Below are 222906 nucleotides of genomic sequence, written 5' to 3'. Positions count from 1 at the left end.
AACCAATTCGCGATCCTCTACGACGACCGGTTCACCAAATCGAGCCCGTAAGATCCCCAGCCAGCTTCACGAAACCGGTGAAGGTTCAATGAGCCTCACACACAGAAATTCGGACAGGCCCGGGAAGGTCTGCAAAACCTCTCGTCAATCCATCATCGCCCCCTGCGATCAGAGTGGCACCCGACACCTCAACGCTCTCGAGCCGCTTCCTGAGCAACCTTTCTGACGGGCGAGAGCAGATACTCCAGCACTGAGCGCTTGCCTTGATGGATTTCAGCGCTAACCAACATTCCTGGATTCAGTTCCAAGCGCTCTCCGCTAGCAACACTCAACAGCTGTCGGGTGTCAAGTCGAACCAAGGCGCGGTAGGTCAAGGGAGGTAGTCCTTGTGATTGCGGCTGGGGCTGCTTGGGATCCGCCGAATCCGCACTCACCATCTCGACTCTGCCGTTCAGCATGCCGTATTTTTGAAACGGATACGCTGCGACCTTTACTTTGGCCTTCTGCCCCAAGCTCACGAATCCAACATCCTCGTTTTTCAAAAGCACTTCTGCCTGCAACGGCTCATCTTGAGGCACGATGTTCATCAACAAGGTACCCGCAGCGACCACCGCACCGCGGGTGGTTGTAGTCATATCCTTCACGATGCCATCGTTGGGAGCCAAGATTTCCATGAGCTCCGCTTTTACATTGGACTTCTCTAGTTCTTGACCGCTTCGATTGAGCAAAGCCAGGATCTCAATCCGCTCGTTCTCAAGCTGAGAACGATACTGAGAACGAATAGCCGCCAGCTTTCGCTCTGACTGCGCGATCGCAATGTTCAGACTTTGGACATTCGCCGCTTGAGCCTTTAGGTCCTGTTCTTTTTCAAGTGCTTCGCGCGACTTTTCGTTGGAAGCCAACTCCCCTACGAATCCCTCTTGAACAAGTTTCCTATACGCCTCAGCGGATTGTTTGTAACTCGGGAGTGTCTGAGTAAGCTTCGCCAAAATCTGCTGGGATGCCAGCAAATCCGACTTTGCCTTGTTCAACGACTCACCCTCCTGAGACATCGCATCAAGGTAGGCCTGCCTACGCGCCCTGAACTGGCTTTCAACCTGCGCATAGAGATCAGCAGGTTCGCCATTGCCCGGCGCAAAGGCCCGATCCGCAAGCTCTGCCTCCACTCGCCTCAGACTGAGTTTTTTCAAAGCAACCTCCTTGCCCAAGGCAAGGTTGTCCGCTTTCGACAAGCGGGAGTCGAGTCGCATGAGCAGTTGTCCAGCACGAACCCGATCACCGTCTTTAACCAATATTTCCGACACAACGCCGGCCTCTGCAGGCTGCACCACTTTGGTAAAACCAATCGGCACTAGCCGCCCTTCTGCACTGGCGATGATGTCCAACTCAGCGAAAAAGGCCCATAGCAACATCAAGCCCAGCAAAGCAGAAACTGAAATCAGAAGAGCACGAGGCAAGCGGGCAGGAGGTCTCTCTTGTATCGCGAGTAAGTCCGGCGCGAAATCAAGGGCTTCAGGAGTCAGTGCAATTGGAGAAGACTGCCTTGGGCCAAAAGAACTGGACTCAGACATGGGGGGCCAGTTCCTTGAGAGACAGTTGACCCGCAGAGTTAGGCAACCAAGCGCGAACTACTTTGCCTAGAGGGGCCTGTCCGAATTTCTGTGTGTGAGGCTCATTGAACCTTCACCGGTTTCGTGAAGCTGGCTGGGGATCTTACGGGCTCGATTTGGTGAACCGGTCGTCGTAGAGGATCGCGAATTGGTTCATTGCTGATTTCCAGTTGTTGGCTGGCCGTCCCCAATCCTCTGTGATGTTGCGCAATGCCAGCCAAATCAGCTTGGTGGCCGCATCGTCGCTGGGGAAGTGCCCGCGTGTCTTGATGATTTTTCGCAGCCGCGCGTTCACGCTCTCAATCGCATTGGTCGTGTAGATCACCCGTCGTACCTCGGACGGGAAGGCGAAGAACGGGATGACCCTGTCCCAGGCTCTGCGCCAGGCCCCCACGACGGTGGGGAACTTCTGGCCCCAAGGCCCGGCCTCAAACCCGTCCAGTTCGCCCTCAGCGGCCTCGGCGCTCACCGCCGTGTAGATCGGCTTGATGGCCGCCGCCAGCGCCTTGCGGTCCTTCCAACTGGCGAAGTCCAGGCTGTTGCGGATCAGGTGCACGATGCAGGTCTGCAGCGTCGTGGCCGGGAACACCGCGCCCAGCGCCTCTGGCATGCCTTTTAGGCCGTCGGTGACGGCAATCAAGATGTCTTGCACCCCACGGGTCTTCAACTCGTTGAAGACCTTCATCCAGAACTTGGCGCCCTCGGTGTTTTCGATCCAGATGCCGAGGACGTCGCGGCTGCCGTCGGGCAGCACGCCCAGGGCCAGATACACGGCCTTGGAGCGCACGACCGCATCCTCGCGGATCTTGACCCGCAACGCGTCGAAGAACACCACCGGGTACATCGACTCCAGCGGCCGCGTCTGCCAGGCGGTGACCTCGCTCATGACTTCGTCTGTGACGCGACTGATGAGGTCGGGCGAGACCTCCACCGAGTACATCTCCGCCAGGAAACCCTGGATCTCTCGCACCGTCATGCCGCGTGCGTACATGGCAATGATCTTGTCGTCAAAGCCAGTAAAGCGCCGCTCGTGCTTGCCGATGAGTTGCGGCTCGAACGTGCCCTCACGGTCGCGAGGAACGTCGATGCGCAGGGCCCCAGCGTCGGTCAGCACGGTCTTGGCGCTCTTGCCGTTGCGATGGTTGGCGGCCGATCCCAAAGGCTTGATTTCACCCGGCGCGTAGCCAAGGTGATGACTCATCTCAGCTCCGAGCGCACGCTCGAACAAGGCCTTCTTCATCTGATCAAATAGTCCCTGCATTTGCTCAGGCGTCATCGGCCCGGTGACCAGTTGGTCAAGCAACTCGGCGGGGATCTGGAATTGCGGCTGCGCCGCCTGGTCCGCCGTAGCGGTGGTTTTTGTCTTGCGTGGCATTCATGCTCCTTGTCGACATGCTATGCCTCACACACAAAATTTCTGACAGGCTCGGTCAGATAGAGAGGCCGGGTTCAACCGTGTTGGGCAATCGGCCGGTCGCCTGACTTGTGATACCAACTCGTCAACGACGAACCATCCCATCTCAGAGTCACATGCGCTCCCTGGACCACCGGCACGTGGAGCGCTGGGGGACGAAGGGCGGCGTAGCACTCTTCGCCAGGCGAGCGAATGCTCTCATAAGCCAGACCCCATGAACCTTGGCTGCGCAATACGCAGGCCAAGGCCTGTGAGGGGCGATAGTCTTCCGGGTGCTTGATCGTGGCCCAGGTCGGCCCGCGAACGTCATGCAGAGGCTTTGCGACTGTCGTCACATAGCTTCGCATATCCAGGTCGATTGCCTTCTCGGCAGTCCTTTCCATGAACCGAGCCCGGTGATGACTGACCTCGGCAACTGCGCATTGGAGAGAGGCCGCCGCGTAGTAGACCCCCCACGTTCCATCCGAAAAGCGCGAGCCTTCCGCATTGAGATGGCAGAACGCTGCCATCACGGGTGAACAGCCGTGACCAACAACCCTATCGAACGGGGCCACCAGTTGAATGTCACCAACCTCATCGCGGATGCGAGGATTCGTGAGCGATTGCAAGGCGAACTGAGCCGCCAACTCATCAGGGTTAGCCACGGCATCAAAGATGCCAATGGGCGGGTACCGCGACGGGACTAAGCGGTACACCTTCCCGACAGGTAAGACAGTTTCCTGCGGGAGATCAATCATGAAAAATCACCTCCGCGGTTCGCGTCAAGGTAGTCAGCCACGACCATAAGATCACCAACTTGCCCACCCTCCATACGCTTCAGCGCACTTGCGCCGCCAAAGATTGGCGCCGTGTTGGCAGCCTTGACCCAAGCATTGGCACGCTCAGGTATTGGCAGAAGAATCTGCAACGCAGCGTAGATGCGCGAGACATAGCTCAATCGCTCCAGCGTGGAAGGACTCAGCCCGGACGAAACCTGGCCGCTCTTCCACTTGTAGAAGAGGGACTTGCTGGCGCCGAGAAGTCGCATCTCTTGCTCAGTGGTCAGCCCCCAGGCGGCGGCGATCCGGAAGTAGACCCGAAGCAGCATCGCCGCCGTCTCTGGCGTACTGAGGTCCACGGGCTTGGAATTGGCGGAGACTTTCACAGAGCACCTTAGCGCAAGTTGTTTCGGTGCACACATGCTATTCCACAAATAGAAAATTCACAAGAATTGTGCAAATATGGAATAGCCCGACAAGAAAAACCTCCAGTTGATGCCGAGAAAGGACTTCCTCTAGTCGCCTGCCTGCCCATCTATGGCAATCTTTGGCATGGGACCGCGGCAAAGAACTGTCGGACCACGGCCGATTCACCAATGAGTCTGGGGTAAAGGTGTTTTTTGCTGATCCGCACAGTCCATGGCAACGCGGCACGAACGAGAACACGAATGGGCTGCTACGCCAATACTTCCCAAAGGGAACCGACCTATCGAGGTGGAGTGATGAAGAGATTCAAGCGGTGGCACTGACCCTCAACAACAGGCCACGCAAAACGTTGGGTTGGAAGACGCCCGCGGAAGCCATGACCGACTACCTAGAATGCGTCGCTTGATCCGGTGTTGCAACGACCGATTGAATCCGCCTTGTTGACCTCATGCAGGAGGTTTCTAGAATCGCGTGGAGCTCAGGTACAGAGCGTGGATATGGACCCGCACGGTGTTCGTGTCGAAGCAACGCAACCAGTTTTTACAGAGGCCACTTGATGAAGCTATGGCAGATTGTTGATCAAAAAATCCTGGTGTCTGATCGCTGGCTGAGACTGAAGGCTATTACTTACAGGCTACCAACGGGTGCTGAGGTGGCGCCGTACTACATCATTGAGGAAAATGAATGGGTGCACATAGTCGCCGTCGATGACCATGGGATGGTAGTGACAGTGCAGCAATATAGACCTGCTGCAGAGGTGATGTGCCTTGAGCTTCCTGCTGGCGTGGTTGAGACAGGAGAGGCTGTACAGACTGCTGCAGCAAGGGAGCTGCTAGAAGAAACTGGGTTGCGGGCAAAGGAGATGATCGAAATTGGCTCACTATGGGCGAACCCAGCGCGTCAGACGAATCGAGTTCACGTCTTTGTGGCCTGCGGTCTTGAGGCTTCCGGCGAACAGCAACTCGACGAATCCGAGGATATCCAGTGCGGAAGGGCAAGCTTCTCGGAACTTTTCAAGTTGGCTGCCGTTGGAAAGTTTGGGCAATCTATGCATGTTGGTAGCTTGGCGTTGGCGCGAGAGTTTCTTCAACAACGGAGTGCGACCGGTAGCTAGCCGCATCGTTGTCTACGACTTTGCGGAGAGTCGCGCCGGCAAGCACGCGATGGAGTTCCTGGGCCATCCTGGTGAGAAGGCGGGGCGCGGTGCGCTCGTCTGCGATGACGACTCGGGCTACAAGGCGCTGCTGGCAAAAGGCTTACTGGAAGTCGGCTGCATGGCGCATGCTCGGCGCAAGTTCTACGAACTCTGGGCCAACCATCGCAGCCAGATCGCCGAGCAAGCGCTGAGCCACTTCGGCAAGCTGTACGAGGTCGAGCGCGAGGTGCAAGCATCAGCGCCAGATCAGAGATTGCAAGCCCGACAGAGCCAGGCCAAGCCAGTGGCCGATGCCTTGCATATCTGGCTCAAGTTGCACCGGCAGCAGGTGCCGGACGGCTCCGCCACAGCCAAGGCGATCGACTACTGCCTCAAACGCTGGGCGGCGCTGACGCGCTACCTTGATGACCCCATGCTGCCCATCGACAACAACTGGGTTGAGAATCGAATCAGGCCAGTGGCGCTGGGGCGTTCGAACTGGCTCGCGCGGGCAAGCGAGCGGCAGCCGTCATGAGCTTGATCCAATCGGCCGAGCTCAATGGGCTGGAGCCATGGGCCTACCAGAAGGACGCGCTGACCAGACTGCCGACACAGCCCGCCAGCCGTATCGCGGAGTTGCTGCCGCATCGCTGGGCGCAGTCGGCGTAACGCCCATTCCGATCAGATCGTCAGCCGGTCAAGATAACTTGGCCGGACGCATACGCAAACCGGGCATTTGTGAAGGTCCGCAATCAGTCTAGTTCTGAAATTCGACGAACTTCGGCTAGGTGCACGATCCTGACGGTGGCAGCCGGCTGCAAGGTTCCCAAAGCCGAAGTACGACTCCAGGAGTGCCGGTCACCTCTGCAGCGGTTGCTGCCGATGAGCTAGGCGCCCCCCCACGCATGGTCCATTCCATTGCTTCACGGTGGCGTAGACCGCCGCGCCAGCAGACTTGATCCAAGAGTTGGGGCACGTTGCCGGAATCAGCGGTCACGTTCGACCGGAATACTCAAAAAGCAAGAAACGGAGTTTTCGCGCCCGTATCCATCCCTATATTCGGCAGTCCAAACACTCGGCTCACGCCGCCTGGTGCTCGTATCTTTGCAAATTCTCGCCATGCTGGCGCCTTCCCGTAGACGGTGGCGAGAGTGGCCCTTGAGGCGCCCTACCTACAATGGATGGAAATGTCACCATGAACCAGTTCGCAGGAAAAATCGCGCTCGTCACCGGTGCATCGCGCGGCATTGGCCGTGCCATTGCCTTAACCCTCGCCCGTGGCGGCGCTCACGTGCTGGTCCATTGCAATCAGGGCAGGGACAATGCCGGGACCGTGGTCGCCGAGATCCGTGCTGCCGGCGGTAAGGCCGATGCCCTCGCCGCCGATCTCGCGGCGGCGGACGGCGCGCACAAGCTCGCCGCTATTGTGCGCGAACTTGCCGGCCCCGCCCTGAATATCCTGGTCGCCAACGCCGGCCTGGCCAAGACCGCGCCAATCGCCGACATGGCCGTCGAAGACTTCGACCGCCTGTTCGCCGTGAATGTGCGGGCGCCCTATTTCTTGGTGCAGCAACTGCTTCCCCTATTCGTTAAAGACAGCAGCATCGTCATGCTGTCTTCCCTGGCAACCCGGTCGACGGTGGGCGATATTTCCGCCTACGCCGCGACCAAGGGAGCAGTCGAGACCCTGGTGCGGCATTTCGCCTACGCTGTGGGCGAGCGGGGCATCCGGGTCAACGGGGTGGCGCCCGGCGTGGTCGATACCGATATGTCCGAGTTCGTCAGGACCGACGCGGGCCGCGATTTCGTGCTCGGCATGCAGGCGCTCAAACGGGTCGCGCAGCCGGACGATATCAGCGACGTAGTGGCCTTCCTCGCATCGGATGCTGCGCGCTGGATCAGCGGCGACATCATTCAAGTCGATGGCGGCGCCAGGCTGTAAGTCGTCGTGTCATACATCAGTCTCCACCAAACCCGCCGCACAGTGCGCGCGATGTTGCTGCGGTGGCGGACATGGACATTTCCTCCACCTGCAATCGCCATGCCCATACGGAAACTGATGGAAAGCCACAGCACGCCCACGGTGCGCAATCTTGAGCTGGATCGCTTGCGGGCGGTGGCCGTGATCCTGACCTTCTTTGTGCATTTCCGCCAGGTGTTTTTTCCCTGGTCGTTCACGATGAAGTTCAAGGAGTCAACCTCGATCCTCGACCTGTTCAGCATGTCTTGGGGCGGGGTGGATCTGTTCTTCGTCATCTCCGGCTTTATCATCTCGAAGACCATCGTCAGCGAATTCGATAAACATCGGAGAAATCCATTCTCGCTGGCCTCGTATATCAAGGCGTTTTACGTGCGCCGGATATTTCGCATCCTGCCGGTCGCGTGGTGTGTGATTCTGCTGGTCCTGTTCTGCGGCGCGTTCCTGAACGAGGGCCAGTACTTCGCCAACTCAGTCTATAACGTGCAGTCCGCGATCAATATTTTCATCTACACCTTCAATTTCTGGCTGCCCGAACACAAGACGGCGCAAGGCGTGCCGCTCGCGCCCTACTGGAGCCTGTCGGTGGAGGAGCAGTTCTACCTTCTATATCCGGTCTTCCTGCTCCTCGCACGCACGACACGCCAGCGCGTGCTGTTTTTGGTCGGTGCGCTACTTGTGATTTCCCTCGTGATCCGGCCGTTCACCTTGTCCAACCCAGTGCACGTTTTCTTTTATACGCAAAGCCGCTGCGATGGCTTACTGTATGGTTGCCTGCTGTATCTCTTCACCGTTCAGCCATGGTTTTCGGCGATACGCATGCATGCGGGCCACCACCGCTATGCTGGCGCGATCCTGGTCAGCGTGCTGGCCCTTGCCCTCGCCGGCACGACCGCCCTAGGTTTCAGCAATACCGTGGTGATACCGGTCGTGTGCGTCATCTCCGCGCTGCTGGTGTTTATCGCGGCCTGCGAAGGCGGCTTGGTGGTCTTCCCGTGGCCGCTGCAGATCGTGCTCGACTATATCGGCAAGCGCTCGTACACCATCTATCTCGTGCATCTGCCCATGTTCTTTCTCACCATGGAGATCATGTTCCGCTACACCCGCGGCCGCGGCATAGCGATCACCTCGGATCTGTGGCTGGAATACACGGTTTTGATGTTCGCGCTGGTCCTGAGTATGACCGAGCTCATCTACCGCCTGGTCGAGCGGCCCATGATCGCGCGAGGCATGCTGGTCGCCGAACAGATCATGTCGCACGAACACGAACGAGTCGTCCGTGCCGACGTCTCCGTATAGCGCATGCCGCGCGCCACGACCGGGCCGCTAACTCATCTCGGGCTTAGCCATAGCCTTAGCCTCCGTGTCCGCCATCGCTTCGCGCTGCAGCAATTCGCGCTTGCGCTCGACGCCCCAACGATAACCCGAAATATCGCCGTTGCGCAGCACCACGCGATGGCAGGGAATGGCGACCGCGATGCTATTGGCGCCACAGGCCTGGGCGACAGCGCGCACTGCCTTGGGCGCGCCGATGCGCTCGGCAACCTGCGTATAGCTCACGGTGGTGCCCGGCGGAATTTCGCGCAATGCCTGCCAGACTCGCTCCTGGAAGGCCGTGCCCTGCACATCCAGAGGCAGGTTCAAGCCCATGGCAGGCGCCTCAACGAAGCCTACCACTTGTGCGACCAGTTGTTCAAACTCGGCATCGCCGCCTGTCAACTGCGCCTTGGGGAATTTATCCTGCAGTTCGCGCACCAGGATGTCGGGGTCATCTCCGAGCGTGATGGCGCAGATGCCGCGCTGGCTCTGCGCCACCAGGATGGCGCCCAACACGCACTGCCCCACGGCGAAGCGAATCAGCGCATTTTGCCCGCCAGCCCGGTAGTCGCTTGCGCGCATCCCCAGCAGGCGATCCGATTCCTCGTAAAAGCGGCTGCTCGAGTTGAAGCCGGCGCTGTAGATAGCGGTCGTGACGGAGGTTCCCACACCGCTGAGCTCTTCCCTGAGCTTGCGCGCGCGGGCGGCCGAGGAGTAGGCCTTCGGCGTCAGTCCGGTTTCGGCCTTGAAGAGCCGATGGAAGTGGAACGCGCTGATGCCGACATCGGCGGCGATCTGGTCCAGGCTGTGGGGCGTGTCGCATGCCTCGATAATGCTGCATGCCTGGGCCACCAGCGTCGTGCGCTGTGCCGCGCAAGCCGTCAGATCCGCCGCCGCGCGTCGGCTCGGGCGGTAGCCCGCTGCTTCGGCCGCCGACGCCGTATCGAAGAACTCCACGTTCTCCCGCTTGGGCAAGCGCGCCGCGGAACTGGGTCGGCAAAAAACGCCGGTGGTCTTGACAGCGTAGACGAAAAAAGAGTCCGCGACCGGATTGCGCGCCAGCACCGCAGCCCACCGTAATTCGTCGCAGTGAAAAGCCTGATCAGGGGGGGCATTTTTCGTCATCGTCGATTTGAATGTTTTATATTGTTATCAACGTAGGGCAAACTCCAGGCGCAGGAACTCCGTTCCTTGCGATTGAATTCCGTGACGGGCGGTCGAGATCGCCCGTCACGGGGTTTGGCTGGCAGGAATCACGGCGCAAAGGGCTGGCGCCAGGGGGCTAAGGGCTGCGGCTAGCGGCAGGCTTCGCAGCGCGTCTGGCGAAGTAATGAAACGCCGCTTCAATCCGCTGCTCGTGCAAGATCCAGTCGTGTGCTTCGCGCGCCAGGGCGGGATCGAGGTCGTTGATCTGGCCCGCCTGGACGGCGAGCAACTGCATGCGCGCGGCGCGCTCGCATTGGATGGCGACCACGCAGGCCTCCTCTACCGACGAGCAGGCGACGACGAGGCCATGGTGGGCAAGCACCGCCGCCCGTTTTTCGCCCAGGGTTCGGGTGATGATCTCCCCTTCACTATTTCCAACGGGAACTCCCGGCCAGGTGGCCAGAAACGCCACGTCGTCGTAAAGCATGCAGGCGTCCATCTGGGCGATCTTGAGCGGCGTGCCCGTGATCGAGAGCGCACACACATGAATCGGGTGCGTGTGCACAACGCATTGAACGTCCGGCCTAGCCCGGTAAATCCAGCTGTGGAACAGGTTTGCCGGGTTGGCCATGCCGTCGCCCTCAAGTACTTCCAGGTCCTGGTCCACCAACAGCAGATTGTCGACCTCGATTTCGTCGAATCCCAGCCCCAGTCTTTGGGTCACGTAGGTGCCCGGCTGCTCGCCGCGCGCCGTGATCTGCCCGGCCAGGCCGGAATCATGGCCGTGCTCGAAGAGAATGCGGCAGGTGGCAGCGACTTTCTGACACTTGCTCCATTGCGGGAGAACCAGTGACCGCGCCATGCGCTTGTGGGCGATATCGGTGAGCGTGGACTTGTCCATGCTAAAGCTTGCCACGTGAGCGGACGTGCTCATTGATCTGCTCCCTGAGATTGGCGGTCAGGCCGCGTCAAGGACGGACTTGTCTTGGTGGTGAGCCGCTTCAATGGCGCTGAAAAAGTCCATACGCGCTCGTGCCAGCGCGCCCCCCGCCGCGATCATAATGTCCAGCTGCGCCAGGTCCTGCTCGGCAGTCAGGACCATGATGTCGCACAGGGTGTCCGCATGGCCGTCGTCGCATTCAATGTGCATGCGGAAAAAATCCATGTCCTGCCCGCCGATGCCGTGGGAGGCGAAGCCGGCCATGATATCCGCGTACACGGGTGCCACCAGGGCTTCCGCGCCGAGGCACAGGGCGCCCAGGCCCATGGCGGGGTTGGGGTTGTGGCAGTGGTCCGACATGGTGCCGATCAGGGCCAGGGTGCCAGGCGAGGGGGCGGGACCGGTTTCCAGGCTCAGGTCGAATCGCTCCAGCATCGACTTGTAGATGACGCTGTGCGGGGTCGGGCTGTCGCTCGTCAATCCCAATTCTTCGAACAGGTTTTCCGCCAGGGCTTGAATCTGATCGGTGCTTTTAAGGTTGGACATCAGGGCGCACAGATAGCGGACGAAATGGCGGCTGTAATGCCCCTGTTGCACGAGAAATTGCTTAAGTACCGGCATCGGGATCGTGCCTTGCCTGCAACGCTTCAAAAAAGAATGCTGAACAACAGATGCCGTCAATTCGACCCGTGCCGATTCGAGCGCATGCCTTACGAGGTCCATGGGTATTGCTCCTGGGTTGGGGGGTGAGTGCCGCCGCTATTGCGCCAGCAGTCCGGCGGCGCGCGCCTCGCTGATCAAGCGCTCGGCTGCCAACTGTGCGACGGTCAGCACTGACGCTTGAATGTTCACGGTCGGCACTTCGGGAATGACCGACGCGTCGACCACCCGCAGCCGCTCGATGCCCCACACCTTGAAGTTGGCGTCGACCACGCTGGTCGAGGCATCGCGCCCGGCTATACAGGTACCTGTGAAGTGCAGCCCCGCCCCGCCCTGCTGTGCGATGAAGGCCAGCTTCTCCGCGCGCGAACGCAGCGACGCAGTCGAATACCGTCCCCCGTAGATGCCGTTCATGCCCTGGTTCGATCCGATGTCGATCGCGCGGTCCAGGCCGAGCAGCATATTGTCCTGGTCGATGCCTTGTTCCAGGTACCGGGGGTCGATGCTCGGCGCTTGCCGCGGATCGGCGCTGGTCAGGCGCACGCTGCCACGGCTACGCGGCTTGCTCAGAAACGCGATGACGGCATAGCCGCTGCCGGCCGGCAGGCTGGCGCCGAACGGATACTGCATCCCCGCCACTTGCACATCCGGCGCGGATTGCCCGTATCCGGTGCTGTAGTACGCCATGGTCGACACCCCATTCGAGACCTGGGCCGGCAAGTTCACCTTCGACTTGAAAACGACGCTCGTCAGCATGTGGTCCTGTAGATTGCTGCCGACGGCTGGCATGGCCTGCTGCACCCGGATGCCATGAGCGGCCAGATGATCGGCCGGTCCCAGCCCGGACAGCATCAGGATCTTGGGCGACTCACAGGCGCCGGCGCTGACGATGGTTTCGTGCGTCGCATTGATACGGAGCGCGACGTTGTCGACCACCGCCTCAACCCCGCGGCAGTGCCTGCCCTGTATAAGCAATTTCGTGATCAGGGTGTCCGATAGCACCTTCAGGTTGGGACGCACCAGCGCCGGCACCAGCATCGCCTGCGCCGGACCGGAGCGGCGCCCGTCGGCGGTCGCGTTTACTTCCGCCACACCCACGCCGTCGAGCGGCCGGCCGGCGTTGAGCTCAATGGTTCTCAAGCCCGTCGCGGCGCTGGAGGCGAGGTAGGCCGCCGTCAGCGGATGGCTGTCTGCGTAGCGCCCGACATTGATCCGTCCGGTCTGCGCGTGGCGCGCGGCGGCGTCCAGCGCGGCCGGCTGCGCCACTTTCAGGTAAGCCCGGTTGAGCGCATCCGGATTCCACTCCTGGCCCACCAGACGGCACCACTGCGCGTAGTCGCGCGGGTCGCCGCGCAGCCAGATCATCGCGTTGATGCTGCCCGAGCCGCCCCAGACCTTGCCGCCCGGCGCGCCCTGCCGCCGGTTGGCCAGATGCGGCTGCGGCGTGCTCAGGCGCGCCCAGTCCGTCTCGCTCGACAGATTCTGGAGCCAGTACGCGACCTCGGCGATCTTCGGCTGATTGATGTTGCTGGTCCCCGCTTCGATCAGCAGCACCGAGGCGCCGGTCGCGGACAGGCGGTCGGCAAGCAGGCAACCGGCCGAGCCGGCGCCGACGATGATGTAGTCGTAACTGTCCTTCAATGCCGCGCTTTGACTCGCCTCGGCAGCCTCCGCGTAGGAGCCGAAGGCCCCAGTCCCGACGGTGCCAGTGCCCAGTGCGATCAGCCGGGCCAGGAAATCACGGCGTCTGCCGGCGGCGGGTGCGCCCTCGGCCGCCGGACCGGAGTTGCCGTGTGTTGAAGGTTTGCTCATTGCCTATCCTTATATGGAATACAAAGAACGGGGCGTCGGCACGGACCGCCCCAGGGACGGTGATCAGGTTTTGGTGATGGTGACGCCGCCGTCGACGAAGAAGGTGGTGCCGGTCACAAAGCTGGACGCATCGGAGGCCAGGAACAGCGCCGATTTCGCGATCTCAACCGGCAGGGCCAGGCGCTTCATCGCGTGGATGCCTTCGACAAACGCTCTCGCTTCGACCGTCGGGGTCGCGGCGCCGCCCATTTCAGTGTCGGTTCCGCCCGGCATCAGCACATTGACTCGGACTCCCCTCGCCCCGTACTCGGCCGCCAGGGTGCGCGCCAGTCCGACCAGGCCGGCCTTGCTGGCCGCGTAGGCAGCCATGCCCGGCAGGCCGATGCTGTAGCCGACGAAGGACGAGGTGAAGATCAGCGAGGCATTGCCGCGCTTGAGCAAGGCGGGTATCTGGTACTTCGCGCAGTAGAAGGCGCTGGTCAGGTTGGTGTCGATGGTGTCGTGCCAGCCCTCGGCCGTCAGTTCCGCCACGTCGCCCATCGCGCCCAGGGTGCCGGCGTTATTGAAGGCGATGTCGAGTCCGCCAAAATGTTCGATCGCCAACTCGACCCCCTTTTCCGCGACCGCTTCGTTCTTCACGTCGCCCACCAGAGCGACCGCTTTCCCGCCGGCGGAGAGGATCTCGTCGACCAGCGCATACAGCTTCGCTTCCCTGCGGGCGACCACGACAACGTTGGCGCCTTCGCTTGCGAACAGTTTTGCCGCTTCGTAGCCTATGCCGGAACTCGCGCCGGTCACAATTGCTGTCTTGTTTGCCAGAGTGGCCATGTTTTTCCTCGATAAGTTCAGATAGTTGACTTGCTGATGCTGTCCGTCAGGCCGGTTCGCCCGACTTGAGCAACTTGATGAGCCCCGGGAGATTCTTCCCGAAGGGCGCAATTCCTTCTTCGACCTTCTCGGCGTACTGCCAGAAATCGTTGCTGAACATCATGCCAAACGCCCTCGCCTCGCTCACCGCCTTGAGCTGCACGATGGGGTTGTTCAAGGCGCCCTTGAGACTAGGCAAGATGGGCTTGGCGATGGACTTGAAATATTCGAGCAAGGATTCCTCACCCGGCGTGTCCGGGGTCCACACCAGTTGCACCACCACGGTCTTGTCAGTCACGTTGAGAAAGCCATGCACATGGTTGCGCAGCCCGAACACCAAGCTGCCTTTCTTCATGGGGATCATGCGGATCGTGTCTCGCCCCACCACGTCGGGCGTGTTGTCGAGGTCCTTGTAGCGCCGCGTCCCCATCAGCATGACGATGCCGCCTTCGGGCGCGTAGAACCATTCGTCGGTCAGGGTGTGGGCGTGCAGCGGCGGACCGGAGCCGGGCGGGATCTCGACCTTCGCCATCAGATAGCGACCGTTTGTGCTGCTGCCGGTTCTGATGAACCTGATCGAGGCGCCCTTCGGCTCGCCGTTCACGACCAGCGGTTCGGGATCGTCCCCGACCAGAGCGAACGCGGCCGCGTTTGCCTCGGCATCGTCGGCGATATCGGATTCCACCAATGCCGACGATGCCATGACCATCGCTTCAGGCGCTGCAACTTCTTCTTCCACCATCGTATTCATCTGACCTCCTTGTTTAGTCACACCAGCAGGAACAAATTCAAACTAACCCGATCACGAACAGCTCAATACTGCGCTGGTGCCACGCCCGACCGCCCGGTCCAGCAGCGCCTGTGCGTCATCGGGGATCTCGTCGCCCCGCCAGGCGATGTGCTGGTCTGGACGCACCAGGATCAGTCGTTTCCGGTACAGCTGGTCGGCCGAATCGGACGCAATGTCGAGCACCCGCAGCGGGATGCCTCGCTTGTCGGCGGCGTAGGCCAGGCGGTCGACCGGCGCCGGGTCGGCGCCAATGCGCAGCAAGGTAAACCCGTGGTACAGAAGGTCGAACAGCGAGCGCCGCTGCGCGCCCTCGCCGTCTAGCCACAAGTGAGGCAGTCGTCCGCCCGGCACGTCGCTGGGTTGGTACTCCAGCGTGTCGTAGGCGGGCGGCTCGCCGTCGGGCCAGACGATCGGCGAGCCGTCGTAGCGGGCTCCCAGTTCCACCCCCAGGGAGGTGAACTGGCCACGGAAGTCCTGCAGCACCATGCCGAAGCGCGCGCGCGCCTCTTCGCCGCGCGCGCCCGCCTCCTCGATGTCGTCCGGGATCGCAAGGTTGCCGACCCGCTGCGTCAGCTGCCGCGCCGCCGCCGTATTGCGATGGGCGATCGGTCGCCGTTCCGTTTCGTACGAGGCGAGCAGGGATTCGCCGGCCCAACCCTGCACCGCCGCCGCCAGTTTCCAGGCGAGGTTGGCGGCGCCGTCGATGCCGGTGTTCATGCCGAAACCACCGGTCGGCGAGAACAGGTGGATGGCGTCGCCCGCCAGGTAGATCCGGCGTTCCGAAAAACGTTCCGCCACCAGCGCCGCACCGCCATGCCACACCGCATGCGCCAGCACGTCCATCTCGATGTCGGCACCGACGCCCTCGCGGATGCGGCGGATGATGTCCGCGTCGTCCGGTTGCTCGTCGTCCGCCCCGGCCTTGCTCATCAGCAGGAACTCGTCCGCGCCGTTAAGGCTGATCAACAGCATGCGCAGGCCGGGCGACATAATGTTGTACATCCACGCCTTCTTGTCGGCGGGAATGTCGTGCTGCAGGGCGGGGATCCGCACATGGGTCGAGAACATGCGGCCCGTCAGAAAGCCCGCGCTCTGCTCGCTGGAACCGAGGTAGCCGATGCCCAGCTCGCGCCGCACGAAACTCTGGCCGCCGTCGCAGCCCGCCATGTAGTGCGCGCGCCAGCGCTCGGTCGCCCCGGAACCGCCTGCGTCGACGGCGGTGACCCACACGCCGCTGTCATCCTGCTCAAACCCCGTCACCCGCCAGCCGAAGCGCAGGGTGATGTTGGCACGGCCGCGCGCATGCTCCATGCATGTAGCGGTCGACATACATCTGGTTCGCGCGCAGCAGCGGTTCAGGCGTCTGGTCGGTAGCCGGCGCGTCCTGCGCCATGCACATGCGCCTCTGTTCGGACGGTAGCTCGAAACGCGCCAGTTCGAAGCCGTTCAGCCGCGTAAAGTAGGCGACGTCACGCGGATGGTCGGCCGGCAGGCCGAGCTTACGGACCGCGTCGGCGATGCCCACGCGGCGGTAGTGCTCCATCGTACGCGTGTTGTGGGTGCTGCCCTTGGGGTGCAGGCGGGTGCCAGTGGCGCTGTCGAACACCACCGACGCCACGCCGTGCCGGTCCAGCAGCAGGGCCAGCATCAGCCCCACCGGGCCGCCGCCGACGATCGCCACCGGCGCGACGGGACGGAGGGCCGAGTTCAAGCCGAACCTTCCCTGAAATGACCTTGCCGCGCGCCCACCGTGGCAGGCTGATGGTCTGCGAACAGCTGCAAGATATCGTAACGGGGCGCACCCGGGCCCTGGCCGAACACCGACTTGAGCACCGTGGACTTGTAGCCGCACGTGCCGAGCAATCCGGTCAGGGCGCTCTCGTCGCCCTGGCTGCTGAAGCCCAACAGCAACATGCCACCCGTGTTGAGATAGCGTTGCGCGTCTTTCAGGAAGCGGCGGTGCGCGGCGTAGCCGGCATCGCAGAAGGCGCGCAAGATCTCCTTGTCGAACACGTATTCGTCGGGAACGAAAACAAAATTCGAATTCCAGAAGATGACATCGAAACGTTCGCCTTCGCGCAGCACGTCGAACAGGTCTCCGTGGCGGGTCGACACGATGGCGCCGACCCCGTGCAAGATGGCATTGGCACGCGTGTTGAGCACAGCTACCTCGCTGATGTCGGAGGCCACCACGCGCACGCAGCCTTCCAGCGCGGCCGTGACCGCCGTGACCCCGGCCCCGCAGCCGATCTCGAGGAAGGAGCCGCCGCGCACATAGGGCAGATGGCGGGTAAAAATGCCGGTCGACTGAAAATGGGTGGGGGGAAATACGCCTTCATGGACGACGAAATTGCGTCCCATGCATTCGTAGGTATCGCCGCCCTCTGCTTCGACGGCGGCGAGGCGCCGCCGCACCGACTGGTAAGCGTTGGAGTCGAAAGCGTCGGTTTTAGCACCGGCTTGGTGTGAATGATCGCTCATGATGTTCACCGTGTTGGTGGCTGGGGCTGGCTGACCCGCGGGTCAGATCTCCATGGCGGCAGTTTCCGGCGCCGACGCCCGGCGGCGCACATGCAGCACGCTTTGCAGCGCGCCCTGCTCGCCGGGCACGTGCTGCATGATCGACGGCCCCAGCTCGCGCAGCTGGCGCTTGAGCACCTTGCCGGTGGCGCCGACCGGCAGGAAGGCCAGGTCGCGCACCACGGCCACCGCAACCCCATCCTCTGGCACGCTCCCGCTGCGCGCCTCAATCGCACACCGCAGCGCCTGCAGTACCTGCTCCGCGATCGCATTCAGGGGTTGGCCCGGTTCGCGTTCCGGCAACACCACGGCCAGAATGACGGGACCGCCGGAGGTATCCATGCCGACCACGGACACGTCGCACACGCCGGCCACCTGCTGGGCCACTTCCTCCAGCAGCAGGGTGTACAGAGGCCCGCCCGCGGTGACCACCACATCGACTTCGCGGTCGATCTGGTAGAAGTCGCCGTTCTTGCAGAAGGCGACGTCCCCCGTCAGGAAGTAGCCCCCGCGCCAGGCGCCGATGGTCTGGCCCGGCCTGCGCCAGTAGCCGGAGGTGATAGTGGGCGAGCGCACGGCCAGCAGGCCGACCACGCCTGGCGCAACCTCTTCGCCGGTATCGGCGTTCAGAATTTTGGCCACCGCGATATCGACCGGGCGCCCGATGGAGCGCTGCGGGGCGATGCCGGCCAGGGTCGATTCGCTGCGGAACAGGGCCATGCCCAGCTCGGAGCTGCCGAAGGCGTCGATGAAACGCGATGCCGGCGCTCCGACCAGCAAGCGCCTCGTATGGGTCTGGTGCGCCGCGTCGCCCATGCTGAACCAGCGCCGCACCGACGCGAATTCATCACCAGCCACGCCCCCTTCCACCAGCAGCATGTAGCTCTTAGGGAAGGCGACGACGGTGGTTGGCGCGAACATGCGGATGGCGGCGCGCACCGATTCGCCGTCCTGGGTGCCCAGCACATAGGTGGGAATGCCGTGCAGAACGGCGGTCTCGAGATGGCTGAGGGCCGCCGAATGCGATTGCGGCAGGGCCGTCAGCAGGCGCTCGTCCGGGCCTTCCGCGAAGCGGCCGATACGCGCCCGTTTTCCCATGAAAAACTGGCGATGTTCGAAGCGCACCGCCTTGGGCAAGCCGGTCGTGCCCGATGTATGGCTGAGCATCACCAGAGTCGAGTCTTGCGGCGGCCGCGGCCACCATGCGGGCATCTGCGGCGCAGCCTGCAAGGTCGCCTCCGAGGCGTCGACGACGCCGTGCCCGTCGCCAGAGGCCGCCCAACCTTGCACGAACGCACTCGACACAAGGGTCCGCGCGTCCACCACGACGTCGGTGAAACCGTTCTCTTTCATGTAGGCGGCGCCGACGTCGGGCGGCATGGACGGATTCATCAGCGCAATCGCGGCGCCAAGGCTGGTCAGCGCCACGTAGTGGAGAAACGGCGCGATCCCGTCGCCGACGCAGACGGCGACCACATCGCCCTGGCCAACGCCACGTTGCAGATACCAGTCAGCCAGGGACATCCTGAACTGCTGCAAGGTGCTCAGGCTGAATTCGCTGACGGGCGCGCCGCCAGCCAGGCCGAAGCTCCGGTCGAGGTACAGGAAGGGTACGTCGCGCGTGGTGCTGAGCGCAAAGCAACTGTCGAAGAAATTCGCGCTGCCGAGCGAGTCGTCGCTACGAAGGGTGTCCAGCGCATCGGCGGACAGCAAGGTGCTTGGGGCGCGACGATTGGTGCAGTCCATTTTCATTGATCTCCAAATTGTGGATCTGGCATCGAACGACGCCCGCGTATTGACGGCGCGGCAATCAAACGAGGTCTAGTTCGACGTCCCGTTCCGTCTGTCCCGTTTCTTCCCTCACGCAGTCGGCCAAGCGGCGCAAAAAGGCGCGCGGCTGTGGATGCTGGAACACGTTGCGCCCGACGCACAGGCCGCTCGCGCCGTGATCGATCGCCGCACGGCCGGCCTTGAACAGCGCCTCCTCCGAGGTCTTCTCGCCACCAGCGAAGAAAATGCGGATATCGGGGCTGTGACGCGCGATGAGCTCGGAGACCTCCGCCATCGAGTCGGGCAGGGCCAGCTTGACGGCGTCGCAACCCATCTCGGTCACGACGCGCAGCAGATGGTTCAGACGCCTGACCTTCTCCTCCACCGACGGCACTTTGACCTTGTCGTAAAGCATGGTGAGCAGGGGCAGGCCGGCGGCATGCGCCGCGTCCGTCACCGCGCCGAGCATGGCAATGTTGTGTTCGAAATTGGTTGTGATGAAATTGATTTGAATCGACACCGCGTCCGCGCCGAGCTGGAGCGCGGTCTGGATGTTCGACACCATGATCTTGGTGTCCGATTCCGGCGCGATGTTGGCCATGCCGTTCAGATGAACGATGACCCCCGTGGACGGATGCAGCATGTTGCGGGAGATCAGGCGCTCAATCATGCCCTTATGGCCAAGCACGGCGCTGATGGAATTATTGAAAACCCATCCCTTAAGATCGTCGGTCACCTGCATGCCGTGGATGGGTCCGAGCGTCAGTCCGTGGTCCACGGGGACGATCAGGCCGCGCTGGGAATCCGGGAATAAGATGCGCCGCACTCTGAATTTTCTGCCGATATAGCCCATATCCGTCCCCTATTTTTCGATGATGGACTCGTTGATTTTGATACCCACATGACGCCCGGGCTCGGTGACATAACCGAGCACCTTGTCGCCGGGTTTCAGCTCGGAGATATTGAGCGGCTTTGCCGCATCGGAAAAAATCCGCACGTGCCAATCGTCCTGCATCAGAATGTTGACCCGCTCCTTGCCCGCGAACTCGACCTCGATCAACCGCAGGGGACGCTGCTCAATCTTGACCCGGCCGACCGATGCCCGGCGCACCTTCCCTTTGGAGTTGACGATCATCACGGGCGAGCCCGCTTTCAGCTCGCTCATGTAATCGGTGCGGTCGTCGGTGTTGAAGACATAGGAATGCACGGCACCCGCGTTCACGCGGAACGGCCGCAGCTCCATGTAGGGCAAGAAGAAGACCTCGGCGCAGCACAGCAGGCCGCCCTGGGAGGTGCTGCCGACCAGCATGCCTTCGTCGGGTTCGAACAGGGAAGCGGTGTCGATACATGCGCGGTAGCCCATGCCGACCGGACGGCTTTCCACCACCGTGCCGACCTGGATCGCCAGGTTCTCGTTCTCGGCGTGCGACATGCGGTCGAGAAAGCAGCTCATGGCATCGTGCTCGCGCGGCGAGAAAATCACCCCTTCGGCGCCGTATTCCATGACCCCGTACGAGACGATGGCATCGTCGACATTGCCGGTGTCCTTGATTTCCTTCATCAGGATCGTGCCGGTCGACTGCAGCGAAGCGATCACCAGTTCGAGCGGGATGTTGGTCGGATCGCGGAACAAGATCCAGAGGAAATTGAACTGAATGCCTTCGTTGATCGAACTGAGCAGGCTCTCGCGGTCGTCCACATAGCTGATGTAGCAGGTGCTCAAGCCGTCCTTGCCGAGTCCGTGCAGACTGCCGGCATCGTTATAGGCGACGACCCGGCTGTGGGCCCGCCCCGCCTTCTGAAATTCGGCGAAATGCGGGCTCTCGCGGAAGGCCTTCAGTTCGTTGGCGTCGCGAAGCTTGAGGATGACCTGCATGCGCGCGGGGATGGCGGGAAGAAAAACCGAGATGTTTGCGAGGTAGACAACCATGCCGCTGTAGAGCGAATTGACCACCCTGACGAAAATACTGTCGTCCGGCTGCTGTTTGGGCAGCTGGCTCGTATCGAACCAGACGTGGCGCTCGTCGACCGAGCTGCGTTTCGATTGCGTTCCGCTCCTTAAATTAACCAGTTTGACCGATGCGCGCCTTGCGACGGTGTTGGATGTTTCAAAAACCTCCGGCGCGGGCGTTTTTTGCGTCGTTTGCTGATGCTTGCTCTTTTCCGAGATCCCAAGATTTCCCATGCATTTCTCCTGTTTTAATTACCGGCCGACTCTTGCCTGGAAATGCGAACGCGAATTCGCTGCAGCCGTATTACTGGCGAGAGCCACTATGTGTTGTCCGTCTGGCGCGCCCCATTCACCCGGGTGAAGCGGCGTGTCCACCAAATAAATCATCAACAAAATAGTAATAAAATGCTGGGCAAAAATAAAATTCGTATGTATTGCGGATTTTTACGAAGAGTCATCAGGACCGTTCTTTACACGCAATCAGGGGATCGTTAAATGAACGGTGGGCGTCTGTGGGACCTTGCCGCTCCTGGTGGCAGTGATACGAAATCTTTCAGGTAGTGGGGAAAGGCTGCCATATAGCCTTTTCAAGGCATACAACCAGTGCTAATGAGTGGATTTCCTAGCAGCCGGTAATATGTCAAAAAGCATACTGACGGCATTGACCCTGAAAACTCTGTTTCTTGCTTTCAAATTAATTTAGTCGAACCTGCAAAATCCATTTCAGCTCTGCGCGCGGTCAGAACCGCACGGCGTACAGCGCGCGGTCATTGACCTGCTCCCCACCAGCCGTATCAATCTAAACGAGCAGGGGTCCGCAATTCAGGAGAATCGCGGACATGAGAAAGAGCAAATTCACCGAGGAACAGATCATTGGGTTCCTCAAGCAGGCTGAGGCCGGCATGGCGGTGGCGGAGATTTGCCGCAAGGGCGGGTTCTCGGATGCCACGGTCTACAAGTGGCGGGCCAAGTCCGGCGGTCTGGAGGTGCCCGAGGCACGACGGCTGCGCAAAGATGGCACGGTGCGCGATCCTGGCGGGAAGCCGGCGCCCGGGGTGGCAAACCGTGAGCTTGCCCTTTTCTCCGACATATGGAACATGGCCCGCGAATGGGGCTGCACAGAGAAGGAAAATCCATGTCACGGCGTATCAAAGAACGAAGAGACGCCCCGGGACTTCTATGCCGATGCCGAGGTCTGGGATGCCGTGTAAGCGCATGCCGTCGATGAACTGAAGGACGCGCTTGACCTGACTGCCCAGCGCCCTGGCGATGTGCTCAAGATGAGCGTGCATAGCGCCACCGCTGACGCCGTGCTTGTTCGCCAAGGCAAGACCAACAAGTTCTTGCAGATTCAGTTGGCAACGTTCAACGGAGACAAGACCCAACTTGGCGTTGTGGGGGAGCGGGTCAAGGCGAAAAAGGTACGTGGATTCAGCCTGCTACCCACCGCCAGGGGCCTAGCCCTGAAAAAGCACGCTGCGGGTGCGGTTTGTCGATGCCAGGGAGGCGGCTGCGGCCAAGGCCAAAGCGGACGGCAAGGCGGCGCTGGCGGCCCGTATCAAGCAGTTCCAATTCCGCGATGTGCGACCCAAGGCAGCCAGTGAACTTGACGACATCAAGCAGGCATCCAAGCTGCTCGGCCACACCGAAGAAGAGATTACGAAGAAGGTGTATCGGCGCGTCGGTGAGAAGGTCAACCCAACCCGATAGCGCATCAAGTCCGCCTGAGTTGCGGAGATTGGTTGCGGAGATTGGCCGATTTTTGCTTATTTTTGGGGCAACAAAAAACCGCCCTAAGGCGGTTCTAAGTGCCTGATTTAGCAGGGCTTTTACTACTGGAGGAGAGGGGGGGATTCGAACCCCCGAGACCTTTCGGTCCGCCTGATTTCGAGTCAGGTACATTCAACCACTCTGCCACCTCTCCTAAATTCGGTGAGCTAGTAGCAATTTCATGCTGCTAGCGAGTGAAGCCAATTATTCTAGCAGAATTTTTTTGACTCGTGGGAGTTAACCTCGCAAAACTTCAAGACCACCCAGGTAGGCACGCAAGGCGGTAGGCACGGTGATGCTGCCATCGGCGTTTTGGTAGTTTTCAAGCACGGCCACCAGGGTGCGGCCAACGGCCAGGCCTGAACCGTTCAAGGTGTGGACCAGTTCGTTCTTTCCCTGCGCGTTTTTGAAGCGGGCTTGCATGCGGCGGGACTGGAAGGCTTCGCAGTTGGAGCAGCTGCTGATTTCGCGGTAGACGCCTTGTGCGGGTACCCACACTTCCAGGTCGAATGTCTTGGTGGCGCTGAACCCCATGTCGCCGGTGCACAGGGCCAACACGCGGTAGGGGAGTTCCAGTTTTTGCAGAATGGCTTCGGCGTGGCCAACCATTTCGTCCAGCGCTTCGTAGCTCTTTTCAGGGTGAACGATCTGCACCATCTCGACTTTGTCGAATTGGTGTTGGCGAATCAAGCCACGAGTATCGCGCCCTGCACTGCCCGCTTCTGAGCGGAAGCATGGGCTGTGCGCGGTCAGCTTGATGGGTAAGTTAGCAACGTCCAGCACTTGCTCTCGCACGCTGTTGGTCAGCGAGATTTCCGAGGTGGAGATGAGGTACTGCTCAGCGGCTTCGTCGTCACCACCACGCAACACCCAGAACATGTCTTCCTTGAACTTGGGCAGTTGCCCCGTGCCTTCCAGCACTTCGCGGTTGACGATGTAGGGCGTGTAGCACTCGGTGTAACCATGCTCTTCGGTTTGGACGTCGAGCATGAATTGCGCCAGCGCCCGGTGCAACCGCGCCACGGGGCCGCGCATGAAGGTGAAGCGTGATCCACTCAGCTTGGCACCCGTCTCAAAGTCCAGGCCCAGCGTGGCGCCCAGGTCCACGTGGTCGCGGGGCGTGAACTCAAAGGCCCGGGGCGTGCCCCAACGGCGCACTTCAACGTTGCCGCTTTCGTCATTGCCCACAGGCACGCTTTCATGCGGGAGGTTGGGCACGGTCATCAACAGCGTGGCCAGCTCTTGCTGAATGGCGTCCAGACGCTCGGCGCCGGCCTTCAATTCATCGGCGATACCGCCCACCTCGGCCATCACCGCCGAGGCGTCTTCGCCCTTGCCCTTGAGCATGCCGATCTGTTTGGACAAGCTGTTGCGCTTGCCTTGCAACTCTTCGGTGCGCACCTGCAAACCCTTGCGTTCGCGCTCCAGCGCGGCGTAGCGCTCGACGTCCAAGAAAGCTTGCGGATTCTTGCGAGTGTTCAAACGCCCGATGACGGCGTCCAGGTCTTTGCGCAGCAGCGTAATGTCTAGCATTTTGGAATTCCTTGAAACTGTCTTGATTCTATGAAAGCAAAACGGCGCCGGATGTCGGCGCCGCGTCAGAGCGTTGGCGCCAGGCTCAAGATCGAGAAGAGCTCACTTCCGCCATGGACTTGTCACCCAAGCCTAGGGGCAGCGGGAAGCGTACATGCTCTTCAACACCGGGCAGGCTGCGCACGGTGGTGGCCCCCAAGGCACGCAGACGCTCGATGACCGCTTGCACCAGCACGTCGGGGGCTGAGGCGCCGGCGGTCAGGCCGACGCGGCGGGCCGTTTGGCCGTTGGGGCCGTCCAGCCATTCGGCTTTCAAATCATCGGCGCTGTCGACCATATAGCCGGGCGTGCCCAGACGTTCCGCCAACTCCCGCAGGCGGTTGCTGTTGGAACTGGTGGGGCTGCCGACAACGATCACCACATCCACTTGCGGGGCCATCACCTTGACGGCATCTTGCCGGTTTTGCGTGGCGTAGCAGATGTCCTGTTTTTTGGGCTCACGCACTTCGGGGAAGTGCGTTTTGACGGCCGCTAAGATTTCAGCCGCGTCATCAACACTCAAGGTTGTCTGGGTCACCACGGCCAGTTTGGCGGGGTTCTTGACCGGCACGGCTGCCACATCGGCCACATCTTCAACAAGGTAGATGCCTTCGCTCAACTGCCCCATGGTGCCTTCCACCTCGGGGTGGCCTTTGTGGCCGATCATGATGAACTCATAACCTTCCCGGTGCAGCTTGGCCACTTCCACATGCACCTTGGTGACCAGCGGGCAAGTGGCGTCAAACACCTGAAAACCGCGGCGTGCCGCCTCTTGGCGCACTTCTTGGCTGACGCCGTGGGCGCTGAATACCAAGGTGGCACCGGGGGGTACTTCCGCCAAGTCTTCAATGAAGATGGCGCCGCGGGCCTTCAAATCATTCACCACATAGGTGTTGTGGACGATCTCGTGGCGCACATAGATGGGGGCCCCGAATTTCAGCAAAGCGCGCTCAACAATTTCGATAGCGCGGTCCACCCCGGCGCAAAAACCGCGGGGTTCGGCCAAGATCACTTCGGGCGCGTTGAGCGGCGCTTCGCTCGCCTGCAGGGCTGCAGCGTCAGTCATGTCACAACACCCCAATCACTTGCACTTCAAAACTCACCGGCTGCCCAGCCAAGGGGTGGTTGAAGTCGAACAACAGGGCGTCAGGCGCCACTTCACGCAGCACGCCGGCATAGCTGCTCTGCCCGTCTGGCGTGGGGAATTGCACGACGTCGCCGACCTTGTATTGCTCGTCCGGGTCGCCAAGCTCACGCATCAGGCTGATTTTGACCCATTGCAACATGGCGGGGTTGCGATCACCGAAGGCTTCGCCACGGGCTAACTCGAACTGCGTACGGCTACCTTCCGCCAGGCCCACCAAGCGCGCCTCGATGGCGGGTGACAACTCGCCCGTACCTAAAGTCAAGGTGGCGGGCTTATCGGCAAAGGTGTTGATGACATCGGCGCCATCAGGACCGGCCAGACGGTAATGCAAGGTCAAAAAAGAGCCGGCTTGGATTGTGGGATTCATGGGAGCAATATTGGCTAGACTGCTCAGATTTTAGGGCCTGCTTCGTCAATTCCCTGCGCCATGCGGCCATATGTCTCGCAGCGACCTTCCTCCAGACGCACGCCCCCGCGAAAAACTGCTGGCCCGCGGCCCCCAAGCCCTGGCTGATGCCGAGTTGCTGGCCCTGCTGCTGCGCACCGGGACTGCTGGGTAACCCGTGCGGCAACTCGCGCAGGCTTTGCTGGACAGGTTGGGCGGTTGGGCGGGGCTGCTGCACGCCAAGATCAGCGATCTGGCGCAGGTTAAAGGCCTGGGCCCGGCCAAGCGGGCCGAGATTGCAGCGGTGCTTGTAATTGCGCGCCGCTCTTTGCTCCAGCAACTGGCGGAACGGCCGGTGTTTGATGCGCCGGATACGGTCAAGCAGTATTTGCGGCTCAAGTTGGCGGGCTGTCGCATGAAGTATTTGGCGTCATATTTCTGGACGCTGGGCACCGCCCGATCGCCATGGTGGAGATGTTTTGCGGTATGTCTCTTGCGGGCTGACAGCGGGTGTGGCGACGCCCCAATTCGCCGCCAAATAGACGCCACTCATCAGGTCCTTACCTGGCCGGGTGCTCACGCAGAAACGCAACTACCGCACTTGAGATGACGCCCGGCTGTTCAGGAAGCAATGCATGTCCCGCATGGGATACGGGCACCAGTGTCACTCTTGCGCCGTAATTCGCCTTGAGTAATTCCCCTGCGTCTTTCGGTGGGGCAATGAGATCGTCCTGCGCCTGTAGAACCAACATCGGGCCGCTACCACCTGCGTTGAAGTTACCGTTGCTATCAGACTTCGCAGCCCTGACCTGGCCAATCGCGCCCCAGCTACTCCAGCCACGTTTCCAGTATTCTGGGGCTTCAGCACCAGCGGCGAAGAAAACTTTGGATACGGACGCTCCACGCACGGACCAGGGAACAAATCCCAATGTGGACAGACGCAGTGAGCGCGCCACGTCCGCTGGCATAGTGTCGGTTTTGTCACCGGCGGCCACCAGTACCAAACCTGCTGTTTGCTTGGGGTAGAGTGTTGCAAATGTCCGCACCACGCGATTCCCAAAAGCGTGGCCAATCAGGTGGATACGTTCATTGGGAGCCACGCCAGCATCCGAAACGGCGAGGCGAATGTCACCAGCCAGGCCTCCCAATTCGTAGCGTGACAATCCGCCACCCGACCAGGTCATGATGCCGCGCGACTCCACCGCGATGGTGCGGTAACCAGCGTCCACCAAACTGGTTGCAAGTTCATTGAAGTCACTGACGGGTCGCCCCAAACTGGCCAGCAAAACCACCGTTTCAGTTTTTTCCGCGTTGGACTTAGGTTCCAGCAGGTAATAGGTGACTGTCGGCGTACCGGCCGCGGTGTGGACGGTTCCAAGCGCTGGGCGGGCGTCATCGGCAAGTGCATGGGTCAAAATCCATGCAACGCCAAGCACCAGGATGCACAAAACCCCGTAGAGCGAATTACGCACGTAGTGACTTGGAGCCGAAGTTGTTTTTGTCATGGCAATTCCTTCAGCGATTCAAGGCACGTGCGATCGTCTTAAATACGGCACTGCGAAGAGGTTCTCGGGTCCGGGTCGTATCCGGGTCCGTCGAATACAACCCAATCACGGTCTCCGCCTTGGGTGCTATCCAAAAGCGTTGGGCAAACTGGCCCTGGCATTGGAAAGATTCAAATTCGTCGTGGGTTAACCACCACTGGTCGTGATACGAGCCATTCGGAAGGATCGGGCCATCCGCACTGGCTGCAAACGCCGCCCTGTCACCTCCGCGCCGAATCGCGCCAATCACGGCCGCAGGCACAACTTGTTTATTTCCCACCCGGCCATCGTTGCGAATCATTTCGGCAAAGCGCACCATGTCGCGCATGTTGGCTTGCAAGCCAAAGGCTGCAATGGGTGTCTTACGGGTATCGAGCAGAAAGTCACCATCTTGTTCGGCGCCGATGGGCTGCCAGAATCGTTCGCTGATCAAATCAGGGACCGATTTACCGCTGACGCGGTGCAGAATCCATCCGAGCGTTTCCGTGCTGACGTTGTCATAGCGAAATGGCCCAGTTCCATGCGCGGTTGTGGGTCGGGACGCCAGTACCATTTCCATGGCCCCGTCGGGCCCTGCGTAGTCTTTCGGACGCGGAAACATGCCATAGGCCTGCTGTGCGGCAACCTGAATGCTTCCGCCCACATGGACATCGTCACCGAGTTTGAAATTTGCCCGCATGTCCAACAACTCTTGGAGCGTCGCGGAGCCGACTGCTGATGATGCGATCTCGGGCAGATAGCGTGATGCCGGTGCAGCCAGATCCAACTTGCCTTCGTGGGCCAGGATGACCACCAACGTACCGATCAGGCTCTTGGTGCAGGAATTGGTGGCATGCAATGTGTCCGGAGTCATGTCGCCGATATAGCGCTCGTAGACCACCCGTCCGCGGTGCAAGACCATTAAGGAATCGGCTCCCAGAATGCGATAGGCCTCTGCTACGGAAATTTGCTTGCCTTGCCATTCCACGCTCAGTGCATCGACGTCGAGCGGCTTACCTTGCGGCAAAGGCATTGGCATATCCGTCCCACGCGAAATGCGTGTTGTGTTGGCCAGGGTAGACATGTGCATCAGCGTCCAGCGGATAAAGCGCGGGCTGATACTGTTTCGCAAAGTAACCTGATTTTCCGCAGTGGGCGGTGCGCCGACCATGACCCCCACTTGGCTGGGGACGTCGGTGATAGCCGGTGGGGCCTTGGCCAAATCAGCTGCATGCAGTGCAGTGCCGCCGAGCAGGATAGGTATCAACGCCAACTGATGCAGTTTGAACATGTCGTTTTCTCGCTCTAGGTGTTTCGGTTGTCTCGTGACAGAAGCGCACCCAGACGATATGCGGCAATGCCCCAGTATGTGCCACAGCAATCGATGCGCCAAGCGCGCCGTGCCATCCGACACGCTTCCTGGCCACGTGGGTTGCATAACCGCCATGAGACTGGAGGGATTCCAAGACTGCGACGGCTTGGTATTACTGACATTGGTTGCCATTGGGCGACTGTAACCAAAGTCGCGGAACTGGGACGCGCTTCACCTACTGTGTCGCCCGTTTGTTTTGCAGAACCTTTCAAATTCGAATATCGACGCTGTTGGGCATACCATTGCGACGTTTCCCCTGCCATGTTCGACAACAATTTGGGTCGCAGCAAAACTGCCGTTCGCGAGCGGCTTGGTCCGCCGCGGCATACCCGACTCACAAGTCGGCGTTTCATTGCATGGAGTTGAGCGTACTCGAATGGTCGCCGTCACGCAGCCAGTTGATCAGTCGCGTTTTCCGCTTTGGTTCGGCTCCAAAAATTCAGACCGACGATCTGGACGGCAATAAACGCGGCATTGGAGCCAATGTGGATTGCCAACGCGAGCCGCGCTTTGAATCCACGGGTAGATGCTGAGTTTTGCCAAATTCTGGCGTCAATGAGCAAGAGTCCCGGGGGAATTGTTGAACTCATCCGTGTCCCGATAAACTGACTTCAATTCCGAAGCCAAAAAACCTGAATCTGCCCAACCTCATTCCCATGCCCATCAAAGACATCCCCGCCGAGGCACGCCCGCGTGAGAAGCTGCTCTCCCGCGGCCCCGGTGCACTCAGTGATATCGAATTGCTCGCGATATTGCTGCGTACAGGCATTCAAGGCAAGGGGGTGCTGCAAATGGCGGAGGAATTACTTCAACTCAAAAATGATAGTGCCTCACCTCAGCCGGACAATCTCTTGGGCGGTTTTGGAGGAATAGCCGGACTGCTGCATGCTACCGCCGATGACCTCAGGCGCGTCAAAGGCCTGGGCCCGGCCAAGCGCGCCGAGATTGTCGCTGTGCTGGAGTTGGCCCGTCGTGCCATGGCGCAACGCCTGCAAGAGCGCGAGGTCTTCACCGACCCGCAAGCCGTCAAGCATTTCCTGCAGTTGCACCTTGCCAGCCGGGCGCACGAGGTGTTTGCCGTGCTGTTTCTGGACGCTGGGCACCGCCTGATCGCCATGGAGGAGATGTTTCGCGGCACGTTGACCCAAACGTCGGTCTACCCCCGCGAAGTGGCTAAACGCGGGTTGGAGCTGGGCGCAGCGGCCGTGATCCTGGCCCACAATCACCCCTCAGGAATGGCCGAGCCCTCACAGTCGGATGCGTTGCTGACCCAAGCGCTGAAGAATGCGCTCGCGCTGGTCGACATGCGCGTGCTGGACCATCTGGTGGTGGGCGGCGACACCGTCATTTCAATGGCCGAACGGGGGTTGATATGAAACCCCAAGCGGCCGGCTCGGTATCCACAACCGCGCCATCAACACCCGCGCGCCCCCCCGCGCCCAAGCGGTTGAACAGCCTGCAAGACCTCAAGCAACTGCAGCGCGAGCTGGCACTCAACAGGCGGTTGGAGGAAGAACGCCGCGAGCGCGCCGCCGCCGCCGCCCGCCTTGCCGAGCAAGAACGCTGCATTTTTGAGCTGAGCGTGGGCGCGGTGATGCCCTTGAACCCAACGCATCGCGCCGTCCATGCCTTGCCCAAACCCGTCGCGCAGCCTTTGCAGCGCGAAGCCGATGAACGGCAGGTGCTGTTGCAAGCCCTGTCGGATGATTTTGATGTCGAGTCCTTGCTGGAGACCGACGACACCCTGTCCTTCCGCCGACCTGAAATTCCGGAGGAGGCCGTGCGCAAACTCAGACGCGGCCACTGGGCGCTGCAGGCGCAATTGGACTTGCACGGCTTGCGCCGCGACCAAGCCCGAGAGGCCTTGGGCAATTTTGTACAGGACAGTGCTCGCCGTGGCTTGCGCTGTGTGCGTGTCGTGCACGGCAAAGGCAATGGCTCACCCGGACGGGAGCCGGTGCTGAAAACCAAAGTACGCCGCTGGTTGGTGCAAAAACAGGAGGTTTTGGCTTTCGTGCAGGCCCGCGCCAGTGACGGCGGCTGCGGTGCGCTGATGGTCTTGCTGCAGCAAGCACAGAAAGACCGCTAGCCCGGCCAGATCGGCTGGTCCAGTCAGATCGCCAGGCCGCTCAAACGTTGCGCATCCAATCCGCAGTGCCGGCGAATGACTCGTTAAGCCGCTGTTGAAGCGAGGGATCCAGCGCGCACTCCGTCATGGCCTGATGCATGCAGGCCAGCCACTGATCGCGCTCCTTGATGCCGATGCGAAACGGCAAATGCCGGGCGCGCAAACGCGGGTGTCCAAATCGTTCGACAAAATGGTCGGGGCCGCCCAGCCAGCCGCAGAGAAACCAATGCAGTTTGTCGCGCGAGCCTTCCAACGTACTGGGATGCAGGCTGCGCAGTACGGCAAATGCGGGCTCCAGGTCCATCAAATCGTAGAAACGATCCACCAAACGGCGAACGGCATCCTCACCGCCCACCCAATCAAAGGCCGTTGCGGGGCGCTCGGATGTTGCGGGTGTCGCAGGAGTGATGTGTGTCGCCTCGGTCATTTTTCCAGCAGTTTGTTGGCGAGGGCTTTGATGCATTGGGCCGCATCCGAGCCCGGAAAATTCTCCAGCACCAGTTGACGCTTGAGCACGGCCTGACGCACCACGCTGTCCATCTTCACCTCGCCCATCAGATCAAGGCGAAAGGTTTGTCCAGGCTGCGGGCCCACAAAACGTTGCAAAACCTGCTGCAACTGGCCGCAGATCAACTTGCCCTCGCCCACCCTGCTGGCTTGATTGACCACCAAGCCGACCTCGCGGCGACCTTGCTGTGTGGCTAGCACCTTGATGGTGGCATAGGCATCGGTCAATGAAGTGGGCTCGGGAGTGGCCACCACCAAAACTTGGGTGGCCAAGGACACTGCGAACAAAACAACGTCGGAAATGCCGGCGCCCGTGTCCAGCAAAATCCAGTCAAAACGGGGCCGCACGGTCTCGACAATCTCCAGCAGGCGGTCCCGGACTTCGGGCGTCAGCCGCGAATACTCCACCATGCCGGAACCCGCCAAGAGCACATGAAAGCCGCCCGGTGCCGGCAAAATTGCCTGCTCAAGCGTGGCCTTGTCCGTGAAGACGTCATGCAAGGTCAATTTAGGGTGCAGATTCAACACCACATCCAGATTGGCCAAACCCAGGTCGGCGTCAAGCACCAACACTTTTTGTCCGCGAGCCGCTAAAGCGGCAGCCAGATTGGCCGTCACAAATGTCTTGCCAACGCCGCCTTTACCGCTGGTGACCGCCAGGGTTCGGGCGCCGCCCGCCCGGCCCGAAGCCGGTCGCGCAGTCGGGCTCGTGCCGGACTGGCTCGCCTGGGATGATGCAGCAGGATCTGTGCTCGTACTCATTCGCTTTCCTGTTGCGTTACTGCAAACAACATGCCTTTTTCCTCGGCACTGACCAAGGATTCGACCTGCACTTCCAGGCAAGCCCGATTTCTCCCCTCGGCCTTGGCGCGGTAGAGCTGGCGATCCGCCCGCTCCATCCACAGCAAAGACGAGGAACGCACCCACTGCGGGGCGAAAGCACCGCCCAGGCTGATCGTTACGGCCAACACCTGACCAGGAGCCACTTCGACTTGAAGTTCAGACACACGCTCGCGCATGCGTTCGGCCACCATGACGCCAAAGCTGGCGGGGCAACTGGGTAGCACGATGGCAAATTCTTCGCCGCCCACCCGGGCAACCGTGTCCATGGGTCGGACCCCTTGGTTCAAAGCCGACGCCACTGCTTTGATCACCAAGTCGCCTGCCGCGTGCCCATAGGTGTCGTTGACGGCTTTGAAATGGTCGATATCGACGACCAGTAGCAGCGCGGGCTCGCCGGAGCGCGCCACCCGGTCGACCTCGCGAGACAAGGCCATCTCGAAGCTGCGTCGATTGACCAGCCCGGTCAGGGCGTCTTTGCTGGAGAGGTCGCACAGTGCGTCAACAACATCCTGCAGCCAGGCCTGGCTGTAGGGTTCGTTGTCCGGCAACCGGGCACCGGCCTGCGAGAGCAGCTTCAGCGCCAAGTCAAGTCTCAGTTGACGTGGATCCAGCATTGCGGGGGGGGGGGTGGAATTCAAGGTAGTCCAAGCTTTATGCGACCGCAGTCTATCAGGGGGTTCCCGAGGGCGCAGATTGAAACAAGGGGCCAATGCAAGCCTTGTTTAGCCTATGCTGGAAGACAATCGAAATACACACTGGCGGTCTTGATGCTGCGACCACCTCGTCCAGCGCCATGGCCTAGAGAGACCAACCGAGATCCCTTATGTCAGCTGTTACCAGTGCTTCCAGCGGCGACACCGTCGACCACGAGTTCAGCTTCAGCAAGACTGATTTTGATCGGGTTCGAGAACTGATTTACAAGCATGCTGGCATCAGCCTGCATGAAGGCAAGCATGCGATGGTGTACAGCCGTCTCTCGCGTCGACTGCGCGATACCGGCCACAAGTCCTTTGCCAGCTACCTGCAATGGCTGGACTCCACCACCGGGGCGCAAGCCACTTCAGAATGGCAGGAATTTGTTAACTGCCTGACCACCAACCTGACCTCTTTCTTCCGTGAAGAGCACCATTTCCACGCCTTGGCAGATGACCTCAAGCCTTTCGTCGGCAAATCGGTGCGCATCTGGTGTTGTGCGGCTTCGACAGGTGAAGAGCCTTATTCCATCGCCATGACCTGCCGGGAGGCGCTTGGTGCCAATGCCAACGTCTCAATCACCGCCAGCGACATCGACACCAACGTCTTGAACGCCTGCCGCCGCGGGGTCTACAACGCCGACGCACGCGGCCTTGACGCAACGCGGTTGAAAAACTTCTTCCTGCGCGGAACGGGCGCCAATGCCGGGCGCATTCGCGTCAAACCTGAATTGCAGCGCGGAATCGAATTCCGCACGCTGAACCTCATGGACCGGCAGTGGTCGCTGGGCGAGCCTTTCCACATGGTGTTCTGCCGCAACGTCATGATTTATTTCGACGCCCCAACCCAGCGCAAGGTGCTGGAAGGCATCCACCGCGAAATGCGCCCCCATGGCCTGCTATTTGTCGGGCATTCAGAAAATTTCACCGAGTCACGCGACCTGTTTCGCCTACGCGGTAAAACGATTTATGAACGAGTTTGACACCCTTCGCCACCGAATCGGGAACATCCCCTAAAGACAGTCAACGCGAGGCCGATAGAAACCCATGAGCAATTCCCCCGCTTCCCCAGGAATCGGTGCCGCCGCTTCGAGCGCCAGCGCCTTGTCTTCCAGTTCAGCAGGGGCGGCCCGCGTTGCGCAACTGAAGTCAGTGCACCGCAAACCCGGCGAAGCCTCTTTCTTTTTCTATGACGCGCACTTCAAAAATGCGGCCGTCAAGATCTTGCCTGGCGAGTACTTTGTCGACTCTGAAGACCTGCTGGTCATGACCACCCTGGGTTCGTGCATTGCCGCCTGCTTGTGGGATCGCCATGCCCAAATCGGCGGCATGAACCACTTCATGCTGCCGGATGGTGCCGGCGATTCGGGCCGTTACGGCTCGTTTGCAATGGAATTGCTGATCAACGAAATGATGAAACGCGGTGCCTCCAAGAGCCGTATGGAAGCCAAGATCTTTGGTGGTGGCGCGGTCATCGCGGGCATGAACACCATCAACGTCGGCGAAAGAAACACCAACTTCGTGATCGACTATTTAAAGACGGAGCGTATTCCTATCGTCTCCAAAGACGTGATGGACGTGTACCCACGCAAGGTCTGCTTCCTGCCCCACAGTGGCAAGGCCATGGTCAAACGCCTCGCCCCCACCAACACAGATGCCCTCGTTCAACAAGACCGCGCTGCCGCGCAGAAGGCGCAGCCCGTGGTGGCCACAGGCGGCTCTGTCGACCTGTTCTGAGAATCAAGACGCCGCGCCCGGAGATTAACGAAATGGCAAAAACAAAAGTAGTTGTGGTCGATGATTCGGCCCTGGTCCGTAGCATCCTGACCGAGATCATCAATCGCCAAAGTGATATGGAGTGCATCGGCGCCGCCGCTGACCCGCTGGTGGCACGCGAGATGATCCGCAACCTCAACCCCGACGTCATCACACTCGACATCGAGATGCCGCGCATGGATGGGCTGGACTTTTTGTCCCGCCTGATGCGCCTGCGTCCCATGCCCGTGGTGATGGTGTCGACCCTGACCGAGCGCGGTGCCGAGGTGACGCTCAAAGCGCTGGAGTTGGGGGCCGTGGATTTCGTTGCTAAACCCAAGATCGGCGTGGCTGACGGTATTCGCCTTTTGGCCGACGACATCACCGACAAAATCCGCATCGCCTCCAAGGCACACATTCGCCGCAGCCACGCGCCTGCGGCGCCTGCACCCGGTGCCCCACCCGCAGCGCCGGCCAAGCCCATCACCATGGCCAGCCTGGGGCGTTTGTCCACCGAGAAGATCATCTTCATCGGCGCGTCAACCGGTGGCACCGAGGCCACCAAAGACGTGCTGGTCAACTTGCCCGCAGATTGCCCCGCCGTTGTCATCACCCAGCACATGCCGCCGGGCTTCACCCGCAGCTATGCCGCGCGGCTGGACGGTCTGTGCCGCATCCGCGTCAAAGAAGCGCAAGACGGTGAACGCATTTTGCCCGGCCACGGCTACATCGCGCCGGGAGGTTTTCATCTCAGCGTTGAACGCTCCGGCGCCAACTACATCGCACGCGTCCAGGACGGCGATCCCGTGAACCGCCACAAACCCTCGGTCGAAGTGTTGTTCAACTCGGCCGCACGGATCGTCGGCCCCAACGCCTTGGGCATCATGCTCACGGGCATGGGCGCTGATGGCGCCAAGGCCATGCGTGTGATGAAAGACGCCGGCGCCTACAACTTTGTGCAAGATGAGGCCACCTGTGTGGTCTTCGGCATGCCGCGAGAAGCCATCGCCGCCGGTGCGGCCGACGAAGTGCTGCCCCTTCAGCAAATTGCGCCCCGCCTGATCGAGCGGCTGAGAAGCACCGCGGGCATGTCCATGAACCGGGTTTGATGCGGCGGGCCCGCAACAGCAAAGCCTGCACTTTTTAACGCCCGCCCTGCCTTTGACCGTCGGCAGGGCAGTTTTCTTGGGCCTGTCATTGACGTCCTGCAGCATGATGGCATGAACACCGCCACCCTGCTTCCCACTGCGCAGCACGCGCATTCTGCTCAAAGCGCGATGGGCGCCCACGGCACGCCTAACGTCCCAAGCCAATTGACCGGCTCAGGAGGCCGCATAGCGGAGCGAACGACTGAGCGAACGGCACCCTTGCGCGTGCAAGCCCTGATTCAACAAGGCCTGCTGAGCACGATGTTTCAGCCCATCGCCCAACTCGATTCAGGCTTGATCTACGGCTACGAAGCGTTGGTTCGGGGCCCCAAAGGCAGTGCACTTGAGTACCCCGATGCCCTCTTCGCCGCAGGCCGGCGGGAGGGCTTGAGCGTTGAACTTGAAATCTGCTGCGCCCGCCAAGCGCTGCAAGACTGGCGCCACCAAGCCTTGCCCGGCAAGCTGCTGATCAATATGAGCGCAGCCGCTTTGGCCAGCGCCGTGGCGCAAAGCGGCCACGACAACCACGGCGACTGCAACACCCTGCTCAACGAGCGGCTGGGGCTGCCCTTGGACCGCATCGTGATCGAATTGACGGAGCACGAGCGTGTCACCGACATCGAAATCCTGCGCCAAACCATTGTGGGCTTGCGCCGCCAGGGTGTGGGCATTGCGCTGGACGACTTTGGCGACGGGAGATCTTCGCTGCGCCTGTGGTCAGAGATTCAGCCCGACCTGGTCAAGATCGACAAATACTTCACCCACGATTTGCCGGCCCACGCCGAAAAGCTGCAGACCTTTCGCGCCCTGCTGCAATTGGCCGAAACCTTTGGCGCCCAGTTGGTGGCAGAAGGTATCGAAAATGCCGAGGAGCTGCGCGTGCTGCGAGATCTTGGCGTTAGCTTCGGCCAGGGCTGGTTTCTGGGGCGCCCCAATCCACAAGGTCAGCTCGAAGTGCTGCCCGCCGCGCGTGACGTGCTGGCCAGCAGCGACATTGCCGTGCTGCCCGAGCTGCGACGTGCGTCGAGCAACGGTGTCACCGCCGAGCGCCTGATCATGGAAGCCGTGACCGTCAGCCAGGACACCACGCACGAGCAACTGTTTCGCCTGTTTGACGACAACGAGCAACTGCACGCCGTCGCAGTGCTGGACGAGCACCAACATCCGGTTGCTCTGGTGGACCGCGCGCAATTTTTGAACCGCTGGGCCAAGCCCTTTTTCCTCGACCTGTACGGCCGCCGGCCCTGCACCTTGTTCGCCAACCCTACACCGCTGGTCGTGGACGCCGACACCGGGATCGAGGCGCTCACCACCGTCTTAACCTCAGCCGACCAACGCTATCTGCGCGAAGGCTTCATCATCACCCGTGAGGGGCGTTACTTGGGGCTGGGGACGGGGGAGCAATTGGTCCGCTCCGTAACAGAAGCACGCATCGAGGCCGCCCGCCACGCCAACCCGCTGACCTTTTTGCCGGGCAATATCCCGATCAGCCAGCACATTGGCCGGCTGCTGTCGAGCGGGCGTGAATTCGTGGCCGCCTACGCCGACCTGAACCATTTCAAGCCGTTCAACGACGAGTACGGCTATTGGCGCGGCGACGAGATGATTCGCCTGGTCGCCCGGGTCAGCAGCATGCACTGCGACACGCAACGCGATTTTCTGGGGCATGTGGGCGGCGACGACTTTGTCATGCTATTCCAGAGTGACGATTGGGAGCAACGCTGTGAACAGATCATCGAACGCTTCAACGCCTTGGCCCGCAACCTCTTCGATGCCGCTGCGCTGCAGGCCGGCGGCATCATGGCCGAAGACCGCCACGGTGACCTGCGCTTCCACCCCTGCACCACCCTCAGCATCGGTGTGGTGCGCATCAAGCCGGGCAGCCTGCAGCGGGTTGAAGAAGTGGCCACGGCTGCAGCCAGCGCCAAGCGCCACGCCAAACATGAACAACTCAGCCTGTACGTGATGGAAACGACTTAAGAGCACCCGCAAGCGGCCAGCCAAGCAAGCACGCAGGCGGAATCAATCGGCCAGGAACAAGGCCTGCAGATCGCTCAAAAAATCAAAGCCCCGCGCCGTGGCCGCCACGCGTGAAGGGTCAGCCTGCAACAAGCCCTTCTGCCGCCCCGCCGCCATGGCTTTTGCAATGCTGGAGGGCGGCAAGCCGGTTCGCTCCAGAAACTGGCTGAGCGGCACGCCATCGCGCAAACGCAAGGCATTGAGCATGAACTCGAAGGGCAGCTCAGCGCGCCCCACCTCGTTCTCATTCGACACCGCGGCGCCCTCACCGGCCTTGGCCATATAGGCGGCAGGCTCGCGCCAACGCACCTGCCGCAACACCCGGTGCGGAAAGCTCAACTTGCTGTGCGCGCCAGCACCAATACCCAGGTAGTCGCCGAATTGCCAATAGTTTTGGTTGTGCGTGCAGCGGTGGCCCGCGCGGGCGAAGGCAGACACCTCGTACCGATCCAACCCGGCCTCGCCAGTACGCAGCGTGATCAGGTCCAGCATGTCGCTCGCCAAATCCGCATCCGGCAAAGCGGCAGGTGGCGCAATCGCAAAGCGCGTATTGGGCTCGATGGTCAAGTGATAGACCGACAGATGCGGCGGCTTGAAGGCCAAAGCCGTCTGCAATTCGATATCCAGTTCGGCCAAGGTCTGCTGCGGTAGCGCATACATCAAGTCGATGTTGAAGGTATCAAATGAGCCCGCGGCCTCCGCAATGGCTGCCCGTGCCTGCTCGCCGTTATGTACGCGCCCCAAGGCCTTGAGCTTGCGGTCGTCAAAACTCTGCACCCCAATGGACAAGCGGGTCACGCCGGCGTCCCGAAAACCCTTGAAACGATCGCGCTCAAAAGTGCCCGGGTTGGCTTCGAGCGTGATCTCGCATGCGGCTTCCAACGGCAAGCGGGCACGGATGTCCGAGACCAACTCGGCAATCTGCGCCGGAGCAAACAGGCTGGGCGTGCCGCCGCCGATGAAGATGCTGACCACCGGCCGGCCCCAGATCAGCGGCAAGGCCGCTTCGAGATCGGCCCGCAAAGCCGCCAAATAGGCACGCGCAGTGTCCACCGGCAGGGACTTTTCCTGACCCTGGATTTCGTGCGAGTTGAAGTCGCAGTACGGACACTTGCGCAGGCACCAGGGCAGGTGCACATAAAGCGACAAGGGGGGCAAGGCGGCCAAGCTCAGCGTGCCGGGCCGCATCAAATGCAGCAACTCAGCCAAGATGCCAAACCTCACGCATCTGAGCCACCAGATCGGCCGCGGCCAAGGCACGATGGCTCAGGGCATTTTTTTCCGCCGCACTCAACTCGGCCACACTGCGGCCCAAGCTAGGGATGAACATCAAGGGATCGTAGCCAAAGCCGCCCTCACCCACTTGCGCGGACAAGATCTGGCCCTGCCAGCGGCCCATGGCAATCAAGGGTTCCGGGTCGGTGGTGCTGCGCACGGCCACCAGGGCACAAACAAAACGAGCGGCACGCTGCGAGGGCGCGGCGAAAGGTTGCAACTGCTCAAGCAATGCGCGGTTGTTTTCGGCATCCGACTTTGGGCGGCCGAACAAGCTGGCATAACGCGCAGACAAGACGCCAGGCGCGCCATTCAAGGCCTCAACCGCCAAGCCCGAATCGTCGGCCAAGGCAGGCAGGCCACTCAAACGTGCCGCATGACGCGCCTTGACCAAGGCGTTTTCGACAAAACTGCCAAAGGGCTCCTCCGCTTCGGCAATGCCCAGTGAGCCCTGGGTGACCAGGGTCACGCCCAGCGGCGCAAACAACTGTTGCAGCTCAGCCAGCTTCTTGGCATTGTTGGACGCAAGCACCAATCGAGTCGTCGTGCCCATCAATCAAAGCCCCAAGGCAGCGCGTTGCGCCACCAGCAATTCGCCAATGCCTTTTTCCGCGAGGTTCAGCAGCGCGTTCATTTCTGGTCGCGTGAAGGCTGTACCCTCGGCCGTGCCCTGCAGTTCAACCATGCCACCGGCGGCCGTCATCACCACGTTCATGTCGGTGTCGCAGCCTGCGTCTTCGGTGTACTCCAGGTCAAGCAAAGGCACGCCGTTCACAAGGCCAACGGAGATCGCAGCCACGGCGCCTTTGATGGGCGACTGGCTGATCTTGCCTTGCGACAACAACCACGTCACTGCGTCGTGCGCCGCCACGTAGGCGCCCGTGATGGCCGCCGTGCGCGTGCCGCCATCGGCCTGCAGCACATCACAGTCCAGCGCGATGGTGCGCTCACCCAGCACACCCAGATCGAAGACGCAACGCAAAGAACGCCCGATCAAGCGTTGAATCTCCTGCGTGCGGCCCGACTGCTTGCCGCGTGCCGCTTCGCGGTCGCTGCGAGTGTGCGTGGCACGGGGCAGCATGCCGTATTCGGCGGTGACCCACCCTTCGCCGGAGCCGCGTTTGTGCGGCGGCACTTTTTCTTCAACAGACGCGGTGCACAGCACCTTGGTGCCGCCAAATTCGATCAACACCGAACCCTCAGCATGGCAGGTGTAGTGGCGCGTAATTCGCACGGGACGCAACGCATCGGCGGCACGACCCGCCGAACGCACAAAAGTGCCCGGCGCAGAAGTTTCAACAGTCATGGAATTCCTCAGTTTTTAGGCTTGGCCGGTGCCGGCGGCTTGCCGCGCTCGTGGGCTTGCTTGATGGCGTCTTGAACTTCTCGCACCGAGCGTTGAATTTCCGCCTCATCCATTTCAAAGTGGCGCTCGTTGCCGAAGCCCAGGCTCTGAATGGTGGACGCAAAGCCCTGATCGCTCAAACCCTGGGTCGAATCGACTTCAGGTTCACCCACCCCTTCCCACTCCACCGCCAAGACGGTGACATTGTCGCAACGCGGGCCGCCATTGCGCAGCGCATGCTCCACCAACTCAGGCACCGCGTCGGTGATGGACCGGGTGGCCAGTTGAAGAGTGATGGCTTCATCGGACACCGTCCCCCACAGCCCGTCGGAGCACAGCATCAGGCGGTCGCCTGGCTCCAGTTGCAGCGGCCCGAAACTGTCAATCATGGGCCGGCCGGGGCTGCCCAGGCAGGTGAACAACACGTTTCGATTGAAGGTCTCGCCCGGTTGCGGGCTGCGCCCCAACGCAGCCTGCAGTTCCAGGTAGGAGTGGTCACGTGTGCGCATCACCAACTTGCCTGCGCGCAGCATATAAAGCCGGGAGTCGCCGCAATGCGCCCAATAGGCCGTCCGCCCTTGAATGATGCAGGCAATCACCGTGGTGCGCGGGGTGTCGGTCAGCCCTTTTTGGGCGCCATAACGCAGCAACTGCTGGTGCGCAATTTGAATGGCGTCTTGCAAAAACTGTTCAGGGCTCGCCAAAGCGGGCGCGGCCTCGCGTTGAAACATCGCCGCCAAGGTTTGCAAGGCCAGTTGCGCGGCCACTTCTCCCTCGGGGTGCCCACCCATGCCGTCGGCCAGCGCGAACAAGCCAGCTTCCCGCGTATAGCAGTAGCCCATGCGGTCTTCGTTCTTCTCACGGCCGCCCTTGCGGCTGACCTGATAGGTGCTGAACCTCACGCCTTGGCCCCGGTCTTGAGGTTCTCCAGCTGCAACTTGAGACGCTCGCTGAAGGTCAGCTTGGTATAGCGGCGTTCGGTTTCGCGGGCCAGTTCTTTTTGCAGCGCAAAAACGCTTTGTGGCCGCGCCAAGGGATCGAGAGACATGCACCACTCCGTCACCTCGATCAGGTTGTCGGAGTAGACATTGCGCAAGCGCGAAAGGCTCAGCGCCAACCGGTCTTTTTCAAGCCGCTGAGGTGCGTCGTTAGGCGGATAACCTTGCATGCAAGCATAGATGCACGCACCGATCGCGTAAATGTCGGTCCAGGGGCCTAACGCACCGTCCCGGCGGTACATCTCGGGCGCAGCAAAGCCGGGGGTGTACATGGGTCGGATGAAGTTGCCCTCTTTGCTCAAAACCTCGCGTGCGGCGCCAAAGTCGAGCAACACGGCCTTGTTTTCATTGGTGATGAAGATATTGGCCGGCTTGATGTCGAGGTGCAGCATCTTGTGCTGATGCACGATACGCAGGCCACGCAAAATCTCGTCAAAGAGGCTGCGAATGGTGGACTCGCGGAACACCTTGTCGCGTTTGAGGTCGCGCGCCGTCACGATGAAATCCTGCAGCGTGTCGCCCTGCAGATAGTTCATCACCATGTAGACGGTTTCGTTCTCGCGCAGAAAGTTCAGCACCGAAACCACACTGGGATGAGAGATCTGCGCCAGCGAGCGCCCTTCTTCGAAAAAGCTCTTCAAGCCCAGGCGGTACAGCGGCTGTTTTTCGGGTTTGACGCGCGGCGTCAACTCGCCCGGCGAGCGTTCAGCCAAGCTGGAAGGCAGGTATTCTTTCAGGGCGACAAGATGGCGTTCGGGGTCTTCGGCCAGATAAACGACGCCGAATCCACCGGCTGCCAAGCGCTTGATGATCTGGTAGCCCCCGACCACGGTTCCTGCAGGCAGTGGGGCCGGTTTCGGCTTTGACATAATCGACTTTTATTTCTACACCGGACGCTAGATGCCAGTCTACAGCATGACCGGATATGCCAGCACCAGCTCGCAGTCCGCTTCCCCCAGTGAACAAGCCCCCCCCAGCACCGGCACCACGTCGGTCAGCGTCGAGATTCGGTCCGTCAACGGGCGCTTTCTGGATCTGGGATTTCGCATGCCGGAAGACCTGCGCAGCCTGGAGCCGGCCCTGCGCGAGTTGCTCACCGCCAAGCTTAAACGCGGCAAGGTCGAGTTGCGCATCAACACCCAGCGCGAGAACGAGGGCAACTGGCCCCAACCGCAGCCGGACCAGTTGAACAAACTCTCACGCCTGGAAAGCACCGTGCAAAGCTGGCTGCCCAAAGCCCAACCGCTCTCCGTTCATGAAGCCTTGCAGTGGTGCAAAGGCGGCGGCAACGCCACCGAGCGCCTGGACGAGCCCGCCATGGAAGCCGCGCGCAACTGCGTGCAAGGCTTGCTCGAAGCGCGCGAGCGCGAGGGCGAAAAGCTGGTGGCCATCCTGATGGAACGCGTCAAGCACCTGCGCAAGCTGGCCGACGCCGCCGAGCCCCTGCTGCCCGCCATCGTGCAGCGCCAGCAGCAACGCTTTCTGGAGCGCTGGCAGGAGGCCCTGGTCACCACCGGCGCCGGGCAAACCATCCCTGAAGAAAACCTGCGTGAACGCGCCCTGAACGAGGCCGCCGCCTACGCCATCCGCATCGACGTGGCCGAAGAATTGGCCCGCCTGCGCGCCCACCTCGAAGAAATCGCCCGCCTGCTCAAAAAGGGCGGCGAAATCGGCAAGCGCCTGGACTTCCTGATACAAGAACTGCACCGCGAGGCCAACACCCTGGGCTCCAAGGCGGCAGCCCTGGAGCTGACCAATATCTCGGTGGAAATGAAGGTGGCGGTGGAGCAACTGCGGGAGCAGGTTCAGAATATCGAATAGGGTTTTGGGGCGCCTCAGAATGCCCCAAGCCAATAAAAACCCTATTAACTGCAATGAATTAGAAGGATTTTTAGTCCCAAACAAGCTCAGGCAATCTCAGCACAATGATCGCTTTATGTGTAGTATTTTTGTAGGAAATTCGGAACTACACAGCATCGGGCCATGGATCCAATTTCTCCCTACACACATTCACTCGCGAGGGCCGATGATTTTCACCGCAGCTGCGCGCGTCGATTGGTAGTTTGGATCTGCCTGTGCTTGGGCGCGTTTTCGTGTTTCGCCCTCGGGCTTGACGACACACCGTTGATCAGAACGAGCGGACAGTCAGAAAATCTCATCAAATTTGATCCTGACAATGCCGCAGCCCCTGGGTTGAGTATCGAAGTGATGCGAGCGATTGAACGCATTGATCCGGCCTTGAAATTCGTTGGACAAGAGGTGTTGCGCCCTGTGAGCCGCATTGATTTGGAACTTGAGGCGGGCTCATTGGATGTGTTCTTTGGGTTGGTTCGCAATCAAGCTCGTCAAGAAAAATATGTCGTACTTTCTGCGCCCTTGTACCGGCAATTCACGCAACTGGCTGTTAGGGGCGATGACCCCATAGAAATCCAGACGTTTGATGAAATTCGAACGCTAGGCGGTGCGGGTGTAGTCGGCGTGCCGAGAGGCTCAGCCTATGTTGAACAGTTGAAAGCGCTCGGAGGACTGGTCGTTGATGACGGGGCGGTGTCGGTCGAGAACACATTGAAAAAACTGCTCAAGGGCCGCGTCCGTTTTGTTTATTACGGCGGCACGGTATTGCGCAAGCAACTCCATAAAGATGGGCTGGAGGGACGAATCAAACTGATCCCTACTCGATTCAATCGCGAAGATGTTTGCATCGTGGTCTCGAGGAAAACTGAGCCAAAATTGGCGACTCGCATTGAGCAAGCCGTTCAACGCATGCGCGGCAGTGGTGAGCTATCTGCGATTCAAGAAAAATACGGTGTTCGCGATTGACGATTCACGTCGTCCAACAAACAGGCGTTGGAGGGTGTCTCCAGAGTTACCCAGCTTGTAGATCGCTCGATTTGATGGGGCAGAATCGGCGCATGCAAGAATCGTTCAGCCAGGCCATTTCACAACGCCTTGGGGTAGATACACCTTCCGCTGGCAACGTTGATTCTGTGCGAAGACGGTGGCGAGGTGTCGCAGCGGCGGCGCTATTGATTTTTTTACCAGCAGGCCATGCGGGCACTGGCCCGGTGGGTGAGGAACAGGCGGAGTTGACCATTCACTTCAGCAATCGTCCCCCTTTGGTCGAGAGCGAGAAATCTCCAAATGGCGACGGGCGCATTGGAGGGCCGCTGTATGACAAAGCCCAGTTGGTGTTGGCACGGGCCGGGGTTCATGCAAGATTTATCGAGATGCCGCTCAAACGCCGGGATCAGGAAACGCTGCAATATGGAAATCCTGCGTGTTCCATCGGCGTTTACAAGACGAAAGAGCGAGAAGCCCTATTTGTTTTTTCGCAGGCGATTTTCCTGGATTTGCCATGGGTGGTGGTCAGCCGCCCGGAAGTGACGGGTGCGGTCAGGCAGTTCCATACGCTTAACGACTTTACGCAGAAGACCGATTTGCGCGCATTATTCGCCGGCGGTCTCTCTCTTGGTAACCAGATCGACGGGATGATCGCAAAGCTGCGAGGCCATGTGGAGCGCCCCAGCGTGCCTGCAGGCCAGGTTCTACGCATGCTGACGCAAAATCGGGGTGACTTCACCTTATTGCCCCAGGACCTGTTTGAGGCCTTTCGAACCGAGAATCCAACAAGTCCATTGGACGCCACCGTATTTGCGGACGTGGTCGGCCAAGCTTCCTATCTGATGTGCAACAAGGCAATGTCACCCAGGCTGTTGGGGCGCATTGACGCCGCCATTGCCGCCTCCGGCGGTGCAGGGCGTTTACTGCCCAAGTAACAGAGAGGTTGCCAAACGGCAACCTAGATCGAACATCTCCTACTGAGCAGACAACGCTTGCGCATCCCCATACCGTTTGTATTGGGCGCTCCACAATGCCAGCCGGTCATTGGAAACTTGGGCCAGGGTACTGCCCCAAGGGGTGCCAAATGCTTGCGATATAACGCCGAAAGGCGCGGGCCACGAAACTATCTCGGTCCATCGGTAACAAGCACTTCACCCGCCAAACAAAAAGTCGTTTACAAACGTAGGAGTCAACGCATCAGGTCGATAGTCGCCTCAAAATACGCTATGAAATCCATTGCATGGCTTGTGCTTGTCGTGGCGCCCTGGCTGGCCGTGGCATCTCGCGCCGCCGAAAAAGTCGTCATCTATGGGGACGAAGACTATGCGCCCTACTCGTATCTTGAAGCCGGTCACTTCAAGGGCATCTACGTCGACGCGCTGCGCGTCGTGGCCGAAAGGCTCAAACCAGCCTATGAAATCGAGTTGAAGTCCATCAACTGGCGGCGCGGCTTGTTGGAGCTGAAAACAGGGGCATCGTTTGCGCTGTTTCCACCCTACATCAACAAGAGCCGCCACTTCATCCAAGCGTACTCCGTGCCGCTGTATACAGAAGAGGTTGTGATCTTCTGCCGGCAGGATGCCATCAAGTCAGCGGTCATGAAATTTCCTGACGACTTTGCGGGCCTGACGATCGGCGTGAATGCGGGGTTCATGCTTTCAGAAGGTTTCACCGAGGCCGCGAAGAACGGCAAGTTCGTCATGAGTGAGGTCAAAGGCAACGAACGCAACCTGCGGATGCTGGCGTCCAACCACATCCATTGCTATGCGAACGACCGCGACTCCATCTTGTACTCACTCAGAAAGCTACACGCTGACCCGGCGTTTGCCGACGTGAAAATCAGCGAAGTGGTTCGACTCGCCGAACAGACCGCGCACATTGCTTACAGCGCCACATCGGCTGCGACCTTCAAGGCTGATTTCATTGAAAAAATGAATGCCGAGTTGGACAACTTCAAGAGATCTGGCGAGATGAACAAGATCGTCAACTCTTATCGAAACTGAGACAGTACGCTAAGAATCGGCGCGCGGCACAACACATGCTGCGCCATGCCTGAGCTATCCCGCCAGCCTGTCCAGTCGCAGTTGAAGCACGTCATGACTGCGCAAATCGATGGTCAGCGTCAAGGCGCCCGCCTTTGTGACCTGGAGTTCTCGTTGCGACTCCGGCACATCCATGGTGAGCGCCTGCAACTGCTGCAGTTGTGTAACGTCAAGGTCCTTCGGCGCCCCCATCTGCAGATAGGCGGATTGGGCGTCATTGGCGTTGTAACCCACGCGATGCCATTCAAGCCGATAGCGGCCGGCTTGCAGCCCCTGCAAACGGATGGACACCGTACCCACGTCGCGGGCGGGTTGAAGCGAGCCAAAAAACGGGCGATTGCTGACCTTCTGATCCGGGTTGCGCCAATCCCATAGAACAGCCCGCACACTGCCACCGTCTGTGCTGGCCCAACAGTACGGGTCATGGGTTGGAATTTCCCGCGCCAACAAGGCCGCCAGGTATTTGTAGGCAAACCAGATCGGCTTGCGAATGCCATCACGGGTCATCATGCCGAAACCACCATGGAAAGCGGCATCCGGAGGCCCGGGCTCTTCAAACAAGTCACTGAAAGTCCAGTAGCTCATCGACTGAGCCAGCCCCTGCGTCTGCTTGAGCTTGGTCAGCACGTAGGCGGCGCTCATATAGCTGTCATGAACTTTGTCACGCGGGTTGTAACTGGTGCTCCACTCAGTAAAGAACAGCGGCAGCCCCGGCAGGTGCGACGCCTGAATCGCCGCGCGAACCCGACGTACATCGCCCACGATGGCGTCCGGCGACGGTGACAACTGACGGTCATCCACACCGAACTCGTCAAGAAAGCCATGGTCCACGCCATAAGTGTGCGTGGTGATGAAGTCCACCGGCGTATCGGTCGCTTTGGCGTGGGCCAGAAACTCCGGCACCCAGGCGGCCCCGGCCGTCGAGGGCCCACCAAGGCGCAGGTGCGGATCGATCGCCTTCATCGTTTTGGCAGTGCGCGAGTAAAGCTCAAAATATGCCTGACGGTCAGCCCCCTCCCAAAAACCGTCGAGATTGGGCTCGTTCCAAACCTCGAAATACCACTGACGCACCTCCGCCGCGCCGTAGCGCTGCAGCAGGTGCCGGGTGAAGGCGTCGATCAGTTGCTGCCAGCCTTCAGGCTCGGGATGCGACGTTCCGCCAGCCCAGTAAAAAATCTTGGCATTCGACGTTGCCAAGGCCTGGGGCGTGAACCCAAGTTCGACAAAGGGGCGGATGCGGAGCGCCAGCATCGCGTCATAAAGCTTGTCTATGCCTGTAAAGTCAAAGACCAGTTGCCCATTGCCCTCTTGCCGCACGGTCTTGAAGACATCGTGAAAGATCGCGTGAAAGCGCAAGTAGCGAAATCCTAGCTCCGCCACAGCCTCCTTCAGTTGCGCCAGCGAATCTTCGCGATAGAGCGTACCCGGGTAGTCCGACCCGACGCAGTGGTCAAAAAAACGGTCCATCGGCCGGGTGGCCTGGGTCAGGTCCAACGCGATCTCGCGCCGGCTCCGGGCCGCAAAGCTATTGTCGTTAGCAAGCGCAAACACAGTTGCCGCCGACAGCAGCTCGCGGCGGCGCCAGGGTCTAAATCCATTCATGACTGGAGCCCCCGATATACAAAATTTCGAATACGCACCTCACCCACACCGGCACTGAACAGGGCCGCCTTCAAGCTGAGAAAGCCGCCAAAAACGTTGTGATGCATGCCTGAGACTTCCATCTGCCATGCATGTTGTTTCCACGGTTGTCCGTTGACCGAATAGTGAAAGGTCAAGACGTTTTCACGGTTGAGCATGCGGATGTTGACCTTTGAGACCGCCATCTCTTCGCGCATCCAGCGCTGCTCATCTCCGTAGCCATAAGTCAACATCTGGGAGCGGCTGAAAGCGATGCCGGCATAACCCCTCTCGTTGTAGAAGACACCCAGACCGCAGTGAAAGTCGCCATGAACGCCGCCCTGGATCTCGAATTCAGCGGCGACCTCATAACTTCGATCACCCACGATGCATGTCAAGGGAGAGCAATCGCCGAATGCGCGGCCCTTGCCTTCCAGCAAAAGCCCGTCACCGTCGAATCGCACCCGCGCCGCCTCGTCCCTACCGGCGGCGTGAAAGCCCCACTGAAGCCCCAGCCGCGGCCCGGTAAACGCATCGGACAAAGGCACGCCGGCAGGGCCGGCCATCCCGCCCTTGGGCTTGGGCAAGGGCTTGTCCAGTCGGCCGCCACGGGCCCGAAACCAGCCGTCCACCGTCCATTCGATCGGCTCCAGCAGCGTCTGTCGACCCAAGGTTCGCATGCCGTTCTCGTAGCCGTGATAGACCATCCACCAATCGCCGCCCGGGCCTTCGACCACGCTGGCATGGCCGCGCGACCACCAAGGCTCGTTGGCATCTTGCGTTCTGACAATCGGGTTCTGCGGGCAATGCTCCCAGGGCCCATGCACGGATCGTGCACGCGCCGCCGTGACCATATGGCTTGTCGGCGGGCCAGCCGTGCCACCAACCGCCGACACCAGATAAAACCATTCCCCCCGGCGAAACAATTTGGGCCCCTCGGGCGCAAACATTTCAACCACCCAGTCCGCCGGATATTGCCAGGGCTGCCAAGCGCCTGACTCCACGGGGCCGTCGGTGGCCAGCCCATCGGCACTCAGTCGCACACGCCTTCCGCCGTTGACAAACAAGTAGCGTCGCCCGTCTTCACCGACCACATGCCCAGGATCAATGCAGCCGAGAACGTGTAAATCGATTGGTGCGCTCCAGGGGCCGCGAATGTCATCCGCGTAGACGACATAAATGCCGGTGCCAGCATCCGCCAGGACTGGGATATACAGGTAATAGCGTCCTTCGTGCTTGATCAGGTCCATCGCCCAGACGCTGCCAATTGGCACCTGGAGCGCCGCCACGATGGGCGCCCAACTCACCAAGTCCTGCGAATGCCAGATCACGGCACCTGGGCAAGACTGGAAAGACGAGAACGTCATGTAGTAGTTCGCGCCGTCCTTCAACACCGTCGGGTCCGCGTGATCCCCGGACACGATGGGATTGAGATAACGCCCCCGGCCGAGGTCAGCCCGCCGCTGACCCTCCAGACCAACACCGGACGAGCCCACCGGGTGCGCACGATTCGCGGCACGAGTCACCGCATGCGCGTCCGACCCTTGCGCGACGAGTGCCCCAGCCAAGGCCGCCTTGAATGCCCTTCGCGTCAACATCGCTGCCCCCCTATTTTTGTCAACTCGAAGCACAGCTTGCTGCAATTCGGCCGACATTAGTTTGCTCGACGAACAAACTAACCACAACAAGGGGTTTACCTATGACAGAGGCCAAGGCCTGGCGTTGCGAGAGGAGCGCGTTGACGATCTCGAGTAGCGCACGAAGACGGCGGGCAGTTCAGACCAGCGTGCGGGGTGGCACAAGAGCGACGCACCCAACGCATTCGTCGACCGCAGATACAACGCGCAGACACAAAAAATCCACCGTCGCCATGCTTGGCGAGGTGGACTCTATGCGCCCTGAAGGGCTGCCTCGATGCGATTGCCGAGGCGAATTTGGTGGGCGATACATGGATCGAACATGTGACTTCCACCGTGTGAAGGTGGCACTCTACCGCTGAGTTAATCGCCCGATTTTGAAATCGGTTTCGTACCGCTTCGGTACTCTCCCCAATCGCAGCCTCACAAACCAACAAATTTGTTGATGAATGTGGTGGGCGGTGCAGGGTTCGAACCTGCGACCCCTGCCGTGTGAAGGCAGTGCTCTACCGCTGAGCTAACCGCCCGGCTATTTGATTTTCTGGTTCTTGCTGCCCGCTTTTCAGCGTGCTGCAGGGCCCAAAAAACCGGCTGCGTTGCGAATCAAATATTCACTAACCGGGAAGCCCACGATTATGCCATGACTTTTCTGGGCTTGCATCAATTTCATGCGGAAATTGTTTTTTCGGTCATCCAGACCCGCTTACCGCCGCTGGTTTTATCCAATTCCAACAGCACTTTCTCATGGGCAGCCAACTCCTCTTCGCTGGCTTGCGGCACAGGCAAGTCAAAGGAGCGAAGGTCTACGGCGGCAACACGAAAATCGGCGGAATCACCCGAGCTATCGCCCGAATCGTCCATCACCAGCGAGTCTTGCCCACGGGTCAGCCGGATGTAAACCTCGGCCAAAAGCTCGGCGTCCAGCAGCGCGCCGTGCAACTTGCGGTTCGAGTTGTCGACCTCCAGGCGACGGCACAGTGCGTCCAGCGAGTTGGCCTTGCCGGGAAACATATTGCGCGCCATCAACAAGGTGTCAAGCACGTTGTCGACCACATCGGTGATGGGTGGCCGGCGCAAGCGCTTCAGCTCGGCGTTCACAAAGCCGATGTCAAACGGGGCGTTGTGAATCACCAATTCAGCACCGGCCAAGAACTCCAGCAACTGCGGGGCGATCTGCGCAAACAGCGGCTTGTCGGACAAAAACGCCTCGGTCAGCCCGTGGACCCTCAGGGCGTCCTCGTGGCTGGCGCGCTGCGGATTGATGTACAGGTGCAGGTTGTTACCGGTCAACTGCCGGTTGATCATTTCGACGCAGCCAATTTCAATGATGCGGTCGCCGCCCTCGGCCAGGAGGCCGGTGGTTTCAGTGTCGAAGAAGATTTGGCGCATAACTTAGTTTTTCTGACGCTGGTTCGCGTACAGCCAAATGGCAATACCCGCAGCGATCATGGGCAGAGACAGCCATTGTCCCTGACTCAGGTTGAGCGCCCGCAAGCCCAGAAAATCATCAGGCTCGCGGAAGTACTCCGCCGCAAAGCGGAAGCAGCCATAGCCGATCAAGAACATGCCCGACACCATTCCCGTGGCACGTGGCTTACGGGAATACAACCACAGCAGCAGCGCCAGCGCGAGGCCTTCCCCCAGGAATTGATAGATTTGCGAGGGGTGGCGCGGCACCAGCGTGCCCGATTGCGGAAACACCATGGCCCAGGGCAAACTGGGATCCGCCACGCGCCCCCACAGCTCACCGTTGATGAAGTTACCCACGCGGCCAGCGGCCAAGCCGGTGGGCACGCAAGGGGCAATCAGGTCAGTCACCTCAAAGAACTTGCGGCCGCGCAGCTTGGCAAACAAGGCCATGGCCAAGATAACGCCCAGCAAGCCCCCGTGGAAAGCCATGCCACCCTTCCACACCGCAAATACTTCGCTCAGGTTGTGGAGGTAGTAGTCGGGCTTGTAAAACAGCACGTAGCCCAGCCGGCCCCCCAGCACCACGCCCAGCACGCCAAAGAACAGGATGTCATCCACATCCCGGCGGCTCCAGCCAGCGTTGGCCCATTGCGTTTGGGCGACACGCTTGTTCGCCAGCCAAAGAAACATGCCGAAGGCGGCAAGGTAAGTCAGCCCATACCAATGAATGGCCAAAGGGCCAAGCCGGAGGGCAATGGGGTCGAACTGGGGGTGAACCCACATGGTGGCAATCCTGAGCAAAAAATTTCAGCGCCCGCGCAGCACAGGCGGCGAGCACAAGGCGGGCATCATAGCGAGTGGATGGTGCCGCCCCCAAGCCCCACCGCCTGCTGAACATGGGCAACAAAGCGCAACACCGCAGGCGCGGCAGTGCGGCGCCAGATCAAGCTAGTCTCACAGATGGGCACGGCGCCCTGCACGGGTTTGTAAACCACGCCGGGCCGCTGAAAACTCTGCACGCTGGCCGGTACCCAGGCTAGGCCCATGCCGGCGGAGACGAGGTTCACGATGGTCTGCATCTGAATCGCCTCCTGCACGATGCCCGCAGCCACACCCTGCGTCCGGTACACGGCCAGGATGGCATCAAACAAAGAGGGCGCGATTTCACGCGGAAAAATCACCAGCGGCTCACCCGCCACCTGGACCAGGCTCAAACGCCGGTGGCCCGCCAGTTGCGAATCGGCGCTCAGGGCCAGCACCAAGGGCTCACTGGCGACCGTGCAGGCCTCAAACCCCGGTGGCACAGCGCCCGGGGCGTGGATGATGAAGCCCGCGTCCAACTCATCGCGATCGAAGGCTTGCAATTGCACATCCAGGGTCGACTCACGCAAGGTCAAAGCGATGTCCGGAAAGCACTCCCGAAAGTCCCGCAGCCAGCGCGGCAACTCACCATAGCCCACCGTCGACACAAAGCCCAAGCGCAGGCGCCCGCTCTCGCCCTTGGCCGCCGCCTGCACCACGCCGGGCAAGGCGCTGGCCTGGGCCAGCAGCGCCTGCGCCTGGGGCAGGAGCGCCGCGCCCGCAGGTGTCAGCGTCACTGTGCGGCTGCTGCGCTCGAACAGTTGCACCGCCATGTCCGCCTCCAGTTTCTGGATCGCCAGGGTCAAGGGCGGCTGGGTCATGTGCAGGCGCCGGGCTGCGCGCCCGAAGTGCAATTCCTCGGCCACGGCAACAAACTGGCGCAAGGGTCGTAACTCGATCATTGATACACCAAACAAATCGATAGAACATGAATAATATATTTGAACAAAAAACAAGCAACACGGATACTCGGTGCCACGTTGACCCCGCAACACCAAGGACACCCGATGAGCTTCAACCGCCGCTCCAAAAACATCACCGAAGGCGTTGCCCGCGCGCCCAACCGTTCCATGTACTACGCCCTGGGTTACCAGGAAAATGACTTCGGCAAGCCCATGATCGGCGTGGCCAACGGCCACTCCACCATCACACCTTGCAACTCGGGCCTGCAAGTGCTGGCCGACGCCGCCGTTGAGGGCCTGAAGGCCGCCGGCGCCAACCCGCAGATCTTCGGCACCCCCACCATCTCCGACGGCATGGCCATGGGCACCGAGGGCATGAAGTACTCGCTGGTCTCGCGCGAGGTGATCTCCGACTGCGTGGAGACCTGCGTTGGCGGTCAGTGGATGGACGGCGTTCTGGTCATCGGTGGCTGCGACAAAAACATGCCCGGCGGCCTGATGGGCATGCTGCGCGCCAATGTGCCTTCCATCTACGTCTATGGCGGCACCATCCTGCCGGGCCATTACAAGGGGCAAGACCTCAACATCGTCAGCGTGTTCGAGGCTGTGGGTCAGTTCAGCGCCGGCAAGATGAGCGAAGAAGACTTCTGCAACATCGAGCGCAAGGCCATCCCCGGCAGCGGCTCCTGCGGCGGCATGTACACCGCCAATACCATGAGTTCGGCCTTCGAGGCGCTGGGCATCTCCCTGCCCTACTCCAGCACCCAGGCCAATGTGCATGAAGAAAAAATCACCTCGACCCAAGAGGCCGCCCGCGTGCTGGTAGAGGCCGTCAAGGCCGACCTGAAGCCACGCGACATCGTCACCAAGCAGGCGATCGAGAATGCCGTGGCCGTCATCATGGCCACTGGCGGCTCGACCAACGCGGTGCTGCACTTCCTGGCCATCGCCCACGCAGCGGAGGTGGAATGGAGCATCGACGACTTCGAGCGCGTGCGCCGCCGCACCCCCGTGCTGTGCAACCTCAAGCCCAGCGGACAGTACCTGGCCGTGGATCTGCACCGTGCTGGCGGCATTCCGCAAGTCATGAAGATCTTGCTGAAGGCTGGCCTCTTGAATGGCGACTGCATCACCATCACTGGCAAGACGGTGGCTGAAAACCTGGCGGACATCCCTGATTCGCCACGCGCCGATCAAGACGTGATCCATGACATCACCGATCCCATCTACGCCGAGGGCCACCTCGCCATCCTGAAGGGCAACCTCTCGCCCGAAGGCTGCGTGGCCAAGATCACCGGCCTGAAAAGCCCGGTAATGACCGGCCCGGCGCGGGTGTTCGACGACGAGCAATCTGCCCTGGCCGCCATCATGGCCAACAAAATCGTCGCCGGCGACGTGATGGTGCTGCGCTACCTCGGCCCCAAGGGTGGCCCCGGCATGCCCGAGATGCTCGCCCCTACCGGCGCGCTGATCGGCCAGGGCCTGGGCGAAAGCGTGGGGCTGGTCACCGACGGCCGATTCTCTGGCGGCACCTGGGGCATGGTGGTCGGCCACGTCGCCCCCGAAGCCTTCGAAGGCGGCCTGATTGCACTGGTGCAAGAAGGCGACTCCATCACCATCGACGCGCATCAATTGCTGCTGCAATTGAACGTTAGCGAGGCCGAGATTGCCCAGCGCCGCGCCACTTGGGTGCAACCCAAGCCGCGCTACACCCGCGGCGTACTGGCCAAGTTTGCCAAAAATGCCTCCAGCGCCAGCACGGGTGCCGTGCTGGACTGAGCGCCAAGCGTCAAGCGTCAAAGCAGGGGCGGACGCGACAGACGATGGCATGATGCGCGGCTCGCTCCGCCGCTAAAGCCATCCCCCATGTCGCTCCCCTTGCCTTTCTCGCCCCAGCCAGATCGGCTGGCTGGCCTCGACACGCTACGGGCCCTCGCCATCACCCTGGTTTTTGCCCACCACTACCAACTCTTTGGCAGCGGGCAGGCCACCTTCGGGTGGGTCGGGCAGATTGGCTGGGTCGGTGTTGACCTGTTTTTCGTGCTGAGCGGCTACCTGATCGCCAACGCCATTTTCTCGGCACGCGTCCGGGGCCAACCGCTGTCACTGACAACCTTTTACGCACGGCGCGCCCTGCGCACCCTGCCCGTCTTCTACGTCGTGCTGGCGGCCTACTTCATGTTTCCGGCCTTCATGGGCGGCAAAACACCGCCGGCCTTGTGGCGCTTTCTCACCTTCACCCAGAATTGGCAATTGCAGCCGGGCACGGCCTTCTCGCACGCCTGGTCGCTGTGCGCGGAAGAGCAGTTCTACCTCGTCTTGCCTGCCGCCGTCTTGCTGGTTTGGCGACTGAACCTGCGGCGTACGGGCATGGCTTGGGCTTGGCTGCTGCTGCTGGGTTTGATGGGCCTGGGCGTTTGGGCTCGCGCCGTGCTTTGGGCCCGTTATGGCCTGGAGGCAGGCAACGCCGTGATGGGCTACCACCCCAACATTTACTACGCCACTGTGGCCCGGGCCGATGAGTTTTTGCCCGGCATCGCAATCGCCACGTTGAAGAACTTTCATCCCAAAGCTTGGGCGGCCGTGCAAGCACAGGGCCAAGCCATGCTCGTCGTGGGCGGGTTGGCCTGCGCCGCCATGGCCTACGCGCTGGTGCATTTCTACTACATCGACGGCTATGGCTATGGCTTTGCCATGACAGCCTGGGGCTACTCGCTGGTGGCCCTGTCTTTTGCGGGGCTCGTGATAGCGGCTTTGAGCCCGCGCAGCAGCCTGGCGCGGCTGCGCCTACCGGGCGCCCGGTCGATCGCCCTTTGGTCCTACGCCATATATTTGTCGCACAAGGCAGTGATCTTTGTGCTGCGCGATGCCTTGCGCGGCATGGGCGGGCCTGACCGCCAATCGCTGTGGACGCTGGGCCTCATCCTGCTCGTCAGCCTGCTCATTGGCGCCCTGCTCCACCACGGGGTGGAGCAGCCATTCATGCGCTGGCGTGATCGGCAGTTTCCGGGCAAGGCCCGCCCGGCCAATCAAGCCGTGGGCACCTTGAACTGCCAGGGCGGCATGCCCAAGATGCCCCGCTGCAACTGAGCCCGCTCAGTCTCCCAAGCCGACGTACACCTCTTGCACGTCGTCGTTGGCATCGATGGCGGCAAGGAATGCTTCAACTTCCTCCAGATCGGCGGCGCTCAAGTTCACCGTTGATTTGGGGCGGTAGCCCAGCTTGGCCGAATGCACGGTGAAGCCCAGGTCCGGCAAGGCCCGACTGACCAGATCCAGGTCATGGGGATCGGTGAGGAACAAGGAATCCCCCTCTTCGCCGGCCTGCACATCTTGCGCGCCGGCCTCGATGGCGGCTTCTTCAGGGTCGACGCCGGGGCGGCTGGGCGCCGCCTCGATGAGGCCCAAGCGGTCGAACTCCCAGGCCACCGAGCCGGCCGAACCGAGGTGGCCTTTGCGGAACAGCACCCGGATTTCAGACACCGTGCGATTGACGTTGTCGGTCAGGCACTCCACGATCACGGGCACCCGGTGCGGGGCATAACCCTCATACGTGACGTGCTCGAAATGCACCGCATCACCGAGCAGGCCTGCGCCTTTCTTGACGGCGCGCTCCAGGGTTTCACGCGGCATGGACACTTTGCGCGCGGCCTCCATCACCATGCGCAGGCGGGGGTTCAAGTCGGGGTCGGCGCCGTTGCGGGCGGCCACCATCAATTCTTTGCTGAGCTTGCCGAACAATCGGCCTCGCGCATTGGCGGCCAGATCTTTATGTTTTGCTTTCCACTGTGCGCCCATGGCGGTACTCCAGATATTTCAAGTGTCGAGTCCCTTACTGTAAATCGCTATGGTGCATTGGACGCCGCCCGCACGGCCTTGCCTGCAAATGCGGCCCGCGGTGGGGCACATGGGGAGGGAATTCGAGGCCGAAAACCCTCAAGACACCTCTCCTCGCATGAGGCACACTCCGATTTACAAGGAGACCTGAGCGATGACTGATCCACAAGACCTGCTTCAGCGCGAACGAATCGAGGCCGTGCTCGCACTGGCCGCGCAACACCCCAGCGCAACGCAATACAAAGGCATGATCGACGGCTTTGGCCGCGAATACTTCGCCCGCCAAGACCCCGAGGACCTGCAGGCCCGAACGCCTGAAGACCTGCTAGGAGCCTTGCTGGCCCACCTGCAACTGGGCGACCGGCGCCTGCCGGGGCAGACCCTGGTGCGGGCGCTCAGCCCCAGCATGGCCGAGCACGGCTGGGCCTCGCGCCACACAGTGATCGACATCGTCAACGACGACATGCCCTTTCTGGTGGACACCACCACGATGGAGATCAACCGTCACGGCCTAACCCTGCATCTGCTGGTGCATCCGATCTTCGCGGTGGAGCGGGACGCTGAAGGCCAGTTGCTCTCGATCCGCCCCCGGCATGCCGGAGACACAAGCGCAGCCACGCAGCGCGAGTCCTGGATGCACATTGAGGTAGACCGGCTGGTCGACAGCCAGCAACGTCACGATCTGGTCAGTGGGATCGAACAAGTGTTGGCCGACGTGCGGCGGGCAGTGCAAGACTGGCAAGCCATGGTGACCGCCCTGCGCACCGCCATGCTTGAGTTGGAGCGCGACATTCCCGGCCTGCCGCCCGAGCAGGTGCGCGAAAACCGCGCCTTTCTCGAATGGCTGGCCGACGATCACATGACCCTGCTGGGATACCGCCAGCACGAGTTGATCACCCAGGATGGTGGCGACGCGCTGCGCCTGGTGCCCGGCAGCGGGCTGGGCCTGTTGCGTGAAACCACTGAAGAAAAACTGTCGGCCAGCTTCGCTCAACTCCCCGCCAATGCGCGTGCCATGGCCCGCGCGCAGCAACCCATGCTCTTGATCACCAAGGCCAACACGCGCTCCACCGTGCACCGCCCAGGCTACACCGATTACGTGGGGATAAAACGTTATGACGCCGCCGGCCAGGTGATCGGCGAGCACCGCTTCATCGGGCTTTTCACCTCAACGGCCTACAGCGCCCGGGTGTCTGAAACGCCGCTGCTGCGCGGCCGCACCCAGGCGATCACCGAGCGTGCAGGCTTGCCACCCGGCGGGCACCTGGCCAAGGCGCTGCAACACATCCTGGAAACCTACCCACGCGACGATCTGTTTCAGATCTCGGACGATGAATTGTTTGAAACCTCGCTGGGCATCCTGGCCTTGGGCGAGCGCCAACGGCTGCGCCTGTTCGTCTGCCACGACCCCTTCGAGCGTTTTGTCTCCTGCCTGGTTTATGTGCCTCGCGAGGCCTATTCGACCGATTTACGCATCAAGTTTCAGGCCATCTTGATGGCGGTCTTGAAAGGCAGCAGCGCCGAGTTTGATGTGCAACTGAGCAATGCCGTGCTGGCCCGCATCCACTTCACGGTGCGCACGACCCCCGGCGAATTGCCGCACTACGACAAACGGGAGGTTGAGGCCAAGCTGGCCGCTGCTGCACGCCGCTGGGATGACGAGTTACGGGACGCCTTGATCGACGCCGAAGGTGAAGCCCGTGGCCTGGAGCTGTACAAGCGCTGGGCCGGTGGCTTTCCACTGGGCTACCGCGAGCGCGTCAGTGCGCGTGCGGCCGTGCCTGATGTACTGAAATTTGCCAGTCTCACGCCCGCCAGCCCGCTCGCGCTGGCGCTCTATCGCCCGATGGGTGCGCAGGCCAGCAAGCTCGGCTTCAAGGTCTATCACCACGGCCCCGCCGTGGTGTTGTCCGACAGCCTGCCCATGCTGGAGCACATGGGGGTGCGGGTCTTTGGTGAGGCCAACTACCGCATCGTCAGCAGCCAAGGCGCGCTCGAGGCGGATGCCGAGGCGGTGCAAATTTCGCTCCACGATTTCGAATTGCAGGCGCAGGCCGCGGAAGACATCGACCCTGACGCGCTCTCACGTCTATTCGAGGACACCTTTGCCCGGGTGTTCAAAGGCGAAGTCGAGAACGACGACTTGAATCGCCTGGTCCTGCGTGCCGGCTTGAGTTGCGACGATATCGTCGTGCTGCGGGCCTATGCCAAATACCTGCGGCAGATCGGATTTGCCTTGTCGCAATCGGCCATCGAGGCCACCCTGGCGGCGCACCCACGCATCGCCCGCATGCTGGTGACCCTGTTCAAACTGCGTTTTCACCCCGACAGCCACGATGAACAAGGGGCCACCGCCCAGGTCAACGGCATTGAAAAAGCGCTCGAAAAAGTCAGCAACCTACAAGACGACCGCGTGCTGCGCCAATTACTGGCCTTGGTACAAGCAACCTTGCGGACCAACTTCTGGCGCACCGGCCCGGGCCACAGCGGTGAAGCTGGGCCGCGGCGCCCCTTTCTCTCCTTCAAGTTCGACTCCGCCCGGGTACCCGGCCTGCCCGCCCCCCGCCCGCTGTACGAAATCTTCGTCTACTCGCCCCGCTTTGAAGGCATCCACCTGCGCGGCGGTAAGGTGGCGCGCGGTGGGCTGCGCTGGTCTGATCGCCCCGAAGACTTCCGAACCGAAGTGCTGGGCTTGGTGAAGGCGCAGATGGTCAAAAACACCGTCATCGTGCCCGTGGGCAGCAAGGGCGGCTTCGTGCTCAAGAAGGCGCCCCCCAGCAGCGACCGGGAGGCCTTCATGAAAGAAGGCGTGGCCTGCTACCAAGACTATCTGCGTGCGCTGCTCGACCTGACCGACAACTTGTCTGCCGGCCAGGTGGTACCGCCGCCCCAAGTGGTGCGCAAGGATGCGGACGACCCCTACCTGGTGGTCGCAGCGGACAAAGGCACGGCCACGTTCTCTGACTACGCCAATGCAGTCAGCGCCGAATACGGCCATTGGCTGGGCGATGCCTTCGCCTCCGGGGGCAGCGTGGGTTATGACCACAAGGCCATGGGCATCACCGCCCGGGGCGCGTGGGAGAGCGTCAAACGCCATTTCCGCGAAGTGGGGTTGGACACCCAAACCACCGCCTTCACCGTGGTGGGGGTGGGCGATATGTCGGGCGATGTGTTTGGCAACGGCATGCTGCTGTCGCGTCACATTCGGCTGCTGGCGGCATTTGACCACCGCCATGTCTTCATCGACCCAAATCCGGACACCGCCCTCTCGTTTGCCGAGCGGGAACGCTTGTTCAAACTGCCTCGGTCGGCCTGGACGGACTACGACGCCAGCCTGATCTCCGCTGGCGGTGGGGTCTGGGCGCGTTCGGAGAAATCCATTCCAATTTCACCGCAGGCCCAAGCCGCTCTAGGCATCACCGTCGACCGTTTGCCGCCGAATGATTTGCTCAGCGCGATCTTGAAGGCGCCAGTCGACCTGCTCTATAACGGCGGTATCGGCACGTACATCAAAGCCTCGACGGAGTCCCATGCAGAGGTGGGAGACCGCGCCAATGACGGCCTGCGCATCGATGGCGCCGAGTTGCGCTGCAAAGTGGTGGGCGAAGGCGGCAATCTGGGGGCCACCCAACGGGGGCGGATCGAAGCCGCTTTGAACGGCGTGTCGCTCAACACCGACGCCATCGACAACTCAGCAGGCGTCGACACCTCCGACCACGAAGTCAACATCAAGATCTTGCTTGGCCTGGCCATGGGCGACGGTGAGATGACGCTGAAGCAGCGCAACACCCTGCTGCCGCAGATGACAGAAGAGGTGGCCGGGCTGGTGCTGCGCGACAACTACTTCCAGACCCAGGCGCTGTCTATTGCGCGCCGCCAGGGCGTGTCGGTGATTGATGCGCAGGCGCGCTTCATTCGCTTCCTGGAGCGCAAGGGGCAATTGAACCGTGCCATTGAATTTTTACCCAGCGATGAACAGATCGAAGAACGCAAGGCGCGGGGCGTCGGGCTGAGCAACCCCGAGTTGGCGGTACTGCTGGCCTACAGCAAGATGTGGCTGTCTGACGAGTTGATGGCCAGCGACCTGCCCGAAGACGCTTGGATCGGCACGGCAGTGGAGCGCTACTTCCCGGCCCTGCTGCGGGAGAAATTTGCGGGCTACATTCCCCGCCACCCGCTCAAGCGCGAAATCATCGTGACGCACGTCCTCAACAGCATGCTCAACCGCGTGGGGCCGACCTTTGTCCACCGCATGACGGAGGCCACGGGCAGCAAAGCCGCACAGGTAGTGCGCGCCTATCTGGCCACGCGTGAGGTGTTTGGCTATGTGTCGCTGTGGCTGCAGATCGAGGCGCTGGACAACCGCGTTCCAGACGCCGTCCAAGCCGAAATGATTGAAGAATTGGGGCGCCTGGGTCAGCAAGCTACGACGTGGTTCCTGCGCTCACGCAGGCTGGGTGAGCCCATGGGGCAGGTTTTTTCAAGATTCACGCCAGCCGTGGACGTGATGCGCACACGCCTCGCGGACGCGCCCTCGCTTGCAACCGCGCAAGCCTGGACCGAAGCCGGGGTGCCGGCTGCGCTGGCCCACGCGGTGGCCCAGGCGGAACGCTTGTACGCTGCGCTGGACATTGCGGAAGTCGCCGACACCTGCCAGCGCTCGCTGGACGAAGTGGCCGAAGTGCATGCCAGCCTGGGTGAACGCCTGGGCCTGGCCCGGCTGCATCAGCAGATCGCCGCACTGCCCGCCGACAGCTACTGGCAGACACAAGCCAAGATGGCCCTGGGGGACGACTTGGCCGGCTTGCAGCGCGGCATTGCCGTTGACGTACTGAACGGCGGCCAAGGCGCAGCGCCACACATCTTGAGCGACTGGGAGCAGCGTAAAGGCGAAGCGCTGGAGCGCGCGGGCCGGCTGCTGAGCGAGTTGGGCGAAGCCAAGGGCGTGGACTTGGCGATGGTGTCCGTGGCGCTGCGAGAGTTGCGCAACCTGGCATAACAAGCCAATCGCAATGACTGGGCTGACCGCGCAGAGCCATCACACGGGCGCCCGCCCTGTACGTTGAAGCGTGAACGCCACGCTTCATGTCAGGGTGTGCCCTGTTTTTTAGGCCGGGCCGGGCGTCGGGGGCCGCATCACGCGGGCGCTGTGTTGGAATGCGATTTTCACCTGACGAGAATGCGCCATGGCCCAAGACCCGACCGCAACTTTGCGCCCCTACACCGCAGCTGAAAAGCGCCAGCGCATCTTCGCCGTGATGGCGGCGTCATCGGGCAATCTGGTGGAGTGGTTTGACTTCTACGTCTACGCCTTCTGCGCCATCTACTTCGCGCCGTCGTTCTTCCCCAAGGCCGACGCGACGGTGCAATTGCTCAACACGGCCGGCGTTTTCGCAGCCGGTTTTCTGATGCGCCCGATTGGCGGCTGGTTGTTCGGGCGCATCGCCGACCGGCGCGGCCGCAAGGCCTCCATGGTCACCTCTGTGCTGCTGATGTGCGGCGGATCGCTGATGATCGCCTGCCTGCCCACCTACGCCAGCATCGGCGCATGGGCGCCAGCGCTGCTGTTACTGGCGCGCCTGATCCAGGGCCTGTCTGTCGGTGGTGAATATGGCACCACGGCCACCTATATGAGCGAAGTAGCCATGCGGGGGCAACGTGGCTTTCTTTCATCGTTCCAATACGTGACCCTGATTGGCGGGCAGTTGTTGGCCGTACTGGTCGTGGTGGCCTTGCAGCAGGTGATGAGCGAGGCCGAGTTGAAGGCCTGGGGCTGGCGCATTCCATTTGTGATCGGCGCCATCACTGCGGTCATCGCCCTGCTCTTGCGGCGCACGCTGCATGAAACCGCGTCGGCCGAGGCCCGCGCCAGCAAATCAGCCGGCAGCGTGTCCCATCTGCTGCGGCACCACTGGCCGGCGTTTGCCACGGTCTTGGGCTATACAGCGGGTGGATCGCTGATTTTCTACACCTTCACCACTTATATGCAGAAGTACCTGGTGAACACTGCGGGCATGTCGATCAAGACGGCCAGCAATGTCATGACGGGCGCGCTGTTTGTCTTCATGTGCATGCAGCCCTTGTTTGGCGCCTTGTCTGACCGCATCGGGCGGCGCAACAACATGCTCTTGTTCGGCATCTTGGGCTCGCTCAGCGTGGTGCCCATCATGACGGGCCTGCAAAGCGTCACCAATCCCTTTGCAGCATTCGGCTTGATTGTGCTGGCCCTGGCGATCGTCAGTTTTTACACCTCGATTGCCGGCATCGTGAAGGCCGAAATGTTTCCCACCGAGGTGCGGGCACTGGGTGTGGGCCTGGCCTATGCCATTGCCAACGCCGTCTTTGGCGGCTCTGCCGAGTTTGTTGCGCTGAGCCTCAAATCCGAAGGCCACGAATCGAGCTTCTTTTGGTACGTCACCGTCATGATGGCGCTATGTATTGTCGTTAGCCTGCGTCTGCCCAAGCAGGCACATTACTTGCACAACGATCATTGATCCGGCTTCAGGACCTCAAGGCGTGAATACACCGCAAACACTATCAAGCGCCACGGCAAAGGCCACCCCGGCTCGCGCGCAACCCAGCGCGCTGCCGCCCGATGACGAGCTCCGCGTGCTGCTGCACAACGAGGTGCATGCCCGCCCCTCCACGCGCATCCGGCTGCCCGCCCTGGTGGTGTGCGTGGCCGTGCTGAATCAGGACGTCAGCCGGGAGGCGGAGCTGACCCATCTGCGCCGCCTGCCCGGCCAGCAGGATCTGCTGCCCAGCGCGCTGCAAGACAACTTCCTGCGCCTGCGGGGCACCGACCATTCCGTCAAATGGGAGCGGCACACCGAGTTCACACGCTACTCACTGGTGCAATCCTTGCCCCACAACGTGGAATTGGGTTGTTGCGGTGACGTGGATCTGCTGTCGGTGCTGGCCGTCGACGCGAATTGGCTGCACGAAATTCCAGGCCGCACAGTTGCGGCAATGAAATTGGTGATGCTGGAGCACGATCTGAGCGATCCACACGCCACACTGGAGTTGGCTTCCCGATGGTTTGGGGGCCGCCATGTGGTGGCCTCATTGATGGGCAATGGGCACTCGATGGCGGTCACGGATTTGCGCCTGCGCGAAAGCGGCTTTGAGCACATCCTGGTCATGGCGCCGCCTGGCACCTCGCCCAACCGCGCAGGGCGCATCTCGCAGCGGCTGCTGGAGATGGAAATCTATCGCCTGATGGCTTTGCGGGGCCTGCCCGTGGCGAAGCAACTCTCACCGCAACTCGGCGCCGCCGAGGCGGGCTTGGCGGAGGTGACCCAGCAACTCGAAACGCGCAGCGCCTCAGAGTCCGAACTGCTGGACCGCTTGATCCACATTGCGGCAGGCGTCGAGCGCGCCACGGCGGAACATGCCTACCGTTTCTCCGCCACCCAGGCCTACAACACCCTGGTCTTGCAGCGGCTGGCCGAACTGCGAGAAAAACCAATCTCAGGCACCCAGACGCTGGGCGAATTCATGCAGCGACGGCTCTCACCCGCCATCGCGACGGTGGGCGCCTCGGCGCAACGTTTGATGGCCTTGTCGGTTCGGATCGAGCGCAGCAGCGCGCTGCTGCGCACCCGGGTCGATATTGCATCGGAGGCACAAAACCAATTACTGCTGGCCAAGTTGAACCGCGGCCAAGAATTGCAACTGAGCCTACAAACCACGGTGGAAGGCTTGTCCATCGCCGCCATTAGCTACTACTGCATCAGCCTGCTGCTCTATGCCGCCAAAGCCTTGAAGTCCGCCGGCGTGCCGATCAACCCTGAATTGGCGGCCGGCTTGGCCGTGCCGCTGGTGATGGCCGGGGTGTGGACGGCCACGCGCCGCATCCATGCCAAGCTACACGGCAAACCACACTGACCCGTGTGCCCCCGGCCCTAGAGCCGATCAGGCCTGGATGGACTTGGGCGGCTCGCTCAAAGCGTCCAAACTAGCGCCCTGGCTGGCCAGCAGCTTTTCAAGCGCGGGCAACAAAGGGCCCAGCCGTTCGTCCAGCGCATCACGCACTGTGTCGACAAACACCTGGGTTTGCCGCTCGATTTCAATATTCAGGGTCGCGCCCTCGCCTTTTTCTGCAAAGGTGGTGGCGCGCAAGGTTTCAGGAATCAGCCAGACTTCAAACCAACCCGCTTTGCGATCTGCTTCAGCGACGGTGAGGCTGGCGCCGTTGATCGCGATATAACCCTTGGCAAAGATGTAGCGCATCCAGCGCTCAGGCACCTGAATGCGCATGACGTGGTTGTTTTCAGGCCGCCGGATACCCGCCAACACGGCGGTGAAGTCAACATGGCCCGACAGGGGGTGGCCGCCAATTTCGGCGCCGTCGCGGGCAGCGCGTTCCACATTGAGACAACTACCCACCGCCAAGCCCGCAAGGGTGGTCAAGGCCAGGCTTTGCTGCATCACGTCGAATTCGGCATGGTCAGCGTCAACAAGGTGGGTGACCGTCAGGCAAACGCCGTCACAGGCCACGCTGGCGCCAATTTCAAGGCCCGCACAAAACCCCGCGGGAAAGGCCAGCGTGAACGTGCGCAGACCCGGTCGGTCGTTGATGGTGGCGACGCGGGCGACGCCTTGAACAATGCCTGTGAACATGAAGTGATGACGCTGCGACGGCGATGAATGTCAGACCGCCGAGCTTACCTTAAGCGCCATGCGCCATGGGTTAAGCGCAAGGGCTACGCACCGCTTGGTTTCCCTGCTAGGCCTGGAGTTTTTCCGAAAATGCATCCGCCGAGAATCCCAGCGTCAGGCTGCCATCGACCCATCGAACAATCGGGCGTTTGATCACGCTGGGCTGCGCTTGCATGAGCGCGGCGGCACTGGGCGAGTCCACGACCCCGGCCCGGGCCGCGTCGTCAAGTTTGCGCCAGGTCGTACCCGAGCGGTTGACGACCTTCTCCCAGCCGAATTCAGCCAACCAACTGCTTGCCTCGGCGGGCGGCACACCGGCCTTCTTGAAATCATGAAAATCAAATGCCTGGCCATGCTCGGTCAGCCAAGTGCGGGCCCGCTTGACGGTGTCGCAGTTGGGAATTCCATAAACAATCATCTTCATGGCCGACAGGCTACCATGTCAGGACATGATCGATTGGCTGGTTGATTCCGAACTGAACTTTCCACCCACCCGGCTTGCGTTGGGCCCGGACTCCGATGCGCCCGGGCTCTTGGCTGCGGGTGGCGATTTGTCGCCCGCGCGCTTGCAGGCGGCCTATTCAAACGGCGTCTTTCCCTGGTATGGGCCCGGCCAACCGCCGCTGTGGTGGGCGCCTGACCCGCGCATGGTTCTGCAGACGCGCAACTTCAAGCTGTCGCGCTCTTTGCGCAAGACACTGGCTCATTTCATTCGTTCCCAGCGCTGTGAAATTCGGGTGGACAGCGCGCTCCCGGATGTACTGGCCGCCTGCGCCAACGCGCCGCGAGAAGGTCAATCGGGCACCTGGATCTTGCCCGAGATGCAGGCGGCCTATTTGGCCTGGGCGGCGCAAAGCCATTGCGTGCACAGCATCGAGACGTGGATGGACGGCGCCCTGGTGGGCGGCCTCTACGGCGTGAATCTGGGCCGCATGTTCTACGGCGAGTCCATGTTCATGCGGCGCACCGACGCGTCAAAAATTGCGCTGGCAGCCCTGGTTTGCCTGTGCCGCAGCCAAGATATTCCGTGGATCGACTGCCAGCAGAACACCCGGCATCTGGCGTCCATGGGCGCCGCTGAAGTGCCTCGCCAGGCCTTTGAAGCGCATATCAAGGCCTATTGCGCGCAGCCTGATGCCACAAACTGGACCTATCATCCGTCGCTGTGGACACAACTCGGCGGCATTTTTTCCGATGAAGTCTGAACCCGTCCCCAGCCATCGACGCTTCCATCGTGACTTACCCCAAGGACTTACCGCTCGCCCAACTGCAGTTCTACGCCACTGCAGCCTATCCTTGCAGCTACCTGCCCGACCGGCAGGCTCGCTCGCAGGTGGCCACGCCCAGCCACCTGATTCATGCCGACGCCTACTCGGGATTGGTGGCGTCGGGCTTTCGCCGCAGTGGGCTGTTCACCTACCGCCCTTATTGCGATGGCTGCAAAGCCTGTGTGCCGATGCGGATTCCGGTTGAGACCTTCCGCCCCTCGCGCAGCCAGCGGCGCGCATGGACACAGCACCACAATCTGCAAGCGCGTGTGATGCGCCTGGACTTCAGCCAAGAGCATTACGAGTTGTACCTGCGCTACCAGGCCGGCCGTCATTCGGGGGGGGGGATGGACAACGACAGCATCGACCAATACACCCAGTTCCTGCTGCAGAGCCGCATCAATTCACGCCTTGTCGAATTTCGCGAGTTGCAAGCGGACGGCAGCAGCCGCCTCAAAATGGTGTCGATTCTGGACATCCTCAGCGACGGTTTGTCTGCGGTCTATACCTTCTACGAACCCGAGGAGGATGTCAGTTACGGCACCTACAACGTGATGTGGCAAATCCAGCAGGCCAAAGACCTGCAACTGTCACATCTCTATCTGGGCTACTGGATCGCCGAGAGCCCCAAGATGGCTTACAAAGCTCGGTACAAACCCCATCAACTGCGCCTTGACGGCCAATGGGTGGTGGCGGAATAGCACAAGCCAGGTGGCCAGCAATAGCACTCGAGCGGGACGCTCAAGTCAGCGACTTTCCCGCCATCGACAAAGACCGCTCATAGGCAGGCTGGCAGACACGTTGTGCAAACCGGGTCAACCCAGTGGCAATCTCGGCAGGTGCACAAAGCGCAATCACGCGTTCAGACACCGCCTGTGCCTGCCCGCTGCGGTGCAACTCAATCGCCGTTTGCAACTCTTGGGCGATGAAGGCCGGGTCGGTTGAAAATCTGCCCATCGCGTGGTCACCGAAATTCACCGCCATGGCCGCGTCCAAACGCGCCGCCGTGACAGCACCGAAGCAGCCGCCAAAACCCAGTCCCACGGCCGCACAGCCATGGACCAAGCCCTCAAGAACGGCATACCCAGCGCCTGTCATGACGGACACATCCTCCAGGTAGGGCAGCACATTGGCCACCATGCCGGTGAACTCAACGTTGAGACCCAAACGGCCCGCCAACTGCTTGATCTGCCTCAATTGACTGCCACCACCCATCACGCGCAAGCGATAGCTCGCATGATCGGGCAGCAGGGCCACGGCTTTCAACCACGCCTCGCAGCGTGGCCCTTTACTACCGCTGAGCCGTGAACAATAGGCCAGACGTACCACCGTCTCCGGGGTCGCCCCCCCCGAGCGAGCGAGCGGCGCCACGGGGCGTTGAAGCGGCAGCCGACTCAGAAAAATGGGCGGCTTGTGGCCCGCCAGAAACCCTGCACTCTCCCTCAGGAGATCGCTGTACTTGTCTCGCAGGGTCTGGCACATCGTCACCACGCCGCTGACATTGCTGAACAACTGGGCCCATTCACGCATACGACGATCGGAATGCGCGTTATGCATGATCGCAAGCCAAGGAATTCCCAGCGATTCACTCAATCGGTGGGCGACCCTCGCCTGGGTGTAGTGGTTCACCACAATCACATCAGGCATCAGGCGAGCAATCGCGCCGCGCACCAGGGGTTCAAGGCAGGGATGCAAGAGAGGCCAGCCAAACCGGTTATCAGACGGCATGTCTGCGCCCGAGGGCAGCACAAATACCGTATGCCCTTGCGCCCGTAATTCACCCGCCAAAATGCGGTTGTAACTGGTGATGCCGTTCAAGGACAGATCACGCAAAAGAATCAGCACTCTCATGAAAAGCGGTGTTCAGGCGTCAAGCGTTGGACAAACTTCAGCATCGAAGTACCCAGTGGAACATCCTTTTCCTGGCCGCTGACAGGCTTTACCAATCAGTTACGTTTCAGGCGCACGCAGCCAAGGCGCCCTACGCCAGCACTCGACGAGCGCCCACTTTCAGCGTCGTTGTCTCCATGGGGACCAGGAACGAAGCCGTGCAAAGCACAAACGGCATGTACAAACGGCATGTACAAACAGCAAGCCCAAATTGAAACCCCTTTCAACCGAGCGGTTGAAAGGGGCCGGATGGCTTACGCCATCAATGGAGCTCTAAAGCATGATGCCGGAGGGCTCCTGGCGCGCAATGATTGCGCCAGTGGAGATGCCTGTAGCAGGCCTTTGAACAATAGGCGAGCCCGAGGCGTAATTCAAGGACGGCTCGCTATTTATTTGCAAACAAGGTGTCGAACAATTGATCGGCGCGCGCCTGGACGGCGGGGGTCATGGTGATCACCCGGCCCCATTCACGGCTGGTTTCACCGGGCCATTTATTGGTGGCGTCCAGGCCCATCTTGCCGCCCAAGCCGCTAACCGGCGACGCAAAGTCCAGGTAATCGATGGGGGTGCTGTCGACCAGGGTGCAGTCGCGAACCGGGTCCATCCGGGTGGTGATGGCCCAGATCACCTCCTGCCAGTCGCGCACATTCACATCTTCATCAACGATGACGATGAACTTGGTATACATGAATTGGCGCAAATAACTCCAAAGGCCAAACATCAGGCGCTTGGCATGCCCCGGGTAAGACTTCTTGATGGAGATAACCGCCATGCGGTAGCTGCAACCCTCAGGGGGCAGGTAAAAATCAACGATCTCAGGAAACTGTTTCTGAAGAATGGGAACAAACACCTCATTCAAAGCCACCCCCAGAATGGCCGGCTCATCTGGCGGCTTGCCGGTGTAGGTCGAGTGATAAATCGGGTTGGGACGCTGCGTCAGCCGGGTTACCTCAAACACCGGAAACCAGTCTTGCTCGTTGTAATAACCCGTGTGGTCGCCGTACGGCCCCTCCAGCGCGTGGAGATAGCCGCCTTTTTCCTTCAAAGGAACACCATCCTCGCTGAGGCCCGCGTAGCCAGTGGGTGCCGTGGGGATATGCCCTTCAAGCACGATTTCAGCGCTGGCCGGGGCTTGCAGCATGCGCCCCGCCTCGCCCACGCCGGTATCGACCAATTCGGTTCTTGAACCGCGCAGCAAGCCGGCAAACTGATATTCCGACAAGCTATCAGGAACGGGTGTCACGGCGCCCAGGATGGTGGCCGGATCAGCGCCCAAGGCCACGGCGATGGGAAAGGGCTGACCAGGATTGGCCAGCGCGAAATCCCGAAAATCCAGCGCCCCGCCCCGATGCGCCAACCAACGCATGATCAACTGCCGGCGACCGATCAATTGCTGCCGGTAGATGCCCAGGTTCTGGCGCGAGCGCGCTTGGACAATGCCTTGCGGGCCTCGTGTGATGACCAAGCCCCAGGTCAAAAGCGGCGCCGCATCGCCTGGCCAGCAGGTTTGAATGGGCAGGCGCTTCAGGTCGACTTCGCTGCCCGCCATCACCTCTTCTTGGCAAGCGGCTTTGCCGACGACCTTGGGCTTCATGTCCCACAGCGCCTTGGCCATGCTGAGCAGGCGGCCCACGTCCTTCACGCCTTTCGGCGGTTCGGGTTCTTTCAAGCCAGCGAGAACATGGCCCACGTCCCGCAGCTCCGACAGGCTTTGCGCTCCCATGCCCAGGGCAACACGCCGTGTCGTGCCAAACAAATTGGTCAATGCAGGTGTCTGAAAACCCGTTGGCCGCTCGAACAAGAGTGCCGGCCCTTGCGCCCGCAACACGCGGTCGCTGAGCGCCGTCATCTCGAGCACGGGCGACACCGGTTGGCTGACCCGCTTGAGCTCGCCCAAGGCCTCCAATTGGCCCATAAAGTCACGCAAATCCCTGTATTTCATATTGTTTAGTTATATAAAACGACGTTTATAAGCTTGACGGGTTATTTTTCACCCCTAGAATTCGCCGAACCTTGTGACACAAGGGTTTACCCGCGCCACCCCAAGAAGACTTGGAGGCGCTTACCGCTGCTGAGTGAAATCTGATTGTCTGGGCTGTGCTTGCAGCCTGGCCCGGGCGCATCAACTGATTATCACTTTCATGTCGAACTTCCATGGCGCAAGCCCTGGAACTTGGCGTGACTGAGAACAAAGGAGTTGCATGACAGCGCGACATGATCTTTTATCCCTGGCAAAAGCCACCCGAGCCACCTTGTCCTTGTTCATCAAGGACATTGGGCAAGGTCTGCTGGTCGTGAGCCACAACAGCCTGGCGTTGGTGGGCTTGGCTGTTGTGGCCCTGGGTCTGGTGTTTGTGAGCCAGGCTGATTTGCGTAAAGACCTGGAAGGCCAGGCACTCGACTGGCTGAATGCCCGCGAGGAAGCCCGCACCCAAGCGGACGGCAGCAATACCCTGCTCGCGATGGCGGAGCCCAATGCCGTCGACCGGGCCACGGCGGCCGACCCCAAGGACCTGACGCGACAGCAGGCTGCCGTCGCCATGTGGCTGTCACGCCGCTACAAAGTCGCGCCCGAACCAATCAGCCGCCTGGTGCAAGAAGCCTGGGCGGTCAGCCAGAAGGCACATCTGGAGCCGACGCTGATCTTGGCCATCATGGCCGTGGAATCCAGTTTCAACCCCTTTGCCCAAAGCCCCGTGGGTGCGCAGGGCCTGATGCAGGTGATGACACGCGTGCACAACGACAAGTACGAAGCCTTTGGCGGCAATCTGGCGGCCTTCGACCCCATCACCAACTTGCGTGTGGGTGTTCAGGTGCTCAAGGAGTGCATTCAGCGGGCCGGCAATTTGGACGAAGGCCTGCGCTACTACGTGGGCGCTGCCAACCTGTCAGACGACACGGGCTACGCCGCACGCGTGCTTGAACTGCATGAGCAGATGAAGGGCGTGGCAGCCGGCCACCCGGTGCCGAAAACACCGCGCGACAGCCCCGCCCCGACTTTGGCGAGTACCACGCCCCTGGCTTCGGCCGAGCTGACCTTGACGACCGCCAAAGTCGCCATGGTTCAATAGTCGGCACACGCCGATCGTTCAGACCAGAGCCGGCAACGGCTACACTGCAAGCTTCGCGCGACTGGCGATCATGATCATGCGGCCCGGCCAGGGCCCTCGATTTGAGGTGGTGGACCACCGGGGAGCGCGAACGGTTTTTTGGGGAGGTTCCAAAAACCGCATTTGCCGTTCGCCTGGGCCGTTCTGCGCTGAACCTGCTTGACCGCGGTTCGGTTTGCCAGCAGCGCCAACTCCCCATTCAACGCACACACCACCATCATGTTTGATCGCAGCACATCCACATTGGCCCTCGTTGATCCCGATCTGTGGGCAGCCGTCCAGGCCGAAAACAAGCGCCAAGAAGACCATATCGAACTGATTGCGTCTGAAAACTACACCTCGCCCGCCGTGATGGAGGCGCAGGGCAGCCAGCTGACCAACAAGTACGCCGAAGGCTACCCCGGCAAGCGTTACTACGGCGGCTGCGAGAACGTGGACGTCGTCGAGCAACTCGCCATTGACCGCCTGAAGCAATTGTTCGGCGCCGAGAACGCCAACGTTCAGCCCAACTCCGGCTCGCAAGCCAACCAGGGCGTGTTCTTCGCCCTGCTGCAACCCGGCGACACCATCATGGGCATGAGCCTGGCCGAAGGCGGCCACCTGACCCACGGCATGCCGCTGAACATGAGCGGCAAGTGGTTCAAGGTCGTGAGCTACGGCTTGAACGCCCAAGAAGACATCGACTACGACGCGATGGAAGCCACGGCCCGCGCCCACAAGCCCAAGCTGATCATTGCCGGCGCCTCAGCCTTTAGCCTGCGCATTGATTTCGAGCGTTTCGCCAAGATCGCCAAGGAAATTGGCGCCTACTTCATGGTCGACATGGCGCACTACGCCGGTCTGGTGGCTGCGGGCGTGTACCCCAACCCCGTGCCGCATGCCGACGTGGTCACCTCCACCACCCACAAGAGCCTGCGCGGCCCGCGCGGCGGCATCATCCTGATGAAGGATCATGTGGCCAAGCAGATCAACAGCGCCATCTTCCCCGGCATCCAGGGCGGCCCGCTGATGCACGTCATCGCCGGCAAGGCCGTGGCCTTCAAGGAAGCGCTGACGCCCGAGTTCAAGGCCTACCAGACGCAAGTCGTCAAGAACGCCGTGGTGCTGGCGGAAACCTTGACCCAACGCGGCCTGCGTATCGTCTCTGGGCGCACCGAAAGCCACGTGATGCTGGTGGACCTGCGCCCCAAGAACATGACCGGCAAAGAAGCCGAAGCCGTGCTGGGCCTGGCCCACATGACTTGCAACAAGAACGGCATCCCGAACGACCCGCAAAAGCCCATGGTCACCAGCGGCATCCGTCTGGGCACACCGGCCATGACCACCCGCGGTTTCAAGGAAGAACAGGTTCGCATCACCGCGAATCTGATTGCCGACGTGCTGGACAACCCGCACGACGAAGCCAATCTGGCTGCCGTGCGTGAGAAGGTGGCCGCGCTCACCCGCGACTTCCCGGTCTATCGCTAAAGCCTGAACGCTCACCGAGTCAGCCCCCTCCGCCGATGCGTTGCCCCTTCTGTAGTCACCACGAAACGCAGGTCTCAGAGACCCGCGAGTCGGATGAAGGCGATGTGGTTCGGCGCCGGCGGCGCTGCCTCGGCTGCGATAAACGCTTTACCACCTACGAGCGGGCAGAAATCGCCCTGCCCGTGGTGGTCAAGAAAGACGGCACCCGTGCCGACTTCGACGCCAAGAAGCTGCGCGCCTCCATGCAACTGGCGCTGCGCAAACGGCCCGTCAGCATCGAGCAGATCGACGCCGCCCTGGCCAAGATTGAAGAAACCCTGCTCACCAGCGGTGCCCGCGAACTGCCCTCCACTCGCCTGGGTGAATTGGTGATGCGCGAACTCAAACGCATCGATAAAGTCGCCTACGTCCGCTTCGCCTCCGTCTACCGGAGCTTCGAAGACGTCGACGAATTCCGCAAGTTGATTCGCGAAATCTGACGCTGAACTCCGTCGCCACAGGTGTAGCAGGCACGCCCCAGGCGCTAGCTTGAGGGCCCAAGCACCCCGCCGCGCCCTTTCGATCAGCCCCTGATTGCAGCGACACCCTGCCCCGTATTCAGGGGAACTCGCGCCAAGCCCCCGTCTTCTACAGTGTGCTCACGCCAAGGTGCCCCCTGGGAGATGGCTTTGCTTCAGATAAAACGCACGCAACACCTGCAACGTCCAGGGCGCCCACTAGGCCCACGGCGCCCACAGCGGGGCATCAGCCTGCTTGAACTCTGCACCTGTGCGGGCATCAGCGCTCTCCTGACGGCGGCAGCGGTACCCGCCTTTGGCGCCCTGCAACAACGCCAACGCCTGTACGCGGTCTCCCAGACCTTGCTGACGGACCTTCAACATGCCCGCAGTGCCGCCGTGCTGGGGTCGGACCCCGTCCATATCCATTTCAATCGCACGTTGCATGGCAGTTGCTATGTCTTGCATGGCGGCGCGGCCAATCAATGCCATTGCGACGATGGAGGCACTCCGGTGTGCAGCAACCTTGCCGCCCTGATCAAACTGCAATGGGTGCCCGAGACCGACCATGTGGTTTTTCAGTCCAATGTGAGCCAGATGAGCTTTCAGGCGCGCCAAGGGACCGTGGCCAAGATGGGCACCATCCAACTCTCCAATGCCAATGGCGAACTGATTCATCAAATCGTGAACATCGTAGGCCGCACCCGGGCCTGCAGCCCAGCCGGTAAGCTGGCGCGATATCCCAAGTGTTGACGTTCAGGTTTGACTTCCCCCAAAAGGTTACGCCTGCCACAAATCAAACATCGCTGCGCAATCTTCTTTGCCAACGACACCACTCGAACAGGGGGTCAGCGACCAAAGGTAGGCAAAACCCGACAAAAGGCAATTTTCAGCACCGTTTATCCGCACCGGCTTCCCATAATCAAACGATGGACACCCCCCGCCTTCACGACTTTGCACGGCGTGCTGCACCACGGCAGTTCGGCTTCACGCTGGTCGAACTCATGATCACCCTCGTGGTTGCGGGCGTATTGGCGGTGGTAGCGTTGCCCTCCTTCAAGCAACAAATCGCAAAAGGTCGCCGGTCCGACGCCATCAATTCACTGAGCAGCATTGTTCAGGCCCAGGAGCGATTGCGCAGCAACCGCAGCACCTACGTGTCGAGCTTGGCGGATACCGGCCTCGGGGCGCCTTACAGCAACGGGCTGTCACCCGGCGGGCACTACAACTTGAGCATTGCAGCATTGAGCAATTCGACGGACTTCAGCTTCGGCTTCAAAGCCATTGCGCAAGCCAATAGCAGCTCCCCCCAGGCCAACGACAGCGACTGCGCATCCATGTCCGTTGAGCTGAACGGCGGAAATATGAAATACCTGGCCACAGACAAAGCGGGTAACGACAGCAGTCAAAAATGTTGGCCCCATTGAAGTCGGCAAGACCATCTGGCGCTGGTACGAACACCGGTACCGGCCTCACGCTGGTCGAGTGTCTGGTCGCCATGGGCGTGCTGGCCATCACGATGGCCGTGGCTGCGCCCTCGTTCGTTGACCTGTTGAATCGCCGGCGAGTCCAAGTGGTGGCCGCCAATCTGAGCAACGACTTGGCCTATGCGCGGGCTGAATCAGGACTCCGCCCGGAGAACGTGATCGTGTATTTTCAGCAAACGTCGACGGTCAGCTGCTACACCATCGCCTATGGCATTGGCTACGGCCACTGCGACTGCAGCAAGGCACCGGGCTCAGCCTGCTCCTCACACACCAGTTTGCAGGAATTGCGCACCGAGCAACTGCTCAGCAGCACGGGCGTTTCTTTTTCGCCCACCGGGAGTTGGCCCGCCGGGGCTCGTAACCGCGTCGCCTTTCAAGCGCCGCAAATGCTGCCATCGGTTCAAAATTTTGGAGTCAACGTCGTCGGGCGAAGCAGTCAGTTGCGGGTAGAACTCAATGGCATGGGCCGGGTGCACCTTTGCAGCCCGAACGGCAGTTTTTCAGGGGTACCCGTATGCGTGTCGTGATGCCTCGCCAAGAAGTTGGCCCGGGCAAGGTCCGCAGCATGGGCAGGCGCCACGGCCAACTGGGCTTGAGTCTGGTTGAGTTGATGGTAGGCATCACGGTGGGCATGATTGTGGTTGCTGGGGCCAGCATGATGTTGACCCAGCAACTCAACGAACACCGACGGCTGGTGCTAGAGACCCAAGTTCAGCAGGACCTGCGCGCCGCCGCCGACCTGATGCTGCGCGAGTTGCGCCGCGGAGGCGCTCACGCGATGGCTGAAAACATGGTTTGGGTTCCGGCGGCCACGGCGGCCGGCCCCATCACCAACGACTACGCCAGTCAAACCTCCGTGGCTCAAGCCCAAAACGAGGTCGACTACAGCTACTCGGTCAGTGACAGCCGGGTCGGTGGCACCCCGCTTTACCCGGAAGACAATGTCTCCTCGAGCAATGAACATTTCGGCTTTCGCCTGGACGGTCAGACCTTGCAATTCAAACAAGGCAATGGCAACGCCGGGGGCAACTGGCAGGCCTTGACCGACCCCGCCACCTTGCTGATCACGGCGTTCACCGTTCAGCCCAATATTCAAAACCTGTCATTGCAGGACATGTGCGAAAAAACCTGTCCGGTCGTCACAGCGACATGCCCGCCACAGCTGCTTGTCAAACGTTTCGACATCACATTAACCGGCGTCGCCGCCCACGATGCCAATGTGGTGCGAACCCTCAGGGTCAGCAGCAAGATGCGCAATGACGAAGTCATCGGCGCCTGCCCACCATGAACCTGCGGCGCCCCCAAGGCATCACCGGGATGCACCGAAAAAATAGCTGGGCGCCCGCCGCTCGGTTGCCACAGCGTGGCGCCGCGACTTTGGTGGTGGTGATGATCTTGTTCCTGATCATGGCGATGATGGCAGCCTTCGCCAGCCGCAATCAACTGTTCGAACAGCGGATTGCCAGCAACTACTACCGCACCGGAGTTGCCCTGGAAGCGGGCGAAGCCGGTGCGGAATGGGCGCTCTCCATGCTGAATGGCATTGCGGTGGACGCAGCATGCACGCCCAGCAGTACGGGTGGGACCAGTTTTCGCCAACGCTATTTGACGATTGACTCCGGCTCCCGGGGCATAACGCCCATCAATTACGGCACGCCCGCTGTCGCCGATTGCGTCCGAAAGGCCTCGGGCGCACAAGACTGGACCTGTCAATGCCCCTCAGGGCCCCTGCCCGTCTCGCCGCTGCTGACGGAAGCCTCGCGCATGCAGCCGCGCTTCGCCGTCTCGCTGCGGGCCATTGACACCGCGTCTCCCATTCGGCCCGGCGTAGTCCGCATGTTCATTGAAGGGTGCACGGCCAGTGGGTCGACCGAATGCCAGTCCAACAGCAGCTACGCCCGGGCTGCGTCCTTGGGCCTGTCGCAGTTGTACGTGGACATCGCCTTGTTGAGCGCATTGAAAGCGCCCCCGGCCAGCCCTTTGGTGGCGATGGGCACCGTAGGCGCAGGTGCCGCAGGACTCGGCCTGCACAACACCGACCCACGCAGCGGCGGCTTGCTTCTGAGCAGCCTGGACGCCAATCCCTCCGGCCTGCTGGACAGCCGCCTCGACAGCCTGCCCGGTACGCCGGGTCGGCAAGCCCTCTTACTGGCCGACCCCAGCTTGCTGGGCAAGCAAGGTGCCGACCTGTTCAAGATGTTTTTCGGCATGGCCATGGTGAACTACCAGAACCAACCCGCCATGCGCACCATCACCTGCCCGCAAGGGGATTGCGGCCCAGCCCTGCTGGCCGCCTACAACAGCGGCGTTCGCCTGGCATGGGTGGCGGGGCCTTTGGTCATCAGCAGCAATATCACCCTGGGTACCGCCACCGAGCCCTTGCTGCTGGTGGCCGATGGCGCCGTGGCGCTGCAAGGGCCGATGCAGCTCACAGGCTTGCTGTTCAGCAACGGCAATCTGGACTGGGCAAATTCAAGCGCCATGCCCGCAGTATTCACCGGCGCCATGATCGTGGCCGGAAACACCACCGTGACCGGCACGGTCGACCTGTGGTACCAGGCCGCCGTGATGGACCAACTGAGCAATCGCGCGGGCAGCTTTGTGCGCATTCCTGGCGGCTGGTGGAACTGAGCGCGGCGCAATGAACCGGCCCGCACGCCCCTCACTCAACACGCCACAGCATGGCGCGCGTGGTGTTGCGCTGCTTGAAGCCCTGGTGGCCCTGCTGATCATGGCCTTTGGCATGCTGGCGCTGGTCGGCCTGCAAAGCAATCTGCGCCACAGCTCCGACCTGGCCAAACAACGCGGCGAGGCAGTGCGCTTGGCGCAGCAAGAAATGGAGAAGCTGCGCAGCTACTCTCAACTCGCCACGCCCAACCCGGCGAACGCCAACACTCTGGCGTTTGACGACATCGCCACACCCGGCTCCGACGGCGTGGTCGCGACCTTTGACAACGGGACCAATGCCACCTTCACCGTAACCCGGACGGTGGTCGACTCAGTGGAGCCCATTCGCAAGTCAATCCGTGTTGAAGTGAGCTGGCTTGACCGCAGCGAAGGCACTCAAACCGTCAGCCTTGACAGCGTCTTGTCCCGGGCCGACCCACTATTGGGTGGCGCCCTGGGGATCGCCCCGGTGTCTTCGCCCCTGCGGCGCCCGGCCAACCGTGAGGCCAGCATCCCCACGAACGCCAAGGATCTTGGCGACGGCAGCAGCGCGTTCAAGCCCCTGGCCTCAGGCGACGTTGTTTGGGTCTTCAACAATCTGACCGGCGTCATCACCGGCATCTGCAACATCCCCAGCACACCGACAAGCAATCTGGCAGCGGCCGACGTCGCCGCCTGCAGAGGCAACGCATTCGGCTACCTGCTGAGCGGCTTTGTGCGTTTTTCAGACCATTCGCCGAGCGACCCGGGCAACCCCATCGGGCAGGCTATTCCGATGGGGCTCAACCTCGCCTTGACGACCTCCAGCAGCATGATGCCCAGCTACCAGTGTTTCAGCGACACGCCCCTTACCACGCCCGCCACCCAGACCTATGTGAGCTACTACTGCGTGGTCTACCCCAACAGCGGCACGCCGCCCATCTGGTCGGGGCAATTGACGCTGACCGGCATTCCCTTGACCGGCCAAAGCAATGGCAGCGGCACCAGCGCCAGAAACATCTGCCGGTACAGCGCAGACTACGACGGCAATGGCAGCATCAGCAACGCGGAGCATCCCCTGAGCTACAGCAAAGTCAGCGGCGCCCTGACCCGACAAAACTTTCTGGTCATCCCGGGATCAGAAAACTGCCCGGCAGGCCACGCGATCGACGCCAGCCTGGGCTTCTTCAGCAACACGGCCACGGTGCTGCATCAACCCAACGGCGTGCGCTGATCACCCGCCGCCGCTTGACCGGCAAAGGCTGGGCCCGCAATCAATCCACCTGCCTGAAGCCTGACACAATCATGCTTTTGCCCGCGCGAAGTTGCCATAGCGCGGCAGTTCCCACCATTCCCCGTGAGCAGAACGTTCACACAACAGGCGTACAAGGATTGCAGCAGTGTTCAAGAACCTGATGGTTTACCGCATCGGCCCCACTTGGCAGGCCCATGCCCAGACAATTGAAGAGGCGCTCGAAAAACAGGTTTTTGTGGAGTGCGGTGCCACCCAGGCGCAGTCCTTGGGCTGGACCTCCCCCCGCGGCGTGCCGCACGCCCCGCTGGTTGAAGACATCGGTGGTCATTTTCTGCTCAAGCTGATGCTGGAGCAACGCGTGCTGCCCGGCTCCGTGGTGAAACGCCGAGTCGACGAAATGGCCGCCCGCATTGAGCAGGAAACCGGCCGTAAGCCCGGCAAGAAGCAAGGCAAAGAACTCAAGGAGCAGGCCACGCTGGAGCTGCTGCCCATGGCCTTTACCAAGCAATCATCAATCCGCGTGTGGATCGCACCGGCGCAACAACTGCTGATGATCGACGCCGGCAGCGCCAGCCGCGCCGAAGAGGTGGTCACCTTGTTGATCAAAGCGCTTGATGGCCTGAACCTGCACCTGATCCAAACGGCTGAGGCCCCTGCAGCCTGCATGGCCGCTTGGCTGATGGACGGCGTGCCCCCGGCCGGCTTCACGATCGACCGCGAATGTGAGTTGAAGAGCGGCGACGAGATGAAATCGGTGGTGCGCTATGCCCGTCATGCGCTGGACATCGAAGAAGTGCGCCAGCACCTCACCGGCGGAAAAGCCCCCACGCGATTGGCTATGACCTGGAAAGACCGGGTCTCGTTCATGCTCACCGACACCTTCCAGATCAAGAAAATCAGCTTTCTGGACCTGGCCTTCGAGGGCCGCGACTCGCCCGAGAAGGACGAAGCCTTTGATGCGGACGCCGCGTTGGCCACGGGCGAACTCAGCAAGCTCATCCCCGAATTGATCGAAGGCCTGGGTGGCGAGCACGACTTCCTGGCTGCAGGTGCCGCGCTGGCCGCCTTGCCGCCCGCGCCGCTTGAAGCCTCTGCTCCCGACACCCCTGCCCTGGACGCTGCGCCCTGGGATTGAAGTGCCACGATGAATCCCACACACCACCCGTCCCCTGAAAGCGCCATGCGCCACGCCTTGGCCCTGGCCGAGTGCGCCATCGGCTTGAGCGACCCCAATCCGCGTGTCGGCTGCGTGATCACCAACGCCGAAGGCCGGGTGCTGGGCAGCGGCCACACACAAGCAGCCGGGCAGGCCCATGCGGAGGTGATGGCTTTGCGCGACGCCCAAACCCGCGGCCACGACGTGCGCGGCGCCACGGCCTACGTCACGCTGGAGCCCTGTGCGCACCATGGACGCACCCCGCCCTGTTGCGAGGCCTTGATTGCAGCCGGCCTCGCACGCGTGGTTGTGGCGATTGGCGACCCCAACCCGCTGGTCGCCGGGCAAGGCATGGCGCGTTTGCGGGCGGCGGGGATTCAGACCGAGCTGGGCCTTTTTTCAGAGGCGGCGCAAGAACTGAACATCGGTTTCTTCTCGCGCATGCAGCGGGGTCGCCCCTTTGTCCGCATGAAAATTGCGGCTTCATTGGACGGCAAAACAGCCCTGCTGAACGGCCAGAGCCAATGGATCACCGGCCTTGCTGCCCGCACCGATGGGCACGCATGGCGCCGCCGCGCTGGCGCAGTATTGACCGGCGTTGGCACCGTGCGGGACGACGATCCCCAACTGGACGTGCGCCTGGTGGAAACCACGCACCAGCCCCTGCGGGTGGTGATCGACTCCCGCCTGGGCACACCCGTCGGCGCCAAATTGCTGCGGGGCAAGACACCCGCCTTGATCTACTGTGCGCAAGACATCAGCACCCATCCTGGCGCGGCGCCACTGCTCGCCGCGGGGGCTGAACTGGTGAGCCTGCCCAACCGGCAAGGCAAGGTGGATCTCGGGCAGGTGCTGACAGATTTGGGTGCGCGCGGCATCAATGAGCTCCATATCGAAGCCGGTGCCAAGCTCAACGGCTCGCTGCTGCGAGAAGGCTGGGTGGACGAATTGCTGATCTACCTCGCCCCCAAAATGCTGGGCCAAGGCTTCGGCATGGCCGATATCGGGGCCTTGAGCTCCCTGCAAGAGGCCCAGCAATGGCGTTGGCTGGACTGTGAAATGCGGGGGGAAGACCTCCGTCTGCGCGCCCGCCGCCCCTGATCGGATCACGGGCTCTGACGCCCAAGCTCACCAGACTCGCCGCGCCCGCCTACAATCGCGGGATGCCCATATCACCTGTACACGAGCTCGTCGCCGAGCTGGCCGCTGGCCGCATGGTTATCCTGGTTGACGAAGAAGACCGCGAGAACGAGGGTGACCTCGTGCTTGCAGCCGACCACGTCACCCCGGAAGCGATCAACTTCATGGCCAAATTTGGTCGTGGCTTGATCTGCCTCACCCTCAACCGCGAACGTTGCGAGCGCCTGAACTTGCCGCCCATGGCGAGCCGCAACGGGACCAAACACGCCACCGCCTTCACCGTTTCCATTGAGGCGGCCACAGGTGTCACCACCGGCATTTCTGCCGCCGACCGGGCGCGCACCGTGCAAGCCGCCGTGGCGCGCGATGCGGTCGCCCGTGACTTGGTTCAACCCGGCCACATCTTCCCCCTGCAAGCGCAGGACGGCGGCGTGTTGATGCGCGCAGGCCATACCGAAGCGGGTTGCGATTTGGCCAAAATGGCCGGCCTGACCCCCGCCTCCGTGATCTGCGAGATCATGAAAGACGACGGCACCATGGCGCGCCTGCCAGATCTGGTCGAGTTCGCCAAAGAGCACGGCCTGAAGATCGGCACCATTGCCGACCTGATCGAATACCGCAGCCGCAACGAATCCCTGGTGCATCGCATCGGCCATCGCAAGATGCAAACGGTGCAGGGCGAATTCGACTGCAACATCTTCCAGGACCGCACGGGCGGCACCCACTTGGCGCTGAGCCTTGGCGAATGGCAGCCCGAAGACGAAGTGCTGGTGCGCGTGCACGAGCCGTTGTCCGTGCTTGATTTGTTGGAACTCAGCACCAACTGCCACTCATGGCCCTTGGCTGCTGCGCTGGCTGAATTGCAAAGCACAGGCCGCGGCGTGGCGGTATTGCTCAACTGCGGTGAAGACGGCAACAGCCTCCTGACCCGGCTGCAAGCCGAGCCCAGCAGCGAGCCACCCGCCAAAGCCGTGGATCTGCGCACCTACGGCGTCGGGGCTCAAATCTTGCGCGAGCTGGGCGTGCACCGCATGCGCTTGATGGGTAGCCCGCGCCGCATGCCCAGCATGACCGGCTACGGCCTGGAAGTCACAGGTTTTGTGGCGGCTGGTCACAAGCCCTGACCCTGTATTGACTGACTTCCTGATCGACCGATCAACTGAATCACCAACGAAAAGCTCATGCAAGCATCTGACAAAGGGCACGCCAGCGCCTCGCTGAACGGCGAAAACCTGCGCATCGGCATCGTGCAAGCGCGCTTCAACGCGGACATCACCCAAAGCCTGGCTCAGGCCTGCATCACCGAACTGCGAGCCCTGGGCGTTGACCCCGCGCACATCCGCCATGTCACCGTGCCGGGCGCGCTGGAGGTGCCTCTGGCCTTGCAAGCCATGGCCGACAGCGAAGACTACGATGCCTTGGTCGCCCTGGGTTGCATCATTCGCGGCGAAACCTACCACTTCGAGTTGGTGGCCAATGAAAGCGGTGCAGCGGTCACCCGCATCACGCTGGACTACGCCACACCGATTGCCAATGCCATCCTGACCGTAGAAAACGAGCAGCAAGCCTGGGCCCGTACCGAAGAAAAAGGCCGCGATGCCGCCCGCGTAGCCGTTGAAATGGCCAATTTGATGAAAGAACTCCAGTGAGCACCAGCAACGACAACGCCCCGGCCAAAAAACCTGCCGCAGGCAAAACCGGCGCCAAGCGGGCTCAACCCAAATCGGCCCGCCGCCGCTCACGCGAAGCCGCCTTGCAAGGCCTGTACCAATGGCTGATCACGGGTGACGACGTCGCTACCATCGACGCCCATATGCGCGAGCAAGAAGACTTCAAAAAGGCCGACCAAGCCCACTTTGACGCGCTGCTGAACGGCTGCATCCTGGAAGCGGCCGATCTCGACGCAGTGCTGGCCCGCCATGTCGACCGCAAAACCACCGAGCTGTCCCCCATCGAGCACGGCGTGTTGATGATCGGTGCTTATGAGTTGAAGCACTGCATTGACATCCCCTACAAAGTGGCGATCAATGAAGCGGTGGAGTTGGCCAAATCCTTTGGCGGCACCGATGGACACAAATACGTCAACGGCGTGCTCGATCGCGCCGCGGGTGATTTGCGTCCGGCTGAAGTTGCCGCCCGCAACAAAGCCTGAACCCCATCGCGCCCTGACCGCCGCCCGATGAAACTCGCCAGCCGGCTCGACGAGATCGAGCCTTTTTACGTCATGGAATGTGCCAAGGCGGCAAACGCCCTGGCAGCCAGCCCCTTGTGCGACCCCGCCCAAGGGGGGCGCCCCATGATTTACCTGAATATTGGTGAACCCGATTTCGGGGCGGCGCAGGCGGTGCAGGCGGCCGCTGCGTCCTGCATTGCCCAGGGGCAGACCCAGTACACCTCGGCGTTGGGCCTCCCGGCCCTGCGCCAAGCCCTCTCCGACTGGTACGCCCAGCGCTTTGGCTTGCAAATTGCGGCTGAGCGCATCGTGATCACTGCGGGCGCTTCTGCCGCGCTGCAACTGGTGTGCCTGGCCTTGTTTGAGCGCGGCGACGAAGTGCTGATGCCCGACCCCTGCTACCCCTGCAACCGGCACTTTGTGGCGGCGGCAGACGCGCGCGCTGTTTTGCTACCAACCGGCCCTGAGCAGCGCTTTCAACCCAGCTGCGCGCAAGTGCGCGAGGCCTGGGGGCCGCACACCCGGGGCGTTTTGCTGGCCTCGCCCAGCAACCCGACCGGCACCTCGATCGAGCCCACCGAGATGCGCGCCATCGTCGAGGCCGTGCGTGCAAAAGGCGGCGTCACCATCGTCGATGAAATCTATCTCGGCCTCAGCTACGACCCGCATTTCGAAACCTCGGCACTGAGGTTGGGTGAGGACGTCATCTCGGTGAACAGCTTCTCCAAATACTTCGGCATGACTGGCTGGCGGCTGGGCTGGGTTGTTCTGCCCACTGAAATGGTGGCGCCCATTGAAAAATTGGCGCAGAACCTGTTCATTTGCCCCTCCACCATCGCACAGCATGCCGCACTGGCAGCGTTTGAGCCGGCCTCGATGATTGAGTTTGAGCGTCGCCGTGCCGATTTTCGCGCCCGGCGTGACTACATCGTGCCCGCCCTACAGGCGCTTGGATTCAAGGTGCCGGTGGTCCCCGACGGTGCCTTTTATGTGTGGATGGACTGCAGCGCCTTCAGCGTCGACGCCTGGGACTTCGCCTTCACCTTGATGCATAACGCACAAATCGCACTGACACCCGGCCGTGACTTTGGTCGGCAGGGCGCCGAACGCTGGCTGCGTTTGTCCTTCGCCAGCAGCATGGCGGAGTTACAGGAAACCGTGGCCCGCCTGGCCCAAGTGCTGCCGCAATATCGCCAATGAACGAACCCACGTCTGCCTACCAACACCTGGTGCGCTGTTATTGGGAAGATACCGACGCCGGTGGCGTGGTGTTCTACGCCAACTACCTGAAGTTTTTCGAACGGGCGCGCACCGAGTGGCTGCGCGCGCTGGGCTTCGAGCAAGAAGCCATGCGGCGGACGCAGGGCGTGATGTTTGTCGTTGGCAGCACGCAAGTGAAGTACCTGCGCCCGGCGCGGCTGGACGATCTGCTGCGTGTCACGGTTGAAATCCGCGATCTGGGCCGTGCCAGCATGGTGCTGTTCCAGCAAGCCTGGCGCGGCGATTGCCTGCTGGCGGAGGGCGAGATTCGCATCGGCTGCGTCGCCAGCCCAGGCCATGCCAGCCCGCCGACAGCCTCCAGCGACGATTTCAAAACCACCCGAATTCCAGCCGCGCTCATCGCAGCACTCGAGTCCAAATGAACCAAGACCTCTCCATCGTTACCCTGATCCTGCACGCCAGTTTTGCGGTGCAAATGGTCATTGCGGCCCTGCTGACTGTCTCCCTGGCCAGTTGGAGCGTGATCTTCAGCAAGCTGATTTCCATCAAACGCATCAACAGCGGCAATGAGGCCTTCGAGCAAGAGTTCTGGTCAGGCAAGAATCTCAACGAGCTCTACAACGGCGTGGCCAACCGGGTCGACGGCGCGCCGTTGGAGCGCATTTTTGCCTCCGGCATGCGCGAGTTCTTGAAGCTGCGCGAACGCCGTGTCACCGAGCCCAGCGCTCTGCTGGACGGTGCCCGCCGCGCCATGCGCGCCAGCTTTCAGCGCGAGTTGGATGCCATGGAAAGCAACCTGTCCTTCCTGGCTTCCGTGGGCTCTGTGTCGCCATATGTGGGCTTGTTCGGCACCATCTGGGGCATCATGCACGCCTTCGTCGGCCTCTCCAACTTGACCCAGGTGACCCTGGCCACGGTCGCCCCGGGCATTGCTGAGGCATTGGTGGCCACGGCCATTGGCCTGTTTGCCGCCATCCCTGCCGTGCTCGCCTATAACCGCTTTGCCCGCCAGATTGACCGCAGCGCAATCACGCTGGAGTCCTTCATCGAAGAGTTCTCCAACATCTTGCAGCGCAACGCCAGCCAGCCCCCCGTGGCTGGCACGCGCTGATCCGAAGCCGCACACGCCATGGCTGCCATCAGCTCACGCGGCTCGCGCCGCCGCCGCACCATCAACGAAATCAATATGGTGCCCTTCATTGACGTGATGTTGGTGCTGCTGATCATCTTCATGGTCAGCGCACCCCTGATCACCACGGGCGTGGTGGACCTGCCCAGCGTGGGCCGAAGCCGTGCGCAGCCCGAGCATGTGATCCACGTCATCGTCGGGCCTGACGAAAAACTCAAGCTCAAGGTCGACAAGGAAGAGCCCGCCGCCATCACGCTCAAGCAGGTGGCCGACAAGGTGCGGACCGCGCAAGCCGGCGAGGCCAGCACGCCGGTGGTGATCTCGGCGGACAAAAGCGTCAAGTACGAGGCCGTAGTCAAGGTGATGGACGTGCTGCAGTCCGCCGGCGTCCAACGTGTTGGCCTGGCTGTTCGCAACGGCGGCGGCAGTGCCGACGGTGAACGCAAGGCTCCGTGAAAGCTTTTCAGCGCGCATGAGCACCCTCACCCTGCCGCCGTCCGACCCACTCCGCCCCCCGGCGCCGCCGGGCCTGGGCCGTGGCTTTGCATTTGCCTTGATCGCCCACGCTGCCTTGCTGGCTGCGCTGAGCGCGGGGGTGAGCTGGCGCAATCAGGAGACCCCGGCCTTCGAGGCCGAGCTGTGGTCGGCCGCGCCTCAGGCGGCCGCCCCCAAAGAACAAGCCCCGCCGACGCCTGAACCTGAAACCGAACCCAGCCCGCCACCCAAGCCCGTTGTCGCGCCGCCGCCACCGCCGCCCGTGGACAACCACGCCGAGCGCGATGCTGAGATTGCCATCGCCAAAGCCAAGGACAAGAAAAAGAAGGAAGCCCAGGAATTGCAGCGCCAGGCTGAACTCGAAGCCCAGCGCAAGAAGGACAAAGAGCGTGAAGCGGCCGAGCGCGAGCGGCTGGAAAAGCTCCAGAAACTCGAAAAGCGTCAAAAGCAAGAAATGCAGGAGAAGCTGGACAAGCAAGCCGCCGAGGCCAAACAAAAGTCCAGGCAAGATGCTGACGCCAAAAAGAAAAGTGACGCCGCCCGCGACGCCAAGGCCGAAGCCCAGCGCCAGGACAATCTGCGTCGCATCCAGGGCATGGCGGGCGCCACCGGGGCGCCTGACGCCCGGGGCACCGCGCTACAAGCCTCTGGCCCCTCGGCCAACTACGCCGGCCGCATCAAGGCCCGCATCCGCCCCAACATCATTTATCCCGACACCAGCAGCGCCAACCCGGTGGCCGAGGTGGAGGTTCGCACCGCGCCTGACGGCGCTATTCTGTCGCGCAAGCTGCTCAAGCCCAGTGGCGATGGCGACTGGGATGCCGCCGTTTTACGCGCCATCGACAAGACCGAAATCTTGCCGCGCGACACCGATGGACGTGTCCCCTCGGTGCTGGTGATCAGCTTCAAACCGCGCGAGTAAACACGAGATTTCTGTCGGCTCAATGCGGGTGCACATGGTGCGCGTCGGGCACATGGGCATGCCGATGCTGCTTGGGCGCATGTAGATGCCAATGGCTGTGCTCACCCTGCACCGGGCGCGCATGACCATGTTCGTGGTCATCGTGGTGCCCGTCGTCGTGGCGATGGGCGTGCTCATGGGCCAGCGCCGCGTGAAGATGCGCATGGTCATGCGACTCTGCCAGATGCAGCAACACGCCAGGCCCCATCAGCGCGGCCGCCCCCACCAAATAGGCCGCCCCCGAACGCTCCCCCATGGCATAGGCCAGCGCTGCGCCAACGAAGGGGGCAAAAGCGAACACCGAGCCCGTGCGTGCAGCACCAATAGCGCGTTGGGCCAGCAGGTAAAAGCGCAAGCTCAAGCCATACGCCGTGGCCCCAATCAACAGCAAGCCCGCAGCGCCCCCCAAAGTCGGCAGCGACTCGTTGAACAGCAAGGCCAAGCTACCCGTCACCGCCGCGCCCAAGCCCCCCTTGAGCATGACGACATGGCCAGGATCGCGCCCGGCCAAGGCGCCTGACAGGGTGTTGTCCAAGCCCCAAGCCGCCGTGGCGACCAAAACCGCCAGCAAACCCCAAGCCTGCGCAGAGCCCGTCGCCACGCTGTCCCAGGCCAGCACCATCCCTCCCAGCGTCAGCAAACCCAGCGCCAAGACCACCCGCTTCTCCAGGGCCTCGTGGCAGAACAAGCGCGCCAGCACGGCGGTGAACACCGCTTCCAGGGTCAGCATCAAGGAGGCGCTGGTGCCACTGGTGTGCTGCAAGCCCCACACCAAGGCCACCGGCGCCAAGCCCGCCCCAAAACCCGCCATCAGCAGCAGGCGACCCCAGTCGCCCTGCTGCACCCGGGCTTCAGCGGCAAGTGGCCGCCGCAGCAACAGCCCCACGCCACTGGCTCCGGCATACAACAAGGCCGCCGTCCCCAAGGGCCCCACGCCCTGTCCCCAGCGCTGAACCAGGGGCGTGCTCACCCCAAACAGCAGCGCCGCCAGCAACGCGAACAAACTACCCCGCAAGGCGGGCCAACGTGGGTGCGGGTGTTCATCAAAATTTGGCATGGACGCAACTGTAGGCCATCAAGTTTTCACTCGCTGCAGCCACGCATCCACCGACCAGCGCCCCGCCCCCCACAGCGCCACCGACAGCAACAACACACCCCACAACTGGTGCCCCGCCAAGGCAGCCGGCGCGATATCACTGAGACTCAGCACCGCCACAAGATTGACCACACTCAAACCCAGTGCGGCAAAACGCCCCCCAGCCCCCAGGCACAGGAGCACCGGCAATCCCAGTTCGCCGCCGGTGCCTAGATAAGCGGCCAGTTCCGGCGGCAACAAGGGCACTTGGTACTCATCAGCGAACAGCGCCAAGGTACTTTGCCAATCATGGATTTTCGTCAAACCGGAGAGAAAGAAGACACGGGCCACGTACCAGCGTGCCAGCAACAAGGCCAGCGATTGCGCCTGGCCCAACACCGCCCGAATCCACGCAGCCAGGCGGGAATCGGCCGGGTGATGCAAACCAGGGTCCACAAAGAAGCGCCCGATGGCGCAAAGAATATTTTTCATGATCACTCCATCAAAAATGAATGTTGCGGAGGCTGCCCGGTCACAGCACTCAAATGATGTCAACCGATTGCAGCCAGCCGTCCTGCAGCGCACGCTGCAGGTATTGCGAAAAATCGAAGTCGGGCGCATCTTCCAACGCCATCAACAAGGCGTGATGAAGGCTCTGCCCCGCCTGAATTGCAGCCATGAAGCTGAAACTCCCGGCATCCAGTTCTGCGCAGCGCGCCTGCCAGGCGCAGCGCCAAACCAGCACCCGGCCACTTGGCGCAGGGCACGCCAAACACGCTGCAGCCATGGGGGCTACCCGCAACAACGCGAGACCCGGGCGAAGCGTCAAACGCAGCGCCTCGGGGTCATGGCCGTGCAACAAATCCAGTGAAACCGCGTTCAAGACACTGTCTGCCGCACGCTGCGCCAGATGCACAGCCCACTCCATGCGCGCCACATCGCACAGCCAAAGATCCATGCCCTTCTGCGCGGCCAAAAATTCAGGCAACGCCTCGCCCCAGCGGCCAAGGTCGCCGCAGCCAGGCGGACGCGCGCGCCAGAACGCCCAGGCCATCGCCGTGAAGGAGTCGAGGCCTAGTTGAAATTTCACACGGGGATAGGCCCCCGCCAGAACCCGCTCCGCCAAGGCTTGCGCATGGCCCCGGTACGCCGCCAAGCCTCGCGCCAGGCGCACGCCCGGCAAGGCCCTCAGCAGGGTCGATGCGGGCGGGCTGTCAGCCCCCAACTTGCCTTGGATCGCGCACAGCAATGTTTGCTGAGCCTGTACCCGGTTCTGGGTCTGTACCTGCGTCTGCATTTGCGCCTTTGCTTTCATTGCAAGGCACCTGCGAGCCGATGACGCGCCTCGTCGGCTTCGTCAAGCAAGACGTCCAACACCGGCAGATCGGTGTCCCATTCGATCAAACTGGGCTGCGGGCCGCAATGCCGCAATGCATGGGCGTAAACCTGCCACACCGCCGCAGACACGCGGCTGCCGTGGTCGTCGATGACGATGTCGGGCAGCGCGGTATGGCCAGCAAGGTGGATTTCAGCCACGCACCGCGGGTTCAGCGCATCAATCCACGCACAGGCAACGTCCACCGCTTCTGCCGCGCTAACGCCTGTGTTACGCGCATTAACCACCAGGTTATTGACATCCAACAGCACGCGGCAACCGCTGCGCTGAGTCAGTTGGTTGAAGAATTCGGGCTCCGCCAAGGTGTCGCCGGCCCAGCCCAAATAGGCGCTGATGTTCTCCACCAACAAGGGGCGGTGCAAACGCTCCTGCACCTGCTGCACATGGTGCACCATGAGATTCAGGCTGAGATCATCAAACGCAATCGGCAACAGATCGCCGGCATGCGCATGAGATCCCGCCACGGCAACCCGCGCAAAGCACGCATGGTCTGACACCCGAACCGGATCGACGTGGGCAACCAGCGCCGCCAAACGTTCGAGGTGCCAGGCATCCACACCCGCCGCCGACCCCAGCGACAAGCCTACGCCGTGCAGGCTGATCGGGTAATGGGCACGCGCCTCAGTCAGCAGCGCAAGCGAGGCGCCGCCTTCGGCAAAGAAATTCTCCGAGTGCACTTCCAAAAAGCCCAGCGGTGGCAGCGTCTCCAGCAAAGGCAGGTAGTGCGACTGCCGCCATCCAATGCCGATAAGTTCGACACTTTCGACCCGTTCGACCATAGCTCTACTCCCTGCACCTTGACGGATGCGCTTACTTTTTGCCCAGTCGAGCTTTGGCTTCGGCAGGGCTCAAGCCATTCAAGCCCTTGCAAGCGCCTTTGGGCACGTACTTCCATTCGTCAGGCGACTGGGCCGCGGTGGCCTGGCCGGCACAGGAGTGGCTGCCACTCAGATTGGCGCAGTCGTTTTGGCCCGCCTGGGTGATGCCGTAACATTTTTCCCGAGCGGTTTTTTCGTCGGCAGCAGCGGCCTGTGCCACACAACCCAAGGCCAGGGCGCCAGCCAATGCGGAAGAAACAAGATAAGACGTTTTCATGAGGCGTGCTCCATACAAAAACAAAGTGAAGTTCAATTCAGCGTGGGGCTCAAACCGCAAGCGCAAGCCACCGACATGTACTGCGTCGGCTGGACGCCTACATTCCTTACACTGCGGCCAGTGCCTTTTGAAAGTTATGCATGTCTGACATCGCCGATCAACTCCAAGCCCTGCGGCCTCAACTGCTCAAGTACGCCCAGCTGCAGTTGCGCAACAGCGCCTGGGCGGAGGATGCGGTGTCGGAAACGCTGTTGGCCGCCCTTGAAAAACCGCAGAATTTCGGCGGCATGTCCCAGCTCAAAACGTGGTTGATTGGCGTCTTGAAGCACAAGTTGGTCGATCAGATTCGCCGCAACAGCAAAGAGATGTCCACCACCCGTGACGACGAACGGGACCTGGACGACGACTTGTTTCTGCCCGACGGCCATTGGCGCGACATGCCGCAGGATTGGGGCGATCCCGAGCACTGCTTGCGTCAACTGGACTTCATGCGCGTGCTGGAAGCCTGCGTCGAACATCTCCCCGGCCAACAGGGCCGCTTGTTCATGATGCGAGAGTGGCTGGAGCTGGAGTCAGAAGAAATCTGTAAGGCCTTGAGCATCAGCACGACCAATCTGTGGGTCATGTTGCATCGCGCCCGACTGCGCCTGCGGGAATGCCTTCAATTGAACTGGTTTGGCGCCACGGCGCCGGCGGATGCCGGAGAAAAATTTTGAAAGTCATGCGCAATTGCCGAGAAATCACGGCCCTTGTTTTGCAAGCCGAAGACCGCAAACTGGGCCCAGCCGAACGCGTAAGCGTGCGACTGCACATGATGATTTGCCAAGCCTGCCCACGATTTTTGCGCCAACTTCAGCTGATGCGCCGCGCCAGTACCCAATGGCGCAATTACAGTGCGGAACAGCACGAGGACTGACCCGGCCTCACCCTGTATTTCCTAAATTAGCCCACCCGCAACTCCGCGTAGCATGTGGCAGTTAGCAGAGCGAGTGCCCGTCTTGCGCCTTTTTTTATGCCATTGAGCCTGTTCGTTCGTCAGTCCTCGGAGATTTGAATGCCTGATTTGTCTGCCCCGCTGAACTGGCCTCACGGCAAAGCCGACATGAGTGCGACCGAGACAAGCGAGTTCGCTGACAAACAACAAGACTTCAGTTGGCCGATGCCGCCCTTCCCGGCCTACCCCTCTGCGCTGACGCAATCGAGCCCAGAGCCTTGTGAAGTGCTGGGCGTCAACGGCAGCCGCAGTCCGGGGCATCTGATCCTGTTGTCCCCCCAAGAACGGGTGGCACAGATTCTGGTGCCGCCTGCCCGTCATGCCGTGCCCTTGAAGTTCGCACAATTCCGGGTGCTGCGCCTGTTGCGCCCCGTCCATGTTCCCGCGCGCGATGAAAGCGCCACGGATGCCGGCCTGATGCTGGACCAACGCCCCCGCAGCCCCTATCGTCTCAAATTGGCGGACGGCGGAGAAATGAAGGGGCGCACCATTGGCCATCACCAAAACGAGCTTGGCTTGTTCTTGTTTCAGCCGCTCAGCGACACCGACGATTCAGTGTTGCGGCTGTTCATTCCGCGCGAAATGATCAGCCAGGCGGAAGTGGGCGAGCGCATCGGCGACGTGCTGCTGAAAGCGAACCTGGCCACCGCCGCTCAAATCAACGCGGCCGTCAACGAGCAGCAGGGAATGCGCGCCCGCCGGGTGGGCGATATCTTGGTGGCCGCGCGCATCGTTCAGGCTGACCAACTGATGCAAGCCATCGCCCAGCAGGCCAGCATGCCCATGGTGCGTATCGGCGAAGCCTTGCTGGCCCTGGAATTGATCACCCAGGAGCAACTCGACCACGCACTGAACCTGCAACGCGATGACCGCTCGGTACCCCTGGGCGAACTGCTGGTGCGCAAGGGGATTGTTTCTCGCCAGGCCTTGCAGTCCGCCTTGGCCCGCAAGATGGGTTATCCGGTGGTGGATGTCGACAACTTCGCCATCGAGGTTGAGTCCCTCAAAAAACTGCCCTTCACCGCCGCTAAGCGGCTGGAGGTGTTGCCCTTGCTCATGCGAGATGGCCGACTGATTGTGGCCATGGAAGACCCCACGCGGCGCGATGCCCTGGACGAGGTCGAATTCATCACCCAGCTGAAGGTCATCCCGACTTTGACCAAGCTCGGCACGGTGCACAGTGCGATCGCCTATGCCTATGAGCGCAGCGGCAACGACACCGGCCTGCGCGGCGAAACCATTCCGGGCATGTCAGGCCTTGATTTTTCGCTCGATAAAGCCGACCAGCTGATCGAAACGCTGGAGCGTGAAGTCGGCGACCGCGGGGGCCGTGACGATGAATTTCAGATCGAGCAAAGCGACAACTCGCTGGTGCGCCTGATCAACACCATGATCATCGAAGCCAGCACGCAAGGCGTCTCCGACATCCACATCGAAACCTACCCCGGACGCGAGAAGCTCAAGATCCGCTTCCGCAAAGACGGCGTGCTCAAGCCCTATCTGGAGTTGCCCAACACCTATCGCAACGCCATGATCGCCCGCATCAAGATCATGTGCGAGCTGGACATTTCGGAGCGCCGCAAGCCGCAGGACGGCAAGATCAATTTCGCCCGTTTCTCCCCGCAGCACAGGCTGGAGTTGCGGGTAGCGACCATCCCGACCAACAACGGCCTGGAAGATGTGGTGATGCGGCTATTGGCCTCCTCCAAACCGATTGAGCTGAACAAGCTCGGCCTCACCAGCCGCAACCTGGACGAACTGAAGAAGGCCGTCAGCCGCCCCTACGGCATGGTACTGTGCGTGGGCCCCACGGGTTCCGGGAAAACAACCACCCTGCATTCGGCGCTGGGCCATATCAATACACCGGATCGCAAAATCTGGACTGCAGAAGACCCGGTTGAGATCACGCAGACCGGCCTGCGCCAGGTGCAGGTCAACCCCAAGATCGACTGGACCTTTGCCAAGGCGCTGCGCGCCTTTCTGCGGGCCGACCCGGACGTCATCATGGTCGGCGAAATTCGGGACGAAGAAACGGCAGCCATTGCTGTCGAGGCCTCGCTGACCGGCCACATGGTGCTGTCCACGTTGCATACCAACAGCGCTCCCGAAACCATCACCCGCCTGCTGGACATGGGCATGGACCCCTTCAATTTCGCCGACTCCTTGCTGGCCGTGCTGGCGCAGCGCCTGGTGCGACGCCTTTGCCCGGCCTGCCGCACTTCGACGCCACTCAACGAAGCCGATCTGAGTGAATGGCTGGACGACTACTTGCATGTCTACCCCGCCGCCATCCGCCCCCCGCGCCAAACGGTGCTCGACAGCTGGGTCAAAACCTACGGGCATGGCGGACAACTGCTGAAGTACCAAAGCGCCGGCTGCGCCACCTGTGACAACAGTGGCTACAAGGGGCGGGCGGGGCTGCACGAATTACTGGTGGTGTCCAAGACGCTGCGCTATCAGGTCCAAACCGGCGCCCGGGCCGAGGAGTTGCAGCACACGGCCTTGGCTGAGGGCATGCTTTCGCTGCGGCAAGACGGCATTCTGAAAGTGCTGCAAGGCATCACCCTCATGGCCGAAGTGCGCGCCACCAGCAACACCTGACACCGCCATGACGACAGACACGCGCAACGCCAGTTCAGACAATGCCTCGAACCCGCCCCAGAAAATGCGTCTGGGCGACGTGCTGGTGCAGCAACAACTGATCTCGGAGCAACAACTTCAGCAAGCCCTTGAACTGCAGCGCGCCACCGGCAAAAAGCTGGGCCGGCTGCTGATTGACGCCGGGCTGATCACCGAAGAAGCCCTGGCGCATGTACTGGCCCGCCAGCTGCGTATCCCCTTCGTCAATCTGAAGACGTTTCCACTCAAGACCGAGCTGGTACGCCTGCTGTCGGAAACACCGGCGCGGCGATTTAGGGCCATCGTGCTGGAAGACCGGGGCGAGGCCCTGCTGGTCGCCATGGCCGACCCACTGGACCTGTTTGCATACGACGAGCTGAGCCGCGTGCTCAAGCGCCGCATCAGTATGGCCGTGGTGGCGGAGAGCCAGCTGCCCGCTGCGTTTGACCGTCACTACCGCCGCAGCGAAGAAATCAGCGGCCTGGCCAAGGCGCTTGAAAAAGACATCGGCGACGCGGTTGACTTCGGCGCCCTGCAAGCCAGCGTGGGTCAGGAAGGCGCGCCGGTGGTGCGGCTGCTGCAAAGCGTGTTTGAGGATGCCAGCCAGGCTGGCGCTTCAGACGTGCACATCGAACCCCAAGAGGGCGAGCTACTGATCCGCACCCGCATCGACGGTGTGCTGCAAACCCAGACACAGGCCGACAAGCGCATTGCGGCGGCCTTGTCGCAGCGGCTCAAGCTGATGGCCGGCCTCGACATTTCTGAAAAGCGCCTGCCGCAAGATGGCCGCTTCACCCTGCGCTTGCGCGACAAGACCATCGATGTGCGCTTGTCCACCCTGCCCGGCCAGTATGGTGAATCGGTGGTGATGCGCTTGCTGGGCCAGGGCTCCGCCATTCGTCGGCTGGGCCAAATTGACATGCCCGCCGACATGCTGGCCCGTTTCCGCGAAATTCTCAGCCAGCAGGCCGGCATGATCCTGGTTACCGGCCCCACCGGCTCTGGCAAGACCACCACGCTGTACGCGGCACTGAGCGAGGTCGACGCCGAGCAAAACAAGATCATCACGGTGGAAGACCCGGTTGAATATCGCCTGCCCGGCCTGACCCAGGTGCAGGTGAATGAGAAGATCGAGCTGGACTTTGCCCGCGTGCTGCGCGCCACCCTGCGCCAAGACCCCGACGTGATCCTGGTGGGCGAGATGCGCGATCCACAAACGGTTGAAATCGGCTTGCGGGCCGCCATCACCGGCCACATGGTGCTGTCCACCCTGCACACCCGCGACACCGTGGGCACGCCCTTCCGCTTGCTGGACATGGGCGCCCCCCCGTTCATGGTGGCCACCTCCTTGCAAGCCGTGATTGCCCAGCGCCTGCTGCGCGCGGTGTGCGAGAACTGTGCCGAGCCGCACAGCCCGAACCCACAAGAAGCTGCCTGGCTCGCCGCGGTGGCCGGCGAAGCCGCCGCCGCGAACATTCAAACCAAGAAAGGCGTGGGCTGCACGCACTGCAACGGCTCCGGCTACATCGGGCGGCGTGGCATTTATGAAATGCTGGAAATGAATGCCGACATGTCCGTGGCCATCCAGCGCAGTGACGCGGCCGGCTTCATGCTGGCGGCACGGCGATTCTTGAAAGGCAAGACCTTGGCCGACCGCAGCCTGGCCCTGGTCATCGCCGGCAAGACCTCGCTGGCGGAAGCCATGCGCATTGGCTTCGATTCGGACGACTGAACATGCAAGCCTTTGCCTGGCAAGGCCGCAACAGCCGCGGTGAATTATTGGACGGTGTGCTGGACGCCGCCGACGTTGACGCCGTAGCGGCGCAGCTGATGGCGGGCGGCGTCATTCCCGTCAGCATCACCGTCAACGGGGGCAGCGTGTCGGCCCCCAAGCAAACTATTTTTCAAACGCTGCGCGCCCGGCCTGTCAGCACCGAAGACTGCTTGTTGATGACCCGCCAGCTCTACACCCTGCAACGATCTGGCGTCCCCATCTTGCGAGCGCTGGCGGGGCTGGAAGCCTCCACGGCGCATGTGGCCATGATCGCCCTCCTGCAAGACCTGCGGGCCAGCCTCGATCAGGGCCGCGACCTGTCGACCGCCATGGGCCGGCACGATACGGTCTTCAGCCCCTTCTACATCGCCATGGTGCGGGTGGGCGAGATGACGGGCAAGCTCACCGAGGTGCTGCTGCGCCTCTCGCAGCATCTGGAATTCGAGCTGGACATCCGCGCCCGCATCAAACAAGCCTTGCGTTACCCGACGATGGTGATTGCCGCCATGGCCATTGCCCTGGTGGTCATCAATATTTTCGTGCTGCCGACCTTTGCCACCGTGTTCGCTGGCTTCAAGGCTGAGTTGCCCTTGATGACGCGCATCTTGCTCGGTTTTTCGGCCTGGACCCTGCGCTGGTGGCCAATGGTCGTGGCGGGTTCAGCCGCCATTGTCATGCTGGTACGCGCTTGGCTGGAAACGCCCAAAGGGCGCTATCGCTGGGACCGCCGAAAACTGCGCCTGCCCATCGCCGGAGAGATCATCTTGAAGGCCACGCTGGCCCGCTTTGCCCGCAGCTTCTCGCTGGCCTACAGCTCGGGCGTGCCCATCAGTCAGGCGATGACGGTGGTGGCCCAAACCGTTGAGAACGCCTACATCGGTGGACGCATCGAACAAATGCGGGACGGCGTGGAACGCGGCGAAAGCATTTCACGCTGCGCCGCAGCGGCGGGCGTGTTCACGCCCATCGTGCTGCAAATGATTGCGGTGGGTGAAGAAACCGGCGAGCTTGACGCCCTGATGCTGGAAATCGCCCAGATGTATGAACGCGAGACCGACTACAGCATCAAAGGTTTGTCCGCCTCCATCGAGCCGATTTTGCTGCTGGTGATCGGCGTCATGGTGCTGATCCTCGCGCTGGGTGTGTTTCTGCCGCTGTGGAATCTCGGCCAGGCGGCGATGGGCCGAGGCGGCTGAGGCCGCTCGCAGGTCCATCCGAAACAGCAAGCCTAACCCGACGGGAATTCGTGGTAATTTCATCATAACGATGCAAATTAGCGGGGCGAAGTACATCGATTTTTGAAGTTAGGGTTCTCCCGCCCGATATAAAGTCGTTTGTGCTGCTGTACAGCATTCACCCCCATTCGCTCCATCAATCCTCCGAAGGAAGATCATGAAAAAACAAGCCGGCTTTACCTTGATTGAATTGGTCATGGTGATCGTGATTCTGGGCGTTCTGGCCGCAGTGGCTTTGCCCAAATTCATTGACATCAAGAGCGATGCTCAAAAAGCTGCCGTCGCTGGCGTGGCAGGTGCGCTGAGCAGTGCTTCTGCCGTCAACTATGCGGCGCGCAAGGCAAACTCGACCAAAGGTGTGGCCATCACCACCTGCGGCACGGTGGCCAATGCGTTGCAAGGCGGCATGCCCGCTACCGTGGTGATCACACCCGCCATCGCAGCCTCAGCGGTCTCGGCTGACACTTCGGTGTCCAGTTGCACGGTGCAGGATTCGGTGGATTCGACCATCACGTCCACCTATACCGCCATCGGCATCAACTGAGCCCCCAGCCGGCATGCGAGCCCCTTCTCGGCATGCCAGTCGCTTTGGCGCTGTGAGGCGTTCAGCGGGCTTCACGCTCATCGAATTGGTGATGGTCATCGTCCTGATCGGGACGCTGGCCATATTTGCCTTGCCCAAGTTGATCGACACCACGATGTGGCGGCTGGTCGCTTTCGGTGACGATCTGCAAAGCCAGATGCAGGCCATGTTGCGCCTGTCACTGGTGCAACGCCGCCCCATCATCGCCACGCTCAGCACCACGGGTGTGAGCTTCGCCTATGCCTCCGGCGCGGCGATTGACAGCATGGCCTGCCCCGTCACCGCCAGCCCTTGCATCGCCGAGGCGGGCCCTCGCACCGTAGTGTTCAACGCCAACAACAGCGGCACCAGCCTAACTTCCACCGGGACCGCCATGCCGGTGACCGTCAGCTATGGCAGCTACACCCAGGCCTATGTGGCGGAGACCGACAGCGGCCTGTTCCGCAGAGGGCCATGAAGCATTCACCCCGCCCAACTGCAGGCCAACGCGGCCTGTCGCTGATTGAGTTGATCATGTTCATCGTGGTGGTTGGTGCGGCCTTGGCGGGCGTGCTCAAAATATTTCTACAAGCCGGCAGCACCAGCGCCGATCCCCAAAGCCAACGCCAAGCCCTGGCCGTTGCTGAGTCTCTGATGGAAGAAGTGCAGTTGATGCCCTTCACCTTTTGCGATCCCGACGACGCCCAACTCGAAACCGCCACCAGCAGTGCCATCGGCCCAACAGGCTGCGCCAGCTTGGCGGAGAGCATCGGTCCCGAGTCGGGTGAAACCCGCTACGCCACACCGCAATTCGACAACGTCAACGACTATCACGGCTTTGCCATGAATAGCGGCATTCTCGATATCAGCGGGAGCGCCGTCCCCGGGCTGACCAACTACGCCGCCAGTGTGACGGTGGCCAATGCTGCGTTGGGCACCATCACCCAGGCCAGTGGTGACGCCTTGCTCATCACGGTGACCGTAACAGGCCCTGGCGGCACCCAGGTCGTACTCAGCGGGTATCGCACCCGCCACTCCCCCAATGCCGCGCTCTAGGAAAGCGCTGCAGCAGCGGCGGCAATACGGCTTCACCCTCATCGAGATGGTGATCGTGATTGTCTTGACCAGCATTTTGGCGGCGATTGTCAGCGTCTTCATCGTGGCGCCTGTTCAAGCCTATCTGGCCAGCGCGGCACGCAACCAGATGGTGGATCAAGCTGACACCGCCCTGCGGCGCATCGGCCGTGATCTGGCGCTGTCACTCCCCAACAGCGGTCGCGTCAGCGCTGACGGGCTCAGCCTGGAGTTGATTCCCACCACCGGCGCAGCCCGCTACGCCACGCAAGGTGCAGACCCGCTGCTGTTTGGCGTGCTGGACACCAGCTTCAACCTGGTCGGGCCGGGCTTGACGCTGGGCAGCAACCAGCAACTGGTGTTCTACAACCTGGGCCCGGATGTACCCGATGCCAACGCCTACGCCGACAACAGCGGCGCCGGCACCCAAGCCACCTCCAACCGCCGCATGGCGACGAATGGCGCGGGCCTGGCCACCAATATCACCATCAGTTCGCTCGCCCCGTTACCGGTTGCGCTGCAATCCCCGCCCTACCGGGTCTACGCGGTCAGCACGCCGGTCACGTACCGCTGCGACACCAGTCCCAGTGTGCAAACGCTCAGCCGCTACCAAGGCTATGGTTTTCAAGCCACGCAACCCAATCCACCCAGTGGCGGCACGGTCAGCGTCTTGGCTACTGGGGTCAGGTCTTGCCAGTTCAGCTACGCGCCAGCAGCGGTGGCCTCACGTGCAGCCCTCTTTACGCTGCGCATGACCCTGAACGGCGACTCCCGCTTGAATGCTGAAACCGTCTCGCTTTACCATGCCATCCATGTCGACAACATGCCCTGACTTCGAAAGCCGACGGCAGCTGGGCTTCACCATGATCTCCATGCTGTTCATTTTGGTGGTGTTGGTGGCCCTGGGCGCGGCGATGGCCCGCTTCAGCATGCGCCAGCAACTGGGCTTCAGCAGCGAACTCGCGGCGTCAAAAGCCATGCAAAGCGCCAACGCCGGGCTGGAATGGGCCAATTTGCAAATCCTGCGCGGCGCCAGCGCACCAGCATGCTTCGCCAACACCAACATCGCGCTGACAGGCAATCTGAGCGACTTCGTCGTCACAGTGAATTGCAGCCTCAGCAGCGGGAGCGACGGCGGCACCATCTTCAACTTCTACCAAGTAACGGCCACGGCCTGCAACGCACCAACCGCCGGCGCCTGCCCGACCACCGCGAACTTGAACCCCAGCTATGTTGAACGGCAGCTCACGCGCCGCCTGGTGAGGTGATGCCGCCATGCCCATAAATAATCCACGACCTCGACTGCTGGACTGGCTTGCGCGCTGCTGGCGAAGTGCGTGCCACCTCATCGCGCTAGCCCTGCTCTGCTTGGCCGGCATCGGCTTCAGCCAGCCCGCTCGGGCCACCGCCTACGCCTTTCCGGGCAATCTGCCCGCAGGGTGCACCGCAGCGGGATCGACCTACACCTGCGGCTCATTGACCCTGGGTTATACCGACACCGTCAGCATCGGGACGCCCAAACCTGCCACGCTCAAGTTCACCGGCACACTGAGCATCGACACCAGCGCCACCATCAACGCCGGGGGCGCTGCCAGCGATCTCAATCTTCAGGTGGCGGGCACGCTCACCACGGGCTATCAAACCGTCATCATGGGCAATGTGACGGCGGGCTCGGTCAATGCAACCAATGTGGGCCTGGTGCTCGGCGGCACGCTCACCTCCGCCGGAAGCATCAATCTGGGCGACTGTGTGTCCGTGGGCGGGGCGATCAGCAACAGCGGTGCGAACGCTGTCACCGTGGGCCAGAACTGCGTGATCAACGGCGGCATCACCAGCGCCAGCGGCGCGGTGAGCACGGATTTAAACTCGCAAGTAAAAGGCACTATCGCCACGGCAGGCAACATCAGCGTGGGCCAGGCTTCGGTTGTTACCGGCAATGTGAGCAGCACCGGCGGTACGGTGGCACTCGCGTATCAAGGTCAAGTAACGGGTTATGTAAGTGCCAAAGGGCAAGTCACCTTAGGGCAAGCCACCGTGGTAGGTGGCGATGTCACCAGCACATCAGGCGCCATGATCAGCCTTGATTACCAGGGGCAGGTCGGCGGTAGTTTGAACACGACCGGCTCGATAGTCCTGGCGCAAAATGCGGTGGTATCGGGCAAGATCAATGGCGGCACAGGCTCGGTGAGCTTCGGCTTTTCGGCCAAGGTGGTTGGCGACGTCACCACCACCAGCGGCACGATCTTGTTCAATCAATCGGCCATTGCCCAAGCTTGCGTGCGGTCAAGCTCCTCGGCCAACATCACATTGGAATATCTGGCCAGCATCCACAGCGTGTGTTGTGGTGGCAGTTGCAGCAACAGCTGTGTCACCAACAACACCAGCTACCCCATGCCGCCCGCCTGCATGCCCACGCCCATCGCCGACTACCATTTCGACGAATGCAGCTACAACGGTAACTCAGGTGAAGTGGTGGACAACCGAGGCGGCTACCCCGCCACCGCCGTGTTGGGTGCTACCACGGGTGGCAACGCGCCGGTCGTGCTCAATCGTTATGCCAATCTGACAGGCAGCACGGGCTCGCGCTACATCACGCCCGACACCAACATTCCGATTCCGACCGACTGGAGCGTCAGCACCTGGGTGAAAACCCCGTTCTCGACGGGCGGCAGTCGTTATCACATCCTGGCCTCCATCAGCGGCGGCAGTGACTTGCTGTACACCGATGATCTGAATGGCTTGCAATGGGGCGTCTACACGCCCGGCAACATCGTCAATGGCACCTTCAAATTCAGTAGCTTGGCAGCAGGCTGGCACCACGTCGGTCTGGTAGGCACCGGCGGGCAGACGGCGCTTTATATCGATGGCAGCTACAAAGAAACTGTCAACCTTCAGGCGCGAGGCAATCTAGGCCTGATCGGCGCTTCATGGGACGTGGACGTCGGCACCCACGAAGGGCTCAATGCCCAGATGGACGAATTCATGGTGTTCAACAGCGCCATTTCGTCATCCAACATCAGCACCATCTACACCAACCAAAAGGCCGGTAAAAACTACGATGGCACCAGTCGCAATGCCAGCAGTTGCACCCCTGTGGTGGCGAGCTTTGTTGTCAATGCGGCCACCGGCGCGTCAACCTGCAGCCCGCAGGCATTCACCGTTACGGCCAAAGATGGCAGCGGCAGCACCATCACCAGCTACACCGGCACCATCACCTTGACCAGCAGCACCGGACGCGGTGATTTTTCTGTCAGTAGCGGCCCAGCGCCCTCCGGCACGTTCACGCCGGGCGCGGCCAACAGCGGCCAAGCCAGCTACACCTTTGCGGCGGGCGATGCCGGCGTGGTCAATCTCAAACTGAGCCAAAGCCTGGCCCAGAACGTGGTGATCACAGTTCAAGACAGTAACGTGACCAGCGCCACGGGCACGTCGGCCAGCATCCAGTTCAGAGACAACGCGTTTGTCTGGTCCGAAGACCTGAACAACAAGATCGCCGGCACCAATATCGTCGTGGCCGGCCGCAACCACGACCTGCAGGTCGCGCTCTGGAAGAAGGACGCCACCACCGGCGTCTGCAGCATCGCAACCGACTACACCGGCAGCCGCAATCTCAAGCTTTGGCGCACCGACAACGGCAGCAGCTGGACGGCCCCCTCCATCGTCAGCCCCGCCCTCACCGTGCCCGCCGCCACGCCGGGCAGCAACAACCTGAATGGCCTCAGCTTCACGGCCGGCGTAGCCACCCTGACGTTGGCCACGACCGACATCGGCAAATACACCCTCAATCTGCTTGACGACTCCACCCTCTTTGCTGCCACCAGCATCAACGGCAGCCTGGGGGATCTCACCGTCAGGCCTTTTGCCATCACGGTCAGTGGACTGACGCTCGCTGGCGTCAGCAACCCCGCCGGCAGCGCCGCCACCGATACCAAGTGGGGAGCGGCCGGCGCCACCTTCAGCGCCACCTTGGGGGCCTATCGCTGGAGCGCCAGCGCCGACAGTAGCAACACCGGTACGGTCGACGCCAGCGCCACACTCAGCCAGGTAAGCGCGGGCGGGCTAACGCCCGGGTTCAGCAGCGCCGTGACGCTGAGCCCCAGCAGCGGTAGCCAGACGCCCACGGGTGGCGTGCTGGGTACCCTCAGCAACACCGGCGGCAGTAACCCGGCCATCACGGGCTTCAGCGGCGGCACAGTCACGGTCAGCGATCTCAAGTACAGCGAGGTCGGCAGCTTTTTACTCAACACCAACGGCGTGGTCAACAGTTTTTTGGGTACAACTGGCCTCACTCTGAATGCCACCGTATTCACCGGCAGCGTGCAGAACAACCGCCTGGGCCGTTTCGTGCCCGCCGGGTTCGCGGTCAGCAGTCCGGTGTTAACGAATCGCCTCAACGCCGCCTGCAGCCCGGCATCCACCTTCACCTATCTGGGTGAAGCCTTCAAGATTGGCTTCACACTCACGGCGCAAAACGCTCAGGGCGCCACCACGCAGAATTACACCGGCAGCTTTGCCAAGCTGGCGCTCACCAACCTCAATCCCGCGGGCATTCAGGGCAGCACGCCGTTCAAGACCGGCGCGCGCCTGACGGCCACCAGCAGCGGAACCTGGGGGCTCGGGCAATCCACCGATGTGCAACTGAGCATGGCCGTCTCACGTTTGGCAACGCCCGACGGCCCCTTTGCAGGCAGCAATTTCGGAATCGCACCGGCTGACTCGGATGGCGTGGTCATGAACAGTTATGACCTCGACACCGACAGCCCGGCCAATGGCAACGACCACACCGCCTTGAAGCCCGTCTCGTCGATACAACTGCGCTTCGGACAATTGCGGCTCCAAAACGCCATTGGCTCGCAAAATCGCGACTTGAGCCTGCCCTTGCTGGCACAGTACTGGGATGGCGCAAACTTCATAACTAACACCCTGGACAGTTGCACTTCCGTCGATGCCAAGTCGGTAAATTTCGGAAACTACCGGAAAACACTGAACTCCAGCGACGGTCTCTTGAAAGCCAGCAGCTACACCTTGACCAACGGAAGCAGCGCATTGACCTTGACCAAACCCGGTGGCGGACGCACTGGCAGCCTCGATGTGTCCTTGAGCCTGAGCACCGTAACCGATCAGAGCTGCCTGCAAGCCTGGACACCCGGGGTGGCAGCAACGCTGGCGGCTGGCCTGAGCTATTTGCAAGGGCCTTGGTGCGGCGCGGGGGCAGTCAGCTACAACAAAGATCCGTCAGCCCGAGCCACGTTCGGCTTATATCGGGGGACGGACAGCGTGGTCTATCAACGAGAAAATTATTGATCGAGAGAATGCAATGAAATGGCCCTGGGGGAAGCAAAACAACAAACTGCGCTTGTGCATCCGGTACGGTGACGGCCAGTTCGCCTATGTTTTGTGCGACCCCCAGCTGGCCCAGGGCGAGCCGCTGCGCATCCTGCAATGGGGCACAGTACGTGCTGACGGAGACGACACCGAGACCTTCCACAAGGCCATCCGCTCGCTGGGCCTCAACGCCGGGGAGGTCTTGGCCCTGGCCGAGCCGGGTCAATACCAGACGCTCAAAGTGGACACACCCAACGTGCCCAATGAAGAACTGAAAGCAGCGGCACGTTGGCAAATCAAGGAGATGGTGGACATCCACGTGGACGACCTGACCCTCGACGTCATGCACGTGGGCGGCGACGCCCCCCGCACGCAGCGTCAGTTGTTTGTCATCGCCGCGCGCACCAGCGCCATCACCGAACTCAGCGCCACCTGCCAGGCGCTGCAGATGCCTGTGAGCGTGGTGGACACCTGGGAATGTGCCTTGCGCAACCTGCAAACCCGCCAAGCCCAATCCGAACAACTGGAGGCCCGGGCCACCGCAGCGCTGCTGCTGCAAGACGGGCAATGCCTGCTAACGATCAGCGCTGGCGGTGAACTGTTTTATACCCGCCGGCTCGATGCCGACCCCCGCCTAGACGCCCGCGCCACCGGCACGCTGGCGACCAAACCACAGGTCGACGAACCGCTGGGCTTCGAGTACACCCCGGGCGCTGATTTCAATCCACGCCACGACGATGCTGAAGAGTCGGTGCTGATCATTGAATTGCAACGCTCCATTGACCTGTGGGAGCGCTCCTGGCCTGATTTGCCGCTGGCCCGCTTGTACCTGCTGGCCGCTAAAAATGGGGATGAAGTGGCCGCGCTTCTGCAGCGCGAACTGGGCTTGCGCACCCAGGCCGTGAACCTGGGCGCGCTATTCAGCGGCCTCGACTCAGCTGCCGCAAACCCTGCAATCACAGCAAACACCGATCAGCAAAGCGCCCGCCTGTCAGCCTGCATTCCCTTGCTGGGCGCCGCTTTGCGCCAAGAATCACGCGAGCTCTGAGCGCCAAGCACACCGCACACCATGGCTCAGCAAATCAATCTACTCACCCCCATCCTGCTGGCGCCCAAGCGCTATTTTTCGACTGTGGCCATGCTGCAAGCCCTGGGCTTGTTGCTGCTCGCCGTGGGGGGCTTGTGCCTCTGGATGACATGGCAAGGGCGTCAAGCCCGCAACGATTTCGCACAGGCGCAAGCGCGCGGCGCCACTGAATTGCAAACGCTCACCCAGGCCCTAACCACCCTCCCCGCGCCACTGGACCCCAAGCAGATGGCTCAGCAATTGAGCCAACTCGATAGCACTAACCAAGACTTGCTGTTGACGTTGACAATTCTGCGCGGCGGTCTGGCACCGGAGGGTTGGCGCCACTCTGATCTGCTCACGGCCTTGGCGCAAACCGTGCCCGGTCAAGTTTGGCTGGGCTCCCTGCGCTGGGCCCCGGGCCACTTGTCCTTGACGGGTGCCACGCTGGACCCGAGCGAGTTGCGCACTTGGTTGGAGCGCCTGGCGGGCAAGCCCCTGCTGGCGGGCCTGCAACTGGCCACGGTGAAGATTGAAAAATGGAGTGAGGACGGCCCGCCGCCCAGCGAACAAACAAACGATCCCAATGGCGCGACGCCGAGTTCATGGCGAGTCACCAGCACGCCCAAGCCGCGCCCCGGCTTGAGCGTATGGTCATTTCGAGTGGTGAGTGAATTGCCACCCGGCGCCAACTCAGCCGCGCTGGGCTTGAACATGCCGCTCCTGGGCGGCTTGCCCGCGTCAGTGGGGCCGGCGATGCCTGCGCCTAACGCCGCACTTGGCAACACCCCTAACGCCAAGTCACCCGCTACCAGAGGTGCGCCATGAAACCCGCACGCCCGAACACGCGCCAACGTTGGCAGGCCACAGCCCGGCGGATTGATGCGCTGAGCCTGCGTGAACGCGTTTTCATGTTTCTGTGCCTAGCCGCCCTGCTGATCGCCGCCGCAGACAGCCTGGTGATCACTCCCGTGAAACTGGAAGCGCAAACGCAGGCCAAGGCCCAACTCAAACAGAACGAAGATCTGAAAGTACTGCGCGCCCAGTTCACTGCCAGCGCCGAACTACTCTCCCAACCCGGTGCCCCGGGTACCGGCGATGAAAGCGCCCGACTCAAGGCTCGGCTGGCCCAGGCCTTGCAGCAACAAGGGCAGCTCCGCATGGCCGTGGATGCCGGGTTCAAAAACATGAGCCAGGGCCAGTCTCAAACGCCGCTGTCGGATCTTTTGCCCACCCTTCTCAAACAACACGAGCGGCTCAGCCTGATCAAGCTGCTCAGCTTGCCCGAAGGCATGGGGCCCGCGCAATTCGTTCGCACGGAAGCTCACAACACCACCCCGCAAATCGCAGCAACAGCGGCACCCGCTGCGCCGCCCGGCCCGTCAACACCTGCATCCGGGGCACCCGTAGCCGCCGGCGGGCTTGCGCTGGAGTGGCAAGGGCTTGAAATGCAAATTGCCGGCGACTATCTCGACCAACTGCGCTACCTGCGCCACCTGGAACAAGCCTTGCCCCATCTGCACTGGGGTGAATTGCGCGTCTGGTCACAAGGTGACGGCAAGCCGGTGCTGCTTCAGGTGCAAGTCTTTTTGCCCAAGGCGCATCGATGAAAAGGCCCGCCGTGAACTGGATCAACGCAGTGCCTGCCGGGCCCTCGCTGGCACGAACGCTAACGCTGGCGCTAACACTCTCAATGCTGCCGCAACTGGCCTTGGCGCAAACGGTGGCTGGCATGCCCGACGCTGCTGCAAGCGCACGAAGCCCTGAGGCCCTGCGCGACCCGAGCGCTTGGCCGGCAGCCGTGAAAACGCCCGCCAACGCCGCAGCTGACGGCTCTGTCACCGACCCGGCCCTGCGGCTGCAGCAAATTGTCGTCAAAGACGGACGGGCCTACGTCGTGGCCAATGGTCGGCTGTGGCCGGTGGGTGCCAAGCTGGGCGATGCCACCATCGTGCGCATCGAAGAATCCGCCGTGTGGCTGAAAGACAGCAGCGGTACCCGGCGTGAAAGCCTCTATCCCGGCATCGAAAAGCGGGCTGCGGCCGATCTATCGGTGCCACGCACCAAGCCGCCGCACAAATACACGTCGAACACAACAACAAAAGCCGGCGTCCCCCGCCAGGAGGCCCCATGAAATCCAGGCGTCACTCTTTCCGTTCAGCCATGCAAACTCTTGCCCCGACCGCCCGCCTCCTGCCTTGGGCCCTGGTCGCCCTGCTCGCCGCCTGCGCGGACAAACCGCTGCAACTCGCCCAACCTCGGGCGGAGCTGCGCAAAGAATTGGACGGCGCTGCGGCCGCCAACCAGCGTGCCGCCGAGCGCCCGACAAGCACGCCCGCCAACGCCCCCACGGGTGCCTCAGCCAACGCCCCAGCTTCATCGCCTGCGGCTGAAACACCCGCAGCGCGCCCCCCCGCCCCCGCGCCTGAACCGCGCTTTGACCTGATCGTCAACGGCGCGCCGGTGCGCGATGTGTTTTTGTCGCTGGTCACCGAAACCCGCTACAGCATGATGGTGCACCCCGCGATCACGGGCACCTTGTCGGTCACGCTTAAAGGCATCACCCTGCATGAGGCCCTGGAGTCGCTGCGCGACGTTTACGGTTACGACTACAAGATCGACGGTCGTCGCATCACCGTGTTCCCGCCCTCGATGCAGACCCGCGTTTTTACTGTCAATTACCTCCAGCATCAACGAGTTGGCCGCAGCGAATTGCGGGTCAGCTCTGGCGCCGGCCAGAGTTCCACCGGCAGCAGCACGCCCACGACCGGCAATGTCAGCAACGGCAGCAATACCGGAAATGGCAGCAATAGCGGTCAATCTCAGCAGCACGACAGCGCGCAAATCTCGACCAGCACCCGCAACGACTTCTGGGCCGACACCACTGCGGCACTGCGTGCCCTGGTGGGCACCGAAGGCGGCCGCAACGTGATTGCCAGCCCGCAGGCAGGCACCATCGCCGTGCGTGCCATGCCGGACGAAATGCGCAATATCGAAGCCTTTTTGCGCAGCACCAAATTGTCGGTCGAGCGGCAGGTGATGCTGGAAGCCAAGATCGTCGAGGTCGAATTGCGCGAAGGCTACCAAAGCGGTGTGGACTGGTCGGTGCTGGGCAAGAACGGCGCCATCGGCCAAACCAGCGTGAACCCATCAACCCCCACAGGGGTCAGCACCCTCATCAATCCACTGGTCAGCAACACCAACGGCCTGCCCGTGCTCTCCACCGCCACCCAGAGCCCGGCATGGCCCGACTTGATTCCCATGACTTCGGCCGGCAATGGTGCGTTCGGCCTGGCCTTGTCCAAAGGCGGCTTTCAGGGCTTGATCAGCTTTCTTGAAAGCCATGGCGACACGCAAATCCTGTCCAGCCCGCGCGTCGCAACGCTCAACAATCAAAAGGCGGTGCTGAAGGTTGGCTCCGACGATTACTACATCACCGGCATCACCAGCGGCACCAACACCGCCAGTTCCAGCACCAGCAGCAGCACCACCAATAACGTCATTCCGACACTGACGCTAACGCCCTTCTTCTCCGGCATCTCGCTCGACGTCACCCCGCAGATCGACGAGGAGAACATGGTCACGCTGCACATCCACCCAGCGGTGACCTCGGTGACGGAAAAGGTCAAGCAAATTGACCTGGGTACCTTGGGCAGCTTCCGCCTGCCGCTGGCCTCCAACAGCATGAATGAAACGGACACCGTGGTGCGCATTCCAGACGGCTTCATCGTCGCCATTGGCGGCTTGATGCAGTCTGAGTCGTCCCGCAAGGGCTCGGGCCTGCCGGGCTCTGACAGCAACCCTGTCACGTCCACCCTGTTCGGCAACCGTGCCAACAGCGGTCGCAAGCGTGAACTGATCGTGCTGATCAAGCCCAGCATCATCCAAACTGCGCAAGACTGGGAGCAGCACAACCGTGCCGCCTCACAGGCCCTGGAAGACATGGACGACAAGGCCCGCCGGGTCATCACGCTCAACGGTAATAGCAACAGCAACAGCAACGCCGAAGCCACGGTACCGGCCGCCCGGCATTGAGTACACGTTGGCGGTATGAAAGCCGTCAGGCGGCCGGGCGCCTGATCAGGCCCAACGCCAAGGCGGTGCCCAACAACACGACTGCGCAGCCCAGAGCCATCTGCAGGGTGAACAACTCACCCAGGAACAAATAGGCCCACAGCACCGCAAAGACCGGAATCAGGAAGGTCACCGCAATGGTATTGGTGGGCCCGATGCGGCTCATCAGGCGAAAGTACAACAGGTACGCCAGGGCCGAGCACAGCACGCCCAGCGCGGTCACGCCCACCCAGGCCTGCAGGCTCGGCAGCGTGGCCGGCCAAAGATAGACGGCTGGGCCGGCCAAGATCAAAGCTCCGAACACTTGGCTGCCGGTGGCCACGGTCAGCGGTTTGATGTGCACCGTGTACTTTTTGCTGAAGTTGGCCGCCAGCCCATAGCAGAAGGTCGCGGCCAGGCACGCCGCCAACGCCCAACCACTGCCGCCGGGCTTGAACGAAGCTTTGTCCCAGGCCAGAAACAGTACGCCGGCAAAACCCAACAACAGGCCCAAGGCACGCAGGCCCGACAGGCCCTGCCGCAGCCAGGCCCAGGCGATGAGCGCCCCCCACAAGGGCGTAGTGGCGTTGAGAATGCTGGACAGCCCCGCAGTGATGGCCAAAGCCGCGTAGCTGAACAAGGCAAAAGGAATGGCGCTGTTCAACAGGCCAATCACCATCAGCGGCAACCAGGCCTGGCGCAATTCACCCATGCCCTGGCGCAGCGCCAGCAACGGCAGCAGGGCGGCGCTCGCGATGCCCATGCGCACGGCCGCCATGGCCACCGGCCCGAAGTCGTGGACTCCCAGCCGCATGAACAAAAATGACGCGCCCCAGATGGCGGCCAGAACAATCAACTCAATCAGGTCTGCAGGTTTCATGAACAGCATTCAAAACACAGGGCGTCAGCATACTGTGCCTGAAGGGGGCGGCCAGTCGACCCGCTTCTTGTGCAAAGAGCAGGCGGCCAAGCCATGCAAAGTAACGGTTAGTTCACACGTCAATCGTCGTGACCTGCCAGCGCCTCGATACCCAGCGCAGCAGCCCGCCACAAGCTCAGCACGGCATAACTCCGGTAGGGCCGGTAGGCTTGCGCTGCCTGCAGATAGTCTTTGGCGCTGAGAGGCCCTGCCTGAGCAACGCTCAATTGGCGCAGCAAGACCACGTCCTTGGGTGGAAATGCATCGGGCCAGGACCACCCTCGCATCAGCATGTAGTGCGCGGTCCAGGGCCCGATGCCCTTGACGGTTTGCAGTTCTTGCAACGCCAGTGAGAGGGTTTGCGCGTCGGGCTCAGCGGCGCTACAAAGCTCAGTCTGGGAGTAACGCAGCTGTGGCCAGCGTTGCGCCAAACTCACCAGACAATCCGCACGCTGGCGAATGATGCCCAGCGCCGCAATGCAAGAGGGATCCAGGACCGCAATGGCCGTGGGCTCGGGAAACAGCCGCAAGGGCGCCACGCTCGCCCACGCCGGCGGCAGCGCCTCATCCAGAGGCTGCCCGAAGGCCTGCACGAACCGGTGCCCCAGCGTCCGCGCGGCAAGCACCGTCACCTGCTGCCCGAGCACCGCGCGCACGGCCAATTCGAATCGATCCATGCACCCCGCCAGGCGCAGGCCTGGGGCGATCTTCGCCAAAGGCCCCAAATTTGCCATGATGGCTTGCGGCTGCGCGTCCAGGTCCAGCCAGCGCCGCACGGCGGGCACCAGCAGCGCGCGGTGCATGAACAAGCCCTCCGAACATTGAAATTCCACGGCATGCTCAGCCGGCTTGAAGCTGAGCTGAATCCAGCCATGATAGGACTGACCCACCGCATCTCGCCCCTGCACGCTGCGCAAAATGCGGGCGCCGACCGGGTCCACCTGCTCCACGCCCGCAATCGCACGGTCTGACAAGAATTTCAGCAAGGCCTCGATGTGATACGGCGGCTGGTAGGCGAGCCGTAACGGCGTGTTGAATGCGGGGGCGATAGCTTGTGGCATGGGCGCCGATGATAGGCCGCCCGGGCTCGGCGAGCGCCAGGCGCGCCGCCAAACAGGTGGCGCGGAGGCGCTGATCTGGCATGAATGCCACGATGAAATCAAAATGAAGCACCGATGAAACCCGGCGTCAGCATCCGATGTCAAAAGGGCTGCATACAATCCGGCCCATTCTGCGCCGTACTTGAGCGCACGCTCATCGAATTTCAGCGAAACCCATTTCTGGAGAACCCATGCAAGTTCAAGCCTCCGCCTTCAAGGCCTATGACATTCGCGGCGTCGTCGGCGCAGCCTTGACCGAAGACGTGGCCGAACATCTGGGGCGTGCCTTTGGCACCGAGGCCCGCAAGCTCGGCGAGAAGGCCGTGGCCGTGGGCCGCGATGGCCGACTCTCCGGCCCCAGCCTGAGCGCCGCCCTGATCCGCGGCTTGCAATCAACCGGCCTGGATGTCGTCGACCTCGGCACCGTCACCACCCCCATGCTGTACTACGTCGCCGCCACGCGCGCCAAGCACGGCTGCCGCAGCGGCATCATGGTGACCGGTAGCCACAACCCCAAGGACTACAACGGCTTCAAGATGGTGCTCAAGGGTGCTGCGGTGTTCGGCGAACAGATTCAAGACTTGCGCCGTCGCATCGAGGCCGAGGACTACATCACCGGCGCCGGCCGCAGCGCCAAGATGGATGTGGTGCCCGAGTACATGCACCGCATCGTCAAAGACTGCAAACTCAAGCGCCGCATGAAGATCGTGGTGGACAGCGGCAACGGCATTCCCGGCGCCACCGCGCCCGCGATTTTGCGCGCCCTGGGCTGTGAGGTGATCGACATCTACTCCAAGGTGGATGGCGACTTCCCCAATCATCACCCCGATCCTTCACGCCCCGAAAACCTGGAAGACCTGAAGCGCATCGTCCACGCCTGCGACGCCGAACTGGGCCTGGCTTTCGACGGCGATGGCGACCGCCTGGGCGTGGTCACCAAAGACGGCGAGATGATCATGCCTGACCGCCAGATCATGCTATTCGCCGCCGACATCCTCAAGCGCAAGCCGGGTGCGGAAATCATCTTCGACGTGAAGTGCACCCAACGTCTGGCCCCGTGGATCGTGCAGCACGGTGGCAAACCGCTGATGTGGAAAACCGGCCACTCCTTTGCCAAGGCCAAGCTGCGCGAAACCGGCGCCCCGCTGGCTGGCGAGCTGTCGGGCCACATCTTCTTCAAAGAACGCTGGTACGGCTTTGACGATGCCATGTACTCGGCCGCACGCCTGCTGGAAATTCTCAGCCGCCACCCCGACCCCAGTGCCGTGCTGAATGCCCTGCCCACCAGTTTCAACACCCCCGAGATCAACGTGCCTTGCGCAGAAGGCGAGCAACACTCGGTGGTGGCGCAAATGCTGGAGCAAGCGCAGTTCCCGGGCTCGCTTGAGGTGGTAACCATTGACGGCCTGCGCGTGGAATACGCCGACGGCTTCGGCTTGGTGCGCGCCTCCAACACCACGCCGGTGCTGGTTTTACGGTTTGAAGGGCACACGCCGGAAGCGCTTGAGCGCATCCAGCACGATGTGCTGGCGCAATTGAAGCGCGTCAAGCCCGACGCCACCTTCGCGGCAGGCCATTGAAGCCACGGCGCAGCTTGGCCGAAGGGCTCAGCCTCTGGGCCTATTCAACGGCGCTGCGCCTATTGACGCCCGCCTACCTGCTGCGTTTGTGGCGGCGCGGTGGTGCGGAGCCTCTGTATCGCCAGCATCTCGCCGAGCGTTTGGGGCGTTATGACACGCCCGCACCGGCCCGTGGCTGGCTGTGGATCCACGCGGTATCGCTGGGTGAGACACGGGCCGCCGCCGCCTTGCTGGACGCCTTGCGCGCCCGCGAGCCACAGTTGCGCGTACTGCTGACCCACAGCACCGCCACCGGGCGCGAGGCCGGCGCCGCCCTGCTGAAGGCCGGCGACGCGCAGGCTTGGTTGCCCTACGACACACCGGGTGCCGTGCAGGGCTTTCTCCGCCACTGGCAGCCACGCCTGGGTGTGCTGATGGAAACCGAAGTGTGGCCGAGCCTGCAAGCCGCCTGCGCGGCGCTCAACATCCCGATGGTGTTGGCCAATGCTCGCTTGTCCGCACGCAGCCTGCGGCGAGGCCTGCGCTTCGGCGCCTTGCTTCGGCCTGCCGCCCAGTCGCTTCGCCTTGCGCTGGCGCAGACTGAGGCCGATGCCCAGCGACTGCAGCAGGCCGGCGCCCCGGCCGTGCAGGTCATGGGTAATCTCAAATTCGACATGGCAGTTGACCCTGCCCTGCTGGCCCGAGGTCGCGCCTGGAAGCAAAGCTTGCGCAAGCCCGTGTTGATGCTGGCTGTGAGTCGCGATGGCGAAGAGGCTGCCCTGCTCCAAGCCTGGAAGGCACAGACGACGGCCACGTCGCACGCCCAGATGCCGCCCCAGCCTCAGCCCTTACCCCTGCTGCTGCTGGTACCGCGCCACCCGCAGCGTTTTGACGAAGTGGCGGCCCTGGTCGCCAATGCCGGGCTGCGCCTCGCCCGGCGAAGTGCCTGGGCAACTCGCCCCGACGATCAGCCCAGCGATGATGACCTCGAAGCACAAGTCTGGCTGGGCGACTCGATGCGCGAAATGGCCCTGTACTACGGCTTGGCCGACGTCGCCCTGCTGGGGGGCAGCTTTGCACCCCTGGGCGGCCAAAACCTGATTGAAGCCGCCGCTTGCGGCTGCCCGGTGGTGATGGGGCCCCATACCTTCAATTTCACCGAAGCCTCGGCACTGGCCGAAGAAGCCGGCGCGGCCCACCGCGTGGCCGATCTGCCCGCCGGCCTCGACACAGCACTGCAGTTGTGCCGGGACACCCCCGCCCGCCAAGCCATGGCGGCCACCGCCTTGCAATTTGCGACCCAGCATCGCGGTGCGGCCGATCGCATGGCTGCGGTCATCTTGGGCGTCGAGGGTCAGCGGCGTTGAGCCGTTCTCGACGGGTCAACAAAGCCTGGCACGCCGAATAAAAAAAGCCCGCCGAAGCGGGCTTTCGAGGCTGAAAAAGCCCTTGCGGTGACTCACCGAACCACGGCCATTTCGGAGCGAGCACCACCCTTGTAGGTGTACATGGTCAGCGCGCCATTCTTGATGTCGCCCTTGTTGTCGAAGCTGATCACGCCTGTGACGCCCTTGAAGCCTTCGGTCTTGGCCAGCACCGGCAGGTACTTGGCTGGCTCAGCGGAACCGGCCTTGACCATGGCGGCAGCCATCACGTTGACAGCGTCATACACATAGGGTGCATAGACCTGCACTTCAAGCTTGTACTGCTCCTTGAACTTGGCCTTGAAGGCTTCCATGTCCTTCTTGCCCGCGCCTTCGACGCCACCGGCTTCGGCGCAGATGACTTGGTCATCGGCCATGGTGCCTGCAGCCAACTCAGGCAGTGCAGCGGTGCAGATGCCATCGCCGCCCATGAACTTGGCCACGATGCCGAGTTGCTTCATTTGGCGCAGCATCGGGCCGGCCACGGCGTCCATGCCGCCAAAGAAGATCACGTCGGGCTTTTTACCCTTCAAGCTGGTCAGGATGGCGGAGAAGTCCGTGGCTTTGTCGTTGGTGAATTCACGACCCACGACCTTGCCGCCGGCCGCCTTGACGCCCTTTTCAAACTCATCAGCCACGCCTTGGCCGTAAGCGGTGCGATCGTCGATGACGGCGATGGACTTGCCCTTCACCTGCGTCACCGCATACTTGCCCAGGGTGCCACCCAGATGCACGTCGTCAGCCACCACGCGGAACGCGGTCTTGTAGCCGTTGCGGGTGAACTTGGGGTTGGTCGCCGACGGCGAGATTTGAGGAATACCAGCGTCGAAATAAATCTTCGAAGCGGGGATGGTGGTGCCGGAGTTCAGGTGGCCGATCACACCGTTGACCTTGGAGTCGACCAACTTTTGCGCGGCAGCGGTGCCTTGCTTCGGATCGCCAGCGTCGTCTTCAGCCAGCAGTTCAAACTTCGCCTTCTTGCCACCGATCATCACGCCTTTGGCGTTCAGTTCGTTGATGGCCATACGGGCGCCCAACTCGTTGTCTTTGCCCAGGTGGGCGATGGCGCCGCTGGTGGGGCCGACGTGACCGATTTTGACCACGACTTCTTGCGACATCGCCGCAGCGCCCGACAGCAGCGCGATAGCGCCAACTACAACGTTCAATTTAATTTGCATGAATTACCTCCGAGTTGGAAGAAGGAGAGCTGTGTTTTTGTTGAGTGTTCAACCCCTCGAACATACCGCAAATTGGCCCCATGCAGATAGGGGGTTAGTCAGGAAAACGCGCTTGCAACATACGCCAAATGGCGTAGAGCAACAGCGGATTGAGAATGCAGGCGCAACGCGCCGCAACCTGCATAAAACAAGGGCAGCAAGTCAGCAGGACGACTCTTCTGCTGGCGTGTCAGACAGCGGTGTTCCGGCTGGGCCAACGATGAGGTCAAGGGCCGAGCCGCCGATAAGGCTAACTGCTGGACTGCGCGTCAGTGTTGCCGCCATCTTGCAGGGTTTGATTCAAGCTCGCCAGCACCTCGGCTTCGAGACGGGCCTTGAGCTGAACGCGCAAGGCCGCCAAGGCACTCTCCAGCACCTCGGGCAGCACCTTGTCTAAGGCTGCGGCAACCGCGACTACAACGGCGTCGGCGACGGCTTGCTGCGCTGCCATGGGCTGCTGCACAACGGGTCGGGGCGGGGGCGACCTCAATCCCAAAATCAAGTCGGGTTCACGGGGCTGCGGCGCCGGGTTTGACGGCGGCGACAGCGGCAGCCCGGTGGCGGCGGTCCGAGCCAATGCCGGAGGAAACAAGGGGCGAGGCGGCTCGTCCAGATCTTCAGCCGTCAGCGGCGTTGTTGACGCGATTGACGGTGCCGGCAAGGCCGGCAAAGCAGCCTCGAAGGTGATGGGGTCGGACAAGTCCGGCACATCGTCAGGTGTTATATCGACCGGAAGGTCCAGCAGCAAATCCACCGATGATTCCACCGGCGAATCCGCAGCCATCGAGGGCCGAACGCCCAACTCCCCGGGCTCCACCACTTCTGTCAGGGTGGGCACCATGCGAGGCATCGACGCGCTCATGCAGCCACCTTGTGGTGCGTTACCGCAAAACCCAAGGCCTCGTATTGCTTGAAACGTCGGCGCCCGGCCTGCACTTGGGCGGGGTCTTGCGACACCACCTCCAGCACACGCTCGAATTGATCGAAGCCCTCGGGCACATCCGGGCCGATGTTCAGCAGCAATTCACGGTGCGGCAGGGATTGGGCATGCTCGGTCAACAAGATGGGTGTGCGTTCAGCCACCACGCCCTCAGCACCCAGGCGACCGTGCGGAACAAACTCGGCCGGCTCGAAATCCCATAACTTTGCGTCAAGACGCAGCAGCAGGGACTCCGGTCCGCAAACCCCCACACGCGAGCCCGCCCGTTGCGCCTTGCGCAGCAGGCGACACAGGTACAGCAAGCGCTCGGGCATGCCCGTATAAAAACTGACCTGGGTCGCGACTGTCATCGGCTAACTTCGAAAATCAACGCGCTTGCGACAGCACGAAATGGGTCAGCAAGCCCACCGGACGGCCCGTGCCGCCCTTGGCTGCGCCGCCCTTCCAGGCAGTACCGGCGATGTCCAGATGGCCCCAGCGGTAGCTGCCGGCAAAGCGCTGCAAGAACTTCGCCGCGGTGATGGAGCCGCCTTCACGGCCACCCACATTGGCCACGTCGGCAAAGTTGCTCTTCAAGCCTTCGTCGTACTCTTCGTCCAGGGGCATGCGCCAGCAGGGGTCCAGCGCGGCTTCACCGGCGGCACTCAGGGCCGCCGCCAACGCGTCGTCGCTGGCGTACATGCCGCTGCGCACACCGCCCAGGGCGATCACGCAAGCGCCGGTCAGCGTGGCCACGTCCACCACCACCGCGGGCTTGAAGCGCTCGGCATAAGTCAGGGCATCGCACAAGATGAGGCGGCCTTCAGCGTCGGTGTTGAGAATCTCGATGGTCTGGCCCGACATCGACGTCACCACATCGCCCGGCTTGAGTGCGCGTGCGCTGGGCATGTTCTCGCAAGCCGCGATCAGCACCACCAGATTGAGCTTGGGCTTGAGTTCAGCCACCGCGCGCAAGGTACCCAGCACGCTGGCCGCGCCCCCCATGTCGAACTTCATCTCGTCCATGCCGGCACCTGGCTTCAAGGAGATGCCGCCGGAATCAAAGGTAATGCCCTTGCCCACCAGCACCACCGGCGCCACCGATTTGGCTGCGCCCTCGTAGCGGGCCACGATGAAACGCAGTGGCTCGTCAGAGCCTTGTGCCACGGAGAGGAAGGAGCCCATGCCCAGCTTCTCGACCGCCTTCTTGTCCAGCACTTCCACCTTGATGCCATGGCTCTTGCTCAGCGCCAAAGCCTGCTCGCCCAGATAGGTGGGCGTGGCGTAATTGCCCGGACGGTTGGCACATTCGCGCGCCAGCTCGATACCGGCGCCAATCGCCTTGCCACGGGCCAAACCCGCTTTGATGTCAGCCGCGTCGTCTTTGTCGCACAGCAAGGTCAGCCTGCTCAGCTTGGCGGCAGCCGGCGCGCTGGGCTTGGTGTGGCGGTAAACGTACACCGAATCTTCCGCGCCCAGCACGACTTGCTCGGCCAGGCTCTCCACGGTGTCTTCAGCCCCTTCAAAACCTGCGAAAGCCACTGCAGCATGCGCGACGCCGCGGCCCTTCAACTGAGCCAGTGCAGCTTGCAGCGCGGTGCGCGCACTCTTCAAACTGGCCTTGCCCGCCGCCGCCAGCACCAGGCGGGTGGCCTTGACATCGGCGGGGCGCTGCAGCAGCAGAGTCTTGCCCGCCTTGAACTCGAAGTCCCCGAGCTTGACCGCATCTTTGACCAGGGCGCTCACGGTGGCGTCGAGATTGGCCGTCAGCCCTTCACCGCCCAGCACCACGATCAAGGCATCGGCATTGACGCCGGCCAGTGCGTCGAGGGACGCAGTTTGTGTACGAAAGTCCATAATGTCGCCGAATAGATAAAGTGACCGAATGTTATTCGATTCCACCGTACGCCGAGAGTTGGCTCGCAGCTTCGGCGTGACCCTTGTGGTCATCCTCACCATCGTCCTGACCATCATGCTGATCCAGACCCTGGGTCGGGCAGCTGGAGGCAATGTCGCGCCTCAAGATGTCATGCTGCTGATGGCCTACGCGTCTCTGGTGCATCTGCCGACCATGTTGTCGCTGTCCATGTTCATCGCCGTCGTGGCGTCGCTGGGGCGCATGTACCGGGAGACGGAGATGACCATCTGGTTCGCCAGCGGCATCGGGCTGGCGCGCTTCGTGCGCCCGGTGTTGCGAATGGCCGCCCCGGTGATTGCGCTCGTCGTGGTGCTGGACCTGCTGCTATGGCCCTGGGGCAATCAAAACAGTACCTTGCTGCTGGAGCGCTTTCAAAAGCGCAGTGACCTGTCACGCGTGACGCCGGGCCAGTTCCAGACCTCGCGCGACGGCAACAGCACCTTCTTCATCGACCGCGACAGCGCAGATGGGCGCACCGGCCGCAATGTCTTTATCCTCACCCAACGGGGTGACAGCGAGGCCGTGACCACCTCGGCCAAAGGCCAGATCGAACTGGAAGGCGACGACCGCTTTCTGGTGCTGGACCACGGCCAGCGCAACGAGAGCAACAGCGCAACCGGCGAAAAGAGCTTGGCGCAATTTTCTGAATACAAGGTGCTGGCGGACAGCCAAACCCTGCGCAATGCCGATCAATTGCCACCCAATGCGCTCTACACCCCTGATCTGTTTCGCAACCCCAACCCCAAAAACAATGCGGAATTGACTTGGCGCTTCGGCATGATTTTGGCCAGCTTCAATATGGTGATGCTGGGGATCGGCCTGTCCGCCAGCAATCCGCGCCGGGCCAATAACTGGAACCTGCTGTTCGCCATGCTGGCCGCCGTGGTCTATTTCAATGTGATCAATTTGAGCCAGGCCTGGGTGGCCAGCTCACGCATGTCGGCGCCGCAAGCCTTGTTGACCGTACACGGGAGCGCCCTGGCGCTGGCGCTGGCGCTGATGTGGTTGCGTGACCAAGGCAACCGCCTGTGTCTGCCCAAATTCCGCAAAAAGTCGGAGCAAGCCCTTTGAGAACCGTCAGACGCCTCCTCTACCGCGACATCATGGGGTCTGTCCTCTTCGTGTCGGCGGCCTTTCTTTCGCTCTTTTACTTCATCGATTTCGTCGACGAGTTGGAGCGCATGACCCGCATCGGCGCCGGTGCCGCCCGTGCGGCCCTCTTGTCGCTGATGGTCTTGCCGGGCCACCTTTATGAGTTGATGCCCATTGCGGTATTGATCGGCAGCATTTTTTCGCTGGCGCGCATGGCGCAATCCAGTGAGTTCACCATTCTGCGCACCGGCGGCCTGGGGCCGCGGCGCGCGCTGGCCTTGCTGGCCACCTTGGCGCTCGGCTTCGCGGCGCTGACGTTTTTGGTTGGCGACTATATGGCGCCCTATTTCGACAAACAGGCCGACACCATGCGTGCGCGCCTGTCGGGCCATCTGGCAGACAGCAGCCGCGGCGCTTGGCTGAAAGAGCGCAAAACGGTCGATGGCCATGATCGCAGCTACGCCATCCATGTGGGGCAAGCCTCGGCCTCTGGGCAATTGCAGCAAGTGCGGATTTTTGAATTCAATGCGCAAGGCGGCCTGCTGTCTCGCACTGAAGCCACCAGCGCCACGGTGGACGGGCGAGGCCAATGGTTGCTCTCGGACGTGCAACGTACCGACTGGTTGAACGCCGCCGAAAACAGCGCCGGTGCGGTCGGGGGGCCCACGGCCGAGCAGCACACCGACGCGCCGGTCGTCTTTCAAACCCGCTTGAACAGCCTGGTCTGGAGCAGCAGCCTGCACGCCGGTGTGGTGGCCGCAGCCTTGTTGCCCACGGTGGCGATGTCTACCATCGAGTTGTACCGTTATACCGAGCATTTATCGGCACAGGAGCAGTCGGCGCAGGCCCAGAACATTGCTTTCTGGCGCAAGGCGTTCTACCCCTTTGCCTGCTTTGTGATGGTGGCCTTGGCCCTGCCCTTCGCCTATTTGCACGGCCGCTCCGGGGGGATCAGCTTGAAGGTGTTTGGCGGCATCATGCTGGGGATCAGTTTTGTGCTCCTGAACAATGTGGCGGGCCATATGGGCATCTTGAACAACTGGACGCCCTGGATCGTGGCCGCATCGCCAAGCCTGGCCTATCTGGGTCTTTCCCTGGCGGCGTTTGGTTGGCTTGTGCGTTACCGCTGACAAACCCATTTTCTCTTCCCTCATTGATGCCAACACCTACCTCGCCCATGGACGGACTTCTTCTTTTTGCCCATGGTGCCCGCGACCCGCTGTGGGCGCGCCCCTTTCATGAGGTGGCGGCCCGGATTTCGGCCAGCCGCCCCGATCTGCCCATGCGCCTGGCTTATCTCGAATTCATGAGCCCGACGCTGGAAGACGCCGCCCACGATCTGGCCGCTCAGGGCTGCACCCGGGTTCACATCGTGCCGATGTTTCTGGGAACGGGTGGTCACGTGCGGCGCGACATTCCGCCTTTGATCGAACGCCTTCAGCATCATTTCGGTGCCCAGGTTGAATGGCTGCTGCATCCCTCGCTGGGCGACCAAGACCGCGTTCTGCAGGCCATGACGGCGGCCAGCCTCGACTGGCTGGACAGCAGCGCGCCGCCCGCACCGGCAACACCAGTCGAGCGCCAGCAAGACAATCTGCCCCGCGATCCAGGTGAGGTAAGCACATGAACCTGCATCAGTTCCGCTTCGTACAGGAGGCCGCCCGGCGCAACCTCAATCTCACCGAGACCGCCAAAGCCTTGTTCACCTCGCAGCCCGGGGTCTCCAAGGCGATTCTGGAGCTTGAAGAAGAGCTGGGCGTGGACATCTTCACCCGCCACGGCAAACGCCTTCGCCGCATCACCGAGCCGGGCCAGCAGGTCTTGGCCTCCATTGAAATCATCATGCGCGAGGTGAGCAATCTCAAGCGCATCGGTGAAGAGTATTCCAAGCAAGACAACGGCACGCTGTCCATCGCCACCACCCACACACAAGCACGTTATGTGCTCCCCGGCCCGGTGGCCCAACTGCGTCGCCAATTACCCCAGGTACGCGTGAGCCTGCATCAAGGCAACCCCGAACAGGTTGTGCGCTGGTTGCTGGATGACAGTGCCGATGTCGGTCTGGCCACCGAGTCCCTGGCCCAGATTGACGAGTTGGTCACCCTGCCCTGCTATGAATGGCAGCATGTGCTGGTGGTGCCGAGCGATCACCCTCTGGCGAGTGTCGAGCGCGTCAGCTTGGAACAATTGGCGGCTGAGCCCATCGTCACCTACCACCCGACCTTTACGGGACGCACGCGCATCGACCGAGCTTTCGCGGCCCGCCATCTGCAGCCCAATATCGTGCTCGAAGCGATCGACTCGGACGTGATCAAAACCTATGTCCGGCTGGGCATGGGCTTAGGGATCGTCGCCGAAATGGCGGTGCGTGAAGACCCGGCAGGCGGCGATCTGGTGTCGCGCCCCTTGGGGCACCTCTTCGGCCAGAACGTCACGCGCATCGCGTTCAAGCGTGGTGCTTATCTGCGCAATTATGTCTACACCTTTGCCGAGTTGCTGTCCGACCGGCTGAACCGCCATCTCCTTGAGCGCGCCATGACCGGCGACACCACCGACTACAGCCTCTAACGCGCTTTCTGCCGTGACAAATTTCAAGCCTCCCGCGCTCACCAGCCGCTTGCCCCAGGTCGGCACCACCATCTTCAGCACCATGTCGGCCCTGGCGCAGCAGCACGGCGCGGTGAATCTGGGTCAGGGGTTTCCGGACTTCGACTGCGACCCCGCACTGATCGAGGCCGTCCACACCGCAATGCTGGCTGGGCATAACCAATATCCCCAGATGACCGGCGTGCCGGTCTTGCGTGAAGCCATTGCGGCCAAACTGGCCGCGCTGTACGGGCACAGCTACAACGCCGACAGCGAAATCACCGTCACCGCAGGCGCCACGCAGGCCATTTTCACGGCCATCCTGGCCCTTGTGCACCCAGGTGATGAGGTCATCATCCTAGAGCCCTGCTACGACAGCTATGCGCCCAATATTGAGCTTGCCGGCGGTGTAGTCAAACGCGTGCCCCTGGACACCCAAACGTTTCGACCCGACTTCAACCGCATCCAAGCGGCCATCGGCCCGCGTACGCGCGCCATCGTGATCAACACGCCGCACAACCCGAGCGGCACGGTCTGGAGCGAATCAGAAATGCAGTGCCTGACCGCCTTGCTGCGTGACACCGCCGTGTGGGTGATCAGCGACGAGGTGTACGAGCACATGGTGTTTGACAGGGCAGCGCACCAGAGCGTTGCCCGCTTCCCGGAGTTGGCCGCGCGCAGCGTCATCGTCTCAAGCTTCGGCAAGACCTATCACGTTACCGGTTGGAAGGTCGGTTATGTGGCCGCCCCGGCACCGCTGACCCGCGAATTTCGCAAGGTGCATCAGTTCAATGTATTCACCGTCAACACGCCCATGCAGCACGGCATCGCCCGCTACATGCAGTCGCCGCAGCCCTATCTGGATCTGCCGGCGTTCTACCAGCGTAAGCGCGACCTGTTTCGCGCTGGCCTGGCGGGCACGCGGCTCCGAATGCTGCCGTGCGAAGGCAGCTATTTCCAGTGCGTGGACATTAGCGAGGTTGAAGCATTTGCCCAGGCCGGGCGCCAGGGCGACCAGGCATTTTGCGAGTGGCTGACCACGGAGATAGGCGTGGCCGCCATTCCGCTCTCCGCGTTCAGCTCACCAGCGCAGGGGATGCTGGCCACGCAAAATATTGTGCGTTTTTGTTTTGCCAAGCAAGACGCCACGCTGACCCGCGCACTGCAGTCCTTGCGCGATCTTTGATCACACGGCAGGGCTTCCCTGAATTACTGAATTCCTGAATCAGTGCTTTGGCGGTAAAGGTTCATCCAACAAGATGTCCACGCCATGCGCTGCGAGCTTGGGGTTGGGATTGGGCTGTGCCTGCCAGACCATGGTGGCCATCAACGCCGCAGCAGCACTGCCGCTGCGGCTGTCTTGCCCGCCAAGCGGCAGGAACAGATCCACATCCTCGCTGCGCACCTCATGCTCGGACAAATCACGCGCCACGCTGTAAAGCATCAGCAATTCGCGGTAGGCCGGCAAATCAAAACCGCCCGCCCCGACATCACCTGAAGCCAATAGCTGCTGGAGCGTAACCATGCTGGCATTGGCGTCCGCCCACTGAACTTGCAAGAGTTGCATGGCGTCCGGATAGTCCTCAAGGCGCCGGCCCTTGTTCATGTCCTCACCCCAGACCGGAGCCTTGGCGCCGAATCGCACGGAGAAAGTTGAGGCAATGTCGGAGAACCCTTGCGCGTTACCCTGCTGCTGATAGATTTCCAGCAACTTCAAATAGGGCAAGGCATTGCCGCTGCCGTTGCGAATCTGCTCATGCAGCAAATCCGCTGCCGACTCCATTTGCCCGAGCACCATGAAGAAGTCGACTTGCTGCTCGAGATCAATCAGCAACTCAACGCTGAGCGGCTGATTACGCCCGCTGGGCAACCCAGCATCCGTGCGCTGCAACGTGTTTGGAGACGGCGCTGCCGCGGCCACCTCAGCATCAGCATCAGCATCAGCAAGTAACTGAACACTTACAGGCTCAACGGTCGAATCAGCCGAACTGGAATCCTCAATCTGTGAAGGCCTCGCCGCAACGCTTGGCGCGGGAATGGGCAAGGTGTCGAACTCCATGCGATACGGCAGCACCAGCGTCGAGTCATCGCCGGTTGCCGTCAGCGGCCGTGCCGCGACGGACGCAGCAGACGGGTCAACGGGGGAGCCAACAGAAGAATCTGCAGGAGAGGCGGCAGGCGCAGTTGCCGCCTTTGTGGGCAAGCCCGTGCTCACCGCAGGCGAGCGTGAACTCACAGACTGCACTGCGGCTGCGCTACCCGCTGATGCGACGGATGCATCAGCCGACGCCTGCCACCACACCTTGTCACGCATGGCTCGCTCGTCACGGCGGCTGCGCCAGAGATGGAAAACAGCAGCACTCAAGGCGAGCACGGCCAAGCCAAGCCCCGCCATCCAGGTACCTTGAGAACCTTCGCGCTGCGCGGCCTCAAGCTGAGCACGCAGCACCTGCAAACGGGCCTCGGCCTCCAACTTATCCAGCCGCATGCGTGCCAAATCTTCTTCCACTTTTTGCAGCCGATCCAGCGCGGCAGCATTGGCGCCGTCGGACGCCGCTGGGCTGGGCTGAGAAGCCGCCAATGCTGCTGCGGACGCTGTTGCTGCCGCCATCAACGCGGGGGCCGCCGGTTCAAGCGGCTCCAAGCGTAGCTTGGCTTTTTCATGCGCGCCTGACTTGGCCGACAAACCGGACTTGTCGGTTTTGGCGAGCTCGGTCGTTCGTTGCGAGTGCCGAGGACGGGCCTTCGCTGAAGCGACCGTTGGCGTTGGCGTTGGCGCTGGCGTTGGCGATGCTGAAGACGCCTCACCGCTCACGGTGGAGCGTGGATCCTGCGCCGGAGGCGTGGCTACAGGAACAGGCGCCTGATTGCTCAAGGCCGACTGCATGGCGGGGGACAATTTGCGCGGACTCGGCGCATCATCAGTGACCAACTCGGCGTTGCCTGCGCGGTCTGGCGGGTCAATCAACACGCTGTACTGGCGCGTCAATCGGGAGGGGCACACGAGGCTGAGGCGCACGTTGACGATAGGCTCGTCCAAAGGTTGCGTGCTCGACACTCGCAGGCCCCGCACCGTACTCTCGCTATCTCCAAGCAACTGCACCCGCAACTGCGTCGGCAACAGGCGCGTCTCACCGGCATAAATCTCAACCTGCACGCACTCCGCGCTCAGGCTTTCACCCGCGTTCAGGCGCACAGGAAAGGTCAAGCTGAGCGGCTGACCCAGTGCTGATTGCGCGGAGGGGCGATCAACACCCAGGGCATTTGCGGTGCCAACCCCAAGGGTTGACAGCCAAACCAGCGCAGACAAGGCTGACGCGAGGGCGCGCAAAGGTTGAGGAGGCACTTCGAGTTTCCGGTCCACGCCAGTGTAAGAATTTGTTTTTTGCACTCTAGCATGGCCAATCCGAACGACCAGCCTCGACGGACGATCAAATGGCGCAGAGTTACCCTTCATTTGTGCTCAAACGACACACCGGTCCCGGCGCGATGCCCTTCGAAATGAACTCCCGCCTATGCTGGCGCCAACGCCAACGCCAAGACTGCTGTGCGAGCACAGCGGTCGCCAAGCTCATGGACAATAGACAAATCACGGCAGCGCCCCGCTGTCACATCAGCGACTCAGCATGAATACCACGGTTCTTACAATTCCTGAACGCAGCAATATCGAAACGGGTTCGTGGTTTTCCAAGCTATCACCGGCGCTTCGCAACGACATCCTTTCCCGTGCCTCCGTTCGCAGAGTGCCCGATGGCACTTTGCTGGGCTGCCGGGGCGAATCTGCCGAAGAATGGCTGGGCGTGGCCAAGGGTGCCGTGAGGGTGAGCTCGGTATCGCTGGCGGGCAAGCAGGTGTCCCTCACCTATGTCGAACCGGGCACGTGGTTCGGCGACATTTCATTGTTCGACGGCTTGCCGCGCACGCACGACGCCAGCACCCATGGCGACACGACTTTGCTGATTGTGCGGCGCCCCGATTTTCGGGAGTTGCTGCAGCAGCACACCGAACTGTACGACGCGCTGCTGCGGCTGAACTGCCGGCGGCTTCGCTTGATGTTCGACACCGTCGAAGACCTCAACACCCGCCCGCTGGCCTCTCGGCTGGCAAAACAGATTTTGCTGCTGGCTCGCTCCTACGGCGTGCCTCAGGGGGAAGAAATCCGCATCGGCCTGCAGTTGGCACAAGAAGATCTGGCGCAACTGCTGGGCGCCTCCCGCCAACGCGTCAACCAGGAGCTCAAGGGCTTCGAGCGGCAAGGCGCCGTGCGCGTGGAGCCGACGCGACTGGTGGTACTGAGCAAAGACGCGCTGCTGGCCATTGCCGGCCGCTGAGGTCCAACTTCAAGCCTTTCGCTGTTGTTGGGTTGCCGATCAATTCAACTACAACGTAAAGCGATTCATGGACGACGCCTTCATCGGAACACGTGCCCCAACCCAAGCCCTCGATCTGATGGCATTGGGTGCCTGGCTTCAAGCCCATGTGGCAGGATTTTCCGGGCCCTTGAGCATCGAGCAGTTCAAGGGCGGGCAATCCAATCCCACCTACAAATTGATCACGCCGGGCTGCAGCTATGTGATGCGCAGCAAACCTGCGCCGGTGGCCAAACTGCTGCCTTCAGCGCATGCCATTGAGCGTGAATTCACGGTCATGCGCGCCTTGGCGGACAGCGACGTGCCGGTACCTCGCATGCTCGCACTGTGTGAGGACGAGTCCATCGTGGGCCGGGCCTTCTACATCATGGAGTTCATGCCTGGACGCGTGTTGTGGGACCCAGCATTGCCCAGTATGACGCCCGATCAACGGGCCGCCATTTACGACGAAATGAATCGCGTGATCGCGGCGCTGCACACGGTCAATTTCGCCGCTTGCGGGCTGAGCCAATACGGCAAACCCGGCAACTATTTCGAGCGGCAGATCGGGCGCTGGAGCAAGCAGTACCTGGCCTCGGTGACCGCGCCGATTCCAGCCATGGATGCATTGATTGAATGGCTGCCAGCCCACATTCCTGACTCAGCCCGCGACGAGCGCGAAGTGGCCATCGTGCACGGAGATTTTCGCCTCGACAACTTGATGTTCCACCCCGAAGAGCCGCGGGTGCAGGCAGTGCTGGATTGGGAGTTGTCCACGCTGGGGCACCCCCTTGCCGACTTCAGCTACCACTGCATGTCTTGGCACATCCAGCCCTCGGGTGCGGCGCGGGGCCTGGGTGGCAGGGATCTGGCGGCGCTGGGGATTCCGGATGAGCGCGCTTACGTTCAACGTTACTGCGAACGCACGGGCCGCACGGATGTCGATCTGGTGATGCGCGACTGGAATTTTTATCTGGCCTACAACCTGTTCCGCATCGCCGCAATTTTGCAAGGCATTGCCAAGCGCGTGGAGGCGGGCACGGCCGCCAGCCAACAGGCGCGTGAAGCCGGCGCCGGTGCGCGCCCGATGGCGGAGTTGGGTTGGAAGTTTGCGCAGGCAAGCCGATAGACGATCAGCCGACTCGCCGTGCGCGTCCTTCAGTGGCGCGGCGAGTTCTCTTCGGGGCTGGAACTGTGCCAGGCCACCGAGGTGGTGGTGGGCCAGGGCCCGCGATCAGACAGTTTGCTATTGATGCGCGAAGCCTCACGGCAAGCCGCCTCAAGCAGACGGACCAGGGCCTGTATCTTGGCCAGCGAAGGCTCTGCCATGGCCGTGCGCAGATAAACATTGCCACGCATGGTCATGAGAACGAAGGGGTGACCGTCGGGTAGCAGATCTTGACTGGACTGGGCCAACAACGGACCCAACTCGCCCTCCAGCCATTCAGTGGTCAACTCCTTGTTGACACCCAAGGCACCAAAGCGCTGCCGCACCAGCTTGGATTCGATGCTGCTTACTTTGGGAAACATCACCAGCCAGCGCATTTCTTCGGGCGTATCGGTATCGACACGCGTTTTGAGGGTGTCGGTGTAGGCCTCGAACACGGTGCGCTCAAGCACCTCCATCAATTGCTTGCACAGCACCATCATCTGCAGGTCACTGTGCAGCCCTAACGCGCACCGCATGCGGAGTTCTGTCCCCTCGATATAGGCTCGCTGAGAAGCCCCCCATTCAATGCGCAGGCTACCCGGCGTGGCCTTGGACTGATCAATCAAAAAGCCTTGCCCGTCACGCGCCAAACGGAATTGCCCGCCCCGGCTTTCTGCCCAATCGTGGATGGGCCGCCAACGCGCTGCGTTTGCTCGGGCAATCAACCAGTGTTTAACTTGCTTTAAAAACATGAACTAGCACAATGGGTCAGGTACGCCGGCGCCGCGTCACCACGTTGAGGACGCCGCGCCGGCCGAGAAGCAGATTTCAACAAATGACAGGTGGCAACAATGCTTGATCTTTACTCATGGGCGACGCCCAATGGTCACAAAGTTCACATCATGTTGGAAGAATGCGGTCTGCCCTATAAGGTGATCCCCGTGGACATCGGCGCTGGCGCCCAATTTGAACCCAAATTTCTGGCGCTCAGCCCCAACAACAAGATTCCAGCCTTGGTGGACAGCGATGGTCCGGACGGCCAGCCGATCCATCTTTTCGAGTCAGGCGCCATTCTGCTTTACCTGGCGGGAAAAACCGGCCGTTTTCTGCCCCAAGACACCTGTGGAAAATATGAAGTACTGCAATGGCTGATGTTTCAAGTGGGCGGTGTGGGCCCCATGCTCGGCCAAGCGCATCATTTTCGTCTCTACGCCCGAGAAAAAGTCGACTACGCCATCCAGCGCTACACCAGTGAAGCACAACGGCTTTACAGCGTGATGAACAAACGCCTGGCCGTCAGCAAATACATCGGAGGGCCGGACTACAGCATTGCCGACATCGCCATTTTTCCCTGGCTGCGCTCCTGGAAAAATCAGGGCGTGACCTTGAATGACTACATCCACCTGAAAGGATGGTTTGACGAAATAGCCGGACGGCACGCCGTGCAACGCGGCCTGCGGGTGCTCGCCGACCAACGAAAACCGCTGCAGGATGACCTGGCGCACGAAATCTTGTTCGGCGACACCCAAATCAAGCAGCACAAGCCCACCTGATATTGCCCTTCACAGGGAAGCTCAAAAGCCGGGCGAGCCAATCGCGCGGGGTGGGAGCAAAGGGTAGAAATCTGGCCCGACCAGCAAGAATCGAACTTGCAACCGCCCGCTTAGAAGGCGGGTGCTCTATCCAGTTGAGCTATGGTCGGTCACCGGAGAAGCAAGGTTCTCACGGGGTCGTGATTGTGCCATGGCCCTGCCAGTGGGGCCCGCCGCCATGTGAAGCGACGGCAAAGCGGCTCAGCGACCAAGGGCCGCCGGCCCGGCGGCGATCAGCCCAGCATCACGTTGATGATGGCGTTGCCGATACCCATCAGTGCGGCACCCGAGATCAGGCCGGCGCAAATGGGCTCGCAGCCCTCCACCCAAAACCGATGCCCCGAGGTGCCTGACGTCTTGTTGCGCAAGCCCATCCACCAGAACAAAGCAGCGCCCAGCCACATCGCAAAAACTGACTCCGGCGGCAGCACCACGCCCAAGCCAATGGACACCGCCGACAAGGGGAAGCGGCCCTTGAAAACGATGCGGGCAATCTCGATCGCTGCGGCACTCACCCCGGCCACCAGCATCGCCACCAAGGCGGAGGGCGGCAGGCCCTTCAAGCCCTTGGCAATGATTTCAGCCACGCCCTTCCATTGCAACGCGGCAGGCATGGCAAACTGCTCGGAGACCAAGGTCGAGGTTGAACGCAAGCCCTGGGCATCTGCCGGCAAGAACAGCAAGAAGTACAAAGGCACGCAAGCCAGCACGCCCGCGAGGATGCCGATCACATGACCCATAGCCTGATGACGCGGCTTGCCTCCCAACATATAGCCAGGCTTGATGTCAGACAACAAATTGGCCGCATTAGAGGCCACCTCGGAGGTCATGCCAGCGGGCAACAGGTTGCTGGCTGGATTGCTGCGGTCGATCGCCCCCATGGTGAATTGCGTGATCTTGGCCAGAGCACCCGTAGGTGTCCAAGAGGTGAGCGCCATGGCATTGGTGCAGATCACGGTCAGCACAAAAATCAAGGGCAGCGACACCAGGGCCAGCAGCCAAGGTACGCCGAAGAAGGCATGCGTTGCCCAGGCACCCAGCCCACTGAAAATCGGTACGCCGACATAAGACACCCACAGCGGCACCTCAATGTCCGCCAGCAAGTCCGCCCCCGAAGCGGCAATAGGCGTCTTTGACTTGCCCAGGTTCTTGAACGCGCTGGTGAACAACTCAGGCTTGGACAGCAGCCCCACCAACGCGCCAACCACCATCATGGTCACGCCCCACCACATGGACCATTGATTGACAATTTCAGCGCGCGAAATCGGCACAGTGGTGCCGTTGGCTGTTACACGTTGAACGATGTCGCCGGCTTGAATCATCAGCGGCGCAAGAATCACGAAGTTGATGAAACCGCCCAGCAACACACTGGTCGCCACCGCCATACCCATCAAACCGCCCACGCCCACCATGGCCGCGTCGAGCGTGAAGCGCAAGCCCAGGGCACGGATGTCGGTGCCGAGGATTTTGGGAATCCATAAATCTGCCTTCACGGCAGCCTGGTAATAGTAGGTGTCCAAACGCTCATGCAGCGTCCAAGGCTCTTTCATACCGGCCCACTGGTCCATGCGCAACAGCTTGAACTGCAGCACCTTCATCCAGCCATCGCTCACCGACGCCTGGTACAAGGCCGTGGCACCGGCTACCCAACCCAGTAAGCGCGCCTTGAACACGCCCTCGCCCGCATCGCCGTTGTACAAAGAGTCCAGCACCACACCGCTGGCGCGCCCCTCGGGAAACGGCAGTTGCTCTTCATTGATGAAACGGCGCTTCATCGGGAAGGCCACCAGCACACCCAGAATGGCGACAACAATGATCCAGATCATCATCTGCCACCAGGGAATGATGCGATCGGTGATCAACATATAGGCCGCCAAGCTCGAATAGAGCGGCGCCACCGCATAGCCCGCCGCCGTGGCGATGGACTGCGTGCAGTTGTTCTCAAGAATGGTGTAGTCGCGGGTCAGGCCACTGCTGCTCAATGCCCGAAACAGGGCAAATGACAGGATCACCGAAGTCAGGCCAACGCCGATGCCGATGCCCGTTTTGCCGCCGATGTACAAAGACGTGGCCGCCAACACCGCACCAAGCAGAAAACCCGTGAAAGCCGACCGCAAGGTCAGTTGAGGCATGTCACCGCGGTAGATATTGCGAAACCACCATTCGTCTTTTTGCGCCCGCGTCCAATCGCGAATCTGCTCTTCAGTCAGCTGTTGAATTGCCATGTCATTGTTCTAGGTTGAGGGCCATTGTGGTGGCCTATCCTTGAGAGGCTCGTTGGGAGCCGTCGTGCGTCTTGGGTCGGTAAACCCACAGCGGCACAGTATCGATATCCAAGGGTTGATGCGATAGGCGAGAAAACCCACACCGCTCACTCGATCAATTTCTTCGCTTCAGATATGAAAAAACCCGTTGCAAGCGATGGCCTGCAACGGGTTGATCATTCAGTTCTTGGTCGGGGCGGCGGGATTCGAACTCGCGACCCTCTGCTCCCAAAGCAGATGCGCTACCAGGCTGCGCTACGCCCCGACTAAGACCATTATTCTAGCCTGAATTTTCAACCCATCTGAAACAAATTAAAAATTTATTCAAAAAGCCATCACGGCACAGACCCCAAGCCGGCGGACCACACCCGGATCCCACACGACTCACCGGGCACTGCACAACGCATTAGCACCGATCAAATGCACACCCCGCCGGACCGGGCTTGCCCTTTGTGTCAAAATCATCCAGCACCCAAAAACGTTTTGCGGTGCCCGCCTTACCCAATAGCGCGACAACGCCACGGCAGCAGTCGGCCCGCCCAAGGACAAGCAATGAGCAGTGAACTGATCAAACATATTTCCGACGCATCTTTCGACACCGACGTCATCAAGGCTGGCAAGCCCGTTCTGGTGGACTACTGGGCCGAGTGGTGCGGCCCCTGCAAGATGATCGCCCCGATCCTGGACGAAGTCTCCAAGGACTACGGCGATCGCCTGCAAGTCACCAAGATGAATGTGGACGAAAACCGTGAAGTGCCCGCTAAGTTCGGCATTCGCGGCATCCCGACGCTGATGTTGTTCAAGGACGGCCAACTGGCCGCCACCAAGGTTGGCGCCTTGAGCAAGACCCAGTTGACGGCCTTCCTGGACGCTAATCTATAATCATCCGAAATTGCCGCTGCGGGTTCCTGGTTTGAAAAGCCAGATTGGCCCCGACGCCCAGGAGGCTCGCAGCATTCGCAATTTGCCAACACGCCCAGCCCGTCGGCTTTGAATGACGCTGGCGCGTGGACTCGGCAACCAAGCTCCCGCATTTTCTTTGTGCCTTTTTGATGATCTCGACTTCGGTCAGATCGCAAAAAGCTGCGCGGGTTGCCGAAGTATCTGTCACTGATTCTTGGCAGAATTTTTGACCCCTAACGGGTGTTCACCCATGCATCTTTCCGAACTGAAAGCGCTCCACGTCTCTGAGCTCATCAAGATGGGCGAGGCGCTTGAGATCGACAACGTCGCTCGCATGCGCAAGCAAGAGTTGATGTTTGCCATCATGAAGAAGCGCGCCAAAGCTGGCGAGCAGGTGTTCGGCGACGGCGTGCTTGAAGTCTTGCCTGACGGCTTTGGCTTCTTGCGCTCCATCGACGACAGCTATATGGCGTCGACCGACGACATTTACCTGAGCCCTAGCCAGATCCGCCGCTTCAACCTCCACACCGGCGACATGATCGAAGGTGAAGTGCGCGTTCCCAAGGATGGCGAGCGCTACTTTGCGCTGGTCAAAGTCGATCGCGTCAACGAACTGACGCCCGAGGAGAGCAAGCACAAAATCATGTTCGAGAACTTGACGCCCCTGTTTCCCAGGGAGCCGTTCAAGCTTGAGCGCGACAACTTCAAGGGCGAAGAAAACATCACCGGCCGGATCATCGACCTGATCGCCCCCATCGGCAAAGGCCAGCGCGCCCTGATCGTCGCGCAACCCAAGACCGGCAAGACCGAGATGATGAAGAGCATCGCGCACGCGCTGGTGGCCAATCATCCCGAGTCGCACCTGATCGTGCTGCTGGTGGATGAACGTCCCGAAGAAGTGACCGAGATGATCCGCACCGTCCGCGGCGAAGTGATCAGTTCCACCTTCGACGAGCCGGCCGCCCGCCACGTACAAGTGGCCGAGATGGTGATCGAGCGCGCCAAGCGCCTGGTCGAGCTCAAGAAGGATGTGATCATCCTGCTGGACTCCATCACCCGCTTGGCCCGCGCCTACAACAACGTCCTGCCCTCATCGGGCAAGGTATTGACCGGCGGCGTGGACGCCAACGCCCTGCAGCGCCCCAAGCGCTTCTTTGGCGCGGCCCGCAAGGTCGAGGAAGGCGGCTCGCTGACCATCATCGGCACGGCGCTGATCGACACCGGCAGCCGCATGGACGAGGTGATCTACGAAGAGTTCAAGGGCACCGGCAACTGCGAAATCCACCTGGATCGCCGCATGGCCGAGAAGCGCGTTTACCCGTCGATCCTGATCAACAAGTCAGGCACGCGCCGTGAAGAGTTGCTGCTCAAGCCCGAGATCCTGCAAAAGAGTTGGATCCTGCGCAAGCTGCTCTACAACATGGACGAGATCGAAGCGATGGAGTTCGTGCTCGACAAAATGAAGTCCACCAAGAACAACCTTGACTTCTTCGACATGATGCGTCGAGGTGGTTGATGGTGGCAAAGGCCCGCCACGGCGGGCCACGCGGCGGGGCTTTCGCCCTGCCTGAAATTTTTGCTATAATCCGCGTTTTCCTCCGCCAGCAAGTGCGTCACATGGTGTGGCGTGGCTACCGGCACTGCTGAGAGACATCCCATGAAAGACGGCATTCACCCCAACTACCGCGAAGTTTGCTTCGTGGACCAATCCAACGGTTTCAAGTTTGTTACCCGCTCGACCATGGGCAGCAAAGAAACTGTGAAGATGGAAGACGGCCGCGAACTGCCGTTGGTCAAGCTGGAAACCACCAGCGAGTCCCACCCCTTCTACACCGGCCAGCAAAAGAGCATCGACAATCTGGGTGGCCGCGTCGAGAAGTTCCGCAACAAGTTTGCAGGCTTCGCCAAGAAGTAATTCATTCATCGGCTCCTTGCGGACCGTCGAATCTCAAAAAGGGCAGCTCAGGCTGCCTTTTTTTCGTCCACGCTTAGCCACAGCAAGCCCGGTTGAGACAACCTCAGCGCACATGACCTTGAAAATCTACGGCATGATGCCGAGTCTCCTGACGTCCATAACAACAATTTCCGAGTGAATCTACCGACCCCTGCCATCGTTGCTGAACGCGGCGCCCAGCGCATGCCCAGGCTTGCCTTGATCTTGCTCTGCGCGGCCTATGTATTGCCTGGCCTGTTTGGGCGGGAACCCTGGCGCAATGCCGATCTCAGCTCCTTTGGCTTCATGGCCAGCATTGCGCAAGGGCACGCGCCTTGGTGGGCTCCCAATATTGCCGGCCTTCACGCCGAGGGCGGCCCGCTGCCCTACTGGGTGGGGGCGCTGGCCATCAAAGCACTTCCCTGGGTGGAGCCCGCACTGGCGGCGCGCCTGCCCTATGCCCTGATCCTGGTGCTGGTGCTGATCCTCACTTGGTACAGCTGCTTTCACCTCGCACGCACCGAGGCGGCGCAACCCGTTGCTTTTGCCTTTGGCGGTGAAGCCCAGGGCGTGGACTACGCACGTGCATTGGCCGATGGCGGATTGCTCGCGCTGATCGCCTCCTTGGGCTTGTTGCAACTCGGCCACGAAACCACGCCTGAACTGCTGCAACTGTTGGCCAGCTCCTTGTTTCTGTACGGTTTGGCTTGCGCGCCGTTCCGGCATGTCAAAGCCCGATGGGCCGTGATGTTGTCTTTGCCCGTGCTGGCTGCGAGCGGTGCACCCGCCGTGGCCCTGGCCTACGCAGCCGTTGGTGCGCTGCAGTGCCGAAATTCGAGTTACGAGCAGGTTCGCGAATTGGCGCTGTGGATTCTGGTGTCCGGTATGTTGGCGGCCCTCAGCGCTTGGGAATTCAATGCCTGGGCATGGCGCGTCAACGTCATTGTTGAGGCCAATACGGCCTTGGACTTCCTGAACCTGGTGGCATGGTTTTGCTGGCCGGCATGGCCGCTGACCTTGTGGACGCTGTGGCGCTGGCGCGCCCATTGGCGCCACCGCCATATTTTTGCCCCGTTGAGCCTGGCGCTGCTGGCCTTGTTGACCTGCGTGTTGATGGACAACTCCGACCGCGCATTGCTGCTGGGCTTGCCGGCATTTGCGGTGCTGGCGGCCTTCGCACTACCCACGCTCAAGCGGGGTTTTGCGGCAGCGATGGACTGGTTTTCGGTGTTCTTCTTCAGTGCGGGCGCCTTGTTCTTTTGGGTGTATTACGCCTCCATGCAATGGCGTTGGCCCAAGACGCCGCTGATCAATCTGCGCCGCTTGGCTGAAGGGTTTCAGCCCGAATTCAATGCCCTGGCGTTGGCGGCTGCCTTGGCCGCCACGGCGGCCTGGATCGCCCTGGTGCGATGGCGCACAGCGCGGCATCGCCATGCGCTGTGGAAGAGCTTGGTGCTGCCCGCAGGCGGCGTTGCCTTGTGCTGGTTGCTCGCCATGAGCATCTTGCTGCCCTTTGCCGACTACACGCGCAGCGACCGGCCCTTGGTTCAGCGATTCAGTGCCCATATACCGCAGGCCGTCAACTGCATCGCCGCGCCTGAAGAGTCGCTGGCAACACTGGCTGCACTTGAATTCCGGGGCCATTGGCCGGTGGATGCACAAAGGCCCATTGCAGCGAGCGACTGCGACTATGCCTTGCTGAGAACCACGCAGGCCATTCCGGACGGCTGGGTTTCAGTGGCCACGGAGCGCCGCCCCTCAGACCGTGAAGACAATTTCAGGATTCTGAAAAAGGCCCGTCCCTGAATCCATAAGAACCGGGCGGAAGCCTCACCGCCTTGCAGCAGTGTGGCGGCAATTCATCAAACGATCAGGCCCGGTCGATGCTCACAGACTGGGGTTCTTCCAGCCAAACTGCAGCTTCGACACCCAGCGCCGTTTCATGGCAGGAGCGCACGCGTGTGGGCGGAAAGTGCAGCTTGAATCTCGAGCCCTTGCCTACCTCGCTGTCGATTTGCAGCTCGCCACCGTGCCGCTGAACGACATGCTTGACGATGGACAAGCCCAGACCGGTGCCACCAGTCTCCCGGGAGCGACTGCCATCGACCCGGTAGAAACGTTCGGTCAGACGCGGTAAATGATCGCGTGAAATTCCTGGTCCCGTGTCCGCCACGATCAACTCACCTGCACCGTCAGCGAGCCGACGCCAGGTCACCTCAATCTGACCACTTGACGGGGTGTAACGCACGGCGTTGGTGACCAGATTGGCGGCTGCGCTCAACAACTCTGACTCGATGCCAGCCAACTCGGCACCCGTGTCTTGCGCCACCACAATGGCATGCCTGCCCGCGGACAAAGCCAGTGCGTCTGAGTTAATACGGGCCAAGATCGTATCGAGTGAAACCCAGCGATCGGGCGCGGGGCGCGGGCTTCCCTCCAATTGCGCCAGTGTCAGCAAGTCACTGACCAAACCCTGCATGCGCTGCGTTTGCTGCCCCATCAGGGTCAAAACACGTCGACGCTCAACCTCGGTCAGCGGCAAGGAGTTCATGGTTTCGATGAAGCCCGACAGCACGGTCAGTGGCGTGCGAATCTCATGCGACACATTGGCCACGAAGTCGCGCCGCATCGCATCGGCACGCTCCCGCTCGGTGATGTCCTGCGACAGCACCAGCTTCATGCCCTCACCGTAACGGCGAATCAGCACTGACAGTGTGCCTTGGCCACGCACATTGCTCAACTGCATGGATTGCTCGAACTGGCCCGCTTGCAGGAAGGTCACGAAAGCCGGCATGCGAACCAGATTGGTGATGCGCTGGCGGAGGTCTCGCTGCGCGTCGAGCGAGAAATGATCTGCACCGACTCGGTTGCACCACAGAATGTGATCCTGCGCGTCCAACATCAGCACGCCGTTGGGCGATGCTTCAATGGCCGAGAGGAATTGCTCCAGTTGCAGCCGCTCGCGGGCGAGCATTTTCTCGCGATCACGCACCGCACGCTCCATGCGGTAACCCAGTTCACCCCAAAGGCCAGTGTCGCGCGGGGCGCTGTCCGTCTGCGCGCCGCGCAGCCAGCGCAGCAGCCGATGACTGCGCAGCGCATCAATCAACACCAGCGCCCCTACGGCGGCAGCGGCGCCTAGCGTCTCAGCAATCAGCGGCCAATCAAACAACTTGCCGGCCCAAAGGCCAACCAAGGCACCCAGGCTGACAGCCAGGGCGGCCAAGACGAAACGAGGCAACAGCCAACTCACGGCGCTTCCCGGTTGATAGTTCGGTGGATGTTTGCGGATGTCGATGCAGACGAATCACCCGGCGGGATGACTCAGGCCTGCAGCATGTTGACCTGCTGGGTCAGGCGATAACCTGCACCCCGCACGGTTTCAATCATGCGTGCGCAATTAACGCGCTCCAGCGCCTCCCGCAGGCGCTTGACGTGCACGTCAACGGTTCGCTCTTCAATGAACACGTGATCGCCCCAGACACGGTCCAGCAACTGCGAACGGCTATGCACCCGCTCCGGATGGGTCATGAGGAAATGCAGCAGGCGGAACTCGGTTGGGCCGAGCTTGACTTCAGCCCCTTCGCGGCTGACGCGGCGCGTGCCTGGGTCCAGATTCAGACCGCCGATTTCAACTTGCGAATCCAGCGCCTCGGGCGCTTTGCGTCGCAGCACGGCGCGAATACGGGCCAACAGTTCATTGGTCGAGAACGGCTTGGTCAGATAGTCATCAGCGCCTGCATCCAAGCCGGAGACCTTGTCGGTTTCTTCAGCCCGCGCCGTCAGCATGATGATGGGCAACTCCTTGGTGCGCAACGCGCCGCGCCATTGGCGAGCCAGCGCCAAACCGGATTGGCCCGGCAGCATCCAATCCAGCACCACCAGGTCGGGCAAAACGCGGTCCACCTCGTACTGCGCTTGATCGGCGCTTGAAGCCAAGGTGACATCAAAGCCCGCATGCCGCAGATTGATCGAGATCAGTTCAGCAATGGCGGACTCATCTTCCACCACAAGAATTCTGCTCATTGTTATTCCCTTTTCCCTGTTCCCTGTTCCGTTTTGCGCGTTGAAGCCGGTTCAACGAACCATGGTTTCAACGGCTTCCGGCGTGTTGTGACGAACGTCGGTCCCCTTCACCACATAGATGATGACCTCGGCCAAGTTTTTGGCGTGATCACCCACACGCTCGATGGCCTTGGCGACGAACACCATGTCGATGGCCGAAGAAATAGTGCGCGGGTCTTCCATCATGTAGGTGATCAACTTACGCAGGAGCCCATCAAACTCCTTGTCGATCTGGTCGTCTTGCTTGAGCACTTCCACTGCGCGCTCCACGTCCAGGCGAGCAAAGGCGTCCAAGGCCTTGCGCAACAGGGCCGTCGCCAATTCCGCCTCAAACGCCAGGTCTGACATGGGCAAACGCAGGCGGCTGGAAACTCCTGAATTGACCAGGCGCTGCACCGTGCGGGCAACGCGTGCGGCTTCATCGCCCACCCGTTCGAGATTGGCAATGGTCTTGGAGATGGCGATCAACAAGCGCAGATCCCGCGCGGTAGGTTGGCGGCGCGCGATGATGCTGGAGAGATCACGGTCAATTTCGACTTCCATCGCGTTGACCTGCTCTTCTTGCTTGAGCACGCTGTTGGCGATATCGCTACTGAAGGAAGTCAGGGCCAGCACAGCCTGGGCGACCTGCGACTCCACCAGCCCACCCATTTCCAAAACGCGGGTCGAAATACCGCTCAGTTCAGCGTCAAATTGCGTGGAGAGATGTTTGTCACTCATGGCGAAATCCTGAATCAATGGCGAGGCGGTTTGGGTCCGGCCTCAGTCCCTGTCAAAGGTTGGCGGCATCCGACAAAGCCGCCTCAATGTCATGCGCAGATGACGATCAGCCGAAACGACCGGTGATGTAGTCTTCTGTGTCCTTGCGCTTGGGCTTCATGAACAATTCCGCCGTGGGGCCGAATTCGATCAAGTCGCCCAGATACATATAGGCCGTGTAATCCGAGCAGCGGGCGGCCTGCTGCATGTTGTGCGTCACGATGGCCACCGTGTAATCGCTCTTGAGCTCATGGATCAACTCCTCGATCTTGCCGGTGGAGATGGGGTCCAGGGCCGAGCAAGGCTCGTCCAACAGCAAAATTTCAGGCTTGATGGCGATGCCGCGGGCAATGCACAAACGTTGTTGCTGGCCGCCCGACAGGCCCGAGCCGCTTTGGTTCAGCTTGTCTTTCACTTCATTCCAGAGCGCCGACTTCTTCAACGCCCATTCCACACGCTCATCCATTTCGACGCGGGGCAGCGTCTCGAACAAGCGCACGCCAAACGCGATGTTGTCGTAGATCGACATGGGGAACGGCGTAGGCTTTTGAAAGACCATGCCGATCTTGGCGCGAATCAGCGAGACATCTTCCTTGCTGGTCAAGATGTCATTGCCGTCCAGCAGGATCTGGCCTTCGGCGCGCTGCTCGGGGTACAGCTCGAACATGCGGTTTAGCGTGCGCAGCAGGGTCGATTTGCCGCAACCTGACGGACCGATGAAAGCCGTGACCTTCTTTTCCGGAATGTCCAGATTGATATTCTTCAGCGCAAGAAAATTGCCGTAATAGAAATTCAGATTGCGAACCGAGAGCTTGGCCCGCTCGGTGACGGGCATGTCAACTTTGGCATCCATGATGGTGTTCTATTCCGCTCAGTGCTTGTTCTTGAAAAATACGCGCGCCAGGATGTTCAGCAGCAGCACGCCAATGGTGATGATGAAGACGCCAGCCCAAGCCAGCTTCTGCCAGTTCTCGTAAGGGCTCATCGCGAACTTGAAAATCGTCACCGGCAGGCTGGCCATCGGCTGGCTCATGTCGGATGTCCAGAACTGATTGGACAGCGCCGTAAACAGCAGCGGTGCGGTTTCACCGGAAATGCGCGCAAGCGCCAACAAAATGCCGGTCAACACACCGGTTCTTGCAGCCTTCAGGGTGACCGAGGTGATCACCTTCCACTTGGGCGTGCCCAGGGCATAGGCCGCTTCGCGAAGCGCATTGGGAATCAGGCTGAGCATGTTCTCGGTTTGGCGAATCACCACCGGCATCACGATCAGGGCCAAAGCCATCACGCCAGCGATGCCTGAAAAGGAATGCATGCGGGCCACGACCAAGCCATAGATAAACAGGCCCACCACGATGGACGGCGCGGACAACAAGATGTCGTTGATGAAGCGCACCGCGCTACCCAACCAAGTCTTTTGGCCATACTCAGCCAGATAGATGCCGGCGAGGATACCAATGGGCGTGCCAATCAGGGTCGCCAAACCCACCATCGCGACAGAACCAAAGATGGCATTGGCCAGACCGCCAGTTTCCGCCATCGGAGGCGGAGTCATTTCAGTGAAGGTTGCGAGATTCAAACCGCCCATCCCTTGGCGGACGGTTTCAAACAAAATCCACAGCAGCCAGAACAGGCCGAACGCCATGGACGCCATCGCCAGCGTCAAGGCAATCGCATTCACACGCTTGCGTTTGCGGTGCATGGCCTGCCGACCGGCATTCATGCCGGCGGGTGTCGAGTTGGCGGCGGTGCTCATGCGCGCGTTCCTTCATTCTTCTTCAAACGAGACAACAGAACCTTGGAGCAGGCCAACACCACAAAGGTGATGAAGAACAGCACCAGGCCCAGATAGATCAACGAGGCCTGGTGAAGGCCCTCTCCGGCTTCGGCAAATTCATTAGCCAGCGCCGACGTGATGCTGTTGGCCGCTTCGAAGACCGAGAGCGAGTTCAGCTGATTCATGTTGCCGATGACGAAGGTCACCGCCATGGTTTCACCCAGCGCACGGCCCAAGCCAAGCATGATGCCGCCCATCACACCTGTCTTGGTGTACGGCAGGACAACACGCCACATCACCTCCCAGGTGGTGGAACCCAGGCCGTAAGCCGACTCTTTGAGCATGGCCGGCGTGACTTCAAACACATCGCGCATCACGGCAGCGATGAAGGGAATGATCATGATGGCCAAAATGATGCCGGCCGACAAAATACCGATACCAACAGGCGGCCCGGACACCAACGAACCCAACACCGGCACGCCAGTCAGCAAGCTCTGCAAAGGTTGTTGCACATAGGTGGCCAAAATGGGGCCAAACACCAACAGCCCCCACATACCGTAGACGATGGAGGGCACGGCCGCCAACAATTCAACCGCGACACCCAAAGGACGCTTCAGCCAGGTGGGCGACAACTCCGTCAAAAACAGGGCGATGCCAAAGCTGACCGGGACCGCAATGACCAGGGCGATCAGCGAGGTCATCAAGGTGCCATAGATCATCACCAAGCCACCGAACTTCTCCTTGACGGGGTCCCATTCGCTGGTCCACAGAAAGCTCAACCCGAACTCACGGATCGCCGGCATGGCGCCGATCAAAAGAGAAATCAGGATGCCAACCAACAGCGCAAGAGTCAGCCACGCAGCCCCGTGGGCCAGGAAGGCAAACACCGTGTCAGCCCAAGGGGCCACCTTGCGGCGTGACGGCGGATTGCTCTGAGGCTGGGTCTTCGCAGACTCTGAGCCCGATTCAAATTTGTTGGCAGGAAGTATTGCGGCCACAGGGCCTCCGCAGGCGATGCGTTGAAAATGGAATTACAGACCGATGACGCGGCGAAATCCGGGCAGCCACTCACACGGCCGACCCGAATTCCGGTTGAGCAAGAACACCAATGCTCTCGCCCCAGTCCACGATTACTTGTAGGAAATCGCTTTGCCCGAAGCGTCCTTCAGATTGGCGGCCCACTGCTTGTGAATCAACTCTTTGACAGCGGCGGGCAAGGCCACGTAGTCAAGCTCGTCAGCAATTTTGTCGCCGTTGGTGTACGCCCAATCGAAGAACTTCAGCGTGCTCACTGCAGCAGCGGGCTTGTCTTGTTGCTTGTGCATCAAGATGAAGGTCGCGCCGGTGATGGGCCAACTGTCCTTGCCGGGCTGCTCGGTCAACACTTGGTAGAAGCTCTTGGCCCACTCGGCACCTGCTGCAGCGGCCTTGAATGCATCGTCATTGGGGGCCACGAATGCGCCAGCCTGGTTGCGCATCAGCACAAACGACATTTTGTTCTGCTTGGCGTAAGCGTATTCAACATAGCCGATGGAGTTCGGCAGGCGCTGAACATAGGACGATACGCCCTCATTGCCCTTGCCACCCGCACCCGTGGGCCAGTTCACTGCCGTGCCCTCACCCACCTTGGCCTTCCAGTCTGCATTCACCTTGGAGAGATAGTTGGTGAACAAGAAGCTGGTGCCCGAACCGTCAGCGCGGCGAACCACGGCGATGGCTGCATCCGGCAAAGGCAAACCTGGATTCAAGGCCGTCAGCGCGGCATCATTCCACTTGGCGATTTTGCCCAGGTAGATGTCGCCCAACACTTGGCCGGTCACACGCAACTGGCCGGCATTGATGCCCTTGATATTGACAACGGGCACCACGCCACCGATCACGGTCGGGAACTGGATCAGGCCGTCTTTGGCCAACTCATCGTCCTTCAACGGCGCGTCGGAGGCACCGAAATCGACCGTCTTGGCTTTGATTTGCTTGATCCCTGCGCCCGAGCCAACAGACTGGTAATTGATTCGAGCGCCGCTGGCCTTGTTGTAGGCATCTGCCCACTTGGCATACACAGGCGCAGGAAACGATGCACCGGCACCAGTCACATCTTGCGCCTGAACCACCGACACAACAGCCAAGGCTGCCGCGAAGACAAGACCTGTACGAACGTGAGCAATTTTCATGAGCGACCTATCACGATGAGGGTTAACGTTAGGACGCATCCTATGACCCAAATATGACGCTACCGTGACACATTCCGACATGACAAACGCCGGAGGGTCAAATATTACAGTCAAAAGGATGGACACAATTCATTCATTGAAGCGTCACATTGTCTGCATAAGCTCTCGCCATCCAAAATTTTCAAGGGGATTTGACGATGATGAACGCCGTGCGCCGCAACTTGGCCTTGTACAGCTCCATTCTTTTGATTGCAGGCCTGAGCGCCTGCGCCACCACTCCCGTACCCCCAGCCCCCACCACGCTGGCTGAGACCCTGGCCCGTCAAAGTCAACTCAGCACCTTCAATCGTCTGATCGAACAAGCCGGCCTGCGAGACAGCCTCAATGGTGCTGGCCCGCTGACCGTTCTGGCTCCGTCAGACGATGCATTTAAAGCGGTACCGGCCCAAGCGCTAGACGCCTTGAGCCAGAACCCCGCCCAATTGAAGGCGGTGCTGAACTACCATATCTTCCAGGGCAAGATGCTCGGGTCGGATTTCCAGAACGGAACCGTCAAGACCCTGAACGGCGCCACCATTGCCACGGCCCGCGCGGGCACCTTCCTCACGGTTGAAGACGCTGTGGTGCAGCAGACCGACCTGGTCGCCACCAACGGTGTGGCCCATGTGATCGACCGCGTTTTGATGCCGGCCAAGAAGTAAAGCACTGCACAGATGTCTGGCGTCTGACGCAAGCAGGCAGGCGGGCATCTGTACAAAAAAAGCCACTGGCGAGCATTCCAGTGGCTTTTATTTTTCAGATCCAGCGCTTACAACAATCAGGCATTCACCGCCCGGACCAAACGCTCGGCACATTGCTTGGCCACGGCGGCGTCGCTGGCCTCCACCATCACGCGCAATAGCGGCTCCGTTCCGGAAGCGCGGATCAACACGCGGCCCCGTCCCGTCAGTTCGGCCGTCACTTCAGCTTGTTCTTGAGCCAAGCGCGGGTTGCTCTTCCAATCTTGCCCCGCCTGCAAACGCACATTGATCATGGTTTGCGGAAATAACTGAACGGGCTCTAATTGCTCCGCCAAGGACCGACCGGTGCGGCTGATGGATTGCAGAATCAGCAAGGCGCTGACGATGCCGTCGCCGGTGGTGTGCTTATCGAGTGCCAGCAAATGGCCTGAGCCTTCCCCGCCCAACTCCCAGCCCCGGGCGTTCAACTCCTCCAGCACATAGCGGTCACCCACCTTGGCGCGCACGAACTCGACGTCCAAGGCCTTGAGCGCCAACTCCACTGCCATATTGGTCATCAAGGTGCCCACGGCCCCTGGCACCCGCAAACCCTGACCCAGGCGGTCGGCCACCATCACGTAAAGCAACTCGTCACCGTTGTAGAGGCGGCCCTGTGCATCCACCAACTGCAGGCGGTCGGCGTCGCCATCCAAGGCCACACCGTAATGGGCGCCATGCTCCCTGACCGCCGCAACCAGAGCGGCCGGTGATGTCGCGCCGAAACCGGCATTGATATTGAAGCCGTCCGGGCTACAGCCTATGGAAATAACTTCAGCACCCAGTTCATGAAACACATCAGGCGCCACGTGATAGGCCGCGCCATTGGCCGCGTCCACCACGATCTTCAAACCTTTGAGAGTCAGATCAGAGCCGAAGCTGTTTTTGCAGAACTCGATGTAACGCCCACGCGCATCGGCAATGCGGCGCGCTCGGCCCAGATTGGCCGAATCGATCCATGAAGGTGCGTCCTCCAAGGCAGCCTCAACCGCCAGCTCCCAAGCGTCGGGCAACTTCTCGCCGCGTGCTGAAAAGAACTTGATGCCATTGTCGGCAAACGGGTTGTGCGAGGCACTGATCACCACCCCAAGGTCTTGGCGCAATGCCCGGGTGAGATAGGCAACGCCCGGCGTTGGCAACGGGCCGGTCAGCAAGACATCAACACCCGCCGAGGCAAAGCCAGCCTCCAGCGCGGATTCGATCATGTAGCCAGAAATCCGCGTGTCCTTGCCAATCAGCACGCTCGGGCGGCCGCCCTTTTTGCGCAACACCTGGCCCACCGCGTGCCCGAGTCGAAGCATGAAATCCGGCGTGATAGGCGATTGGCCCACCGTACCGCGAATCCCGTCAGTGCCAAAAAACTTACGGCTCATAGAACACATACTCCTGAAGATTGACTGCTAGCGAACATTGTCGGCCAAGTTCATGACACGCCTTGCGCACCAGGCTCTGACCCATCCCACGGCTTCGTTGTCGCCTGAAACACCTTGACCGCGTCCACGGTGGCGGCCACATCATGAACCCGCAAAACGGCTGCACCCCGCACCAAGGCTAACAACCCGGCCGCCAAACTTGCGGACAAGCGCTGATCAACGGGGCGCCCGACTACATCACCCAGCGAGCGCTTGCGCGACCATCCCACAAGCAAGGGATAGCCCAAATGCAGCAACTCGCTTTGCCGATTTAGCAACTCGAAATTCTGCGCTGTCGTCTTTGCAAAACCGTAGCCCGGATCCAGCACGATGCGCTCTGCGGCAATGCCCGCCACGCGCAAGGCCAAGGCACGCTCAGCCAAGAAACTCGACACCTCAGCGACCACGTCGACGTAGCCGGTGAGTTGGTGCATGGTGGCGGCGTCTCCGCGCATGTGCATGGCACACAAACCCGCACCGGTGGCTGTTGCAGTGATGACAGCCATTGACTCGGCTGAACGAAAGGCATGGATGTCATTGATGATGTCGACGCCAATATCCAAAGCCCGGCGCATCACCTCGGGCTTGCACGTATCGACAGAAACCGGCACCGCCATCGTCAACGCCGCTTGCAGCACCGGCGCCAAGCGGGACCACTCCTCGTCAGCGGTTAAGGTGCTCGCACCCGGCCGGCTCGACTCCCCGCCAATGTCCAGAATGTCAGCCCCCTCAGCGACTAGGCGCTCGCAGTGTGCAATGGCTGAACCGGTATTCGCGTAATGCCCACCGTCGGAGAACGAATCGGGTGTCACATTCACGATGCCCATGACGCGCGGACGGTCGAGGTTGATTTGAAAGCGTGTCGTTTGCCAGGCCATGAAAACGTGCCGTAAAAAAGAAAAGGCCAGTCTGTGCAGACTGGCCCTTGAATCCGAGGCGGAAGATCAGGCCGCGGCGGGTGCGCCGTCCGGCTTCACCGGAGGCGGCGTGCCGTCCGACTTGCCACCGGCTGGAAGGGTCCAATCCTTGGGCAAGCGGGGCGGCTTGCCCGACATGATGTCTTCGATTTGATCCGCATCAATGGTCTCAAACTCGAGCAAGGCCTTGGCCATCGCATGCATCTTGTCTTGATTGTCTTCGATCAGTTTGCGAGCAATGCCGTATTGCTCGTCAATGATGCGGCGGATAACCAAGTCGACCTTGCGCATGGTTTCTTCAGACATGCTGGTGGTTTTGGTCACCGAGCGGCCCAGGAACACCTCGCCCTCGTTTTCCGAATACACCATCGGGCCCAACTCATCGGTCATGCCGTAACGGGTCACCATGTCGCGAGCGATCGAGGTGGCGCGTTCGAAGTCATTGGAGGCACCCGTGGTCATCTGGTTCATGAACACTTCTTCAGCGATGCGGCCACCAAACAACACCGAGATGGTCGACAGCATGCGCTCTTTATCGAGGCTGTAACGATCACCCTCGGGCAATTGCATGGTCACGCCCAACGCACGGCCACGCGGGATCACCGTGACCTTGTGCACCGGATCGGTCTTGGGCATCAAGCGCGCAACCAAGGCATGACCCGCCTCGTGATAGGCCGTGTTCTTGCGCTCTTCCTCGGGCATGATCATGGACTTCCGCTCAGGGCCCATCATGATCTTGTCTTTGGCCTTTTCAAAGTCATTCATCTCGACCACACGACCACTGCGGCGAGCAGCAAACAGCGCGGCTTCATTGACCAGATTGGCCAAGTCAGCGCCCGAGAAGCCGGGCGTCCCACGTGCCAGGATGTCAGCGCGAATGTCCTGCCCCACAGGCACCTTGCGCATGTGCACATTGAGGATTTGCTCACGGCCACGCACATCAGGCAGGGTCACATAAACCTGACGGTCGAAACGACCGGGGCGTAGCAGCGCCGGATCCAGGATGTCGGGGCGGTTGGTCGCCGCCATGACGATCACGCCCAGATTGGTTTCGAAGCCATCCATCTCCACCAGCATCTGGTTGAGGGTCTGCTCACGCTCGTCGTTACCGCCGCCCAGGCCAGCACCGCGATGGCGACCGACCGCGTCGATTTCGTCCACGAAGATGATGCAGGGCGCACTCTTCTTGGCTTGCTCGAACATGTCACGGACACGGGCTGCGCCCACGCCAACAAACATTTCAACGAAATCAGAACCCGAGATCGAGAAAAACGGCACCTTGGCTTCGCCGGCGATGGCCTTGGCAAGCAAGGTCTTGCCGGTACCCGGAGGGCCAACCAGTAACACCCCGCGCGGAATACGGCCACCCAGCTTCTGGAATTTTTGCGGGTCTTTCAGGAAGTCGACCAATTCCTTGACTTCTTCCTTGGCCTCGTCACAACCAGCCACATCGGCAAAGGTCGTGGTGTTGTTGGCCTCGTCCAGCATACGTGCTTTGGACTTGCCAAAGCTGAACGCCCCCCCTTTTCCACCGCCCTGCATCTGACGCATGAAGTAGACCCACACGCCGATCAGGAGCAGCATGGGACCCCAGCTGATCAGCATATTGATCAGGAACGAGGGCTCTTCACGCGGCTTCACATCAAATTTGACACCCGCGTTGCGCAGGTCACCCACCAGACCGCGGTCAAGGTAGGTGGCAGTCACGCGCAACTTCTTGCCATCGTTGGTTTCAGCCAAGATGTCGGTACCCGCGCCACCCTCTTGCAGAGTGACGGACTTGATGCGGTGCGCCTGAACTTCGTCAAGAAATTCCGAATATCCAAGCTGATTGCCTTGGCTTGCACCTCGATCGAACTGTTTGAAGACAGTGAACAGCACCAAGGCGATCACTATCCATACAGCCACCTTCGAGAACCACTGATTGTTCACCGCGACTCCTTCATTCAATTCGGCCCGTTTGCAGTTTTGCACGCGCGCAAGCTGTCACACCTACACGCTTTGCTGCTCTATGCACGGCATATGGGGTTGATTCTATTGCAGTCAAGGGCTGAAGCTGCTTTTACCTTGTGGGCAAACCCCTAGAAACAGCCGACTTTTGCCGGGCCGTAGCGGTTTACCGCCCACGCGTCGGCGACTTCAGGCCGATGCCGATCAAAAAAGTTTCCGAGGACCGGTCGCGCGAGGCTTTGGGTTTGATCGGCTTGACCTTCTTGAAAGTGGCCTTGAACAATTCCACCAACTGCGTGTAGCCGCTGCCATGAAACACCTTGGTCACCAAGGCGCCCTCTGGCTTCAGGTGATGCTGCGCGAAGTCGATCGCCAGTTCGACCAAACCCGCAATCCGAGCAGCATCCGAGCTTTCAATGCCGGAGAGATTGGGCGCCATGTCGGACACCACCAAATCAACGGCGCGCCCGCCCAGCGCGTCTTCCAGCGCCTTCAAAACAGCCTCATCCTGGAAGTCGCCTTGAAGGAATTGCACGCCCTCAATAGGCTCGCAGGGCAACAAATCAAGGCTGATGATGGTGCCATTGAGTTGGCCGACCGCCGCGCCACCCGTGCCAGCCTCCTTGGGGGCAAAGCAACGCCGAAGATATTGGCTCCACGCCCCCGGCGAGGCGCCCAGGTCGACCACCACCTGGCCGGGCCGCACCAACTTCAATTCTTCGTCAATTTCCTTCAATTTATAGGCTGCGCGAGCCCGATAGCCATCTCTTTGGGCCATCTTGACGTAAGGATCATTGATGTGATCGTGCAACCACGTCTTGTTTAGTTTCTTGCTTTTTGTTTTGATCTTCATGTTTGACTCATGTTGCACGGATAATACGCGTATGCCTGCGATTCAACTCAACCCTGCCCAGCGCAAGGAAAAACGCTCCGAAGCCCATCACCTCGACCCCGTCGTGTTGATTGGCGCGGATGGAATGACCCCCAACGTCGTCAAAGAAGTCGACGCTGCACTGAAGGCCCATGGCCTGATCAAAGTGCGCGTGTTCTCTGACGACCGCGCCAACCGCGAAGGCATTTTTGCCTCGCTGTGTGGCGAACTGGATGCCGCCCCCATTCAGCACATCGGCAAACTGCTGGTGATCTGGCGCCCCATTCCCGAGAAAGAATCGGAAGAGCGCGACAGCAAGGGTGCGCCTCGCGTGGTGAAGATCGTCAAGTTCTCCAAGAGCGGCAACCATCGCCCGCAAGTCAAGAAGCTGCGTGTGCTGGGCAACGAACGTGTGGCCCAAGGCGGTGAAATCAAGCGCGCCAAACGCCGCATTACCAGCGTCAAGAAATTGGTTCAGGATTAAAGCTTATCCCAACTTTTTCTATACGCATCTGCGTGACTTGAAACCCAGCCGCTCATTGAGCGGCTTTTTCATATCCACATCACGACTCGGGCCGTTCAGTGCTTGCCGCTGCGCCAGGCAAGCAGCAGGACCAACAGCCCCTTGAGCCCAAAAAACCCCAAGGAAATCGCATGCAGGGCCATAAAAGGCCAAGGGCCCTGCCCCGACTTGGCGGCCGCCATCATGGGCTGCAAAGCGTAGTAACCCGCCACGGTGCAGAACATGGCGCCAGCCGGCAAGAGAAAGCCCGCAGACAAAGCGTTGCTGCCGATGCCATGCACCAAGCGGCGATCCATCAACATCAGCAGCAAGGCAGCACCGAGGCTGATCGCAGCTTCTTTCTCGAACAATTGAGCCACCACCAATCCGGCTTGGGCTCGATCCAAAGCGGCAAAGGCGCTGGGTGCGGCCACAAAAGCCACAGCCAACAACATGCCAGCCCAGAGGGCCGCGAGCAAGGCGCGCGAACGACTCAACATCAGCGCGGGCTCAGACGTAGCGAACTTCCACCACTTCGTAGCGCTTCACACCGCCTGGCGCCATCACTTCAGCCACATCGCCGGCTTCTTTGCCAATCAATGCGCGAGCGATGGGCGAGCTGATGGAAATTTTGCCCACTTTCAGATCGGCCTCGTCGTCACCAACGATTTGATAGGTGACTTCTGCACCACTGGCTTCTTCTTCCAGATCGACCGTCGTGCCGAAGACGATGCGGCCACCGGCATCCACTGAAGCCGGATCGATGATCTGCGCGGCCGCCAGCTTGCCTTCAATTTCCAGGATCCGGCCCTCAATGAAACCTTGCTTGTCTTTGGCGGCTTCGTACTCGGCGTTTTCGGACAAATCACCTTGCGCGCGTGCCTCAGCGATCGCGTTGATCACCGCGTGCCGCTCAACGCTCTTGAGCCGATGCAATTCTTCTTTGAGCTTTTCAGCGCCGCGTGTAGTCAGGGGAATCGTGGCCATGTTGTAAACCTTGAGAGACAAAATGAATCCGCCGCAGCGGCCTCTCATGAGGCTGCGGCGGCGGAGTTCGTTGATGCGGAGTTTAGACCAGTTCGGCGTGCAACTCTTGCAGGGATTGCACCAGCAGACCGTCTTGGTGTTTCATGCCTTCAACCGCGGCCTCGCAGCCTGCCATGGTCGTGTAGTAAGTGACACGGGCAGCCAGAGCGGCTTGGCGGATGTGGCGGCTGTCGGCAATCGCGGCGCGGGTTTCGTCCACAGTCGTGAACACCAGCTGGATTTCACCGCCCTTGATCATGTCGACAATGTGCGGTCGGCCGTCCTTGACCTTGTTGACCACACGAACCGGAATGCCCGCCTCGGCAATGGCGCCAGCGGTTCCCTTGGTGGCCACCACGCCAAAGCCCAGCGCATGCAGGTCCTTGGCCACAGCCACGGCACGCGTCTTGTCGGCATTTTTCACGGTGATCAAGACATTGCCCTGGCGGGGCAGGCGTGAACCGGCCCCCAACTGGCTCTTCAACATGGCTTCACCGAAGGTGCGGGCGGCACCCATCACTTCACCGGTGGAACGCATTTCCGGGCTAAGGATGGGGTCCACGCCCGGGAACTTGTTGAAGGGGAAAACGGCTTCCTTGACGCTGAAGTACGGCGGCACCACCTCGGCAGGCACGCGGCCCAGGCGGTCCTTTTGCTCGACCAGCTTCTGGCCAGCCATGCAGCGCGCGGCAATCTTGGCGAGTTGCTGGCCGGTAGCCTTGGACACAAAAGGCACGGTGCGCGAGGCGCGTGGGTTGACCTCAAGCACATACACCGTCGCTGCGCTCAGATCACCCGTGACGTCGCCCTGAATGGCGAACTGCACGTTCATGAGACCCACCACCTTCAAGGCGCGTGCCATCGCTGCCGTCTGGCGGCGCAGTTCGTCCTGCAGCGCCTTGGACAAGGTGTAGGGCGGCAAGGCGCAAGCCGAGTCGCCAGAGTGGATGCCGGCGGCCTCAATGTGCTCCATGATGCCGCCGATCATCACATCAGTGCCATCGCTGATGCAGTCGGCATCAACCTCAACCGCATCTTCAAGGAAGCGGTCCAGCAACACCGGCGACTTGTCGGAAACACGCACCGCTTCGCGCATATAGCGCTCCAGATCCTTGTCACCGTGCACGATTTCCATCGCACGGCCGCCCAGCACATAGCTGGGGCGCACCACCAGCGGGTAGCCGATTTCATTGGCCAGGGCCACGGCCTGCTCTTCGGTGCGGGCCGTGCGGTTGGGCGGCTGCTTCAAGCCCAGCTCATGCAGCAGCTTCTGGAAGCGCTCGCGGTCCTCGGCCATGTCGATGCTGTCAGGCGTGGTGCCAATGATGGGCACGCCATTGGCTTCGAGGTCGAGCGCCAGCTTCAGCGGCGTCTGGCCGCCGTACTGCACGATCACGCCGACCGGCTTTTCCTTCTCGACGATTTCCAGCACATCTTCCAGCGTCACCGGCTCGAAGTAGAGGCGATCGGAAGTGTCGTAGTCAGTGGACACGGTTTCGGGGTTGCAGTTGACCATGATGGTCTCGTACCCGTCTTCGCGCATGGCCAAGGCGGCGTGCACGCAGCAGTAGTCAAACTCAATGCCCTGACCAATGCGGTTTGGGCCACCGCCGAGCACCATGATCTTCTTGTTGTTGGTTGGCTCGGCCTCGCACTCTTCCTCGTAGGTTGAGTACATATAGGCAGTTTGCGTCGAGAACTCAGCGGCGCAGGTATCCACACGCTTGTAGACCGGCCGCACACCCAGCGCATGGCGGGCACGGCGCACATCGTGCTGATTGCTGCCCAGCAACTTGCCAAGACGCTTGTCCGAGAAGCCCTTTTTCTTCAGCAGACGCAACTCATCGACGGACAGCGAGGCCAGCTCGCGGCCAGCCAACGATTGCTCGATCTTGATCAACTGTTCGATCTGCACCAAGAACCAAGGGTCGATGGCCGTCTCTTCGAAGACCTCTTCCATGCTCATGCCGATGCGGAAAGCATCGCCCACAAACAGGATGCGCTCGGGGCCGGGTTCGCCAATCTCTTGCACGATTTCTTCGCGGTCCGTGCTGCGCTCGCTCAGGCCGTCAATGCCTGTTTCCAGGCCACGCAAGGCCTTCTGGAAGCTTTCCTGGAAGGTACGGCCCATGGCCATCACCTCACCCACCGACTTCATCTGCGTGGTCAAACGCGAATCGGCCATGGGAAATTTCTCAAAAGCAAAACGCGGGATCTTGGTGACCACGTAGTCGATGCTGGGCTCGAAGGACGCCGGGGTCACGCCGCCGGTGATGTCATTGCGCAGCTCGTCCAAGGTGTAGCCCACCGCCAGCTTGGCAGCGATCTTGGCGATAGGGAAGCCGGTGGCTTTGGACGCCAGGGCCGAAGAGCGCGAGACGCGCGGATTCATCTCGATCACGGTCATGCGACCGTTCTTCGGGTTAATGGAGAACTGCACGTTCGAGCCGCCCGTGTCCACGCCGATTTCGCGCAGGATGGCGATGGAGGCGTTGCGCAGCAGTTGGTACTCTTTGTCGGTCAGGGTCTGGGCCGGGGCCACGGTGATGGAGTCACCGGTATGCACGCCCATGGGGTCCAGGTTCTCGATCGAGCAGACAATGATGCAGTTGTCTTTGCTGTCACGCACGACCTCCATCTCGTACTCCTTCCAGCCAATCAGCGACTCTTCGATCAAGAGTTCGTTGGTGGGCGAAAGGTCGAGGCCGCGCTTGCAGATTTCTTCGAATTCTTCGGGGTTGTAGGCAATGCCGCCGCCGGTGCCACCCAGCGTGAAGCTGGGGCGAATGACCATGGGGAAACCGGTACCACCAATTTCAGCCGTGATGCGCTTTTGCACAGCCAGCGCTTCCTCCATGGAGTGCGCAATACCGGACTTGGCCGAATCCAGACCGATCTTGGTCATGGCGTCTTTGAACTTCAGGCGGTCCTCGGCCTTCTCAATCGCCTTCTCGTTGGCGCCGATCATCTCGACGTTGTACTTGGCCAGCACGCCGTGCTTGTGCAGGTCCAGCGCGCAGTTCAGCGCGGTCTGGCCGCCCATGGTGGGCAGCACGGCATCCGGCCGCTCCTTGGCGATGATCTTCTCGACCACCTGCCAGGTGATGGGCTCGATATAGGTGACGTCGGCCGTGTCCGGGTCGGTCATGATGGTGGCAGGGTTGCTGTTCACCAGAATGACTTTGTAGCCCTCTTCGCGCAGGGCTTTGCAGGCCTGGGCGCCGGAATAGTCAAACTCGCAGGCCTGGCCAATGATGATGGGGCCGGCGCCGATGATGAGAATGCTCTTGATGTCTGTACGTTTTGCCATTGTCTTTACTCCATCAAGCCTTCGCCATCAGACTGATGAAGCGATCAAACAGATACGAAATGTCGTGCGGGCCGGGGCTCGCCTCAGGGTGGCCCTGGAAGCAGAAGGCCGGCTTGTCGGTGCGGGCCAGGCCTTGCAGCGTGCCATCAAACAGGCTGATGTGGGTGGCGCGCAAATTGGCGGGCAACCCTTCTGCTTCCACCGCAAAACCGTGGTTCTGGCTGGTGATGGAGACGCGGCCGTTGTCCAGGTCTTTCACCGGGTGATTGGCGCCATGGTGGCCAAACTTCATCTTGAAAGTTTTAGCGCCTGAGGCCAGTGCCATGATTTGATGACCCAGGCAGATGCCGAAGGTCGGAATGCCTGCTTCAATCAACTCTGCCGCTGCCTGAATGGCGTAGTCGCAAGGCTGCGGGTCGCCCGGGCCATTGGATAAGAACACGCCATCCGGCTCCAGATCAAACACCGCTGATGCGGGCGTCTGCGCCGGCACCACCGTGATCTTGCAGCCGCGCGAGGCCAGCATGCGCAAGATATTGCTCTTCACCCCGAAGTCGTACGCCACCACATGGAAGCGCGGGTGGGTCTGCTGACCATAACCCTCACCCAGCTTCCACTCGGTCTCGGTCCAGACATGGGCTTGGTCGGTACTGACCACCTTGGCCAGATCCTGGCCTGCCATATCGGGCGCGGCCTTGGCCTTGGCCACAGCTTCTGCAATCAATTCGTCCGTAACGGCCTGCCCCAACGGCAAGGCCATGATGCAGCCGTTCTGGGCACCGGTCGTGCGCAGCAGGCGCGTCAGCCGACGAGTATCCACGTTAGCAATGGCCACCGTGCCTTCGTCTTGCAAGTATTGCCCGAGACTGCGCGTCTCGCGGAAATTGGACGACAGCAGGGGCAGTTCTTTGATGATCAAACCAGCGGCATGGATCTTCGAAGCCTCGACATCCTCGTCGTTGACGCCGTAGTTGCCGATGTGCGGATACGTGAGGGTCACGATCTGCCGGCAGTAGCTCGGGTCAGTGAGGATTTCTTGATAGCCGGTCATGGCGGTGTTGAACACCACCTCACCAACAGTGTGGCCAGCAGCGCCAATGGAGCTGCCTTTGAAGACCGTGCCGTCTGCCAGGGCGAGAATCGCGTGAGGGGTATGGAGCAGATCGGACAGCACGGGGAACTCCGGTAGAGTGCGCGCGCCCAGCTCTGCTCGACATGAAGCCAGAGTCGTGATTCCGGTGAAGGAACTGATTTGAGTTTCGCTGGGGGCGGTAGGTTGCGGGTAAACCTGCTAAGTATACTCGATCAGGGTTAGTCCTGAGCGCTAACCCGCAAAAATGACGGATTGATGACGTCAAATTTTGCGACCACCCACCGCGCCACCGGGCGAGCCGGTTGGCGCGAAGGTCTCGTACTTACTCTGGCGCTTACACGACCAGCGCGGCAATGCCCGCCCGCGCAATCTGCGCATCTTCGGTGGACTTCACACCGCTGACACCCACAGCACCCACGCAAGCCCCCTCCACCATGATGGGCACGCCGCCTTCCAACATACCGGAAATCCCTGGCGCGCTCAGGAACGATGTGCGCCCCTGGTTGATGATGTCTTCATACACCTTGGATTCGCGCCGACCCAGAGCGGCCGTATGCGCCTTTGCCGGCGCGATTTGAGCCGAAACCGCCGGCGCACCGTCCAGTCGCTGCAGCCACAGCAGATGGCCGCCGTCATCCACAATGGCAATGCAGACAGCCCAATGGTTGGCAAGCGCCTCGGCCTCAGCCGCCGCCGCAATTGTTTTGACATCGACCAAGGTGAGATAGGGCTTTTGCTTCATGGTGTTGAAAAGTTGAGTGAAGCCCCCACTTTAGCTTGCATGGGGCGCATGGCGGCCGCGCACTGGCTGACTTTGGCGCCAAACCGGCTACAGTCGCAACCGTGCGTAGCGCATCGCTCAGGTGCGTTATGCGCTGAACTAATTTCTGGAGGACTGTGATGAACGAATCCCTACAAACCCAATATGGCGGCACAGCCGGCTTCGGCCTAACCGCTGATCGGCAACGCGTTCTGCGCAACACCTACTGGCTGCTGGCCTTGTCGATGGTGCCCACGGTGCTGGGAGCGTGGGTCGGCGTGACCACCGGCTTCATGGCCACCATGGGCTCGGGCATGAGCATGGTGCTCTTCTTCGCCGGAGCCTTTGGCCTGATGTTCCTCGTTGAAAAAACCAAGAACAGCAGCACCGGCGTCTACGCCCTGCTGGCCTTCACCTTCTTCATGGGCCTGATGCTGTCTCGCCTGCTGGCCGCCATCCTGGGCTTCAAAAACGGCAGCAGCCTGATCATGATGGCCTTTGGCGGCACCGGCGCCATCTTCTTCGCCATGGCCTCGCTGGCCACAGTGATCAAGCGCGACTTGAGCGGCATGGGAAAGTTCTTGTTCGTTGGCGCCATCATTTTGCTGGTGGTCAGCGTCGTGAACATGTTCATGCAGTCATCAGCGCTGATGCTCACCATCATGGCTTTGTCGATGGCGGTGTTCTCTGCCTTCATGCTGTATGACATCAAGCGCGTGATTGACGGCGGCGAAACCAACTACATCTCCGCCACCCTGGCCATCTACCTGGACCTCTACAACGTGTTCCAGAGCCTGCTGTCGCTGCTGGGCATTTTTGGGGGTGAGCGAGATTGAGAGCCAACCCCCGCAGGTGCTAACGCTCGCCTTGCAGGCCGACGCAAAACAAAGCAAAAGGGCCTTTCGGCCCTTTTTCTTTTTGCTGGATCAATCCTGCTTCACGCAGCGCTATCACGCTCAAACACCGCAATGCTCTCCACATGGGAAGTGTGCGGGAACATGTTCACTGCACTCGCCGCCGTGCAGCGGTAGCCCGCCACATTCACCAGCAGGCCGGCATCCCGCGCCAGGGTGGAGGGGTTGCAACTGACGTAAACAATGCGTTTGGGCGGTTGCCAGCCAGGCGCCAGGCTGGGGTCTTGCGCGATGTCGGCCACCGCCTTGGCCAGGGCAAATGCGCCGTCACGCGGGGGGTCCACCAACCATTTGTCAGCATGACCATCCGCAGCCAGCAAGGCAGGCGTCATTTCAAACAAATTACGCGCCTCAAAGCGCGCCTTCTCCGAAAGGCCATTGACACGTGCGTTTTCACGCGAGCGCTGAACCAAAGTCTCGCTTCCCTCGATGCCCAGCACTTCACGTGCCCGGGTGGCCAGCGGCAAGGTGAAGTTACCCAGGCCGCAGAACCAATCGATCACCCGCTCGTCGGGCTGAACCGCCAGCAAGCGCAGGGCACGCCCCACCAATACACCGTTGATATGCGGATTGACCTGCGTGAAATCCGTCGGCTTGAAGGGCATCACCACCCCAAATTCAGGCAGGCCGTAGCTCAGCACCGGGCCACCTTCATCCAGCAGATGCACGGTCTCCGGTCCCTTGGGTTGCAACCACCACTGTACGCCGTGTGTTGCAGCAAACTCGCGCAGGCGAGCTTTATCAGACTCAGGCAAGGGATTCAAGTTGCGCAGCACGAGCGCCAAGACCTCGTCGCCCATGGCCAGTTCGATCTGCGGCAGGCGGTCACGCTCTTGCATGCTGGCAATCATGGCCCGCAGGGGCATCAGCAAATCGCTGACTCGCTTCGGTACCACTTTGCAGACTTGCATGTCGGCCACATAGCGGCTTTTACGCTCATGAAAGCCAATCAGCACCTCTGCTTTCTTGACCACATAACGAACAGAAAACCGTGCCCGGTAGCGATAGCCCCAAGTCGGTCCCTCGATCGGGCGCAGCAAGGTCTCCGCCTTCACTTTGCCCAGATGCCAAAGGTTGTCTTCCACCACGCGCTGCTTGACAGCCACTTGGGCAGCCGGGTGCAAATGCTGCATCTTGCAGCCACCGCAAGCACCCGCATGCAAACCAAAATGCGGGCAGCCAGGCACGACCCGCTGCGAGCTTTCGCTGCGCATGGCGGTCATAGTCCCCTGCTCCCACTGGTTCTTCTTGCGACCGACGGTCACCTGAACCTCTTCACCCGGCAAAGCACCTTCGATGAAGACCACTTTTCCGTCCGCTTTATGGGCAACGCCCTGTGCATCAAGGTCGATCGACTCGACCTTCAGCCATTCAGAATCTTGAATCATGGGCCGATTATCCCAGCCTCCGGCTCAGCGCTCCCGGAGAGGACGACAAGGACTTAAAAAATTGAATCGCGATCGATGCCGTGGCGCATCATGTCCCGCTTGAGCTTGGCGAGCGCCTCAATCTGGATTTGACGGATTCGCTCACGCGTCAAATTCAAGCGGGACGCCAGGATGTCCAGCGTTTCAGGCTCCCGATCGGCCAAACCGTAGCGCCCGGCGAGCACCTCGCGCTCGCGCTCATTCAAGGTGGCAAGCCCATGGGAAATCAAGGACTCCAGCTCATGATTCAGACACAAGCCCAAGGGGTCGACCGCATGCTCGTCGGCCACCAAGTCCATCACGGACTCCCCGCCGTCGCCATCCCGGTCCACCGGAGAGTCCAAGGAACTCGGCAATTCTGCGTAAGCCAAAAGCTCCGAGATTTCACCGACCGGCCGCCCCAGCAAGGCGGCAACTTCTTCAACGCGAACTTTCGCCTCGACACCCCGCTGGCTTTGCACAGCCTCCAGGGCACGCCGCGCCTTCAGCACCTGATTGAGCTCGCGCACGATGTGCACCGGCAAACGCACAAGGCGCGCCTGGTGCATCAATGCATTTTCGATGCTTTGCCGAATCCACCAGCTGGCGTAAGTCGAAAAACGAAATCCCCGCTCAGGCTCAAATTTGCCAATGGCATGCATCAGCCCCAGATTGCCCTCCTCGATCAAATCGCTCAAGGGCAAGCCACGACCCAGGTAGTTTTTGGCGATGCTGACCACCAAGCGCAGGTTGTGGCGAATCATGGCCTGCCGAGCGGCAAAGCTGCCGTCACGCGCCTGCTTGGCAGTGGAATATTCAGCCTCGGGGCTCAGCAAGGGGGTACGGCGGATGTCGCGCAGATAGGCCTGCAGCGCATTACCGGGGTCTGGATCAGCGCCCAGATCGTCATCGATCTTGCGCGACCGATCATGGCCATTGCTCACAACGGTGCCATCGCCCGCCGCCATTTCATCGAGCGGCACAGGGGGCGCGGACGGTACGCTCAGCGCGTCGCTGTCCAGAAACAGCGGGACAAGGGCTGCATCGCCGCCGGGCATGACCGGTGTCCTGAACCCGGCAGGCTCAGGCTGTGAACCGTCAGAGGGCTTCATGACGGACCACCCGGCGTGCTGACGGCTCAGCGTGCCGGCAGCAGTTTGGCAGGATCCAGGAGCTTGCCCTGGCGACGAATCTCGAAGTGAAGCTTGACCTGATCTGCATCGCTAGACCCCATCTCGGCTATCTTCTGCCCTTTTCGTACGACCTGATCTTCCTTGACCAGCAAAGCCTGGTTGTGGGCGTAAGCACTCAGGTAGCCAGCATTGTGCTTGATGATGATCATGTTTCCGTAGCCCCGCAAGCCCGAGCCAGCATACATGACACGGCCATCGGCTGCGGCCAAAACTGCATCACCCGTCTTGCCGTTGATGTCCAAGCCCTTGCTATTGCGCGCTTCGTCGAAACCTGCAATCAAATTGCCATAGGCGGGCCAGCCCCAACTGATGTCGTCATCGTCAGATTTCGAGGCAGGGGCTGAAGCGGCGGACGAACCGGCCGTATTGGCAGGGCCCGACGCTGAGGGCGCCGCGGTAGCGCCCGATCCCGCTGCGCCCGCCTTGCCGTCCAGCGGACGGGTTTCAATCTTCGGGGCACTCACGGGGCGCGTACTCACCGAGCCGGCATCAATACCCGGCGGGACAACACGCAGCACTTGGCCGACCTCGATGACGTTGGGATTCTCCAGGGCATTCCACTTCACCAGATCACGCCAGCCTTGGCCGTTCTCCAGCGCCACGCGAATCAAGGTGTCACCGGGCTTGACGGTGTAATAGCCGGGCTTGCCTGCATTCTCGATGCCCGGCAAAGGCTTGGTCTCAGCCGCCGCTGACGCCGCGGATGCCGCAGCGGGCGCGCTGCCAGACTTGACGGCCTTGGTCGGTGTACGGTCTTCAACCGGCGCACGGTTCAAGCTGGTGCCGCAGCCCGCCAACAAGGCGACAAACCCCGTCGTCATGAGCACGGAGGAAAAGCGAAGAATATTCTTTTGCATGCGTCGATTGGCTGACTGAATCAAAGCGGCGGAAATTGCCGCCCGCTCACAATACGCCAGATTTTAGAGGTACGAAATGGACGGCTTCAAACTCGCTGCGCACATAGCGCCCAACGCCGCCCTCCACGACATGGTCCACCACCACCAACACCTGCCCCTTGCCGCCGGGCGCCACCATGGGAGCGACCAAGCGCCCACCCGGGGCCAGTTGTGCCAGCCAGGCCGGTGGCAAGTCGTCCCCCCCGGCCGCGGCAATGATGCTGTCGAAGGGCGCGCTCCCGGAATGCCCGAGTCGGCCGTCGCCATACACGAGCCGAATTTTCGTCAGCTTCAATGCCTGCAGATTGGCATGGGCTTTGTCATGCAAGGGGCGCAGGCGTTCAATGGACACCACCTGCCGAGCCAGGCGATCCAGTACGGCCGCCTGATAGCCGCAACCCGTGCCGATCTCCAGCACCTTGCCCAAATTGCCCAAGCGGTTCGCCGCAGCGCCGCCCATCAAAATCGCGATCATCCGGCCCACCACCGACGGCTTTGAAATCGTCTGCCCATGCCCAATCGGCAGGCTGGTGTCTTCATAGGCCTGGATCGCGAGGGCGCTGTCGACAAACTCATGCCGAGGTACTTCAGCCAAAGCCTGGAGCACCCGTTCATCGTGAACGCCAGCCTGCTGCAAGCGCTGCACCATGCGGCGCCGCACGTGGCTGGAGTCCAGCCCCAAGCCACTCGGTGCAGTCAGTCGCGCAGCGTCTGCGGCCGCATCGCGTAAATGGCGTTGCGGCATCAAAACCTCGCGAGCAGGCGTGGCGGCAGCACCGCCCGCCTTGGGCAAGGCGGCCGGAAATCGCTGCGGGCGATTGGCGGGTGCGCTCATCCGCGAGGCCCCAGGCGTGTCGTCCAATCACCCAAGGCCGCGTGATGGGTCAAATCCACCTGCAGCGGCGTGATCGACACCTCCCCCTTGGCAGTGGCATGGAAATCAGTACCCTCGCCCGCCTCGCGCGCATCGCCCGCAGGGCCGATCCAATAAATGGTCTCGCCACGCGGACTTTGCTGGCGAATCACCGGCTCGCTGGCGTGTCGACGGCCCAGCCGAGTCACGCGCCGTGGCAACGCGGTGGCATCTGGCCGATTCGGGATGTTCACATTCAACAGAAAAGGCTGGCTCAAGCCGCCTGCAATGACCTGCTCCACGATTTGCCGGGCCAGCGCGGCAGCGGCGTCCAGGTGCTCCCAGCCCTTTTCGACCTGCGAAAAGGCGATGGAAGGAATGCCGAACAAAAAGCCCTCGGTCGCTGCGGCCACCGTGCCGGAATACAAGGTGTCATCGCCCATATTCGCACCATTGTTGATGCCTGAAAGCACCAAGTCCGGTTTGTAGTCCAGCAAGCCCGTGAGCGCCACGTGCACTGAGTCTGAGGGGGTGCCGTTGACATAACGAAACCCATTGACGGCGGTGTAGACCGACAGCGGTCGCCCCAAAGTCAAAGAATTCGAAGTGCCACTGGCATTTTGTTCAGGGGCGATCACTTCGATTTGACCCAAACCTTCACAAGCCTTGACCAAGGCGTGCAGCCCCGGAGCAAGGTATCCGTCGTCGTTGGCGATGAGTATGCGCATGGGCTCATTGTAGGCAGGTCGTCACCTGCGCGACCTCTCCTGAGCATTCAACTGCCTATCATTGCGCCGAAACTTTGGGGCCCACGCCGCCCTGTTCAACAAAAGGAACATGACATGCATGCTTGGCTTTGCGAAAACCCGATCGGCCCCGAAGCTTTGGCCTGGAAGGAATTGCCCACGCCCGAGCCGGGCCCGGGTCAGGTGCGGGTGGCAATCAAAGCGGCCAGCCTGAATTTTCCTGACCTCCTGATCGTTCAGAACAAATATCAGATCAAGCCGTCCCTGCCCTTTGTGCCCGGTGCGGAATTCGCTGGCGTGGTTGAAGCCCTTGGAGAAGGCGTACAAGGCCTCAAGGTGGGCGACCCTGTGGCTGCCTTTGCCGGCACCGGCGGTTTTGCCACGCAAGCCTGTGTGCCAGCCTCGCAACTCATGCCGCTGCCGCCGGGGTTCGACTTCAAAGATGCCGCCGCCTTCATCTGCACCTACGCGACCAGCCACCATGCGCTGCTGGACCGTGCGTCCCTGCAAGCTGGCGAAACCGTGCTGGTGCTGGGCGCCGCGGGTGGCGTCGGTACGGCTGCCATTCAAATTGCCAAGGCAGCGGGGGCTCGCGTCATCGCGGCAGCCTCCACCGATGAGAAGTGCGCCTGCTGCGAACGCCTGGGCGCTGACGCCAGCATCAATTACAGCCGAGTCGATATGCGCGCAGCGCTCAAGGCGCTCACTCAAGGCAAAGGCCCAGACGTGATCTACGACCCGGTGGGCGGTGACTTGGTGGAACCGGCCTTTCGATCCATCGCTTGGCGGGGTCGCTATCTGGTGGTCGGCTTCGCACGCGGCCAAATCCCCGCACTGCCCCTCAACTTGATGCTGCTGAAAGGCGCCTCGCTCGTCGGCGTTTTCTGGGGCGAGTTCGCCAAGCGCGAACCCAAGGCCAATGCCGTGATGATGGGGCAACTCGCCCAGTGGTATGCCCAAGGCAAAGTCAAGCCCGTGCTGGATTCCGTGCTGGCCATGAACCAACTCCCTGCAGCGTTCACGCGCATGGCTGGCCGGCAAGTCATGGGCAAGATTGTCTTGACCACCGACATTTGAGGCAGGCCCGCCGGCCGGGAAAACCCAGACTCCAAACAGCTTTTTTCACACCCCACGCATCGTAAGAATTTGCCTTCCCGTCATTGAGGCGCGATGTCTGTGTTTTGTGAGATACCATGAAAGCTACCCGGAACTATTCGCCATGGCCGTCAAAGTACTCATCATTGAAGACAACCCGGTTGCTCGCAACTTCTTGTGCCGCGTCGTACGAGAGAGTTTCAGCGACCCGATGGAGATCATCGAAGCCGGTGATCTGGAAGGTGCGCGTCGTCAAGTTGCCAAACTTGCCGAGAGCAGCCCCGAGGCCGGCTTCAAGTTGGTTCTGGTCGACCTCGAGTTACCCGACGGCAACGGCATGGAGTTCTTGGCCGAACTGGCCGGCACCCCATCGCTCAAGATCGTCACCACGCTTTACTCCGACGACGATCACCTCTTTCCCGCGCTTCAATGCGGGGCCGATGGATATTTGCTGAAGGAAGATCGGTTCGAGGTGCTGGTCGAAGAGTTGCAACGCATCGTTCGCGGGCAACCCCCGCTGTCGCCGGCCATTGCGCGGCGGCTGCTCTCCCATTTCAGGCCCGCATCCTCGGGCGACAGCGGCCCCATGGCCCTGAACTCCGGCTTTGGCTCGCTGTCCTCCTCGCACACCTTCAGCAGTGGGCGTGGGGTAGTACTCGACCCGCCGCCGGAATGGGAGCGCCTAACCCCCCGCGAAAGTGAAGTACTGACCTACCTCAGCAAAGGCTTCACCATCAAGGAAATCGCCAACCTGATGGGCATCAAGTGGTTCACGGTGAACGATCACATCAAGAGCATCTACAAGAAGCTTAATGTGTCGAGCCGCGCTGAAGCTGCGGTGCTGGCCAGCAAGCAGGGCTTGGTTTGATTTCTCAAGAGAAATCAAATTTGGGGCAATGATTGTTGGTTCTAGTGCTGCAGCGTCCCCAGCCGCCGTCGCAGGGCTCACATCAACAAGCTGAGCACGGACAGCTTCGCGTAGAGCTCTTCCGCAGCGTCCCAGCAGTCGCGATGCAGCTGAACCGGCCCTGATGGATTGAATCTCAGGTGCGTCGCACCCCGAATCTCCATCGGCAGGTTGCTGCCTTTGCGACAGAACTTCATCACCGAAGTAAAAAAGGCATCATCTCCCTCAGAGGCCGTTGTCAGCGTTGTGAATCGAGGCTGGTCGAGTTCATCAAACATCTGACTAAAGATGCTGCGATCAATGGCGGCGCGTCCACACACATCATTGAAGGGGTCCTTGAAGGCACCCGGCCTGCGCGAGCAAATCCTGCAACGCGCTCGCGCGGTCGGCGTCGCCACCGATGACCTGGTCTGGGTGACCCAGACGCGCACAGACCCTGCGTCCTGAGGTTGAACTTGAGCACCCCAGTGACTTAGCCGAATCTGCGAATTTAAACCAGCAGCAAGGACCCCCATCATGCGTATTTTGATGACAGGCGGCACCGGTTTGATCGGCCGGGCCTTGTGCGAGTTATGGACCTCCCACGGGCATGAGTTACTGGTGCTGAGCCGGCACCCCGAACGGGTCGCCGGGCGTTGCTTCGGTGCCAGGGGCTTGAGCATGCTCCAGGAACTCGACGACATCGGACCCGTGGATGCCGTGGTCAATCTGGCGGGGGCCCCCATCGCCGACAAGCCCTGGTCAGCGAGCCGTCGCGACCTGCTTTGGCAGTCCCGCATCGACTCGACCCGGCGGCTCGTGCAGTGGATCGCACAACAGCCGCGGCGGCCCGCACTGCTGCTGTCGGCCTCGGCTGTGGGCTGGTACGGTAACGCAGGCGAGCGGGTTTTGAACGAGGCAAGCTCACCAGGTTCGGTTGACTTCGGCACCCAACTCTGTGAGGCCTGGGAACTTGAGGCGTTACAAGCTACAACTTCCGGCACGCGCGTGGTTCGTCTGCGCATCGCGCCGGTACTCGCGCCAGGAGCCGGATTGCTAGCACGCCTTCGAACCCCCTATCGGCTAGGCTTGGGCGGGCGAATGGGCAACGGGCGGCAGTGGATGCCCTGGATCCATCAGCAGGATCTGATTCGCATGGTCGATTGGCTGCTGCAAAACCCATCCTGCGAGGGTGTCTACAACGCCTGCGCGCCGGAGCCTGTGCGCCAGGCGACTTTTGCAAAGGCATTGGCGCACGCTTGGCACCGCCCAGCACTGCTGTCAACGCCTGCATGGGTGCTGCGCGCGGCATTGGGGGAGATGTCCGTGTTGTTATTGTCGAGCCAATGCCTGCGCCCGCATCGGGCGATGAATGCAGGCTTCTCATTTGACTATCCAGCCATTGATTTGGCGGTCACCAATCTGATCAAGCCTCAGTCGTGATCAGATTGGCTCCAAACAGCATTTGATTGCCACGCCGACATGAAGCCCCATGGCATGGTGCCGATGGCTTGTCTCGCCACCGTCGAGAATGGCCTCGGCAACGGCGGCGAGGTCGTCGTGGTGCGCAACCTCGCGCTGTCTGTCGATGTCGCGCATCGAAGTGACCAGTTGCCTTGCCCCTCTTAACCTCACCTTCTCGAACTACCAGCGTGGAACCAAGTGCCGGGCTATGCAGCAAGGGGGGGGATGCCTCAAATGTGCAGTCACTTCTGCCTCTTGAGTATGCTTACGATTTTTAATATTGAATTTCACGTCACCATGCGTGGGTTTACACCTACATTTTGAAATAACACTGGAAGAGTTGAGCCCTCAAAAGCTAGAGATAACCCTGTCACCGCCTCATGAAATTTGATTAATACTTATAAAAAATAATCAACATCATGAACGATTCAGGAGACGATCCATGCGCAGCTTCTCGGCTCGGTTCGACGATCACTGGCTACTTGGTGGCGCCCGTACTCCGTTTGTCGACTACTGCGGCGCTCTAGCCGAGGCCTCGCCTATCGACATGGGGATCAAGGTTGGCCGCGCCGCCTTGGACCGAACGGGCGTGCCGAGCAGCGATATCGACTCGGTTGTCACGGCCTGCATGGCACAAGCATCGTTCGATGCCTTCGTGTTGCCGCGCCATATTGGCTTGTACTCAGGTGTGCCCATCGAGGTGCCGGCCATACTGGTACAGCGCATTTGCGGTAGCGGCTTCGAGATCATTCGCCAGGCCGCAGATCAGATCACACTGGGCTATGCGAGCCTGGCGTTGGCCGTAGGAACGGAGTCAATGTCGCGCAACCCCATTTGTGCCTTTGGCCACCGAAGCGGCTTCAAGCTTGGCGCGCCCGTCGAGTTCAAGGACTTCCTCTGGGAGGCACTCGAAGATCCCGCCGCAAAGGTTTCGATGATCCAGACGGCTGAGAACCTGGCGAAGCGGTACGGCATCACCCGCGCTGATGTCGACAGCTTTGCCGCAACTTCCTTTGAACGTGCGTTGCGCGCTCAGGCCGAAGGCTGGCTTGCCGGAGAGATCGTCGAGGTAACGAGCGAGCGATTCGAGCTCGCAGGCTACGAGCCGCGCGGCATCAAGCTGCCGCGCAAGGTCAAGGTGCTTGATCGCGACACGCACCCGCGCCCGTCACCCGTCGATGCGCTGGCAGTGTTGCGACCGGTCTACGAGGGCGGCGTGCAGACGGCAGGCAATTCATCGGCCCTCGTCGATGGCGCGGCGGCCATGGTCGTGGCCTCAGGCGCTCAAGTGCGCAACAGGGGATTGCAAGCTCTGGCAAGGTTGCGTGGTGCAGCTGCGGCAGGTGTTCCACCAGAAATCATGGGAATCGGACCTGTGCCCGCCATCCATGCGCTGTTGGCACGCTGCGAGTTGAAAATCTCCGACATCGACCTTTTCGAAATCAACGAAGCCCAGGGCGCACAGACCCTGGCCTGCGCGAGGGAGCTGGGTCTGGACCTGGATCTGCTCAATGTCAATGGCGGCGCCATTGCCTTGGGCCATCCGCTCGCGGCCTCTGGCGTGCGCATCACACTGACGGCGGCTCGCGAGTTGCATCGCCGAGGTGGCCGCTACGCGGTCGTCTCCGCCTGTGTCGGTGGCGGGCAAGGCATGGCTTTGCTGATTGAAAACACTCAGGCATGAGAACCCTATCAGTCGCCCCGCCCGCCCCCCACCTCCGCATGGAGGCGTGGACATCAACCATCGCCAGCCCTCAGTTCCCAGATGCCATTCAAATGGGGGCGTCCGAGGTCGCGAAGTCATGACGCCAAGCTATCGCCCTGTCACTGTCGGCCATTGTTTGAGCCAGGCAAGCGTCGAGTACCTTGCTGACGGAGGCTTCGTGCTTCGGTCGACCGAGCCTTTGGCGCCATACCCCAAACACTTGGGTGAGCGGCTGGCCCATTGGGGCCAGATCGCGCCAGACCGGACGCTTGCGGCCCAACGCGGCGTTGACGGAGCTTGGCAGGCTATCAGCTACGCCGAGATGATCGAACGCGCCAAAGCCCTGGGCCAGGCATTGCTGAATTGGGGACTGAACGTCGAACGCCCCCTGGTCATACTGTCCGACAACGACTTGGATCATCTCAGTCTGATGCTGGGCGCCATGTGGGCGGGTATTCCTAGCGTCAGCGTTTCTCCGGCGTACTCGCTGGTTTCGACCGACTTCGGCCGCTTGCGCCACATCCTCTCAAAGACGACGCCAGGGGCAGTCTACGCAGCAAGTTCGAGCTATGCAGCGGCCATCAACGCCACGGTTGCTGCGGACACCCGCGTCATTCTTGGCGAGGGGCAGCTCATCAGCCGAACCACGGAGCGCTTCGCCGACATGCTCACTACGCTGCCAGGCCCCCAATTGGACGAGGCTCACAGCAAGGTCGGGCCTGACACAATCGTCAAGCTAATGTTCACATCGGGATCGACCAAAGATCCCAAGGGCGTGATCATTACCCAACGCATGTGGTGCGCGAATCAACAGATGACGCTGCAAGCCATGCCCTTCCTTGTCGAGCAGCCTCCTGTGGCCTTAGATTGGCTGCCATGGAACCACACTTTTGGTGGCAACCACAACCTCGGTATCGTGCTCTTTAATGGCGGCAGTCTCTACATTGACGAAGGCAAGCCGGCGCCAGGGCGCTTCGCGCAGACACTGCGAAACCTGCAGGAAATAGCACCGACGATCTTCTTCAATGTGCCCAAGGGCTTCGACGAACTCGTCTCGGCACTGCAGGTCGATATTGCACTGCGCGACCACTTCTTCAGCCGACTAAAGTTGGTGGAATGTGGCGGGGCCGGGCTATCACAGAAGACGCTGGATGCGTTCAACCACCTCGCTGAGAGCGCTATAGGCGAGCGTATACGTCTCGCAGCAGGCCTCGGCATGACGGAGACGGCCCCGACTTGCACTTTCGCTATTCCGGATGAGGCGCGCGCTGGCTTCATCGGCTGGCCCGTACCCGGTGTAGACGTCAAGCTTGTTCCCGTGGGCGGCAAGGCTGAAGTGCGATTTCGGGGGCCAAACGTTATGCCTGGCTACTGGCGCGAGCCTGAGCTGACACAGGAAGCCTTTGACGAAGAGGGGTATTACCGAACCGGCGACGCTGCATGCCCCGCAGTACCCGACGATCCGACGCGGGGGCTCATGTTCGACGGCCGCATTGCCGAGGACTTCAAACTATCCACAGGCACCTTTGTTAGCGTCGGCCCGCTGCGCGCCCGGGTGATTGCTCTGGGATTTCCCTGCGTCCATGACGCCGTTGTCACAGGCTTCGGGCGCGACGAGGTGGGCCTACTGATCGTGCCGCGCATGGGAGAAATCCGCCGATTGGCCGAACTTCCCGACGATGCACCCACCGCAATAGTGCTGGGGCACACGGCTGTACGCGGATTCTTTCAGACGCTGGCCAAACAACTCTGGGACCAAGGAACTGGGAGTGCCAGCCGTCCGGCGCGCCTCATGGTGCTTGCCAAGCCGCCTTCCATTGACGGAGGGGAAATCACCGACAAGGGCTCGATCAACCAACGTGCCATGCTGAGTCACAGAGCAGCACTGGTCGAACTTTTACACGACGCACCGGTCGGTCATCCTGACGTGATCTTCCCGCTCGATGAGTAGGCCCCGTCGGCCGCACCCGGGCCGGCCTACAGGGGCCGGCCATACAGGTTCACACAGCGGCGCCAACAGCCACCCAGGCAGCGAGCTCATTCGACAAGACGGCGCCGTGCGCATGAGGTCGCACTAACTCACAAGGAATCCACCGCATGTTCCTCACCAACACTTGGTACGTGGCCGCCCGCAGCGACGAGGTCGGCACCGACAAACCACTTGGACGCAAGGTCTGTAATCAAATGATTGCCTTCTTTCGCGACAGCACTGGCACGGTCAGTGCGGTGGAGGATTTCTGTCCACACCGCGGCGCGCCCTTGTCACTCGGCCGCGTCGTCGGCGACGCTTTGGTCTGTGGCTATCACGGGCTGGCCATGGGCCACGACGGAAAGGCGATTTCCATGCCCTGTCAGCGCGTGCGTGGCTTCCCAGCCATTCGCAGCTTTCCGGTCCTTGAGGCCCATGGCTTCATCTGGGTCTGGCCTGGCGAGGCCGCGAGGGCGGATGTAAGTGCATTGCCCGCCTTCGAATGGCTGGGCAACCCTGCATTCGGATACGGTGGCGGTCGATACCACATTGCCTGTGACTACCGACTCATGATCGACAACCTGATGGACCTCACGCACGAAACCTATGTGCACGCCGACAGCATCGGCCAGAGTGAAATCGACGAAGTGCCTTGCAACACGCGGGTGGAGGGTGATCACGTCATGACTGAACGCTACATGCATGACATCGAGCCCCCCCCCCGTTTTGGAAAATGGCGCTGCGCATGAATGGCCTGCCTGACAACCAGGCCGTGGACCGCTGGCAGATCTGCCACTTCACGCCGCCCAGCCACATCATGATCGAAGTGGGGGTCGCACTTGCAGGCCACGGCGGCTATACGGCGCCGGATGCGGTCAAGGTCGCCAGCTGGGTCGTGGACTTCATCACCCCCGAGACCGACACCTCAATTCACTACTTCTGGGGCATGGCGCGCAAGTTCAAGCCGCAAAATGCCGCTCTTACAGACCAGATCCGAGAAGGCCAGGGAAGAATATTTGCTGAGGACCAAGAGATGCTAGAGCGTCAGCAAAAAAACTTGCTTGCCTGGCCGCAGCGCAAACTGCTGATGCTCAACATCGACAGCGGTGGCGTGCAATCGCGAAAGGTGATCGAGCGACTCTTGAGCACCCAAGCATGAGCCAATTGCTGACGGTTCGCCTCGCCGCCAAGGAGGCCATTGCCAAGGACATCTGCACACTCACACTCGTCGCCGCCGATGACGGGCCTTTGCCCACATTTACAGCCGGTGCCCACGTGGACGTGCATCTGCCCAACGGCATCGTCCGCCAGTACTCGATCTGCAACGCCCCGACCGAGACGCATCACTACGTGCTTGCGGTGCTCATGCAGGCCAATTCACGTGGCGGATCTCGGGGTGTGCACGAGCAACTTGCGCCAGGCCAACTGTTGCAAATTAGTGCCCCGCGAAATCATTTTCCACTCGACCCAAGGGCCGCACGCAGCCTACTGATCGCAGGCGGGATCGGCATTACACCCATACTGGCAATGGCGCGCGCGCTCGCAAGTTCGGGCGGCGCGTTCGAGTTGCATTACGCCGCGGGCAGTCTAGAGCGAATGGCGTTCCGGGCCGACATTGCGGCGTGCGATTGGGCTGGCGCAGCGCACTTTCACGTCGGCCAAACGCCGTTGAACGTGGCGCAATTGCTGGCTGACCAGAGCGAGGACGTTCATGTGTACGTCTGCGGTCCCCAGGGGCTGATCAACTCGGTGATCGAGACCGCTATGCGCCTAGGTTGGGCTGACAACCGTATTCATCGGGAATTTTTCTCAGGTACCGACACTGCAGCTTTTGACCTCAACCATGCATTCGAGATAGAGCTCGCGCGTTCGGGCCGCATCATCACGGTGCAACCAGATCAGACTGCCGCACAAGCCCTCATCGCAGCAGGCGTGCCGTTACTTACCTCCTGCGAGCAAGGTGTTTGCGGCACATGTCTGACCCGCGTACTTGTTGGAAAGCCTGAGCACCGTGATCTCTACCTGACTCCGGAGGAGCAGGCCGCCAACGACCAGTTCACCCCCTGTTGCTCGCGCGCACTGAGCCCGCGGCTTGTGCTCGATCTGGGCTGAGTGATGCACATTTCATCATACTGAGCCTGAAATTTACCAGGCTCACCTCACGCCGAACGACAGGCGAACAAGAGACAACTGATCCCCATATCGCAACGAATGGGACCATCGCAAGTACTTCGCGAATGCAGATTTACTCGAGGCCGGTACGTTCAGCGAGTTAACCGACAGGCTGCCACCTTGTGCAAAAGCTCCATCAACATCAGCCGCTCCACATGCGTAAGGCCCGAGAGCGCTTGCGCCTCACCCTCTGAGATTTCCTTTGTGGCGCGCTCGACAAGGGCTCGCCCTTCTGCCGTCGTGCGGATATGCAGCGCCCGCCCGTCATTCAAATGGCGCTCTCGATCAACGAGGCCTGCCCGCACGAGGCGGTCGATCCACGCTGCCATATTTGCGGGCGTGAACGCCAAAGCGACGGCAAGCTGGGCCGCTGTCAGGCCCTCGTTCTGCGCAACCAGAACAAGGGCAGTCAACTCAACTTTGCGCAGCTTGAGTTTTTTGGCGATCCTGGCCTCAAAGACCTGGTCAGTGACCACACTGGCCTGGGCCAACTGGTAGCCCAAAACTGAGTGCAGCGGCCCTTCTTCAAGTTGCCTGCCTGGCGCTGGTTGTGGGAGATGGAGGGGCGTGCGGCTATTCACGCAAGGATTCTACGTGAGCGTCCAGCACCTCAATTTCTCAAATCGTTGACCACTCAGCGGAAAAGTCTCCACCCCGCCATCAAGCGTGAGTTGCCCTCTTGCCCGCTGCCGACTATTGGGCACAGCACCTCCGAGGTGCCCGTTCTACGGGATGAGACTCAGCCAATCCAGACGGCATTTAATGTTGCTTTTCATAACAAACATAGTAAAGATACTGATCTATTTTTTTCGACATCAACCTAGCATTGGCAAGCATTTCGCCCTCAATGTAATTCATTTAATTAACTAATTTGCGCCTTGCAGCCGCATAGCCGGAGCGGCGCATGAAAAATGGAGACGCCATGGACCAGAAATTCCCCCACCGAACTCGCGCCCTGTGGTTGGCACCGCCCTTGACAGCTATCGCACTTGCCGGTTGCGGAGGAGGCGACGGTGAACCACCACTTCCCCAACTTTCAGCGGCTCAGGCGGCAGTACTGGCAGGTACTTGTGAGGCCCTCGCTACCAAATTGGGTAGCTTGGCTGACACGACGATTACCGCAACCACTTCAGTGGCCGCGGGCTTGATAGGCACGGTTGCCACGCCCGATCACTGCCTTGTCAAGGGCGAAATGCTCCGCCGCACAAGCACAGTGGACGGCAAGTCCTACGCGATCGGCTTCGAGATGCGTCTGCCGAAGAACTGGAACGGCCGCTACTACTACCAGGCGAATGGCGGTATCGACGGTTCCGTCGTGCCGGCAACAGGTGCATTGGGCGGCGGGCCGTTGACCGGCGCGCTCACACAAGGATTCGCAGTCATGAGTTCGGACGCAGGCCACAGCAACGCTGCGGTAGGTGGGCCCGCCTTCGGCATCGACCCACAAGCACGTCTTGATTATGGTTACCAAGCCGATGCGAAGCTTCTGCCCACAGCCAAAGAAGTGATTCGTCAGGCCTACGGCAAAGTTCCGGATCGCTCCTACTACGGGGGCTGCTCCAACGGCGGTCGGCATACGCTTGTCGCAGCTGCGCGCTATGGCGACCAGTACGACGGTTATCTGGCTGGCGCGCCAGGCTATAACCTGCCGAAGGCAGCTGTAGCCAACATCGCCGGGGCTCAATTGTTCCGCACCATCTCCAATGACCCGACAAGCAACTCGGGCGCCAACCTCGCAACCGCATGGACCGCCGCCGAGCGAGCCTTGCTGTCATCGCGTGTGGCCGCCAAATGCGATGCGTTGGACGGTGCCGTTGACGGTTTGGTGCAGGACACAACAGCCTGCCAGTCAGCCTTTAACCTGCAAACCGATGTGCCAACCTGCACAGGCGCCCGCGATGGCACTTGCCTCACGGCCGCACAGAAGGCCGCGGTGGCAGGGATTTTCGGCGGGCTGAAGACCAGCGCTGGCGCCCTGGTTTATTCGAGCTTCCCATTCGATACCGGCCACGGCACGCCAGGGGTCGCAAATTGGAAATTCAATTCGCCCGTTCAACTCGACTCCGGCGCGGTCGGCTTGATCTTCAAGGTGCCGCCGCTGGCAGGAACGAGCACGGCTGACCAACTTGCGACCTGGGCGCTGACAACCTCAATCGACTCAATGGTGGCCGAGATCAACGCGACCAACGCCACTTACACCGAATCGGCGATGAGCTTTATGACGCCGCCAAACCCCACCAATCTCGCCACGGTGAAGAATCGCGGCGCCAAGATGCTGGTGTATCACGGTGTCAGTGACCCGATCTTTTCCGTCAACGACACGCAGGCTTGGTACGACGGCTTGCGCAGTGCAAATGGCGGCGACGCATCGAATTTCGCGCGCTTCTTCCGCGTACCTGGAATGAACCATTGCAGTGGCGGGCCGGCCGCTGACCAGTTCGACATGCTCAGCAAGCTGGTCACCTGGGTGGAGCAAGGGCAGGCGCCGGAAAGCATTACCGCCACTGTACGCGGCGCCGGCAATGCCGGTGGCGCAAATGCCGACCTGCCCAGTGGCTGGTCGCCCAGCCGCAGTCGGCCACTCTGCCCCTATCCGAAGGTCGCCAAATACATAGGCAGTGGCGACATCGAAAGCGCGGACAACTTCCGCTGCGAATGAACCCGCCAGGCGGCCTTCGTCGCCTGGTAGTGAACTTGGCCGCCCGGTAGGGCTAGCCCACGATCCTGTATCTACCCTTCGAGGAAACTATGAAACATTCACATTCACTTCTAATGTGCGCTGCACTGATCACCTTGGCAGGCGTTGCCCAGGCGCAGAGCGTCAACATCTACGGCCTGATCGACGTTGGCGTCGAGCACATCAGCAAGGTTGGCGCCAGCGGCGCCAACCTGACGCGAGTGCCAAGTAACACCGGCACCTTGCCTTCGCGCCTTGGCTTTCGTGGCAACGAGGACTTGGGCAACGGCATGAACGCCGTGTTCACACTCGAAATGGGCCTGGCACCCGACCAGGGAACGCTGGGCCAGGGTGGACGGGCCTTTGGCCGACAAGCCTTCGTAGGTCTCAGCGGCGGATGGGGCGCAGTGACCCTCGGCCGCCAGTACACGATGCTCTATTGGTCGCTCATGGATGCAGACATCCTCGGCCCATCTGTGTTTAGTGCCGGTTCGCTTGATGCCTATCTACCCAACGCACGCCACGACAACGCCTTGGTCTACCGCGGGCGCTTCGGTGGCCTGTCTGTGGGTGCGTCGTACAGCCTCGGTCGAGACACCGTCAATGCCGGCCCAAGCCCAGTCGGCACCAACTGCCCAGGAGAAAGTACCGATACCAAAGCCTGTCGTGCCTGGTCAGCCATGGTGAAATACGACAGCGACTCATGGGGCGCCGCATTGGCGTACGACACCGGTAATGGCCGCACCGTAGGCGCCGCGCCCGACGCAATATTTGGCGGCCTCACGAGCAGCAGCAAGTCGGACAGCCGACTCACGATCAACGGGTACGCGAAGCTGGGCGAAGTGAAGTTGGGTGCCGGTGTGATCCGCCGCACCAACGACGGCGACGCCATCAAGCCCAAGAGCGACCTTTGGTTCGTCGGCGCCTCCTATCCGGTAAATACGTCACTGAGCGCCGAGGCCGCCTACATGGGCTTGCGTTACACGAACGTGTCGCAGCGCGACTCTTCAATCCTGGCCGCGCGGCTGGTCTACAAGCTCTCCATGCGCACGGCGGTCTACGGGCAGGTGGGTGCAATTAACAATGACGCGCTGGCGGCCGTCTCGGTCAGCGGCGGCGCGCCAGGGAGCAACCCCGTGGCGGGCGCCTCGCAGACTGGCTTGAGCCTTGGCGTACGGCACAGCTTCTGATAAGTGGAAAGGGGCGCGGTGACGCGCCCCACCCTTTCGCACTTGATTCGGTCGACCTGTTGCACGGGCGAAACGCATCTGGCCACCGCGATTGAGGTAGGAGCCATCACGCACCACGGCAAGCGCGTACGGTTTTACTCGACGGTGGATTGGGTCTACGCGCTGGAGCGCGAAAAACGTGACGACAAGGCGGGGCGCCTGGCGCTGAACCCGATGGCCATGGATGCGGCGATCCTGGACGAGCGGGGCTATTTGCCATTCAGCCACGCCGATGGCGCCTTACGCTTCCACCTGCTATCGAAGTTTTACGAACACCCCCGCGTGCTGATCGGTGATGGAATGAGCAAGGCCATGCTGGCCGTCACCACGTCGGCTAACCACTGCCGCAGACACTAGCAATCGGCTGTCTACTTGACAGGGAAGCTTACGATCTGGCACCCCTGAATCTCGCCAGACTCTGAATCAAGTGTCACGGCTGGCAATAAGCCCGGGCGATAGGCCTCGAATCACGGCTCGCCAAGAACCCGGTTGCGATAGCCCAACTTATAGGACATTCAAGTAACGAATTACGCACGCTGATCAAATTCGCCACGCTGTAAAAAATACCCGGATCGTCGACACTTTTTGATACAAAAATGGGCATTCAAGGCAAGCGCCTGTCGCCCTCGGCTGTAGGCAGATGGGCGCTTGCTCCGGCTGGATTGAATTGAATCGTTGATCACTCATTTGCAATGGCACATCCGGCTGACGCGCCCCCCACGCCCGCTTCAAATCCTAGACCCGGCCTTGCACAACGCGTGTTTAGCTTCGTCCTGGCGCAATGGCGATCGGTCTTATTCAGCGCCAGCATTGCGCTGATTCTGGAGAGCATGGGCGCACTCTTGGTGCTGACCAAATTCTCCTTGCTGGTGGTGTCCAGCCTGGCTTCGCAGGCACCCAGCCAAGCCCAGCAACTCAGGGCAGACATGCCGGTCGTGGCGCTGCTGACCAATGATGACTTCGTGCTGCGCTACGCCGAGAAGAACCCGCTTGACCGTTGCGTGATGGCGGAGGACTTAGGCCGCGTCTTCGCCAAGCAGCCCCAGCGCGTGGCCATCGACTTTGACCTCTCGCCGCTGCTGAAGCCCTCAGCATCTGAGCGTGAATGTCAGGACCAACTCAACCAACTGCTCCAGCAGCATGCAGGCACGGTGGTGTTGCTGGCCCCCTTTCCCACCAGTGCCGAGCCCTTGCTTCAAGTCAAGCATGACTGGATGCAGGCGCAGTGCCAGCACGGCCTGCACTTTGCGACGGGTGAAATCGAACAATCGCTGGGCGTGGTCACCGAGCTGAATCTGGGCGATGACGCCACGGCCCATGCGCGGCTGGCGGACCAACTGCACCACGGCTTGTCGTCCTATCTCTGCGACCAAGTCACGCCGCTTCGCAATGCCCGTGACAACCGCTGGCTCAACGAGCGCTGGCAAGAACAAGACAAGATGGCCGGCCACGAACTCGGGCACGACGCCGCGCAGCATGAGCCGGAGTCCGCCCCCATCAACTTCCCGGCCTTGACCCGACGTGTTGCGGTGATGGCGCTGAATTCACCCACCTTTGCGCAACTACCCGACTTGAAAGAAAACGTCGTCTTGGTCGGTGGCGACTGGGGGCGTGACGACAACTTTTTGACCGCCATCGGCAACCAACCGGGGGTGGTGGTTCATGCCGCGCGCCTGGTCAGCCTGGCGAACCCGATTAAATCGTTGCCGCCGTTTCTGGGCCTGTGGGGCGATATCGTGATCGCCCTGAGTTTTGCCTGGGTGATTGCGCGGTTCTGGAAAGGTTATGTCGCCGCCCGGCGGGTCGACCTGAGCCTGGCGCACCGCGCGCGCCGCACCTCGCTGAGCACCTTGCTGATGTTCACCTTCGTGATGGTGTACCTCGGCTTGGTGCTGTTCTTCTTCATGGCGGCGGAGCATCTCTTCTCCAACTGGGGCGTCGTGATTGCCCCGCTGCTGATTGCGCTGTCCATCCTGGTGGACGGCTTTGTCTCCGGCCCGGTCGAGCAGATTTCAGACTTGTTGGCTGAAGAGTCCGAGCGGACGTTCAAGCGGCCCGGCGAGACCTCTGCGCAGCCCCATCACCACCATCTTGAACTCGCTGCGGCCCTGCGCCAGTCGGGCATCGCCATCCTGATGCTGATGGCCTTTGGCGCCGCCGTCGTGCTCGCGCCAGGCGCGACCCGACAAGCCGCGGCCGCCTTGTTTGCCGGGGCGCAGATCGGGCTGTTGGGCCTGCTCTTGCTGCACCTGGGGCGCCAGCTCAAAACCTTCAAGCTGGGCGCTACGCTGCAAGCCCTACAAGGCGCCGCACGTGCTGCTCTAGATCAATGGCAGCCAGGCGGCGCCAGCTATCCAAGCACGGGGTTGCCGCGCCTTGAACAGCTCGGCCTGCTGCTGTGGTGGCTGCGCAATCTGGTGTTTTGGGGCGTGATGGGATGGGGCGCAGCGCTGCTCTTGAGCCACAGCGCGGCCTGAAGACCCGAATCGAACTCGCCTCGAAATCCTCTATGACCTTCAGCCAGGACATCATGAAGCGATCAAGCCCCAACTACTGTCTTACCCTCATTTCACCCCTCAAGGGTTGTGCCGCCGCCGCGCTAGGCTTGGGCTGCGCCCTGGCCACCGCGACATTGCTAACGCTCACATCACCCGGCGTTGCCACAGCACAGAGCCCTCGGCCGGATTGCAGCCTGAGCTTGAAGGCCCCTCCCTCCGCCAAAGGACAAACCTTGGCCGATGAGGTCGCCCGCTCCAACCCCTGCGTGGCCGTGCCGGGGTTGAGCGCCAAGTCGCTGACCTCGGTGTGGAACACCATGCTGTCCAGCGCCAAAACAGGCGGCAAACGCTTCGACACGCCGCCACCCGCCGGCCTGCCGACGGGCAAAGTACTCATCACGCTGCAAGGGCTTGAGTTCAAGCTGGACGCTGTGGCGGCCGAGGGCGTCTTGGGCCTGCAGATTCGCAGCGGCAATCAACTGATATTCAGCATCAGCAACCCAGGCAGCAAGCGCATCCTGGTGCCAGCCACGCAATTGAAGTTTGGCGAGACCTATGAGTGGGTGCTGGTGACTCGAAAGGGCAGCTACAAAGGCAGCTTCGAGACCCTGGAGCGTGAGGAAAGCACCTTGGTGCTGTCCCGCATCACCGCGCTGGAAGGCGCGGCGCTGAGCCCCGCAACCCAACAGCTCTACCTGGCCGCCATCTTTGACGACGCCGAGTTGTACGCCGACCGCGACCAGATCCTGGCCGACTTGCGCCGCGACAACGGCCTTTGAACCCCAACCCGCCCCTTCTCCCTCCACGCAAAGCAAGGCAAGACATGACACGCAATGCACGGCAAATGCTGAACGACGGGCCGCATCTTCGCCAACGCGTATGGGCACTGCCGATTGCCGTGGCCTTGCTTGGCATCGTCCCTGCGTACGCCATCGCTCAGGCGCAAACGCTGGGAACACAAGAAACGCCCGAGGCCGCCAGTGCCCCATCAACGGCGGCCTCCTCGCCGGGGGAAAGCGTGCTCGGCGCCATTGGTTCGTTCTTCAACCGATTCAAACCCGGGCCCGCCGATGCCAAGGCGCCTGACACCGCCGCAAGCGCTGCAGAGCCCAGCGAACGTAACGCCGAAAAGCCACGCAACGAGGGCTTCAACATCATTGACATCGAGAGCTGGTCGCGCACCTCGGATGTGGTGCTGGACCCCCAGTGCAAAACCATGGTCCAACCCTTCGGCATCGGCGACAACGCGGCGTCATTGGCGGTGCTTGCCGCCAAGCTCAAGCTCAGTGCCTTTTTGGAACAACTGCAAGGCCAGAACAAAAAGCCAATGGCCATCAACGATATCGTCAAGCTCGCGGCCCGCCACCTCAATTGGCTGCCCATGGAAGCGGAGTTGGCGCTGGGCCAGCAGATGCTCAATGACGGCGACGTGCTGGACGAAAACAAAAACAAAGACAGCCAACGCACCTATGCCGAAGCCCGCGCCATGCTCGCCGACATCGTCAAAGATTTGCCCAAGCCCCTGCCCTACGACTTTCAAGTCAAGGTCTTGACCAAGAGCTACGGCAACGCGTCCGCACTGCCGGGCGGCATCGTGCAAGTGGACCGGGATTTGTTCAAGAAAGGCGCTGATCGTGACTTCGCTTACTTCGTGATGGCGCATGAGGTTGCGCACGTGCTGCAGCGCCACGAAACCCGGGTGTACCAGGCCCGGCTGGCCGACGGTATCGACTCCATCGACGGCCTGCGCAAGCTGATGTCCAACGCCGCCACCCACAATCCCGCGACCCTGGTGGCCTATGCCTCGTCACTGAAAAGATTGTTCGTCAATTTCACCGAAGCACAAGAGTTGCAAGCCGACAGCTGTGCCATCCGCCTGACAGCCCAGCGTTATCCTGACAAAAAAGTCTGGGCTGCCACCCTGAAGAAGATCGAAACCCGCCTCGGCCCCATCACACCCGAAACCCCCGAAGGCCCGCAAGGCAATACCTTGATCGACCACCTGAAATACGTCGGCGACGGCATCATGGAACGCCACCCCAACACCGGTAAACGCCGCGGCAATATGGAGTTGACGTTCAACATCACCACTTTGACGACTCCCGCCCCTGGCGCGGTTGTGCGTTAGGGAGTGACTGGCACGGGTGTTTCAGCGCCAGGCCGGGGCAAACAGTGGAGGAGCCCCGACACTGATTGAATTTAGCTGCGTCCCCTGAAACTTCAGGTGCTCACGCTGAAACGGTGCAAGACTTGACCCCATTCACATGAGGGTTCGTCACAGGCAACCGACCAGGTCGCCGTATTGACCAGTGCTGTCACGCTTTGATTCCGTATCCGCGGTCACTCGGCACCTACTGGACATCCCCGCTGCGCAGTGCCGTTTGTGGCCCAAAAACGTGACCGTCGCCACAACGACTGAGACGCACCACATTCACAGCAAACCCAAGGCTTTGCACCCTCAGAGGGTGTTTGTTTTGGTAAAAGCCCCCATCAACCTGGCTCACTCAGTGAGCCAGTAGTCTGGCATCCTGAATCCAAAGCACAGGGTCAATCGTTGAGTCACTTGCAATTGCACAATGGAATCCATTCATTCGTCGGATCTGAAAACAATCTTGCACTCCAAGCGCACCAATGTGTATTACCTGGAGCATTGCCGTGTGCTGGTCAACGGCGGCCGGGTGGAATATGTAACCGAGCAGGGCAAGCAGTCCCTGTACTGGAACATCCCCATCGCCAACACCACCTCGGTTTTGCTGGGCACGGGCACCTCCGTCACCCAGGCGGCGATGCGGGAGCTGGCCAAGGCTGGTGTGCTGGTGGGCTTTTGCGGTGGCGGCGGCACCCCGCTGTTCGCGGCAGCCGAGCAGGAGCTGGACACCCTCTGGCTGCAGCCCCAAAGCGAGTACCGGCCCACCGAGTATCTGCAGCACTGGGTCAGATTCTGGTTTGATGACGCGCACCGGCTGGCCGCAGCCAAGTCCCTGCAAAAGCGGCGTTTGGAGCGTGTCGCCCGGCAATGGTGCGGCGCCCGCAGCCTCAAGGAACAGGGCTTTACCATCGATGAGGCCGCGCTGAACCAGATGGCGCAAGCCAGCCAGGCGCGGGTGCAAGCCGCCCCCGACACCACGGCCCTGCTGACCGAAGAAGCGCGCCTGACCAAGCAGCTTTACGCTCAGGCCTGCGCGGCTACCGGCTTTGGCGAGTTCACCCGCGCCAAAAGGGGCAACAGCACCGACGCGGCCAACCAGTTCCTTGACCACGGCAACTACCTCGCTTACGGCCTCGCCGCCACGGCGACCTGGGTCTTGGGCCTGCCGCATGGCTTGGCCGTGCTGCATGGCAAGACCCGGCGCGGCGGCCTGGTGTTTGACGCGGCCGACCTCATCAAAGACGCCACCATCCTGCCGCAGGCCTTCATCAGCGCCAAACGTGGGGACAGCGAACAAGAGTTCCGCCAAGCCTGCATCCAGGCCTTTGCCCGCACCGAGGCGCTGGACTTCATGATCGACTCGCTCAAAGAAATCGCCGTCCAGCAAGGTCAGGCCGCCAAGACCGGAGGCGCCGCATGAATGTGTTCCTCGTCTCCCAATGCGACAAGCGGGCCTTAACGGAAAGCCGCCGCATCCTCGACCAATTTGCCGAGCGACGCGGCGACCGCAGCTGGCAAACCGCCATCACCCAAGACGGCCTGGACACCCTCAAAAAGCTGCTGCGCAAAACCGCCCGCAAGAACACCGCCGTCGCCTGCCACTGGATTCGCGGCATAGACCGCAGCGAGCTGCTGTGGGTGGTGGGCGACCGGCAAAGGTTCAACGATGAAGGGGCGGTGCCGACCAACACCACGCGCAGGAACATCTTGAAGGAAGCCGACCAAAACCAGTGGCACAGCGGCGAGTTGATCCAACTGCTCACCGATCTGGCCGGCCTGCTGCACGATCTGGGCAAGGCCACCCAGGCCTTTCAGATGCGCTTGGATGGAAAGTTAGACGGCAAAAACCTGGTGCGTCACGAATGGGCGTCGCTGCGCTTGTTTGAAGCCTTTGTGGGCGAGGACGACGATGCCAGTTGGCTGGCTCGCCTGGCTGCCCCAACTGAGGCCGACCAGGCCCGCTGGCTGAACCGGCTCCACACCGATCAGCCCGGCCTCATAAACACATCGCCCTTTGTCACCCTCAAAAACGCGCCTTTGGCCCAAGCCCTGGGCTGGTTGATCGTCACCCACCACCGCTTGCCGATTTTTCCGGGCGACGGTTTTCAAAGCTCGTTCCTGGTCAACGTGCTGCGCAATGTGGAGGCCAACTGGAACGAGCCCGCATTCAAAGACGCCACCACGCTCGCGCTGAAGCCCTTTTGGCAATTCCCCAAAGGCTTGAGCGTCACCACGCCCGAGTGGCAACACCGTGCCGCCCGCGTGGCCCAGCGCCTGCTTCGCCACGCCACACAGGCCAGCGCCCAGAGCGTGATGAGCAACCCCTTTGTGCTGCATCTGTCTCGCCTGTGCTTGATGCTGGCCGACCACCACTATTCCAGCTTGACGGTGGATTCAAGCGGCAAGCCCCAAGAAGGCCGCATCACGATCAAGGACCAAGCCGCCCACCCCCTGCTGGCCAACACCCGCAGTGGCAGCAAGCCCAATCAAACACTGGCCGAACACCTGGTGGGCGTTGCCCAGCATGGGGCCGAGGTGGCGCGCTTTTTGCCCCGCTTTGAACAGCATTTGCCCCGGCTTGGCAAGCACCGTGCCCTGAAGCAGCGTAGCACCGAGGCACGCTACGACTGGCAAAACAAGGCTGCCGATCTGGCCGCCAGCCAGCGCCTGCACAGTGCCAGGCACGGCGCCTTCATCGTCAATATGGCCTCCACCGGCTGCGGCAAAACGCTGGCCAATGCACGGGTGATGTATGCACTGGCCGACCCGGCCCAAGGCATGCGCTGCGCCTTTGCCATGGGCTTGCGCACGCTGACCCTGCAAACCGGCCAGGCCTTCAGAAAGCTGCTCAGCCTGGGCGACGATGAGTTAGCCATCCGCGTCGGCGGCGCGGCCAGCCGCACGCTGTTTGACCATTTTGAGCAGCAGGCCGAAGCCAGCGGTTCGGCCTCGCGCATGGGCTTGTTTGAAGGCGAGGAAGGCCATGTGCTGTTTGAAGGCCAGCACGACCAGCACCCCTTGCTGCGCCGCGCCGTGGCTGACCCACAGGTGCGCAGCCTGCTGGTGGCCCCCGTGCTGGTGTGCACGGTAGACCACCTCACCCCCGCCACCGAGAGCCAACGCGGTGGCCGCCAGATCGCGCCCATGCTGCGCCTGCTAAGCGGCGACTTGGTGCTGGACGAGATTGACGACTTTGACATCGACGACCTGCCCGCACTCACCCGCCTGGTGCATTGGGCCGGCCTGTTAGGCGCACGGGTGCTGCTGTCATCCGCCACCCTGCCGCCCGCCTTGATCCATGGCTTGTTTGAGGCCTATCTCAATGGGCGCCAGCACTTTCAAGCCAACCGCAGCGAGCGGCCCGACGCGGCCGCTGCGCCCGCCGTGGCCTGCCTATGGATCGATGAATTCAATCGCGAGCACGCCCACTGCGCCCATGCCGCCAGTTTTGAGCAGGCTCATCAGGCCTTTGTCGGCAAGCGCCTGCAGCGCCTGGCCGAAGCGGCGGCCCTGCCCCGCCGCCGCCTGGCCTTTGTGCCGCTGTTGAACATCCCCAAGGCCAAACCCGCTGCGGCCCAGGCCTTTGCTGCTGCCGCCTTGAAGTCTGCCTTGGCCTTGCACGCTGAGCACCACAGCATGGACCCGCACAGCGGCAAGCGCGTGAGCTTTGGCCTCATCCGCATGGCCAATATTGAGCGCATCCACGACACCGCCCTGGCCTTGTACGGCCTGGGTGCGCCCGAGGGCCTGCGCATCCACCTGTGCGTGTACCACTCACGTTTTCCACTGTTTGTGCGCTCAGCCATAGAACGCCAGCTGGATGCCTCGCTCAAACGCCATCGACCTAACGATGTATTTGAGCTTGCCGGCATACGCACCCACCTGGACGGCCACGCCGATCTGGACCACGTATTCATCGTGCTGGGCTCGCCCGTTTGTGAGGTGGGGCGAGATCACGACTACGACTGGGCCGTGGTCGAACCCTCTTCGCTGCGCTCACTCATCCAGTTACTTGGCCGCGTGCGCAGGCATCGCGCCGAGCCCTGCGACACCGCCAATGTGCATGTCTTCAGCCACAACCTGCGGCACTACACCAGCCCGAACAAGGCCGCCTTTCTCTGGCCCGGATTTGAAAAGGACGACGGCCCTTTCCGCCTGGCTCAGCACGATGTGCGTGTGCTGCTGCCCCTGGCGCCCCACACCACGCTGGACGCCAGCCCTCGCATCCAGGCGCCAGCCGTTGCGCAGCTACAGGCCCAGCACCGCTGGGCCGATCTCGAACACGCCCGCATGCGCGCTCAAATGCTGGCACCCGTTGAGACTCCCAAACTACCTACGGCGGGTGGCCGCGCCAGAAGCTCCGGCGCCGCAAGCGCCGAATTTGGACACACCAACGCCAGCAGCTGGTGGCATCTGCCCGCAGCCGACGCCTTGCTCACGGGCGTGATTCCTCAGCAGCAACGCTTCCGCAATGACAAGGGCCGCAAGGAGCAAGCATTGGTCTTTTTGCCCGATGAAGACGGGGAAAGGCTGGTGCTGCACAAGGTGCTGGAGAACCGCCAGGGGCGCCAGAGCGACAAGCTGTTTGTGGAGGTTGAACGCGGCGAACACACCGCCTTGCCTGGCACAGCAGTTCAAGGCTCAGGCATCCAACCCTGGGGGGTGGTGGATGCCATGGCGGAGCTGACCCAACTGGCTGCCGACCTCGACATCGACCTACGCAACTGCGCCAAACGCTTTGCCATTTTGAGTGCGCCAGAGAGCAGCGCCGGCTGGCAATCGCATCCCGCATTGGGATTCGCAAAGAGAAGGGAGTAAGCCACCAAAACCATCGTCACCACAGAAATAGCCATTCATCAACCCAAAGGGAATTGCCATGTCATTGAATGACGCCAACAGGACTCTAGCCATCCGAGAAGTGATCGCGGAGTTTCTACGGCAACGCCGGGACGACAAGCTGGAAAAGCTTGCGCCAGAAGACCCCAAACGATCCGAACTGCATGCGCAGTTCATCCCTGCCGTCTGGCTGGAAGACGCGGCTCGCCGCGTGAGCCAGATTCAGGCGGTGACACATTCGCTCAAACCCATACACCCGGATGCCAAAGGCAGCAGCCTGTATTGCGAGCCGGGGCAATTGCCTGCCACCGATGCCCTTGGCAGCCACAGCCTGGGTGCGCAGTACGACACCGATGTGGTGGGCAATGCCGCCGCGCTGGACGTGTACAAACTGCTCAAGCTGAGCCACGGCGGCAAGACTCTGTTGGACTTGGCAGTCAGCGGCGACGCTGACCTGGCCGCTGCCCTGAGTGACGACCCGGCCAAGGGCAAAGACTGGCTGCAATCATTTGCAGCGTTAGCGACACCACGCGGCAAGCCCAGCAGCCACACCAACGCCAAGCAGTTGTATTGGCTGGTTGGCGACGACCCGCACGATGAACAGTCGTTTCACCTGCTCGCACCGCTCTACCCCACCTCGCTGGTTCACCGCGTGTACCAAGCACTGCAGGACGACCGCTTCAGCGAAGACGCCAAAGCGGCCCGAGCCGCGCGCAAGGCCGTTGAAGCCCACGCCCGCCCCGTGCGCGAGTACCCCAATCTGGCGATTCAAAAACTGGGCGGCACCAAGCCACAAAACATCAGCCAGCTCAACAGCGAGCGGCGCGGTGACAACTGCATGCTGGCCTCGCTGCCGCCCGTTTGGAAGTCCGCCCAAGTGCGCCCGCCGCTGCATGCGGACAGCCTTTTCAAAGCCTATGGGCGGCGAACCGAGGCCAGGCAGCAGGCCGTGGCCTTGAAGCTCTTCCTGAAAGATGAGCCGCCCGCCAATGTGGCGACCCGCGACAAGGTACGTGGCCATGTCATCCGCCTGATCGACGAGTTGCTGCAATACCAGGCGGAGCTGCTGACGCTGAGCCCTGGCTGGTCCGCTAGCGAGGACTGCGAGCTGCCCGCCGCCCAGTGCCTTTGGTTAGACCCTGATGCAGCGCAAGCACTCAGTGAAGCGGCCACCGAAGAAGCTTCAGAGCAAGTAGCCGCTGACTTTGCACGTTGGGTCAACGCCCAGTTATATGACCCGCTGCCGGTGGGCGACCCGGAGTTCTTGTTCTGGCGCAAGCTGGCCCGCGAAGAATTTGCAGCGCAAGCGCGGGAGGCTGCATGAGTCAGGATGCACACAACATGCCACCACCCATCAATGCACTGCTGGTGCTGCCCCGCCTGCGGGTGCAAAACGCCAACGCCATTTCCAGCCCGCTGACTTGGGGCTTCCCGGCCATGTCTGCTTTTCTGGGCTTCATGACGGCGCTGGAACGCCGCCTTGGACGGGACGCGGGCATTGAGTTCTACAAGCTGGGCGTGATCTGCCATGGCTTTGAAGCCCAGGTCACGACCGAGGGCTACACCCGCGCCTTTCACCTCACCCGCAACCCGGTGCTGGCCGATGGCAGCACGGCAGGCATTGTGGAAGAAGGCCGGGTGCACCTGGAAATCACTCTGGTGTTTGATGTGGTGCTCACCGCAGGCCAAATCAGTGACGCTGAGCGGCAAGCCCTGGCCGAGCAAATTGCTCATCTGGCAGCAGGCATGCGTCTTGCCGGTGGCAGCGTGATGCCTGCACTGCCCATGCAGCAGCGCCGCGTGCCACGCCCAGCGCTGATGATGCTCCAAGGCGACCCGGATGCGCAGCGCCAGCAGTTCCGCCGCATGGCCCGCCGTTGGCTGCCCGGTTTTGCCTTGGTCTCACGCGACGATTTGCTGAGCCAGCGTTTGACGACTCTGCAAGCCGAGCAGCCCGACGCCACCACCTTGGACGCCTGGCTTGACCTGTCGCGCCTGAATCATCGCGCCGTGCAGGCGACCAATGACAAGGGTGAAGACACGGTGAGTTGGGTCACCGACCCGCGCGAGGGCTGGACCGTGCCCATCCCCGTGGGCTATGCGGGGCTGTCTGAGTTGCATGAACCCGGCAGCGTGGCCAACGCACGCGACAGGGTCACGCCCTTCCGCTTTGTTGACTCCATCTGGTCCATCGGGCAATGGATCAGCCCGCATCGCCTGCAGGACTTGGACGATTTGTTCTGGTACGCGCAACCAACAGACGAGGGCGTCGACCCACGCCTCTACCGCTGCCGCAACAAGTTCAAGCCCGCCACACCCACCCACGCTGATGAAGCGCAAGCCGTGTCCGACACGGTTGCCGCCTGACTTTCACGTTATTCGAAAATTTTTGGAGTTTCAAAAAATGGCTACTGCATCCAACCTCAAGACCGCTTCCGTCCTCGCATTCGAACGCAAGCTGGACCCGTCTGACGCTGTTTTCTTCGCCGGCGCATGGGATCAACGTGGCACGCTTGCAGCTTGGGCGCCCGTGACGGTGCGTGAGAAATCGGTGCGCGGCACCATTTCTAACCGCCTCAAGACCAAAGACCAAGACCCCGGCAAGCTGGACGCGGCCATTCAAAATCCCAACCTGCAAACGGTGGACACCGCCACCCTGCCCGCCGATGCGGACACACTGAAGGTCGTGTTCAGCCTGCGCGTGCTGGGCGGCGCGGGCACCCCTTCGGCCTGCAACAACGCCGAGTACCAAACCAAGCTCTTGGCCACGGTGCAAGGCTACGTACAGGGTCAGGGTTATGGCGAGCTGGCCCGCCGCTACGCCCACAACATCGCCAACGGCCGCTTCCTGTGGCGCAACCGCATGGGCGCAGAGCAGGTGGAAGTACAGGTGCAGCACATGGTGCAAGGGTCGGCCGCCAGCACTTGGACATTTGATGGCCTCAGCCTCTCCACCCGCGACTTTGAAGCCACCGGCGCCAATGCCGTGCCCCTGCAAGCCTTGGGCGCCTTGATCGCCCAGGGTCTGGCCGGCCAAAGCCATGTGCTGCTGCAAGTCACCGCCCACGTGCGCTTGGGTGCTGGGCAAGAGGTCTACCCCTCGCAGGAGCTGATTCTGGACAAAGCCAGCAGCGGCAAGAGCAAGACGCTGTACAGCGTCAACGGCGTAGCAGGCATGCACTCGCAAAAGCTGGGCAACGCCCTGCGCACCGTGGACACCTGGCACCCTGATGTGGCTGAGCTGGGCCCCATCGCCGTGGAACCCTACGGCTCCGTCACCACGCTGGGCAAGGCCTGCCGCCGCCCAACCGACAAGCTGGACTTCTACAACCTGCTTGACGGCTGGTTGCTGAAGGACAAGGTGCCTGCCGTGGAGCAACAGCACTTCGTCATGGCGACGCTGATCCGTGGCGGCGTGTTCGGCGATGCCGGCAAGGAGTGAGCAGCGCCATGGCTCACTACTTCGACATCCAACTCCGGCCCGACCCCGAGTTCCCACCGCATTTGCTGATGGCCGCGCTGTACGGCAGGGTGCATCTACGGCTGGCGGAGCTGAAGGCCGAGGACGTAGGCCTGGCCTTCCCGGGCTACCAGGCAAGGCCGGCTCAGTTGGGCCGCGTGATGCGCCTGGTCGGCCCTGCGCAAACGCTCACTCAAATCGCCGCCGGTCACTGGCTGGGTGCCGTGCGAGAGCATGTCATCGTCCATGACCTCCTGGAAGTGCCGGCCACGGCCGAGCATCGCCGGCTGCGCCGCGTGCAAGCCAAGAGCAACCCCGCACGCCTGCGCAGGCGGCAAATGAAGCGACACGGTTTGACCGAAGCCGAAGCCCTGGCCCGCGTACCCGACAGTGCGGCCGAACTGCTGAACCTGCCCTTTGTGCAATTGCGCAGCGCCAGCACGGGCCAAACGTTCCGGCTATTTTTTGAGTTAGGCGCCCCCCAGGCCGAAGTCAAGGAGGGCCGCTTCAACGCCTACGGGCTGAGCCCAGTCAACACCACGCCCTGGTTCTGACGGCCCAACGCACCGAACGACCCTTTTTTCACCACCCCGCGCAAGCGCTTATGAATCAAGCACTTGCGCGTTTCGTTTTGAAAAGGGTTGGTGGGGTGGTAATTGGGGGAAATGCAAGTGGGAGAATGGCTTGCTGGGTTTTCCGCTTAGTTCACTGCCGGACAGGCAGCTCAGAAAAATGCGCCAAAGCGCCCATCTTTCGGTGCACTGTTCACTGCCGGACAGGCAGCTCAGAAAATCGGGCACGGCACCCACAGCGCGCTGCAGCGGTTCACTGCCGGACAGGCAGCTCAGAAAGCCGTCGAACAGCTTCTGAGGCTTGTCTGCGGGTTCACTGCCGGACAGGCAGCTCAGAAAATGACCGGGCCTCGGCGCTGGAGTCGTTCAGCGTTCACTGCCGGACAGGCAGCTCAGAAAAGCCCGGCAGCAGATCCAAGTTCTGGCCAGCCGTTCACTGCCGGACAGGCAGCTCAGAAAAACCGAAATTCGCCATTTCCACCTGTTCGCAGGTTCACTGCCGGACAGGCAGCTCAGAAATGCAAGCGCAGGCAAAAGGAAAGCGCCGAGATGTTCACTGCCGGACAGGCAGCTCAGAAATGTCCAAGAGCCCCATGCCCGTGCAAATGGACGTTCACTGCCGGACAGGCAGCTCAGAAAATGGTGGCGTTCGCCCAGGCCAACGCCAGTGGGTTCACTGCCGGACAGGCAGCTCAGAAATGACACGGGTGGGGGTCAACAAGATCATCAGCGTTCACTGCCGGACAGGCAGCTCAGAAATCACGGCAACTGTTTGAAAAGCTGGATGTCCGCGTTCACTGCCGGACAGGCAGCTCAGAAAACCCGGCAACTGGGCGCTCTTCGAGATGGGAGGTTCACTGCCGGACAGGCAGCTCAGAAATGACGCACGACGACTTTGCCAACAAATGAGGGGTTCACTGCCGGACAGGCAGCTCAGAAATATGACAACAAGGTTGATGAGGCCCGGTGGGCGTTCACTGCCGGACAGGCAGCTCAGAAAAGAGTAGCGACGTGCCGCCGCTTGCTTTCACTCGTTCACTGCCGGACAGGCAGCTCAGAAACGCAAGGCGGCCAATTTGGCGAGGTCTACGGTGTTCACTGCCGGACAGGCAGCTCAGAAAACGTGGATCTTGATTCGTGCGCTCATCTTTGCGTTCACTGCCGGACAGGCAGCTCAGAAAATCTGAGTCTTGAATCCATATTCTGATTCACCGTTCACTGCCGGACAGGCAGCTCAGAAATGATGTGCAAGTAGGCGCATTGATTGACGCCTGTTCACTGCCGGACAGGCAGCTCAGAAAATTCAAGGATGAGGAAGTCGAATTCATCCGCAGTTCACTGCCGGACAGGCAGCTCAGAAAGCTCGTATTTCTCGGGCGTGGTGTGCCCGTCCGTTCACTGCCGGACAGGCAGCTCAGAAAAGGGTCGAAACAGGCGCGTGTTGCAGCCTGACGTTCACTGCCGGACAGGCAGCTCAGAAATATCTCGAGGCGACTTCTACGTCATCACGACTGTTCACTGCCGGACAGGCAGCTCAGAAAAACACAAAGCATGGACCGAGTGGTTCGGTCAAGTTCACTGCCGGACAGGCAGCTCAGAAATGAAGTTGTGCCATGACGTTCGCACGTTTGATGTTCACTGCCGGACAGGCAGCTCAGAAAGTGGTCATCAGGCTTTAACTCGACACGCTGGCGTTCACTGCCGGACAGGCAGCTCAGAAACTTGAATGGCCCGCAGCTTCCGCCGTTAGGCCGTTCACTGCCGGACAGGCAGCTCAGAAAGTGAGATGCCCAACAAATGCCGCCTGCTCGCTGTTCACTGCCGGACAGGCAGCTCAGAAAATGATCGCCGAAGTAGACGGCGATCTGTACGTGTTCACTGCCGGACAGGCAGCTCAGAAAGCCCGGAAACTGGGCGCTCTTCGAGATGGGAGGTTCACTGCCGGACAGGCAGCTCAGAAAAACATGCCCATGCCCGACAATGAAATACTGCGGTTCACTGCCGGACAGGCAGCTCAGAAAGGAAGCATCAGGACAAACAAGGTCGGCTCGGCGTTCACTGCCGGACAGGCAGCTCAGAAAAGTCCGATGCGCCCATCAGTTGATCGCGTTGAGTTCACTGCCGGACAGGCAGCTCAGAAAATTTGCGCCAACTCTGAATGACTTGGGGCGACGTTCACTGCCGGACAGGCAGCTCAGAAAGTTCAGGATGCGCGACCGTGGCGAACATCTAGGTTCACTGCCGGACAGGCAGCTCAGAAATGGCGCAATCGCATCAATGGCGGATGCTACATGTTCACTGCCGGACAGGCAGCTCAGAAATCGGCGCGGAGCTTTGCCTTGTCCTCTTCGCTGTTCACTGCCGGACAGGCAGCTCAGAAAATCAAGCGAGCCATTCCGCAAGAAGCGCCGCAGTTCACTGCCGGACAGGCAGCTCAGAAATCAATCATCATGTCGCACTAGCCTCAGTCAGTGTTCACTGCCGGACAGGCAGCTCAGAAAGACCAAAGCACGCAAAGCACTGTCCACAAGCTGTTCACTGCCGGACAGGCAGCTCAGAAAAGACAAAGAACTGCGCGAGGCAAAGGGCGCCAGTTCACTGCCGGACAGGCAGCTCAGAAAAAATGTGGCCAGATAGCCGCCGCTCATTGCATGTTCACTGCCGGACAGGCAGCTCAGAAAATCCAGCGCGATCACGCGCTAATCCTGCGCGAGTTCACTGCCGGACAGGCAGCTCAGAAAGTGTCAGGTTGTGCCCGTTTACTGCCGTCAGCGTTCACTGCCGGACAGGCAGCTCAGAAATTACGGCCATCCAGCGTGATCACGCGCTAATCGTTCACTGCCGGACAGGCAGCTCAGAAACGTCGGGGCTTCGGAAACGAAAAACCCGCCGAGTTCACTGCCGGACAGGCAGCTCAGAAACCTGGCCGCAATGGCAACTGAGTTGCACGAATCGTTCACTGCCGGACAGGCAGCTCAGAAATTGAGCCCAGACTTGTCGGCGGCAGCTTCTAAGTTCACTGCCGGACAGGCAGCTCAGAAAATCTTGCAAATCAGGTCGCACATAGTCAGGTCGTTCACTGCCGGACAGGCAGCTCAGAAAAGTCAACAAAGTCTTGCGTGACCAGCTTTACGGTTCACTGCCGGACAGGCAGCTCAGAAAATCCGATAAGGGTGTATTCACCGACACAGCCAGTTCACTGCCGGACAGGCAGCTCAGAAAAACAGCGAGCAGGCGGCATTTGTTGGGCATCTGTTCACTGCCGGACAGGCAGCTCAGAAAATTCCCCGCAGTGCCCCGGCTTGCAGGTCGATGTTCACTGCCGGACAGGCAGCTCAGAAACGGCTCGCCGAGCAAGTAGCACAAAGCCGAGTGTTCACTGCCGGACAGGCAGCTCAGAAATTCGCAGCAGTTCGTTTTTCAAAGCCTGTGCCGTTCACTGCCGGACAGGCAGCTCAGAAAAGTCGGAAAGCAACATTGCGCCAGAGCAGATCGTTCACTGCCGGACAGGCAGCTCAGAAAGCTGGATAGTTGGATGGCTGAACGATGTACGTGTTCACTGCCGGACAGGCAGCTCAGAAACGCAATCATCTCGTCATAGCGGACATCCAGCTTGTTCACTGCCGGACAGGCAGCTCAGAAATCGCTCAGGTCGTCGAATGACGTAGCTTTGACGTTCACTGCCGGACAGGCAGCTCAGAAAAGGCCCAGGTTGCGCGGCGTAGGCCCACCACGGTTCACTGCCGGACAGGCAGCTCAGAAAACTTCCGTAGGATTTGCGCCCCGCAATTGGTCGTTCACTGCCGGACAGGCAGCTCAGAAATCAAAGCCTGCATGAATTGGGTTGAGTGATCGGTTCACTGCCGGACAGGCAGCTCAGAAAATGCCGAGGCTGCAATCAAGACCCTGCAAACTGTTCACTGCCGGACAGGCAGCTCAGAAATACGCCAAAAGAAGGACGGTAATGCATAGCGGGTTCACTGCCGGACAGGCAGCTCAGAAAGAATGCGGGCAACTGCTCGCCGCTTTGGATGCCGTTCACTGCCGGACAGGCAGCTCAGAAAGCCGCCGCAATGTTGCAATGACCTGCTGACTTGTTCACTGCCGGACAGGCAGCTCAGAAATCACCACGCCATCGGCCAGCCGGATTACAGGAGTTCACTGCCGGACAGGCAGCTCAGAAACACGGCTTAAACCGGTTGGACCGGTAGAAATTGTTCACTGCCGGACAGGCAGCTCAGAAATTTCATGGCGCCGCCCTGCGCGTCCATGTACGGTTCACTGCCGGACAGGCAGCTCAGAAAACACAAATTGCCAAAGCATTGGACGTTTCGAAGTTCACTGCCGGACAGGCAGCTCAGAAACATTTGCAGCAGCTAGGACGGCAGCGCTGTTTGTTCACTGCCGGACAGGCAGCTCAGAAATACAACCTGCACACCTACGACAAGCAGAAAAGGTTCACTGCCGGACAGGCAGCTCAGAAAGTCCTGGGGGCTGGGGCTTGCCCCAGTGAGGCGTTCACTGCCGGACAGGCAGCTCAGAAAGCGACTCGACAAACGCCTTGGCATCACGAACAAGTTCACTGCCGGACAGGCAGCTCAGAAAGGGCGGCGGCAGCATTAAAGGTAACGCGTTCTTGTTCACTGCCGGACAGGCAGCTCAGAAAGGCTCTTTGGGCAAGAGGCCCGCCGCATCGAGGTTCACTGCCGGACAGGCAGCTCAGAAAACTGCCCCATGAATTCGCCCACCGTCCAGCCGGTTCACTGCCGGACAGGCAGCTCAGAAACGCGCCTTCCACGGCGCCGAGCCGGCACCCGAGTTCACTGCCGGACAGGCAGCTCAGAAAAGCGACACGCCGCCGCAGGCGCCGAAGCAAACGTTCACTGCCGGACAGGCAGCTCAGAAAGACCCGACGGCAGGCGCGGACTCTTCGACGACGTTCACTGCCGGACAGGCAGCTCAGAAAACGTCGATGCCGCCGATGCAGCGGAAGCGAGCGTTCACTGCCGGACAGGCAGCTCAGAAAATTCGATGCATCGCGCAGAAGTGGGCGATGGCGTTCACTGCCGGACAGGCAGCTCAGAAAATTCGATGCATCGCGCAGAAGTGGGCGATGGCGTTCACTGCCGGACAGGCAGCTCAGAAAAACCCTGCCAAGCGCGCAGCGTACCCTGTACCGTTCACTGCCGGACAGGCAGCTCAGAAATAGAAGCGATTTTTTTTGCGATCTGGACCGAGGTTCACTGCCGGACAGGCAGCTCAGAAAGTCGGCCTGGGCGGCCGCGAGGCCTTCCTCGTGTTCACTGCCGGACAGGCAGCTCAGAAATTCACCAAACAATCGAGCATCAAGCTTTGGGTGTTCACTGCCGGACAGGCAGCTCAGAAAGATCCGCGCTGCCCGGGCGTGTTGCACAACAAGTTCACTGCCGGACAGGCAGCTCAGAAAGGTAGGCCAACCGACTGCACAAGCGTAACGATGTTCACTGCCGGACAGGCAGCTCAGAAATAAGCCTGATGCCACAACATTCAACGGAGATCGTTCACTGCCGGACAGGCAGCTCAGAAAACACAAATTGCCAAAGCATTGGACGTTTCGAAGTTCACTGCCGGACAGGCAGCTCAGAAACGCCAGAACTCAAATGACTCGGCAATTTCTTCGTTCACTGCCGGACAGGCAGCTCAGAAAAATCTCCGGACTCGGGGCCGCCCGGCAATCCCGTTCACTGCCGGACAGGCAGCTCAGAAATCTACAAGGGAGCGAAGGTTTTCAACTTCCGATGTTCACTGCCGGACAGGCAGCTCAGAAATGATTCCGATGCGTTGGCAAAAGATGTGCTCGGTTCACTGCCGGACAGGCAGCTCAGAAACATGGTTTGGCATGACATTGCGCGACTACTTTGTTCACTGCCGGACAGGCAGCTCAGAAAGCCTTGGCCGCCGCCGATGACGGTGACACCGGGTTCACTGCCGGACAGGCAGCTCAGAAAAATCTGGCTTGCAGTTCGGCATGCTTCATTGCGTTCACTGCCGGACAGGCAGCTCAGAAAGCTGTGATGCGGCCGGAACCAGCGCTGCGAGAGTTCACTGCCGGACAGGCAGCTCAGAAAGGCTCGGTGGCTGCGGCGTATAGCTCGGCGGCGTTCACTGCCGGACAGGCAGCTCAGAAAAGGCTGGCAGTTTGTGCCGGTGGAGCCGACGCGTTCACTGCCGGACAGGCAGCTCAGAAATGGCGCGCCGCGGCGCCGGCGTTCGACGCCGAGTTCACTGCCGGACAGGCAGCTCAGAAAGCACGGATGAAGATGAAACGGCCGCACCGAGTGTTCACTGCCGGACAGGCAGCTCAGAAATGAAATCGAAAGAAGTGGTGGTTGTCGTTCTCTGTTCACTGCCGGACAGGCAGCTCAGAAAATCTGGGCGGTAAGCGCGAGAAAGTGACCATCGTTCACTGCCGGACAGGCAGCTCAGAAAGTATTCAGGGCATTTGAGGCCAGCGTATCGGGGTTCACTGCCGGACAGGCAGCTCAGAAATCCTGCGATGTTTGAGAGAACGACAACCACCAGTTCACTGCCGGACAGGCAGCTCAGAAATCGGACCGGCGCCGCAAATCGCGTGCGCGGCGGTTCACTGCCGGACAGGCAGCTCAGAAACTGACGGCACGCCGACCGGCGACGTTGAGACGGTTCACTGCCGGACAGGCAGCTCAGAAATTGATAGATGCTGCCCCAGTTGCTAAACGAAAGTTCACTGCCGGACAGGCAGCTCAGAAAAGCGGCGCCGGGCACGCGGCGCAGCACGTAGAGTTCACTGCCGGACAGGCAGCTCAGAAACGCGATGCCGAACAACTCGACGGCATGGTCAAGCGTTCACTGCCGGACAGGCAGCTCAGAAATGACAACCAGTGCGGCAGACACGGTGACGATCGTTCACTGCCGGACAGGCAGCTCAGAAATTGCACTTGCCCTTGCCCTTGCCCTTGCCCTTGTTCACTGCCGGACAGGCAGCTCAGAAAAGCAAGTGCGAGCACGGAAAACATAGTTTTTGGTTCACTGCCGGACAGGCAGCTCAGAAACAAAAATATGGCCAGTAGATTGAGGGTAGCTAGTTCACTGCCGGACAGGCAGCTCAGAAATCTTCAGGAGTAGTCCCGTCTCCAAAAATATGGTTCACTGCCGGACAGGCAGCTCAGAAATTGAGGCCCGCGCATCCTGCAAAACGTGGGTTGTTCACTGCCGGACAGGCAGCTCAGAAAACATCAGTTCCGAATGCAACTCTTTGCTATTCGGTTCACTGCCGGACAGGCAGCTCAGAAATACATCCAAACGGGTTTCGACGCCAAGGGCAAGTTCACTGCCGGACAGGCAGCTCAGAAAATGCCGACCTTGAAGTTGGCCCGAGTTGTGCCGTTCACTGCCGGACAGGCAGCTCAGAAACGTCGCCTTGGTCTTGCTTGCTCATGTCGCACGTTCACTGCCGGACAGGCAGCTCAGAAATAGAACACGTTAGGCCATGCGCCGCACACGTAGTTCACTGCCGGACAGGCAGCTCAGAAACAGTAGGCATCGGCTTTAGCGTCGTTTCCTGCGGTTCACTGCCGGACAGGCAGCTCAGAAAACGCGATCTTTTCAGCGAACTCATCATTGGCAGTTCACTGCCGGACAGGCAGCTCAGAAAAGGTCAGGCGGCTGAAGGTAGGCGCATCAACAGTTCACTGCCGGACAGGCAGCTCAGAAAGCCACGGCGAAGGGGCACGCCGCGCAGATCCGGTTCACTGCCGGACAGGCAGCTCAGAAAACCGGCACAAACTGCCAGCCCGGCGCCTGTGCGTTCACTGCCGGACAGGCAGCTCAGAAATATCAGGAATCCCGGAGCCGCCGGGGCGGTGGGTTCACTGCCGGACAGGCAGCTCAGAAACGGTCGTGATGGTCACGATGCTCAAACCCCGTCGTTCACTGCCGGACAGGCAGCTCAGAAATTTTCGGCAGTGGTGGGCTTCATGCTTTTCCTGTTCACTGCCGGACAGGCAGCTCAGAAATTGCCGTCGACATAAACCTCGGTCATCTTGATGTTCACTGCCGGACAGGCAGCTCAGAAATCAAAGTGGGTGGAGTGGGGGCCTCTTGCTTGGTTCACTGCCGGACAGGCAGCTCAGAAAAAATCAGGCCGAGCAGCAAGCCAGTCCTCGGCGTTCACTGCCGGACAGGCAGCTCAGAAATGTTTAACAACGCGCCAGAAACCCGATGAAATGTTCACTGCCGGACAGGCAGCTCAGAAAATACGCATAATAAATAGCAGCTTGAGCACTATGTTCACTGCCGGACAGGCAGCTCAGAAAATTTCGGAAGTTTTCTAAGCATGGTTCAGGTGGTTCACTGCCGGACAGGCAGCTCAGAAAAAAACAGTGCAAATGCACGCCTCCAAAAGTTCGTTCACTGCCGGACAGGCAGCTCAGAAAATCCTGCAGCGATCAGCACATCAACATCACACGTTCACTGCCGGACAGGCAGCTCAGAAAATCGGATAGCAAGCCGGCGAGTGCGATCAACCGTTCACTGCCGGACAGGCAGCTCAGAAAACTCGGTCACAACGAACAAAATGGCGTTCACTGTTCACTGCCGGACAGGCAGCTCAGAAATCCGCAAGCTCGCGTAGTCCGCCGCCGAAGCGGTTCACTGCCGGACAGGCAGCTCAGAAAAAATGACCAAAGGTACGCGATGACTCATGACAGTTCACTGCCGGACAGGCAGCTCAGAAAGCATCAACTCATCCGGCAGTGCGCACCGATGGGTTCACTGCCGGACAGGCAGCTCAGAAAAGTTCGGAGCCTCGACAAGCTTTCCTGAGTCAGTTCACTGCCGGACAGGCAGCTCAGAAACTGGCCTCTTGGCCATCGGCATCACCTTGGGCGTTCACTGCCGGACAGGCAGCTCAGAAAATCCAAGCGCGACCGCGAATGCGTCGGGTTGCGTTCACTGCCGGACAGGCAGCTCAGAAAAGCGGTGCAAAGTCACCGGCGCACTCAGGCCAGTTCACTGCCGGACAGGCAGCTCAGAAAAGTCTTTCAAACATCGCACGATTCGACGGCCGGTTCACTGCCGGACAGGCAGCTCAGAAAAGTCTTTCAAACATCGCACGATTCGACGGCCGGTTCACTGCCGGACAGGCAGCTCAGAAAAAAGGAGGTAGGGGAGGCAATGCAAGGGCACTGTTCACTGCCGGACAGGCAGCTCAGAAACATCACATCCATGCGGCATGCGCCTATAGCGAGTTCACTTCCGGACAGGCAGCTCAGAAATTGCTCAGCCCCTGCAATTAACGTCACGCCGTGTTCACTGCCGGACAGGCAGCTCAGAAAGTGGACGAAGTGGCCCACTGAGCCGGTACGGCTCCCTGAGCAAATCTTCATGCTCTTCTTTTCACAATCAACGATATGCCCATACGATGACACAGTGATTGACCGAGCCAGAAATTAGCAACATCCAACTCGCAGATTGTGCTGTCTCACCCGCTGCCCCCTCTTGCTGCCGCCTTGGCGAGCACCAACAGCAGCACGCATAAGCGCGGCCTGAAAAGCGAAACCCCAAGGCATGTGAATGCACTTGGGGGTCTTTGGCGCGCCGCCTCGGCTCTTTTGAAGCTGGCTGCGCGAGAGTGAGGCGGGTGGCCTGCCGCTGCCTGAGTCGATAACTCAATGCCTAAAGTGTAGGAAAAAGGCTTTGGCAGACGATTGCGAATACAACAAAATTCAATTCAAATGCGCAATAATCTGCCAAATTCATTCGAATTTAGGGCATCAATTGAACATTGACAAGTTTGACCGGCAGATCCTCCTCATCCTGCAGAAGGAGGGACGTATCAACAACCAGGAACTTGCGGACCGGATCGGGCTGTCGCCCTCGCCTTGCTTGCGCCGCGTACGGGCCCTGGAAGAGGCCGGGCTTGTCACCGGCTACCGCGCCGTGCTCGACGCCAAGAAGCTCGGCCTGACGCTGATCGCATTGATCCATATCTCGATGGATGCCCATACGCCGGAGCGCTTCGCGAGTTTCGAGGCGGCAGTCGGTTTATTGCCGGAGGTTCTCGAGTGCTTGCTGATCACCGGCCAAGCTGCCGACTATCAACTCAAGGTGGCCGTTCGGGATATGGATCACTACCAAGCCCTTTTGCTTGGGCATCTGACCCGCATCCCAGGCGTCAGCGGCGTGCACAGCAGCTTCGTGCTGCGCAGCGTCTTGAAAGATGCGGTACTGCCGGTTGACGCGATTGCTTAAACCGATTCGCCCCAGCCCGCCATCTGCATCGTGATTTCCATCAGCGCCCGGGAGGGTATGGGAGAGCCCCATCTGTAGCAATCCCTGAGGCGCCACATCGACACGCTGCCACACCAGGTGCACGAGGATGGGGAATGCGCCTAAAAGGCCCTCCGGAAACGGAAAACGGGTTAGAAGCTTACACTTCTAACCCGTTGATTCTCTTTTTATTTTTGGTGCGGCTGGCAGGATTCGAACCCACGACCCCTTGGTTCGTAGCCAAGTACTCTATCCAACTGAGCTACAGCCGCTTCAAGCCCTCTACTATAGCATGTAATTCCATGCTCAACGGGAATTTTTGGTTTCTTTATCGATTTTCGAATCTTTTCGAATTCAAATCGATTCAGTCGCCGCCCTGTTGCAGTTTCAGGTCTTTACATAAAAAAGCCTCTGCAATTTTTTGCTGAGGCTTTACTGTTTTTCTTCGCAAAACATCAAACTCTTCAAACAAACTCAAAGACTTTTAATTTCGTCTTTTTATTCTTCTTGTTTTAGTAATTTGGTGCGGCTGGCAGGATTCGAACCCACGACCCCTTGGTTCGTAGCCAAGTACTCTATCCAACTGAGCTACAGCCGCGAAGCCTTGCACTATAGCATGGGTTTTTAGGTCCGAGCAAGAATTTTCAAATTTTTGACTCAATGCACGCCAGCGGCGGCCTCGAAGCAGCGTGCGCGGCGGTCGAGGTCACCGTCTTGTGCCGCCAACTGCGCCAGAGTCAACCAACTGCGGCGCCGGGCCAAGGTCGACACGCCATGGTCCTCGCAGACTTGCTCAAGCATCAGCCGGGCTTTGCCCCATAGCTGGCGTTCAGCCAAGGCGTGGCCGAGCGCGTAGGTCAGGTATTTGTCGCGAGGAAAACGCTGCGCCGCCGACTCGAGGCGTTGCAGCCACTCAGGGGCCAAGCCGGGCAGTACGGGCACCAGGGACTCCGCGAGGACAATACGTTCATCTTCAGGGAGTTCGCCGATATCGTCCCAGAATGGCCGCAACCAGCCGCGTCCGTCATCTGGCGACCCCAAGGCCGCTGAACGTGTCGCGGCGCGGCAGGCTACCCAGACATCGCGACGGTCTGCCGCATCCAACTGCTGCCAGACTTTGCGCAGTTGGTCCACATCCCGCGTGCTGTCCAAGGCCTCAAAGGCCAGGGAGCGCAGCAAACCCTGCGCGGCGACTTTGGAGAAGCCTTGGTGCTTGGCCAGCAAGCGGGCCGTGCGCAAGGCTTCCAGGTACTGTTTTGACAATCGGCTGGCCTGCAGCTTTAGCCGCAAGGCCTGGGTGCGCCGCGCAACCCCGGGGCTGAGGTCGGCCAGCAAGCGCAGGGCGCGATTGGCGTCCCGGTCATCCAGCGCCCATTCAGCGGCCAACAACAAAGCGCCCTCTTCTTGCGCCTTGCCGGCTGCCGTGCGGCGTGAGAAATCAAGCGCCAAGCCCAATTGCTCGTCGCGCCGCTTGCGGTCTTGCAGACGGTGCGCACTGCTGGCGGCCAGGAGATGGCCCAAGGCAAGAAAACCGTCATCACGCTCCAGCTCGGGCGTTTGTGCGTGGATGGTCAGCGCGCGTTGCGCGGCTTTTTGAGAGCGCCCGTACCGTGCACCAAAAAACTCGGCCAAGCCTTCGCGCAGCGCGATTTGGGCGCTACGCTCGCGCTGAGCCACCCGCCACTCTTTGGCTCGTTGCGGCAAGCTGATCAGCGCGCTGATGGTTTGAATGGCGGACACCAGCGCAAAGCAGCTGCCCACGAGCACCAGCAAAAACAAGTTCAGCGACACGTCGAGTCGCCAGCCGCCCCAATAAAAACTCGCCAGCCCGTCATTGCGGCCCAGCGCCAGCGCGGCCACAACAGCCACGGAGAAAAGTAAAACCAACCAGATGACGGTGCGCATGACTCAGCCCTTCACCTGTCAGCGCCCGGCCGCCGCAGCAGCCAACGCAGCCAAGGTGTCGTCGGGGCGCGGCACCACGACCTGGCGTGCTTGGCCCGCCACTTGGCGCAGCAACTCGGTGGCCGCGCTGACTTTGCGGGAGCGGCTGTCAAAGTAGCGGTTGAGCATGTCTTGGCTGTCACGCAGATCAGCCTGCGCGGTTTCAAACTGCCGGCTCAACAAAGCCAAGCGCGTGTTCAAAAGGCGCAACTTCAAGTTCTCGCGCAGGAAGAAGGCCTGCTCTGGCGCCAGCAACACCGCTTCAGGACGCTCGATGCGGGTGACGCGGATGAGGCTGCGGGTTTCCAGCCAGATGCGGCTGGCCGAGTCGCCCAGGGTTTTTTGAGCCTCAGGCCACCACGCACCCAGCCAGCCATCACTGGGTGTTTCAGTCCCTTTGCTGGTCTTGGTGTTTTTTGCGGCGGGGGTCTTGGCGCGGTCCTCCGTGGTGCGTGACTTGAATTCGTTGGCTTGTTCCGCCACCGCGATCAGGGGCAATTCGTCAACCAAGCGCACCACTTCGTCGAGTTTGATCGTCAGCGTCGACACGTCGACCACGCTGACCGACTTGACCCGGTCCAGATCACGTGCCACGGCACGGCGCACGCCTTCCATTCGGGGTTGTTTGTAGCGCTGCAGGCGTTCATCGGCCAGCTTCAAGGTGACAACCAGCGGTTCGGCACTGCCGGTGATGCTGGATTGCTGCAAGGCCACACGGATCGAGGCCTCGATATCGCCAATGACGTTTTCATCGCGCGAACGAGACATGGACTGAATCAGCTCCTCCAACTGCCCGCGCTGCAAGGCCACTTCGGCCAAGCGGGCGTCCAGCAGCGCAACTTTGGCCGCGGTGTCGCGCGTGAGTTCTTGCGAAGACTTGGCCGCGGCCCGTGCTTCTCCGGCGTCGGTTTGCGCCAAATCCTGGCGGCGCACCAACTCTTGCTCAAGCCGTTGTTGGCGGCTCATGTTCTGCCAGGACAGCCCCAGACCGGCCGCGCTGAACAAGGCCACCACGCCTGCGGCAATGGGAACCCAGGCAGGCAACGCGGAGCGAATGGGCTGCGCAGCACCAACCGGCGGCGATGCTGCCGGGCTGGACGACGAGGCAGCGGCGGGAGGCTCGATCAGGATCGGCTCGGCCTCGATGGGGGGAAGTTGCTTGTCACTCACAGTGGAAATCATTGTAGGGGCCGCCCTGCAGTGTGAGCAGGGCCTGCTGGACGGCAAGGGGCTGGGGTCGCGCCAAAACCACATGCCCCACCCCCAATGCACGCGCGGCGTCGGCAATGCGCTCATGGGTACAAATACACAAGGTCGGCGCCCAGTTGTACCCCGGGCTGAGCGCCTGCATCAGATGCGCCAAATGCCCCACCCCTTCTGCACTGCTGAACAACCAGACGTGGCGCGACGGCGCCGCCAAGATTTCCGACAAGAGCGAGCGCTGCGCTGCCGACATCACCGGGCCATGCCGCCGGTACACACCAAAGGCCTGCGTCACCGCCCCCCGCTCGCGCAAGCGATCGGCCAGCCACTCGCGCCCGCCATCGCCGCGCAGCAGCAATACCTTTTGCCCCTGCCAGTCGAGCGGGCTCAGCAATGGCCAAAGGTGCTCGGAGTCCAGGCTTGCCGCATCAACGGGCGGCTGCACAATCTGGTCAGCCGGCACCCCACAGTTCAACAAAGCCTGGGCGCTGCCAGGCCCGACGCAGGCGGCCAGCGTGTTGATGGGCCAGGCTTGGCCTAGGGGCCGAGCGGCAAAAAAATATTGCACCGCATTCGGGCTGACAAAAAATGCCAGCGCGGCACCGGGCAAGGCGGCCCAAGCCTGGGTGGCAGCTTGGTCGGGTCCGGGAGAAATTTCAATCAAAGGCAGGCTTACCGTGGGGACACCCTGGTCCGCCATGCGTTGCCGCCAATCATCTGCCTGACCCTCGGGCCGGGTCAGCACCAAGGTCAAGGCGGTCAACAAGCTTGCGGCAGATAGTCCGCCGCCCCCTGCTCGCGCAAAGCCTGGGCAGCGCGTTGCCCCAGGGCCTCCGCCTGCGCCTCGGTTTGCACCGGTTCCTGATGCAAGGTTCTCAGCAGAGGCCGCTCGGTTTGTTCAGCATGGCCCAGCGCGGTGGTCATGAGCAAAGCCCCATCAACCCAGCGCCCGTGCGCAGCCAAGGGTACGCTGCAACTGCCGCCCAGTGCACGGGAGACGGCACGCTCCGCCAGAGTCGCCAGCCAAGTGGGGCGATGGGTCAGGCTTTGAATCAAGCGCTTCAGCTCAAGATCGTCGGCACGCACTTCCAGGCCCAGGGCGCCCTGGCCGGCACAAGGAATCATTTCATCCACCGTGAAGCAGGCCCGGATGCGCTCGCCCGCGCCAAGGCGTTTCAAGCCCGCCGCCGCCAAAACAATGGCGTCGTAGCCACCGTCGTCCAGCTTGCGCATGCGGGTGTCCAGGTTGCCGCGCAAGGGCTCGATGCGCAGGTCGGGCCGCAGGGCCTTCAGTTGCACCACCCGGCGCAGACTGGAGGTGCCTACCAAAGCGCCCAAGGGCAGTTCGGCCAGCGTGGCATAACGGTTAGACACCAGAGCGTCGCGGGGGTCTTCGCGCTCCAGGATGGCGGCCAACTCGAAGCCGTCAGGCAACTCCATGGGCACGTCTTTCAGCGAGTGCACCGCCAGACGCGCACGCCCTTCTTCCAGCGCGGTTTCCAGCTCTTTCACGAACAAGCCCTTGCCGCCCACTTTGGACAAGCTGCGATCGAGGATCTGGTCGCCCCGCGTGGTCATGCCCAACAGGCTCACGCTCAATGCAAGCTCGGTCTCCAGGCGGGATTTGACATGTTCAGCCTGCCACAGGGCGAGGCGGCTTTCACGGGTTGCGATGACAACGGTGCTTTGTTTGGATGCATTCATGGACGCATTATCGAATAGAGAAATCGAGATAGAACATAGCTCCAAAGTCGGCGGTGACTGCCGAATCACCGAAGAAACTGATAAAGTCAGAAACAAGTAACTTCGTTACATTGCCGACTGATGGGCGATGTAACGTCTGCTGCCATGCGGCGGGTCCAGCAAGCTTCTGGCCCGCCGGCCGTCACCGGTCTTCCAACACGAGCCCCGCCATGTCTGCCTTGCCCGCCTCGACCACCTCGCCCGCCTCCTCCGTGAAAGCTCCCAAAAAAGTGTCCGCTCCCCAAGCAGGCAAGTCCGCCAAACGAGCCAAATCAGCGGTTCGCGCTGACACGGCAAGCTCGGCGGCCGACAAGAACAAGCCTCTGACCGATGACATCCGTTTGCTGGGCCGCATTCTGGGTGAAGTGATTCGAGAGCAAGAAGGGCGGGAAGCCTATGAGTTGGTCGAGAAAGTGCGCAAGCTCTCGGTCGCCTTTCGTCTTAAGCGCGATGCGCAGGCCGGCAAGAGCTTCGACAAGCTGCTGAAAAGCCTGTCCGGCGAGCAAACCGTCAGCGTGATTCGCGCCTTCAGCTACTTTTCGCACCTGGCCAATATTGCCGAAGACCGCCACCACGTGCGCCGCCGCGAAGTGCATGAGCGTGCAGGCAGCATGCAAGCCGGTTCGCTGGCTTTTGCGCTGGAGCGTCTGCATGAAGCGGGTGTGCGCCCTGCCGAAATCGCTCAAACGCTGGAGAACGGCTTCATTTCACCCGTGCTGACAGCCCACCCGACCGAAGTGCAGCGCAAGAGCATTCTGGACGCCGAGCGTGCCGTGGCGCAACTGGTTGAACAGCGCGATGCCCTGCACACCGAGCGCGAACTGGCCGCCAACGAGGCCTTGATTCGGGCCCGCGTGACCCAGCTGTGGCAGACCCGCATGCTGCGCTATAGCAAGCTGACCGTGGCGGACGAAATCGAAAACGCGCTCAGTTACTACCAAGCCACTTTTTTGCGCGAAATCCCCAAGCTCTACGCCGAACTGGAAGAGGCTTTGCCTGGCCACGATCTGGCCAGCTTTTTGCGCATGGGCCACTGGATTGGCGGCGACCGCGACGGCAACCCCAATGTCACGGCCGGCACCATGCGGCATGCCTTGTCGCGCCAGTCGGAGGTGGCCTTGCGCCATTACCTGACCGAGCTCCATGAACTGGGCGCCGAGCTTTCGATCTCCTATCGCCTGGCCCAGATCACGCCGGAAATGCAAGCCCTGGCCGAGCGCAGCCCCGACCGCAACGAGCACCGCATGGACGAGCCCTACCGCCGTGCCTTGACGGGCATGTACGCGCGCCTGGCGGCCACACTGCACAAGCTGACCGGCACCGAAGCGCTGCGCCACGCCGTGGCACCGCAAGCGCCCTACGCCGGCCCAGAGGAGTTGCTGGCCGATCTGCGCATCATTGAAAACTCGCTGCGCACCCATCATGCGCAAGCCCTGATCGCGCCACGCCTGGCACCGCTGATCCGCGCCGTTCGGGTATTTGGCTTTCACCTCGCCACTCTGGACCTGCGGCAAAGCTCAGACCAACACGAAGCCGTGGTGGCCGAGTTGCTGAAAACCGCGCGCCTGCAAGCCGACTATTCCGCACTGGACGAAGCCCAGCGCCGCGACCTGCTGATCCAACTGCTCCAGGACGCCCGCCCCTTGCGCGTGCACGGCGCCACCTACAGCGACAAGACCTTGGGTGAGCTGGCCATCTTTGAAGCCGCGCAGGAGTCGCTGCAGCGCTTCGGCCGCGAGTCGCTGCGCCACTACATCATCTCGCACACCGAATCGGTGAGCGACCTGCTGGAAGTGCTGCTGTTGATGAAGGAAGTGGGGCTGATGCGTGGCTCTCTCGGCGATGCGTCGGGTGCCGTGTGCGACCTGATCGTCTCGCCCTTGTTCGAAACCATCGGCGACCTTCGCCTGGCACCCACCATCATGGGCGAGTTCTACGCCCTGCCTGGCATCGCGAAGTTGATTCAAGACGGCGGCGCCGAGCAAGACATCATGCTCGGCTATTCGGACTCCAACAAAGACGGCGGTGTGTTCACCAGCAGTTGGGAGCTCTATCGGGCGGAAATCGCGCTGGTCGACCTTTTCACCGTCTTGCGGGCCGAGCACGGCATCACCCTGCGCCTGTTCCACGGCCGTGGCGGCACCGTGGGCCGTGGCGGTGGCCCTAGCTACCAGGCCATTCTGGCGCAGCCCCCCGGCACGGTGAACGGTCAGATTCGACTGACCGAACAAGGGGAAGTCATCGCCTCCAAATACGCCAACCCGGAAATCGGTCGCCGCAACCTGGAAACGCTGGTTGCCGCCACCCTGGAAGCGACCCTGCTGCACCCAACCAAGAGCGCCCCAAAGAGCTTTCTTGAAGCCGCGCAGACCATCTCCGACCTCAGCTTCTCGGCCTACCGTGGCCTGGTCTACGAAACACCCGGTTTTGCGGAGTATTTCTTCTCGGCCACGCCAATCCGCGAAATTGCCGAGCTGAACATCGGCTCACGCCCGGCTTCACGCAAACCAAGCCATGCCATTGAAGACCTGCGCGCCATCCCCTGGGGCTTCAGCTGGGGCCAGAGTCGCGTGGCCCTGCCGGGCTGGTGCGGTTTCGGCTCCGCGGTGTTGAGCTTCCTGGGCGAACCGGACAGCGAGCAATACACCCGCGGTCTGGCGCTGCTCAAGCGCATGGACAAGCAATGGCCCTTCTTCCGCACTCTGCTGTCGAACCTGGACATGGTGCTGGCCAAGACCGACGTGGGCATTGCACAGCGCTATGTGGACTTGGTGCAAGACAAGCGTTTGGGCAAGAAGATTGCCGCCGCCATCCAAACCGAGTTCGAGCGCACCGCGCAAGCGCTGACGCTGATCACGGGCGAGGCCGACCGCCTGGCGGGCAATCCGGCCCTGGCCCGCTCCATCGAGCATCGCTTCCCCTACATCGACCCGCTCAACCATTTGCAGGTTGAATTGCTGCGCCGCTACCGCGCCATTCCAGCTGACAAACGCAACGACGACCCCACCCTGGAACGCGTGCAACGAGGCATTCATCTGTCCATCAACGGCATTGCAGCGGGGTTGCGCAACACGGGTTGAACGTCGTTTCAGCTAAAAATAGATGCGCCCTACCGTGACCGGTATGGCGCATTTTTCATGGGGGCTACAAAGTACTCGCCTCAGAACCATCAAGTTCTGCTGCGCCGAGCCGACAAAGCGGAGATACCGCCTGGAGCATCGCCATGGACCTCAGCAGCACTGCCCTCGTCAATAACGCCAGCGCCGCACAGCCGGGCACCACGCAGGCCGCTGCGCAGTTGCTGGTACTGCGCAAGGCCATGGACCTGCAAAGCCAGGGCGCCAAAGAGTTGCTCGATGCCCTGCCCACCCCGGCCGCGCCGGCGCTGGCCAGCAGCGGCAGCCTGGGCACGCGCCTGAACCTGTACGCCTGAGCCACTTGCGGGGCTTGCGGCACTACACCGCACTGCTGCGCCGTTAGCAGATAACCCTTGACCGTAGCCTTGGCCTAGGCGGGCAAGGCATGCCTAGGCCAACCCACATCAATCGTCGTCGGATTCTGGCAGGTGGATCATGCCGGTGTGGTAGTTGTACTCGAACACTTCGCCATAACGCGCCCATTCAATGGCAACCTTGAGCACCCGCTCGGCCTCTTGCTTGTCCATGCTTTCTTCCAGCATTTTGAGGAAGGGCTCCTCGCGCAGCTCGCCGTCCTCCTCCTGCTCCAGGCTGTGACGGATGAAGGCGGCCAGCGGCACGTGGGCCAGCAGTTGTTGGCCAAAGATTTCACGCCGGAATTCGTGCTCGCCTTCCACATAACGCTGCCCCAGCGGCGTGATGAGAATGTCGCCACGCTCCAGTTGCGCCAGCCCCAGGCGTTGTAGCGCGTCGGCCAGCGGCAGCAGTTCATCGTCGGTAAGTTCGCTCTCTTCCGCCAGTTGCGGCAAGTCGGCGCGGCCCTTGAACTCTTCGTCAACCAGCAACTCCAGCAAGCTCTCCATGCGGCCCACATCGGCCTCCGGCAAGCGGTCAGACAGATGCGGTTTGACCTCTTCGGTTTGCCCGGGAGCGCTTGTCGCAGCGCCGGCCGTCATGAGGCTGTACACCTCGTCGATCAAGGCGCGCACCTCCGGGCTGTCGGGGTGGCGCGGGCGCGGCAGGCTGATCGGCAACTCGGCCCGAACGCGACCCGGGTTGCTGGAGAAGATCAACACCCGGTCGGCCATCATCACCGCCTCTTCAATGTTGTGGGACACCACCAGCATGGCTTGGGTGGGCATTTCGCCGCCGGTCCACAACTCCAAAATTTCATTGCGCAAGCGCTCGCCCGTCAGCACGTCCAGGGCTGAAAATGCCTCGTCCATCAGCAGCACCGCAGGCTCCATCACCAGCGCACGCGCCAAGCCTACGCGCTGGCGCATGCCGCCCGACAACTCACGCGGCAAGGCCCCCTCAAAGCCGGCCAAGCCGATCAAATCAATCGCCCGTTCGGCCCGGTCAGCGCGCTCGGCAGGGTCGATGCCTCGCGCCTCCAGGCCCAACTCCACGTTCTGCTGCACCGTCAGCCACGGGAACAACGCGAAGGACTGAAACACCATGGCCACACCTTCCGCCGGGCCAAAAATAGGCTGCCCTTGGTAACGCACATCCCCGCCGTCAGCAGAAATCAAGCCGGCCATGATGCGCAGCAAGGTGGATTTGCCCGAGCCGGACTGGCCCAGCAAGGCCACGATTTCGCCCTTCTCCAGCCGAAAATCAACCCGCTCCAGCACGGAGCGCAGGCTGCCGTCGGAGGATTTGAAACTCTTGGCGACGTTTTTCAGTTCGATCAAGGTGCTCATCGCTCAACTCTCAAAAATGCATGCGTTGTTCGGCCAGTCGGTACATACGCCGCCAGACCCAGTGATTCAACACCATCACGAAAATACACATCACGCCAATACCCAGGGCAATGCGGGGAAAGTCGCCGATGGCCGTCATGTTCTGGATATAACTGCCCAAACCATCGGCTTGCAAGGTGGTGTCGCCCCAGGACACATACTCCGCCACGATGCTGGCATTCCAAGAGCCTCCGCTGGCGGTGATGGCGCCGGTCACGAAGCTCGGAAAAATCGCCGGCAGCAAATAACGGCGCCACAGCAACCAGCCTTTGAGGCCCAGGTTTTTGGCGGCATAACGCAACTCGGACGGAATGGTGGAGGCCCCCGCAACCACGTTGAACAGCAAATACCACTGCGTGCCCAGGATGATCAGGGGCGACAGCCAGATATTGGGATTCAGCTTCCAGTTGACGATCAACACCACCGCCACCGGAAACACCAAGTTGGACGGAAATGCCGCCAGAAACTGCGCCAAGGCCTGTACCCGACCCGCGATGCGTGGGTTCAACCCGATCCACACGCCGATGGGCACCCAGATCAAGGAGGCGATCGCAATCAGGATCAGCACCCGCGCCAAGGTGTAAAAACCCAGCTTGAAGACGTGGGCCACTTCCTGCCAGCCCACCTCAGCATGGATGAAACTCACCAGGCGCCACACCGCAAACAGCACCAGCGCCGCCAGGATCGCGTCAAACCCACGCTCCCACAGCGGATTGACCGGTTTGGCACGGGCACGGATGGAGGTGCCGTCGTAGTTCAGTTTGGTGTAGCGAAAACTCGCCGCCAGCCAACGCGCCGGCCATTCACCCACGCGCTGAATCAGTTCAGTGCGGCGCAACCAGGTCAGCAGCCAGGAGGTGGGCGCGTTCTCGTTGCCGGACTCCTCGAAGCGGAACTTGTCGGCCCAGGCCAGCAACGGGCGAAAGAAGAGTTGGTCGTACAGCAGAATGCCGATCAACATGGCAAGAATGGCATAACCGATGGCCTGCAGGTCACGTGCCGCAATGGCCATGGCAATGTAGGAGCCCACACCCGGCAGCTTGATGTCTTGGTTGGCCACCGAAATTGCCTCGGACGCCACCACAAAAAACCAGCCGCCCGACATGCTCATCATCATGTTCCAGAGCAGGCCCGGCATGGCGAAAGGCAACTCCAGGCGCCAGAACCGTTGCCAGCCTGACAGGTGAAAAATGCGTGCCGCCTCCTTCAACTCCGCCGGGACCGTGCGCATGGACTGATACAGGCTGAACGCCATATTCCAGGCCTGAGAAGTGAAGATGGCAAAAATCGCCGCACACTCCACGCCCAGCAAACTGCCTGGGAACAAGGCGATGAAACCCGTCACCGTGATGGACAAAAAACCCAGAATGGGAATGGACTGCAAGATGTCCAGCAAAGGCACCAACACTTTTTCTGCCGCCCGGTACTTGGCCGCCAAGGCCGCAAAAGCGCAGGCAAAAACGACCGAGGCTCCCAGCGCGAGAAACATGCGCAGCGTGGTGCGTAGCAGGTAGTAAGGCAGGACCCACGGGTCCAAGCTGATGTGCAGCACCTCGCCCATTTGAAACGGCGTGGCCATGTGCGAGCCCGCCAAGGCGAGCAGGCTCAGCAGCGCCAGCACCATGGGAAGCATGACCAAATCCCAGCGATTGCCGGTGGCTTCCACCACCTGCCGGGGGAAAAATCGTTTGTCAATCATCAGGGTAGGCTGCGGCCGCGTGCGTGGGAGCGCGATGATACCTAAGGCGTGTGACAGCCGCTGTCAAAAACGTCCCAGACACGCCAGCTGGCATGCCCCCGGCGCCTCATTCGGTGCCGGCCTTTTTCTGGCGCGCCGCCAGGGCCTCGCGCACCGCAGCCACTTGCCGCCGTGACACGGACAGCCATTCATTCACCGTGGCCACCCGCAGCGTCCAGCCTTCGGCGCCCTCTTCATCCGGCGGGCTGGCCTCGCCCGCGCCGTGCGGCCCGCGCCGAAGCAATTCACGCACCGCTGATTTGGCCACCAGGGCATTGCGATGCACGCGCAAAAACCGCCCCTCCTGGCCCTCGCCATAACGTGATTCCAGCTCTGACAGGCTACCGTCCATCACATAGCTTTGCGTGGCGGTGCGCAGGGTCAAATATTTGAGGTCGGCCTTGAAGTACAGCACCTCCGACAAAGGCACACGTAGCAAACGGCCCCGCAAGGAGATATTGATGAACTCGTCGGGCAGTGGGTCGTCCAAGTCTCCGCGCTGACTGTGCGCCGCAGCCCGCTCACCGAGCCGCTGCGCCACCCGCGTGAGCGCAGCCTGCAAGCGCTCACGCCGCACTGGCTTGGTCAGGTAATCCATGGCGTCCAGTTCAAAGCCACGCACCGCATGTTCGGCATGCGCGGTCACAAAGACGACCGCAGGCTGCGCCGGGTGGGCGGCAAGCGCTTCGGCCAGCTGCAGCCCGTTGGACCCCGGCATTTGAATGTCCAGCAGAACCAAGTCACAAGCATGCTCGCGCAGCCAAGCCTGGGCTTGCTGCGCAGTGCCCGCCTCCGCCACCACCTGGGCAGCGGGGTCTTGGCAAGCCTCCAAAAGGCTGCGCAGTCGCAGACGGGCCAGGGGCTCGTCGTCCACCAGGAGAACTGACAAGGTCGCAGACAAAGCCATCGCTGAAAAGGTGAGTCAGAGGATGAAATAAGTTTTACAGCACAGTGAACCGCCGGATGAACGCTCAACTCGGCAACACAATGCGCACCGTAAACCGACCCGGTGCCGAGCCCAGCTCGAAACGGGCGGACACATCATGCATCAAACGCAGGCGTTGGCGCACATTGCGCAGAGCCAAACCGTGACCAGACGTTTTCGCCGCCAGCCCGACGCTGTTCAACACGCAAATCTCCACCTCGGCACCGCGCTTGCGCGTTCTCACCTCGATTGCGCCGCCGCCTTCATTCGGCTCGACGCCGTGACGCACCGCGTTCTCAACCAAGGGTTGCAAAATCAAGGGGGGGACGCGGGCCAGATTCGCCTGGGGATCAAGGTCCCAGCGGATGCGCAGCCGCTCTCCAAAACGGGTCTGCTCAATGTGCAGGTAGCGCCGCGCCAACTCGATTTCCTCCGCCAGGGTGACGGAGGTGCTGGCGTCGGCCAATGCCACCCGAAACAGCTCGCTCAAATCTTCCAGCAAATCCTCCGCCTTGGCGGGATCGTGGCGCACCAGCGCGATCGCGCTGTTCAAGGTATTGAACAAAAAGTGGGGCCGGATGCGCGACTGCAACTCCACCAGTTGCGCCAAAGCCGCGGCGGGGCGCTGGGCACGCTCCCGCAGTTTCAGCCATGTCAGTAACAAGGCGGCCATGGTGGCCCCGGCCAAGCCCACGCTGGCGAGGCGAAAGCGCGTGCTTGGTTCGATCGATGCGATATTCAACAAGCCCCAACCCAGCAAGGCGCTGACAGCACCGAGCGCCATCAGGGCCAGCCATTGCCAGTGTTCAGCCCATGCCGCCAAAATTCGACGGGCACCGCACACCACCAACAACCACAACAAAACGGCAGACATCGTCACGACCGTCGCGCTCGCCATCCACTCGGCCCATTGCGCAAGGTCTCTGGCGGCCAGGGCCAAGCCCAGCGCCAACAAGCCCTGCACCCCCAGCACCGCCCGCAGCACCAGCCCAACGTGGCACACGTCAAACGCACGTTGGGGGTCGAACAGCGGCAGCACTGTGTTTTCAGCCGCTGACCCGCTCACAGCTGGCGCAGGGGAATCACCGAGGGTGTCCTGCCCCAAGATCTGGGTCAGGCTGATGCTGTCAGGCCAATCGGATTCGTCGGGCATGGATTTTTTGTCTGACATCGTGGGCTCTAGAATGACCGCCTTTTCGACGAGATTGTGCGCCGGCCCGGTTCAGGGCCCGCGCCGGCCTTCTTCCCACCCTGTTCCACCTGCCGCCATGTCCACCTCCGCCAAGCCCAGTGACAACCAACTCGCCAACAAGTCTCAAGCTTGGTCGGCGCTCTTCTCCGAGCCCATGAGTGATCTGGTCAAGCGCTACACGGCCAGCGTGTTTTTTGACAAACGGCTCTGGGCGGCCGACATCCAAGGCAGCCTGGCCCACGCAGAAATGCTGCAGGCACAGGGCATTATGTCTGCCGAAGACCACGCCGCCATTCAGCGTGGCATGGCGCAAATCAAGGGCGAAATCGAAGCCGGCAGCTTCGACTGGAAGTTGGACCTGGAGGACGTGCACCTGAACATCGAGGCCCGGCTGACCGAGTTGGTGGGCATCGCCGGCAAGCGCCTGCACACAGGGCGCAGCCGCAACGACCAGGTCGCCACCGACGTGCGCCTGTGGCTGCGTGGCGAGATTGATGAGTTGCTGCTGCTGTTGAATGCCTTGCAACGGGCCTTGGTCGACGTCGCCGAGAAAAACGCGGAGGTGATCCTGCCCGGGTTCACTCACCTGCAGGTGGCGCAGCCGGTGGCTTTTGGTCACCATCTGCTGGCCTATGTGGAGATGTTTGCCCGCGACGTTGAGCGGCTGACCGATGCGCGCCGCCGCGTCAATCGCCTGCCGCTGGGCGCGGCCGCATTGGCCGGCACCAGCTACCCCCTGGACCGCGAGCGCGTGGCCCGCACCCTGGGCATGGAGGGCGTGTGCCAAAACAGCCTGGATGCCGTCAGCGACCGCGACTTCGCCATTGAATTCAGCGCCGCCGCAGCCTTGGTGATGGTGCACATCTCGCGCCTGAGCGAAGAGTTGATCCTGTGGATGAGCCAGAGCTTCGGCTTCATCGATCTGGCCGACCGCTTCTGTACCGGCTCTAGCATCATGCCGCAAAAGAAAAACCCGGACGTGCCCGAGTTGGCGCGCGGCAAAACCGGGCGGGTGGTCGGCCACCTCATGGGGCTGATCACGCTGATGAAGGGCCAGCCCCTGGCCTATAACAAAGACAACCAGGAAGACAAAGAACCGCTGTTCGACACCGTCGACACTTTGAAGGACACGCTGCGCATCTTTGCTGAAATGGCCGCCGGCATCACCGTCAAACCCGAAGCCATGGAGCGCGCTGCGCTCAAGGGTTATGCAACGGCCACTGATTTGGCAGACTATCTGGTGAAGAAGGGTCTGGCCTTCCGCGATGCCCATGAGGTGGTCGCCCACGCCGTAAAAACTGCCATCACCCAAGGCGTGGACCTCTCCGCCCTGCCCCTGGCCGAGTTGCAGAAGTTCGACGCCCGCGTGGGTGAAGATGTCTATGAAGTGCTGTCACTGCGGGGCTCGCTGAATGCCCGCAACATCCTGGGCGGCACGGCACCCACGCAAGTGCGCGCCCAAGCCGCCCGCCACCGCGCACGGCTGGCTTGAAGCGGACCTGCAGCCGGGTTCACCCCTGAATTCGGCGTTAGGTTTCGCGCCTCGCCAAGCGTTGGATTGATCCAGCGCAAGCAATGTTCACCCACGAGCGGCCAGGCCCGCGATGGGGCCCGGATTCGGCCTCAAATGCGCTAACCTCGCCGCCCATGAACACTTTGAATTGGTCCGAGAGCCTGGCCCTGCAACACGCGCAGATCGACCAGACCCATCAAGAATTCGTGGCGTTGCTGAACCGTTGGGGCGCTGCGCTGGCAGGCCAGGACGAGGCGGAGATGCTGTCGCTGTACGAGGCTCTGTTGGCCCATACCGAAGCGCATTTCGCCATGGAAGAAGGCTGGATGGCGGCCACCGGCTTTGCCCCCGAAAACTGCCACAGCAAGCAGCACGCCATGGTGTTGGATGTTATGCGCCAGGTCTTGGCGCATGTGCAGGCCCAGCGAGACTTTGAGCCCATGCGCAACTTGCTGCCCGAGTTGCTGAACTGGTTTCCGGCGCATGCGGAAATGATGGACGCGTCGCTTGTTTATCACATGAAAGAAGTGGGCTTCGACGCCGCAACCGGGCACCTCGCCAAGCCCCTCCCGGCGGCGGCCATCAGTTCTTGCGGCAGCTCAAGCTGCAGCTGAGTTCCCGCACGGCCCGAAGCGCTCAGGCCAATTTCGGCCCGCACCAGCGCCAGCGCCTGCCCCCAGGCCCTCGCTCAGCCGATGGTTTCGGGTTTGGGCTGAAAGCCGGTCCAGCGTGACGGCCAAGTCCTCACGCAAGGACATCAGGTGAAAGAACACGGGCGCCACAAACTGGCTGTCCAGATCGTCCAGGAGTTGCCGCAACTCGGGCGCCCCAAGCGTGCGGCCGTCAGCGGGCTCGGCCAGCGCTTTGAGCAACCACTCGCTGGCGTGCACCACATCACGCAAGTCCTCCGCCATGCGCTCATGGCTTTCTTCATTCGCCGCAAACGGGCGCAGCTGCTCAACAAACTTCAGTGGCGACGAACAGGTGGCTTTGGGGTTAGGGTTGGGGTTGGCTTTGACTGACATGGCTCACTCCATGAGCTTGATACAAGGTGGGGGGCGCGACGCGGCACGTTCGCGAGTGCTGTCCAGCCGAATGAAATTCACCCCCACCCCTGACCGCTCAAAGCACACGTCGCCGTGCCTGGGCCAGCCGCCCCGTCGATCTGTGTCGACGGTGGCGACCGGCCATGAAGTGCGTGGCCGGAATGGTCCCGCATCGCCCTCGTTGGCGTACCGTAGATTAGCGACATCTAGCGCCGTGCGCACCTGTCAAGTCTTGCAGTAGACAGCCTATCTCTCCTGCCACTGTACTTTTTACTTGGACGGACTCATCCTCTCTTTGGGCGCCACAATGTGACATGCCCGACGCTCTGGACACACGCCAGCCTCCTGACCTCCTCGCCAACCCCGTTGCAACGCGGGCTGGGCGGCTGCCTGAACGCTTGATCGCGCACCTCGACATGGACGCCTTCTACGCCTCGGTCGAGTTGCTGCGCTACCCTGAGATCAAAGGGCAGGCGGTGGTCATTGGTGGCCGGAGAGACCATGCGCCGGTCACACAGGCCGATGGCACGCTGCGTTATGCCCGACTGCGCGACTACACCGGCCGGGGCGTGGTAACGACCAGCACCTACGCCGCCCGTGATCTCGGCGTTTTTTCAGGCATGGGCCTAATGAAGGCGGCCTTGCGCGCGCCCGACGCCATCCTTCTGCCCACGGACTTCGAGGCCTACCGCCACTACTCCCGGCTGTTCAAGCAAGCGGTGGCTGAGGTTGCACCGGTGATCGAAGACCGCGGCATTGATGAAATCTACATCGACCTCAGCGAGGTGGTCGGCATCCGCGAGCCCGTTGGGCACGACCCGCTGGGCGGCCTGCGCTCGGTGGCGCGGGACATCAAGAATTCAGTGTTCAGGGCGACGGGCTTGACCTGCTCGATTGGCATCACGCCGAACAAGCTGCTCTCCAAGATTGCCTCTGAAATGGACAAGCCCGACGGCATCACCCTCTTGATGGCCGACGAAATCGAAACCCGCATCTGGCCGCTGACTGTACGCAAGGTCAACGGCATTGGCCCCAAGGCCGGCGCCAAGTTGCAAGCACTGGGCCTGGAAACGGTGGGGCAAGTGGCTGCGGCGGAGCCTGCGCTCTTGATTCAGCATTTCGGCAAGAGCTTTGGGGCTTGGCTGGTTGAAGCCTCGCAGGGCCGCGACAACCGGCCCGTGATCACGCACAGCGAGCCCGTCAGCATCAGTCGTGAAACCACCTTTGAGCGCGACCTGCATGCCCAGCATGACAAGGCCGAGTTGGGTGCCATTTTCACCCGGCTGTGCGAGCAATTGGCGGCGGATCTGGCGCGCAAGAACTACCTGGGGCGCACCGTGGGCATCAAGCTGCGCTTTGAAGGGTTTCACACCGTCACACGCGATCTCACCCTGGATCAGCCAACGCAAGACGCCCAGGCGATTCGCCGGGCAGCGGGCGCCTGCCTCAAGCGCGTGCCTCTGGAAAAACGCATCCGCCTGCTCGGGGTGCGCATGGGCAATTTGAGCCGCCCTGGGCAAACAACCCCGGGCAGCCGCACGGGGCGCCGCGCCCCGGGCACCGGGCCATCCTCCGCAGAAGTCCGCGTGGAGAATCTCAGCCTGTTTTAAGCGCGTGCTGAAAAGCTCAAAGGGGCGGGCGCGAGGCAGGTGCGACGCGGGTGCGGTGCGAGTGGGACACAGGCTCGATTACTGTGCGCCCATTTCTTTCAACAAGCGCTGGGCCTTGTCGACTGCACTCATCTGCCACAGCATGTAGCGTGCGTCGAGGCAGATGCTGCGCGACTTGCGGGCGTCAAAGTCCCAGCTGTCGATGACGCTGTCCAAGGTGCCGTCAAACAAGAGGCCGACCAACTCGGCCCGGTCGTTGAGCACCGGCGAGCCTGAGTTGCCCCCCGTGGTGTCCAGTGTCGCGAGAAAATTCACGGGCACCGAGTCCAGCTTGGCCACGCCGTAGGGGCCAAATTGACGTGCACGGATGGCCGCCAGTTGCTCGGCGGGTGCATTGAACTCGCCTTCCCCCTTGTGCTTGGCCACGATGCCGCGCAAGGTTGTGAAGGCCTCCCAATCCACACCGTCCAGCGCGTTCTTGCGGCCCTGTACCTGACCAAAGGCCACGCGCAGGGTGCTATTGGCGTCGGGGTACACCGCCTCGCCCTTGCTGGCCTTGAAAGCAATCAGCGCGCGCATGGTGGCCGCATAGGCCTGGCTGATCTGGCCGGTGATGTCTTTGTCGCGGGTTTCGCGCGCTTGGTCGTCGTCATACAAAGCCACCGCCGCCTTGATGAAGCTGTCGTCGCTGGCTTTGAAGCTGGCAACATCGCGCTTCAACCACGCCATGCGATCGGCGCCGTGCGCCAGCTTGCTGCCGGCGTAAACCGTGTCGAGCCGGGCCTGAATCGCCGCTTCATCCATGCCGGCCGCCAAGCCCAGTGCCGCCAGCAGGGGCGCATTCAATTGCACTGCCGGTTGCGCCAGGTACTGGGTCAAGAAGTGAGCGGCCAGGCGCTTGTCAACCCGTTCGTCGTAACGCTTGTCGATGGCCTCCAGCCCTTGCACCAGATGCTTCTCGTCACGGGCCTGAAAACCCGGCTTGCGCTGCGCATCGGGCAAGGCTTGCTGCTGCGCGTTTTCATACAGCGTGCGTGCCGCATTGAGCATGCCCGGGCTGGTGTAGCGCAGCAGCGCCTCGGCGCGGGCGACGGCCTGCTCCTGCGCCAACAGGCCTTCAACCTTGCTGATGTCGGTGCCATAACTTGCGCGCCGATCGGCATCGGCGTTCACCCAGGCCTTCAATTCCGCGAACGCTTGGCTCTTGCGCGCCAGGATGTCGCTGCCTTCATAGCTGGCTTGCTGGCCTTGGAAGTTTTTGTAGTAGTTGCCAATGCCTGCGACCCGCGGGGCCAAAGCAATTTCAGCCTCCCGGCGCCCTGCTGTGGCCTCCTTGATGAGCGCCAACTGCTCACCCATCCATTGGATGCGCTGGGGTTGCGCCCAGCCAAAGGTGAAGTCCAACTCGGCGGGCAGGCGGTGGCGATTGGTGCGCCCCGGATAGCCGGTGACCATCACGAAGTCGCCTTCATTCAAGGGTTGGGTGGCCAATTTCAAAAAGTGCCGCGCTTGGTATGGCTTGTTGGCCGGGCTGAAATCGGCCGGCTTGCCGTCCGGCCCGACATAGGCGCGGAAAAAGCTGTAGTCGCCGGTATGGCGCGGCCACATCCAGTTGTCGGTGTCGCCACCGAACAGGCCCACACCCAAGGCGGGCGCATGGACCAAGCGCACGTCACGTATTTCGATCTGCTTGATCAACTGATATTGCAAACCGCCATAAAAAGATGCCACGTTGCAGCGATGCCCCGGGTCTTTCTCGCAGGCCGCCGTCAAGGCTTTTTCATTGGCTTCGATGGCATCAAAACGCGCCTTGCCATTCAGGCGCTGGGCCTTGGTGTCCACCACTTTAGCGGTGACGTCACTGACATCCACGGTCACGAAGACACGGCTGCCCGGAGATGCGGGCAGCTCATCGGTCAAGCCTGCAGCCAAAAAACCGTTCTTGAGCAAGTCCCGCTGCACGGTTGAGTTGTATTGGATGCTGTCATATGCGCAATGGTGGTTGGTCACCACCAAGCCCTGGGGCGATACGAAGGACGCCGTGCAGCCCCCCAGGCTGATGACCGCCCCCATGGGGAATTCAGTCAGCTGCGTCAGTTTGGCGGGGTCCAGTTGCAGGCCAGCTTGCTTCAGGTCCTTGGCGATTTGCGGCAGCTGCTGCGGCATCCACATGCCTTCTGCAGCCATCGCCTGCCCGGTCAAACCCAGGCCCAAGCTGGCCGTCACCCCCATCGCAGCGCCAAGGCGAGAAACGCATCGCATTGCCGGGGTCAGTGTTGTTGAATTCATGCGCAAATTGTTCCCACAGAAAATGGGCAAAGCGCGCACGATATCGCGTCTAACGGCCTTAGCCGAAAGGCATGGCCACCAATGCAGGGGACACCGGTGGCACGGCAACCCACAGCATGACGCTCTTTATCGCCCATGGAAAAGTTCAAAAACAACTGGAAGATTTTTGAAAAATGAACGATAAATAAGCTGACACCAAACTGACAACGACGCATGTCAATCCATGCGGCAAACCGGTATCCAGGGGGGCGTATGACGCTGCTGCAATTGACTCATGTCAAGCGCTGGATGGACTTGCACCAGGGTCGCCACCCGGTGGAATTGTGCGCATGGGATCTCGTGCTCACCGCCTGGGTGTTGAGTTGGATGGCCCTGCCGGTCTCAACCCTGCTGGGCAACTGGTGGATGTTGCCACTGTGCCTTGCCGGCTTTTTACTACCCACCGCCTACGCCAACTGGCGCCGCAGCCTGCACCGCCGCGGAAGGCTGCGCTGCGACTGGTTGACCGCGCTTTGACCCGCCATGCAACAAGGCCGGGGTCAGCACCGTAACTGCAAGAACGGCCGGGGTGATCAGTGCACCAAGCCAATCCAGGTGCCGGCCTGCTGGTAGCTGTTGAACAACTGCAGCGCCAGTTCACGCAAGGTGGGGTTGCCGCTGGCGTGGCCTTGGGCGAGTTGCTCACAGGCGTACAGGCGGTCATACAGCATGCGGGTGGGCTGCAGGTTCAAGCCCTCAACGGCCATCAGGGCCTGGAACCGCAGCAAATCAGCCGACTCAACCGGGCCGGTAAAAGACAAGCCCAAATCCAGCGCCGAGCACAGCGGTGCGCTGGGCTCAGGCTCCGCCAAGTCGTAGCGGAGCGGGCTTTGCGTGTCGGCGATGAGGTGCAGGGGAATGATCATCATGGCGGGCCTCGGCTGCTGAGCTTGGGTGGCCCCATGATGGCCCTTGCGGGCAAAACTTAAATCACAAAAAACGGGTGAATCACCCGCTGATTGCGTTCAAGTTTTCGGCAAGGTCACGCCGCGCTGGCCCTGGTATTTGCCGCCACGGTCTTTGTAGCTGGTCTCGCAGACCTCGTCGCTCTCGAAGAACAGCACTTGCGCGCACCCTTCTCCTGCATAGATTTTGGCGGGCAGCGGTGTGGTATTGCTGAACTCGAGCGTCACATAGCCTTCCCATTCAGGCTCAAACGGCGTCACGTTGACGATGATGCCGCAGCGCGCGTAGGTGCTCTTGCCCAGGCAGATGGTCAACACATTGCGCGGAATGCGGAAGTACTCCATCGTGCGGGCCAGCGCAAAGCTATTGGGCGGGATGATGCAGTAGTCGCCCTCCATGTCGACGAAGCTTTTTTCGTCGAAGTTCTTCGGATCGACCACCGAGCTGTACACATTGGTGAACACCTTGAACTCGGGCGCGCAACGAATGTCGTAGCCGTAGCTGGAGGTGCCGTAGCTGACAATCTTCTCGCCAGCTGCGTTGGCACGAATCTGGCCCGGCTCAAAGGGCTCGATCATGCCGTGCTGCTCAGCCATGCGGCGGATCCATTTGTCGCTCTTGATGCTCATCGGAGTCTTTCTGTATTCAAAGATACGTGGGCCGGAATTTTACGACCTCAACGTTGCGCCGAACTCACGCCCTTGTTGGCCAGCGCGTCGGCCCGCTCATTGCCTGGGTCGCCCGCATGGCCCTTAACCCAGCGCCACTCCACCTGATGGAGCTTGCGCAGGGCGTCCAGGCGTTGCCAGAGGTCGGCGTTCTTGACGGGCTTGTTGTCGGCGGTCTTCCAGCCCCGGCGCTGCCAACCGCCCATCCACTCCGTCATGCCTTTGCGCACATATTCGCTGTCGGTAAACACGGTGATCTGGCAGGTGCGCTTCAATGACGCCAGAGCCTCAATCACCGCCGTCAATTCCATCCGGTTGTTGGTGGTGTTGGCCTCACCGCCGAACAGTTCCTTCTCATGCCCACCCGCACTCAGCCAAGCCCCCCATCCGCCAGGCCCTGGGTTTCCCTTGCAGGCGCCGTCGGTGTAGATGGTGACAACAGGCTTGGGCATGGCCGCCGGCGAGGGAGAAGGCGCGGAGGACGATGCAGGCGCCGCGGGACTGGAGGCAGTGTTCATGGTTTCTCGAAAAATGATGTTTTATGTTGACGGCTGACCGCCACCGGTGCGGCAGCCGCACGCTTGTTTTGCCTGCGCTGGCGCTCAAGCCCGACCAGCCGCATGCCGCGCACACGTTTGACCGCCACCAGAAAATACACGGCCCCCAGCACCGGCCACCAGCGCGAGCCCACCGTCTCCAGCCAGGACCAGCGCTGCAACCAGCGCTCGGTTCGCAACGGCGGCACATAAGCGCCAAACTGAGCGGTTTCAACCTCGAAGCTGAGCAGGCGAAGCCAGTCACGCAAGCGCCAGTAGCCGATGAATTCACCCTGCTGAGGCAAGAACGCCTGCTGCCGGCTCGGCCACGCGCGCCCCAGATTCTGCCTGAGCCCCCACAGGCTGGCCGGATTCAGCCCTGAAATCACCATCCGTCCCTCGGGCCGTAAGACACGCTCCGCCTCTCGCAGCGCCTCATGCGGGTCGCTGGCCAATTCAAGGGCGTGGGGCAACAGCAGCAAGTCCAGGCTGCCCGACTCAAAAGGCAGCGCGTCAAAATCGCACAGCACCACCTCGGCCCGTAGCGCCGTGGCACCTGCCCCGGCGGGGGGCGGCGAGGCGTCCAAGGCCAGCCACCGATGCGGCATGCGGTTGCTGCGCAGGCCCTGCAGTTCAGGCAGCCCCAGTTGCAGCGCGTGAAATCCGAACAAGTCCACCACAGCCGCGTCAAACTGCGCCTGTTGCCAGGTCAGCAGATACTGGCCCGGCGGCGTTTGCAACCAATCTGTCAACTCTATAATCGAAGCTTCTCGTGTCATGAATGTCGCTGCGCGGTTTTATCGTGCAGCGTGCCGCAAATACCGACAAAGGGTAACCCAGGACAACACCTGTCATGTCCCTGTGACACCCTAACCCACAGGCCGCATGGAACCCGTCGACCGAATCTCGATCACCGCGATCCCCGCCTTTGCAGATAATTACATCTGGATGCTGGACGACGGCCGTCAGGCTATCGTGGTGGACCCCGGTGACGCCGCCCCCGTCATTGAGGCCCTTGCGACCCGGTCCTTGAGCTTGATCGGCATCCTGGTCACTCACCATCACGCCGACCACGTGGGCGGCGTTGACGCCTTGCGGGGGCTGCTGCGAGGCCCGGTCTATGGCCCCGCCCGCGAAAACATTCCCATCCCATTTATCCCCTTGCAAACGGGTGATGCGGTGGATCTTCTGGGCTTGAGCTTCAAGGTGATCGACGTTCCGGGGCATACCGCCGGGCATATCGCCTATTTCGCTGAAGGCGCCGGGCTTTCTATCCCCGACCCGGCCTTGTTCTGTGGCGACACGCTGTTCTCGGGCGGTTGTGGGCGTTTGTTTGAGGGCACGGCTGCTCAGATGCATGCATCCCTGCAAACCCTGGCCGCCTTGCCCGCACAGACACGGGTGTTCTGCACCCACGAATACACCTTGTCCAATCTGCGTTTTGCCCTGGCGATTGAGCCCGCCAACCCTGCCTTGCTGGCCTATCAAGAATGGGCCCAGGCGCAGCGTGAATGCAATCTCCCCACCCTGCCTTCCACTTTGAAGCTGGAATTGCAGATCAACCCTTTCTTGCGCTGCGGCGAACCCCAAGTGGTGGCAGCCGCCCTGCACCATCAACCCAGCCCCGAGCATGGCCGCGATGGCAGCCCGCTGGCCACCTTCGCCCGTTTGCGGCAATGGAAGAACGATTTCCGATGACCCGTTCCCAATCGCACTTCTCCCGTCCCATGCGCCGCAACTCGGCGCCCCTGGCACTGCTCCTCACACTGCTGCTCAGCGCCTGCGCAAGCACCGGCACAAACACCTC

Annotated in this window: 190 protein-coding genes, 7 tRNA genes, 6 pseudogenes, 1 CRISPR repeat array and 1 riboswitch (1 of these 205 cut by a window edge); of the genes and pseudogenes, 105 read left to right on the top strand and 98 right to left on the bottom strand. The window is 61.2% G+C overall.

What is annotated here, in order from left to right; all coding sequences use genetic code 11:
- Positions 1 to 188: 188 nt before the first annotated feature.
- The 4 genes from PRZ01_RS05020 to PRZ01_RS05005 all read right to left on the bottom strand — a co-directional run bounded on the left by PRZ01_RS05020 (position 189) and on the right by PRZ01_RS05005 (position 4168).
- Complete coding sequence (locus tag PRZ01_RS05020) at positions 189 to 1571, bottom strand: HlyD family type I secretion periplasmic adaptor subunit (protein WP_273595655.1); 1383 nt, start codon at positions 1569 to 1571, stop codon at positions 189 to 191.
- A 142-nt stretch (positions 1572 to 1713) separates the two neighbouring features.
- Positions 1714 to 2985, bottom strand: a complete 1272-nt coding sequence (locus PRZ01_RS05015; RefSeq protein ID WP_273595654.1) for an IS256 family transposase — start codon at positions 2983 to 2985, stop codon at positions 1714 to 1716.
- Positions 2986 to 3059: 74 nt separating this feature from the next.
- On the bottom strand, positions 3060 to 3761 hold the full coding sequence (locus PRZ01_RS05010; protein WP_273595653.1) for an RES family NAD+ phosphorylase: 702 nt from the start codon (positions 3759 to 3761) through the stop codon (positions 3060 to 3062).
- On the bottom strand, positions 3758 to 4168 hold the full coding sequence (locus tag PRZ01_RS05005) for an MbcA/ParS/Xre antitoxin family protein (RefSeq protein WP_338111454.1): 411 nt from the start codon (positions 4166 to 4168) through the stop codon (positions 3758 to 3760). Before PRZ01_RS05005 ends, PRZ01_RS05010 begins: the two co-directional genes overlap by 4 nt.
- Positions 4169 to 4302: 134 nt before the next feature.
- On the opposite strand from PRZ01_RS05005, the pseudogene PRZ01_RS05000 reads away from it, so the two are divergent.
- The 5 genes and pseudogenes from PRZ01_RS05000 to PRZ01_RS04980 all read left to right on the top strand — a co-directional run.
- A pseudogene (locus PRZ01_RS05000) lies at positions 4303 to 4614 on the top strand (IS30 family transposase); the annotation flags it as partial.
- Positions 4615 to 4764: 150 nt separating this feature from the next.
- Positions 4765 to 5322, top strand: coding sequence for an NUDIX hydrolase (locus PRZ01_RS04995; RefSeq protein WP_273595652.1), 558 nt, complete (start codon positions 4765 to 4767; stop codon positions 5320 to 5322).
- Between the two features lies 1 nt (position 5323).
- Positions 5324 to 6012 (top strand): annotated as a pseudogene (tnpC, locus tag PRZ01_RS04990) (IS66 family transposase); the annotation flags it as partial.
- 526 nt (positions 6013 to 6538) lie between these two features.
- Positions 6539 to 7285, top strand: coding sequence for an SDR family NAD(P)-dependent oxidoreductase (locus PRZ01_RS04985; RefSeq protein WP_273595651.1), 747 nt, complete (start codon positions 6539 to 6541; stop codon positions 7283 to 7285).
- A gap of 117 nt (positions 7286 to 7402) precedes the next feature.
- Positions 7403 to 8620, top strand: a complete 1218-nt coding sequence (locus PRZ01_RS04980; protein WP_273595650.1) for an acyltransferase family protein — start codon at positions 7403 to 7405, stop codon at positions 8618 to 8620.
- Positions 8621 to 8647: 27 nt separating this feature from the next.
- Here the strand turns inward: PRZ01_RS04980 and ada are convergent, their stop codons facing one another.
- From ada to PRZ01_RS04920, 12 genes are all read right to left on the bottom strand, one after another.
- Positions 8648 to 9763 carry a bifunctional DNA-binding transcriptional regulator/O6-methylguanine-DNA methyltransferase Ada gene (gene ada, locus PRZ01_RS04975; RefSeq protein WP_273595649.1) on the bottom strand — a complete coding sequence of 372 codons (1116 nt, stop codon included), beginning with the start codon at positions 9761 to 9763 and terminating at the stop codon, positions 8648 to 8650.
- Positions 9764 to 9920: 157 nt separating this feature from the next.
- On the bottom strand, positions 9921 to 10685 hold the full coding sequence (locus PRZ01_RS04970; protein ID WP_273595648.1) for an aldolase: 765 nt from the start codon (positions 10683 to 10685) through the stop codon (positions 9921 to 9923).
- A 57-nt stretch (positions 10686 to 10742) separates the two neighbouring features.
- A complete protein-coding gene (locus PRZ01_RS04965; RefSeq protein ID WP_273595647.1) occupies positions 10743 to 11447 on the bottom strand; it encodes a TenA family transcriptional regulator in 705 nt (234 codons plus the stop codon).
- A 36-nt stretch (positions 11448 to 11483) separates the two neighbouring features.
- Positions 11484 to 13196, bottom strand: a complete 1713-nt coding sequence (locus tag PRZ01_RS04960; RefSeq protein WP_273595646.1) for a GMC family oxidoreductase — start codon at positions 13194 to 13196, stop codon at positions 11484 to 11486.
- Between the two features lie 63 nt (positions 13197 to 13259).
- Entirely contained in the window at positions 13260 to 14024 is a 765-nt protein-coding gene (locus PRZ01_RS04955) for an SDR family oxidoreductase (RefSeq protein WP_273595645.1), read from the bottom strand.
- 46 nt (positions 14025 to 14070) lie between these two features.
- Positions 14071 to 14814 carry a cupin domain-containing protein gene (locus tag PRZ01_RS04950; protein WP_273595644.1) on the bottom strand — a complete coding sequence of 248 codons (744 nt, stop codon included), beginning with the start codon at positions 14812 to 14814 and terminating at the stop codon, positions 14071 to 14073.
- Between the two features lie 51 nt (positions 14815 to 14865).
- Positions 14866 to 16164, bottom strand: coding sequence for an FAD-dependent monooxygenase (locus PRZ01_RS04945; RefSeq protein ID WP_273595643.1), 1299 nt, complete (start codon positions 16162 to 16164; stop codon positions 14866 to 14868).
- Complete coding sequence (locus PRZ01_RS04940; protein ID WP_273595642.1) at positions 16100 to 16564, bottom strand: FAD-dependent monooxygenase; 465 nt, start codon at positions 16562 to 16564, stop codon at positions 16100 to 16102. The genes PRZ01_RS04945 and PRZ01_RS04940 overlap by 65 nt, the downstream gene beginning before the upstream one ends.
- A complete protein-coding gene (locus PRZ01_RS04935; protein ID WP_273595641.1) occupies positions 16561 to 17334 on the bottom strand; it encodes a class I SAM-dependent methyltransferase in 774 nt (257 codons plus the stop codon). Before PRZ01_RS04935 ends, PRZ01_RS04940 begins: the two co-directional genes overlap by 4 nt.
- A gap of 42 nt (positions 17335 to 17376) precedes the next feature.
- The gene (locus PRZ01_RS04930) at positions 17377 to 19119 is read right to left on the bottom strand and encodes a class I adenylate-forming enzyme family protein (protein WP_273595640.1); all 1743 of its coding nucleotides are present in this window, start codon (positions 19117 to 19119) and stop codon (positions 17377 to 17379) included.
- Positions 19120 to 19183: 64 nt separating this feature from the next.
- Positions 19184 to 19996, bottom strand: coding sequence for a class I fructose-bisphosphate aldolase (locus PRZ01_RS04925; RefSeq protein ID WP_273595639.1), 813 nt, complete (start codon positions 19994 to 19996; stop codon positions 19184 to 19186).
- A 9-nt stretch (positions 19997 to 20005) separates the two neighbouring features.
- Positions 20006 to 21328 carry a 3-dehydroquinate synthase II gene (locus tag PRZ01_RS04920; protein ID WP_273595638.1) on the bottom strand — a complete coding sequence of 441 codons (1323 nt, stop codon included), beginning with the start codon at positions 21326 to 21328 and terminating at the stop codon, positions 20006 to 20008.
- Between the two features lie 605 nt (positions 21329 to 21933).
- Between PRZ01_RS04920 and PRZ01_RS04915 the strand changes: the two are divergent.
- Together PRZ01_RS04915 and PRZ01_RS04910 are read left to right on the top strand one after the other, a co-directional pair.
- Positions 21934 to 22104 (top strand): annotated as a pseudogene (locus PRZ01_RS04915) (transposase); the annotation flags it as partial.
- Between the two features lie 472 nt (positions 22105 to 22576).
- The gene (locus PRZ01_RS04910; RefSeq protein WP_273595637.1) at positions 22577 to 22804 is read left to right on the top strand and encodes a site-specific integrase; all 228 of its coding nucleotides are present in this window, start codon (positions 22577 to 22579) and stop codon (positions 22802 to 22804) included.
- 126 nt (positions 22805 to 22930) lie between these two features.
- Here the strand turns inward: PRZ01_RS04910 and PRZ01_RS04905 are convergent.
- From PRZ01_RS04905 to PRZ01_RS04890, 4 genes are all read right to left on the bottom strand, one after another.
- Positions 22931 to 23018: transfer RNA gene (locus tag PRZ01_RS04905), tRNA-Ser, on the bottom strand.
- A gap of 83 nt (positions 23019 to 23101) precedes the next feature.
- Positions 23102 to 24397 carry a serine--tRNA ligase gene (gene serS / locus PRZ01_RS04900; protein WP_273595636.1) on the bottom strand — a complete coding sequence of 432 codons (1296 nt, stop codon included), beginning with the start codon at positions 24395 to 24397 and terminating at the stop codon, positions 23102 to 23104.
- 85 nt (positions 24398 to 24482) lie between these two features.
- A complete protein-coding gene (gene ispH, locus PRZ01_RS04895) occupies positions 24483 to 25502 on the bottom strand; it encodes a 4-hydroxy-3-methylbut-2-enyl diphosphate reductase (protein ID WP_273595635.1) in 1020 nt (339 codons plus the stop codon).
- A gap of 1 nt (position 25503) precedes the next feature.
- Positions 25504 to 25950, bottom strand: coding sequence for an FKBP-type peptidyl-prolyl cis-trans isomerase (locus PRZ01_RS04890; protein WP_273595634.1), 447 nt, complete (start codon positions 25948 to 25950; stop codon positions 25504 to 25506).
- A 70-nt stretch (positions 25951 to 26020) separates the two neighbouring features.
- Between PRZ01_RS04890 and PRZ01_RS04885 the strand changes: the two are divergent.
- Positions 26021 to 26454, top strand: a pseudogene (locus PRZ01_RS04885) (UPF0758 domain-containing protein); the annotation flags it as partial.
- 74 nt (positions 26455 to 26528) lie between these two features.
- On the opposite strand, the gene PRZ01_RS04880 reads toward PRZ01_RS04885, so the two are convergent.
- Both PRZ01_RS04880 and PRZ01_RS04875 read right to left on the bottom strand, forming a co-directional pair.
- On the bottom strand, positions 26529 to 27473 hold the full coding sequence (locus PRZ01_RS04880) for an alpha/beta fold hydrolase (protein WP_273595633.1): 945 nt from the start codon (positions 27471 to 27473) through the stop codon (positions 26529 to 26531).
- Between the two features lie 10 nt (positions 27474 to 27483).
- On the bottom strand, positions 27484 to 28782 hold the full coding sequence (locus tag PRZ01_RS04875) for a serine hydrolase domain-containing protein (RefSeq protein ID WP_273595632.1): 1299 nt from the start codon (positions 28780 to 28782) through the stop codon (positions 27484 to 27486).
- Positions 28783 to 29519: 737 nt separating this feature from the next.
- On the opposite strand from PRZ01_RS04875, the gene radC reads away from it, so the two are divergent.
- Both radC and PRZ01_RS04865 read left to right on the top strand, forming a co-directional pair.
- The gene (gene radC, locus PRZ01_RS04870; protein WP_273595631.1) at positions 29520 to 30239 is read left to right on the top strand and encodes a RadC family protein; all 720 of its coding nucleotides are present in this window, start codon (positions 29520 to 29522) and stop codon (positions 30237 to 30239) included.
- Complete coding sequence (locus PRZ01_RS04865; RefSeq protein WP_273595630.1) at positions 30236 to 30952, top strand: Smr/MutS family protein; 717 nt, start codon at positions 30236 to 30238, stop codon at positions 30950 to 30952. Before radC ends, PRZ01_RS04865 begins: the two co-directional genes overlap by 4 nt.
- A gap of 40 nt (positions 30953 to 30992) precedes the next feature.
- Here the strand turns inward: PRZ01_RS04865 and PRZ01_RS04860 are convergent, their stop codons facing one another.
- Genes PRZ01_RS04860 through PRZ01_RS04850 form a run of 3 tightly spaced genes read right to left on the bottom strand, consistent with a single transcriptional unit; the run spans position 30993 to position 32955 of the window.
- The gene (locus tag PRZ01_RS04860; protein WP_273595629.1) at positions 30993 to 31418 is read right to left on the bottom strand and encodes a group II truncated hemoglobin; all 426 of its coding nucleotides are present in this window, start codon (positions 31416 to 31418) and stop codon (positions 30993 to 30995) included.
- A complete protein-coding gene (locus PRZ01_RS04855; protein ID WP_273595628.1) occupies positions 31415 to 32260 on the bottom strand; it encodes a MinD/ParA family protein in 846 nt (281 codons plus the stop codon). The genes PRZ01_RS04860 and PRZ01_RS04855 overlap by 4 nt, the downstream gene beginning before the upstream one ends.
- On the bottom strand, positions 32257 to 32955 hold the full coding sequence (locus PRZ01_RS04850) for a GGDEF domain-containing protein (RefSeq protein ID WP_273595627.1): 699 nt from the start codon (positions 32953 to 32955) through the stop codon (positions 32257 to 32259). Before PRZ01_RS04850 ends, PRZ01_RS04855 begins: the two co-directional genes overlap by 4 nt.
- A gap of 209 nt (positions 32956 to 33164) precedes the next feature.
- Between PRZ01_RS04850 and PRZ01_RS04845 the strand changes: the two genes are divergently transcribed.
- From PRZ01_RS04845 to PRZ01_RS04830, 4 genes are all read left to right on the top strand, one after another.
- A complete protein-coding gene (locus PRZ01_RS04845; RefSeq protein WP_273595626.1) occupies positions 33165 to 34016 on the top strand; it encodes a CheR family methyltransferase in 852 nt (283 codons plus the stop codon).
- A 64-nt stretch (positions 34017 to 34080) separates the two neighbouring features.
- A complete protein-coding gene (cheD, locus tag PRZ01_RS04840) occupies positions 34081 to 34770 on the top strand; it encodes a chemoreceptor glutamine deamidase CheD (protein WP_273595625.1) in 690 nt (229 codons plus the stop codon).
- Between the two features lie 32 nt (positions 34771 to 34802).
- A complete protein-coding gene (locus PRZ01_RS04835) occupies positions 34803 to 35897 on the top strand; it encodes a protein-glutamate methylesterase/protein-glutamine glutaminase (RefSeq protein ID WP_273595624.1) in 1095 nt (364 codons plus the stop codon).
- 111 nt (positions 35898 to 36008) lie between these two features.
- Entirely contained in the window at positions 36009 to 37916 is a 1908-nt protein-coding gene (locus tag PRZ01_RS04830; protein WP_273595623.1) for a GGDEF domain-containing protein, read from the top strand.
- Between the two features lie 42 nt (positions 37917 to 37958).
- Here the strand turns inward: PRZ01_RS04830 and hemW are convergent, their stop codons facing one another.
- From hemW to PRZ01_RS04805, 5 genes are read right to left on the bottom strand one after another with little or no spacing between them, the layout of a single operon-like run.
- A complete protein-coding gene (gene hemW, locus PRZ01_RS04825) occupies positions 37959 to 39143 on the bottom strand; it encodes a radical SAM family heme chaperone HemW (RefSeq protein WP_273595668.1) in 1185 nt (394 codons plus the stop codon).
- A 13-nt stretch (positions 39144 to 39156) separates the two neighbouring features.
- Positions 39157 to 39783, bottom strand: coding sequence for an RdgB/HAM1 family non-canonical purine NTP pyrophosphatase (gene rdgB / locus PRZ01_RS04820; protein ID WP_273595622.1), 627 nt, complete (start codon positions 39781 to 39783; stop codon positions 39157 to 39159).
- Between the two features lie 3 nt (positions 39784 to 39786).
- The gene (gene rph / locus PRZ01_RS04815; RefSeq protein WP_273595621.1) at positions 39787 to 40536 is read right to left on the bottom strand and encodes a ribonuclease PH; all 750 of its coding nucleotides are present in this window, start codon (positions 40534 to 40536) and stop codon (positions 39787 to 39789) included.
- A gap of 8 nt (positions 40537 to 40544) precedes the next feature.
- Complete coding sequence (locus tag PRZ01_RS04810; protein ID WP_273595620.1) at positions 40545 to 41477, bottom strand: PP2C family protein-serine/threonine phosphatase; 933 nt, start codon at positions 41475 to 41477, stop codon at positions 40545 to 40547.
- Entirely contained in the window at positions 41474 to 42442 is a 969-nt protein-coding gene (locus PRZ01_RS04805; RefSeq protein ID WP_273595619.1) for a serine/threonine protein kinase, read from the bottom strand. The genes PRZ01_RS04810 and PRZ01_RS04805 overlap by 4 nt, the downstream gene beginning before the upstream one ends.
- 46 nt (positions 42443 to 42488) lie before the next feature.
- Here PRZ01_RS04805 and PRZ01_RS04800 point away from each other — a divergent pair, with 46 nt between their 5' ends.
- The 4 genes from PRZ01_RS04800 (at position 42489) to PRZ01_RS04785 (ending at position 46417) form a co-directional block, all read left to right on the top strand.
- A complete protein-coding gene (locus PRZ01_RS04800) occupies positions 42489 to 43394 on the top strand; it encodes a YicC/YloC family endoribonuclease (protein ID WP_338111453.1) in 906 nt (301 codons plus the stop codon).
- Between the two features lie 162 nt (positions 43395 to 43556).
- Positions 43557 to 44393, top strand: coding sequence for a substrate-binding periplasmic protein (locus tag PRZ01_RS04795; protein WP_273595617.1), 837 nt, complete (start codon positions 43557 to 43559; stop codon positions 44391 to 44393).
- 92 nt (positions 44394 to 44485) lie between these two features.
- On the top strand, positions 44486 to 45349 hold the full coding sequence (locus tag PRZ01_RS04790) for a type 2 periplasmic-binding domain-containing protein (protein ID WP_273595616.1): 864 nt from the start codon (positions 44486 to 44488) through the stop codon (positions 45347 to 45349).
- Positions 45350 to 45502: 153 nt separating this feature from the next.
- Complete coding sequence (locus tag PRZ01_RS04785; RefSeq protein WP_273595615.1) at positions 45503 to 46417, top strand: substrate-binding periplasmic protein; 915 nt, start codon at positions 45503 to 45505, stop codon at positions 46415 to 46417.
- Positions 46418 to 46471: 54 nt separating this feature from the next.
- On the opposite strand, the gene PRZ01_RS04780 is transcribed toward PRZ01_RS04785, so the two are convergent.
- The 7 genes from PRZ01_RS04780 to PRZ01_RS04750 form a co-directional block, all read right to left on the bottom strand.
- Positions 46472 to 48058, bottom strand: a complete 1587-nt coding sequence (locus PRZ01_RS04780; protein WP_273595614.1) for a GH39 family glycosyl hydrolase — start codon at positions 48056 to 48058, stop codon at positions 46472 to 46474.
- Complete coding sequence (locus PRZ01_RS04775; RefSeq protein ID WP_273595613.1) at positions 48055 to 49674, bottom strand: family 43 glycosylhydrolase; 1620 nt, start codon at positions 49672 to 49674, stop codon at positions 48055 to 48057. Before PRZ01_RS04775 ends, PRZ01_RS04780 begins: the two co-directional genes overlap by 4 nt.
- 337 nt (positions 49675 to 50011) lie before the next feature.
- Positions 50012 to 50086 (bottom strand) — tRNA-Val (locus tag PRZ01_RS04770).
- 79 nt (positions 50087 to 50165) lie between these two features.
- Positions 50166 to 50240 (bottom strand) — tRNA-Val (locus PRZ01_RS04765).
- Positions 50241 to 50379: 139 nt separating this feature from the next.
- Positions 50380 to 51102 (bottom strand): DNA polymerase III subunit epsilon, encoded by a 723-nt coding sequence (gene dnaQ, locus PRZ01_RS04760; RefSeq protein ID WP_273595612.1) that lies wholly within the window; start codon positions 51100 to 51102, stop codon positions 50380 to 50382.
- 3 nt (positions 51103 to 51105) lie between these two features.
- A complete protein-coding gene (lgt, locus tag PRZ01_RS04755; protein WP_273595611.1) occupies positions 51106 to 51906 on the bottom strand; it encodes a prolipoprotein diacylglyceryl transferase in 801 nt (266 codons plus the stop codon).
- Between the two features lie 65 nt (positions 51907 to 51971).
- A complete protein-coding gene (locus PRZ01_RS04750) occupies positions 51972 to 52886 on the bottom strand; it encodes a LysR family transcriptional regulator (RefSeq protein ID WP_273595610.1) in 915 nt (304 codons plus the stop codon).
- A 105-nt stretch (positions 52887 to 52991) separates the two neighbouring features.
- On the opposite strand from PRZ01_RS04750, the gene ilvD reads away from it, so the two are divergent.
- Positions 52992 to 54665, top strand: a complete 1674-nt coding sequence (ilvD, locus tag PRZ01_RS04745; RefSeq protein ID WP_273595609.1) for a dihydroxy-acid dehydratase — start codon at positions 52992 to 52994, stop codon at positions 54663 to 54665.
- A gap of 87 nt (positions 54666 to 54752) precedes the next feature.
- Positions 54753 to 55976 (top strand): acyltransferase family protein, encoded by a 1224-nt coding sequence (locus PRZ01_RS04740; RefSeq protein WP_273595608.1) that lies wholly within the window; start codon positions 54753 to 54755, stop codon positions 55974 to 55976.
- Positions 55977 to 55982: 6 nt separating this feature from the next.
- Here PRZ01_RS04740 and PRZ01_RS04735 read toward each other — a convergent pair whose 3' ends face one another.
- Positions 55983 to 56684: a YebC/PmpR family DNA-binding transcriptional regulator gene (locus PRZ01_RS04735; RefSeq protein ID WP_273595607.1), complete on the bottom strand. Its 702-nt coding sequence runs from the start codon at positions 56682 to 56684 to the stop codon at positions 55983 to 55985.
- A gap of 193 nt (positions 56685 to 56877) precedes the next feature.
- Between PRZ01_RS04735 and PRZ01_RS04730 the strand changes: the two genes are divergently transcribed.
- The 3 genes from PRZ01_RS04730 to PRZ01_RS04720 all read left to right on the top strand — a co-directional run bounded on the left by PRZ01_RS04730 (position 56878) and on the right by PRZ01_RS04720 (position 64610).
- On the top strand, positions 56878 to 61722 hold the full coding sequence (locus PRZ01_RS04730) for an NAD-glutamate dehydrogenase (RefSeq protein ID WP_273595606.1): 4845 nt from the start codon (positions 56878 to 56880) through the stop codon (positions 61720 to 61722).
- A 187-nt stretch (positions 61723 to 61909) separates the two neighbouring features.
- On the top strand, positions 61910 to 63217 hold the full coding sequence (locus PRZ01_RS04725; protein ID WP_273595605.1) for an MFS family transporter: 1308 nt from the start codon (positions 61910 to 61912) through the stop codon (positions 63215 to 63217).
- Positions 63218 to 63239: 22 nt separating this feature from the next.
- On the top strand, positions 63240 to 64610 hold the full coding sequence (locus PRZ01_RS04720) for a DUF3422 family protein (RefSeq protein WP_273595604.1): 1371 nt from the start codon (positions 63240 to 63242) through the stop codon (positions 64608 to 64610).
- Positions 64611 to 64637: 27 nt separating this feature from the next.
- Here PRZ01_RS04720 and PRZ01_RS04715 read toward each other — a convergent pair whose 3' ends face one another.
- Together PRZ01_RS04715 and PRZ01_RS04710 are read right to left on the bottom strand one after the other, a co-directional pair.
- Positions 64638 to 65345 (bottom strand): riboflavin synthase subunit alpha, encoded by a 708-nt coding sequence (locus PRZ01_RS04715; protein WP_273595603.1) that lies wholly within the window; start codon positions 65343 to 65345, stop codon positions 64638 to 64640.
- A 106-nt stretch (positions 65346 to 65451) separates the two neighbouring features.
- Positions 65452 to 65802 (bottom strand): arsenate reductase, encoded by a 351-nt coding sequence (locus tag PRZ01_RS04710; protein ID WP_409993806.1) that lies wholly within the window; start codon positions 65800 to 65802, stop codon positions 65452 to 65454.
- Positions 65803 to 65806: 4 nt separating this feature from the next.
- Here PRZ01_RS04710 and aat point away from each other — a divergent pair, with 4 nt between their 5' ends.
- Positions 65807 to 66589, top strand: a complete 783-nt coding sequence (gene aat, locus PRZ01_RS04705; RefSeq protein WP_409993802.1) for a leucyl/phenylalanyl-tRNA--protein transferase — start codon at positions 65807 to 65809, stop codon at positions 66587 to 66589.
- Positions 66590 to 66618: 29 nt separating this feature from the next.
- Positions 66619 to 67353, top strand: a complete 735-nt coding sequence (locus PRZ01_RS04700) for an arginyltransferase (RefSeq protein ID WP_273595601.1) — start codon at positions 66619 to 66621, stop codon at positions 67351 to 67353.
- Positions 67354 to 67393: 40 nt separating this feature from the next.
- Here PRZ01_RS04700 and PRZ01_RS04695 read toward each other — a convergent pair whose 3' ends face one another.
- Positions 67394 to 68503 carry a glycosyltransferase gene (locus tag PRZ01_RS04695; RefSeq protein WP_273595600.1) on the bottom strand — a complete coding sequence of 370 codons (1110 nt, stop codon included), beginning with the start codon at positions 68501 to 68503 and terminating at the stop codon, positions 67394 to 67396.
- A 424-nt stretch (positions 68504 to 68927) separates the two neighbouring features.
- The gene (locus PRZ01_RS04690) at positions 68928 to 70484 is read right to left on the bottom strand and encodes a UbiD family decarboxylase domain-containing protein (protein ID WP_273595599.1); all 1557 of its coding nucleotides are present in this window, start codon (positions 70482 to 70484) and stop codon (positions 68928 to 68930) included.
- Between the two features lie 259 nt (positions 70485 to 70743).
- Here PRZ01_RS04690 and PRZ01_RS04685 point away from each other — a divergent pair, with 259 nt between their 5' ends.
- From PRZ01_RS04685 to tolA, 19 genes are all read left to right on the top strand, one after another.
- Positions 70744 to 71613 carry a lytic transglycosylase domain-containing protein gene (locus PRZ01_RS04685; RefSeq protein ID WP_273595598.1) on the top strand — a complete coding sequence of 290 codons (870 nt, stop codon included), beginning with the start codon at positions 70744 to 70746 and terminating at the stop codon, positions 71611 to 71613.
- Positions 71614 to 71660: 47 nt separating this feature from the next.
- Positions 71661 to 71799, top strand: a riboswitch (ZMP/ZTP riboswitch).
- A 72-nt stretch (positions 71800 to 71871) separates the two neighbouring features.
- Positions 71872 to 73119 carry a serine hydroxymethyltransferase gene (gene glyA / locus PRZ01_RS04680; RefSeq protein ID WP_273595597.1) on the top strand — a complete coding sequence of 416 codons (1248 nt, stop codon included), beginning with the start codon at positions 71872 to 71874 and terminating at the stop codon, positions 73117 to 73119.
- Positions 73120 to 73154: 35 nt separating this feature from the next.
- Entirely contained in the window at positions 73155 to 73598 is a 444-nt protein-coding gene (gene nrdR, locus PRZ01_RS04675) for a transcriptional regulator NrdR (protein ID WP_273595596.1), read from the top strand.
- Positions 73599 to 73787: 189 nt separating this feature from the next.
- Positions 73788 to 74369 (top strand): GspH/FimT family pseudopilin, encoded by a 582-nt coding sequence (locus PRZ01_RS04670; RefSeq protein WP_273595595.1) that lies wholly within the window; start codon positions 73788 to 73790, stop codon positions 74367 to 74369.
- 176 nt (positions 74370 to 74545) lie between these two features.
- Entirely contained in the window at positions 74546 to 75043 is a 498-nt protein-coding gene (locus PRZ01_RS04665) for a type IV pilin protein (RefSeq protein ID WP_273595594.1), read from the top strand.
- Positions 75028 to 75630, top strand: a complete 603-nt coding sequence (locus tag PRZ01_RS04660; protein ID WP_273595593.1) for a pilus assembly FimT family protein — start codon at positions 75028 to 75030, stop codon at positions 75628 to 75630. Before PRZ01_RS04665 ends, PRZ01_RS04660 begins: the two co-directional genes overlap by 16 nt.
- Positions 75630 to 76391 carry a PilW family protein gene (locus tag PRZ01_RS04655; RefSeq protein ID WP_273595592.1) on the top strand — a complete coding sequence of 254 codons (762 nt, stop codon included), beginning with the start codon at positions 75630 to 75632 and terminating at the stop codon, positions 76389 to 76391. Before PRZ01_RS04660 ends, PRZ01_RS04655 begins: the two co-directional genes overlap by 1 nt.
- Complete coding sequence (locus PRZ01_RS04650; RefSeq protein WP_273595591.1) at positions 76388 to 77734, top strand: pilus assembly PilX family protein; 1347 nt, start codon at positions 76388 to 76390, stop codon at positions 77732 to 77734. The genes PRZ01_RS04655 and PRZ01_RS04650 overlap by 4 nt, the downstream gene beginning before the upstream one ends.
- 10 nt (positions 77735 to 77744) lie before the next feature.
- Positions 77745 to 78983 carry a type IV pilus modification PilV family protein gene (locus tag PRZ01_RS04645; RefSeq protein ID WP_273595590.1) on the top strand — a complete coding sequence of 413 codons (1239 nt, stop codon included), beginning with the start codon at positions 77745 to 77747 and terminating at the stop codon, positions 78981 to 78983.
- Between the two features lie 166 nt (positions 78984 to 79149).
- Positions 79150 to 80139, top strand: coding sequence for a recombination-associated protein RdgC (locus PRZ01_RS04640; RefSeq protein WP_273595589.1), 990 nt, complete (start codon positions 79150 to 79152; stop codon positions 80137 to 80139).
- Between the two features lie 9 nt (positions 80140 to 80148).
- Positions 80149 to 81261: a bifunctional diaminohydroxyphosphoribosylaminopyrimidine deaminase/5-amino-6-(5-phosphoribosylamino)uracil reductase RibD gene (ribD, locus tag PRZ01_RS04635; protein ID WP_273595588.1), complete on the top strand. Its 1113-nt coding sequence runs from the start codon at positions 80149 to 80151 to the stop codon at positions 81259 to 81261.
- Positions 81262 to 81323: 62 nt separating this feature from the next.
- Positions 81324 to 82424: a bifunctional 3,4-dihydroxy-2-butanone-4-phosphate synthase/GTP cyclohydrolase II gene (ribBA, locus tag PRZ01_RS04630; RefSeq protein WP_273595587.1), complete on the top strand. Its 1101-nt coding sequence runs from the start codon at positions 81324 to 81326 to the stop codon at positions 82422 to 82424.
- A 57-nt stretch (positions 82425 to 82481) separates the two neighbouring features.
- On the top strand, positions 82482 to 82949 hold the full coding sequence (ribH, locus tag PRZ01_RS04625) for a 6,7-dimethyl-8-ribityllumazine synthase (protein ID WP_273595586.1): 468 nt from the start codon (positions 82482 to 82484) through the stop codon (positions 82947 to 82949).
- Positions 82946 to 83452 carry a transcription antitermination factor NusB gene (nusB, locus tag PRZ01_RS04620; protein WP_273595585.1) on the top strand — a complete coding sequence of 169 codons (507 nt, stop codon included), beginning with the start codon at positions 82946 to 82948 and terminating at the stop codon, positions 83450 to 83452. The genes ribH and nusB overlap by 4 nt, the downstream gene beginning before the upstream one ends.
- Positions 83453 to 83479: 27 nt before the next feature.
- Positions 83480 to 84673, top strand: coding sequence for a pyridoxal phosphate-dependent aminotransferase (locus PRZ01_RS04615; protein WP_273595584.1), 1194 nt, complete (start codon positions 83480 to 83482; stop codon positions 84671 to 84673).
- Positions 84670 to 85116 carry a tol-pal system-associated acyl-CoA thioesterase gene (gene ybgC / locus PRZ01_RS04610; protein WP_273595583.1) on the top strand — a complete coding sequence of 149 codons (447 nt, stop codon included), beginning with the start codon at positions 84670 to 84672 and terminating at the stop codon, positions 85114 to 85116. The genes PRZ01_RS04615 and ybgC overlap by 4 nt, the downstream gene beginning before the upstream one ends.
- A complete protein-coding gene (gene tolQ, locus PRZ01_RS04605; protein WP_273595582.1) occupies positions 85113 to 85805 on the top strand; it encodes a protein TolQ in 693 nt (230 codons plus the stop codon). The genes ybgC and tolQ overlap by 4 nt, the downstream gene beginning before the upstream one ends.
- 18 nt (positions 85806 to 85823) lie before the next feature.
- Positions 85824 to 86279 carry a protein TolR gene (gene tolR, locus PRZ01_RS04600; RefSeq protein ID WP_273595581.1) on the top strand — a complete coding sequence of 152 codons (456 nt, stop codon included), beginning with the start codon at positions 85824 to 85826 and terminating at the stop codon, positions 86277 to 86279.
- A 16-nt stretch (positions 86280 to 86295) separates the two neighbouring features.
- Positions 86296 to 87240, top strand: a complete 945-nt coding sequence (gene tolA, locus PRZ01_RS04595; protein ID WP_273595580.1) for a cell envelope integrity protein TolA — start codon at positions 86296 to 86298, stop codon at positions 87238 to 87240.
- Positions 87241 to 87259: 19 nt separating this feature from the next.
- Here the strand turns inward: tolA and PRZ01_RS04590 are convergent, their stop codons facing one another.
- From PRZ01_RS04590 to PRZ01_RS04570, 5 genes are read right to left on the bottom strand one after another with little or no spacing between them, the layout of a single operon-like run.
- The gene (locus tag PRZ01_RS04590) at positions 87260 to 88336 is read right to left on the bottom strand and encodes a DMT family transporter (protein ID WP_273595579.1); all 1077 of its coding nucleotides are present in this window, start codon (positions 88334 to 88336) and stop codon (positions 87260 to 87262) included.
- An 18-nt stretch (positions 88337 to 88354) separates the two neighbouring features.
- Positions 88355 to 88846, bottom strand: coding sequence for a DoxX family protein (locus PRZ01_RS04585; RefSeq protein ID WP_273595578.1), 492 nt, complete (start codon positions 88844 to 88846; stop codon positions 88355 to 88357).
- A 49-nt stretch (positions 88847 to 88895) separates the two neighbouring features.
- Complete coding sequence (locus PRZ01_RS04580) at positions 88896 to 89651, bottom strand: HvfC/BufC family peptide modification chaperone (protein ID WP_273595577.1); 756 nt, start codon at positions 89649 to 89651, stop codon at positions 88896 to 88898.
- A gap of 14 nt (positions 89652 to 89665) precedes the next feature.
- Positions 89666 to 90529 (bottom strand): DUF692 domain-containing protein, encoded by an 864-nt coding sequence (locus tag PRZ01_RS04575; protein WP_273595576.1) that lies wholly within the window; start codon positions 90527 to 90529, stop codon positions 89666 to 89668.
- Positions 90530 to 90560: 31 nt separating this feature from the next.
- The gene (locus PRZ01_RS04570; RefSeq protein ID WP_273595575.1) at positions 90561 to 90845 is read right to left on the bottom strand and encodes a BufA1 family periplasmic bufferin-type metallophore; all 285 of its coding nucleotides are present in this window, start codon (positions 90843 to 90845) and stop codon (positions 90561 to 90563) included.
- Positions 90846 to 90985: 140 nt separating this feature from the next.
- Here PRZ01_RS04570 and PRZ01_RS04565 point away from each other — a divergent pair, with 140 nt between their 5' ends.
- The 16 genes from PRZ01_RS04565 to PRZ01_RS04495 all read left to right on the top strand — a co-directional run bounded on the left by PRZ01_RS04565 (position 90986) and on the right by PRZ01_RS04495 (position 109529).
- Complete coding sequence (locus PRZ01_RS04565) at positions 90986 to 91561, top strand: sigma-70 family RNA polymerase sigma factor (protein WP_273595574.1); 576 nt, start codon at positions 90986 to 90988, stop codon at positions 91559 to 91561.
- On the top strand, positions 91501 to 91761 hold the full coding sequence (locus tag PRZ01_RS19225; protein WP_338111452.1) for an anti-sigma factor family protein: 261 nt from the start codon (positions 91501 to 91503) through the stop codon (positions 91759 to 91761). Before PRZ01_RS04565 ends, PRZ01_RS19225 begins: the two co-directional genes overlap by 61 nt.
- 138 nt (positions 91762 to 91899) lie before the next feature.
- On the top strand, positions 91900 to 94440 hold the full coding sequence (locus PRZ01_RS04560; protein ID WP_273595573.1) for a GspE/PulE family protein: 2541 nt from the start codon (positions 91900 to 91902) through the stop codon (positions 94438 to 94440).
- A 7-nt stretch (positions 94441 to 94447) separates the two neighbouring features.
- Positions 94448 to 96190 carry a GspE/PulE family protein gene (locus PRZ01_RS04555; protein ID WP_273595572.1) on the top strand — a complete coding sequence of 581 codons (1743 nt, stop codon included), beginning with the start codon at positions 94448 to 94450 and terminating at the stop codon, positions 96188 to 96190.
- 2 nt (positions 96191 to 96192) lie between these two features.
- Positions 96193 to 97428: a type II secretion system F family protein gene (locus tag PRZ01_RS04550; RefSeq protein ID WP_273595571.1), complete on the top strand. Its 1236-nt coding sequence runs from the start codon at positions 96193 to 96195 to the stop codon at positions 97426 to 97428.
- A gap of 196 nt (positions 97429 to 97624) precedes the next feature.
- The gene (locus tag PRZ01_RS04545) at positions 97625 to 98011 is read left to right on the top strand and encodes a type II secretion system protein (protein WP_273595570.1); all 387 of its coding nucleotides are present in this window, start codon (positions 97625 to 97627) and stop codon (positions 98009 to 98011) included.
- A 13-nt stretch (positions 98012 to 98024) separates the two neighbouring features.
- Positions 98025 to 98507: a prepilin-type N-terminal cleavage/methylation domain-containing protein gene (locus PRZ01_RS04540; RefSeq protein WP_273595569.1), complete on the top strand. Its 483-nt coding sequence runs from the start codon at positions 98025 to 98027 to the stop codon at positions 98505 to 98507.
- Entirely contained in the window at positions 98504 to 99085 is a 582-nt protein-coding gene (locus tag PRZ01_RS04535) for a type IV pilus modification PilV family protein (RefSeq protein ID WP_273595568.1), read from the top strand. Before PRZ01_RS04540 ends, PRZ01_RS04535 begins: the two co-directional genes overlap by 4 nt.
- The gene (locus tag PRZ01_RS04530) at positions 99072 to 99935 is read left to right on the top strand and encodes a PulJ/GspJ family protein (protein WP_273595567.1); all 864 of its coding nucleotides are present in this window, start codon (positions 99072 to 99074) and stop codon (positions 99933 to 99935) included. Before PRZ01_RS04535 ends, PRZ01_RS04530 begins: the two co-directional genes overlap by 14 nt.
- Positions 99916 to 100371, top strand: a complete 456-nt coding sequence (locus PRZ01_RS04525; protein ID WP_273595566.1) for an agglutinin biogenesis protein MshP — start codon at positions 99916 to 99918, stop codon at positions 100369 to 100371. Before PRZ01_RS04530 ends, PRZ01_RS04525 begins: the two co-directional genes overlap by 20 nt.
- A 7-nt stretch (positions 100372 to 100378) precedes the next feature.
- Positions 100379 to 104407 carry a DUF6701 domain-containing protein gene (locus tag PRZ01_RS04520; protein ID WP_273595565.1) on the top strand — a complete coding sequence of 1343 codons (4029 nt, stop codon included), beginning with the start codon at positions 100379 to 100381 and terminating at the stop codon, positions 104405 to 104407.
- Positions 104408 to 104420: 13 nt separating this feature from the next.
- Positions 104421 to 105476 (top strand): type IV pilus biogenesis protein PilM, encoded by a 1056-nt coding sequence (locus PRZ01_RS04515; protein ID WP_273595564.1) that lies wholly within the window; start codon positions 104421 to 104423, stop codon positions 105474 to 105476.
- A gap of 21 nt (positions 105477 to 105497) precedes the next feature.
- Entirely contained in the window at positions 105498 to 106322 is an 825-nt protein-coding gene (locus PRZ01_RS04510; protein WP_273595563.1) for a PilN domain-containing protein, read from the top strand.
- A complete protein-coding gene (locus tag PRZ01_RS04505; protein WP_273595562.1) occupies positions 106319 to 107104 on the top strand; it encodes a hypothetical protein in 786 nt (261 codons plus the stop codon). The genes PRZ01_RS04510 and PRZ01_RS04505 overlap by 4 nt, the downstream gene beginning before the upstream one ends.
- Positions 107101 to 107628 carry a hypothetical protein gene (locus PRZ01_RS04500; protein WP_273595561.1) on the top strand — a complete coding sequence of 176 codons (528 nt, stop codon included), beginning with the start codon at positions 107101 to 107103 and terminating at the stop codon, positions 107626 to 107628. The genes PRZ01_RS04505 and PRZ01_RS04500 overlap by 4 nt, the downstream gene beginning before the upstream one ends.
- 29 nt (positions 107629 to 107657) lie before the next feature.
- Entirely contained in the window at positions 107658 to 109529 is a 1872-nt protein-coding gene (locus tag PRZ01_RS04495) for a pilus (MSHA type) biogenesis protein MshL (protein WP_273595560.1), read from the top strand.
- Between the two features lie 25 nt (positions 109530 to 109554).
- Here the strand turns inward: PRZ01_RS04495 and PRZ01_RS04490 are convergent, their stop codons facing one another.
- Together PRZ01_RS04490 and PRZ01_RS04485 are read right to left on the bottom strand one after the other, a co-directional pair.
- Entirely contained in the window at positions 109555 to 110427 is an 873-nt protein-coding gene (locus PRZ01_RS04490) for a DMT family transporter (RefSeq protein WP_273595559.1), read from the bottom strand.
- Positions 110428 to 110546: 119 nt separating this feature from the next.
- Entirely contained in the window at positions 110547 to 111527 is a 981-nt protein-coding gene (locus tag PRZ01_RS04485) for an AlkA N-terminal domain-containing protein (RefSeq protein ID WP_273595558.1), read from the bottom strand.
- A 230-nt stretch (positions 111528 to 111757) separates the two neighbouring features.
- On the opposite strand from PRZ01_RS04485, the gene PRZ01_RS04480 reads away from it, so the two are divergent.
- Together PRZ01_RS04480 and PRZ01_RS04475 are read left to right on the top strand one after the other, a co-directional pair.
- A complete protein-coding gene (locus tag PRZ01_RS04480; protein ID WP_273595557.1) occupies positions 111758 to 113146 on the top strand; it encodes a phosphomannomutase/phosphoglucomutase in 1389 nt (462 codons plus the stop codon).
- 14 nt (positions 113147 to 113160) lie between these two features.
- On the top strand, positions 113161 to 114492 hold the full coding sequence (locus PRZ01_RS04475) for a 3-deoxy-D-manno-octulosonic acid transferase (RefSeq protein WP_273595556.1): 1332 nt from the start codon (positions 113161 to 113163) through the stop codon (positions 114490 to 114492).
- A 92-nt stretch (positions 114493 to 114584) separates the two neighbouring features.
- Here PRZ01_RS04475 and PRZ01_RS04470 read toward each other — a convergent pair whose 3' ends face one another.
- The 4 genes from PRZ01_RS04470 to PRZ01_RS04455 form a co-directional block, all read right to left on the bottom strand.
- Positions 114585 to 115727, bottom strand: a complete 1143-nt coding sequence (locus PRZ01_RS04470; RefSeq protein ID WP_273595555.1) for a branched-chain amino acid ABC transporter substrate-binding protein — start codon at positions 115725 to 115727, stop codon at positions 114585 to 114587.
- Positions 115728 to 116016: 289 nt separating this feature from the next.
- On the bottom strand, positions 116017 to 116628 hold the full coding sequence (locus PRZ01_RS04465) for a hypothetical protein (protein WP_273595554.1): 612 nt from the start codon (positions 116626 to 116628) through the stop codon (positions 116017 to 116019).
- Positions 116625 to 117056, bottom strand: coding sequence for a DNA polymerase III subunit chi (locus PRZ01_RS04460; protein WP_273595553.1), 432 nt, complete (start codon positions 117054 to 117056; stop codon positions 116625 to 116627). Before PRZ01_RS04460 ends, PRZ01_RS04465 begins: the two co-directional genes overlap by 4 nt.
- Positions 117057 to 117072: 16 nt before the next feature.
- The gene (locus PRZ01_RS04455; protein WP_273595552.1) at positions 117073 to 118542 is read right to left on the bottom strand and encodes a leucyl aminopeptidase; all 1470 of its coding nucleotides are present in this window, start codon (positions 118540 to 118542) and stop codon (positions 117073 to 117075) included.
- Positions 118543 to 118570: 28 nt separating this feature from the next.
- Between PRZ01_RS04455 and lptF the strand changes: the two genes are divergently transcribed.
- From lptF to PRZ01_RS04430, 5 genes are read left to right on the top strand one after another with little or no spacing between them, the layout of a single operon-like run.
- A complete protein-coding gene (gene lptF, locus PRZ01_RS04450) occupies positions 118571 to 119674 on the top strand; it encodes an LPS export ABC transporter permease LptF (RefSeq protein ID WP_273595551.1) in 1104 nt (367 codons plus the stop codon).
- Positions 119632 to 120825, top strand: coding sequence for an LPS export ABC transporter permease LptG (lptG, locus tag PRZ01_RS04445; RefSeq protein ID WP_338111451.1), 1194 nt, complete (start codon positions 119632 to 119634; stop codon positions 120823 to 120825). The genes lptF and lptG overlap by 43 nt, the downstream gene beginning before the upstream one ends.
- A 26-nt stretch (positions 120826 to 120851) precedes the next feature.
- The gene (locus tag PRZ01_RS04440) at positions 120852 to 121322 is read left to right on the top strand and encodes a sirohydrochlorin chelatase (RefSeq protein WP_273595549.1); all 471 of its coding nucleotides are present in this window, start codon (positions 120852 to 120854) and stop codon (positions 121320 to 121322) included.
- Complete coding sequence (locus tag PRZ01_RS04435) at positions 121319 to 122263, top strand: CysB family HTH-type transcriptional regulator (RefSeq protein WP_273595548.1); 945 nt, start codon at positions 121319 to 121321, stop codon at positions 122261 to 122263. Before PRZ01_RS04440 ends, PRZ01_RS04435 begins: the two co-directional genes overlap by 4 nt.
- Positions 122264 to 122276: 13 nt before the next feature.
- Positions 122277 to 123467, top strand: a complete 1191-nt coding sequence (locus PRZ01_RS04430; RefSeq protein WP_273595547.1) for a pyridoxal phosphate-dependent aminotransferase — start codon at positions 122277 to 122279, stop codon at positions 123465 to 123467.
- Between the two features lie 39 nt (positions 123468 to 123506).
- Here PRZ01_RS04430 and PRZ01_RS04425 read toward each other — a convergent pair whose 3' ends face one another.
- Positions 123507 to 125627 carry a type IV pilus assembly protein FimV gene (locus PRZ01_RS04425; RefSeq protein ID WP_273595546.1) on the bottom strand — a complete coding sequence of 707 codons (2121 nt, stop codon included), beginning with the start codon at positions 125625 to 125627 and terminating at the stop codon, positions 123507 to 123509.
- A gap of 280 nt (positions 125628 to 125907) precedes the next feature.
- Between PRZ01_RS04425 and PRZ01_RS04420 the strand changes: the two genes are divergently transcribed.
- Entirely contained in the window at positions 125908 to 126612 is a 705-nt protein-coding gene (locus PRZ01_RS04420; RefSeq protein ID WP_273595545.1) for a Crp/Fnr family transcriptional regulator, read from the top strand.
- A 67-nt stretch (positions 126613 to 126679) separates the two neighbouring features.
- Positions 126680 to 127759 (top strand): phosphotransferase, encoded by a 1080-nt coding sequence (locus PRZ01_RS04415; RefSeq protein WP_273595544.1) that lies wholly within the window; start codon positions 126680 to 126682, stop codon positions 127757 to 127759.
- A 29-nt stretch (positions 127760 to 127788) separates the two neighbouring features.
- Here PRZ01_RS04415 and PRZ01_RS04410 read toward each other — a convergent pair whose 3' ends face one another.
- Positions 127789 to 128532 carry a hypothetical protein gene (locus PRZ01_RS04410; protein WP_273595543.1) on the bottom strand — a complete coding sequence of 248 codons (744 nt, stop codon included), beginning with the start codon at positions 128530 to 128532 and terminating at the stop codon, positions 127789 to 127791.
- 99 nt (positions 128533 to 128631) lie between these two features.
- Here PRZ01_RS04410 and PRZ01_RS04405 point away from each other — a divergent pair, with 99 nt between their 5' ends.
- Complete coding sequence (locus PRZ01_RS04405; protein ID WP_273595542.1) at positions 128632 to 129333, top strand: glutathione S-transferase N-terminal domain-containing protein; 702 nt, start codon at positions 128632 to 128634, stop codon at positions 129331 to 129333.
- 72 nt (positions 129334 to 129405) lie between these two features.
- Here the strand turns inward: PRZ01_RS04405 and PRZ01_RS04400 are convergent.
- The 3 genes from PRZ01_RS04400 to PRZ01_RS04390 form a co-directional block, all read right to left on the bottom strand.
- Positions 129406 to 129482: transfer RNA gene (locus tag PRZ01_RS04400), tRNA-Arg, on the bottom strand.
- A gap of 123 nt (positions 129483 to 129605) precedes the next feature.
- On the bottom strand, positions 129606 to 131597 hold the full coding sequence (locus PRZ01_RS04395; protein WP_273595541.1) for an OPT family oligopeptide transporter: 1992 nt from the start codon (positions 131595 to 131597) through the stop codon (positions 129606 to 129608).
- Between the two features lie 227 nt (positions 131598 to 131824).
- Positions 131825 to 131901 (bottom strand) — tRNA-Pro (locus PRZ01_RS04390).
- 287 nt (positions 131902 to 132188) lie between these two features.
- Here PRZ01_RS04390 and trxA point away from each other — a divergent pair.
- The 4 genes from trxA (at position 132189) to PRZ01_RS04370 (ending at position 136278) form a co-directional block, all read left to right on the top strand.
- On the top strand, positions 132189 to 132518 hold the full coding sequence (gene trxA / locus PRZ01_RS04385; protein WP_273595540.1) for a thioredoxin TrxA: 330 nt from the start codon (positions 132189 to 132191) through the stop codon (positions 132516 to 132518).
- Between the two features lie 271 nt (positions 132519 to 132789).
- Entirely contained in the window at positions 132790 to 134055 is a 1266-nt protein-coding gene (gene rho, locus PRZ01_RS04380; RefSeq protein ID WP_058719438.1) for a transcription termination factor Rho, read from the top strand.
- Between the two features lie 141 nt (positions 134056 to 134196).
- A complete protein-coding gene (locus tag PRZ01_RS04375) occupies positions 134197 to 134454 on the top strand; it encodes a type B 50S ribosomal protein L31 (protein WP_273595539.1) in 258 nt (85 codons plus the stop codon).
- 174 nt (positions 134455 to 134628) lie between these two features.
- The gene (locus tag PRZ01_RS04370) at positions 134629 to 136278 is read left to right on the top strand and encodes a hypothetical protein (RefSeq protein ID WP_273595538.1); all 1650 of its coding nucleotides are present in this window, start codon (positions 134629 to 134631) and stop codon (positions 136276 to 136278) included.
- A gap of 64 nt (positions 136279 to 136342) precedes the next feature.
- Here the strand turns inward: PRZ01_RS04370 and phoR are convergent, their stop codons facing one another.
- The 7 genes from phoR to pstS all read right to left on the bottom strand — a co-directional run bounded on the left by phoR (position 136343) and on the right by pstS (position 143244).
- Entirely contained in the window at positions 136343 to 137725 is a 1383-nt protein-coding gene (gene phoR, locus PRZ01_RS04365; RefSeq protein ID WP_273595537.1) for a phosphate regulon sensor histidine kinase PhoR, read from the bottom strand.
- A gap of 71 nt (positions 137726 to 137796) precedes the next feature.
- Positions 137797 to 138498: a phosphate regulon transcriptional regulator PhoB gene (gene phoB, locus PRZ01_RS04360; RefSeq protein ID WP_273595536.1), complete on the bottom strand. Its 702-nt coding sequence runs from the start codon at positions 138496 to 138498 to the stop codon at positions 137797 to 137799.
- 51 nt (positions 138499 to 138549) lie between these two features.
- The gene (phoU, locus tag PRZ01_RS04355) at positions 138550 to 139257 is read right to left on the bottom strand and encodes a phosphate signaling complex protein PhoU (protein WP_273595535.1); all 708 of its coding nucleotides are present in this window, start codon (positions 139255 to 139257) and stop codon (positions 138550 to 138552) included.
- Between the two features lie 106 nt (positions 139258 to 139363).
- Positions 139364 to 140149, bottom strand: coding sequence for a phosphate ABC transporter ATP-binding protein PstB (gene pstB, locus PRZ01_RS04350; protein WP_273595534.1), 786 nt, complete (start codon positions 140147 to 140149; stop codon positions 139364 to 139366).
- Between the two features lie 18 nt (positions 140150 to 140167).
- Positions 140168 to 141052, bottom strand: a complete 885-nt coding sequence (gene pstA, locus PRZ01_RS04345) for a phosphate ABC transporter permease PstA (RefSeq protein ID WP_273595533.1) — start codon at positions 141050 to 141052, stop codon at positions 140168 to 140170.
- Positions 141049 to 142062, bottom strand: a complete 1014-nt coding sequence (pstC, locus tag PRZ01_RS04340; protein ID WP_273595666.1) for a phosphate ABC transporter permease PstC — start codon at positions 142060 to 142062, stop codon at positions 141049 to 141051. Before pstC ends, pstA begins: the two co-directional genes overlap by 4 nt.
- Positions 142063 to 142203: 141 nt before the next feature.
- Positions 142204 to 143244, bottom strand: coding sequence for a phosphate ABC transporter substrate-binding protein PstS (gene pstS / locus PRZ01_RS04335; protein WP_273595532.1), 1041 nt, complete (start codon positions 143242 to 143244; stop codon positions 142204 to 142206).
- Between the two features lie 197 nt (positions 143245 to 143441).
- On the opposite strand from pstS, the gene PRZ01_RS04330 reads away from it, so the two are divergent.
- On the top strand, positions 143442 to 143945 hold the full coding sequence (locus PRZ01_RS04330) for a fasciclin domain-containing protein (RefSeq protein ID WP_338111449.1): 504 nt from the start codon (positions 143442 to 143444) through the stop codon (positions 143943 to 143945).
- Positions 143946 to 144061: 116 nt separating this feature from the next.
- Here the strand turns inward: PRZ01_RS04330 and glmM are convergent, their stop codons facing one another.
- From glmM to PRZ01_RS04310, 4 genes are all read right to left on the bottom strand, one after another.
- Positions 144062 to 145393, bottom strand: coding sequence for a phosphoglucosamine mutase (gene glmM / locus PRZ01_RS04325; protein WP_273595531.1), 1332 nt, complete (start codon positions 145391 to 145393; stop codon positions 144062 to 144064).
- A gap of 50 nt (positions 145394 to 145443) precedes the next feature.
- Positions 145444 to 146310 (bottom strand): dihydropteroate synthase, encoded by an 867-nt coding sequence (gene folP / locus PRZ01_RS04320; protein ID WP_273595530.1) that lies wholly within the window; start codon positions 146308 to 146310, stop codon positions 145444 to 145446.
- Positions 146311 to 146376: 66 nt separating this feature from the next.
- On the bottom strand, positions 146377 to 148281 hold the full coding sequence (gene ftsH, locus PRZ01_RS04315; RefSeq protein WP_273595529.1) for an ATP-dependent zinc metalloprotease FtsH: 1905 nt from the start codon (positions 148279 to 148281) through the stop codon (positions 146377 to 146379).
- 184 nt (positions 148282 to 148465) lie between these two features.
- Complete coding sequence (locus tag PRZ01_RS04310; protein ID WP_273595528.1) at positions 148466 to 149152, bottom strand: RlmE family RNA methyltransferase; 687 nt, start codon at positions 149150 to 149152, stop codon at positions 148466 to 148468.
- A 31-nt stretch (positions 149153 to 149183) separates the two neighbouring features.
- Here PRZ01_RS04310 and PRZ01_RS04305 point away from each other — a divergent pair, with 31 nt between their 5' ends.
- Positions 149184 to 149654 (top strand): YhbY family RNA-binding protein, encoded by a 471-nt coding sequence (locus PRZ01_RS04305; RefSeq protein WP_273595527.1) that lies wholly within the window; start codon positions 149184 to 149186, stop codon positions 149652 to 149654.
- A 95-nt stretch (positions 149655 to 149749) separates the two neighbouring features.
- Here the strand turns inward: PRZ01_RS04305 and PRZ01_RS04300 are convergent, their stop codons facing one another.
- The 5 genes from PRZ01_RS04300 to PRZ01_RS04280 all read right to left on the bottom strand — a co-directional run bounded on the left by PRZ01_RS04300 (position 149750) and on the right by PRZ01_RS04280 (position 155843).
- Positions 149750 to 150172 carry a DUF4149 domain-containing protein gene (locus PRZ01_RS04300; RefSeq protein WP_273595526.1) on the bottom strand — a complete coding sequence of 141 codons (423 nt, stop codon included), beginning with the start codon at positions 150170 to 150172 and terminating at the stop codon, positions 149750 to 149752.
- A 10-nt stretch (positions 150173 to 150182) separates the two neighbouring features.
- Positions 150183 to 150659 carry a transcription elongation factor GreA gene (gene greA / locus PRZ01_RS04295; RefSeq protein WP_273595525.1) on the bottom strand — a complete coding sequence of 159 codons (477 nt, stop codon included), beginning with the start codon at positions 150657 to 150659 and terminating at the stop codon, positions 150183 to 150185.
- A gap of 82 nt (positions 150660 to 150741) precedes the next feature.
- The gene (carB, locus tag PRZ01_RS04290) at positions 150742 to 154008 is read right to left on the bottom strand and encodes a carbamoyl-phosphate synthase large subunit (protein ID WP_273595524.1); all 3267 of its coding nucleotides are present in this window, start codon (positions 154006 to 154008) and stop codon (positions 150742 to 150744) included.
- 13 nt (positions 154009 to 154021) lie between these two features.
- A complete protein-coding gene (gene carA / locus PRZ01_RS04285) occupies positions 154022 to 155182 on the bottom strand; it encodes a glutamine-hydrolyzing carbamoyl-phosphate synthase small subunit (protein WP_273595523.1) in 1161 nt (386 codons plus the stop codon).
- A gap of 253 nt (positions 155183 to 155435) precedes the next feature.
- Entirely contained in the window at positions 155436 to 155843 is a 408-nt protein-coding gene (locus tag PRZ01_RS04280) for a GlcG/HbpS family heme-binding protein (protein ID WP_273595522.1), read from the bottom strand.
- Positions 155844 to 156001: 158 nt separating this feature from the next.
- Here PRZ01_RS04280 and PRZ01_RS04275 point away from each other — a divergent pair, with 158 nt between their 5' ends.
- Positions 156002 to 156697: a Bax inhibitor-1/YccA family protein gene (locus PRZ01_RS04275; protein ID WP_273595521.1), complete on the top strand. Its 696-nt coding sequence runs from the start codon at positions 156002 to 156004 to the stop codon at positions 156695 to 156697.
- 101 nt (positions 156698 to 156798) lie between these two features.
- Here the strand turns inward: PRZ01_RS04275 and rlmD are convergent, their stop codons facing one another.
- From rlmD to surE, 5 genes are read right to left on the bottom strand one after another with little or no spacing between them, the layout of a single operon-like run.
- Positions 156799 to 158163 (bottom strand): 23S rRNA (uracil(1939)-C(5))-methyltransferase RlmD, encoded by a 1365-nt coding sequence (rlmD, locus tag PRZ01_RS04270; protein ID WP_273595520.1) that lies wholly within the window; start codon positions 158161 to 158163, stop codon positions 156799 to 156801.
- Positions 158164 to 158216: 53 nt separating this feature from the next.
- Positions 158217 to 159293, bottom strand: a complete 1077-nt coding sequence (rpoS, locus tag PRZ01_RS04265) for an RNA polymerase sigma factor RpoS (protein WP_273595519.1) — start codon at positions 159291 to 159293, stop codon at positions 158217 to 158219.
- Between the two features lie 26 nt (positions 159294 to 159319).
- The gene (locus tag PRZ01_RS04260; RefSeq protein ID WP_273595518.1) at positions 159320 to 160231 is read right to left on the bottom strand and encodes a peptidoglycan DD-metalloendopeptidase family protein; all 912 of its coding nucleotides are present in this window, start codon (positions 160229 to 160231) and stop codon (positions 159320 to 159322) included.
- A 46-nt stretch (positions 160232 to 160277) separates the two neighbouring features.
- A complete protein-coding gene (locus PRZ01_RS04255) occupies positions 160278 to 161105 on the bottom strand; it encodes a protein-L-isoaspartate(D-aspartate) O-methyltransferase (protein ID WP_409993801.1) in 828 nt (275 codons plus the stop codon).
- Entirely contained in the window at positions 161102 to 161851 is a 750-nt protein-coding gene (surE, locus tag PRZ01_RS04250) for a 5'/3'-nucleotidase SurE (protein WP_273595517.1), read from the bottom strand. Before surE ends, PRZ01_RS04255 begins: the two co-directional genes overlap by 4 nt.
- A gap of 114 nt (positions 161852 to 161965) precedes the next feature.
- Between surE and PRZ01_RS04245 the strand changes: the two genes are divergently transcribed.
- On the top strand, positions 161966 to 162946 hold the full coding sequence (locus tag PRZ01_RS04245; protein WP_273595516.1) for an NADPH:quinone oxidoreductase family protein: 981 nt from the start codon (positions 161966 to 161968) through the stop codon (positions 162944 to 162946).
- Between the two features lie 142 nt (positions 162947 to 163088).
- The gene (locus PRZ01_RS04240; protein ID WP_273595515.1) at positions 163089 to 163832 is read left to right on the top strand and encodes a LuxR C-terminal-related transcriptional regulator; all 744 of its coding nucleotides are present in this window, start codon (positions 163089 to 163091) and stop codon (positions 163830 to 163832) included.
- Between the two features lie 77 nt (positions 163833 to 163909).
- Here the strand turns inward: PRZ01_RS04240 and PRZ01_RS04235 are convergent, their stop codons facing one another.
- Positions 163910 to 164302 carry a nuclear transport factor 2 family protein gene (locus PRZ01_RS04235; RefSeq protein WP_273595514.1) on the bottom strand — a complete coding sequence of 131 codons (393 nt, stop codon included), beginning with the start codon at positions 164300 to 164302 and terminating at the stop codon, positions 163910 to 163912.
- Positions 164303 to 164387: 85 nt separating this feature from the next.
- Between PRZ01_RS04235 and PRZ01_RS04230 the strand changes: the two genes are divergently transcribed.
- Entirely contained in the window at positions 164388 to 165293 is a 906-nt protein-coding gene (locus PRZ01_RS04230; RefSeq protein WP_273595513.1) for a TIGR01777 family oxidoreductase, read from the top strand.
- Here PRZ01_RS04230 and PRZ01_RS04225 read toward each other — a convergent pair whose 3' ends face one another.
- A complete protein-coding gene (locus PRZ01_RS04225; protein WP_273595512.1) occupies positions 165294 to 165449 on the bottom strand; it encodes a hypothetical protein in 156 nt (51 codons plus the stop codon).
- A 307-nt stretch (positions 165450 to 165756) separates the two neighbouring features.
- Here PRZ01_RS04225 and PRZ01_RS04220 point away from each other — a divergent pair, with 307 nt between their 5' ends.
- From PRZ01_RS04220 to PRZ01_RS04205, 4 genes and pseudogenes are all read left to right on the top strand, one after another.
- Positions 165757 to 166998: a thiolase family protein gene (locus tag PRZ01_RS04220; RefSeq protein ID WP_273595511.1), complete on the top strand. Its 1242-nt coding sequence runs from the start codon at positions 165757 to 165759 to the stop codon at positions 166996 to 166998.
- Between the two features lie 118 nt (positions 166999 to 167116).
- Complete coding sequence (locus PRZ01_RS04215; RefSeq protein ID WP_273595510.1) at positions 167117 to 168970, top strand: feruloyl-CoA synthase; 1854 nt, start codon at positions 167117 to 167119, stop codon at positions 168968 to 168970.
- Between the two features lie 146 nt (positions 168971 to 169116).
- Positions 169117 to 170147: pseudogene (locus PRZ01_RS04210) on the top strand (aromatic ring-hydroxylating dioxygenase subunit alpha).
- Positions 170144 to 171100: a PDR/VanB family oxidoreductase gene (locus PRZ01_RS04205; RefSeq protein WP_273595509.1), complete on the top strand. Its 957-nt coding sequence runs from the start codon at positions 170144 to 170146 to the stop codon at positions 171098 to 171100. The pseudogene PRZ01_RS04210 and the gene PRZ01_RS04205 overlap by 4 nt, the downstream one beginning before the upstream one ends.
- A gap of 152 nt (positions 171101 to 171252) precedes the next feature.
- Here the strand turns inward: PRZ01_RS04205 and PRZ01_RS04200 are convergent, their stop codons facing one another.
- Positions 171253 to 171636, bottom strand: a complete 384-nt coding sequence (locus PRZ01_RS04200) for a MarR family transcriptional regulator (RefSeq protein WP_273595508.1) — start codon at positions 171634 to 171636, stop codon at positions 171253 to 171255.
- 446 nt (positions 171637 to 172082) lie between these two features.
- On the opposite strand from PRZ01_RS04200, the gene PRZ01_RS04195 reads away from it, so the two are divergent.
- The 13 genes and pseudogenes from PRZ01_RS04195 to PRZ01_RS04135 all read left to right on the top strand — a co-directional run bounded on the left by PRZ01_RS04195 (position 172083) and on the right by PRZ01_RS04135 (position 198850).
- Complete coding sequence (locus tag PRZ01_RS04195; protein WP_273595663.1) at positions 172083 to 173819, top strand: tannase/feruloyl esterase family alpha/beta hydrolase; 1737 nt, start codon at positions 172083 to 172085, stop codon at positions 173817 to 173819.
- A gap of 113 nt (positions 173820 to 173932) precedes the next feature.
- Positions 173933 to 175027 (top strand): porin, encoded by a 1095-nt coding sequence (locus PRZ01_RS04190; RefSeq protein ID WP_273595507.1) that lies wholly within the window; start codon positions 173933 to 173935, stop codon positions 175025 to 175027.
- A 63-nt stretch (positions 175028 to 175090) separates the two neighbouring features.
- Positions 175091 to 175357 (top strand): annotated as a pseudogene (locus PRZ01_RS04185) (ATP-binding protein); the annotation flags it as partial.
- Between the two features lie 467 nt (positions 175358 to 175824).
- Entirely contained in the window at positions 175825 to 177543 is a 1719-nt protein-coding gene (locus PRZ01_RS04180; RefSeq protein WP_273595506.1) for a CHASE2 domain-containing protein, read from the top strand.
- A 53-nt stretch (positions 177544 to 177596) separates the two neighbouring features.
- Positions 177597 to 178343 carry a hypothetical protein gene (locus tag PRZ01_RS04175; protein WP_273595505.1) on the top strand — a complete coding sequence of 249 codons (747 nt, stop codon included), beginning with the start codon at positions 177597 to 177599 and terminating at the stop codon, positions 178341 to 178343.
- Positions 178344 to 178387: 44 nt separating this feature from the next.
- A complete protein-coding gene (locus PRZ01_RS04170) occupies positions 178388 to 179692 on the top strand; it encodes a M48 family metalloprotease (protein ID WP_273595504.1) in 1305 nt (434 codons plus the stop codon).
- A 448-nt stretch (positions 179693 to 180140) separates the two neighbouring features.
- Positions 180141 to 181133 carry a type I-F CRISPR-associated endonuclease Cas1f gene (gene cas1f / locus PRZ01_RS04165; RefSeq protein WP_273595503.1) on the top strand — a complete coding sequence of 331 codons (993 nt, stop codon included), beginning with the start codon at positions 180141 to 180143 and terminating at the stop codon, positions 181131 to 181133.
- A complete protein-coding gene (gene cas3f / locus PRZ01_RS04160) occupies positions 181130 to 184531 on the top strand; it encodes a type I-F CRISPR-associated helicase Cas3f (protein ID WP_273595502.1) in 3402 nt (1133 codons plus the stop codon). The genes cas1f and cas3f overlap by 4 nt, the downstream gene beginning before the upstream one ends.
- A 58-nt stretch (positions 184532 to 184589) precedes the next feature.
- Positions 184590 to 185873 carry a type I-F CRISPR-associated protein Csy1 gene (gene csy1, locus PRZ01_RS04155; RefSeq protein ID WP_273595501.1) on the top strand — a complete coding sequence of 428 codons (1284 nt, stop codon included), beginning with the start codon at positions 184590 to 184592 and terminating at the stop codon, positions 185871 to 185873.
- A 17-nt stretch (positions 185874 to 185890) separates the two neighbouring features.
- A complete protein-coding gene (gene csy2 / locus PRZ01_RS04150; RefSeq protein ID WP_273595500.1) occupies positions 185891 to 186916 on the top strand; it encodes a type I-F CRISPR-associated protein Csy2 in 1026 nt (341 codons plus the stop codon).
- Positions 186917 to 186953: 37 nt separating this feature from the next.
- A complete protein-coding gene (gene csy3, locus PRZ01_RS04145; RefSeq protein ID WP_273595499.1) occupies positions 186954 to 187991 on the top strand; it encodes a type I-F CRISPR-associated protein Csy3 in 1038 nt (345 codons plus the stop codon).
- An 8-nt stretch (positions 187992 to 187999) separates the two neighbouring features.
- Positions 188000 to 188563 (top strand): type I-F CRISPR-associated endoribonuclease Cas6/Csy4, encoded by a 564-nt coding sequence (gene cas6f, locus PRZ01_RS04140; RefSeq protein ID WP_273595497.1) that lies wholly within the window; start codon positions 188000 to 188002, stop codon positions 188561 to 188563.
- Positions 188564 to 188712: 149 nt separating this feature from the next.
- Positions 188713 to 197934: a CRISPR direct-repeat array (repeat unit 28 nt; unit sequence GTTCACTGCCGGACAGGCAGCTCAGAAA).
- Between the two features lie 442 nt (positions 197935 to 198376).
- Positions 198377 to 198850 (top strand): Lrp/AsnC family transcriptional regulator, encoded by a 474-nt coding sequence (locus tag PRZ01_RS04135; RefSeq protein WP_273595496.1) that lies wholly within the window; start codon positions 198377 to 198379, stop codon positions 198848 to 198850.
- A 213-nt stretch (positions 198851 to 199063) separates the two neighbouring features.
- Here the strand turns inward: PRZ01_RS04135 and PRZ01_RS04130 are convergent.
- The 6 genes from PRZ01_RS04130 to hemC form a co-directional block, all read right to left on the bottom strand.
- Positions 199064 to 199140: transfer RNA gene (locus PRZ01_RS04130), tRNA-Arg, on the bottom strand.
- Positions 199141 to 199389: 249 nt separating this feature from the next.
- Positions 199390 to 199466, bottom strand: a tRNA-Arg gene (locus PRZ01_RS04125).
- 59 nt (positions 199467 to 199525) lie between these two features.
- Entirely contained in the window at positions 199526 to 200773 is a 1248-nt protein-coding gene (locus PRZ01_RS04120; protein ID WP_273595495.1) for a heme biosynthesis HemY N-terminal domain-containing protein, read from the bottom strand.
- An 18-nt stretch (positions 200774 to 200791) separates the two neighbouring features.
- Positions 200792 to 201982: a uroporphyrinogen-III C-methyltransferase gene (locus PRZ01_RS04115; RefSeq protein ID WP_273595494.1), complete on the bottom strand. Its 1191-nt coding sequence runs from the start codon at positions 201980 to 201982 to the stop codon at positions 200792 to 200794.
- The gene (locus PRZ01_RS04110) at positions 201975 to 202781 is read right to left on the bottom strand and encodes a uroporphyrinogen-III synthase (protein WP_273595493.1); all 807 of its coding nucleotides are present in this window, start codon (positions 202779 to 202781) and stop codon (positions 201975 to 201977) included. The genes PRZ01_RS04115 and PRZ01_RS04110 overlap by 8 nt, the downstream gene beginning before the upstream one ends.
- On the bottom strand, positions 202775 to 203719 hold the full coding sequence (gene hemC / locus PRZ01_RS04105) for a hydroxymethylbilane synthase (RefSeq protein ID WP_273595492.1): 945 nt from the start codon (positions 203717 to 203719) through the stop codon (positions 202775 to 202777). Before hemC ends, PRZ01_RS04110 begins: the two co-directional genes overlap by 7 nt.
- A gap of 209 nt (positions 203720 to 203928) precedes the next feature.
- Here hemC and ppc point away from each other — a divergent pair, with 209 nt between their 5' ends.
- Together ppc and PRZ01_RS04095 are read left to right on the top strand one after the other, a co-directional pair.
- Complete coding sequence (gene ppc, locus PRZ01_RS04100; protein WP_273595491.1) at positions 203929 to 206838, top strand: phosphoenolpyruvate carboxylase; 2910 nt, start codon at positions 203929 to 203931, stop codon at positions 206836 to 206838.
- A 143-nt stretch (positions 206839 to 206981) separates the two neighbouring features.
- Complete coding sequence (locus PRZ01_RS04095; RefSeq protein ID WP_273595490.1) at positions 206982 to 207191, top strand: putative motility protein; 210 nt, start codon at positions 206982 to 206984, stop codon at positions 207189 to 207191.
- Positions 207192 to 207299: 108 nt separating this feature from the next.
- On the opposite strand, the gene PRZ01_RS04090 is transcribed toward PRZ01_RS04095, so the two are convergent.
- From PRZ01_RS04090 to PRZ01_RS04075, 4 genes are all read right to left on the bottom strand, one after another.
- Positions 207300 to 208598, bottom strand: coding sequence for an ABC transporter ATP-binding protein (locus PRZ01_RS04090; protein WP_273595489.1), 1299 nt, complete (start codon positions 208596 to 208598; stop codon positions 207300 to 207302).
- A 10-nt stretch (positions 208599 to 208608) separates the two neighbouring features.
- Positions 208609 to 210336, bottom strand: a complete 1728-nt coding sequence (locus tag PRZ01_RS04085; RefSeq protein ID WP_273595488.1) for an ABC transporter permease — start codon at positions 210334 to 210336, stop codon at positions 208609 to 208611.
- 106 nt (positions 210337 to 210442) lie between these two features.
- On the bottom strand, positions 210443 to 211264 hold the full coding sequence (locus PRZ01_RS04080; protein WP_338111448.1) for a LytR/AlgR family response regulator transcription factor: 822 nt from the start codon (positions 211262 to 211264) through the stop codon (positions 210443 to 210445).
- 82 nt (positions 211265 to 211346) lie between these two features.
- Entirely contained in the window at positions 211347 to 212471 is a 1125-nt protein-coding gene (locus PRZ01_RS04075) for a sensor histidine kinase (RefSeq protein WP_273595486.1), read from the bottom strand.
- Positions 212472 to 212568: 97 nt separating this feature from the next.
- Between PRZ01_RS04075 and argH the strand changes: the two genes are divergently transcribed.
- On the top strand, positions 212569 to 213984 hold the full coding sequence (gene argH, locus PRZ01_RS04070; protein ID WP_273595485.1) for an argininosuccinate lyase: 1416 nt from the start codon (positions 212569 to 212571) through the stop codon (positions 213982 to 213984).
- A gap of 155 nt (positions 213985 to 214139) precedes the next feature.
- Positions 214140 to 214619, top strand: a complete 480-nt coding sequence (locus PRZ01_RS04065) for a hemerythrin domain-containing protein (RefSeq protein ID WP_273595484.1) — start codon at positions 214140 to 214142, stop codon at positions 214617 to 214619.
- On the opposite strand, the gene PRZ01_RS04060 is transcribed toward PRZ01_RS04065, so the two are convergent.
- On the bottom strand, positions 214605 to 215030 hold the full coding sequence (locus PRZ01_RS04060; RefSeq protein ID WP_273595483.1) for a hypothetical protein: 426 nt from the start codon (positions 215028 to 215030) through the stop codon (positions 214605 to 214607). The genes PRZ01_RS04065 and PRZ01_RS04060 overlap by 15 nt on opposite strands.
- Positions 215031 to 215467: 437 nt before the next feature.
- Here PRZ01_RS04060 and PRZ01_RS04055 point away from each other — a divergent pair, with 437 nt between their 5' ends.
- Positions 215468 to 216661, top strand: a complete 1194-nt coding sequence (locus PRZ01_RS04055; protein ID WP_409993805.1) for a Y-family DNA polymerase — start codon at positions 215468 to 215470, stop codon at positions 216659 to 216661.
- A 78-nt stretch (positions 216662 to 216739) separates the two neighbouring features.
- Here the strand turns inward: PRZ01_RS04055 and PRZ01_RS04050 are convergent, their stop codons facing one another.
- Complete coding sequence (locus tag PRZ01_RS04050; protein WP_273595481.1) at positions 216740 to 218923, bottom strand: S46 family peptidase; 2184 nt, start codon at positions 218921 to 218923, stop codon at positions 216740 to 216742.
- A 279-nt stretch (positions 218924 to 219202) separates the two neighbouring features.
- Here PRZ01_RS04050 and PRZ01_RS04045 point away from each other — a divergent pair, with 279 nt between their 5' ends.
- On the top strand, positions 219203 to 219466 hold the full coding sequence (locus tag PRZ01_RS04045) for a hypothetical protein (protein WP_273595480.1): 264 nt from the start codon (positions 219203 to 219205) through the stop codon (positions 219464 to 219466).
- 56 nt (positions 219467 to 219522) lie between these two features.
- On the opposite strand, the gene PRZ01_RS04040 is transcribed toward PRZ01_RS04045, so the two are convergent.
- The 4 genes from PRZ01_RS04040 to PRZ01_RS04025 form a co-directional block, all read right to left on the bottom strand.
- On the bottom strand, positions 219523 to 219858 hold the full coding sequence (locus PRZ01_RS04040; RefSeq protein ID WP_273595479.1) for a hypothetical protein: 336 nt from the start codon (positions 219856 to 219858) through the stop codon (positions 219523 to 219525).
- Positions 219859 to 219954: 96 nt separating this feature from the next.
- Positions 219955 to 220524: a dCTP deaminase gene (dcd, locus tag PRZ01_RS04035; RefSeq protein ID WP_273595478.1), complete on the bottom strand. Its 570-nt coding sequence runs from the start codon at positions 220522 to 220524 to the stop codon at positions 219955 to 219957.
- A gap of 47 nt (positions 220525 to 220571) precedes the next feature.
- Positions 220572 to 221015 carry a ribonuclease HI gene (rnhA, locus tag PRZ01_RS04030; protein ID WP_273595662.1) on the bottom strand — a complete coding sequence of 148 codons (444 nt, stop codon included), beginning with the start codon at positions 221013 to 221015 and terminating at the stop codon, positions 220572 to 220574.
- A gap of 62 nt (positions 221016 to 221077) precedes the next feature.
- Positions 221078 to 221851 (bottom strand): class I SAM-dependent methyltransferase, encoded by a 774-nt coding sequence (locus tag PRZ01_RS04025; protein ID WP_273595477.1) that lies wholly within the window; start codon positions 221849 to 221851, stop codon positions 221078 to 221080.
- Positions 221852 to 222002: 151 nt separating this feature from the next.
- Here PRZ01_RS04025 and gloB point away from each other — a divergent pair, with 151 nt between their 5' ends.
- Positions 222003 to 222797: a hydroxyacylglutathione hydrolase gene (gene gloB, locus PRZ01_RS04020; protein WP_273595661.1), complete on the top strand. Its 795-nt coding sequence runs from the start codon at positions 222003 to 222005 to the stop codon at positions 222795 to 222797.
- Positions 222794 to 222906 carry the start of a transglycosylase SLT domain-containing protein gene (locus PRZ01_RS04015; protein ID WP_273595476.1) on the top strand. It continues 1624 nt past the right edge of the window, so 113 of the gene's 1737 nt are visible here — the first part of the coding sequence; it begins with the start codon at positions 222794 to 222796; the stop codon falls past the right edge of the window. Before gloB ends, PRZ01_RS04015 begins: the two co-directional genes overlap by 4 nt.

It is taken from the genome of Roseateles koreensis (assembly GCF_028595305.1).
Lineage (GTDB): Bacteria > Pseudomonadota > Gammaproteobacteria > Burkholderiales > Burkholderiaceae_C > Paucibacter_A > Paucibacter_A koreensis.
This window is presented reverse-complemented; position numbering and strand designations above follow the sequence as displayed.

Bases quoted from the DNA above. Each gene is read 5' to 3' on its own strand.
- PRZ01_RS04585 (WP_273595578.1), bottom strand. From the start codon at position 88,846: ATGAAAAATATTCTTTGCGCCATCGGGCGCTTCTTTGTGGACCCTGGT.
- PRZ01_RS04650 (WP_273595591.1), top strand. From the start codon at position 76,388: ATGAACCTGCGGCGCCCCCAAGGCATCACCGGGATGCACCGAAAAAAT.
- ada (WP_273595649.1), bottom strand. From the start codon at position 9,763: ATGACGAAAAATGCCCCCCCTGATCAGGCTTTTCACTGCGACGAATTA.
- PRZ01_RS04715 (WP_273595603.1), bottom strand. From the start codon at position 65,345: ATGTTCACAGGCATTGTTCAAGGCGTCGCCCGCGTCGCCACCATCAAC.
- PRZ01_RS04565 (WP_273595574.1), top strand. From the start codon at position 90,986: ATGTCTGACATCGCCGATCAACTCCAAGCCCTGCGGCCTCAACTGCTC.
- csy3 (WP_273595499.1), top strand. From the start codon at position 186,954: ATGGCTACTGCATCCAACCTCAAGACCGCTTCCGTCCTCGCATTCGAA.
- PRZ01_RS04790 (WP_273595616.1), top strand. From the start codon at position 44,486: ATGCAAGAATCGTTCAGCCAGGCCATTTCACAACGCCTTGGGGTAGAT.
- cas6f (WP_273595497.1), top strand. From the start codon at position 188,000: ATGGCTCACTACTTCGACATCCAACTCCGGCCCGACCCCGAGTTCCCA.
- PRZ01_RS04490 (WP_273595559.1), bottom strand. From the start codon at position 110,427: ATGAAACCTGCAGACCTGATTGAGTTGATTGTTCTGGCCGCCATCTGG.
- PRZ01_RS04970 (WP_273595648.1), bottom strand. From the start codon at position 10,685: ATGGACAAGTCCACGCTCACCGATATCGCCCACAAGCGCATGGCGCGG.
- nrdR (WP_273595596.1), top strand. From the start codon at position 73,155: ATGCGTTGCCCCTTCTGTAGTCACCACGAAACGCAGGTCTCAGAGACC.
- PRZ01_RS04925 (WP_273595639.1), bottom strand. From the start codon at position 19,996: ATGGGCTATATCGGCAGAAAATTCAGAGTGCGGCGCATCTTATTCCCG.
- PRZ01_RS04075 (WP_273595486.1), bottom strand. From the start codon at position 212,471: ATGTCAGACAAAAAATCCATGCCCGACGAATCCGATTGGCCTGACAGC.
- PRZ01_RS05015 (WP_273595654.1), bottom strand. From the start codon at position 2,985: ATGCCACGCAAGACAAAAACCACCGCTACGGCGGACCAGGCGGCGCAG.
- PRZ01_RS04875 (WP_273595632.1), bottom strand. From the start codon at position 28,782: ATGTTCAAACTGCATCAGTTGGCGTTGATACCTATCCTGCTCGGCGGC.
- PRZ01_RS04060 (WP_273595483.1), bottom strand. From the start codon at position 215,030: ATGTCAGTCAAAGCCAACCCCAACCCTAACCCCAAAGCCACCTGTTCG.
- PRZ01_RS04465 (WP_273595554.1), bottom strand. From the start codon at position 116,628: ATGAGCGCGTCGATGCCTCGCATGGTGCCCACCCTGACAGAAGTGGTG.
- PRZ01_RS04845 (WP_273595626.1), top strand. From the start codon at position 33,165: ATGTCAGCTGTTACCAGTGCTTCCAGCGGCGACACCGTCGACCACGAG.
- PRZ01_RS04040 (WP_273595479.1), bottom strand. From the start codon at position 219,858: ATGATGATCATTCCCCTGCACCTCATCGCCGACACGCAAAGCCCGCTC.
- PRZ01_RS04300 (WP_273595526.1), bottom strand. From the start codon at position 150,172: ATGTTGAGTCGTTCGCGCGCCTTGCTCGCGGCCCTCTGGGCTGGCATG.
- glmM (WP_273595531.1), bottom strand. From the start codon at position 145,393: ATGAGCCGTAAGTTTTTTGGCACTGACGGGATTCGCGGTACGGTGGGC.
- PRZ01_RS04500 (WP_273595561.1), top strand. From the start codon at position 107,101: ATGAAAAGGCCCGCCGTGAACTGGATCAACGCAGTGCCTGCCGGGCCC.
- csy1 (WP_273595501.1), top strand. From the start codon at position 184,590: ATGTCATTGAATGACGCCAACAGGACTCTAGCCATCCGAGAAGTGATC.
- PRZ01_RS04550 (WP_273595571.1), top strand. From the start codon at position 96,193: ATGCAAGCCTTTGCCTGGCAAGGCCGCAACAGCCGCGGTGAATTATTG.
- PRZ01_RS04690 (WP_273595599.1), bottom strand. From the start codon at position 70,484: ATGAAATACAGGGATTTGCGTGACTTTATGGGCCAATTGGAGGCCTTG.
- PRZ01_RS04220 (WP_273595511.1), top strand. From the start codon at position 165,757: ATGCGCAGCTTCTCGGCTCGGTTCGACGATCACTGGCTACTTGGTGGC.
- PRZ01_RS04190 (WP_273595507.1), top strand. From the start codon at position 173,933: ATGTGCGCTGCACTGATCACCTTGGCAGGCGTTGCCCAGGCGCAGAGC.
- lptF (WP_273595551.1), top strand. From the start codon at position 118,571: ATGTTATTCGATTCCACCGTACGCCGAGAGTTGGCTCGCAGCTTCGGC.
- greA (WP_273595525.1), bottom strand. From the start codon at position 150,659: ATGGCCACGATTCCCCTGACTACACGCGGCGCTGAAAAGCTCAAAGAA.
- PRZ01_RS04515 (WP_273595564.1), top strand. From the start codon at position 104,421: ATGAAATGGCCCTGGGGGAAGCAAAACAACAAACTGCGCTTGTGCATC.
- PRZ01_RS04395 (WP_273595541.1), bottom strand. From the start codon at position 131,597: ATGGCAATTCAACAGCTGACTGAAGAGCAGATTCGCGATTGGACGCGG.
- PRZ01_RS04795 (WP_273595617.1), top strand. From the start codon at position 43,557: ATGGATCCAATTTCTCCCTACACACATTCACTCGCGAGGGCCGATGAT.
- PRZ01_RS04545 (WP_273595570.1), top strand. From the start codon at position 97,625: ATGAAAAAACAAGCCGGCTTTACCTTGATTGAATTGGTCATGGTGATC.
- PRZ01_RS04065 (WP_273595484.1), top strand. From the start codon at position 214,140: ATGAACACTTTGAATTGGTCCGAGAGCCTGGCCCTGCAACACGCGCAG.
- PRZ01_RS04980 (WP_273595650.1), top strand. From the start codon at position 7,403: ATGGAAAGCCACAGCACGCCCACGGTGCGCAATCTTGAGCTGGATCGC.
- dnaQ (WP_273595612.1), bottom strand. From the start codon at position 51,102: ATGCGCCAAATCTTCTTCGACACTGAAACCACCGGCCTCCTGGCCGAG.
- ybgC (WP_273595583.1), top strand. From the start codon at position 84,670: ATGAACGAACCCACGTCTGCCTACCAACACCTGGTGCGCTGTTATTGG.
- PRZ01_RS04435 (WP_273595548.1), top strand. From the start codon at position 121,319: ATGAACCTGCATCAGTTCCGCTTCGTACAGGAGGCCGCCCGGCGCAAC.
- PRZ01_RS04965 (WP_273595647.1), bottom strand. From the start codon at position 11,447: ATGGACCTCGTAAGGCATGCGCTCGAATCGGCACGGGTCGAATTGACG.
- PRZ01_RS04665 (WP_273595594.1), top strand. From the start codon at position 74,546: ATGGACACCCCCCGCCTTCACGACTTTGCACGGCGTGCTGCACCACGG.
- aat (WP_409993802.1), top strand. From the start codon at position 65,807: ATGGCCGACAGGCTACCATGTCAGGACATGATCGATTGGCTGGTTGAT.
- PRZ01_RS04540 (WP_273595569.1), top strand. From the start codon at position 98,025: ATGCGAGCCCCTTCTCGGCATGCCAGTCGCTTTGGCGCTGTGAGGCGT.
- PRZ01_RS04945 (WP_273595643.1), bottom strand. From the start codon at position 16,164: ATGGAGCATGCGCGCGGCCGTGCCAACATCACCCTGCGCTTCGGCTGG.
- PRZ01_RS04660 (WP_273595593.1), top strand. From the start codon at position 75,028: ATGTTGGCCCCATTGAAGTCGGCAAGACCATCTGGCGCTGGTACGAAC.
- hemC (WP_273595492.1), bottom strand. From the start codon at position 203,719: ATGAATGCATCCAAACAAAGCACCGTTGTCATCGCAACCCGTGAAAGC.
- PRZ01_RS04085 (WP_273595488.1), bottom strand. From the start codon at position 210,336: ATGATTGACAAACGATTTTTCCCCCGGCAGGTGGTGGAAGCCACCGGC.
- PRZ01_RS04175 (WP_273595505.1), top strand. From the start codon at position 177,597: ATGAAGCGATCAAGCCCCAACTACTGTCTTACCCTCATTTCACCCCTC.
- PRZ01_RS04275 (WP_273595521.1), top strand. From the start codon at position 156,002: ATGAACGAATCCCTACAAACCCAATATGGCGGCACAGCCGGCTTCGGC.
- serS (WP_273595636.1), bottom strand. From the start codon at position 24,397: ATGCTAGACATTACGCTGCTGCGCAAAGACCTGGACGCCGTCATCGGG.
- PRZ01_RS04775 (WP_273595613.1), bottom strand. From the start codon at position 49,674: ATGTTGACGCGAAGGGCATTCAAGGCGGCCTTGGCTGGGGCACTCGTC.
- PRZ01_RS04310 (WP_273595528.1), bottom strand. From the start codon at position 149,152: ATGAAGATCAAAACAAAAAGCAAGAAACTAAACAAGACGTGGTTGCAC.
- PRZ01_RS04930 (WP_273595640.1), bottom strand. From the start codon at position 19,119: ATGGACTGCACCAATCGTCGCGCCCCAAGCACCTTGCTGTCCGCCGAT.
- folP (WP_273595530.1), bottom strand. From the start codon at position 146,310: ATGGCCTGGCAAACGACACGCTTTCAAATCAACCTCGACCGTCCGCGC.
- lgt (WP_273595611.1), bottom strand. From the start codon at position 51,906: ATGTGGGTTCACCCCCAGTTCGACCCCATTGCCCTCCGGCTTGGCCCT.
- dcd (WP_273595478.1), bottom strand. From the start codon at position 220,524: ATGAGCATCAAGAGCGACAAATGGATCCGCCGCATGGCTGAGCAGCAC.
- PRZ01_RS04530 (WP_273595567.1), top strand. From the start codon at position 99,072: ATGCCGCGCTCTAGGAAAGCGCTGCAGCAGCGGCGGCAATACGGCTTC.
- PRZ01_RS04725 (WP_273595605.1), top strand. From the start codon at position 61,910: ATGGCCCAAGACCCGACCGCAACTTTGCGCCCCTACACCGCAGCTGAA.
- PRZ01_RS04440 (WP_273595549.1), top strand. From the start codon at position 120,852: ATGCCAACACCTACCTCGCCCATGGACGGACTTCTTCTTTTTGCCCAT.
- PRZ01_RS04685 (WP_273595598.1), top strand. From the start codon at position 70,744: ATGACAGCGCGACATGATCTTTTATCCCTGGCAAAAGCCACCCGAGCC.
- PRZ01_RS04230 (WP_273595513.1), top strand. From the start codon at position 164,388: ATGCGTATTTTGATGACAGGCGGCACCGGTTTGATCGGCCGGGCCTTG.
- PRZ01_RS04415 (WP_273595544.1), top strand. From the start codon at position 126,680: ATGGACGACGCCTTCATCGGAACACGTGCCCCAACCCAAGCCCTCGAT.
- argH (WP_273595485.1), top strand. From the start codon at position 212,569: ATGTCCACCTCCGCCAAGCCCAGTGACAACCAACTCGCCAACAAGTCT.
- ppc (WP_273595491.1), top strand. From the start codon at position 203,929: ATGTCTGCCTTGCCCGCCTCGACCACCTCGCCCGCCTCCTCCGTGAAA.
- ribH (WP_273595586.1), top strand. From the start codon at position 82,482: ATGCAAGCATCTGACAAAGGGCACGCCAGCGCCTCGCTGAACGGCGAA.
- PRZ01_RS04985 (WP_273595651.1), top strand. From the start codon at position 6,539: ATGAACCAGTTCGCAGGAAAAATCGCGCTCGTCACCGGTGCATCGCGC.
- PRZ01_RS04955 (WP_273595645.1), bottom strand. From the start codon at position 14,024: ATGGCCACTCTGGCAAACAAGACAGCAATTGTGACCGGCGCGAGTTCC.
- PRZ01_RS04575 (WP_273595576.1), bottom strand. From the start codon at position 90,529: ATGGTCGAACGGGTCGAAAGTGTCGAACTTATCGGCATTGGATGGCGG.
- PRZ01_RS04525 (WP_273595566.1), top strand. From the start codon at position 99,916: ATGTCGACAACATGCCCTGACTTCGAAAGCCGACGGCAGCTGGGCTTC.
- PRZ01_RS04535 (WP_273595568.1), top strand. From the start codon at position 98,504: ATGAAGCATTCACCCCGCCCAACTGCAGGCCAACGCGGCCTGTCGCTG.
- ribD (WP_273595588.1), top strand. From the start codon at position 80,149: ATGAATCCCACACACCACCCGTCCCCTGAAAGCGCCATGCGCCACGCC.
- PRZ01_RS04375 (WP_273595539.1), top strand. From the start codon at position 134,197: ATGAAAGACGGCATTCACCCCAACTACCGCGAAGTTTGCTTCGTGGAC.
- rlmD (WP_273595520.1), bottom strand. From the start codon at position 158,163: ATGATTCAAGATTCTGAATGGCTGAAGGTCGAGTCGATCGACCTTGAT.
- tolA (WP_273595580.1), top strand. From the start codon at position 86,296: ATGAGCACCCTCACCCTGCCGCCGTCCGACCCACTCCGCCCCCCGGCG.
- PRZ01_RS04485 (WP_273595558.1), bottom strand. From the start codon at position 111,527: ATGCCACAAGCTATCGCCCCCGCATTCAACACGCCGTTACGGCTCGCC.
- rdgB (WP_273595622.1), bottom strand. From the start codon at position 39,783: ATGGGCACGACGACTCGATTGGTGCTTGCGTCCAACAATGCCAAGAAG.
- PRZ01_RS04055 (WP_409993805.1), top strand. From the start codon at position 215,468: ATGGACGCCTTCTACGCCTCGGTCGAGTTGCTGCGCTACCCTGAGATC.
- PRZ01_RS04120 (WP_273595495.1), bottom strand. From the start codon at position 200,773: ATGCGCACCGTCATCTGGTTGGTTTTACTTTTCTCCGTGGCTGTTGTG.
- PRZ01_RS04460 (WP_273595553.1), bottom strand. From the start codon at position 117,056: ATGACAGTCGCGACCCAGGTCAGTTTTTATACGGGCATGCCCGAGCGC.
- radC (WP_273595631.1), top strand. From the start codon at position 29,520: ATGCCCATCAAAGACATCCCCGCCGAGGCACGCCCGCGTGAGAAGCTG.
- ispH (WP_273595635.1), bottom strand. From the start codon at position 25,502: ATGACTGACGCTGCAGCCCTGCAGGCGAGCGAAGCGCCGCTCAACGCG.
- rpoS (WP_273595519.1), bottom strand. From the start codon at position 159,293: ATGAAGCCCTCTGACGGTTCACAGCCTGAGCCTGCCGGGTTCAGGACA.
- PRZ01_RS04410 (WP_273595543.1), bottom strand. From the start codon at position 128,532: ATGTTTTTAAAGCAAGTTAAACACTGGTTGATTGCCCGAGCAAACGCA.
- PRZ01_RS04095 (WP_273595490.1), top strand. From the start codon at position 206,982: ATGGACCTCAGCAGCACTGCCCTCGTCAATAACGCCAGCGCCGCACAG.
- PRZ01_RS04615 (WP_273595584.1), top strand. From the start codon at position 83,480: ATGAAACTCGCCAGCCGGCTCGACGAGATCGAGCCTTTTTACGTCATG.
- PRZ01_RS04555 (WP_273595572.1), top strand. From the start codon at position 94,448: ATGACGACAGACACGCGCAACGCCAGTTCAGACAATGCCTCGAACCCG.
- PRZ01_RS04420 (WP_273595545.1), top strand. From the start codon at position 125,908: ATGAATACCACGGTTCTTACAATTCCTGAACGCAGCAATATCGAAACG.
- glyA (WP_273595597.1), top strand. From the start codon at position 71,872: ATGTTTGATCGCAGCACATCCACATTGGCCCTCGTTGATCCCGATCTG.
- pstB (WP_273595534.1), bottom strand. From the start codon at position 140,149: ATGGATGCCAAAGTTGACATGCCCGTCACCGAGCGGGCCAAGCTCTCG.
- PRZ01_RS05010 (WP_273595653.1), bottom strand. From the start codon at position 3,761: ATGATTGATCTCCCGCAGGAAACTGTCTTACCTGTCGGGAAGGTGTAC.
- PRZ01_RS04995 (WP_273595652.1), top strand. From the start codon at position 4,765: ATGAAGCTATGGCAGATTGTTGATCAAAAAATCCTGGTGTCTGATCGC.
- PRZ01_RS04050 (WP_273595481.1), bottom strand. From the start codon at position 218,923: ATGCGATGCGTTTCTCGCCTTGGCGCTGCGATGGGGGTGACGGCCAGC.
- PRZ01_RS04090 (WP_273595489.1), bottom strand. From the start codon at position 208,598: ATGAGCACCTTGATCGAACTGAAAAACGTCGCCAAGAGTTTCAAATCC.
- trxA (WP_273595540.1), top strand. From the start codon at position 132,189: ATGAGCAGTGAACTGATCAAACATATTTCCGACGCATCTTTCGACACC.
- PRZ01_RS04520 (WP_273595565.1), top strand. From the start codon at position 100,379: ATGCCCATAAATAATCCACGACCTCGACTGCTGGACTGGCTTGCGCGC.
- PRZ01_RS04695 (WP_273595600.1), bottom strand. From the start codon at position 68,503: ATGAGAGTGCTGATTCTTTTGCGTGATCTGTCCTTGAACGGCATCACC.
- PRZ01_RS04195 (WP_273595663.1), top strand. From the start codon at position 172,083: ATGGACCAGAAATTCCCCCACCGAACTCGCGCCCTGTGGTTGGCACCG.
- PRZ01_RS04780 (WP_273595614.1), bottom strand. From the start codon at position 48,058: ATGAATGGATTTAGACCCTGGCGCCGCCGCGAGCTGCTGTCGGCGGCA.
- csy2 (WP_273595500.1), top strand. From the start codon at position 185,891: ATGCCACCACCCATCAATGCACTGCTGGTGCTGCCCCGCCTGCGGGTG.
- cas1f (WP_273595503.1), top strand. From the start codon at position 180,141: ATGGAATCCATTCATTCGTCGGATCTGAAAACAATCTTGCACTCCAAG.
- PRZ01_RS04470 (WP_273595555.1), bottom strand. From the start codon at position 115,727: ATGCAAATTAAATTGAACGTTGTAGTTGGCGCTATCGCGCTGCTGTCG.
- cheD (WP_273595625.1), top strand. From the start codon at position 34,081: ATGAGCAATTCCCCCGCTTCCCCAGGAATCGGTGCCGCCGCTTCGAGC.
- PRZ01_RS05020 (WP_273595655.1), bottom strand. From the start codon at position 1,571: ATGTCTGAGTCCAGTTCTTTTGGCCCAAGGCAGTCTTCTCCAATTGCA.
- PRZ01_RS04570 (WP_273595575.1), bottom strand. From the start codon at position 90,845: ATGAAAACGTCTTATCTTGTTTCTTCCGCATTGGCTGGCGCCCTGGCC.
- tolR (WP_273595581.1), top strand. From the start codon at position 85,824: ATGGCTGCCATCAGCTCACGCGGCTCGCGCCGCCGCCGCACCATCAAC.
- hemW (WP_273595668.1), bottom strand. From the start codon at position 39,143: ATGCGGCCCGGCACGCTGAGCTTGGCCGCCTTGCCCCCCTTGTCGCTT.
- PRZ01_RS04730 (WP_273595606.1), top strand. From the start codon at position 56,878: ATGACTGATCCACAAGACCTGCTTCAGCGCGAACGAATCGAGGCCGTG.
- PRZ01_RS04590 (WP_273595579.1), bottom strand. From the start codon at position 88,336: ATGCCAAATTTTGATGAACACCCGCACCCACGTTGGCCCGCCTTGCGG.
- PRZ01_RS04205 (WP_273595509.1), top strand. From the start codon at position 170,144: ATGAGCCAATTGCTGACGGTTCGCCTCGCCGCCAAGGAGGCCATTGCC.
- PRZ01_RS04405 (WP_273595542.1), top strand. From the start codon at position 128,632: ATGCTTGATCTTTACTCATGGGCGACGCCCAATGGTCACAAAGTTCAC.
- surE (WP_273595517.1), bottom strand. From the start codon at position 161,851: ATGCGCATACTCATCGCCAACGACGACGGATACCTTGCTCCGGGGCTG.
- PRZ01_RS04305 (WP_273595527.1), top strand. From the start codon at position 149,184: ATGCCTGCGATTCAACTCAACCCTGCCCAGCGCAAGGAAAAACGCTCC.
- PRZ01_RS04750 (WP_273595610.1), bottom strand. From the start codon at position 52,886: ATGATCGAGTTACGACCCTTGCGCCAGTTTGTTGCCGTGGCCGAGGAA.
- PRZ01_RS04330 (WP_338111449.1), top strand. From the start codon at position 143,442: ATGATGAACGCCGTGCGCCGCAACTTGGCCTTGTACAGCTCCATTCTT.
- tolQ (WP_273595582.1), top strand. From the start codon at position 85,113: ATGAACCAAGACCTCTCCATCGTTACCCTGATCCTGCACGCCAGTTTT.
- PRZ01_RS04850 (WP_273595627.1), bottom strand. From the start codon at position 32,955: ATGCTGGATCCACGTCAACTGAGACTTGACTTGGCGCTGAAGCTGCTC.
- PRZ01_RS04735 (WP_273595607.1), bottom strand. From the start codon at position 56,684: ATGGGCGCACAGTGGAAAGCAAAACATAAAGATCTGGCCGCCAATGCG.
- PRZ01_RS04260 (WP_273595518.1), bottom strand. From the start codon at position 160,231: ATGCAAAAGAATATTCTTCGCTTTTCCTCCGTGCTCATGACGACGGGG.
- PRZ01_RS04645 (WP_273595590.1), top strand. From the start codon at position 77,745: ATGAACCGGCCCGCACGCCCCTCACTCAACACGCCACAGCATGGCGCG.
- PRZ01_RS04855 (WP_273595628.1), bottom strand. From the start codon at position 32,260: ATGAGTACGAGCACAGATCCTGCTGCATCATCCCAGGCGAGCCAGTCC.
- PRZ01_RS04865 (WP_273595630.1), top strand. From the start codon at position 30,236: ATGAAACCCCAAGCGGCCGGCTCGGTATCCACAACCGCGCCATCAACA.
- PRZ01_RS04225 (WP_273595512.1), bottom strand. From the start codon at position 165,449: ATGCGCGACATCGACAGACAGCGCGAGGTTGCGCACCACGACGACCTC.
- PRZ01_RS04805 (WP_273595619.1), bottom strand. From the start codon at position 42,442: ATGTCAAAGCCGAAACCGGCCCCACTGCCTGCAGGAACCGTGGTCGGG.
- ilvD (WP_273595609.1), top strand. From the start codon at position 52,992: ATGAGCTTCAACCGCCGCTCCAAAAACATCACCGAAGGCGTTGCCCGC.
- PRZ01_RS19225 (WP_338111452.1), top strand. From the start codon at position 91,501: ATGCCTTCAATTGAACTGGTTTGGCGCCACGGCGCCGGCGGATGCCGG.
- PRZ01_RS04505 (WP_273595562.1), top strand. From the start codon at position 106,319: ATGAAACCCGCACGCCCGAACACGCGCCAACGTTGGCAGGCCACAGCC.
- PRZ01_RS04830 (WP_273595623.1), top strand. From the start codon at position 36,009: ATGAACACCGCCACCCTGCTTCCCACTGCGCAGCACGCGCATTCTGCT.
- PRZ01_RS04240 (WP_273595515.1), top strand. From the start codon at position 163,089: ATGGCCGTCAAAGTACTCATCATTGAAGACAACCCGGTTGCTCGCAAC.
- PRZ01_RS04710 (WP_409993806.1), bottom strand. From the start codon at position 65,802: ATGATTGTTTATGGAATTCCCAACTGCGACACCGTCAAGCGGGCCCGC.
- pstS (WP_273595532.1), bottom strand. From the start codon at position 143,244: ATGAAAATTGCTCACGTTCGTACAGGTCTTGTCTTCGCGGCAGCCTTG.
- PRZ01_RS04170 (WP_273595504.1), top strand. From the start codon at position 178,388: ATGACACGCAATGCACGGCAAATGCTGAACGACGGGCCGCATCTTCGC.
- PRZ01_RS04835 (WP_273595624.1), top strand. From the start codon at position 34,803: ATGGCAAAAACAAAAGTAGTTGTGGTCGATGATTCGGCCCTGGTCCGT.
- PRZ01_RS04215 (WP_273595510.1), top strand. From the start codon at position 167,117: ATGACGCCAAGCTATCGCCCTGTCACTGTCGGCCATTGTTTGAGCCAG.
- PRZ01_RS04480 (WP_273595557.1), top strand. From the start codon at position 111,758: ATGCAAGTTCAAGCCTCCGCCTTCAAGGCCTATGACATTCGCGGCGTC.
- PRZ01_RS04880 (WP_273595633.1), bottom strand. From the start codon at position 27,473: ATGACAAAAACAACTTCGGCTCCAAGTCACTACGTGCGTAATTCGCTC.
- ribBA (WP_273595587.1), top strand. From the start codon at position 81,324: ATGCCCATATCACCTGTACACGAGCTCGTCGCCGAGCTGGCCGCTGGC.
- PRZ01_RS04580 (WP_273595577.1), bottom strand. From the start codon at position 89,651: ATGCAGACGCAGGTACAGACCCAGAACCGGGTACAGGCTCAGCAAACA.
- PRZ01_RS04560 (WP_273595573.1), top strand. From the start codon at position 91,900: ATGCCTGATTTGTCTGCCCCGCTGAACTGGCCTCACGGCAAAGCCGAC.
- carB (WP_273595524.1), bottom strand. From the start codon at position 154,008: ATGGCAAAACGTACAGACATCAAGAGCATTCTCATCATCGGCGCCGGC.
- cas3f (WP_273595502.1), top strand. From the start codon at position 181,130: ATGAATGTGTTCCTCGTCTCCCAATGCGACAAGCGGGCCTTAACGGAA.
- PRZ01_RS04245 (WP_273595516.1), top strand. From the start codon at position 161,966: ATGCATGCTTGGCTTTGCGAAAACCCGATCGGCCCCGAAGCTTTGGCC.
- phoU (WP_273595535.1), bottom strand. From the start codon at position 139,257: ATGAGTGACAAACATCTCTCCACGCAATTTGACGCTGAACTGAGCGGT.
- PRZ01_RS04510 (WP_273595563.1), top strand. From the start codon at position 105,498: ATGGCTCAGCAAATCAATCTACTCACCCCCATCCTGCTGGCGCCCAAG.
- PRZ01_RS04280 (WP_273595522.1), bottom strand. From the start codon at position 155,843: ATGAAGCAAAAGCCCTATCTCACCTTGGTCGATGTCAAAACAATTGCG.
- PRZ01_RS04655 (WP_273595592.1), top strand. From the start codon at position 75,630: ATGCCTCGCCAAGAAGTTGGCCCGGGCAAGGTCCGCAGCATGGGCAGG.
- PRZ01_RS04920 (WP_273595638.1), bottom strand. From the start codon at position 21,328: ATGGGAAATCTTGGGATCTCGGAAAAGAGCAAGCATCAGCAAACGACG.
- phoB (WP_273595536.1), bottom strand. From the start codon at position 138,498: ATGAGCAGAATTCTTGTGGTGGAAGATGAGTCCGCCATTGCTGAACTG.
- rnhA (WP_273595662.1), bottom strand. From the start codon at position 221,015: ATGCCCAAGCCTGTTGTCACCATCTACACCGACGGCGCCTGCAAGGGA.
- PRZ01_RS04960 (WP_273595646.1), bottom strand. From the start codon at position 13,196: ATGAGCAAACCTTCAACACACGGCAACTCCGGTCCGGCGGCCGAGGGC.
- PRZ01_RS04935 (WP_273595641.1), bottom strand. From the start codon at position 17,334: ATGAGCGATCATTCACACCAAGCCGGTGCTAAAACCGACGCTTTCGAC.
- PRZ01_RS04950 (WP_273595644.1), bottom strand. From the start codon at position 14,814: ATGAATACGATGGTGGAAGAAGAAGTTGCAGCGCCTGAAGCGATGGTC.
- pstA (WP_273595533.1), bottom strand. From the start codon at position 141,052: ATGAGCACCGCCGCCAACTCGACACCCGCCGGCATGAATGCCGGTCGG.
- rho (WP_058719438.1), top strand. From the start codon at position 132,790: ATGCATCTTTCCGAACTGAAAGCGCTCCACGTCTCTGAGCTCATCAAG.
- rph (WP_273595621.1), bottom strand. From the start codon at position 40,536: ATGACTGTTGAAACTTCTGCGCCGGGCACTTTTGTGCGTTCGGCGGGT.
- PRZ01_RS04800 (WP_338111453.1), top strand. From the start codon at position 42,489: ATGACCGGATATGCCAGCACCAGCTCGCAGTCCGCTTCCCCCAGTGAA.
- PRZ01_RS04455 (WP_273595552.1), bottom strand. From the start codon at position 118,542: ATGGACTTTCGTACACAAACTGCGTCCCTCGACGCACTGGCCGGCGTC.
- PRZ01_RS04740 (WP_273595608.1), top strand. From the start codon at position 54,753: ATGTCGCTCCCCTTGCCTTTCTCGCCCCAGCCAGATCGGCTGGCTGGC.
- PRZ01_RS04255 (WP_409993801.1), bottom strand. From the start codon at position 161,105: ATGAGCGCACCCGCCAATCGCCCGCAGCGATTTCCGGCCGCCTTGCCC.
- PRZ01_RS04495 (WP_273595560.1), top strand. From the start codon at position 107,658: ATGCAAACTCTTGCCCCGACCGCCCGCCTCCTGCCTTGGGCCCTGGTC.
- PRZ01_RS04860 (WP_273595629.1), bottom strand. From the start codon at position 31,418: ATGACCGAGGCGACACACATCACTCCTGCGACACCCGCAACATCCGAG.
- PRZ01_RS04045 (WP_273595480.1), top strand. From the start codon at position 219,203: ATGACGCTGCTGCAATTGACTCATGTCAAGCGCTGGATGGACTTGCAC.
- PRZ01_RS04890 (WP_273595634.1), bottom strand. From the start codon at position 25,950: ATGAATCCCACAATCCAAGCCGGCTCTTTTTTGACCTTGCATTACCGT.